Origin of the sequence: Pyxidicoccus xibeiensis (genome assembly GCF_024198175.1) — a bacterium.
Lineage (GTDB): Bacteria > Myxococcota > Myxococcia > Myxococcales > Myxococcaceae > Myxococcus > Myxococcus xibeiensis.
In genome coordinates, this window is record NZ_JAJVKV010000004.1 from 230,685 (window position 1) to 458,426 (window position 227,742).

Annotated in this window: 194 protein-coding genes and 2 pseudogenes (2 of these 196 running past the window's edge); 86 read left to right on the forward strand and 110 right to left on the reverse strand. The window is 70.5% G+C overall.

What is annotated here, in order from left to right; translation table 11 throughout:
* On the reverse strand, window positions 1-337 hold the 5' portion of the coding sequence (locus tag LXT23_RS18755; RefSeq protein ID WP_253981571.1) for a hypothetical protein. The gene continues 194 nt to the left of window position 1, outside the view; the window shows 337 of its 531 coding nt (coding positions 1-337); the start codon lies at window positions 335-337; its stop codon lies beyond the left edge, outside the window.
* Window positions 338-662: 325 nt separating this feature from the next.
* On the opposite strand from LXT23_RS18755, the gene cysK reads away from it, so the two are divergent.
* The 8 genes from cysK to LXT23_RS18795 all read left to right on the forward strand — a co-directional run bounded on the left by cysK (window position 663) and on the right by LXT23_RS18795 (window position 11,194).
* Window positions 663-1,577 (forward strand): cysteine synthase A, encoded by a 915-nt coding sequence (gene cysK / locus LXT23_RS18760; RefSeq protein ID WP_253981572.1) that lies wholly within the window; start codon window positions 663-665, stop codon window positions 1,575-1,577.
* Window positions 1,578-1,705: 128 nt separating this feature from the next.
* The gene (locus LXT23_RS18765; RefSeq protein WP_253981573.1) at window positions 1,706-3,421 is read left to right on the forward strand and encodes a dipeptidase; all 1,716 of its coding nucleotides are present in this window, start codon (window positions 1,706-1,708) and stop codon (window positions 3,419-3,421) included.
* Between the two features lie 283 nt (window positions 3,422-3,704).
* Window positions 3,705-4,265 carry a MarR family winged helix-turn-helix transcriptional regulator gene (locus tag LXT23_RS18770; RefSeq protein WP_407692893.1) on the forward strand — a complete coding sequence of 187 codons (561 nt, stop codon included), beginning with the start codon at window positions 3,705-3,707 and terminating at the stop codon, window positions 4,263-4,265.
* Between the two features lie 292 nt (window positions 4,266-4,557).
* Complete coding sequence (locus LXT23_RS18775) at window positions 4,558-7,704, forward strand: DUF4175 family protein (RefSeq protein ID WP_253981574.1); 3,147 nt, start codon at window positions 4,558-4,560, stop codon at window positions 7,702-7,704.
* Window positions 7,701-9,482 (forward strand): peptidase MA family metallohydrolase, encoded by a 1,782-nt coding sequence (locus LXT23_RS18780; RefSeq protein ID WP_253981575.1) that lies wholly within the window; start codon window positions 7,701-7,703, stop codon window positions 9,480-9,482. Before LXT23_RS18775 ends, LXT23_RS18780 begins: the two co-directional genes overlap by 4 nt.
* A gap of 91 nt (window positions 9,483-9,573) precedes the next feature.
* Complete coding sequence (locus LXT23_RS18785) at window positions 9,574-10,005, forward strand: DUF1622 domain-containing protein (RefSeq protein ID WP_253981576.1); 432 nt, start codon at window positions 9,574-9,576, stop codon at window positions 10,003-10,005.
* Window positions 10,006-10,056: 51 nt separating this feature from the next.
* Window positions 10,057-10,815 carry a DUF4142 domain-containing protein gene (locus tag LXT23_RS18790; RefSeq protein WP_253981577.1) on the forward strand — a complete coding sequence of 253 codons (759 nt, stop codon included), beginning with the start codon at window positions 10,057-10,059 and terminating at the stop codon, window positions 10,813-10,815.
* 100 nt (window positions 10,816-10,915) lie between these two features.
* On the forward strand, window positions 10,916-11,194 hold the full coding sequence (locus LXT23_RS18795) for a hypothetical protein (RefSeq protein WP_253981578.1): 279 nt from the start codon (window positions 10,916-10,918) through the stop codon (window positions 11,192-11,194).
* A gap of 63 nt (window positions 11,195-11,257) precedes the next feature.
* Here the strand turns inward: LXT23_RS18795 and LXT23_RS18800 are convergent, their stop codons facing one another.
* Window positions 11,258-13,297, reverse strand: coding sequence for a S9 family peptidase (locus LXT23_RS18800; RefSeq protein WP_253981579.1), 2,040 nt, complete (start codon window positions 13,295-13,297; stop codon window positions 11,258-11,260).
* Between the two features lie 178 nt (window positions 13,298-13,475).
* Here LXT23_RS18800 and LXT23_RS18805 point away from each other — a divergent pair.
* Window positions 13,476-14,039, forward strand: a pseudogene (locus tag LXT23_RS18805) (DsbA family oxidoreductase); the annotation flags it as partial.
* Between the two features lie 33 nt (window positions 14,040-14,072).
* Here LXT23_RS18805 and fliB read toward each other — a convergent pair.
* Together fliB and LXT23_RS18815 are read right to left on the reverse strand one after the other, a co-directional pair.
* The gene (gene fliB, locus LXT23_RS18810; RefSeq protein WP_253981581.1) at window positions 14,073-15,353 is read right to left on the reverse strand and encodes a flagellin lysine-N-methylase; all 1,281 of its coding nucleotides are present in this window, start codon (window positions 15,351-15,353) and stop codon (window positions 14,073-14,075) included.
* A gap of 10 nt (window positions 15,354-15,363) precedes the next feature.
* Window positions 15,364-18,624, reverse strand: a complete 3,261-nt coding sequence (locus tag LXT23_RS18815; RefSeq protein ID WP_323379025.1) for a TIGR02266 family protein — start codon at window positions 18,622-18,624, stop codon at window positions 15,364-15,366.
* Window positions 18,625-18,816: 192 nt separating this feature from the next.
* On the opposite strand from LXT23_RS18815, the gene LXT23_RS18820 reads away from it, so the two are divergent.
* The gene (locus LXT23_RS18820) at window positions 18,817-19,959 is read left to right on the forward strand and encodes a hypothetical protein (protein WP_253981583.1); all 1,143 of its coding nucleotides are present in this window, start codon (window positions 18,817-18,819) and stop codon (window positions 19,957-19,959) included.
* An 11-nt stretch (window positions 19,960-19,970) separates the two neighbouring features.
* Here the strand turns inward: LXT23_RS18820 and LXT23_RS18825 are convergent, their stop codons facing one another.
* Entirely contained in the window at window positions 19,971-20,357 is a 387-nt protein-coding gene (locus LXT23_RS18825; RefSeq protein ID WP_253981584.1) for a YybH family protein, read from the reverse strand.
* Window positions 20,358-20,462: 105 nt separating this feature from the next.
* Between LXT23_RS18825 and LXT23_RS18830 the strand changes: the two genes are divergently transcribed.
* Together LXT23_RS18830 and mltG are read left to right on the forward strand one after the other, a co-directional pair.
* A complete protein-coding gene (locus tag LXT23_RS18830; protein WP_253981585.1) occupies window positions 20,463-20,774 on the forward strand; it encodes a winged helix-turn-helix transcriptional regulator in 312 nt (103 codons plus the stop codon).
* Between the two features lie 124 nt (window positions 20,775-20,898).
* Window positions 20,899-21,915, forward strand: coding sequence for an endolytic transglycosylase MltG (gene mltG / locus LXT23_RS18835; RefSeq protein WP_253981586.1), 1,017 nt, complete (start codon window positions 20,899-20,901; stop codon window positions 21,913-21,915).
* 49 nt (window positions 21,916-21,964) lie between these two features.
* Here the strand turns inward: mltG and LXT23_RS18840 are convergent, their stop codons facing one another.
* Window positions 21,965-23,269 (reverse strand): hypothetical protein, encoded by a 1,305-nt coding sequence (locus LXT23_RS18840; protein WP_253981587.1) that lies wholly within the window; start codon window positions 23,267-23,269, stop codon window positions 21,965-21,967.
* 98 nt (window positions 23,270-23,367) lie between these two features.
* Here LXT23_RS18840 and LXT23_RS18845 point away from each other — a divergent pair, with 98 nt between their 5' ends.
* Window positions 23,368-24,465 (forward strand): hypothetical protein, encoded by a 1,098-nt coding sequence (locus LXT23_RS18845; RefSeq protein WP_253981588.1) that lies wholly within the window; start codon window positions 23,368-23,370, stop codon window positions 24,463-24,465.
* 11 nt (window positions 24,466-24,476) lie between these two features.
* Here the strand turns inward: LXT23_RS18845 and LXT23_RS18850 are convergent, their stop codons facing one another.
* Together LXT23_RS18850 and LXT23_RS18855 are read right to left on the reverse strand one after the other, a co-directional pair.
* Window positions 24,477-25,268, reverse strand: a complete 792-nt coding sequence (locus tag LXT23_RS18850; RefSeq protein ID WP_253981589.1) for an enoyl-CoA hydratase/isomerase family protein — start codon at window positions 25,266-25,268, stop codon at window positions 24,477-24,479.
* A 29-nt stretch (window positions 25,269-25,297) separates the two neighbouring features.
* The gene (locus LXT23_RS18855; RefSeq protein ID WP_253981590.1) at window positions 25,298-26,689 is read right to left on the reverse strand and encodes an NHL repeat-containing protein; all 1,392 of its coding nucleotides are present in this window, start codon (window positions 26,687-26,689) and stop codon (window positions 25,298-25,300) included.
* A 280-nt stretch (window positions 26,690-26,969) separates the two neighbouring features.
* Between LXT23_RS18855 and LXT23_RS18860 the strand changes: the two genes are divergently transcribed.
* The 3 genes from LXT23_RS18860 to LXT23_RS18870 are packed head-to-tail and all read left to right on the forward strand — an operon-like array spanning window position 26,970 to window position 30,986.
* A complete protein-coding gene (locus tag LXT23_RS18860; RefSeq protein ID WP_253981591.1) occupies window positions 26,970-27,998 on the forward strand; it encodes an AAA family ATPase in 1,029 nt (342 codons plus the stop codon).
* 13 nt (window positions 27,999-28,011) lie between these two features.
* Window positions 28,012-28,887, forward strand: a complete 876-nt coding sequence (locus tag LXT23_RS18865) for a DUF58 domain-containing protein (RefSeq protein ID WP_253981592.1) — start codon at window positions 28,012-28,014, stop codon at window positions 28,885-28,887.
* On the forward strand, window positions 28,887-30,986 hold the full coding sequence (locus tag LXT23_RS18870) for a BatA domain-containing protein (protein ID WP_253981593.1): 2,100 nt from the start codon (window positions 28,887-28,889) through the stop codon (window positions 30,984-30,986). Before LXT23_RS18865 ends, LXT23_RS18870 begins: the two co-directional genes overlap by 1 nt.
* 25 nt (window positions 30,987-31,011) lie before the next feature.
* On the opposite strand, the gene LXT23_RS18875 is transcribed toward LXT23_RS18870, so the two are convergent.
* The 8 genes from LXT23_RS18875 to LXT23_RS18905 all read right to left on the reverse strand — a co-directional run bounded on the left by LXT23_RS18875 (window position 31,012) and on the right by LXT23_RS18905 (window position 37,160).
* A complete protein-coding gene (locus tag LXT23_RS18875; RefSeq protein WP_253981594.1) occupies window positions 31,012-31,980 on the reverse strand; it encodes a hypothetical protein in 969 nt (322 codons plus the stop codon).
* Window positions 31,981-32,007: 27 nt separating this feature from the next.
* Window positions 32,008-32,790 (reverse strand): hypothetical protein, encoded by a 783-nt coding sequence (locus LXT23_RS18880; protein WP_253981595.1) that lies wholly within the window; start codon window positions 32,788-32,790, stop codon window positions 32,008-32,010.
* Entirely contained in the window at window positions 32,708-34,243 is a 1,536-nt protein-coding gene (locus LXT23_RS50655; protein WP_407692894.1) for a TetR/AcrR family transcriptional regulator, read from the reverse strand. The genes LXT23_RS18880 and LXT23_RS50655 overlap by 83 nt, the downstream gene beginning before the upstream one ends.
* A gap of 315 nt (window positions 34,244-34,558) precedes the next feature.
* A complete protein-coding gene (locus tag LXT23_RS18885; RefSeq protein ID WP_253981596.1) occupies window positions 34,559-34,867 on the reverse strand; it encodes a hypothetical protein in 309 nt (102 codons plus the stop codon).
* Window positions 34,868-35,212: 345 nt separating this feature from the next.
* The gene (locus LXT23_RS18890) at window positions 35,213-35,737 is read right to left on the reverse strand and encodes a hypothetical protein (RefSeq protein WP_253981597.1); all 525 of its coding nucleotides are present in this window, start codon (window positions 35,735-35,737) and stop codon (window positions 35,213-35,215) included.
* 251 nt (window positions 35,738-35,988) lie between these two features.
* Window positions 35,989-36,405, reverse strand: coding sequence for a DUF1036 domain-containing protein (locus tag LXT23_RS18895; protein WP_253981598.1), 417 nt, complete (start codon window positions 36,403-36,405; stop codon window positions 35,989-35,991).
* Window positions 36,406-36,435: 30 nt separating this feature from the next.
* A complete protein-coding gene (locus tag LXT23_RS18900) occupies window positions 36,436-36,744 on the reverse strand; it encodes a hypothetical protein (RefSeq protein WP_253981599.1) in 309 nt (102 codons plus the stop codon).
* A gap of 239 nt (window positions 36,745-36,983) precedes the next feature.
* Window positions 36,984-37,160: a hypothetical protein gene (locus tag LXT23_RS18905; RefSeq protein WP_253981600.1), complete on the reverse strand. Its 177-nt coding sequence runs from the start codon at window positions 37,158-37,160 to the stop codon at window positions 36,984-36,986.
* 435 nt (window positions 37,161-37,595) lie between these two features.
* Here LXT23_RS18905 and LXT23_RS18910 point away from each other — a divergent pair, with 435 nt between their 5' ends.
* Complete coding sequence (locus LXT23_RS18910) at window positions 37,596-38,831, forward strand: collagen-like protein (RefSeq protein ID WP_253981601.1); 1,236 nt, start codon at window positions 37,596-37,598, stop codon at window positions 38,829-38,831.
* A 106-nt stretch (window positions 38,832-38,937) separates the two neighbouring features.
* Here the strand turns inward: LXT23_RS18910 and LXT23_RS18915 are convergent, their stop codons facing one another.
* Window positions 38,938-39,366 carry a G protein-coupled receptor family protein gene (locus LXT23_RS18915; RefSeq protein WP_253981602.1) on the reverse strand — a complete coding sequence of 143 codons (429 nt, stop codon included), beginning with the start codon at window positions 39,364-39,366 and terminating at the stop codon, window positions 38,938-38,940.
* Between the two features lie 207 nt (window positions 39,367-39,573).
* Between LXT23_RS18915 and LXT23_RS18920 the strand changes: the two genes are divergently transcribed.
* Window positions 39,574-42,681 (forward strand): serine/threonine-protein kinase, encoded by a 3,108-nt coding sequence (locus LXT23_RS18920; protein WP_253981603.1) that lies wholly within the window; start codon window positions 39,574-39,576, stop codon window positions 42,679-42,681.
* Window positions 42,678-43,571 (forward strand): RNA polymerase subunit sigma-70, encoded by an 894-nt coding sequence (locus LXT23_RS18925; protein WP_253981604.1) that lies wholly within the window; start codon window positions 42,678-42,680, stop codon window positions 43,569-43,571. Before LXT23_RS18920 ends, LXT23_RS18925 begins: the two co-directional genes overlap by 4 nt.
* 18 nt (window positions 43,572-43,589) lie before the next feature.
* On the opposite strand, the gene LXT23_RS18930 is transcribed toward LXT23_RS18925, so the two are convergent.
* Entirely contained in the window at window positions 43,590-44,243 is a 654-nt protein-coding gene (locus tag LXT23_RS18930) for an MPN domain-containing protein (protein ID WP_253981605.1), read from the reverse strand.
* The gene (locus tag LXT23_RS18935; protein ID WP_253981606.1) at window positions 44,240-45,205 is read right to left on the reverse strand and encodes a 3-hydroxyacyl-CoA dehydrogenase family protein; all 966 of its coding nucleotides are present in this window, start codon (window positions 45,203-45,205) and stop codon (window positions 44,240-44,242) included. Before LXT23_RS18935 ends, LXT23_RS18930 begins: the two co-directional genes overlap by 4 nt.
* A 156-nt stretch (window positions 45,206-45,361) precedes the next feature.
* Here LXT23_RS18935 and LXT23_RS18940 point away from each other — a divergent pair, with 156 nt between their 5' ends.
* The 5 genes from LXT23_RS18940 (at window position 45,362) to nagZ (ending at window position 50,111) form a co-directional block, all read left to right on the forward strand.
* Window positions 45,362-45,901 (forward strand): hypothetical protein, encoded by a 540-nt coding sequence (locus tag LXT23_RS18940; protein ID WP_253981607.1) that lies wholly within the window; start codon window positions 45,362-45,364, stop codon window positions 45,899-45,901.
* 82 nt (window positions 45,902-45,983) lie between these two features.
* Entirely contained in the window at window positions 45,984-46,898 is a 915-nt protein-coding gene (locus tag LXT23_RS18945) for a DUF6209 family protein (RefSeq protein ID WP_253981608.1), read from the forward strand.
* A gap of 129 nt (window positions 46,899-47,027) precedes the next feature.
* Window positions 47,028-48,527: an ATPase domain-containing protein gene (locus tag LXT23_RS18950; RefSeq protein ID WP_253981609.1), complete on the forward strand. Its 1,500-nt coding sequence runs from the start codon at window positions 47,028-47,030 to the stop codon at window positions 48,525-48,527.
* Window positions 48,528-48,529: 2 nt separating this feature from the next.
* A complete protein-coding gene (locus tag LXT23_RS18955) occupies window positions 48,530-48,895 on the forward strand; it encodes a response regulator (protein WP_253981610.1) in 366 nt (121 codons plus the stop codon).
* Window positions 48,896-49,046: 151 nt separating this feature from the next.
* Window positions 49,047-50,111, forward strand: a complete 1,065-nt coding sequence (gene nagZ / locus LXT23_RS18960) for a beta-N-acetylhexosaminidase (RefSeq protein WP_253982330.1) — start codon at window positions 49,047-49,049, stop codon at window positions 50,109-50,111.
* Window positions 50,112-50,133: 22 nt separating this feature from the next.
* On the opposite strand, the gene LXT23_RS18965 is transcribed toward nagZ, so the two are convergent.
* The 4 genes from LXT23_RS18965 to LXT23_RS18980 form a co-directional block, all read right to left on the reverse strand.
* Window positions 50,134-50,589 carry a hypothetical protein gene (locus tag LXT23_RS18965; RefSeq protein ID WP_253981611.1) on the reverse strand — a complete coding sequence of 152 codons (456 nt, stop codon included), beginning with the start codon at window positions 50,587-50,589 and terminating at the stop codon, window positions 50,134-50,136.
* Window positions 50,590-50,690: 101 nt separating this feature from the next.
* Window positions 50,691-51,185: a hypothetical protein gene (locus LXT23_RS18970; protein ID WP_253981612.1), complete on the reverse strand. Its 495-nt coding sequence runs from the start codon at window positions 51,183-51,185 to the stop codon at window positions 50,691-50,693.
* Between the two features lie 125 nt (window positions 51,186-51,310).
* Window positions 51,311-51,994, reverse strand: a complete 684-nt coding sequence (gene bcp, locus LXT23_RS18975; RefSeq protein ID WP_253981613.1) for a thioredoxin-dependent thiol peroxidase — start codon at window positions 51,992-51,994, stop codon at window positions 51,311-51,313.
* 68 nt (window positions 51,995-52,062) lie between these two features.
* Complete coding sequence (locus tag LXT23_RS18980; RefSeq protein ID WP_253981614.1) at window positions 52,063-52,596, reverse strand: hypothetical protein; 534 nt, start codon at window positions 52,594-52,596, stop codon at window positions 52,063-52,065.
* A 61-nt stretch (window positions 52,597-52,657) separates the two neighbouring features.
* On the opposite strand from LXT23_RS18980, the gene LXT23_RS18985 reads away from it, so the two are divergent.
* Window positions 52,658-53,302 carry a hypothetical protein gene (locus LXT23_RS18985; RefSeq protein ID WP_253981615.1) on the forward strand — a complete coding sequence of 215 codons (645 nt, stop codon included), beginning with the start codon at window positions 52,658-52,660 and terminating at the stop codon, window positions 53,300-53,302.
* 48 nt (window positions 53,303-53,350) lie between these two features.
* Here LXT23_RS18985 and LXT23_RS18990 read toward each other — a convergent pair whose 3' ends face one another.
* Window positions 53,351-55,393, reverse strand: coding sequence for a hypothetical protein (locus tag LXT23_RS18990; protein WP_253981616.1), 2,043 nt, complete (start codon window positions 55,391-55,393; stop codon window positions 53,351-53,353).
* A complete protein-coding gene (locus LXT23_RS18995; protein ID WP_253981617.1) occupies window positions 55,390-55,743 on the reverse strand; it encodes a hypothetical protein in 354 nt (117 codons plus the stop codon). The genes LXT23_RS18990 and LXT23_RS18995 overlap by 4 nt, the downstream gene beginning before the upstream one ends.
* Window positions 55,744-55,897: 154 nt before the next feature.
* On the opposite strand from LXT23_RS18995, the gene LXT23_RS19000 reads away from it, so the two are divergent.
* Together LXT23_RS19000 and LXT23_RS50380 are read left to right on the forward strand one after the other, a co-directional pair.
* The gene (locus LXT23_RS19000) at window positions 55,898-56,809 is read left to right on the forward strand and encodes a hypothetical protein (RefSeq protein ID WP_253981618.1); all 912 of its coding nucleotides are present in this window, start codon (window positions 55,898-55,900) and stop codon (window positions 56,807-56,809) included.
* Window positions 56,810-57,069: 260 nt separating this feature from the next.
* Window positions 57,070-58,443, forward strand: coding sequence for a M57 family metalloprotease (locus LXT23_RS50380; protein ID WP_323379028.1), 1,374 nt, complete (start codon window positions 57,070-57,072; stop codon window positions 58,441-58,443).
* A 134-nt stretch (window positions 58,444-58,577) separates the two neighbouring features.
* Here the strand turns inward: LXT23_RS50380 and LXT23_RS19015 are convergent, their stop codons facing one another.
* The 7 genes from LXT23_RS19015 to LXT23_RS19045 form a co-directional block, all read right to left on the reverse strand.
* A complete protein-coding gene (locus LXT23_RS19015; RefSeq protein WP_253981619.1) occupies window positions 58,578-59,438 on the reverse strand; it encodes an alpha/beta fold hydrolase in 861 nt (286 codons plus the stop codon).
* A gap of 143 nt (window positions 59,439-59,581) precedes the next feature.
* Window positions 59,582-61,669 carry a PAS domain-containing sensor histidine kinase gene (locus tag LXT23_RS19020; RefSeq protein WP_253981620.1) on the reverse strand — a complete coding sequence of 696 codons (2,088 nt, stop codon included), beginning with the start codon at window positions 61,667-61,669 and terminating at the stop codon, window positions 59,582-59,584.
* A 54-nt stretch (window positions 61,670-61,723) separates the two neighbouring features.
* Window positions 61,724-62,092 carry a response regulator gene (locus LXT23_RS19025; RefSeq protein WP_253981621.1) on the reverse strand — a complete coding sequence of 123 codons (369 nt, stop codon included), beginning with the start codon at window positions 62,090-62,092 and terminating at the stop codon, window positions 61,724-61,726.
* A gap of 34 nt (window positions 62,093-62,126) precedes the next feature.
* A complete protein-coding gene (locus tag LXT23_RS19030) occupies window positions 62,127-62,783 on the reverse strand; it encodes a response regulator transcription factor (protein WP_253981622.1) in 657 nt (218 codons plus the stop codon).
* A gap of 57 nt (window positions 62,784-62,840) precedes the next feature.
* Window positions 62,841-63,698 carry an alpha/beta hydrolase gene (locus tag LXT23_RS19035; RefSeq protein ID WP_253981623.1) on the reverse strand — a complete coding sequence of 286 codons (858 nt, stop codon included), beginning with the start codon at window positions 63,696-63,698 and terminating at the stop codon, window positions 62,841-62,843.
* Window positions 63,699-63,816: 118 nt separating this feature from the next.
* Window positions 63,817-64,842 carry an outer membrane protein assembly factor BamE gene (locus LXT23_RS19040; RefSeq protein ID WP_253981624.1) on the reverse strand — a complete coding sequence of 342 codons (1,026 nt, stop codon included), beginning with the start codon at window positions 64,840-64,842 and terminating at the stop codon, window positions 63,817-63,819.
* Between the two features lie 38 nt (window positions 64,843-64,880).
* Window positions 64,881-65,744, reverse strand: coding sequence for a helix-turn-helix transcriptional regulator (locus tag LXT23_RS19045; RefSeq protein WP_253981625.1), 864 nt, complete (start codon window positions 65,742-65,744; stop codon window positions 64,881-64,883).
* A gap of 74 nt (window positions 65,745-65,818) precedes the next feature.
* Here LXT23_RS19045 and LXT23_RS19050 point away from each other — a divergent pair, with 74 nt between their 5' ends.
* The gene (locus LXT23_RS19050) at window positions 65,819-66,712 is read left to right on the forward strand and encodes an SDR family oxidoreductase (protein WP_253981626.1); all 894 of its coding nucleotides are present in this window, start codon (window positions 65,819-65,821) and stop codon (window positions 66,710-66,712) included.
* A 27-nt stretch (window positions 66,713-66,739) separates the two neighbouring features.
* Here LXT23_RS19050 and LXT23_RS19055 read toward each other — a convergent pair whose 3' ends face one another.
* The 8 genes from LXT23_RS19055 to LXT23_RS19090 all read right to left on the reverse strand — a co-directional run bounded on the left by LXT23_RS19055 (window position 66,740) and on the right by LXT23_RS19090 (window position 77,787).
* A complete protein-coding gene (locus tag LXT23_RS19055; RefSeq protein ID WP_253981627.1) occupies window positions 66,740-68,350 on the reverse strand; it encodes a mucoidy inhibitor MuiA family protein in 1,611 nt (536 codons plus the stop codon).
* 1 nt (window position 68,351) lies between these two features.
* Window positions 68,352-70,547, reverse strand: a complete 2,196-nt coding sequence (locus tag LXT23_RS19060; RefSeq protein ID WP_253981628.1) for a mucoidy inhibitor MuiA family protein — start codon at window positions 70,545-70,547, stop codon at window positions 68,352-68,354.
* Window positions 70,548-70,704: 157 nt separating this feature from the next.
* Window positions 70,705-71,925, reverse strand: coding sequence for a M23 family metallopeptidase (locus tag LXT23_RS19065; protein WP_253981629.1), 1,221 nt, complete (start codon window positions 71,923-71,925; stop codon window positions 70,705-70,707).
* 14 nt (window positions 71,926-71,939) lie between these two features.
* Window positions 71,940-73,178, reverse strand: coding sequence for a hypothetical protein (locus LXT23_RS19070; RefSeq protein ID WP_253981630.1), 1,239 nt, complete (start codon window positions 73,176-73,178; stop codon window positions 71,940-71,942).
* A 274-nt stretch (window positions 73,179-73,452) separates the two neighbouring features.
* Window positions 73,453-74,199, reverse strand: coding sequence for an outer membrane beta-barrel protein (locus tag LXT23_RS19075; RefSeq protein WP_253981631.1), 747 nt, complete (start codon window positions 74,197-74,199; stop codon window positions 73,453-73,455).
* 277 nt (window positions 74,200-74,476) lie between these two features.
* On the reverse strand, window positions 74,477-74,812 hold the full coding sequence (locus LXT23_RS19080) for a hypothetical protein (protein WP_253981632.1): 336 nt from the start codon (window positions 74,810-74,812) through the stop codon (window positions 74,477-74,479).
* Between the two features lie 248 nt (window positions 74,813-75,060).
* Window positions 75,061-76,377, reverse strand: a complete 1,317-nt coding sequence (locus LXT23_RS19085; protein WP_253981633.1) for a M16 family metallopeptidase — start codon at window positions 76,375-76,377, stop codon at window positions 75,061-75,063.
* Window positions 76,378-76,803: 426 nt separating this feature from the next.
* Window positions 76,804-77,787 carry a metallophosphoesterase gene (locus tag LXT23_RS19090; protein WP_253981634.1) on the reverse strand — a complete coding sequence of 328 codons (984 nt, stop codon included), beginning with the start codon at window positions 77,785-77,787 and terminating at the stop codon, window positions 76,804-76,806.
* A 148-nt stretch (window positions 77,788-77,935) separates the two neighbouring features.
* Here LXT23_RS19090 and LXT23_RS19095 point away from each other — a divergent pair, with 148 nt between their 5' ends.
* Together LXT23_RS19095 and LXT23_RS19100 are read left to right on the forward strand one after the other, a co-directional pair.
* Window positions 77,936-78,319, forward strand: a complete 384-nt coding sequence (locus LXT23_RS19095; protein WP_253981635.1) for a hypothetical protein — start codon at window positions 77,936-77,938, stop codon at window positions 78,317-78,319.
* A gap of 89 nt (window positions 78,320-78,408) precedes the next feature.
* Window positions 78,409-78,804 (forward strand): DUF6086 family protein, encoded by a 396-nt coding sequence (locus LXT23_RS19100; protein ID WP_253981636.1) that lies wholly within the window; start codon window positions 78,409-78,411, stop codon window positions 78,802-78,804.
* An 18-nt stretch (window positions 78,805-78,822) separates the two neighbouring features.
* On the opposite strand, the gene LXT23_RS19105 is transcribed toward LXT23_RS19100, so the two are convergent.
* Window positions 78,823-81,489 carry an ABC transporter permease gene (locus LXT23_RS19105; RefSeq protein WP_253981637.1) on the reverse strand — a complete coding sequence of 889 codons (2,667 nt, stop codon included), beginning with the start codon at window positions 81,487-81,489 and terminating at the stop codon, window positions 78,823-78,825.
* Window positions 81,490-81,516: 27 nt separating this feature from the next.
* Window positions 81,517-81,846 (reverse strand): PadR family transcriptional regulator, encoded by a 330-nt coding sequence (locus LXT23_RS19110; protein ID WP_253981638.1) that lies wholly within the window; start codon window positions 81,844-81,846, stop codon window positions 81,517-81,519.
* Between the two features lie 633 nt (window positions 81,847-82,479).
* Between LXT23_RS19110 and LXT23_RS19115 the strand changes: the two genes are divergently transcribed.
* Together LXT23_RS19115 and LXT23_RS19120 are read left to right on the forward strand one after the other, a co-directional pair.
* Complete coding sequence (locus LXT23_RS19115; RefSeq protein ID WP_253981639.1) at window positions 82,480-83,805, forward strand: AAA family ATPase; 1,326 nt, start codon at window positions 82,480-82,482, stop codon at window positions 83,803-83,805.
* Window positions 83,783-84,520: an HNH endonuclease family protein gene (locus tag LXT23_RS19120; RefSeq protein WP_253981640.1), complete on the forward strand. Its 738-nt coding sequence runs from the start codon at window positions 83,783-83,785 to the stop codon at window positions 84,518-84,520. The genes LXT23_RS19115 and LXT23_RS19120 overlap by 23 nt, the downstream gene beginning before the upstream one ends.
* A gap of 294 nt (window positions 84,521-84,814) precedes the next feature.
* On the opposite strand, the pseudogene sitI6 reads toward LXT23_RS19120, so the two are convergent.
* Window positions 84,815-85,159, reverse strand: a pseudogene (gene sitI6 / locus LXT23_RS50875) (SitI6 family double-CXXCG motif immunity protein); the annotation flags it as partial.
* A gap of 119 nt (window positions 85,160-85,278) precedes the next feature.
* On the reverse strand, window positions 85,279-87,702 hold the full coding sequence (locus tag LXT23_RS19130) for an ABC transporter permease (protein ID WP_253981641.1): 2,424 nt from the start codon (window positions 87,700-87,702) through the stop codon (window positions 85,279-85,281).
* A gap of 263 nt (window positions 87,703-87,965) precedes the next feature.
* On the opposite strand from LXT23_RS19130, the gene LXT23_RS19135 reads away from it, so the two are divergent.
* Window positions 87,966-89,348 carry an aspartate aminotransferase family protein gene (locus tag LXT23_RS19135; protein ID WP_253981642.1) on the forward strand — a complete coding sequence of 461 codons (1,383 nt, stop codon included), beginning with the start codon at window positions 87,966-87,968 and terminating at the stop codon, window positions 89,346-89,348.
* Window positions 89,349-89,369: 21 nt separating this feature from the next.
* Here LXT23_RS19135 and LXT23_RS19140 read toward each other — a convergent pair whose 3' ends face one another.
* Together LXT23_RS19140 and LXT23_RS19145 are read right to left on the reverse strand one after the other, a co-directional pair.
* On the reverse strand, window positions 89,370-89,822 hold the full coding sequence (locus tag LXT23_RS19140) for a VOC family protein (protein WP_253981643.1): 453 nt from the start codon (window positions 89,820-89,822) through the stop codon (window positions 89,370-89,372).
* Between the two features lie 11 nt (window positions 89,823-89,833).
* Entirely contained in the window at window positions 89,834-90,562 is a 729-nt protein-coding gene (locus tag LXT23_RS19145) for an iron-containing redox enzyme family protein (protein ID WP_253981644.1), read from the reverse strand.
* Between the two features lie 884 nt (window positions 90,563-91,446).
* Here LXT23_RS19145 and LXT23_RS19150 point away from each other — a divergent pair.
* Entirely contained in the window at window positions 91,447-92,028 is a 582-nt protein-coding gene (locus LXT23_RS19150; protein WP_253981645.1) for a hypothetical protein, read from the forward strand.
* 20 nt (window positions 92,029-92,048) lie between these two features.
* Here the strand turns inward: LXT23_RS19150 and LXT23_RS19155 are convergent, their stop codons facing one another.
* Window positions 92,049-93,485 (reverse strand): serine/threonine protein kinase, encoded by a 1,437-nt coding sequence (locus tag LXT23_RS19155; protein WP_253981646.1) that lies wholly within the window; start codon window positions 93,483-93,485, stop codon window positions 92,049-92,051.
* A gap of 1,175 nt (window positions 93,486-94,660) precedes the next feature.
* Between LXT23_RS19155 and LXT23_RS19160 the strand changes: the two genes are divergently transcribed.
* The 3 genes from LXT23_RS19160 to LXT23_RS19170 all read left to right on the forward strand — a co-directional run bounded on the left by LXT23_RS19160 (window position 94,661) and on the right by LXT23_RS19170 (window position 99,133).
* On the forward strand, window positions 94,661-96,619 hold the full coding sequence (locus tag LXT23_RS19160) for a CBM96 family carbohydrate-binding protein (RefSeq protein WP_253981647.1): 1,959 nt from the start codon (window positions 94,661-94,663) through the stop codon (window positions 96,617-96,619).
* A 150-nt stretch (window positions 96,620-96,769) separates the two neighbouring features.
* Window positions 96,770-97,558, forward strand: a complete 789-nt coding sequence (locus LXT23_RS19165) for a hypothetical protein (RefSeq protein WP_253981648.1) — start codon at window positions 96,770-96,772, stop codon at window positions 97,556-97,558.
* A gap of 255 nt (window positions 97,559-97,813) precedes the next feature.
* On the forward strand, window positions 97,814-99,133 hold the full coding sequence (locus LXT23_RS19170) for a hypothetical protein (RefSeq protein ID WP_253981649.1): 1,320 nt from the start codon (window positions 97,814-97,816) through the stop codon (window positions 99,131-99,133).
* Window positions 99,134-99,178: 45 nt separating this feature from the next.
* On the opposite strand, the gene LXT23_RS19175 is transcribed toward LXT23_RS19170, so the two are convergent.
* The 6 genes from LXT23_RS19175 to LXT23_RS19200 all read right to left on the reverse strand — a co-directional run bounded on the left by LXT23_RS19175 (window position 99,179) and on the right by LXT23_RS19200 (window position 105,857).
* A complete protein-coding gene (locus tag LXT23_RS19175) occupies window positions 99,179-100,480 on the reverse strand; it encodes a serine/threonine protein kinase (protein WP_253981650.1) in 1,302 nt (433 codons plus the stop codon).
* A gap of 56 nt (window positions 100,481-100,536) precedes the next feature.
* Complete coding sequence (locus LXT23_RS19180; protein WP_253981651.1) at window positions 100,537-101,892, reverse strand: hypothetical protein; 1,356 nt, start codon at window positions 101,890-101,892, stop codon at window positions 100,537-100,539.
* 78 nt (window positions 101,893-101,970) lie between these two features.
* The gene (locus LXT23_RS19185; protein WP_253981652.1) at window positions 101,971-102,483 is read right to left on the reverse strand and encodes a hypothetical protein; all 513 of its coding nucleotides are present in this window, start codon (window positions 102,481-102,483) and stop codon (window positions 101,971-101,973) included.
* Window positions 102,467-103,660, reverse strand: a complete 1,194-nt coding sequence (locus tag LXT23_RS19190) for an amidohydrolase family protein (protein ID WP_253981653.1) — start codon at window positions 103,658-103,660, stop codon at window positions 102,467-102,469. The genes LXT23_RS19185 and LXT23_RS19190 overlap by 17 nt, the downstream gene beginning before the upstream one ends.
* Window positions 103,661-103,956: 296 nt before the next feature.
* Window positions 103,957-104,493, reverse strand: coding sequence for a T6SS immunity protein Tdi1 domain-containing protein (locus tag LXT23_RS19195; RefSeq protein ID WP_253981654.1), 537 nt, complete (start codon window positions 104,491-104,493; stop codon window positions 103,957-103,959).
* Between the two features lie 245 nt (window positions 104,494-104,738).
* Window positions 104,739-105,857: a serine/threonine protein kinase gene (locus LXT23_RS19200; protein WP_253981655.1), complete on the reverse strand. Its 1,119-nt coding sequence runs from the start codon at window positions 105,855-105,857 to the stop codon at window positions 104,739-104,741.
* A gap of 109 nt (window positions 105,858-105,966) precedes the next feature.
* Here LXT23_RS19200 and LXT23_RS19205 point away from each other — a divergent pair, with 109 nt between their 5' ends.
* The 4 genes from LXT23_RS19205 (at window position 105,967) to LXT23_RS19220 (ending at window position 109,083) form a co-directional block, all read left to right on the forward strand.
* Window positions 105,967-106,410 carry a hypothetical protein gene (locus LXT23_RS19205; protein ID WP_253981656.1) on the forward strand — a complete coding sequence of 148 codons (444 nt, stop codon included), beginning with the start codon at window positions 105,967-105,969 and terminating at the stop codon, window positions 106,408-106,410.
* 349 nt (window positions 106,411-106,759) lie between these two features.
* Window positions 106,760-107,011 (forward strand): thioredoxin domain-containing protein, encoded by a 252-nt coding sequence (locus LXT23_RS19210; protein WP_253981657.1) that lies wholly within the window; start codon window positions 106,760-106,762, stop codon window positions 107,009-107,011.
* Between the two features lie 48 nt (window positions 107,012-107,059).
* A complete protein-coding gene (locus LXT23_RS19215; RefSeq protein ID WP_253981658.1) occupies window positions 107,060-108,031 on the forward strand; it encodes an AraC family transcriptional regulator in 972 nt (323 codons plus the stop codon).
* An 89-nt stretch (window positions 108,032-108,120) separates the two neighbouring features.
* The gene (locus tag LXT23_RS19220; RefSeq protein ID WP_253981659.1) at window positions 108,121-109,083 is read left to right on the forward strand and encodes an MBL fold metallo-hydrolase; all 963 of its coding nucleotides are present in this window, start codon (window positions 108,121-108,123) and stop codon (window positions 109,081-109,083) included.
* Window positions 109,084-109,281: 198 nt separating this feature from the next.
* Here the strand turns inward: LXT23_RS19220 and LXT23_RS19225 are convergent, their stop codons facing one another.
* Entirely contained in the window at window positions 109,282-110,154 is an 873-nt protein-coding gene (locus tag LXT23_RS19225) for an aldo/keto reductase family oxidoreductase (RefSeq protein ID WP_253981660.1), read from the reverse strand.
* A 104-nt stretch (window positions 110,155-110,258) separates the two neighbouring features.
* On the opposite strand from LXT23_RS19225, the gene LXT23_RS19230 reads away from it, so the two are divergent.
* Window positions 110,259-111,158 carry a LysR family transcriptional regulator gene (locus LXT23_RS19230; protein ID WP_253981661.1) on the forward strand — a complete coding sequence of 300 codons (900 nt, stop codon included), beginning with the start codon at window positions 110,259-110,261 and terminating at the stop codon, window positions 111,156-111,158.
* Between the two features lie 26 nt (window positions 111,159-111,184).
* Window positions 111,185-111,949, forward strand: a complete 765-nt coding sequence (locus LXT23_RS19235; RefSeq protein WP_253981662.1) for a hypothetical protein — start codon at window positions 111,185-111,187, stop codon at window positions 111,947-111,949.
* Between the two features lie 49 nt (window positions 111,950-111,998).
* Here the strand turns inward: LXT23_RS19235 and LXT23_RS19240 are convergent, their stop codons facing one another.
* Window positions 111,999-112,886 carry a hypothetical protein gene (locus tag LXT23_RS19240; RefSeq protein ID WP_253981663.1) on the reverse strand — a complete coding sequence of 296 codons (888 nt, stop codon included), beginning with the start codon at window positions 112,884-112,886 and terminating at the stop codon, window positions 111,999-112,001.
* Window positions 112,887-113,160: 274 nt separating this feature from the next.
* On the opposite strand from LXT23_RS19240, the gene LXT23_RS19245 reads away from it, so the two are divergent.
* Window positions 113,161-113,769 (forward strand): hypothetical protein, encoded by a 609-nt coding sequence (locus tag LXT23_RS19245; RefSeq protein WP_253981664.1) that lies wholly within the window; start codon window positions 113,161-113,163, stop codon window positions 113,767-113,769.
* 261 nt (window positions 113,770-114,030) lie between these two features.
* Complete coding sequence (locus tag LXT23_RS19250; protein WP_253981665.1) at window positions 114,031-114,669, forward strand: hypothetical protein; 639 nt, start codon at window positions 114,031-114,033, stop codon at window positions 114,667-114,669.
* A 189-nt stretch (window positions 114,670-114,858) separates the two neighbouring features.
* Here LXT23_RS19250 and LXT23_RS19255 read toward each other — a convergent pair whose 3' ends face one another.
* Window positions 114,859-115,713 (reverse strand): hypothetical protein, encoded by an 855-nt coding sequence (locus LXT23_RS19255; RefSeq protein ID WP_253981666.1) that lies wholly within the window; start codon window positions 115,711-115,713, stop codon window positions 114,859-114,861.
* Window positions 115,714-115,754: 41 nt separating this feature from the next.
* Window positions 115,755-117,080 carry a response regulator gene (locus LXT23_RS19260; RefSeq protein ID WP_253981667.1) on the reverse strand — a complete coding sequence of 442 codons (1,326 nt, stop codon included), beginning with the start codon at window positions 117,078-117,080 and terminating at the stop codon, window positions 115,755-115,757.
* A 117-nt stretch (window positions 117,081-117,197) separates the two neighbouring features.
* On the opposite strand from LXT23_RS19260, the gene LXT23_RS19265 reads away from it, so the two are divergent.
* The 5 genes from LXT23_RS19265 to LXT23_RS19285 all read left to right on the forward strand — a co-directional run bounded on the left by LXT23_RS19265 (window position 117,198) and on the right by LXT23_RS19285 (window position 122,349).
* Window positions 117,198-117,560 carry an MXAN_6627.5 family MYXO-CTERM protein gene (locus LXT23_RS19265; RefSeq protein ID WP_253981668.1) on the forward strand — a complete coding sequence of 121 codons (363 nt, stop codon included), beginning with the start codon at window positions 117,198-117,200 and terminating at the stop codon, window positions 117,558-117,560.
* Window positions 117,561-117,570: 10 nt separating this feature from the next.
* On the forward strand, window positions 117,571-118,614 hold the full coding sequence (locus tag LXT23_RS19270; RefSeq protein ID WP_253981669.1) for a class I SAM-dependent methyltransferase: 1,044 nt from the start codon (window positions 117,571-117,573) through the stop codon (window positions 118,612-118,614).
* A gap of 122 nt (window positions 118,615-118,736) precedes the next feature.
* A complete protein-coding gene (locus LXT23_RS19275; RefSeq protein WP_253981670.1) occupies window positions 118,737-120,182 on the forward strand; it encodes a UbiA family prenyltransferase in 1,446 nt (481 codons plus the stop codon).
* Window positions 120,183-120,195: 13 nt separating this feature from the next.
* Window positions 120,196-121,587: an FAD-binding oxidoreductase gene (locus LXT23_RS19280; protein ID WP_253981671.1), complete on the forward strand. Its 1,392-nt coding sequence runs from the start codon at window positions 120,196-120,198 to the stop codon at window positions 121,585-121,587.
* Between the two features lie 24 nt (window positions 121,588-121,611).
* Window positions 121,612-122,349 (forward strand): SDR family oxidoreductase, encoded by a 738-nt coding sequence (locus LXT23_RS19285; RefSeq protein ID WP_253981672.1) that lies wholly within the window; start codon window positions 121,612-121,614, stop codon window positions 122,347-122,349.
* Here the strand turns inward: LXT23_RS19285 and LXT23_RS19290 are convergent.
* Window positions 122,330-123,367: a phosphatidylglycerol lysyltransferase domain-containing protein gene (locus LXT23_RS19290; RefSeq protein ID WP_253981673.1), complete on the reverse strand. Its 1,038-nt coding sequence runs from the start codon at window positions 123,365-123,367 to the stop codon at window positions 122,330-122,332. The genes LXT23_RS19285 and LXT23_RS19290 overlap by 20 nt on opposite strands.
* 71 nt (window positions 123,368-123,438) lie before the next feature.
* Between LXT23_RS19290 and LXT23_RS19295 the strand changes: the two genes are divergently transcribed.
* The 5 genes from LXT23_RS19295 (at window position 123,439) to LXT23_RS19315 (ending at window position 128,803) form a co-directional block, all read left to right on the forward strand.
* Window positions 123,439-124,056, forward strand: a complete 618-nt coding sequence (locus LXT23_RS19295) for a hypothetical protein (RefSeq protein ID WP_253981674.1) — start codon at window positions 123,439-123,441, stop codon at window positions 124,054-124,056.
* Entirely contained in the window at window positions 124,053-124,838 is a 786-nt protein-coding gene (locus LXT23_RS19300) for a lysophospholipid acyltransferase family protein (protein WP_253981675.1), read from the forward strand. Before LXT23_RS19295 ends, LXT23_RS19300 begins: the two co-directional genes overlap by 4 nt.
* A complete protein-coding gene (locus LXT23_RS19305) occupies window positions 124,835-126,304 on the forward strand; it encodes a radical SAM protein (RefSeq protein WP_253981676.1) in 1,470 nt (489 codons plus the stop codon). The genes LXT23_RS19300 and LXT23_RS19305 overlap by 4 nt, the downstream gene beginning before the upstream one ends.
* 466 nt (window positions 126,305-126,770) lie before the next feature.
* Window positions 126,771-127,283, forward strand: coding sequence for a Uma2 family endonuclease (locus LXT23_RS19310; RefSeq protein WP_323379040.1), 513 nt, complete (start codon window positions 126,771-126,773; stop codon window positions 127,281-127,283).
* Window positions 127,284-127,438: 155 nt separating this feature from the next.
* The gene (locus LXT23_RS19315; protein ID WP_253981678.1) at window positions 127,439-128,803 is read left to right on the forward strand and encodes a DoxX family protein; all 1,365 of its coding nucleotides are present in this window, start codon (window positions 127,439-127,441) and stop codon (window positions 128,801-128,803) included.
* A 15-nt stretch (window positions 128,804-128,818) separates the two neighbouring features.
* Here LXT23_RS19315 and LXT23_RS19320 read toward each other — a convergent pair whose 3' ends face one another.
* Entirely contained in the window at window positions 128,819-129,886 is a 1,068-nt protein-coding gene (locus tag LXT23_RS19320) for an MBL fold metallo-hydrolase (protein ID WP_253981679.1), read from the reverse strand.
* Window positions 129,887-130,041: 155 nt separating this feature from the next.
* On the opposite strand from LXT23_RS19320, the gene LXT23_RS19325 reads away from it, so the two are divergent.
* Complete coding sequence (locus tag LXT23_RS19325; protein ID WP_253981680.1) at window positions 130,042-131,718, forward strand: FAD-dependent oxidoreductase; 1,677 nt, start codon at window positions 130,042-130,044, stop codon at window positions 131,716-131,718.
* 4 nt (window positions 131,719-131,722) lie between these two features.
* Here the strand turns inward: LXT23_RS19325 and LXT23_RS19330 are convergent, their stop codons facing one another.
* On the reverse strand, window positions 131,723-132,289 hold the full coding sequence (locus LXT23_RS19330) for a Uma2 family endonuclease (RefSeq protein WP_253982333.1): 567 nt from the start codon (window positions 132,287-132,289) through the stop codon (window positions 131,723-131,725).
* 382 nt (window positions 132,290-132,671) lie between these two features.
* On the opposite strand from LXT23_RS19330, the gene LXT23_RS19335 reads away from it, so the two are divergent.
* Window positions 132,672-133,457, forward strand: coding sequence for a hypothetical protein (locus LXT23_RS19335; RefSeq protein ID WP_253981681.1), 786 nt, complete (start codon window positions 132,672-132,674; stop codon window positions 133,455-133,457).
* A gap of 63 nt (window positions 133,458-133,520) precedes the next feature.
* Here LXT23_RS19335 and LXT23_RS19340 read toward each other — a convergent pair whose 3' ends face one another.
* The 8 genes from LXT23_RS19340 to LXT23_RS19375 form a co-directional block, all read right to left on the reverse strand.
* Window positions 133,521-134,618, reverse strand: a complete 1,098-nt coding sequence (locus tag LXT23_RS19340; RefSeq protein WP_253981682.1) for an NAD(P)/FAD-dependent oxidoreductase — start codon at window positions 134,616-134,618, stop codon at window positions 133,521-133,523.
* A gap of 639 nt (window positions 134,619-135,257) precedes the next feature.
* Window positions 135,258-137,039, reverse strand: a complete 1,782-nt coding sequence (locus LXT23_RS19345) for a fatty acyl-AMP ligase (protein WP_253982334.1) — start codon at window positions 137,037-137,039, stop codon at window positions 135,258-135,260.
* Window positions 137,040-137,182: 143 nt separating this feature from the next.
* Entirely contained in the window at window positions 137,183-137,464 is a 282-nt protein-coding gene (locus LXT23_RS19350) for an acyl carrier protein (protein WP_253981683.1), read from the reverse strand.
* Window positions 137,457-138,032: an isoprenylcysteine carboxyl methyltransferase family protein gene (locus LXT23_RS19355; RefSeq protein ID WP_253981684.1), complete on the reverse strand. Its 576-nt coding sequence runs from the start codon at window positions 138,030-138,032 to the stop codon at window positions 137,457-137,459. Before LXT23_RS19355 ends, LXT23_RS19350 begins: the two co-directional genes overlap by 8 nt.
* Window positions 138,026-139,111, reverse strand: a complete 1,086-nt coding sequence (locus LXT23_RS19360) for a type III polyketide synthase (RefSeq protein WP_253981685.1) — start codon at window positions 139,109-139,111, stop codon at window positions 138,026-138,028. The genes LXT23_RS19355 and LXT23_RS19360 overlap by 7 nt, the downstream gene beginning before the upstream one ends.
* 273 nt (window positions 139,112-139,384) lie before the next feature.
* On the reverse strand, window positions 139,385-140,632 hold the full coding sequence (gene glgC, locus LXT23_RS19365) for a glucose-1-phosphate adenylyltransferase (RefSeq protein WP_253981686.1): 1,248 nt from the start codon (window positions 140,630-140,632) through the stop codon (window positions 139,385-139,387).
* A 77-nt stretch (window positions 140,633-140,709) separates the two neighbouring features.
* Complete coding sequence (locus LXT23_RS19370; protein WP_253981687.1) at window positions 140,710-142,191, reverse strand: YkgJ family cysteine cluster protein; 1,482 nt, start codon at window positions 142,189-142,191, stop codon at window positions 140,710-140,712.
* On the reverse strand, window positions 142,188-143,243 hold the full coding sequence (locus LXT23_RS19375) for a hypothetical protein (RefSeq protein ID WP_253981688.1): 1,056 nt from the start codon (window positions 143,241-143,243) through the stop codon (window positions 142,188-142,190). The genes LXT23_RS19370 and LXT23_RS19375 overlap by 4 nt, the downstream gene beginning before the upstream one ends.
* A gap of 227 nt (window positions 143,244-143,470) precedes the next feature.
* Between LXT23_RS19375 and LXT23_RS19380 the strand changes: the two genes are divergently transcribed.
* Window positions 143,471-143,950, forward strand: coding sequence for a hypothetical protein (locus LXT23_RS19380; RefSeq protein ID WP_253981689.1), 480 nt, complete (start codon window positions 143,471-143,473; stop codon window positions 143,948-143,950).
* Between the two features lie 171 nt (window positions 143,951-144,121).
* The gene (locus LXT23_RS50385) at window positions 144,122-145,540 is read left to right on the forward strand and encodes a S41 family peptidase (protein ID WP_253981690.1); all 1,419 of its coding nucleotides are present in this window, start codon (window positions 144,122-144,124) and stop codon (window positions 145,538-145,540) included.
* Window positions 145,541-145,586: 46 nt separating this feature from the next.
* Here the strand turns inward: LXT23_RS50385 and modC are convergent, their stop codons facing one another.
* The 3 genes from modC to modA form a co-directional block, all read right to left on the reverse strand.
* On the reverse strand, window positions 145,587-146,657 hold the full coding sequence (gene modC / locus LXT23_RS19390) for a molybdenum ABC transporter ATP-binding protein (RefSeq protein ID WP_253981691.1): 1,071 nt from the start codon (window positions 146,655-146,657) through the stop codon (window positions 145,587-145,589).
* A 289-nt stretch (window positions 146,658-146,946) separates the two neighbouring features.
* Complete coding sequence (modB, locus tag LXT23_RS19395; RefSeq protein WP_253982335.1) at window positions 146,947-147,621, reverse strand: molybdate ABC transporter permease subunit; 675 nt, start codon at window positions 147,619-147,621, stop codon at window positions 146,947-146,949.
* The gene (gene modA, locus LXT23_RS19400) at window positions 147,621-148,391 is read right to left on the reverse strand and encodes a molybdate ABC transporter substrate-binding protein (RefSeq protein ID WP_253981692.1); all 771 of its coding nucleotides are present in this window, start codon (window positions 148,389-148,391) and stop codon (window positions 147,621-147,623) included. Before modA ends, modB begins: the two co-directional genes overlap by 1 nt.
* 156 nt (window positions 148,392-148,547) lie before the next feature.
* Between modA and LXT23_RS19405 the strand changes: the two genes are divergently transcribed.
* Together LXT23_RS19405 and LXT23_RS19410 are read left to right on the forward strand one after the other, a co-directional pair.
* Complete coding sequence (locus LXT23_RS19405) at window positions 148,548-149,003, forward strand: MarR family winged helix-turn-helix transcriptional regulator (RefSeq protein ID WP_407692895.1); 456 nt, start codon at window positions 148,548-148,550, stop codon at window positions 149,001-149,003.
* 119 nt (window positions 149,004-149,122) lie between these two features.
* Window positions 149,123-150,664, forward strand: a complete 1,542-nt coding sequence (locus LXT23_RS19410; RefSeq protein ID WP_253981694.1) for a Do family serine endopeptidase — start codon at window positions 149,123-149,125, stop codon at window positions 150,662-150,664.
* Here LXT23_RS19410 and LXT23_RS19415 read toward each other — a convergent pair.
* From LXT23_RS19415 to LXT23_RS19440, 6 genes are all read right to left on the reverse strand, one after another.
* Window positions 150,645-151,286, reverse strand: coding sequence for a YdcF family protein (locus LXT23_RS19415; protein ID WP_253981695.1), 642 nt, complete (start codon window positions 151,284-151,286; stop codon window positions 150,645-150,647). The genes LXT23_RS19410 and LXT23_RS19415 overlap by 20 nt on opposite strands.
* Window positions 151,287-151,296: 10 nt before the next feature.
* Entirely contained in the window at window positions 151,297-152,346 is a 1,050-nt protein-coding gene (locus tag LXT23_RS19420) for a hypothetical protein (RefSeq protein ID WP_323379044.1), read from the reverse strand.
* A gap of 308 nt (window positions 152,347-152,654) precedes the next feature.
* Window positions 152,655-154,733 (reverse strand): hypothetical protein, encoded by a 2,079-nt coding sequence (locus tag LXT23_RS19425; RefSeq protein WP_253981697.1) that lies wholly within the window; start codon window positions 154,731-154,733, stop codon window positions 152,655-152,657.
* A 176-nt stretch (window positions 154,734-154,909) separates the two neighbouring features.
* A complete protein-coding gene (locus LXT23_RS19430) occupies window positions 154,910-156,247 on the reverse strand; it encodes a hypothetical protein (protein WP_253981698.1) in 1,338 nt (445 codons plus the stop codon).
* Entirely contained in the window at window positions 156,244-158,088 is a 1,845-nt protein-coding gene (locus LXT23_RS19435) for a hypothetical protein (protein ID WP_253982360.1), read from the reverse strand. The genes LXT23_RS19430 and LXT23_RS19435 overlap by 4 nt, the downstream gene beginning before the upstream one ends.
* A 548-nt stretch (window positions 158,089-158,636) precedes the next feature.
* Window positions 158,637-160,103 carry a hypothetical protein gene (locus LXT23_RS19440; protein WP_253981699.1) on the reverse strand — a complete coding sequence of 489 codons (1,467 nt, stop codon included), beginning with the start codon at window positions 160,101-160,103 and terminating at the stop codon, window positions 158,637-158,639.
* 140 nt (window positions 160,104-160,243) lie between these two features.
* Between LXT23_RS19440 and LXT23_RS19445 the strand changes: the two genes are divergently transcribed.
* A complete protein-coding gene (locus tag LXT23_RS19445) occupies window positions 160,244-160,627 on the forward strand; it encodes a hypothetical protein (RefSeq protein WP_253982336.1) in 384 nt (127 codons plus the stop codon).
* A 135-nt stretch (window positions 160,628-160,762) separates the two neighbouring features.
* Complete coding sequence (locus LXT23_RS19450) at window positions 160,763-161,314, forward strand: hypothetical protein (RefSeq protein WP_253981700.1); 552 nt, start codon at window positions 160,763-160,765, stop codon at window positions 161,312-161,314.
* A 16-nt stretch (window positions 161,315-161,330) separates the two neighbouring features.
* Here LXT23_RS19450 and LXT23_RS19455 read toward each other — a convergent pair whose 3' ends face one another.
* The 4 genes from LXT23_RS19455 to LXT23_RS19470 form a co-directional block, all read right to left on the reverse strand.
* A complete protein-coding gene (locus LXT23_RS19455) occupies window positions 161,331-162,110 on the reverse strand; it encodes an endonuclease/exonuclease/phosphatase family protein (protein WP_253981701.1) in 780 nt (259 codons plus the stop codon).
* A gap of 198 nt (window positions 162,111-162,308) precedes the next feature.
* Window positions 162,309-162,938 carry an MXAN_6652 family MXYO-CTERM-anchored protein gene (locus LXT23_RS19460; protein ID WP_253981702.1) on the reverse strand — a complete coding sequence of 210 codons (630 nt, stop codon included), beginning with the start codon at window positions 162,936-162,938 and terminating at the stop codon, window positions 162,309-162,311.
* 72 nt (window positions 162,939-163,010) lie between these two features.
* On the reverse strand, window positions 163,011-163,718 hold the full coding sequence (locus LXT23_RS19465; RefSeq protein ID WP_253981703.1) for a TetR/AcrR family transcriptional regulator: 708 nt from the start codon (window positions 163,716-163,718) through the stop codon (window positions 163,011-163,013).
* On the reverse strand, window positions 163,699-164,373 hold the full coding sequence (locus tag LXT23_RS19470; protein ID WP_253981704.1) for a DUF4336 domain-containing protein: 675 nt from the start codon (window positions 164,371-164,373) through the stop codon (window positions 163,699-163,701). Before LXT23_RS19470 ends, LXT23_RS19465 begins: the two co-directional genes overlap by 20 nt.
* 130 nt (window positions 164,374-164,503) lie before the next feature.
* On the opposite strand from LXT23_RS19470, the gene proS reads away from it, so the two are divergent.
* Window positions 164,504-165,937, forward strand: a complete 1,434-nt coding sequence (gene proS, locus LXT23_RS19475) for a proline--tRNA ligase (protein WP_253981705.1) — start codon at window positions 164,504-164,506, stop codon at window positions 165,935-165,937.
* Between the two features lie 79 nt (window positions 165,938-166,016).
* Here proS and LXT23_RS19480 read toward each other — a convergent pair whose 3' ends face one another.
* Both LXT23_RS19480 and LXT23_RS19485 read right to left on the reverse strand, forming a co-directional pair.
* Window positions 166,017-166,877, reverse strand: a complete 861-nt coding sequence (locus LXT23_RS19480) for a caspase family protein (RefSeq protein ID WP_253981706.1) — start codon at window positions 166,875-166,877, stop codon at window positions 166,017-166,019.
* Window positions 166,878-166,975: 98 nt separating this feature from the next.
* A complete protein-coding gene (locus LXT23_RS19485; RefSeq protein WP_253981707.1) occupies window positions 166,976-168,208 on the reverse strand; it encodes an adenylate/guanylate cyclase domain-containing protein in 1,233 nt (410 codons plus the stop codon).
* An 88-nt stretch (window positions 168,209-168,296) separates the two neighbouring features.
* Between LXT23_RS19485 and LXT23_RS19490 the strand changes: the two genes are divergently transcribed.
* From LXT23_RS19490 to LXT23_RS19510, 5 genes are all read left to right on the forward strand, one after another.
* Window positions 168,297-168,821 (forward strand): metal-dependent hydrolase, encoded by a 525-nt coding sequence (locus tag LXT23_RS19490; protein WP_253981708.1) that lies wholly within the window; start codon window positions 168,297-168,299, stop codon window positions 168,819-168,821.
* Window positions 168,822-168,824: 3 nt separating this feature from the next.
* On the forward strand, window positions 168,825-169,379 hold the full coding sequence (thpR, locus tag LXT23_RS19495; RefSeq protein ID WP_253981709.1) for an RNA 2',3'-cyclic phosphodiesterase: 555 nt from the start codon (window positions 168,825-168,827) through the stop codon (window positions 169,377-169,379).
* 72 nt (window positions 169,380-169,451) lie between these two features.
* Entirely contained in the window at window positions 169,452-170,069 is a 618-nt protein-coding gene (locus tag LXT23_RS19500) for a YiiX family permuted papain-like enzyme (protein ID WP_253981710.1), read from the forward strand.
* 55 nt (window positions 170,070-170,124) lie between these two features.
* Window positions 170,125-172,152, forward strand: a complete 2,028-nt coding sequence (locus LXT23_RS19505; protein WP_253981711.1) for a putative metal-binding motif-containing protein — start codon at window positions 170,125-170,127, stop codon at window positions 172,150-172,152.
* 67 nt (window positions 172,153-172,219) lie between these two features.
* Complete coding sequence (locus LXT23_RS19510) at window positions 172,220-174,295, forward strand: putative metal-binding motif-containing protein (protein WP_253981712.1); 2,076 nt, start codon at window positions 172,220-172,222, stop codon at window positions 174,293-174,295.
* A 6-nt stretch (window positions 174,296-174,301) separates the two neighbouring features.
* On the opposite strand, the gene LXT23_RS19515 is transcribed toward LXT23_RS19510, so the two are convergent.
* The 10 genes from LXT23_RS19515 to LXT23_RS19560 all read right to left on the reverse strand — a co-directional run bounded on the left by LXT23_RS19515 (window position 174,302) and on the right by LXT23_RS19560 (window position 184,747).
* Window positions 174,302-175,069, reverse strand: a complete 768-nt coding sequence (locus LXT23_RS19515) for a methyltransferase domain-containing protein (protein WP_253981713.1) — start codon at window positions 175,067-175,069, stop codon at window positions 174,302-174,304.
* A gap of 63 nt (window positions 175,070-175,132) precedes the next feature.
* Window positions 175,133-177,553 (reverse strand): sialidase family protein, encoded by a 2,421-nt coding sequence (locus LXT23_RS19520; RefSeq protein WP_253981714.1) that lies wholly within the window; start codon window positions 177,551-177,553, stop codon window positions 175,133-175,135.
* Between the two features lie 166 nt (window positions 177,554-177,719).
* Window positions 177,720-178,484 carry a hypothetical protein gene (locus LXT23_RS19525; protein WP_253981715.1) on the reverse strand — a complete coding sequence of 255 codons (765 nt, stop codon included), beginning with the start codon at window positions 178,482-178,484 and terminating at the stop codon, window positions 177,720-177,722.
* Window positions 178,485-178,687: 203 nt separating this feature from the next.
* On the reverse strand, window positions 178,688-179,443 hold the full coding sequence (locus LXT23_RS19530; protein WP_253981716.1) for an ABC transporter ATP-binding protein: 756 nt from the start codon (window positions 179,441-179,443) through the stop codon (window positions 178,688-178,690).
* Complete coding sequence (locus LXT23_RS19535; protein ID WP_253982337.1) at window positions 179,440-180,303, reverse strand: ABC transporter ATP-binding protein; 864 nt, start codon at window positions 180,301-180,303, stop codon at window positions 179,440-179,442. The genes LXT23_RS19530 and LXT23_RS19535 overlap by 4 nt, the downstream gene beginning before the upstream one ends.
* A 14-nt stretch (window positions 180,304-180,317) precedes the next feature.
* Window positions 180,318-181,382: a branched-chain amino acid ABC transporter permease gene (locus tag LXT23_RS19540; protein WP_253981717.1), complete on the reverse strand. Its 1,065-nt coding sequence runs from the start codon at window positions 181,380-181,382 to the stop codon at window positions 180,318-180,320.
* Window positions 181,382-182,302, reverse strand: coding sequence for a branched-chain amino acid ABC transporter permease (locus LXT23_RS19545; RefSeq protein ID WP_253981718.1), 921 nt, complete (start codon window positions 182,300-182,302; stop codon window positions 181,382-181,384). Before LXT23_RS19545 ends, LXT23_RS19540 begins: the two co-directional genes overlap by 1 nt.
* Window positions 182,302-183,516, reverse strand: coding sequence for an ABC transporter substrate-binding protein (locus LXT23_RS19550; RefSeq protein ID WP_253981719.1), 1,215 nt, complete (start codon window positions 183,514-183,516; stop codon window positions 182,302-182,304). The genes LXT23_RS19545 and LXT23_RS19550 overlap by 1 nt, the downstream gene beginning before the upstream one ends.
* A 110-nt stretch (window positions 183,517-183,626) precedes the next feature.
* Window positions 183,627-184,334, reverse strand: coding sequence for a YsnF/AvaK domain-containing protein (locus LXT23_RS19555; RefSeq protein WP_253981720.1), 708 nt, complete (start codon window positions 184,332-184,334; stop codon window positions 183,627-183,629).
* Window positions 184,335-184,375: 41 nt separating this feature from the next.
* The gene (locus LXT23_RS19560; protein WP_253981721.1) at window positions 184,376-184,747 is read right to left on the reverse strand and encodes a hypothetical protein; all 372 of its coding nucleotides are present in this window, start codon (window positions 184,745-184,747) and stop codon (window positions 184,376-184,378) included.
* 359 nt (window positions 184,748-185,106) lie between these two features.
* On the opposite strand from LXT23_RS19560, the gene LXT23_RS19565 reads away from it, so the two are divergent.
* The gene (locus LXT23_RS19565) at window positions 185,107-185,895 is read left to right on the forward strand and encodes a YsnF/AvaK domain-containing protein (RefSeq protein WP_253981722.1); all 789 of its coding nucleotides are present in this window, start codon (window positions 185,107-185,109) and stop codon (window positions 185,893-185,895) included.
* Between the two features lie 79 nt (window positions 185,896-185,974).
* Here LXT23_RS19565 and LXT23_RS19570 read toward each other — a convergent pair whose 3' ends face one another.
* The 5 genes from LXT23_RS19570 to LXT23_RS19590 all read right to left on the reverse strand — a co-directional run bounded on the left by LXT23_RS19570 (window position 185,975) and on the right by LXT23_RS19590 (window position 191,191).
* On the reverse strand, window positions 185,975-187,426 hold the full coding sequence (locus LXT23_RS19570) for a serine/threonine-protein kinase (protein WP_407692896.1): 1,452 nt from the start codon (window positions 187,424-187,426) through the stop codon (window positions 185,975-185,977).
* A 51-nt stretch (window positions 187,427-187,477) separates the two neighbouring features.
* Window positions 187,478-187,777: a hypothetical protein gene (locus LXT23_RS19575; protein ID WP_253981723.1), complete on the reverse strand. Its 300-nt coding sequence runs from the start codon at window positions 187,775-187,777 to the stop codon at window positions 187,478-187,480.
* A gap of 92 nt (window positions 187,778-187,869) precedes the next feature.
* Window positions 187,870-189,693 (reverse strand): molecular chaperone DnaK, encoded by a 1,824-nt coding sequence (gene dnaK, locus LXT23_RS19580; protein ID WP_253981724.1) that lies wholly within the window; start codon window positions 189,691-189,693, stop codon window positions 187,870-187,872.
* A gap of 5 nt (window positions 189,694-189,698) precedes the next feature.
* Entirely contained in the window at window positions 189,699-190,568 is an 870-nt protein-coding gene (grpE, locus tag LXT23_RS19585; protein WP_253981725.1) for a nucleotide exchange factor GrpE, read from the reverse strand.
* A gap of 95 nt (window positions 190,569-190,663) precedes the next feature.
* Entirely contained in the window at window positions 190,664-191,191 is a 528-nt protein-coding gene (locus LXT23_RS19590) for a transcriptional regulator (RefSeq protein ID WP_253981726.1), read from the reverse strand.
* Window positions 191,192-191,423: 232 nt separating this feature from the next.
* Between LXT23_RS19590 and LXT23_RS19595 the strand changes: the two genes are divergently transcribed.
* The 15 genes from LXT23_RS19595 (at window position 191,424) to LXT23_RS19665 (ending at window position 213,598) form a co-directional block, all read left to right on the forward strand.
* Window positions 191,424-193,715 carry a lamin tail domain-containing protein gene (locus LXT23_RS19595; protein ID WP_253981727.1) on the forward strand — a complete coding sequence of 764 codons (2,292 nt, stop codon included), beginning with the start codon at window positions 191,424-191,426 and terminating at the stop codon, window positions 193,713-193,715.
* Window positions 193,716-193,874: 159 nt separating this feature from the next.
* A complete protein-coding gene (locus tag LXT23_RS19600) occupies window positions 193,875-194,522 on the forward strand; it encodes a hypothetical protein (protein WP_253981728.1) in 648 nt (215 codons plus the stop codon).
* A 371-nt stretch (window positions 194,523-194,893) separates the two neighbouring features.
* Window positions 194,894-195,559 carry an RNA polymerase sigma factor gene (locus LXT23_RS19605; RefSeq protein ID WP_253981729.1) on the forward strand — a complete coding sequence of 222 codons (666 nt, stop codon included), beginning with the start codon at window positions 194,894-194,896 and terminating at the stop codon, window positions 195,557-195,559.
* On the forward strand, window positions 195,556-196,308 hold the full coding sequence (locus LXT23_RS19610) for a hypothetical protein (protein WP_253981730.1): 753 nt from the start codon (window positions 195,556-195,558) through the stop codon (window positions 196,306-196,308). Before LXT23_RS19605 ends, LXT23_RS19610 begins: the two co-directional genes overlap by 4 nt.
* Window positions 196,305-198,074 carry a caspase family protein gene (locus LXT23_RS19615; RefSeq protein ID WP_253981731.1) on the forward strand — a complete coding sequence of 590 codons (1,770 nt, stop codon included), beginning with the start codon at window positions 196,305-196,307 and terminating at the stop codon, window positions 198,072-198,074. Before LXT23_RS19610 ends, LXT23_RS19615 begins: the two co-directional genes overlap by 4 nt.
* A gap of 31 nt (window positions 198,075-198,105) precedes the next feature.
* Window positions 198,106-199,989, forward strand: coding sequence for a DUF7151 family protein (locus tag LXT23_RS19620; protein ID WP_253981732.1), 1,884 nt, complete (start codon window positions 198,106-198,108; stop codon window positions 199,987-199,989).
* 55 nt (window positions 199,990-200,044) lie between these two features.
* Window positions 200,045-202,078, forward strand: coding sequence for a DUF7151 family protein (locus LXT23_RS19625; protein ID WP_253981733.1), 2,034 nt, complete (start codon window positions 200,045-200,047; stop codon window positions 202,076-202,078).
* A 65-nt stretch (window positions 202,079-202,143) separates the two neighbouring features.
* Entirely contained in the window at window positions 202,144-204,030 is a 1,887-nt protein-coding gene (locus LXT23_RS19630) for a DUF7151 family protein (RefSeq protein WP_253981734.1), read from the forward strand.
* 38 nt (window positions 204,031-204,068) lie between these two features.
* A complete protein-coding gene (locus LXT23_RS19635) occupies window positions 204,069-206,093 on the forward strand; it encodes a DUF7151 family protein (protein ID WP_253981735.1) in 2,025 nt (674 codons plus the stop codon).
* Window positions 206,094-206,233: 140 nt separating this feature from the next.
* Entirely contained in the window at window positions 206,234-207,961 is a 1,728-nt protein-coding gene (locus LXT23_RS19640) for a DUF6311 domain-containing protein (protein ID WP_253981736.1), read from the forward strand.
* 94 nt (window positions 207,962-208,055) lie between these two features.
* Window positions 208,056-209,444 carry an ATP-binding protein gene (locus LXT23_RS19645; RefSeq protein ID WP_253981737.1) on the forward strand — a complete coding sequence of 463 codons (1,389 nt, stop codon included), beginning with the start codon at window positions 208,056-208,058 and terminating at the stop codon, window positions 209,442-209,444.
* A gap of 182 nt (window positions 209,445-209,626) precedes the next feature.
* Window positions 209,627-210,124: a hypothetical protein gene (locus LXT23_RS19650; protein ID WP_253981738.1), complete on the forward strand. Its 498-nt coding sequence runs from the start codon at window positions 209,627-209,629 to the stop codon at window positions 210,122-210,124.
* Window positions 210,125-210,151: 27 nt separating this feature from the next.
* Window positions 210,152-211,168: a Gfo/Idh/MocA family oxidoreductase gene (locus tag LXT23_RS19655; protein ID WP_256560954.1), complete on the forward strand. Its 1,017-nt coding sequence runs from the start codon at window positions 210,152-210,154 to the stop codon at window positions 211,166-211,168.
* A 178-nt stretch (window positions 211,169-211,346) separates the two neighbouring features.
* Window positions 211,347-212,915 carry an AAA family ATPase gene (locus tag LXT23_RS19660; protein ID WP_253981739.1) on the forward strand — a complete coding sequence of 523 codons (1,569 nt, stop codon included), beginning with the start codon at window positions 211,347-211,349 and terminating at the stop codon, window positions 212,913-212,915.
* A complete protein-coding gene (locus LXT23_RS19665) occupies window positions 212,912-213,598 on the forward strand; it encodes a hypothetical protein (RefSeq protein ID WP_253981740.1) in 687 nt (228 codons plus the stop codon). The genes LXT23_RS19660 and LXT23_RS19665 overlap by 4 nt, the downstream gene beginning before the upstream one ends.
* Window positions 213,599-213,602: 4 nt before the next feature.
* On the opposite strand, the gene larC is transcribed toward LXT23_RS19665, so the two are convergent.
* From larC to LXT23_RS19715, 10 genes are all read right to left on the reverse strand, one after another.
* Window positions 213,603-214,775, reverse strand: a complete 1,173-nt coding sequence (gene larC / locus LXT23_RS19670) for a nickel pincer cofactor biosynthesis protein LarC (protein WP_253981741.1) — start codon at window positions 214,773-214,775, stop codon at window positions 213,603-213,605.
* Between the two features lie 5 nt (window positions 214,776-214,780).
* Window positions 214,781-215,533, reverse strand: a complete 753-nt coding sequence (gene larB, locus LXT23_RS19675; RefSeq protein WP_253981742.1) for a nickel pincer cofactor biosynthesis protein LarB — start codon at window positions 215,531-215,533, stop codon at window positions 214,781-214,783.
* Window positions 215,534-215,558: 25 nt separating this feature from the next.
* Window positions 215,559-216,167, reverse strand: coding sequence for a chemotaxis protein CheC (locus tag LXT23_RS19680; protein WP_253981743.1), 609 nt, complete (start codon window positions 216,165-216,167; stop codon window positions 215,559-215,561).
* Entirely contained in the window at window positions 216,164-218,785 is a 2,622-nt protein-coding gene (locus LXT23_RS19685; protein ID WP_253981744.1) for a chemotaxis protein CheW, read from the reverse strand. Before LXT23_RS19685 ends, LXT23_RS19680 begins: the two co-directional genes overlap by 4 nt.
* Window positions 218,786-218,835: 50 nt before the next feature.
* Window positions 218,836-219,204 carry a response regulator gene (locus tag LXT23_RS19690; RefSeq protein ID WP_253981745.1) on the reverse strand — a complete coding sequence of 123 codons (369 nt, stop codon included), beginning with the start codon at window positions 219,202-219,204 and terminating at the stop codon, window positions 218,836-218,838.
* Window positions 219,205-219,274: 70 nt separating this feature from the next.
* Window positions 219,275-219,697, reverse strand: coding sequence for a chemotaxis protein CheW (locus LXT23_RS19695; protein ID WP_253981746.1), 423 nt, complete (start codon window positions 219,695-219,697; stop codon window positions 219,275-219,277).
* Between the two features lie 50 nt (window positions 219,698-219,747).
* Window positions 219,748-220,326: an MmcQ/YjbR family DNA-binding protein gene (locus LXT23_RS19700; protein WP_253981747.1), complete on the reverse strand. Its 579-nt coding sequence runs from the start codon at window positions 220,324-220,326 to the stop codon at window positions 219,748-219,750.
* Window positions 220,323-221,705: a methyl-accepting chemotaxis protein gene (locus LXT23_RS19705; RefSeq protein WP_253981748.1), complete on the reverse strand. Its 1,383-nt coding sequence runs from the start codon at window positions 221,703-221,705 to the stop codon at window positions 220,323-220,325. The genes LXT23_RS19700 and LXT23_RS19705 overlap by 4 nt, the downstream gene beginning before the upstream one ends.
* A 71-nt stretch (window positions 221,706-221,776) precedes the next feature.
* Complete coding sequence (gene thiL, locus LXT23_RS19710) at window positions 221,777-222,709, reverse strand: thiamine-phosphate kinase (RefSeq protein ID WP_253981749.1); 933 nt, start codon at window positions 222,707-222,709, stop codon at window positions 221,777-221,779.
* Between the two features lie 85 nt (window positions 222,710-222,794).
* Window positions 222,795-223,424, reverse strand: a complete 630-nt coding sequence (locus LXT23_RS19715) for a class I SAM-dependent methyltransferase (protein ID WP_253981750.1) — start codon at window positions 223,422-223,424, stop codon at window positions 222,795-222,797.
* A 287-nt stretch (window positions 223,425-223,711) separates the two neighbouring features.
* Here LXT23_RS19715 and LXT23_RS19720 point away from each other — a divergent pair, with 287 nt between their 5' ends.
* Window positions 223,712-225,205: an ELWxxDGT repeat protein gene (locus tag LXT23_RS19720; protein WP_253981751.1), complete on the forward strand. Its 1,494-nt coding sequence runs from the start codon at window positions 223,712-223,714 to the stop codon at window positions 225,203-225,205.
* Between the two features lie 35 nt (window positions 225,206-225,240).
* Here the strand turns inward: LXT23_RS19720 and LXT23_RS19725 are convergent, their stop codons facing one another.
* On the reverse strand, window positions 225,241-227,298 hold the full coding sequence (locus LXT23_RS19725; RefSeq protein WP_253981752.1) for an adenylate/guanylate cyclase domain-containing protein: 2,058 nt from the start codon (window positions 227,296-227,298) through the stop codon (window positions 225,241-225,243).
* Window positions 227,299-227,338: 40 nt separating this feature from the next.
* On the reverse strand, window positions 227,339-227,742 hold the 3' portion of the coding sequence (locus LXT23_RS19730; RefSeq protein WP_253981753.1) for a carboxypeptidase regulatory-like domain-containing protein. Its footprint extends 298 nt past the window's final position; 404 of the gene's 702 nt are visible here — the last part of the coding sequence; its start codon lies off the right edge, out of view — the gene reads right to left on this strand; its stop codon occupies window positions 227,339-227,341.

A 227,742-nucleotide genomic window follows, 5' to 3' on the forward strand; every position in this document is an offset into this window, starting at 1 on the left:
CCGAGCCCAGGCTGAACTTCACCGTGCGCTGCCCGTCCTCCAGTGGAATCGACTGGCGGTAGGTCTCCCGGGAGCTCCCCGGAACGTCCGGCACCGGAGGGACGGACCTGTCGAAGTCCCCCGTGGAGACACCCGCTTGAAGCTCGAGCGTCGCCCCCTGGGGGTAGGCGAGTCCCTCGGGCAGGTGGACTTCGCCGGAGAGCGGAGGTGAAGGTGGGTCGCAGCCAACGAGCCCCCACGCCAGACCGCCCAGCGCGGCCCACGCAACGAGGCGTCCCCGCCTGCTCACGCGTGCTTCACCGTCGACGCTCCTGCTGCTGTTCACGAACCGTCTCATGTCTCGACTCCCTCCACCGGCCCGGCCCCTGTGCGCGGATGAAACTCCATGTTCCACGGTCCGTTCCACCGGATTGACGGCCGCCATCCACGGCGGCGATAGTGGAGGACGCATGTTCCTCCCGCTCCCCACGACTGGCGCTCAGTGCTGCTGCTGCTGCCGCGTGGCGTGTGCCTGCTGCTGTCTGGCGGGCCCCGAGCCCTGGGAGAGCGCGTAAAGCGTTCCTGAGCCTCTCCCGTCGCTCGCGCGGCCCGCCCTCCAACGAGGTGTCGGGCCGCTTCCATTTTCACATCCTGCAGTCCCCCCTTCCACCCCGAGGCCCACCATGAAGGCAGCCAACATCCTGCAGACCATCGGCAACACCCCGCACCTGCGCATCAACCGCCTGTTCCCCTCGCGCGTCGAGGTCTGGGTGAAGCTCGAGCGCGCCAACCCGGGTGGCAGCATCAAGGACCGCATCGCGCTGTCCATGGTCGAGGACGCCGAGGCCCGGGGCGTGCTCAAGAAGGACAGCATCATCATCGAGCCGACCTCCGGGAACACCGGCATCGGCCTCGCCCTGGTCGCCGCGGTGAAGGGCTATCAGCTCACCCTCGTCATGCCCGAGTCGATGAGCATCGAGCGCCGCCGCCTCATGGCCGCCTACGGCGCCAAGCTGGAGCTCACCCCGCGCGCCCAGGGCATGAAGGGCGCCATCGCCCGCGCCCAGGAGCTGGCGGCCCAGACGCCCAACTCGTGGATTCCCCAGCAGTTCGAGAACAACGCCAACGTGGAGGTCCACCGCCGCACCACCGCCCGCGAAATCCTCCAGGACTTCCCCGAGGGGCTCGACTACCTCATCACCGGCGTGGGCACCGGCGGCCACATCACCGCCGCGGCCGAAATCCTCAAGGAGCGCTTCCCGCGCCTCAAGGTCTTCGCCGTGGAGCCGACCAAGTCCCCCGTGCTCAGCGGCGGCGCGCCCGGCCCCCACCCCATCCAGGGCATCGGCGCCGGCTTCGTCCCCAAGATTCTCCAGACGGAGCGGCTCGACGGCATCATCCAGGTTCCCGAGGAGGAGGCCTTCGACTTCGCGCGCCGCGCCGCCAAGGAAGAGGGCCTGTTCGTCGGCATCTCCTCCGGCGCGTCCCTGGCCGCCGTGCAGCGCAAGCTGGGAGAGATTCCCGACGGCAGCCGCGTGCTGACGTTCAACTACGACACCGGCGAGCGCTACCTCTCCATCGAGAACCTCTTCGTCTGAGCCGGGCGCCACACGGCGGGCCCGGCCCCGCGCCGGGCCCGTGTCCCACCGCGTCAACGGGCAGCAGCCAGGGAGGCGACCGCCGCGAGCGGTGGCCAACCCGGGGCGGCTTGGTAGTCTGCGCCGCCATGAACCGACGCTTCGCGAATCTGCTCACCGCGCTGCCCCTGACGGCCGCGCTGGTCGCTCCGCCCGTGCTCGCCTGCACCAGCATGGTGGTCAGCAAGGGCGCCACGAAGGATGGCGCCACGCTGATGACCTACTCGGCCGACTCGCACGAGCTGTACGGCGAGCTGTACCACACGCCGGCACGCCGCAACGGCCCGGGCGCCATGCGCGACATCATCGAGTGGGACACCGGCAAGTTCCTCGGCCGGATTCCCGACGCGCCCGAGACGTACTCCGTCGTGGGCAACATGAACGAGCACCAGCTCTCCATCGGTGAGTCCACCTTCACCGGCCGCGACGAGCTGGCCGGGCCCGCGGGCATCATCGACTACGGCTCGCTCATCTACATCGCCCTGGAGCGCGCGAAGACGGCGCGCGAGGCCATCCAGGTGATGACGCAGCTGGTGGCCGAGCACGGCTACGCCTCCACCGGAGAGACGTTCTCCATCGCCGACCCCAAGGAGGCGTGGCTGATGGAGCTGATTGGCAAGGGCAAGGGCCAGAAGGGCGCCGTCTGGGTCGCCCGCAAGCTGCCCGAGGGCTACATCTCCGCCCACGCCAACCAGGCCCGCATCCGCCAGTTCCCGCTGGACGACAAGGAGAACACCCTCTACTCGAAGGACGTCATCTCCTTCGCGCGCGAGAAGGGCTGGTTCAAGGGCGCGGACAAGGACTTCAGCTTCGCGGACACCTACCACCCGCTCGACTTCGGCGGGCAGCGCTTCGCGGAAGGCCGCGTGTGGAGCATCTTCCGCCGCGCGGCGCCGTCCATGAAGCTGGGCGTGGAGTACGCGGACGGCTCGGCGCCGAACAAGCGGCTGGACCTGTGGGTGAAGCCGGACAAGAAGCTGTCCGTGCAGGACGTCATGGCGCTGATGCGGGACCACTTCGAGGGCACCCCGCTGGACATGACGAAGGACGTGGGCGCGGGCCCGTACGCGGCGCCCTACCGCTGGCGGCCGATGACGTGGGAGGTGGACGGCAAGAAGTACGTCCACGAGCGCGCCATCTCCACGCAGCAGACCGGCTTCTCGCTCGTCGCGCAGATGCGCGCGTCCATGCCGGCCCCCATCGGCGGCGTGCTCTGGTTCGGCGTGGATGACACCGCCATGACGGTCTACACGCCCATGTACGCGGGCATCCGCGACGTGCCGAAGAACTTCGCCGTGGGCGTGGCCAACCGCGGCACCTTCTCCTGGGACTCGTCCTTCTGGGTGTTCAACTGGGTGTCCAACCAGGCCTACGCGCGCTGGAGCGACATGTCCGTGGACGTGCAGCGCGAGCAGAACGCCCTGGAGGGCCAGTTCTTCGCGGACCAGGCCGAGGTCGAGAAGGCCGCGCTGGAGCAGTACAAGCGCAGCCCCGAGGAGGCCCGCCAGTACCTCACCGCCTACTCGGTGAAGCAGGGCGAGAAGGTCCACAGCCGCTGGCGCAAGCTGGGGGAGAACCTCCTCGTGAAGTACATCGACGGCAACGTCCGCGACGAGCAGGGCAAGGTGAACCACCCGAAGTACTCGGAGGAGTGGTACCGCCGCATCGCGAAGGAGAAGGGCAAGGCGCTGGAGATGCCGCCCGAGCCCAAGAAGGAGGAGCCGGCCCCCGTGGCGGCTCCGGCCGCGCCCGCGGCCCCGGCCCAGAAGCCCGCGCCCAAGCCCACCGTGGCCCCGGCCCCGTAGTCCCGCGGGCCTGACCGATGGCAGCCAGAAGGGCGCCCGCCGTGAGGCTGGCGCCCTTCTCTTTTGCGCAGCCCTGCCCGGCGGTCAGCCAGGCAGGCGACCCCCTCCAACCTCCGGGCCGTCACGGGCCACACCCTCCCTGGGACGGCCATGAAAGGTGGGGAACCCGGGTGCCTGGCTTGCGGGTGCTCAACAGACAACGGATTTTCCTCAGCAGGGGGCGCCTTGAAGGGGTAGACCTTCTAGGAACCCAAACGATTGGAAAGAAACTTGGAGGCCGCAGGTGAGGGATGATGCACCCCTGAAGGACACGGCTGGTGGGGAGCCGGAGCAACCGGAAGGCGAGCGACCGAAGGGTCCTCCGCTCGGAGAGGTGCTCGAGTTCATGCGGCTGCTCTGGGCGGTGGACCACGGTCTCCAGTCCACGTCCAAGCGCATGGAGTCCACGCTGGGGCTCACCGGTCCGCAGCGGCTGGTCGTCCGCCTGGTGGGCCGCTTCCCCGGCATCACCGCGGGCACGCTCGCGCAGATTCTCCACGTCCACCCCAGCACCCTCACGGGCGTCCTCAAGCGGCTGGAGAAGCGGGGCCTGCTGGAGCGCAAGGCGGACCCGCTCGACGGGCGCAAGGCGCTGTTCGCCCTCACGGAGTCGGGCCGCGCGCTCGACATCCCCTCCGAGGGTACGGTGGAGGCTTCCGTGCAGCGCGTCCTGTCGCGGATGTCGCGCACGCGCATCCTGTGCACCCAGGACGTGCTCACCGCGCTCGCCCAGGAGCTGGGCGGCGTGCCCACGCCGGACGAGGAAGGCAGCGAGGCCGGGCCCCGGAAGTCCGCCCCGCGCTGACCTTTGACCCGCCCCTTCCGTGAAAAACGAAGGGGCATGGGCCGGCCGAGCCTCGGGCCGACCGGCCCCTTCCCCACCCCACCCGGGGAGCCCTCTTCCTGGATGGCCGAGGCCCGTCTCCCGCGTTGCCTCCCAGACCCTCCCCTCCCACCTCCTTCCGGCGCCTGACACCCGGGCCCCCTTCCGCTCCGCCGTGGCGCCTGACGCCTCGCGCCGGAAGGGAGGCTGCTAGAGAATCGGGAAATAGGTCGCCCCGGTGGGGGTTGCCTCCCCACAGAGCGGACAGGACAGCGTGAACCTCGAAACCCCGCAGACCCCAGGCCCCGAGCTGCTGCCCCCGCCTCCCCCGCCCCCGTCGGCGCCGGCCTCCCGGGCCCGCTCCGGGGCGCGGTCGCCGGGGGTGGAGGCCCTCCTGTCCGCCGTGCGCACCCGCCAGCGCCGGCACCTGTGGCTCCAGGGCGGCATGCTGGGCCTCTGCGCCGCCGGGGTGCTGCTCGCGGCCGGCGGCTTCCTCGGCCTGGTGGCCCCACGCCTGGGCGGCTCCCTCCTCTGGCTGGCCCTCCCGGTGGGCGTCGCCGTGGCCTGCGCCTTCGGCCTGTGGCTCGCGCGCAAGCAGGTGGGTGACGACGCGCGCACCGCGCGGCTCGTGGGCCTGCGGCGCCCGGAGCTGTCGCTGGACGTGCTCGCCGCCGTGGAGCTGAAGCACCAGGGCGACTCCGAGGCCGGCGGGTCTCCCGAGCTGGCCGATGCCTTCCTCCAGCAGATGGACACCCGGGTGCGCACCGTGGACGTGCGCTCCGTGGTGGACGGCCGTCCCGTGCGCCAGGCCGCGCTGGCCTCTGGCGGCGTGCTGCTGGCGCTGGCGGTGCTGATGGTGTTGCTCGGCGGGAAGTGGTCCGCGGGCCTGGCGCGCATCCGCGAGCTGGCCAGGAGCCCGGTGGCCCCGATGCAGGTGGAGCCCATCACCGGCGACATCGAGCTGACGTACCGCTACCCCGCGTACACGGGGCTGGCCCAGCGCACCGTGCCCGGCACCAACGGCGAGGTGAGCGCCCCGGCGGGCACCGAGGTCGTCCTCAAGACGCGCTCGGACCGCGTGGTGGAGCGCGCGGAGCTGGTGGTCAACGGCCAGGCGCTGCCCCTCACCGTCACCGGCAACCGGGACCTGGAGGGCACCTTCGTCGCGAAGCAGTCCGGCCACTACCACTTCATCTTCTACGGCGCGCGCGACAAGCAGCTCGCCAAGGGCCCGGACATCGCGCTCAACGTGGAGGCCGACAAGGCGCCGCAGGTGACGCTGATGACGCCCGCGGTGGAGCTGGAGGTCGACCCCGGCGACAAGGTGACGCTCAAGTACGAGGCCACGGACGACTACGGCCTGTCCGGCCTGTCGCTCGTCTACCGCCTGCCCGGCTCGCCGAAGGAGACGCGCGTGCCGCTGCGCCGCGAGGACGGCCGCCGCAACCGCGCGACCTTCGACTGGGATCTGGGCACGCTCAAGGTCGACCCCGGTGACAGGATTTCGTACTACGTGGAGGCGCTGGACAACGACGCGGTGGAGGGCCCGAAGAAGGGCGTCAGCCGCACCCAGGTGCTGCGTGTCTACTCCGCCGCCGAGCACCGCCGCGCCGCGCTGGAGAAGGCCGAGCAGCTGTGGGGCCGCATGGTGGACCACCTCGCGGACCGCCTCGAGGGCCCGGACCGCGTGAAGCAGAAGGACGTGCAGGCGGTGGCCTCGGCGGCCTCGGTGGACACCAGCGGTCAGCAGCTGGTGACGGACCTGCGCACGCTGGCCCAGGAGCTGGCGCGCGAGCGCGACGTCCCCACCGAGCTCGTCTCCGCGCTCAGCCACATCTCCGAGTCGCTGGGCAGCCACATCAACGGCACCGCCGAGTTCCGCCGCCTCTTCCTGCGCACCCAGCGCGCCCGGGGCGAGGACTGGGGCACCGGCAACCGCCTCACCGCCGTCGTCAACGAGGAGATAGAGGAGCTGGAGAAGGACATCCTCTACCTGGAGTCGCTGCTCGACAGGCAGAAGCTGGAGGCGCTGCAGGACCTGGCCAAGCAGCTCGCCAACGAGCGGCGCGAGCTGGCCAACCTGGTGGAGCAGTACAAGAACAAGCCGGACGACGAGGCCCGCCAGGTGGTGATGGAGCAGATTCAGCAGCTCAAGGCCCGCATCCAGGAGCTGATGCAGCGCATGGCGGAGATGCGCAAGGGCATCCGCGACGAGCACCTCAACGCCGAGGCGCTCAACGAGCTGATGAAGGAAGAGGACATGCAGGGCGCGCTCGAGCAGGTCGAGAAGCTGATGCGCGAGGGCAAGACGGACGAGGCCCTGGCGAAGCTCCAGGAGCTGGGCATGCAGATGGACGAGATGCTCCAGAACCTGGACAAGGAGGGCAGCGAGTTCGGCGCCGAGCAGAACCCCGAGCTGGTGGAGAAGTTCGGCAAGTTCATGGAGGAGCTGCAGAGCACCGTGCAGGAGCAGCAGAAGGTCGCGGACCAGACGCGGCAGCTTCGCGACCAGGCCCGCTCGCAGAACCGCGAGCGGCTGGCGGAGAAGGGCAAGGCCCTCAAGGACGACCTGCTGCGCAAGGTGCAGCAGGCCCAGGAGAGCTACAAGAAGCTCAAGCCGGAGCAGCTCAACAGCCGCGCCGCGCGTCCGCTGGAAGAGGCCCAGTCCGAGCTGCAGAACGTGGAGAACGCGCTCAAGGTCAACGACTTCGACCTGGCGGCCGAGGCCGCGGCCCGCGCGGAGGATGCCTCCCGCCAGCTGTCCATGATGGGCGAGCAGCAGCGGCAGCTCGACGAGATGTTCGGCAACCCGCCCGAGGTGCGCGAGCAGTCCGCGCAGCTGGCCCAGCGGCTGGAGCGCGACGCCCGCAGCGTGGAAGAAGTGAACCAGCAGCTCCAGTCGCTCTTCCCGCCTCCGGGCTCGCAGCTGTCCCAGCAGGAGAAACAGCAGTTGCAGCAGTTGGCCCAGCAGCAGGGCCAGCTGGAGCAGCGCGCGCAGGGGCTGCGCCAGCAGATGGAGGAGATGGGGCAGATGGCGCCCCTCTTCGGGGAAGAGGCCACGCAGCAGATGGAGGGCGTGGGCCAGCGCATGGGCGAGGCCGCGCAGCGGATGCAGGGCAAGGACCCGGGCCGCGGCTTCGGTGAGCAGCAGGCGGCGCTGGAGGGGCTGCGCCAGTTCCAGCGGCAGATGCAGGAGGGCCAGCGCGGAGGCAAGGGCGGCCTGCCCCTGCCCATGGGCGCGGGCGCCCGCCGCCAGGAGGGCAACGGCAAGGACCCACGCAACCAGGTGGAGCTGCCGGACGAGGACGCCTTCCAGGCGCCGAAGGAGTTCCGCAAGGACCTGCTCGACGCGATGAAGCAGGGCGCCCCGGAGAAGTACCGCGAGCAGGTGAAGCGCTACTACGAGGAGCTGGTGAAGTGAGCCACCCCATTCACGAGTCGCCGCGGGCCCCGCGGGCCCTGCTCCCGGTGCTGGCCGTGGCCCTCTTCTGCCTGCCCCCGGCGGCGTGGGCGCAGGACGCCTCCCTCAAGGACGAGGTGAAGAACCGGCTGGGCCGCGTGGAGCAATCCCTGGACGACTGGGACGTCCCGGGCGCGAAGCGCGAGCTGGCGGAGGTGGAGCAGCTCATCCCGTCGGACCTGGAGCCCCTCAAGTTCTACCAGGGCCGCGTGGCCTTCGAGGAGGGCCGCTACGTGGACGCGGCCACCCTGCTGGAGGGCGCCAACATCGAGGACAGGCCGGGCAGCTACCTGCGGCTGGCCAAGGACACGCGCGACATCGTCAAGAACCACCTGCGCGCGGAGAGCGAGCACTTCATCTTCCTGTACCCCAAGGGCAAGGAAGAGGTGCTGGTGCCCTACGCCCTGGAGACGCTGGAGGCCATCCACCGCGCCATGGCGGAGGACCTGGGCTGGACGCCGCCGGGCGGCAAGACTCGCGTCGAGGTCGTCAACAACGCGCGCGAGCTGTCGCGCGTCAGCACGCTGAAGGAGAAGGAAATCAAGACGACGGGCACCATCGCCATCTGCAAGTTCAACAAGCTGATAGTGACCAGCCCCAAGGCGGTGGCGCAGGGCTACGACTGGCAGGACACGCTGGCACACGAGTACATCCACCTCGTCATCAGCCAGATGAGCCGCAACACCGTCCCCATCTGGCTGCACGAGGGCATGGCCAAGTTCCTGGAGTCGCGCTGGCGCGGCAAGGCCGGCATGGCGATGACGCCCTCCACGCTGGCCCTGCTGGGCAAGCGCGTGAAGGCGGACACGCTCGTCCCCTTCGAGAAGATGCACCCGTCGATTGCGATGCTGCCCACCGCGGAGGACGCGGCCACCGCCTTCGCCGAGGTCTTCTACGCCATCGACTACGTGCACCAGACCAAGGGCTCCGCGGGCCTGCGCGCCATCATCCACGAGCTGAAGGCCGGGCAGAAGGACCGCAAGGCGGTGGAGGCGGCCATGGGCATGCCCTTCGCCCTCTTCGAGAAGTCCTGGCTGGCCCACATCAAGAAGCAGCCCTTCCCCCCGGAGCTGCTGCCGCGCGAGGACCGCGTGGTGCTGAAGGAGGACACCAAGGGCAAGGGGCAGGACGAGAAGAAGGGCCGCGAAATCTCCTTCGGCGAGTTCGACAACGTGGAGGAGGTTCCGGCGCGCAAGTTCGCCCACCTGGGTGAGCTCTTGCGCGAGCGCAACCGGGTGAAGGCAGCGGCGGAGGAGTACGCCAAGGCGCACAAGCTGGTGGGCGACAAGTACGAGTCGGTGTCCAACAAGTACGCGCTGGCCCTGCTGGAGCTGAAGCGGCTGGACGAGGCGGAGAGCGTGCTGCGCGGCAGCCTGCGCGTGTACCCGGGCTCGCCCACCACCAACGTGCACCTGGGCCGCATCCTCCTGCACCGCAAGGACTACCCCAAGGCGAAGACGGCCTACCTGGAGGCGCTGGCGTCGGACCCGTTCGACCCGGAAATCCACCTGGCCCTCACCCGCATCCACAGCTCGCTGGGCGAGTCCGCGCTGGCCACGCGCGCCCGGCTGGCCACCTCGCAGCTCACCAACCTCAAGCCCGAGGACGTCGACCGCGCGGCTCAAATCTTCCTCAAGGAGGAGGGCGAGCTGTCGGAGATGAACGTCCCGGCCGCCGGGGGTGCGGGCGAGCCGAAGCAGGCCCCGCCCCCGCCGCCGGCTCCCGACGCCGGGCGCTGACCGCCCGGGCTGTAGCAGCCGAGCCGCCGGGCGCCCGCCCTTCCGTGGTCGCTCTGCACCCCGTGCGTAGCTTCACGCGCGGGGAGGCACGATGGAGCTGCGCTCACTCATCCCGCTGGCCGCGCACGTCATGGAAATGGCGGGCGTGGGCGCCATGGTGCTGGGGGCCGTCCTCGCCACGGTGCTGCTCGCCAGGCGGCGCGGGCTCCCGCCCGGTGAGGCCTACCACCGGTTCCGGCTGAACCTGGGCCGCGCCATCCTCCTGGGCCTCGAGTTCCTCGTCGCCGCCGACATCATCCGCACCGTCAGCGAGGAGCCCAGCCTGCGCGGCGTCCTCGTGCTGGGGCTCATCGTCCTCATCCGGACCTTCCTCAGCTTCACCCTCACCGTGGAGCTGGAGGGCCGCTGGCCCTGGCAGAAGGGCGAGCCCACCGTCGAGCCCGTCCCCGCGCCCCGCTTCCCGCCCGCCCCCTCTCGCTCGGCGCGCGAGCCCTCCCAGGAGGAGCCGCATGCGCGCCACTGAACCCTCCCGCCGGACTTCACGAATTCCCCCTCAACCAAGGAGAAGCACGACATGAAGCGCACCATTCAAGGCGTCATCCTCGCGGCCTCGCTCTTCGGCGGCACCGCCGCGCTCGCGCAGGGCGCCGCCAACCCCTCCACGGGCGCCCCGCCTCCGGGCCAGGCCAAGGCCATGAAGGGCACGGCCGAGTTCCAGGGCTTCATGGCCCCCACGGACGAGAAGGCCCTGCTGGAGCGGCTGCACTACGCCAACCAGCAGGAAATCAAGCTCGGCCAGCTCGCCGAGAAGAACGCGATGAACGCGGACGTGAAGTCCTTTGCCAGCATGATGGTCAAGGACCACACCGCCCTGGACCAGAAGCTCATGGACTATGCGAAGACCAAGGGCCTGAAGCTGGCGGAGATGCCCAAGCCCATGAACGACGTGGAGAAGAAGGTCATGGCGCAGGACAAGGCCACCATGGAGGAGCTCCAGGTCCTCAAGGGCGCGGCCTTCGACTCGTGTTACATGGCCGGCCAGGTGGGCGACCATGACGCCACGCTCGGCAAGGTGATGGCGGCGAAGCAGGGCATGACGAACCCCGACCCGCAGCTGACCGCGATGATGCAGGAGCTCACCCAGAAGGTGCCGGCCCACCGCGAGCAGGCGTGGACCCTCCTCGGCAAGCTGGATGACACCCTGGCCGTGGGCGGCTCCGGCTCCCAGGGCGGAATGAATGGCAGCCAGGGCGGCACCATGGACCACGGCTCCATGGGCCACGGCACCCAGGGCGGCACCACCGCCCCCACCACCCCGGCGCCCAAGAAGTAGCGTCCGTCACACGCGCAATACGGGTGCATTTTCGCACCCATGACGCACCGCGCCTTCCGGATGTTTCGGGAGGCGCGGCTTCGTTGCAAGATGCCGCGCCATGACGCTTCGGACTCTGACGCTGACCGCTGTCCTGACGCTGGGCTCCCTGCTGACCGGCTGCTCCAACCACGCCGACTCCATCTGCGACACGCGCAAGGAGTGCTTCGACGACGACCTCGATACCGGCACCTGCGCGGAGCGCATCGACGAGTGGATTGAGGACGAGGACGAGGAAGACCGCCAGGAGCGCGTGGAGCGCTGCGCGGAGTGCCTCGACGGCAGCTCCTGTGCGCAGGTGCTGGAGAGCTGCCTCGACGAGTGCTTCAACATCCCCTGAGTCTGGGGATGAGGCACACCGGGGCCCGCGCCTGACGCGGGGCCCCGGCGTGACTTCACGCGGCTACTTCTTGGTCCACTGGTCGAGCCAGGCCAGCACCTCGTCGTGCCACTGCACGCTGTTGGCCGGCTTGAGGACCCAGTGGTTCTCGTCGGGGAAGTAGAGCAGCTTGGAGGGGATGCCCTTGCGCTGCAGGGCGGTGAAGGTGCCCAGCCCTTGCGTCTCCACCACGCGGAAGTCCTGGCCGCCGTGGATGACCATCATCGGCGTCTTCCACTTCGCCACGTGGTTGATGGGGCTGTGCTTGCCGTAACCCTCGGGGTTGTCCCAGGGCGTGCCCTTGTGCTCCCACTCGGGGAACCACAGCTCCTCGGTGTCGAAGTAGCCCATGCGCTCGTCGAGGATGCCGTCGTGGTTGACGAGGCACTGGAAGCCGTCCGGCCAGTTGCCGGCAATCCAGTTGATCATGTACCCGCCGTAGCTGGCGCCCAGCGCGCAGCCGCGCGTCTTGTGGATGAACGGGTAGCGCTCGCGGGCGGCGGCCAGGCCCTTCTTCAGGTCCTCCAGCGGCTTGCCGCCCCAGTCGTCCTGGATGGAGTCGGTGAAGGCCTGGCCGTAGCCGGTGGAGCCGTGGAAGTCGATCATCACGGCCACGTAGCCGCGGGCCGCGTAGGTCTGCGGGTTCCACCGGTAGTGGAAGTGGTTGCCGAAGGAGCCCTGGGGGCCGCCGTGGATGAGGAAGGCCACGGGGTACTGGCGCTTCGCATCGAAGTCCACCGGCTTCACGACGTAGCCGCGCACCGTCTCGTTGTTCCAGCCGGGGAACTCGAACTGCTCGAAGGCGCCGAAGCGCAGGCGGGCCGCGTGCTCCTGGTTCACCTGGGTGAGCTGGCGCGAGCCGCTGCCGTCCGCGTTCATGACGTGCAGGTCCGCGGGCGAGTCCAGGTCGTCATGCACGTAGACGATGCGGCCCCCGGCGGCCGGCTGCGGCGAGTCCGCGGTGCCTTCCTTCGTGAGCTGCGTCACCTTGCCGCTGGCGACGTCCAGCGCGAAGACGGGCTGCTGGCCGAGGTGGTTGGCGGTGGCGTAGAGCGTCTTGCCGTCCGCGCTCCAGGCGAGGGCGCCGGCGGAGCGGTCCCACGGCTCGGCGAGCACGCGCTCCTGGCCGCCCGGCCACGTGCGGAGGATGACGCGGTAGCGGTCCGCCTCGTAGCCGGGGCGGGACATGGCCAGGTACGCCAGCGTCTTGCCGTCCGGGCTGAAGACGGGGCTGGTGTCCGTGGCGCGGTTCTTCTCGGTGAGCTTGCGGGGCTTCGCCTTGCCGTCCGTGGAGGCGAGGAAGAGGTCCAGGTCGGTGGACCAGGACTCGGTGCGGCCCACGTCGCGCGCGGTGAACACCACGCCCTTGCCGTCCGGGGTGAAGGAGAACTCCTCCGCGCCGCCGAAGGGCTTGGACGGGGCATCCGCGTCCATGCCCTTCATCACGTCCACGGGCGTGCCACCGGCCACGGGGACGACGAACAGGTGCGAGCGCTTGCCCTCCTTCCACGTGTCCCAGTGGCGCACGAACAGCTTGTCGTAGGTGCGCCCGGTGGTCTTCTTCTTGGAGCGCTCTGCGTCGCGCTGGGTGTTGCACTCCAGCGTGGCGCAGTCGGGGAAGACGTCCAGCGCCACGGCGAGCTGGCTGCCGTCACGCGACAGGCGGAAGGCGCCGACGTCGAGCGGGAGCTTCGTCACCTGCTGGGGCTCGCCGCCGTCCACGGGCAGGCGCCACACCTGCGAGGAGCCGCCGCGCGAGGAGAGGAAGAAGACGCTCTTGCCGTCCGGGGCCCAGGTGGGCTCGCTGTCGGAGTCCGGGTGCGAGGTGAGCTGGCGCGGGGTGGCACCTTCCGCGTCGAGGTTGGCGAGCCACAAGTCATTGCGGCCGCGGTTGGCCTCCATGTCGGTGGAGCGCAGGACGAAGGCAATCTGCTTTCCATCCGGGGACACGCGCGGGTTGCTGAGCCGGCGCAGGGTGACCTGGTCCTGGATGGTGTAGGGCTGGGGCCGGGCCGGCGCCGGGGTGGCGCCAAGGGCCAGGGCCGCGAGAAGCGACAGCGACAAGGTGTCCTCCTGGGTGGGGGTGCGTTCGGGGGTGGACGGTGCCCGCTGGAGGGGGCGCTGTCTACTTCCACAAGTTCAGTTCGCCGTGACGGGGCGCGGCGTGGCTGTTAGAGGCAGGGCCATGAGCGAGCCTGTCATCGTCCGAGTCTGGTCCGACTTCGTTTGACCCTGGTGCTACGTCGGCCTCGTGGAGGTCGAGAAGCTGAAGAAGGAATATGACGTCCAGGTGGACTGGCGTCCGTTCTTCCTGCGCCCGGAGACGCCCCCGGAGGGGCTGCCCCTGCCGGCCTACGTGCGCGAGAAGATGAAGGACCCCAACAACCCCTTGAAGCGCCGCGCGGCCGCCGCCGGGCTGACCATGGTGGAGCGGGAGGTCATTCCGTCCACCCGGCGTGCTCACCAGGCGGCCGAGTACGCCCGTGAGCAGGGGAAGCTGGAGGCCTTCAACGCGGCCATCCTCCGGCGCTACTGGAGCGAGGGGCAGGACCTCTGGCAGTGGGACACGCTGCGGGGCGCGGCCCAGGAGGCGGGGCTGGACCCGGACGCGGTGCAGCAGGCCGTGGAGGAGGGCCGATACAAGGACGCAGTGGAGGACTCGGTGCGTCAGGCGCACGAGCTGGGCATCAACGCGGTGCCCACCTTCATCCTGGGGGACAAGTTCGGCCTCCAGGGGGCGCAGGACTACTCGGTCTTCCAGCAGGCGATGCAGCGGCTGGGCGCGAAGCCCCGCTCGTCCTCCTGAGGCGCAGTCGTTGCCCCGGGGGCTCTTGCTGAGTCAGAGCCCCTTCAACAGCACCAGCATCCGGCCCAGCGTCTCCGTGCCACCGTGGCCCGCGAGGCCCGTCGCGAGTGAGTGCAGCTCCGGCGCCTGCTCCACGTGCTTGGCGATGAGCTGGAAGCACTCGACGGCGGCGGCGTCGAGCCGGGCCGTGTCCCCTGCTCCGTCCTCACACAGCGCCACCACCGTGGGGTGCCCGAAGAGGGTCCACTTCAGCACCGCCGCGCGCAGCGTCAGCCGGAACACGTAGTCCAGCAGCCGGGGCGAGTCGGTGAACGGGTGGCGCAGCCAGTGGTTCACCGCGTGGTGGCGGAAGTACTGCTCCATCCGCTCGGCCAGCGCGGGTGCCAATCGCTCGCGCCGCTCCGCGTGCAGACGCCACACCTCGTCCGGTGAGTCCGCGCCCCCGTAGGACGCGAGCACCGAGCGCACCAGCGTGTGGAAGCGCTCGCTCCGCACGGAGCCCGCGCGGGCCTTGAGCACGGTGGCGCAGATGCCCGCCCACGGTCCTCCGGGCAGCACCAGCGCGGAGAAGCCTTCGTGTATCGCGGTCAGCGTGTCGGGCGACGCGAAGGAGCGCAGCACGTCGTGGAGCAGTGCATCCGCTTCGTCTCCAAACGCCTCCGTCCCCCGGAAGTAGAACCCGTCCAGCCGGAGCGCGAGCTGTCCCAGCGCGAACAACCGTGACGCGTACGGAAGCTCCCGCCGCTGGAGCACCCCCAGCGCCGTGGCGCGCACGGCCTCCGCATGCCGCGTCCACGCATCTCCACCGATTCGCCGCGCCGCCTCCGGACGCACGGCCAGGTCCTCGGAGACGGGCACCGGCTCCAGCCCGTCCTCTGCGAGCAGGCACAGCCGGGCCACCTCGGGACACGCCAGCGTGCCGGCCACCTCCAGTCGCTCACCCCACCGTGTGGCCGTGCGCGGAAACGTGGAGCACGCGTCCGACAGCACGGGCTCACCGTACTTCCGGTGCAGCGAGCACAGCCTCCCTGCGTCCAGGAACACGCAGTGCCCGTCTTCCCGCTTCGCGATGACCGCGCCACCGCCCTCTTCCGGCCGCACGAAGTGCTGCACCTGCGCCGCGTCCGGGCCGGCGCCCTCCGGCCGCACCAAGCGCTCCACCAGCTCCGCGTCCGGGCCGCCCGCCACCGCCTCGCGCAGCCGCTGCAGGGGCGCCCCTTCGATGGTGACGGTGAGCCCCGCGCAGCAGGTGTCCTCGCAGGCTTCCGCGAGGCACCTGAAGCGCGTCATGTACCGGGGCGCGGTGGCCGTCATGGGCGCGCGGCTACTTGCGCTTCAGCGCCTTCTTCACGAAGCCCCAGAAGCCACCGGCGCGCTCCTTGAGGTCGGCGCCACGGCGATCCTCGGCCGCCTTCACCGACTCCTTGCTCACCTGGAGCTGCTTCTGCAGCTCCTCCGGCGAGTAGCGCGTGGCCAGCGTGGCCTTCACTTCCTTGCGCGTGGAGTACTCGCGCGCCTCCACGTGCAGCACGCACTCGGAGTCGAGCTTGATGGTCACCGCCACGCGCACGGAGCCCTTCGGCCCCCGGGGCAGGCCCTCGATGCGCACGGTGCCCAGGTACTCGTTGGCGGAGATGTGGTTGTCCTCGCCCTGGAAGATGGACAGCTCGAGGAACTCCTCGTTGTCCTTGTTCGTCGTGATGGCGAAGGAGCGCTGCGCGGGCAGCGGGCTGTTGCGCTCGATGACGCGCTTGAAGGCGCCGCCGGGCATGGCCACGCCCACCGTCATCGGCAGCACGTCGATGAGCACCACGCTGCTCACCTTGTCCACCGAGCCCGAGTAGAGCGCCGCGCCCAGGGCCACCGCCTCGTCCGCGTTGACGCTGGCCTGCGGCCCCTTGCCGAACAGCCCCTTGAGCTTGTCGCGCACCAGGGGCATGCGGCTCATGCCGCCCACGAGGATGATGTCGTCCACCTCGCTGGCCTTGAGCTTCGCGTCCAGCAGCACGTCCCGCACCACGTCCACGGTGCGGCTGAGCAGCGGGTCGCAGATCTTCTCCAGCTCCTGCCGCGTCATCACCACGCGCAAGTCACGGGGCCGGCCCGCCTCGTCCATCATCAGCATGGGGATGTGGACCTCGAAGCTGGCGCGCTCGGACAGGGCCATCTTCGCGCGCTCGGCCGCGTCGCTCACGCGCGACAGGGCGATGCCGTCACCGTTGAAGGCAATGCCCTCCTTCTCCTGGAAGCGCGCCAGGAGGTAGTCGACGATGAGGTTGTCGAAGTCGATACCGCCCAGGAAGATGTCGCCGCCGGTGCCGAGCACCTCGAAGACGTTCTTCTCGATTTTCAGAATCGTCGCGTCGAAGGTACCGCCGCCCAGGTCGTAGACGAGGACCTTCTTGTTCAGCTCGCGGTTGAGGCCGTAGGCGAGCGCCGCGGAGGTGGGCTCGTTGAGGATGCGCTCCACCTTGAGGCCCGCGAGGATGCCGGACTTGCGCACGGCCTCACGCTGCGGCTCGGAGTAGTACGCGGGCACCGTCACCACCGCGCGCTCCACCTTCTGGTTGAGGTGGGTCTCCGCCATCTCCTTGCACTCGCGGAGGATGATGGCCTGCACCTCCTCCAGCGACAGCACGGCGTCGCCCAGGCGCACGGCGGCGCGGCCGGCGGCGTCGGGGACGATTTCGTAGTGGAAGCGCTCGCGGACCTGGTTCACCACGGCGCTGTCGAAGGGACGGCCCACCAGCCGCTTCGCGCCGTAGATGGTCTGCTGCGGTCGCAGCACCAGCTGGTTCTTCGCGCGGTGGCTGACGAGCAGCTTGGCCTGCGCGTTGAGCGAGATGACCGAGGGGATGGTGTTGTAGCCCTCGCGCGAGCGCAGGACCATGGGCCGCCCGTTGGACAGCAGCGCCACGCACGAGTTGGTGGTGCCCAGGTCGATGCCGATGACCGGCCCCGTGCCGGTGATTTGCGGAGGCGGCGGCAGGAAGATGGTCTTCGGCAGGCCCCGCTCATCGAGCGGGGGCGCGACGGGCGCCGACTTCGCGGCGACCGGAGCCAGCACCGTGGGAGTGCCCACGGGCTCGGGAGCGCGCGGGGCCTCGCGGCGCACGTTGGGCAGCGACGGCAGGGGCTGCGGAGGAGGCGGCGGAGGCGCCACGGGCTGCGGCGGGGGCCGGAAGGCCGTGGCGGCAGCCGGAGGCGGAGGCGGAGGCGCGGGCCGGGCCGGGGCCGCCTTCGGCGTGGAGCTCCCGAGCTCGAACGGGTCGCTCTCCTCGGTGAGGTCCAGGTCGAACTCGATGCTCCCGCCGGAGCGGGCCGCCGCGGGCGGCGCGGGCGGAACCGCCGCACGGGGCGGCGGAGGCGGAGGCGTCACGGCCGCCGCGCGGGGCGGAGGCGGAGGCGCGACAGGTGCCTCCTCCATGGCCTCGGAGAGGTCCAGGTCGAACTCGAACGCGCCACCCGAGCGGGCCGCCGCGGGCGCCGGAGGCGGAGCCACCGGAGCGCGAGGCGGAGGCGCGGGCGCGGGCCTCGGCGCCGCGGGCTTCGGCGCGGTGGGCGCTTCCTCGAAGGCATCCGAGAGGTCGAGCTCGAACTCCAGACCGCCACCCGAGGGGGCGGCGGGAGGCGGAGGCGGCGAAGTCCTGGGAGCCGCGGCGCGAGGCGGAGGCGGCGGCGCCGGGCGGGCCGTAGCCTCCACGGCATCCCCCAGGTCCAGCTCGAACTCCAGGCCCCCACCGGAGGGAGCCGCACCGGAAGGCGGCTCCAGCTCCAGCGTGACGCCGACCTCGATGGGTGACTCGTCGAGCGGCAGCCCCATGGCCACGGGCGCGCCGGGGTCCGCGGCCTCCATCTCGAAGTCGAGCCCGGGCAGCGGCTCGTCCCCGTCCGGGGGCAGGGGCGGCGGAGGGGTGCTCGCGATGAGCTCCTCCAGCGGGATGTCCACGTCGTCGTCGGCGGGCGGCGGCGGGGCGAAGGCCATCGCCGGGAAGGGCGCGGGAGTCCGCGGCTCTGCGACTGGCGGGGGAAAGTCGAAGGGCTCGTCCGCGACGGGCGCTGACGGCCCTCCCGCCGACTCCAGGTCATCGAAGAGCGAGTCGAGCGCCATGCCCCCCGCCGCGCGCGGCGCGGGCGCCGGAGGCACGGGCCGGGTGGGAGCAGGAGGTGCCGGAGGAGCAGGCGGCACGGGGCGCGCCTGCATGGGGGCCACCCGGGGCGCCTGCATGGGGGCCACGGCCGGGGCCACGGAGGGCGCGATGGAGGGCAGCGGCGTCTGGGTGAGCGCGGGGGCATCCGCCTTGCGCTGCAGGAGCATCTTGTCGACGAGCGCGCGGCTCGCCGGGTCCAGCTCGTCGAACTGGAGCCCCATTCCGGGCGGGCCCGCGGGGTCTCCCACGTCGCGGACCCAGCGCACCGTGGCGGCGCCGCGCAGCACGCGCACGCCCCCGGCAATCTGTACCTCGAACTTGACGGGTGTCCCCACGGGCTGCGGGGTGCGCGAGCGGACGAACATCCCACCCGGGCTCAGGTTGGTGGCGAACTCCTCCGCGAAGCTCCCCACCGTTTCATGCTTGAGCTTCACCAGCAGACCCACTGCTTTGCGGTCCGTGGTGCGCCTGCCTTGATCCATAGCGGGCGACAATCGCGGTACGGGCCTCGCGGCTCAAGAGGGTTTTGACCCTTCGCCTGCCTGCACGGCCGATGGTGGACAGCAGGTACGCCTCCGGCCTACCTGTACCTTCCTGTATCCTGGCAACCCCTTCCGGGAGCTTTCATGAGCACAGCCACTCTCACCGCCCCCCTGCCTGCCCGCCAGGGGTGGCTCGTGGACCGGCGCCACGACCTGATTTCCACGGTGGGTGGGGTCGCCGCGAGTCTCGCGCTGGTAGGGCTTCATGTCTGGGGTGGCGTGAGCAGCCTGGTGCTGTGGTGGGCGTGGGTGCTGATGCTGGATGGGCCGCACCTGTTCGCCACGGTGTCGCGCACGTACCTGGACACGCGCGAGTGGCAGGTGCGGCGGCGATTGCTGCTGGGCAGCCTGGGGTGGTTCGCGGCGGGGCCGCTGTGCTTCGGCGTGTCGGCGGCGCTGGGGACGCAGGTGCCGTTCGTGGTGTTCCTCACGCTGGCGTCGCTGTGGGCGTACTGGCACGTGGTGCGGCAGCACTACGGCATCATGGTGCTGTACCAGCGCAAGGGTGGCCCGCTGTCACCGCTGGACCGGCGGCTGGACAGCGTGACGCTGTACACGGGGCTGCTGGCGCCATTCCTCGCGTTCGCGGTGACGCACCCGGTGGCGCGCAAGCGGCTGGGGCTGACGGGCACGCCGACGTGGGAGCCGGTGGTGGCGGGGGCGTGCTTCGCGCTGGTGCTGGCGCTGGTGGTGCTCTACGCCGTCCGCCAGGTGCTGCGGTGGCGCGCGGGGCAGCGGGTGAACGGGCCGAAGCTGCTGATGATGGGGGCGGCGCTGGGGCTGACGGCGCTGGTCTTCTGGCCGTCGGTGTCGGCGCGGATGGACTTCATCATGTTCGCCGTGGCTGTGACGGCGTTCCACAACGTGCAGTACCACGGCGTGGTCTGGTTCTATCACCGCAACCGCTACCACGCGGCCGGGGTGGACGCGGCGCACTTCGGCTGGGCGCCGCGCGTGAGCAGGCGGTTCGTCATCTATGCGGTGTGTGGCGTCGTCTTCACGCTGCTGTATCGCGGGCTGGGCTGCGGCTTCGGCGCGCACCCGGGCTGTGGCGGCTTCGACCTGCGGATGCCGCTGGCCGCGGGGCTGACGCTGCGCGACTTCATGGAAGGCCTCATCTGGGGCTTCGCGCTGCACCACTACTACCTGGACCAGAAAATCTGGCGCGTGAGCCGGGACGCGGGGCTGAACAAGGACCTGAAGCTGGGCTCGGCCCCGGCGACGTAGGGACGGCGGCCTCAGGGCCCGGCGGGAGCGCTGAAGGGGTGGTCGATGATGTAGAGCCAGCGCCCGTCCTCCTGCCGGCGGACCACCTCAGCGGTGCGCCCCTCGACCACCAGGGGGCCGCCGTCCGGTGCGCGGCCTTCGAGCCGGAACCGGGCGCTCAACAGGGACAGGTCGCCGACGGTGTGAGCGAAGAGGTTGGTCGACTCCATGCGACCGCCCAACGCGAGCAGTCCCTCCAACTCCGCGCGGATGTCCCCGAGCCCGCGCCGGTCCACCTCGCCGTGGCCCACCAGCAGGGCGTTGGGCTCGTAGAGGGCTATCAGCGCCTCGATACGTCCCGTGTTGAAGGCCGCGGCGAAGGCTGCGTTCATGTCGGCGGGCTGCCTGACGTCCGTCATCGTCATCTCCTGGGTGGTGCGTGTTTGCCCAAGGTGCGTGATTTCGGAGGACGGCGAAAGGAGTTACACGGACGTAACCAGGTCAGCGGCGGACGAGGTGGAGCGATGCCGAAGGGTGAAGATGGGGTCTGCATCATCGAGCGGCGGCTGGCAGCCCTCGCCGGACGCTTCCGCGCGGAAATCCTGAAGGCCCTCGAAGGGGGAGAGGTGCACTTCAATGCCCTCAAGCGCCTGACAGGTGCCTCGGCGAACAGCCTGACCCGCCAGGTGCGCGCGCTGGAGGAGGAGGGGCTCGTCACCTCCCGGCGCGAGACGCGGTGGGGCCGGAATCAGTACGGCCTGACGGACGCGGGGCGGCAAGCGCTCGCGTTGCTGGATGCGGTGGCGAAGCTCCAGGAACCCGAGCCGCGCTCCTGAGCCCGTCCGCCAGCTGGCAGAAGGGTGCCTGCCGCCTGCACTCCCGGCCGGCCACCGCCCGGGACCTGACATCCAGCGAGACGAAGCGGTGCGAAGCCGGAGTCAGGTGCTACCCTGCGCCGTGATGAAGCGTCTCGCTATCGTTTTGTGTGTGGTCGTCGTGCTCGCGGCCGTGGCTGGAACGGGTGCCTTCCTGTGGGCGGAGGGACAGGTCCAGAGCACCATGGCCCCGCCCGGCGCGGCCACCGTGGAGTTCACCGTCCCCAAGGGCACGTCCGGGCGCGGCCTGGGCACGCTGCTCGCCTCGCAGGGCCTCATCCGCGACGCGCGCATCTGGCGCTGGCACCTGTACCGGCGCGGCGCCTTCGCCCCCAAGGCGGGCCGCCACGAGGTGAGCCCGTCCATGACGGTGGCGGAGCTGGCCACCGCGCTGGAGGGCAGCCCCATCCCCGAGGACGTCCCGTTCGTCGTGGTGGAGGGCTGGCGCCTGCGCGACACGGACGCCGCGCTCGCCGCCGCCAACCTCATCACCCCGGGCGCGTACATCGCCGCCGCCAGCAACCCGTCGAAGTTCACCGCGCCCTTCCCGCTGCCCACGAAGAGCCTGGAGGGCTACCTCTACCCGGAGACCTACGGCGTCATCCCGGGAAAGCTGGACGTGAATGCGCTCATCCAGCGCCAGCTGGACGCCTTCGGCGAGCGCTTCTACATGCCCAACCGCGAGGCCATCGCCAAGAGCGGCCGCACGCTGCACGAGGTCGTGGTGATGGCCTCCATGCTGGAGCGCGAGGAGCCCGTGCCGGAGCAGCGGCCCCTGGTGGCCGGCATCCTCTGGAAGCGCGTGGACAAGGGCTTCCCGCTCGGCGTGGACGCGACGTCGCGCTACGAGCTGGCGCAGTGGAACGACCGCGGCGCCTTCCTCAAGCGGCTGAGGGACCCGCAGGACCCGTACAACACCCGGCACCGCAAGGGCCTGCCGCCCGGCCCCATCGGCGCGCCCACGGTGGCCTCGCTCCAGGCGGCCATGTCTCCCAAGCCGAGCGAGTTCTGGTACTACCTGCACGACGCCGAGCGCCGGCTGCACCCCTCGCGCAACGCCCAGGAGCACGAGGCGCTGCGCCGCAAGTACAACGTGTACTGAGGCTGCAGGGCCCGGGCGCCCCGCTTCTTGGAAGGAACGCTCCTTCCACTCAGCGGGGAGCCGGGCTGGAGACCGCCAGCCCGGGCCAGTGCGCCGTGACGGCACGAATCGCGGCGCCACCGCGCTGAGCGAGCCGGATGGACATCTTCGAGCCCTCGCGGGACAGCTCGAGCACCAACGCGTCCCCCGTGAGCTCCCAGTCGATGTCCCTCGGCTCCCAGAGCACGCAGCTCCGCCCGGCGGCGGCCACCTTGCGCAGCAGCGCGTCCATGCGCTCTTCAGGCAGGCACTGGAGCTGGTCGATGAGCAGCTCCATGGAGGCCTCCGAGTCCTCCCAGCCCAGCCAGGGAGAGAAGATGGCGGGCTCCCTCGCTCCGGTGAGGGTTTCGAGGAGCGAGCGGGCCTCCATGTCGGGGATGAAGAGGACGAAGTCCGGCCGGAGGAACACTTGCCCGTCCTCGTCCGGGAGCCGGGTGCGCCCGGGCGGATGGGAGCGCCGTGCGCGCACGACGGAGATGATGCGCCGGGGGTCCGGCGTGGCCGCCGCGCCGCGAAACTCCTTGTGCCGCCGGATGGAGAGGAGCGCGACGAGCCGGGAGGCCCCTGAAATGTGGTGCAGCGTCAGGGGCTTGTCGCCGAAGAACGTGATGTTCCCGGTGGCGGGGCTCACTTCGACGGCGCTGTCTCCGAGCGCGGAGAGAGGGACCTCCACCGACAGGCCCAGGCGTGGCTCCCAGATCAACCGCTCCGAGGTGAGCCAGTAGCTGCCGGAGCGCGTCCAGAGCAGGACGATGAAGCCCAGCTGCAGCGTCACCGCGGCCCACAGCCCCAGGAAGTACGCAGCGAAGGCCAGGGCCAGCAGGAAGCGCAGGAGCAGGCCGGCGGGTGGAAGCTCCGTGCTCCCCGCCAGCAAGAGCGACTCGCCCTTGCCCGGTGGAAGGGGCATCAGGAGCACCAGGGCCTCGAGCCGCTTGAGCCGCTCCGCCAGCGTTCCCCACTCGCCCAGGCCCAGCCGCCGCGCGATGAGCCGTGAGAGCCGCTCGCGCTCCGCCTCATGCTCGCGCAGCAGGCGGCTCGCGGCCCCGCTCGCATCCTGCTCGCGCTGAGCCCGGCGCCGGAGCGACTCCAGCGCTTCGAGCACCGCCGGCTCCGCGCCAAGGAGTCTCTGGAGGGACTCCGCCGCGTAGCGCAGCCGCCGTCCCCAGGCCATTCCGCCGAGGGCCGTGGACAGCGTCTGGGAGTGCGTGGACGCGGTTTCGAGCAGCTCGAGCCCGCCCTCGAGCTGTCTGCGCAGGGCGCTCGTCTCAGGGCTCTCCGATTCGATGTCCCTGGTGCGTGCCGTGGCCTTCCGCATCAGGCAACAACGTAGCACCTGGCCATGAGCGGCTGCTCACGCCACCTTCGAGACACGTTGGGTGTCATGATGCTCCCGCATTCTCGAGAGGAGCGGGCATGTCAGCGCATGTCGACCTGAAGCACTGGGCTCCCCGGCTGGCGGTCTTCCGGTTCTACGTTCCCTCGCGCGGCAATGCCGATAGCCATCCTGTACGGCTACGGGCCTTGTTCCACCTGCCGACGGAGGCCCTCAAGCGCGAGCTCCTGGGCACCCTGGGGCTGGCCTCCTGGCGGGAGGGGGCATGGAATGCCTCCCACGTCGCCGGAGGTGTGTTGCGGAGCTTGCCACGCGGCAGCTCGGTGACCCTGGCCACCTCCGGGGCAGACCCCGTCACCGAGGCGGACTGCGAGCACGCTGCGAGGGTGGAGCCGCTGCTCGCGCACTACCGTCGGTACGTCATCGACCCTCCCGAGGAGAGTCGGGACTGTCTCAGCCCGAAACATCACCCCGAGCTGTTCGTCCCGCCCGCGCGCGTCGTCTCCTCGTCCGCCCAGGTGCCCTACACCCCTGCCGATGCCCAGGAGGAGCTTCGGGTCAGCGAGTTCATCAAGGAGGTGCGGAGCACGGGCACGGTGTCGCGCGACATGCTCCAGCAGCTCGAGGCGACCCATCAGGAGGGGAGCCCCGAAGCCCGGGAGCGCGTGGAGCGGATGATGCTGGCCATCCAGGAGACCGTGCATGAGGGCCACCTGGTGACGGTCTCCGGTACCCGGGTGGAGATTCTGCGGGAGCCGCGCGAGTTCTCCATCTGGGCCGCGGAGTGTTTTACCTCCCCGCGAGTGCCCGAGGCGGCGTCCACCGGTTCCGGAACGGTGACCCTGGATGTGAGCGGAACCTGGGAAGACCCGGTCTGGCTGGCGGGCCGCACACGCAAGCGGGTGGTGCTGAAGCAGGTGGGCGCGGCGCTGCGTGGCGACTGCTGGGATTTCACCACGGCCGGGCACGGGGCCAGCCTGGAGTGGTCGGGTGCGGTGACGGGCACACTCCACGAGGATGGGTCCGCCGATTGGGTCATGCCCCAGTACGGCAGTTATGGCACGGACGTCGTTCGGGGCCGCTTCAGCGGAAGCACCTTCGAGGGAAGCTACGTGGACGTGGAGGAGCCTCAATACGGAGGCGCTGGCGAGTTCGTGCTGGTCCGTGTCTCCGGGTGAGGAGGACGGGCTCAACGCCCCTGGAAGACCGGGGGCCGGCGCTCCGCCGCGGCGGCGAGTCCCTCTCCCAGGTCCGCGCTGCCGTAGCTCTCCGCCTGGAAGCGCGCCTCTTCCTCCAGCGCGGTCCTCAGCGCGGTGCGGTCCGGAGCGAGCCTCCGCTTCAGGGCGCGAATTGCCAGCGGCGCATTGCCGGCAAGCTGCGCAGCGAGTGCCCGGGCCCGGGTGAGCACTCCGCCCGCCGGAGCAGCCTCCAGCGCGAGCCCGAGCCGCACGGCATCCTTCCCGTCGAAGCGGCGGCCGGTGAGGAGCAGCTCGGCGGCGGCCTGCGCACCGGCCCGCCTGGGCACGAAGTACGTGGCGCCCATGCCCGGATGCAGGCCGAGCTGCACGAAGTTGAGCGCGAGCTTCGAGTCCTCGCCGACGACGCACAAGTCACACGCGAGCGCCACGCACAGGCCCGCGCCGACGGCCGGCCCCTCCACCGCGGCGATGGTGGGCATGGGCAGGTCCAGCACGCTCAGGTAGCGCGCGTAGAACTCGAGCATGAAGGTGCGCGCCTCCTCGAACGAGGCCTGGCGCAGCCGCTCCAGCATCTTCAAGTCCCCTCCGGCGGAGAACGCGCCACCGGCGCCGGTGAGGACCACCGCCCGCACGTCCTGGCGCAGCTTGAGCGCCTCGACATGGGTCCGCAGCGCGGCTCCCAGCTCGGGAGTCATCACGTTGCGGCGGGCGGTGTCATTCAGGGTGAGGGTCGCGACGGCACCCTCCACCTCCAGCAGGACGTCGGCGGCAGGAGCGGACATGGGCGCGCACTGTAGCGGGACGGCCCGGCCTACGGCACCACGAGCCGCAGGAGCGCATCCTGGTTCCACGCCTCGCCCGCGCCATCGCGCTGCCACCCCGTCACCGCGAGCCCCCTCCCGGGCACCGCCGCCATCCCCGCCGCCGCGAGCGAGCACTGGCCGCTCGGGCACGGCGTCACCGGCAGCCGCTGCTCGTCCCGCCACGCCCCGTCCGCGCCGTAGCGCGTGAGCACGTCGCCGCAGGCCACGGCCACCGTGCCCTCGCCGTCCACCGTCACCGCGGGCCCCAGCGCCGTCACCTCGCCGCACGCCGGCTGCTTCAGCCAGCGCTCGCTCCCGTCCGCCCCCACGGCGAACACGAACGGCCCCGCCGACCCCAGCGACGCCTGCCCCCACACCATCAGCCCCGTGAAGTCCCCCGCCACCACCACCGCCCCATCCGCGCCCACGGCCACCGAGGTGACCCGCCCCTTCGCGCCCGGCACCTCCTTGCCCCACGCCAGCCGCCCGTCTTCTCCGAACGCGAGCACCCCGAAGCCGCGCACGCCCTGCGTGCCGAACGCCTGCCCGTCCACCGTCACCGTGTCCGACAGCTGCCCCGCGAGCACCGCCAGCCCGGACGGCGTCACCGCCACCGCGCTCAGCGCCGTGCCCTCCCCCGTCCCCTCGAAGCGCCGCGTCCACCGCACCGTGCCGTCCGCGCCGTAGCGCGTAAGCACCGGGTCATGCACCTCCGCCGCCCACTCCTCGCCCGCGGCCAGCACCCCGCCCGCCGCGTCCGCCGCCACGCCGAGCACCTTCTGCCCCACGCGCTGCTGCCACACCGCCTTGCCGTCGTCCGAGAACTTCACCAGGAAGCCGTCCTGCGCCTCGCCCAGCCCGAAGTCCGCCGAGTACAGGAACGCGTTGCCCGTGAGGAACACCGCCCCGTCGCCCCCCGGAGACGCCGCCACGCGCGTGTCCGACAGCCGGTTGCGCACGAACTCGCGAGCCCAGCGGAGCGTCCCGTCCGGCGCATACCGCGACAGCGTCAGCGCCAGCTTCTCGCCCTCCACCGGCTCACGGTCCTCGTCCGCGCGCGGCGTGCTGGACACCACCAGCACCACGTCCCCGCCCCGCCCCACCGCCACGCCCGTGCCGCTGTCGTCCTGGGGGCCGCCCAGCACCCGGCCCCATGCCGGAGCCCGGGGAGGCACCGGCCGCTCCGGCGGGACAGGCCCCGGGGAGGCGGGCGGAGGCGCCTGCGTGCCGCCTCCGGAGCCACCCGTGCCGGGAAGGGAGGGCGCCGCCTCGTCGACCGGCTGCTCGTCCTGGCCCGAGCTCGCCGCTGCGCCGCCCCCACAGCCCCCCCACCACAGGGCGGCCACCGGCAGCAGCCCCACCCAGCGGTTTCCTCGTCCACCACGTCGCTCTGGCCGCATGAGCTCTCCAAGGACCCCGCCTTCCGTCTGCCGGAAGCAAGGGCCTCGGGAACCTAAGCAGCGTGTCCGGGGAGCGGCATTCCCCCCCGCCCGGGGTACGGGTGTACATGCCCGGGGGGCGTGCAGGCGGCCCGGGCGGGAGTCCCCCCGTACCCCGACGTACTGGAATGTATGGCACCGGAATAGCTCAGCGCTCCAACGGTTGCCAGCGCACGCCCCGGCCGCTCTCGTGAGGAATCCGTTGGTCCCCGCGTCGCCCGCGAATTAAGAGAACCCTTCCATGGAAAGCGCCGCCCCCGCCCCTCTCCCCGTGCCCGACGCCTCGAGCGACGACCTCCGCGCCGTCGAGGAGCTCGCCCAGGCCCGCAATCAGATCGTCACCCAGATTGAGAAGCGCGTCGTCGGCCAGCGAGACGTGGTGGAGCACCTGCTCATCTCGCTCTTCGCCCGCGGCCACTGCCTCTTCGTCGGCGTGCCCGGCCTGGCCAAGACGCTGCTCATCTCCACGCTGGCGGACGTCCTCAACCTGTCCTTCAACCGCATCCAGTTCACCCCGGACCTGATGCCGTCGGACATCACCGGCACGGACATCCTGGAAGAGGACCGCACCACCGGCCGGCGCTCCTTCCGCTTCCTGCAGGGCCCCCTCTTCGCGAACATCATCCTCGCGGACGAGGTGAACCGCACCCCGCCCAAGACGCAGGCCGCGCTGCTCCAGGCCATGCAGGAGTACCGCATCACCGCCGGAGGCCGGACGTACCCGCTCGACTTGCCCTTCCTCGTCTTCGCCACCCAGAACCCCATCGAGCAGGAGGGCACCTACCCGCTGCCCGAGGCCCAGCTCGACCGCTTCATGTTCCTGGTGGACGTGGGCTACCCCACCGCCGAGGAGGAGGTGCAGATCGTCAAGAGCACCACCGGCGGCCCGCAGCCCAAGCTGGAGAAGATTCTCTCCCCCGAGCGCATCCTCGCCCTCCAGGACCTGGTGCGCCGCGTGCCGGTGCCGGACCACGTGGTGCGCTACGCGGTGGAGCTGGTGCGCCACACGCGCCCCAAGGAGCCGGGCGCGCCGGACTTCATCGCCAAGAATGCGTCCTGGGGCGCCGGCCCCCGCGCCAGCCAGTACCTCGTGGTGGCGGCGAAGGCGCGCGCCATCCTCAATGGCCGCTTCGTGGCGACGGTTGAAGACGTGCGCGCCCTGGCCCGCCCCGTGCTGCGCCACCGCGTGCTGCCCAACTTCACCGCCGAGAGCGAGGGCATCACCTCGGTGAAGCTCATCGACCAGCTCCTCACGGTGGTGAAGGGCTAGGCGGGCCCGCGCCATGCTGCTCGACGCCCAGACGCTGGCCCGCCTCCGTGGAGTGAAGCTGCGCGCCCGCGCGGTGATGGAGGGTGTGCTGTCCGGCCTCCACAAGAGCCCGCATCAGGGCCAGAGCGTGGAGTTCGCCGAGCACAAGGAGTACGCCCCGGGCGACGAGCTGCGCCACCTGGACTGGAAGGCGTACGGCAAGTTCGACAAGTACTACGTCAAGCGCTTCGAGCACGAGACGAACCTGCGCGCGGTCATGGTGGTGGATGCGTCCGCCTCCATGGGCTACAGCAGCGGCGCGCTCAGCAAGCTGGACGTGGCCACCACGCTGGCCGGCGCGCTGTGCTACCTGCTGGTGCGCCAGCAGGACGCCGCGGGCCTGGCGCTGATGGTGGGCGGGAAGTGGAAGGACGTGCCGCCGCGCGCCTCCGCGGGCCACCTCAACGTGCTGCTGGAGACGCTCGAGTCCACCACGCCCGACGGCGCCACGGACCTGGGCAGCGCCGCGGACCACCTGGCGGAGGTGCTGCCGCGGCGCTCCTCGGTCATCGTCCTCACCGACTTGCTGGACGAGCGGCAGGACTCGCTCAAGCGCATCCTCGCGCTGCGCCAGCGCAAGAATGACGTGTCGGTGTTCCACCTGGTGGACCCGGCGGAGCTGACGTTCCCCTTCGATGACCCCACGCTCTTCCTCGACATGGAGGGCGAGGGCCGCATCGAGGTGAACCCGCGTGAAATCAAGGAGAGCTACCTGGAGGAGTTCGGCGCCTTCCTGGCGAGCGTGAAGGCGGCGTGCGCCGAGGCGGACGTGGACTACGAGCTGGTGCGGACCGACGAGAAGCTGGACGACGTGCTGCTGCGCTACCTGGCGCGACGCGGGAGGCGCTAGTGACGTTCGGCAACCCGTGGATGTTGCTGGGCGCGCTGGGGGCCCTCATCCCCCTGCTGGTGCACCTGTTCGACCGGCGCCGCCCCCGGCCGCACCCGTTCGGCCCGCTGGCCTTCGTGCTGCGCAGCCAGAAGCGCACCGCCAGCCGCCTCAAGCTCAAGCGCCTGCTGCTGTACGTGCTGCGCACCCTCATCCTCCTGGCCATCCCCGTGGCGCTGGCCCGCCCGGAGTGGAAGAGCGACGCGCAGATGGCGCAGGTGGTGAAGGGGCCCGCGGCCACGGCCATCATCCTGGACGCGTCGCTGTCCATGCGCTGGTCGGACGGGACGTCGCTCTTCGAGCGCGGCCGGGACGAGGCGCGTGACGCGCTGAAGGACCTGCTGCCGGAGGAGCCCGCCACGGTGCTCATCTGCACGGAGTCGCCCGCCGCGCCCCCGCCGCCCGGCTTCGACCGGGGCCGCCTGCGAGGGCTGGTGGACGAGGCGAAAGCGACGTACGGGGCGGCGGACCTGTCGCGCTGCATGGACATGGCGGCGCGGGCGCTGGAGGAGAACCCGATGCCGGCCAAGCGCCTGGTGGTGGTCTCCGACCTGACGGCCGCGGCCTTCCGCCTGGAGGCGCCGCCGCCCACGGTGAAGGGGCCCACGGGCACGCCGGTGAAGCCGGAGGTGGTGCTGCGGGATGCGGCCGAGGGCAAGGACGTGCTGGCCAACCACGCCATCGTCGACCTCAAGGTGGAGCCGGCGCTGCAGGCCGGGCCGCGCGCGTTCCAGTTCACCTTCACGGTGCGCAACTTCGGCGCGGAGGCGGTGAAGGACCTGGAAGCGGCGGTGCGCGTGGGTGAGTCCACGCTGGCCAAGGGCTTCGTGGACGTGCCGGCGGGTGGCACCACGCAGAAGGCGCTGACGGTGCGCTTCCCGCAGGGTGGCACGGTGGTGGGCGAGGTGACGCTGGCGGCGGATGCGCTGGCGGAGGACAACCGGCGTGCCTTCGTGCTGCCGGTGCCCCGGGCGCTGAGGGCGCTGGTGGTGAACGGGGCTCCGCATGCGACGCGCTACCGGGACGAGGCCTTCTTCGTGGACGCGGCGCTCACCGCGCCGGGCTCTCCGGTGGAGGTGGCCACGCGCGACGCGGAGGTGGGCCTGCGCGAGGACTTCTCCACGTATGACCTGGTGCTGCTGCTCAACGTGGCGGCGCCCAGCCCGGACGAGTCCCAGAAGCTGGCGGCCTTCGTGGAGAACGGCGGGGGCCTGTTCATCAGCATGGGCGACCGGGTGAACGCGGAGGAGTACAACGAGCGGCTGGGCGGGGTGCTGCCACGGCCGCTGCGCCTGGTGCGCACCAGCGCCGAGCGCGAGGACCCGGACGCGGAGACGAAGACGGCGAAGCTGGCGAAGGTGTCGGTGGAGCACGTCCTCTTCTCGCCCTTCACCGGCCGCGCCGAAGAGGGCCTGGTGGGGGCGCGCTTCTACAAGTACATGCTGCTGGAGGCGGACAACCCGTCGTCGCCCGGGGCCAGCCAGATACTGGCGACGTACGAGGACGGGGCGCCGGCGGTGGCGGTGATGCGCAAGGGCAAGGGGCGCGTGGCGCTGCTGACCAGCACGGTGGACCGCGACTGGAGCGACTTCGCCATCCGCACCTCGTTCCTGCCGCTGATGCAGCGCTTCGCGGCGTACCTCACGGGCTCGCTGGAGGAGCGCGAGGAGATTCGCGTGCGCGTGGGTGAGGGCGCCACGCTGCGGCCGGAGGGCACGCAGAAGGTGTCCGCGGTGCGCGCGCCGGACGGCAGCGAGGTGCCGGTGAAGGAGCAGCCGGACGGCTCGCTGGTGGCGGGGCCGGTGGCGGAGCCGGGCGCGTACTCGGTGCTGGGCGCGGACGGCAAGGTGGTGCCGGGCCTGTCCTTCGCGGCCACGCTGGACCCGTCCGAGAGCGACCTGAGCCGCGTGCCGCAGGACACCCTCACCGCCTACTTCGGCGAGGAGACGGTGAAGGCCTCCAGCGGGGATGCGGACAAGCCGTCCGTGCCGCTGTGGACGTGGCTCATCCTGGCCGCGTGCCTCGCGTTTTTCTTCGAGGGCACGCTGCTGCGGAAGTAGGAGCGCCCCCGTTGCCCGCCGGCGTTCAGGGCGGGCAGGCCAGCGGAGACCATGCGGTGAAGTTCGAGCCGTTGTAGCTCCGCGAGCAGCTCGTCTCCACCCCTCCACCGGGGTTGTCGCAGCCATCCGACCCGGCATCGCCGTTGAGGGGTCCATCATTGCCGGCGATGCGCGAGGACATGCTGTAGATCTCGTCGTCGCCCTCTCCGCCGGAGAACCTGACGTTCTGACCGGTCAGCGCATTGGCGCTGCCAGTACAGAGGAGGTCGTCTTGAGCGCCGCCCGACACGATGATGGTGTCGGTTGCGTTGATGTCACTCGTCGCACCCACGATTTCATCGCGCCCGTTGCCGCCAGAGGCGGATTCGAGATGGTTGCCGGTCGAATCGACACCCGCCCGCGTCTCGGCGACGTTGATGAAATCCGCCCCCTTGTTTCCGGTGAGCTGGTCGGAGCCATCTTCTCCCGTGAGATGGTCCATGTATTCAACCGAGGTGCTGTTCGAGCCATACACCCGGTCGTTACCAGCGCCAGGGCGTGCCGTCCCGGTAAACCAATCGGGGGCCGTTTGAAACGGATTGTCGCTGAGGTTTCGCTCGTTCCCACTGCCGTTGAATGCGGTGAACCAGACCTCATCGCTTCCAGCGCCGGTCAGGACCTCCACCCCATTCAGTGGGTTCGCGGGCGAGGAGTCCTGCGTGCAGCAGAAGTTCACTCCATCCGCGGTTCCCCAGGCCGAATACCGCGCATGGAAGATGGGAATGGCATCCTTGTAGTTCTTGACGACGACCACGTCATTGTCCCCCGGCGAGGCCGTGATGTCGCACCGCATCGTCTTGGAGACCGCGTCCCTGACGCAGAAGCCCTGGCAGGACTCGGTGTCATAGGACTGCGGTGAGGTGGGGCAGTCCCCGCCTGCCGCCTGCGACTCCGCTCCCCCGAAGGACAGCAATATTCCCGTCAGGAGGACCCGTCCCGCGTCGCGCTTGAGCATGTCTCATTCCCCTGGAGGGAATGGCGGTCAGCCCTTCAATCCCTCTGACAGGTGGAGTCTCGGGATGGCGATGTGACGGTGGCCCACAGCAGGCGCCTGCACGAACTGGAACGACCGGCCAGCCCCCTCACCCCGTATCCAGAGGAACGGCCCATTGTCCTCGGTCAGGCTCGGGTCGAGCGTGTCGGGAACCCAATCCGCGTCCACGTTCTGGGGAGTCCCCTGAATCTCCGTGTCGATGCACTCGGGAATGCCATCCGCGTCCACGTCATGCCAGCCGTTGAGCACCTCTGAGAGAAGCTCCACGTCGTTCGCGTTCAAGGCCGCGCCGCTCCTCGGGTTACCTCCACGAGCGTCTCCGGGTCCAGGACGTACTGGGGCAGGAGCACCGGGACGTTGCGTCTGAACAGCTCGTTCCGTCTCCAGCTGCGCCCTGGCCGACTCGGGGATGTTGGGGTTCTGGCGCAGGAGCTCCCGTTGGGAGGCGGTGTCGAAGAACACCACCAGAAGCTGGAACTCGCCGCAGGTCCTCTCGAGCCTCGGCACCGCCTGGCCCGTGGACGCCAGAAAGAAGCCGTCGTACTTGAAGGCGTAGGCGGGGTAGCAGGCCGGAACGAAGTGAGTCACACCCTCCCAGTCGGAAGAGTACGTGTACTCCATGCCAGCGCATGCAGGCACCACCGCCTGCCTCGTGATTTGCCGGACCGGAAGGCCCTTGCCTTCCGAGTCACAGCCCGCTGCGAGCAGGTAGCCTGAAGCCAGGACCGCGATTCGCAGACGGACTGACAGCCGGTTCCAGTTCATCTGCACGGGCTTCCCTCCCCTGCATTTGCGGGTTCCTGGAACACGGCGTGCCACCGCACGGTATCTGGTGTTCCTCCATCCTACTGGACGGCCCGCCGCCACCCGTGCGTCCAGCCATACGCCCTGGCTTGGGCAGGGATAGGAAGCATCTATGTGAGGCCGATGCGAAGGATGAGCGTGAGCATGGGTCGCACGGGGCTGGACCTTCCGGCGTCGGTCCAGTCTCCGCTCCTCCGGGAGGCTCCGAGCGCTCCCGAGGCCATGGCATGCAGGAACGTGGCGAGCGCCATGGCCGCCAGCGCGTTGCTTGCCACGTCGCCTGGCAGGGGTCTCCCGAGTGCGGTGTCCTCATCCTGGCAGGGCCGTATCGAAGAACGCGACAGGGGCTGGCATGCCTCGAGCGCCCTGCTGCTGGGGCATCGTGAGTTTCTGTGAGAGCCTCTCCAGCCGTCATGGCTGCGGACCGCGCCGCTTCCGCGGGTGAAGCACTCAACGCGCGCAGCCCCTGGTGTTCACGCGCGGCAGTTGCCGAACCGCCCTCCGCCATGGCGTGGGAACGCTTCCTTTCCACGGGCGGAGCGCCCGGCCGAGGCGCCGCTGCGCCATCAGCCATTGCCGCCGCCGCGTCACAGTCGGGCGCTTCGCCCGAGGCCTCCTCGCCCTCTGGAGGCGGATGCGCCGCCGCGCCATCATCTATTGCCGCCGCCGCGTCACAGTCAGGCGCTTCGCCCGAGGCCTTTTCGTCCTCTGGAGGCGGATGTGCCGCCGCGCCATCATCTATTGCCGCCGCCGGGTCACTGTCGGGCGCCTCATACGAGGCTTTTTCGCCCTCTGGAGGCGGTATGCCGCCAGGCCCTCGGGGCGCCGACTTCTCCCTGGGCCCGAGGGCGCGCCAGAGCGCCTCTGCTGACGCGAGCACGTCCGCCTCCGTCACCGCCCCCTCCCACCTCGCCGCCACCCGCCCCAGCTCCGCCAGCGCGCCCCACACCAGGCATGTCCTCGCCATCGCGGAACCCGGCTCCAGTGCTCCATCACGCTCCGCCTGGCTGACGACCTCGCGAATCAGGTCCCGCACCCGCCAGCCTCGCTCGTCGTCAGGCCCCGCCTCCGGGTGGACGTGCAGGAAGACGAAGCTGAAGACTCCGGGCGTCCGCAGTACGTAGTTGGCCAGCAGTCGCCAGAGGGCGAAGAAGCCCTCGCGAAAGCCCGCGCCCTCGTCCGTGCTGGCCATCTGGAATTCGTAGCGCGCGTACCGGCACAGCTCGTCCTCGGAGAAGTCGCGAATGGCCAGCGCACAGCCGCGCTTGCTGCCGTAGCGCCGGTACAGCGAGCCCACCGACATGCGCATCACCCGCGCCAGCTCCGCGGCTGGGGTGTTGTCGTAGCCCCGCTGCGCCATCACCGCCGCCGCCTCCTCCATCCGCGTGGCCACGAACTGCTGGTACAGCTCCATGATCATCTGCCCACCCCCTGCCGGACCGACCCGCCCGTGGAAGGAACGTTCCTTCCGCGAGGACCTTCCTACCGGGTGGGGCTGACATGCGGACGGAGGACGACCGGGCGGGTCCGCTGCGGCCCACGGCCGGCGCGAGGCCGGAAGGCCCCACGACGGTTCAGGCGAAGCGGGCTTCCTCCAGGTCTCGAGTCAGCCCTTCCGAGAGCCTGTCCATGGCATGGCTCGGACTCCCCGGGCGGCGCGCGGCGCTGGCACGGCATGGCCGAACGGGGGCCCTTCCCGCGCTGGGGCTTGGAAGGAACACTCATCAGGCAGGAGTCATCCGCGTCTTGAATGAGCCGAGCCCTCGGGGCTGCCGGTGATGATCGCCATGCCGCTCGTATAGGCGAAGGTCGCCAGCCCAATGGACGAACTGCACGCCGCCAAGGCGGTGAAGTCGCTCGCGAGCAGTGCCAGCACGTACGTGCCCTCCCGCTGGTTGGACACGTTGAGCAGCGAGCGCTCATCGATGAAGAAGCGCATCCTGGCGGTGAAGGTCGTGCCGACCTGGAAGTTGCCCGTGCCCACGTTGTTCGCGCCGTCGTGGACACCGAGCCACGAGGCGGCCACGTTGGCGTTGGCCGGCACGGTCCCAGGGAGCCGGGCGCGTTGGTGCCCGTGATGCCGTTGGCCGTCGCGCCCATCAGGGTGGTGAAGGTGCCCTCCGACATGGTGAGCGAGGCCAGCCAGGCACCGCCGGTGATGCTGACCGGAGTGCCCGCCCTCACCGCGCCCGAGAAGCTCGCGCGGATGACCGGCGGGCGCGTGTGGGCCCGACCGGCTCGGCCAGCGCGGCGATTTCATGGGCGATGCGATGGATGAGACCGGTCGGACACAGGAGGTGGCCTCGCTCCAGGTTCCCCGGCTCCTGGGCCGAACAGGCTGCTGCCGGCCGCCATTCCATGCGTCGGGCGGCGGCCGGCGAGCGGACCGTCAGTTCTTCTCGACGGTGGTGATGGCCAGCGGCGTCGGGTTGCCGATGAAGGTCCCGGCGGTGTTGGTGCACGGCATGGGCACCTGCGAGAAGTCCGCGGCGTAGTAGCCGTAGGTGGAGCCATTGCCCTTCTCGTAGAACTCATGGCCATCCGGGAGGACCACCTTCCAGACGTAGTTGATGCTCGTGTACTGCGTGGACGACCGCGCGCGGATGACACCCGTCACCTTGGTGCCCCAGTGGTACGGAGCCACCGCCGGCACCTCGACGGTCTGCGGCGCCGGAGCCCAGTCGAACGTGCTGGAGGGACCGGAGCTTCCGCCCCAGCCATAGATGAGGAACACGCGGGTGCCCCAGGGCAGGTCATCGTTGCGGTACGTGAGGGTGATTTCCGCCTGCGAGGTGCTGAAGTAGCCGCACGTGTTGAGCACCGTCCGCGCCTGCACCCACTGCGCCCCCGCGAGGGCAGAGGTAGACGTCAGCAGCAGGGCGAGCACGAGCGCGTGGCGGGAAAGCCGGGACATGTGGAGACTCCAGGGAGTGGGTTGACAGCCGCGCCGCTCTACCAGAGCCGAGGCGCCCGCTGGAACCCAGGCGTCCGTAACGCGCCGTGGCAACTCGTTGGAGTTCCACCCCGCACCCCATTCCCAACCCCTTGGAATCCGGGCGCTTGTGGCGAGGTTCACCGTGCAGCGGGCGGAAGGGGACGTGAGCCCCCGGGCTGCCCACGCAGCCCGGGAGACGTGAAGGGGTGATGGGCCCCTGAGTCCGAAGGTCAGGGGTTGAAGGTCAGCGTGTAGTTCTGGGCGCCGCCCGTATTGAGCTCGCGGTAGCCCAGGTTGCGGGAGCTGGCGTCGCAGGTGTTGTCACACCAGTTGAAGGCGTTCCACGGCGTACACGTGAAGAAGTCCCCCGACCAGACGAGCCCGCCACCCTCGGCGTAGTAGTAGGAAAACGTGTTCGAGATGGCGGGCCCATAGACAATCTTGCACTGGCCCGGCGTGAGGTCCCACCAGCCCACCTTCCTCCAGCTGCTGCCATCCTCGGGAACACAACTGGCGTCATACCAGGAATAGGCAGTCCAGATGGTGACGCTGGTCCCGTTGCAGAACTGCACCCAGGCATGGGCCGGCCCGGCGAAGCCGAGCCCGGCGGCGGCCGCGAAGGCCATCACAAGCTTTCTCGTCGACATGTGAGTCTCCTCAATCCCAGACGGGGTGCACTACTTGCTGGAGCGCCGCACGGCGCCTGGAGCCAGGGGCTCGGAAGTCGACGAGGGGCTCGCCTTCTCCGTGCCCGCGGAGACGGAGAGCTGGGTCGTCGTCGCGGGGTCGACCACGTACCGCACGGGAACCGCCGTCACGGCAGCCGAGGTGCGCGTCGCAGCCAGCTCCTGCGCGGACGGCATGTCCCGGGCCGGTGAGGCCTGGACCTGGGAAGCGGGCGGTGCAGCCGACTCCGGTGGGGTGTTTCCACAGCCCATGGCCAGGACCAGCAGTCCGAAGCCCATGAAGGTTGCATCCATCTTCATCGCAATGCCTCCCTTGTGAATTGCGCCCTCAAGGTGCTCTTGAAGTCTTGTTACTTCAACAAGCGCATGTACTTTTTGACCCGACACACCATCCCCCTGTCGATTCCCATACAGCCGGTAGTGGGAACCCAGTACATGGGCGTCACACCGGGCTGGAGCCTGAGATTGAGCACCCGGTGTGCTGGCGCCAGCGGTTGCACTGCCTGGCGCCAGCCACGGGCTGGCTACAGCGTGCGGACTCAGAACGTCTCGTGGAGGGTCCAGCCGTAGGTCGCGGTGCCGCGGCGGCTCACGCGGGCCTGGTCACGCGTGGCCCAGCCGGCCGGCAGCGGTGAGTAGCCGCGGCTCACCATGTCGTTGTACGGGGTGCGAATCTCGTGTGCCGGCGTGCCGCCGCACAGCGTCGACGGGTACATGGCGGGCGTGCGCTGACGTGTTCACAGGCGCTGGAATGGAGGGCCATACCCTGGTGCAGCGACGTGAGCTGGGCCAGAATGGCGGCCTCAATTCCGTGCGCGGCCCCGCACCCTTCTCGCGTCTGGCTGTCCGGGCCTGCTCCCGGACGCGGCGCTTCTTTTGCTGGGGGAGTCGTGATGCGCGTCCACCTTTCATCGAGGGTCCTCGGAACCCGGCTGCTGCGAGCCACGCTCGTGACGGGACTCCTGAGCTTTTCTGCCTGCAAGGGCCCGACAGGGTCCGACGGGAAGGATGGGGCCCAGGGCCCCCAAGGCCCGCGCGGTGAGACAGGCGCGCGGGGTGAGACGGGCGCGCGCGGCGAGACGGGCGCGCAGGGCGAGCGAGGACCTGAGGGACCGCAGGGTCTTCGAGGAGAAACGGGAGCAGAGGGGCCCATGGGCCCGCAGGGCCTGCGGGGAGAGGTCGGGCCACAGGGCCCGCAGGGGCCTGGCGTGGTGGTGGAGAACATGGTCGAGCAACCCGGCGGCAACTGCCAGCATGGCGGTGTCCGCATCCGGGCCGGCGCTGACGGCAACGGCAACAGGGTGCTCGAAGAGCATGAGGTAGACCCGAGCTCCACCCAGTACCTGTGCAACGGTGCGCCAGGCAGCATGGGTGCGCAGGGCATCCAGGGGCCCACCGGCGAAGCAGGCCCCACGGGGCCCTCCGGTGCGCAGGGCCCGCAGGGTGAGCCCGGCGCGCTCGCGCTCTACGGGGACGGCTCCGCGGGGGACTTCACCCACTTCAGCACCTCGCCCCTGCGCAACCTCGCCATCGGCTACGGCAGCCTGGCGAATGGCGCCAACCTGATGTTCCGCAACGTGCGCATCGACGGCACCCTCATCCTGGCGAGCGGCACCACGATTCGCGCCACCGGAGACATCATCATCGGGCCGACGGGCGTCATCGCAATCAACCCGGAGCAGCAGGTCCAGTCCGTCAACTCGCCGGACCGGGGCATCGCCACCTCCGCCGCGGAGGACTACCAGGGCGGCCGGGGCCTGGACCTGGGACGCTCCGCGCTGCTCACCCGCTTCGACCTGCGCGGCGGCGGCGGTGGCTTCCGCCCGAAGCACGGCAATACCACCAATGCCTTCGGTGGCGAGGCCGGAGGCCGGCTCATCCTGGCCGCCCGGGGCAACATCATCATCAATGGCAACATCGACGCCGCGGGCCGCACCGCGCAGCTCACCGGCGGGCAGCCCCTGGCAGGGGGCGGAGGTGGAGGAGGCGGCGTCGTCACCCTCGTCTCGCGTGGCACCATCACCCTGGGCGCCAACGGCTTCATCCGCGCCAACGGAGGCAATGGAGCCAACGGCATCGCGGGAGCCCCAGGGCAGCTCTACGGTGGAGGTGGCGGGGGCGGCGGAGGCATCGTCCAGTTCCTCACGGCCAGTGCCCCCTCCATCGCCAATGCCAGCAACATCGTCGTCACCGGCGGCACAGTGGGGAACGCAGGCGTCTCGGGCGCGGCGACGACCCTCGTGGCGGTGGGCGGCGGAGGCGGCGCCTCGGGCGGCGATGGGGGTGATGGCACGAAGTCCACGGTCGCCGGCGGCGCCGCCGAGCCGGGCAACACGGGGGACTTCTCCACCACCGTCACCCCACAGCCCGAGCTCATCTTCTACTGACCCGGTGCGGGGTGAGGAGCACCAGGGGACGCTCCGTCGGACTCGAGGAGGTCCCCGGCCAGGAGGCGTCCCGCGCTGAGCGCCTCGGCCTCCCCTGCTGTCTCAGTCACTCCTTGTGCCATGAGCCCTGACCGGAGCAGCGCGCGTCCCCGGCATACGAGGCCGCCTGGAAGCCGCGCTCCCCGCGGGTCTCCGTGCAGCCCGGGTCCTCGCATCGCTCATCGTCGTGGGCCCGGGCGGCCATCATCGCGGCCTCCCCGGGTGCCTTCACCTGGGGCGCCTCGAGCAGCATCCCCGTCCATTCCAGCGCATGGAGGAGCTCCCCCAACGCGAGGTACGCCCCCTCCAGCTCTGTCTGGATGGCCATCGCCTCCGGGGACGCGGCCACCGGCGCGGCGCGCATGTTCGAGGCGGAGGCGCCAGCGCCCTGATGGAGGCCCTCATGACCGCCCTGCCCGGCCAACCTCGCCCGGGCTTCCGCGACCTTGAGGGCCAGCTTCCTGGCTCTCCGGATGGCCTCGGCGCGTCCTCGCACGCGCCGCTGTAATTCCTCATCAGGAGCGGATGGGTCGGACGTGTCGGAGACCATGGAAAATCCCCTGGGAAATGCAGCGAAATTCCGTCAGTCGTTCCATGGGGAAGAATTCCGAGCCCCCCGCCCGTCCCAAAGTCTCCGCCCCCGCTCAACCACCGTCGCTTACATCTGCAACGCCGGCTACAACGACTCCTCGCGCCGCTCCCCATGAACGCGTGCCCCCAAGAAACGACGCTGAGCGACTTCCTTGCGGGGTTGCTGTCCGAGGAGCACAGAGGCCGCGTCCTCGCACATGTGGAGTGCTGTGCGGACTGCCGGTGGGTGCTGGCCGCGGGTGATGGCGCCCGGGCGCTGACCAGCCCTCCGGCGACGCTGTCGCAGGAAGCCTCCTCGCCGCCGCTGGCCCGCGGCTCCAGGGTCTCCCGGTTCGTGGTGCGGGAGCGCATCGGCTCCGGGGCCATGGGCGTGGTGTACGCGGCGGAGGACCCGGAGCTGGGCCGCCAGGTGGCCCTCAAGGTGCTGCGCCCCGAGGGGTGCCAGCACGAGGAGCTGCGACAGCGCCTGCTGCGCGAAGCCCAGGCGCTGGCCCGGCTCTCCCACGCCAACGTCGTCACCCTCTATGACGTGGGCACCTACGGGGACAGCATCTTCCTGGCCATGGAGTTGGTGGAAGGCACCACGCTGGCGGAGTGGATGAAGCAGCCCCATCCCTGGCGTGAGGTGCTGCGCGTCTTCCTGGAGGCCGGGCGGGGACTGGTGGCCGCGCACGCGGCGGGCCTGGTGCACCGCGACTTCAAGCCCGCCAACGTCCTGCTGGGACGGGATGGCCGGGTGTATGTGACGGACTTCGGCATCGCCCGCCTGCTCCACCAGGAGGAGGCCCCCTCCGTGCCGGCGAGCCCCGAGGCCTCCGGCGCTCCCGCGGGCCTGCTCACCCGGACGGGCCTCGTGCTGGGCACCCCCGCCTACCTCGCCCCGGAGGCGCTGCGGGGCCAGCGCGCCGACGCGCGCTCGGACGAGTTCAGCTTCTGCGTGGCGCTCTACGAGGCCCTCTTCGGCGCGCGTCCCTTTCAGGGAGAGACGCTGAGGGAGCTGGCCGAGGCCGTGCGGCAGGGCCAGGTGCGTCCGCCCGCGCGCGAGGCGAAGGTCCCCACCTGGGTGCGGCGCGCGGTGCTCCGGGGCCTGCGAGCCGAGCCCGCGGAGCGCTTCCCCTCCATGGAGTCCCTGCTGGTGGCCCTCACGCCGCGGCCCCGGAGGAGGCTCGCGCGGGTGGTGGCCACGGCGACCGTGACGGGCGTGCTGGGGGCCCTCGCCGCCTACGGGGTGGCGCAGCGGCGCGAGGCGCGCTGCGAGCAGGAGGTGGAGAAGCTCGCGGCGGCCTGGAGCCCCGCTCGACGTGAGCGGGTGCGCGCGGCCTTCCTCGCCACGGGCGCGCCGTACGCCGCGCCGACCTGGGAGCGGCTCGCGACGGTGCTGGACGCCTACGCCGGCCAGTGGCGGACGCTGCGGACCGAGGCCTGCCTGGCCTCGGGCAGCGCCACCGCAGACGGCGCGTGGCAGACGGCCGCATGCCTCGACGCGCGGCTCTGGCAGCTCGCCGCCGTGACAGACGTGCTGGAGAAGGCGGACGTGCTGACGGTGCAGCACGCGCACTCGCTGACGGCCTCCCTCGAGGGGCTCGCCGGCTGCCGGGACACGCCCGGGCTCTCCAGCCGCCCGCAGCCTCCCGACAACCTCCGCGCCCGGGTGGAGGCGGCGCGGCACAAGCTGACGCAGTCCCGGGTCCACCTCGTGGCGCGCCGGTTCACCGACGGCCTCGCGGTGACGTCGGCACTCCTCGAGGAGCTGAAGGGGCTCGACTACAAGCCACTGGAGGCGGAGGTGCTGCTGGCCCACGCCGAGTTCCTCGGGGGGAGCGGCAAACCGAAGGAGGCGGAGGACGTCCTCTACCGGGCCCTGTGGGCCGCCGAGGCCGGGCGTGACGATGTGACGGTGGCGCGGGTCTGGCTGGAGCTCATCTGGGTGGTGGGCGAGGAGCAGTCCCGCACCGCGGACGCAGAGAAGGTCGTCCAGCACGCCCGGGCCGCGGTCGACCGGGTGGGACGCGAGCGCTTCCCGGACATCACGACGGACCTGCACCTGCGCCTGTCTTCCCTGCGGGAGATGCACGGCAACCACGCCGAGGCGGAGAAGGAGGCGCTCCTCGGCCTGGAGTTCTCGCGAAGGAGGAATGGCCCGGACAGCCTCCGCACGCCCAACCTCCTCCACCAGCTGGGACGCGTCCGCTTCGGCCAGCGCCGCTATGAAGAGTCGCTGGAGCTCCATGCCCAGGCCCTCGAGCAGCGCCAGCGCCTGCTGGGCCCCGACCACCCGGCCCTCGTGACGTCCTACAACCGGGTCGCCTCGGCCCATGCGCACCTGGGCCGGCTCGCCGAGGCCGCTGGCTTCTGGCGCAGGGCCCTGGCCATCCACGAGGCCTCTCCCGGCCCGGGAGGCACCGCGCTCGGCACCCTGCTCTTGAATCTCGCCGTGGTCGTGCGCGTCGAGGGCCGGCTGGAGGAGGCGCGGTCCATGCTCGAGCGGGCGCGCGCCATCTTCGAGGGCGCCCGTGGACCCGACCACCTCACGGTGGTCCAGGCGCTCACGGAGCAGGCCACCCTGTCTCGCGAGGCAGGCCAGCGCGACGAGGCGTTGGCCCTCTCCACCCAGGCGCTGGAGCGAATCCAACGCTCGCAGGGCCCGGACACGCCGCGCGCCTCCCTGCCGCTGACAGCCCGGGGACAGGTGCACCTGAGCGCGGGCCGCTACCCCGAGGCACGGCGCGACCTGCTGGAGGCGCTGAAGCGGCTGGAGAAGGCGCATGGCCCGGAGGGTGGCGAGTCGGTGTCCGTGCTGCTCCCGCTGGCCGAGGTGGCCCTGGCGACCCGGGCCCCGCAGGAGGCGCTCGGGTACTGCGAGCGTGCGCGGAAGGTCACCGAGAAGGCCCAGGGCCCGGAGTCCGTGGACGCCGCGAATGCCCTGGCCTGTGCCGGGCAGGCGCACCTGGCGCTGGGCGCCGCGGAGGAGGCCGTGCCGCTGCTCGAGCGGGCCCGGCGCATCCAGACCCGCTGGGGCGAGCCCGGCGACCCGGAGCTCGCCGGCAAGACGGCCTTCCTGCTGGCCCGGGCGCTCCTGGAGACGCGCGCCTCACCGGACCGGGCGCGGGCGCTCGCGCTGGCCGAGGAGGCCCGGCTGCGGCTGGAGTCCGTGGGAGTCCGGGGACGGCCGGAGCTCCAGAAGGTGCTGGCCTGGCAGCGGCGTGAGGGGAAGCGATGAGCGAGGAACGCAAGACAGGCTCCCTGGCGGCGCTGCTGCGGGAGCACCTGCCCCGCAAGCAGCGCGCGGAGCTGGAGGCCGTGGAGGGGCTGGAGGCGCTGCTGCGCCAGCACGTCGAGGCGGCCCGGACCGCGTGGCCCACGCTGTCGCTCCCGGTGGAGACCTTCGTGCGTCACCTGGCCCGGCACCTGCCCGAGGGCAAGGCCGCGGAGGCGCTGCGCAACCTCCGGGGTGCCGACCTGTACCTCGCGTGCGCGTGCACCACCGGCGAGCCCTCGGCCCTCCGGGCCTTCGAGCAGGACATCCTCCGCTACATCCCCTCCCGGCTCGGGGCGTTGTCACCGAGCCTGGTGGAGGACGTGCTGCAGGTGCTCCGCGAGCGGCTGCTGGTGGGCAGCGAGACGGCGCCGCCCAGGCTCGGCAGCTACGGGGGCCGCGGGCCGCTGCTGACCTGGGTGGGCATCAGCGCCGCGCGCCTTGCCGCCGAGCTGGTGGAGAAGCACGGGCGCGAGGTTCTCGTCACCGAGCCGCCGGAGGCCTTCGCGCGGATGCTGGCCTCGGGCAACCCGGAGCACGCGCTGCTCCGGGATGACGCGCGCCAGTTCCTCACCGAGGTGCTCCGGAAGGTGGTGGAGGGGCTCTCCGAGCGCGAGCGCGCCCTGCTGCGCCTGCACTACTTCCATGGCTTCACCATGGACCGGCTCGCGCTGATGTACGGCGACTCACGCTCCGGCGTGGCACGCAAGGTCGCCCAGGCCCGCGAGCTGCTGCTCGAGCGCGTCCAGGCGGAGCTGGCCCCCCGGCTGAAGCAGGACGCCATCGCCATGGAGAGCCTCCTGGGGCTCGTGCGCAGCCAGCTGGATATCAGCCTCCAGCGGATGCTGGGCTGAGGCCCCCACGGCCGTCGCTCAGCGCTCGGCGTTGCGCCCCCGGCCGGAGCGCGCGACTTCGTGCCAGGGGCCCTGGCTGTCCCCAGGCTCCGGGGTGCCGAAGCGGATGGCCAGGGGCCGGCAGCCCGCGTCGGGCGCGTCCTCGGAGGGCGGGGCCCAGGCGCCGAGCGCGTGATACAGCCGGCCCTCGCGCCGCTCCAGGTAGAGAATCAGGTTGAGCGGCCAGCCGGCGCCGCGGAAGAGGTGCCGGTCCATGGGCGTGGGCTCCTGGCTCACCCGGAGGCCGCGCTCGTGCGGCGGGCCGATGCGGTGCCAGTCCGGGTGCAGGTGGATGGAGCCGAGCACCTCCAGGCCTTCTGCCTCGGCCTCGGTGGTGATGCGCAGCAGCTCCCGGGGCTCGCACCAGAAGCCGCGCCGGCCGTTGGCGTAGCAGGCGCCGAAGCGGGGGATGATGGTGGCGTCGAACTCCTGGAGGACGTGGTCATCCGTCTCGCGGATGTTGGCGGCGAAGCGGACGCGCTCCACCCGCATCGCACCGTCGACGAAGCGCCCCAGCAGGACGGCCCAGCTGCGGGGCGGCAGCTCCGGAGTGCACGTCGTGTACTCACGGATGCAGTCCGCGAGGAAGTCCGACAGCACCTCGGGGTCCAGCAGCACGGCGTCCGGCTTCACTCCCCCACCTCCGGCGTGGGGATGCGCGAGTGGCCCGCGGCCCGGTCCTCGTGGAGCTGGGTGATGAGGTGGCGGGCGACGCGCTCCTCGAAGGCGGCGGTGGCCTCGGGCGTCCAGGTGTAGAAGCCCTGCCCCGTCTTCAGGCCCAGCTCGCCGCGCTCCACCTTCTGCGCCAGCACGGGCGGCACCGGGCGCCCGGAGCCCGTGATGATGGCGGTGACGAGGTCCAGCCCCGCGAGGTCCAGCCGGTCGAAGACCCCGGACACGCCCAATCGCCGGCCGATTCCCTGGGTGAGGACGCGGTCCACCATCTCCGGCGTGGCCACGCCCTCCTGGACCAGCCGGATGGCCTCGCCGATGAGCGCCTGCTGCAGGCGCGGGCCCACCGAGCCCGGCACGTCCTTCGCGAACACCACGGGCGACTTGCCGAGCTCCTCGAGGAAGCGGCGGACCGTCTCGACGACGTCGGGGGAGGTCTTCTCCCCGGGGATGACGTCCACGAGCGGGACGAGGTGCGCGGGCAGGTAGTAGTGCGCGGAGAGGACGCGCTCGGGCCGGGTGCAGTCCCGGGCGATGGCCGTCACGCTCAGCGCCGTGGTGTTGGAGGCGAGGACGGTGTCCGGGGCCGCGAGCCGGTCCAGCTCCCGGAAGAGCTCCTGCTTGAGCGCGAGATTCTCCGGGATGGACTCGATGACCAGGTCCTGGCCCACGACGGCGTCGGCGAGCACGGTGGTCCGCCGGATGCGCTCGAGCGCGGCGGAGGCCCGCTCCGAGGGGAGCAACCGCGTCTCCACCAGCAGCGCCGCGTCGCGCGCCAGCTTCACCCGCGCCCGCTCGCTGCTGTCGGAGCGCGTGTTGTAGAGCACCACCTGCCTGCCGGCGATGGCGAGCTCGAGCGCGATGCCGCACCCCATGGCTCCACCACCCACCACGCCAATCCTCGTCAGCCGCTTGGGATTCATGCGACGCAGCGTCGCCCCGCCTCCGCGTCCGAGGCAATCTCTTGAAGAGGTGCTGCAATTGTTCATGGACGCCCGTGACGCGGGGCGACAACCCCGTCCCGATTCCCATTAGGGTGAAGGTGGAGGAACCCGCACATGGAAGGTTGGGCCTGCGGCTTGTTGACGGTCCTCGTGATGGTCGCGTTCAAGGTTCTGGATGCGCAGTCCAGGGAGGAGCGACGGGAGGAAGCAGCCCCGGCCTGGAGCCACTTCGCCCGCCTCCATGAGCTGAGCTGCAATGAGCTCAACCTCTGGGGCTCCTTCAAGGGGTACCCACTGAAGGTGGACACCGAGGACCACAGGTTGACGAGAGTCACGGTCACCCACACGCGCCTGTTCTTCGCCATCCCCGCCCTGCCACGCGGGGTGGTGCTGATGCCCGGAGGGGGCTACGACGGGCTGCCCGTGCTCCCGGAGGACGCCACGCCCGAGCTGACGGCGATGCTGCGGAACCGGCGGGTGCGGGAGTGCTTCTCCGCCGCGGCGAACGCCTATCGCGACCTCGTCCTCAAGAACGGGCAGCTCTCCGCGCAGCGGAACGGACGCGTGCCCGTCACCGTGGAGGAGCTGGAGGCCTTCATCGAGCCCGCCTTCCAGCTGGCCCGCGCGTTCGACGAGGCGGCGCGCTCCAGCGCGACTCCGAATCGCCCCAGGTGACGCGGTACACCGTCCGCCCCGAGGGTGGGCGAGCGTCAGGGAGGCCTGATACATGCGGGCTCCCCTACCCCGGAGGAACCCCATGAAGTCTCCCTGGAAGTCCCTGGCCCTCGTGCTGCCGCTGCTCGCGGCGTGCGGCGGCACGCCCGACCCGGCCCCCGAGGCCGTACAGACGCAGCAGGCTCCCCTCACCGCGCCCAGGGGCACGGTGCGCTTCTTCACCGGCTGGACGCACGAGCAGCGCGGCGCCATCGTCCGCGGCGGCACGCTGGTGGTCGACTACGACCTGTACCGGATGACCGACTGTCACAACAGCACCTACGCCGGCCAGCAGGCGTGGGACACCCTGGCGTACGTGCGCTTCCTGCCCGGCGGGCAGACCTCCTCCGGCAGCGTGAAGCAGGCCACCGGCAGCACCACCTTCGTGAACAAGCCCTACGAGGTGACGGTGCCGGCGGACGCCACCCACGTGGAGACGTGGTTCTTCACCTCCGGCCGCACGTGCCAGAGCAAGTACGACAGCAACCTGGGCCAGAACTACCGCTTCCCCGTGGAGGCGCAGTCCCCCGCGGCCGTGGCCTGGGCCGGTGACTGGGGCGGCAGCTTCGCGCGCGACTGCGTGCACCGCGACGGGCTGGCGGACCCCATCGTCCTCGACAGCTACGTCATGCAGCGCGCCTGCAGGTGGGTGGACGCGGACGTGTACGTGCCGGGCGTGACGGACGCCGCCACCGCGCGGCCGGAGTGGGTCCAGGCCCAGGTGGAGTTCAGCGTGGACGGCGGCCCCCTCCAGTACAAGTGGCTGAGCTACCAGGGCCGCGTGGGCAACAACTCCCGCTGGCGCTGGGACCTGGCCTCCGAGCCGCTCGCGTACACGCCGTGGTCCCAGTACACGTTCGCTTTCCGATACTCGACGGACGGCGTCAGCTGGTATCGCATCGCGCTCGGCGCTGGCCCCTCGGGAGGCGCCGCGCGCACCGTGCAGCGCGCCTTCTAGTCACCGCCCCGGTCACCGGAGCCTTGCGCTCCGGCGGCCGGCGTGGAAGCAGTGTCCGGGGAATGGTGGGCGCCAGGCCCGGCTTCCCCCAACAGCGCCGGACGACCCGTGCACCGCAGGGAGCGTGAGATGACCGACAGCAGTCCCCCCCAGGTGGAGCGGCTCCCGACGGGCATCTCCGGACTCGACACGGTGCTGCTCGGCGGCTTCCGCAAGGGCCGCACCTACATGTTGATGGGCCTGCCGGGCGTGGGGAAGACCATCCTCGCCAACCAGATGTGCTTCCACCACGCCACCCGGGGCGGCCGGGTGCTCTACATCACCCTGCTCGCCGAGTCGCACACGGAGCTGGTCGGCAACCTGGGCTCGCTCAGCTACTTCGACAGCGCCCTGCTCCCGCGCTCCATCACCTACCTGAGCGCCTTCAGCACGCTGGAGCAGGGGGGGCTGGAGGCCCTGTCCGAGCTCATCCGCAAGGAGACGAAGTCGCAGAAGGCGTCACTGGTCGTGCTCGACGGCCTGGTGGCCGCCGAGGAGCTGGCGCCCTCTCCCCAGGCCCTCAAGAAGTTCGTCCATGGCATCCAGGTGGTGACGAACCTGGTGGGCTGCACCACGCTGCTGCTCACCTCGGGCTCGGGCCAGGGCTTCCGGGCCGAGCACACCATGGTGGATGGCCTGCTGGTGCTGAAGCAGCGCACGTTCGGCCCCCGCGTGGTGCGCGAGCTGACCGTCCGCAAGTTCCGGGGCAGCGACTACCTGCTCGGCAAGCACAGCTACGAGATTACCGGCGACGGCATCGTCCTCTATCCCCGCCTGGAGACGCTGGTGGGCACGACGCCCCCCGCCAACCCCCGGCCCGGGGTGCGCTGTGCTCTCGGAGTCCCGGGGCTGGACGAGATGCTGTCGGGCGGGCTGCCCGCCGGCTCGACGACCCTCCTGCTGGGCCCTCCCGGCGGCGGGAAGACGCTGCTCGGGCTGAGCTTCCTCGCCGAAGGGGTCCGCCAGGGCGAGCGCGGCCACTACTTCGCCTTCTACGACTCGCCCGAGCGGATGCTGGCCCAGACGGCCGGCGTCGGCATGGAGCTGGAGCCCCTCATCCAGCGCGGGGACCTGGAGGTGAGCTACCGGCCCCCCACGGAGAACATCCTCGACAAGCTGGGCGCGGAGCTGCTGCGGGCCATCCGGGAGCGCGGCGTGCGGAGGCTGTTCCTGGACGGCTACGACGCGCTCCAGAAGGCCGCCATCCGGCGCTCGCGCGTGGCCCGCTTCCTGGCGGCGCTGGTCAACGAGTGCCGCATGCGGGGCGTGACGCTCGTCTACTCGGTGGAGACGCCCGTCGCCTTCGGTCCGGAGGTGAGCTTCCCGCTCAGGGGGGTCTCCATGGTGGCGGAGAACATCCTCTTCCTGCGCCTGGTCGAGCTGCGCTCCCGGCTGCGCCGCTTCGTCTCCATCCTGAAGGTGCGCAACAGCCAGTATGACCATTCCCTGCGTGAGCTGCTCATCACCGAGAAGGGGCTGGCGGTGGGCGAGTCCTTCGCGGACGCCCAGCAGCTGATGACAGGGCTGGCCCGGCTCCCTCCCGCGGAGGCCGGGGACTCCCAGCGCACCGGCGAGCGCCGGAGGGAGTAGCCATGAAGCCCATCCTCATCGTCGATGATGAGTTTGGCATCGTCGAGGCGTTGCGGGACTTGCTCGCCGACGAGGGCTACCGGACCGTCGTCGCGCTCAATGGCCGCGAGGCCCTCGAGCGGATGGCGGAGGAGCGCCCGGCGGTGGTGCTGCTCGACTACATGATGCCGGTGATGGATGGGCCCGCGCTGCTGGCGGCCATGCAGCAGGACGCCGACCTGCGGGACATCCCCGTGGTGATGATGAGCGCGAGCCACGAGAGCCGCTGGAGGCACCTGCCCTGCGCCGCCTTCCTGCCCAAGCCCTTCGAGCTGGAGCAGCTGCTGGCCGTCCTCCAGCGGTTCGTCCGCGGCGCCACGGAGAACTGACCGGGCGCGCGCCCCACCGCTCCGGACCCTGACAGGCAGCCGACGCTCCGGGGGGCTCCGGCGCTCGTCAGGCCCCAGCCCGGGCCCTCCTTCTGACAGACTGCGCGGCGTGACTGCCTCCGCCCTCTACCGCGACTGCGCCCGCCTCTTCATGGTGGGCTTCCCCGGCACCCAAATCGACGGCGACCTCGCCGCGCTGATGGACGACGGCATCTACGGGGCCATCCTCTTCAAGCGCAACGTGGGCACCGCGAAGGAGACGGCGGCGCTGTGCCAGGCGCTGAAGGCGAGAGCCGGCCGGCCCTTCATCCTGTCGGTGGACCAGGAGGGCGGCCGGGTGGCCCGACTGCGCGGCGAGCCCTTCACCACGCTGCCGCCCATGCGCGAGCTGGGCCAGCGCGGCGACGCCGCCCAGGTGGAGCGCGTGGGCCGGCTGCTGGCGCACGAGCTGCGCGCGGTGGGCTTCGACTGGGACTTCGCGCCGGTGCTGGACGTGGACACCAACCCGGCCAACCCCGTCATCGGCGACCGCAGCTTCAGCCGGGACGCGGAGGAGGTGGCGCGGCTGGGCGTGGCGCTGGCGCGCGGGCTGGAGGCCGGGGGCGTGGCGTCCTGCGGCAAGCACTTCCCCGGCCATGGCGACACCACCACGGACAGCCACCTGACGCTGCCCCGGCTGCCGCATGACCTGGAGCGGCTGCGCCGCGTGGAGCTGGTGCCCTTCCGCGCCTTCGCGAAGGCGGGGCTGGCGTCACTGATGACGGCGCACGTCCTCTTCGACGCGCTGGACCCGGGCGTGCCCGCCACCATGAGCCAGCGCGTGCTGCGGGGCGTGCTGCGCGAGGAGCTGGGCTTCGACGGCGTGCTCGTCAGCGATGACCTGGAGATGAAGGCCATCGCCGACCACTACTCCGTGGAGGAGGCCACCGTGCAGGGCACGCTGGCCGGCGTGGACCTGTTCCTCGTGTGCCACCGCGCGGACGTGCAGCGCCGCGCGATTGAGGCGCTGGTGAAGGCGGTGGAGTCCGGCCGCGTGCCGCGCGAGCGCATCACCGAGGCGCACCGGCGGCTGGATGCGCTGGCGGCCCGCTTCGCGCACCCGGCCGAGGACCGCTTCGCCACGCTGGGCGGCGCCGAGCACCGCGCGCTCGCCGAGGGCCTCGCCAGCACCTTCGCCGGCAAGGACCCCACCGAGGTGATGCTGGCGTCCCGGTGACGCGCGGGGCGCCCGGCGGCCCCTACTGCCGGGGCGCCTGCTCGCCGCCCTGCGGCTGCCCGCTGACGTCGGGAGGGCTGCGGGGGCCCTGCATCTCGCCGCCCGTCTGCCGCGACGGGCTGCCGGTGCCGCCCTGCTCCTCGTACTCGCGCGTGCCGCCCTGGTCCGTCCTGGGCTGCTCCGCGGGCGCGGTGATGCCGGGCGTGCCGCTGCCGCCGGAGCCCTCCTGGCCCGGGTTGCGCTGCTGCTGCGGGCGCATGAACTCGTCATCCTGCCGGCCGGCGCCGCCCGTGGCGGGGGGCTCGGCGGCACCCGGGGCGAAGCTCTCGAGGGGCTGCTGCTCGTTGGCGACACCCTCGTACTCGCCGCCCGTCCTGGGCAGCGGATGCTCGCGCTCACAGGCCGTGCCCAGCAGCAGCGCGGCCGAGGCCAGCGCGCCCGTCATCCATGGCCAACGGCGGAAACCTCCCTGGTGCATGTCCTCTCCTCGGATTGAAGCAGTGTGCTTCCCCAAGGGATGGCCACCCGGGCCGGCGGCAGGGAGTTGGCGAGGGGGCGAACAGGCGCCCCCTGGCCGGCTCAGCGAGGACCGTGGGCGCTGCGGTCCTGCCAGCCCAGCGGGGCGTAGCCCACGCCGACGCGGCTGGAGGCCGTGCTCCCCTGCTTCGAGCCGTCCTCACCGCCCAGGCCCTGCGCCGAGGGGGAGTAGGCGGCACCGCCGATGCCCGAGTACCGGTCCTGCATCATCTTCCCGGGGTCATCCACGATGGAGTTGTTCTGCTTGCCGTCCGTCCTGGGCGTGCGCGGGTCGATGCTGGAGCCCCGCTGCTTGATGGTCTCGTTGTAGCCGCGGTCCGCCGACATCGTATGGGGCGGGAGCGCGTGCTTCGGCGGGTTGCCCGCCATGTCCTTGAGGACTTCGGGCTGCTCCATGCGCTGGGCGAAGAAGTTGCCCCGCGGCTCGTCCGGCTGCTTTCCACCCGTCTCGGGCAGCCCACCACACGCAGTGCCCAGCAGCATGCCCACTCCCACCACCGCCAGCTGGCTCCACCGCCGAACAGTCCACTCGCGCATGTCCACTCCTCCGAGTCCCTGAAAATGGTTTCCTGTCGCTGCCCCGGAGGAGGAACACGCCGGGTGCCCGGCCCCCGGAGCGGCGACACGGCGGCCCACCCGGCCGCATGAGCACAGATATAGCCTCAGCGACGGGCGCGGGCAGCACCCTTCGCACCCGCCTTCGCCCGGGTCGCCACCTTGCGCGCGGCACCCTTCACCGCGGCCACCACCTTCTTCACGGCGGCCTTCTTCGCGGGCGCGGCGGCCTTCTTCGCGGGCGCGGCGGCCTTCTTCGCGGGCGCGGCGGCCTTCTTCGCGGGCGCGGCGGCCTTCTTCGCGGGCGCGGCGGCCTTGGGGGCCGGGGCGCTGCTTGCGCCCAGCGCGGCCAGCACCTCATCGACGTGGCCGCTCACCTTCACCTTGGGCCACACCTGCTTCACGCGGCCATCAGGACCGATGAGGAAGGTGGCGCGGGTGATGCCCTGGAACTTGCGCCCATAGAGCGTCTTCTCGCCCCAGACACCATAGGCCTCGAGCGCCTGGCGGTCGGGGTCCGCCAGCAGCGGGAAGGAGAGGTTGTACTTCGCCGCGAACTTCTTGTGGCGCTCGGCGCTGTCGGCGGAGACGCCCAGCACCACCGCACCCGCGGCGCGCAGCGCGGAGTGCTGGTCCCGGAAGTCGCACGCCTCCTTGGTACAGCCAGGAGTGTCGTCCTTCGGATAGAAGTAGAGGACGACGTTCTTCCCCGCGTGCTGCGAGAGCGTCACGGAGTTGCCGTCCTGGTCGGGCAGCTGGAAGCCGGGGGCCGCGTCACCTGCTTGGGGCATGGGCATGCGGCTTCATTAGCCACAAATCCCGCCCGGCTCAACGTCCAGCGTCGTCCGTGCCGCTGCCGCTACCGTGGGTCGCCTCCGTCGGCGGGGCCTGGCGCGGGCGCCGCCGGTGCGCCCCCGTGCTCGTGGCCGTGCTCCCCCGCCGGGTGGCTGCGCGCCTCCAGCCGGACGAGGTCCGCGCGGCACTGCTCCAGCGCCTGCTTCAGCGGCTCGCGCGCCGTGTCGTCCTGGGTCTGCCCCAGCCGCTTCGCCAGCGCCTCGCACGCGGCGCGCTTGGCGTCGGCCTCGTCCGTCCCCGGCCCCGTCGCTCCCGGGGTGGCCAGGGGGCGCGGAGGCAGCCGCCCCCGGACGCCGCGGATGGCGGCCAGCCGCTGCTCCGCCTCCGGCCGGGCCTTGGAGTCGCGAGGCACCGCCTCCAGGGCGGCGACGACGGCGTCCCAAGCGGGGTTCGTGGGCGGCACCCCCTTGTCCACGAGTGCCTGGTACTGCGCCTCCGCGTCCCGGAGCTGCTCCGGGCCCTTGTCGCACCCGGACGCCAGGAGCAGGCAGAGCACGAGTGGCAACGCGGCCGGGAGCCGTCGGGTGACAATCCTCATCAAGGGTAGGTTCTCCTCTCCTGCTGGCCTCCCGATTGAAGCACGGGTAGGGTGCCGCGTCGTGTCGCCCATCCTCTTCGCCTTCCTGCTCGGCCTCTCCAACGGCCTGGTCCACGCCGTGGGTCCCGACCACTGCGCCGCCATGGCCACGCTCGGCACCCTGGGTGACGGCCGCAAGCGCACCGCCCTGGTGACGGCCCTCCGCTTCGCGCTGGGGCATGCGGCCATGCTGGGTGGCATCGCCGCCCTGTGCCTGCTGGCCGGCGTGGGCCTCTCGGAGACCTTCGAGCGCTGGGCCGAGGTCTTCGGCGGCATCATCCTGGTGGCGCTGGCGGTGACGGCGCTCCTGTTCCCCAACAGCCTGGGCCACGGCCACCCGCACCTGCCCGGCCACAACCGCGAGCCTCACCAGCACGTCCACACGGTGAGCACCGCCGCTGGCGCGCTGATGGCCATCAGCGGCGTGCGCTCGCTCATCCTGGCGGTGCCCGCGCTGCTGGTGGGCGGCAGCATGAGCCTGGCCTCGTGGACGTACCTGCCGGGCTTCGCCCTGGGCATCCTCGTGGGCATGGGCGCGGTGGGCCTGCTCTTCGCGGAGGGGCTCTCCCGCCTCAACCAGCGCATCAACGCATGGCTGCAGCGCGCGGTGGCGCTGGGCTCCGGCGCGCTCGGCCTGTTCTGGATTGGCTCCCGGCTCGGCGGCTGAGCCGGCGGCTGAAGCGGCCTTCAGTCTCTCGCTGCCCGCGAGGACGCCTCACTGCCAGCCTCCCCCCTGCTGTCGTACCCAGGTCGGGGCGCCACGAAGCATGAAGGTCTCCGACGCGTCGAACGCCTTCTTGATCAACGCATTGACGCCCTGCACATTGCCCATCAGGTCGCGACACTCGGCGATGACGGTGTTCTGGGCTGCATCGAGCCCGAGGAGCCCCATGCCGTAGGGAATGGGCTGCGTGCCGTCGTGCGGGTGGAAGCCGGGCGGCGGCGACATGAGGTCACGGCCTGCGTTGCCCGCCGGGAGGACCACCGAGTCCAGCCAGGCGCCAATCTGCGGGCCCTGATTCTCGCGCCCGCCTCCGCCCGTCGCGTAGCCATTCGGCAAGAGGCGGGCAGCCCGGTGAGGGTGGTTGTTCTTCCAGTGCGCGAACGCGTTGCGCTGGTCCGCCGTCGCGAGCAGCGGGTACATCGCGCTGAAGTGCGTGCGGAACATCACGAACAAGGCCGTCTTGGGCCCATCGTCGTCGACGATGTTCCCGCGATTGCGGAAGATCTCGATGTAGTACTGGCAGGCGGCAATCAGGCCGAGCACGAGGTCGTCGACGCGCTCGTCGGCCTCGGCGGCGACCTCGGCGGCGACCTTGGCGGCCCGGCCTGCCCCGCCATCCACGTAGGCCAGGAAGGTGGGGAGCAGCCACAGCGGCGCGGCAAAGGTCGCTTGCGCCGTGCCGCCCCAGCCTGCCGCCCGATGGAGCACGATGGGATCCCCCGCGGGCAGCCACACGAGGTGGTGGCGCCCGGGGGTCGTATCCATGATGTCGGCCGGCGCATTGACCGTGAGCTCCCGCCCGCGTGCGCCGTCGATCCGGGTCATCAGGCTCCGGATCTCGTCGAGCTGATTCTGCAGTTGGGCGAAATCGTAGGCAGGTCCAATGACGAACTCGCCGTAGGTGTGGGGGTTGTTGCCCGAGCTCACCTCGGTGTCGAGCCGGAAGCGGCCAGCGAGCGCGATGACCGCCTTGGCCTTGGAGCTCAAACCCTCCCACTGTGCCTGCGGGCGCAAGACCCGGCCGTCGTGCCGGCGGTCGACGTCGAGCCCGTTGTTCTCCCACTCGAACCCGACCGAAATCAGGGGCTGCGCGACCGGGGTCACCTTGAGCAGGTCGCCATTCTCGAGCACCGTGCCGTCCGCCAGACGCAGCCCCATCGCGACCCAGATGTCGGCGCCTGCCTGGGTTCCTTCCATCCACAGCTCGGTGTCCTGATCGGCGAGCGGCTGATTCACGTCCACCAGGCCGGCGCCCGTATAGAAGGCGACTCGATTGGCGGAGAGCCGGAGGACCGGGGCGCCTTGCCCGGCCGGCGTGGGCCGGCGGACCGTCACCGAAGAGCGCAACGTGTTGCACTGCGCCGCGGGAACCCCCGTGTACTTTCCATTGACGATGCGCCGCCGGACCGTGAGGGGCCGATCCTCCGACTCGAAGCTCGCGGCATCGAGTGTCAGCTCGACGACCGTGAGCGCCTGGACGTCGGCCGCGTCCACCGTGAAATCCGCCTGCGGAGCCAGGCGGAGCTGCAAGCGCAAGGCGCCACGCTGGCGACCGAGCACGTAGATGTCGAGCCCGGCCCCCGCCAGTGAGGCGTTGGCAATCGTGACCGGGTGAGCCGGGCCGAGAGGCTGATTGTCGACCACGTCGAGGAGCGGAACCGTACACCCCGGGTCGGTGTACACATCGGCGTCGCCCTGGAGAATCGACAGCTCACCGAGGCCATTGTAGACGCCCGCGTGCACCTGCACATACCGGAGGACGCCGTGCGTCGCTGTCGGCGTCGGCGCGTTGGAGTTCGGGTAGGCGATCCGGTGCTGCTTGTCGAACAGCGCGGTGGTGTGATCGAGCTGGAGCGAGGGTCTCACCCTCGGACGGACCTTGCGCACCTCCCGGCATTCGATGGCCGTGGCCTCCTCGGACGCATCGCTCAGCGCCTCCGTGGTGCGCGCGCTGCGGTCGAGCGCGCGAGCCTTCTTGAGCACTCGCTCGCTCGGGACTCCGTCGTCATCATCGTCCACCAGGATGTCGGTCATCGGGCACGCCTCGTTTCAGCGTACGCGAGCACGGCCTCGATTCGCTCGTCGACGGGCACGAAGGTGTCCGCGAGCAGCGCCACCGCCCACGCCCGCGCGGGGACGCGCTGGAACCCGAGACAGAGCAGACCGCCGAGGTTGACCAGGCGGTAGCGCTCCCGCTCCGTGTGAAACCCCCAGACGGTCCCAGCCTCGAGGAGTCCACGCACCTCGGCACGGACCTCGTCTGCCGTGTACCCGGCGTGCGTCTCGGCCCACTCGTCGAGGATCAACCGCACACAGCGGTCCTCGAACCGCTGCCGCTGCGCGGCGGCGAGCACCCTCATCTGCTCTTCGCGGACCACCAACATGAGGATCCCCCGGGAAGGAAATCGAGAGGATAGGGCGGATGGGGGCTTTGTTGAAGGTGGTGGGCGGGTGCCTGCGCGAATGGGCTTTCAAAGAGCCCAGGGCTCGACGCATCGTCCCCTCATGGATCCGCTTTTAAAGAAACAAGCCGTCGGAATGCTGCTGCTGTGGGTTCCCGTGCTCGCGGGGTTCTTCTTCGGCAGGTGGTTGTTCCCGAGGCTGGTGCGCCGGTTCAACGTGATGGCTCGCGCGGCCCGCGGGCCCACCGCGAGCTTCTCGATGTTCGTGACCATCACCGTGTGGTGCGTCGCCATGCTGCTCACCTCCGGCATCCTCGGGTCGAAGGTGCTCGCGTGGCTCCAGGGCTTGTCATTCCTGCCCTTCACACCCACCGCCGGACTCGTGCAAGCCTTCTCCTGGTTCGCGGCCTTCTTCTTCGGCTACTCCGCGGCGCCCCTGTTCGGACGCGCCGCCCTCGAAAGCGCCGCCCCCGCCTCGCCAGCCGCCCCCAAGAAGCAATCCGGCGGCGCGATGGTGTTCGTCATGCTGAGCTTCATCCTCGCCGCCGGCGGAGGACTGGCCGCGATCTTCATCGGCCTCGGCAAGGAGGGCTTCCTGAGGACCTCGGACGTGGGCGACCTCGCCGAGCTCGCCTCCGTCCAGGAGCAGCTTCGCCCCCTCGAGGCCTGCGAAGTCCTCTACAAGCGATGGGACGCCAAGGGCCGGCAGAAGTACCCGGACTCCGTCACCCTGCGGGACTGCGACAGCAACACCTTCAGCACCATCTACATCAAGGTCCCCACCACCTGGCTGGAGCAGGGCGTCGGCTTCACCATGGAGCGGAGCTCGTCGTCGGAGCGTTGGGACATCCTCGTCGACAAGGACGTGGTGCCCTTCCCCGCCCTCAAGGAAGCCCTGGAGGCCTTCGCGCCCATCATCGCCGCCGAGTACCCGGCCAGGCTGCAGGAGGCGCTCCAGCGCGAGGCCGAGTTCCACCGCGACGTGGAGGAGTACCGGCGCCAGAGGGATGCGCCGAAGGAGAGCGTGAAGTCGTCCTACCCCGAGTGACGCCGCGCCTCGCCCTCAAGCGCGCTATCGCCACCCTGAGCTTGCGTTTCGAACCGACCCGCTGAGGCCCGAAGTGTCGTGTCTCCGGACAGCTGTCCCCTGGCAGGGGACAGCCTTTCCGCGCTCCTCCTGGGCCTGACGCGCCAACCCCGTGAGATGAGGCGCAAGGAGCGCCGGGAGCGCACCGGCTCCGCGGAGGGCACGGGGCGTGCAACCTCAGAGCTGCCTCTTCATCCCCGCAGTCAGAGAAACGAGCATCCATGTTCAAGCAGGCAGCAGTCCTCGCGGTGACCAGTGTTGCATTGCTGGTCGGCTGCGGTACCGACCCACAGGCCGAGCAGGAGGAGATCATCTCCAACCTCGTCGAGGCCGGCTTTCCGGCCGACGACATCCGGGTCTCCGACGATGCCGTGTACGTGGGCGGCGACGCGCATGTGACGCTCGAGGCGTCCCGCGAGCTGCTCCAGGTCCCCTCGGGGAGCGCCGAGCAGTACCGCTCGAACAACCTCGTCGGACCGGGCGTGACGAAGATCTGCATCAACCCCACGCCCCTGTTCGACAGCTACGCCAACCTGAGGCAGGGGCTCGACCTGGCCATCGCCAACTTCAATGAGCTGGGTCTGAGACTCACCTTCGCGCGCGGCCCGACCACCGGCTGTACCGCGAACATCGTCGCGACGACCAACAACACCGCCGACAGCGTCGCGGGATTCCCGACGAACGGCGCTCCCTACGGCACCATCGACATCAGCGTGTTGATGAACGACTTCAACGTCGACTTGAACGAACACGTCATCACCCACGAGCTGGGCCACACCATCGGCCTGCGCCACTCGGACTACTACAATCGCTACATCAGCTGCCCCAGCGGCCCCCCCCAGGACACGGGCGACGAGGGCGTGGGCGCCATCCTCATCCCGGGGACGCCGGAGGCCGCCACCTCGGGCGGGTCGCTCATGAACTCCTGCCCCAACCTCGAGGATACCGGCGAGTTCACCGACAACGACATCACCGCGCTGAGGCACCTCTACGGCCTCAACCAGGTCACGAGCTGCTCGAGCTACAACATCCCGTCCTACCGGGGGCAGAACGGTACGCAGTTCCAGTGCGCTTGTGCGGCGGTGAGCGGGGGGAGTGTCTGGGGAACGGACTTCTATACCGACGACTCGACTGTCTGCGCGGCCGCGGTGCATGCGGGGGTGATTCCCGCCACCGGTGGGACGGTGACCCTCTTCATCCAGCCGGGACAGAGCAGCTATAGCGGTACCACCCGCAACGGCTTCACCACGTCTTCCTACGGCGCCTGGGGGGGGAGCTTCTCCTTCAGCGGTCAGGCGCAACCGGCGCCGATCTGCTCGACCATCAACTTCATGTCCTACCGCGGGCAGAGCGGGAAACAGACCCGATGCAACTGCCCGGCCGGGTTCGGGGGCGCCGTGTGGGGGACGGACCTCTATACCGACGACTCGGATGTCTGCGCGGCGGCACAGCATGCGGGGGTGATTCCCGCCACCGGCGGGCAGGTGGTCGTCACCACCCAGCCGGCACAGGGTAGCTATACCGGCTCCACCCGCAACGGCATCTCCACGTACTCCTACGGCTACTGGGGTGGGAGCTTCTCCATCAGCCCGTAGGCGCCACGTCGGCAGCAGGCAGCCAGGGCGCGGGGGCGGTCGTGGAAGCGCCACCGCGTCCTTGGCGCGGAGATGACCCTCCGGGGGGCAGCAGCGCCTCCCGGGGGGCCCTCCCTCGTGCCGGACGCAGCCCCTCAGCCGTTCTGGATGAAGCTGGTGATGAGGTCGGCGCAGAGCTGCGGCGCCTCGTGCTGGGGGCCGTGGCCCATCTGCGGGAAGACCATCAGGTGCACCGACTTCGTCTGCGGAGCCACGTCGAACCAGTTCTCCACCGGGAAGACGATTTCCTGGTCGCCCGAGATGACCAGGGTGGGGATGTCGGTCGTCTGGAGGAAGTCACGGTAACCGTTGTCATCGACGAAGATGTCTTCGGCCTGCGTCTCCTTGAGCAGCTTCAGGACGGTCTCGATGGGAATCGCTGGACTGACATCCGTGGTCCGGGCGGCGATGCGGTTGTGCGAAGTCACCGCGGCGGCACGGGACTTCTTCGACGCCGGATGGAAGAACAGCACCGTCTCGTCGTCCAGGTCGTTCACCGGCTTCAAGGCGCGCTCGAAGAAGATTGGCTTCGCTCCGAAGCGGACCTTGCCCGGGGGCGTGGTGCCAATGAGGAGGAGCTTGATGATGCGCTCGGGTTGCAGGCGCGCCGCCACCTGCGCCGCGATGCCGCCCAGCGACCAGCCGCCGATGATGAAGCGCTCGAGGCCGAGCGCGTCCGCCAGGTCGATGGCGTCCTGCGCCAGCCGCCTGCGCACATAGCTGGGTTCACCGGTCGACTGGCCCAGGCCGGAGTAGTCGAAGGTGATGACGCGGTGGTGGGCCGCCAGCCCATCCAGGAAGGCCGGGTCCCACGAGTCGAGGATGCCGCGGAACCGCAGGCACAGGACGATGGGCGTGCCCTCGCCGATGTCGCGGTAGGCGAGACGGCGGCCCTTCACCTCGACGAAGCGGGTGGGCGTATTGACGGCGGTATAGACAGTAGAGGATGCGTCCATGGTCGGGCTCCTTGTCGGAAACGAGAAGGAGTATGGCGACTGGCTTTGACGTCGTCTTTTGTACGTGTGGTCCAGGAGACCCAAACCTTCGTATGAGGCCACTGCGGCCACGGCCGCTCGACGGGCGGTGGCGAGGTCACCCGCTACATCGCGAACGGCAGGGTGAAGCTGAAGCGCGCCCCGCCGTTCGGCACGTTCTCCGCCCAGATGCGGCCCCCGTGGGCTTCGATGATGTTGCGGCAGATGGACAGCCCCATGCCGAGGCCGTTCGCCTTGGTGGTGAAGAAGCTCTGGAAGAGCCGCTCCTGGTGCTCCGGGGGGATTCCCGGCCCCGCGTCTTCCATCTCGAAGCACAGCCCCTCGTCGCATCCCCGCGTCACCAGTTGCAGCCACGGCTCCGGGCAGCTGGCGCGCTTCATCTCCTGCATGGCGTTGAGCGCCAGATTGACGACAATCTGCTGGAGTTGCACGCGGTCGGCCTCGATGACCGGCAGACCGTCCGCGAGCTCGAGGCGCAGGTCGACCTCATGCGCGAGCAGCTCGTGGTGCAGGAACCGCACCGCCTCCTCGACGACCTGGTTGGGCGGCAGGCGCTGCCGCTCCGAGGTCTTGTTGGAGGCCATGGCGCGGATGCGGGCGATGATGTCGGCGGCGCGCTTCGCGTCGCTGACCATGTTGGCGTTGATGGCGCGCACCTCGCCCAGGTCGGGCTCGCGCCGGGACAGCCAGCGAGCCCCCGCCGCGCCATTGGCGGCGATGGCGGCCAGGGGCTGGTTCACCTCGTGGGCAATGGACGCCGTCAGCTCTCCGAGCATCGACAGGCGCGAGGCATGGGCGAACTCGCTCTGCAGCTGGCGCAGGGCCTTCTGTGCCGCCACGCGCTCGGTGATGTCGGTCAGGCCGACCAGCACCATGTTGCGCGCCCGCAGCTCGGGGGAGGCGTTGATGGTGAACAGCGTGTTGAACTCGGTGCCGTCCAGCCGGTAGCTGGTGGTTTCCTCCTCGAAGGTGACGTTCTGCCGGAAGCTGGCGACGAGGGAGCGCCGGACGACCGGATGGGACGACGGCGGCCAGAAGCGCGTCACCGGCTGGCCTATCAACTCCGAGCGGTCCTTCGCTCCCATGATGCGCATGGCCGCCTCGTTGACGTCTCCGAGGGACATCGCGTCCATGTAGGTGACGAGGAAATCGGGCTCGCTGTCGAGATGGGCGCCGATGTCCTCGATGCCACGCGCCGCCAGTGCGGCGGACAGCTCGCGCTGGCGCGTGGTGTCGACCTGGAACAGGGCCGTCGACATGGCCTGGAAGAGATTGCGATAGCGCAGCTCGCTGTCGCGGACCTGCTGCTCCGCCGCCACCCGGTCGGAGATGTCGATGACGCCGACCAGCACCGTGCCACGCCCATGGTGGCCCGATGGCCAGCAGACCGTGAACAGGGCATCGATGAGCCGCCCGTCGAGCGCCGACAGGCGCGTCTCCCGTGACAGGCTGGGCAGACGGTGGATGGAGGCCAGCAGGCTCTCGGCATAGAGGCCGCGGCTCTCCTGGGGCCAGTAGGGAGCGACGGTGCCGCCGACGAGGTCCTCGCGCCTGCCCCCGCCGAACAGCATCACGGTCTTGTCGTTGACGTCGACCACGCGCGTCACGGCGATGGCGGCGTCGATGAACTCGGGATGCGCCTCGAAGTAGGCGCGGAAGTCCTTCACGCCGGAGTGGAGGAGCTCCCCCAGCATCTTGCGCACCTCGGAGAAGTCGAGCTCCCAGAACGCCGCCGCCATGGCCTGGAAGAGGTTGCGGTAGCGGTGCGCCTGCAACCGGGTCTCCAGCTCGACGTCGCTCAGGTGGGTGATGTCACGGCCATACTCGATGACCGCCAGCACCTGGCCATCCGGCCCTCGCTGCACCGTCCATCGGACCTCGATGCGCCTTTCTTCGCCGGACGCGAGGGTCCGCTTCAGCTCGCCTTCCCAGTGCCCCTGTTCGAGCAGGTGCTGCTCGAGGCCCGTGATGGTCGTCGGGTGATGGGCATTGAGGCTGTCATGGAGGTGGCGCCCCAGCATGGCCTCGCGCGTGTAGCCGTAGAGCGCCTCGGACGCCTTGTTCCAGAGCAACACGCGGCCGCTCGGGTCTCGGATGATGACGCTCTCGGCCGCACCGTCCAGGACCGGGCCGAGCAGGTCCGGCAGCTTCAGCGAGGGGGCGACGCTCTGCGCTCGGTGTCTTTCCGGCATGCGCTCCCTCCGCCAGGAGTCATGAGGCACCCGTGAGACAGGTGCCTCATGACCCTACAACGAAAGGGCACGCTCGACGCAGGCGATGAACTCCTCGCTGTCGAAGGGCTTCGGGAGGAGGCAGGACGGCTTGCAGGCCCGTGCCCGCTCCATCACCGACGCCTCCGTCTTCGCGGTGATCATGATGACGGGCACCGTGGAGCCTCGAGCGTCCAGCTCCCGCTTGAGGTCGATGCCGCTCATGCCCGGCATGTGGATGTCGGTGATGACCAGGTTCGTGTTGTCGAGCTCGCCCGAGGCCAGGAAGGCCTCGGCGCTTTCGAACGCCAGTCCTCTGAGTCCGAGCGACCGCAGCAACTGGAGCAGCGCCTGGCGGAGTGACGCATCGTCGTCGACGACGGAGATGAGGGATTCTGACGACATGGCCTTCCTGGCCTTCCTGCTGCGGCTTGCGGAACTAGGGTTTTCGCGCCTGGGATGGGAGTTGTGCCGTGGCCAGGGTCTTCGGGAGCTTCAAGGACTCGGCCATGCGCACCAGGTCAGCGAGGCTCTCTGCCTCCATCTTGCGCATCACCGAACCGCGATGAATCTTGACCGTGATTTCGCTCAAGCCGAGCTCACCGGCCACCTGCTTGTTGAGCAATCCAGCGGTCACCAGCGTCATCACCTGTTGCTCGCGGGGCGACAGGCTGTCGTAGCGCTTCCTCAGGTCGGCCAGCTCCTCGCGCACGGAGCGCTGGCCGCGATGCCGCTCCACCGCCAGCGCCACGGCGTCGAGCAGGTCCTGCTCGCGGAAGGGCTTGGGCAGGAAGTCCACCGCGCCTGCCTTCATCGCCCGCACCGACATCGGGATGTCGCCGTGGCCCGTCATCATGATGACCGGCAGGTCGATGCCGAGCGACTCGAGCTGGTCCTGGAATGTGAGGCCGCTGATGCCAGGCAGGCGCACGTCGAGCAGGAGGCACCCCGGGGCGTCCACCCGCTCGGCCTCGAGGAATGCGGGCACCGACTCGTAGGCCCGGGCCTTCATGCCGATGGAGCGGAACAGTGCCTGCAAGGCGGTGCGCAGCGAGGCGTCGTCGTCGACGATGTGGAGGACGGCTTCCTCACTCATGCCGTCAACCTGCCACGGTGAGGAAGCGCCCGCAATCGAGGTCATGTCCCGCTGTCGTCAGCTCGCCGCGTTCAGCCGGGGCGCCTGGACGTCGGCCGCCTTCGCGACCGCGATGGGCACGGGGGCCCTGGTCGCGTCGATGGCCCAGTCGAGGATGAAATCGGCCACCTCTTCCCAGCCGCGCTCGAGGAGCAGGGTGTGCGAGCGGTTCGGGAACATCTTGAACTCGGTCTTCGACGGCGACTTCGCCTGCTTCTTCGCGTTCGCCTTCACCATCGGCAGGGGGATGGTGTTGTCGAACTCGGCGGCGGTGAGCAGCAGGGGCGCGCGCGCCGGGTTGGGCGTCGTAATCTTCGAGCCCTTGCCCAGCACGGCCTGGAAGAAGATGCGGCCCGGCGTGGGGACGATGTACTTGTCGTAGGCCGCGCGCATCTCCGACTCCGGCAGGGTGTTGGCGAAGCCGGCGCGGAAGCCGTCGAAGCTCATGGTCAGGGCGCGGTTCCACGCGTTCCACGCCGTGAAGACGGACCGCGACGTCCAGACGGCCTTGGGGTGCGCGGGGACACCGAACGGGGGCCCCGGGTCGACGGCCACGCCGGCCGCGCCCAGGCCGCGGTCGAGCAGCACCTGCACGATGAGGCCGCCGAACGAGTGGCCGATGAGGATGGGCTTCTCCGGCAGGGCGCGGATCAGCGCGTCGTAGTGGTTGATGATGTCCGCGAGGTTCAGCTTCGCGAAGCGCGGGTCGAGGTTGGCGCGGAGCTCCTCGACGGTGCGGTCGAGGTAGGGCCAGGCCGGGGCAATCACCTTGAAGCCCCGGGCTTCGTAGCGGGCGCGGACGGCCTCCCAGGAGAGGGGCGTCAGCCAGGCGCCGTGGATGAGCATGACAGTCTTCGTGGGAGTGGGAAGCGGCATGGTGGAATCTCCTGAAGCGTTGATGGCCTCAAGATGCCGGGAGCCCGCGCCAAAACCCATTCTACGTGGGATTGAGCAGCCCATACCTTGGTATAGGCCCTACCGGAGCGTCCCGCCGCTACTCGATGGAGGCGACCTTGTCGTCCTTGTCGAACGTGACGCGCACCTTGGCCGTCTTGCTCCTCCAGTAGGTCCAGACCGTGGAGTCGAAGGACGGCGTCTCGTGCGGAGGAGGAGGCCCCCACGCCATGCGGACGGCCGTGCGGGACATGCCTGGCACCACCTCCGAGGCGGAGACCTTCTTGCGGTCCTCCGGCGACAGCGTCGCGAGCCGGGCGGCCTGGTCCTCGGGAGCGAACGAGGCCTGGAACAGCGCCCACGTGTCCGCGCCGGAGCGCGAGTCGTTCTCGAACACGAGCTCCTTGCCCGTCTCCACGACCTTGAACTTCACCTTCGAGCCACCCTTGTCGAGCACCTCCACCTGGGTGTTGAAAGCCAGGATGGGGCCCTTGAGGTAGTTGACCCAGGACACGGTGTCGTCCTGGAAGTGGAAGTTCGCTGTCGCGTAGTGGAAGCCCTTCGGCGCGGGGGCAGGTGGCGCGGGCGCGGGCTCGTCTCCGTGCGAGACGACCTTGCCCTCACCATCGAAGACCACCTGGAACGTGGAGAACTTCGAGCTCCAGTAGGTCCACGTCGTGCTCTCGAGCGACAGCGTCCGGTGGGGCGGCGGCGGTCCCACCGTCAGGAGCACCGCGTCCCGGGACATGCCCTTGGCGAGCGTCCCCGCCTTGACCTGCTTCTGCTCCTCCGGCGAGAGCGCGGCGATTCGCGCCGCGGGGTCCGTCGCCGAGAAGAAGAAGGGGAACATCTCGGAGGCGTCCTTTCCCAGGCTCTTGTGGGAGACGAACCTGAACTCGGCCCCAGAGCCGAGCACCTTGCAGCGCACCTCGTCGTCGTCCCGCTCGAGGACCTCCACCTTCGTCCCCACCGGAAGCGACAGCCCCTTGCCGCGATAGTTCACCGCGGAGAGCTGGTTCTTGTTGAGCAGGAGGTTGGCCTGGGCGAACACCACCTCGGCCTGGGCACTCAGGGTCGTCAGCAGTCCAAGCGCGAGCAGGGTGCCGAGCGCGTTCTTTCGATTCATGCGGGGGATGCGCCTTTTCGTGAAGGAAGGGCGTGCTTCTAGGCGCCATTCACGGAGTTTGCCAGTCCCCCTGGCCGACCCGCCAGCAGCAGGTCGATGGCCCGGGCATCGGCTGGTGTGGCCGGCGTGTAGACGAACATCCCCAGCCCTTCCGCGCTGTCGACGGAGAAGGTCGAATACTCGAGCGTGAGCGCGCCGGCGATGGGGTGATGCAGGCGCTTCCGGCCGACGCCGGGGTGGTGGAGGTTCTTCTCGGCCCAGAGACGGCGAAAGTCGGCGCTGGTCTCCAGGAGCTCGGCCGCGAGCGCGGCGGCCGCATGGGTCTCCCCCGCGCGCAGCACGTCCACGCGGAACGAGGCCACGGCGAAGCGCGCATCCGCCTCCCAATCCGGAAGCGCCTTGTGCGTGTCCGGGTCGGAGAACAGCCGGCGGAGCACGTTGCGCTCACGGAGCGAGAGCGCGGAGTAGTCACTCAACACCGCCACCGCCGCGGCGTTCCACGCCACGATGTCCCAGGTCGGCGTCTTCACGAAGGCGGGGCTCGCCGTCAGCGCGTCCAGCACGCGTTGCAGGGACGGAGCCACGGGAGGAGGTGGGGCTGGCGTCACCGGCGGGGGCCGTTGTTGGGCGAGCAGGAACAGGACCTCGCGCCCGGCGGCATCCAGCTCCAGCGCGCGGGCGAGCCGCTCGAGTACCTCCTCGGAAGGCGGGCCGCCGCGCCCCTGCTCCAGCCACGTGTACCAGGTGACGCTCACGCCAGCGCGCGTGGCGACCTCCTCGCGCCGGAGTCCCGGCGTCCGGCGCCGGCTCCGGGCGCCCGGCCCGGGGGACAGGCGCTCCCGGCGGTCGCGAAGGAAGTCCCCCAGCGTCAAGCTCGCCTCCGGCAGGGTGTTGGTCGTCATACCCGTATACGCCCCCGGCTTTTTCGCTCCGGTACAACGGAGCATATCCCTCCGCGAACAACGAGGAGGTCGGCATGCGCGTTTTCGTGACGGGAGCGACGGGCTTCATTGGTACAGCAGTCGTGAGTGAGTTGCTTGCCGCCGGGCATGAGGTGCTCGGGCTGGCGCGCAGCGACGCGGCGGCCGGCGCCCTGACACGGCAGGGAGCCGGGGTCCATCGCGGTGAGCTGTCGGACCTGGAGAGCCTCGCCGCGGGCGCCCGGGCGTGCGACGGCGTCATCCACCTGGCCTTCGTCCACGACTTCTCCGCCTATGCGACGGCCGCCGAGACGGACCGCGGCGCCATCGCGGCGCTGGCGGGCGCGCTGGAGGGCTCGGGCAAGCCCTTCGTCTCGACCTCCGGCACCGCGCTCCTCGCTCCCGGCCGCATCGGCACGGAGCAGGACGCCCCCTCGCCAGACAACCCGCTCGGAGCACGGGCGACAGCGGAGGACAGGGTGCTCGCGGCCGCGGGGCGTGGGGTGCGGTCCAGCGTCGTGCGGCTGCCGCCCTCGGTCCACGGCGCGGGCGACCACGGCTTCGTGCCCATGCTCATCCAGGTCGCGCGCCGCACGGGCGTCTCGGCTTTCGTCGCCGATGGCGCGAACCGGTGGCCGGCGGTCCACCGGCTGGACGCCGCACGCCTCTTCCGTCTGGCGCTCGAGCGCGCCGCCCCGGGGACACGCCTGCATGGCGTGGCCGAGGAAGGCCTGCCGATACATGCGCTTGCCAGCGTCATCGGAGAGGGACTCGGTGTCCCGGTGCGCAGCCTCTCCCGGGAGGAGGCGGCCGCGCATTTCGGCTGGCTGGCGGGGTTCATCGGCGTCGACAACCCCGTCTCCAGCGCGCTCACCCGCGGCGCACTGGGATGGAATCCGCAAGGCGCCGGGCTCCTGACGGACCTGCGGGAGAGCGGCTACTTCGCCTGAGACGGTCGCGCGCAGGGCGCCGGGCCCTCAGCTGAGCTGCACGCCCGGTGCCATCGACATCCTGAACCACAGGTGGAGCGTGGTGTGCCCGTTGGCGGGCAGCTCCACCTTCCAGGTGACGAAGCCGTTCTCATCCAGCACGGGCTCGCCGGTGGTCTTCTTCGTGTCCAGCACCACCTTCACGTGCTCGATTTCCGCCACGGGGATGCGCTCGGTGACGGTGACGGTGCGCGCGTCGCCGGACAGGTTGGACAGGTAGATGAGCCGGTGCAGCGTGTGCTCGGTCCACTTGCTCACCGGGTCCACCTCCTCGCGGTGCTTCTTGTCCTCGCGCTGGATGCGGATGGCGTCGTCCGGGCCGAAGCTCAGCTCGAACTTCTCCTGGGGCGCCACGAACAGCGTCTGCGTCCAGCCCACGAAGCCGTTGTCGCGCAGCAGCTCCACCGGGCCCGCCAGCACCGGGCTGGCGGAGGTGTTGCGCGCCACGGCCCGCAGGAAGGCCTTGGGCTCCAGCTCCGGGAAGGCCACCAGCTCCGAGCGGGCCGCGTCCTCGAAGGTGAAGAGCGGCACGACGTTGGGCCGCCCGTCCGAGGGGACGGTGCTCTTGCCGGGGGCCCTCAGGTTGCGCGTCTCACCGCCGTCGTCCACGCCCGGCAGGTCCACGGTGGACGGCGTCGAGCCCTTCGCGGGGGCACTGCCCAGCCCGGCCTTCTGCACCGCCACCTGGCGCGCCTGCACCAGCACCGTCTCGTGCTTCTTCTTCACGGTGAGCAGGTCGTCGCCCAGCAGCGGCGGCTCGATTCCCAGCGAGGAGCGCGCCGTGGAGAACCGCAGGTCCACGTCCTTCCAGTCCTCGCCCGTGTCCTGCCACACCGCGGCGGACGAGGTGACGCGCACCTGTCCGCCCTCCACCAGTCGCGCGGTGTGCAGCGGCCGCCACATGGCATTGGGCACCACGTAGTCGATGCGGACCTCCACCTCGCCGTCGGCGCTGGCCAGCAGGTCCGCCTCCAGCCAGGACACCACCTGGTGGTCCACGCGGTCCATCGCCTGCCGCTGGCGCGCCACCGCGGCCAGTTCGTCCGACAGGCGCTCCATCGTGAAGCTGGCCTGGAGCGCCTCCTCGCGCAGCTGGCGGGCCCGGCGGAACATCGCGTCGAAGGTGTCCTGCCACTGGGCCGCGGTGCCCATGCCCCAGCCGGCGTCCTCGGGGATTTCGCCGACGCCCAGCTCCAGCATGTTGCCCACGCGCTCGAAGCGAAGCCTGTTGCGCGCCTGGTCCTCGAGCACCTGCCCGTACTCGCGCTGCAGGGCGCTCAGCCGCTCTTCCAGCAGGCGGGCCGCCTCCGGCTTGTCCGCGGTGCGGATGCGAAGGGCCCGGCGGAGGCGGGCGTCCGCCACGCGCGCGGGGCCGGAGAGCACCTCGGCGCGCAGGGACACGTCCTGCAGCACGGGCGCGATGCCCGTGAGCACGACGCGGTTCTGCCCGGCGCGCACGCGCACGGTGCCCTGGCGCGTCACCTGGGCCCGGTCCTCCAGCAGCGTCACGCCGCGCACCGGCGCGTCCAGCCGCGTGGCCCCGGTGGGCAGCGGGGGCTCCTGGCGCTCCACGCCCTGCGTCTGAGTCTCCGTGCTCATGTCAGGCCTCGCGGCGGTTGCCGCCCTCGAGCTCGTTGTTGGCATACAGCTTCACCACGTACTGCGCGGAGAGCTGCTGGGTGTGGTTGGCCGGCACGGTGAGGCGCCAGCGCCGCCCGCCCTCCAGCGCCTTGGCACCGCGCTCCTGCTGCGTGTAGGGCTCCCACGCCGGGGTGACGGCGCCCTCCTCCACCACCACCTCCGCGTCGGGCGCGGGCTGGGGAATGCGCTCGCGGACCTCGCAGGTGATGTCCCGGTCCAGGTTGTTGGCCAGCTCGATGGTGAGGTCGTGCCACAGCTCCGTCGTCGCCACGATCTTGGAGCCGCTGCGCTGCTCGCGGAAGCGGGTGTTGCGCGCGCAGCGGATGGACTGCTCCACGCCCAGGCCCAGCTTGAAGTTGCCACGGGGGGCCACGGTGGGCAGCGTGGTGGACAGCACGTACTCGCCGCCCACGTACACCTCGGCGGGGCCGGCCAGCATGGGGGCGGGCAGCGGGTTCTGCACCTCGGCCTGCCGGTAGACGTTCGAGTCCTCGCGCGGCACGGCCACGTAGAGGACGCTGGCGTCACCGGTGCGCGCGCCCAGCGCCACGGAGTGGAAGACGCCATCCGAGGGGACGTCCACGGTGGCTTCCGCCGTGTAGCTGAAGTCGAAGCGGCTGGAGGCGTTCCTCACGTCGGTGGTGCCGCCGGGCAGCGGCGTGGAGGCCATGGCCTGGGCGCGCGCCTCCGCCCCGGCGACCGCCGCCATGACGTCGAACGTCACCTCCACCTGGAAGCGCGCCAGCGTCTCCAGGTAGAAGCGGCGCGCGTCCATGGGCTGGAGCCGGTTGCGGTGCCCCCGGTCCGAAGCGGGAGCGAGCCGCAGGTGCGTGAAGACCACCGCCTCCAGGCCGGCCTGCGTGGGCCCGTCGCCAGCCCCCTGAGCCGGCCCGCCCCGGTCCGCCTTCCTGGACAGCTCCTTGCGGCGCATGGGCGCCCCGGCGGAGGCGGGCATGAGGGACCTGGGCGCGGCAGCACGAGGGGCCAGGGAAGCGGAGAGCTCTGCATCGGACTCCTCGACCAGCACCTCATCCCGCTGCGCGTAGGACTTCATCGAGGGGGCGGACCTCCGCTCCATGACGGCGTCGTCGTCAGCGGCCTCGCTCATCATGAGGGCGTCCTCCTCCGGCGGAACGGGCGGCTCCAGGGTCTCCAGGTCCATGGGCGCGTTGAGGGCGGGAAGCAGGAAGGGTGAGGGCGTGGGCAGCCCGCGCAGCAGCACCTGCTGGTCCCGGTCGAAGTCGGAGAAGAGCGAGGCGGCGCCCTGCGGCGGCGGCCGGAAGCCCGCGCGCGCGGGGGGCGGGGGCTGGGCGCGGCCGATGCGGATGGAGGACAGCTCCGGCAGCTCCGTCCAGCTCAGCGGGGCCGCGGTGGAGAGCACCAGCTTCACCCCGCTCCAGTCCTCGCCGGAGTGCTGGCCGATGAGGGCGCGCATCACCAGCTCCACCTGCCGGCAGTCCCGCGTCAGGCGGCACTGGTAGCTGGGCGCCCAGCGCGCGCCGGGGACGAAGTACTCCACGGAGAGGCTCGCGCGGGAGAGCGCGGCCCCCACGTGGCGCAGCTGTACGTGCACGGACTTGTAGAGGTCTCCGGCCGTCACCTGCCGCGCGGTGGAGGCCTGGGCCAGCCGCTGCTCGAGGACGGCCACCTCCTCTCGCAGCTTGCGGAGCTGCTCGCCCAGGGTGCGCACCTCCGCGAGCCGGACCTGGGCCCCGTCATGGGAGAACTGCTCCAGCGCCATGCGCGCGCCCAGGGGTGAGGGCGGTGGAGGCTTGCCCTCCTCGGGTTTCGGGCGCGGGGGCACGGTGATGCCGCCGAAGACGTTCAGCTCCCACTGGCGCTGGCGGATGTGGCTCTCCGCCGTCCTCACCTGCTGCCGCAGCGTGCGCAGGGCGGCCTGGTCCACCGTCTCCAGGGGTGCCTCGCGAGGCGGCAGCCAGAGGCCCACGCGCACGTTCGTGGCCGTGAGGTCCGCGCCGCCGGTGGACAGCACCCGCACTCGCACCGTGGGGTCGAACAGCGCCAGCGGCAGCCGGGGGATTTCGAGCTCCCCGGGCGCGCGGCCCTCGGGGCAGTCCAGCGTCAGCAGTCGTGTCACCCGCGCGCCCTGCTGGTAGAGCGTCACGGTGTCGATGCGGGATTCCACGACGGGCATGTCTGCTCCCGGTCAGGGGGGGATGGCGCGAGCGTATGCGCAAACCCATTGGATGCGAAAACTTCCAAAGGCACGGAAAGGATTGGCTTGCCAACACAGCGAGCCCGCTCCCTGGCTGCTGGAGCGGGCCCCTCGTTGCTTCAGCTCCCACCGCGCCTCAGTTGCGTGACGTGGGCATCGGCCCGCCGCGGTCGGCGCACGTGCTGGCCGCCGGCCACTCCTCGAACTGGATGGCCACCGTCGGGTACGTCGTGCTCGGCCAGAAGTTGGCCCAGGGCACGTAGTTGGTGGCGCAGCCCTGTCCCGTGGGGCCGCACTCGCACGTGGGGGCGCCCGTGTGCACGCGGCTCACCTCGAAGTGCAGGTGGTCGCCGCCAATGGACCATCCCGTGCTGCCCGCCGTCGCCAGGGGCTGCCCCTGGGTCACCCTGCCTCCGCAGGTCACCCCCGCGGCGAGCGAGCCGCCCTTCAGGTGCAGGTAGGTGGACTGGGTGCCATCCCCATGGTCGACGACGATGACGTTGGCATGGCTCGCGCAGCCCGAGGAGCCGCAGCCGTACGTGCTGTTCATCTTGAGGTGCGTCACCGTACCGCCGCGCGCGGCGACCACCGGGAAGCCCGTGCTGCCCGCGATGGCGAAGTCCCACGCGTACTTGTCCGCGCCGACATGGTCATTGCAGCAAGGGTCATTGCAGTCCTGCGTCAGGTACATGGACGTGGTGCGCGGCCAGGGCAGCCGGTAGCTCTGGGGCCCCGCCGCGCAGTAGTCCGCCGTTCCCGCCGGTGCCACCACGCAACCCTGGGGGCACGGTTGCGAGGACGTCGGTGCCCGGTTGGCGCCCGGGCACTGGTACAGCGTCGAGGCCACCGCGTTGGCCATGTTGTCATTGCCGCAGTAGGCCCCGGGCGCGCTCGCCAGGCACATCGGATTGCCGCCCGTGTCCGTCGAGCTGCAGCTGACGCCCGTGGACGTCCAGCCTCCCGTGCCACAGGTGTAGTACTGCTTGTCGCCGCCGCACACGCGGAAGCCGCACTCGGTGACGTTGGGGTCGATGGGGCGCCCCTGGTCATCCGCGCCGCCCGAGCAGCGGCACTGTCCGCTGCCACAGCTCGACCCGGCCACCTGGACCCAGCCGGCCGAGGTGCACTCGAAGTTGACGTTCCCGACGCCACAGACGCGGAAGCCGCAGTAGGTGGAGCTCACGGGGATGGGCGTCCGGTTGTGGTACAGGCCGTCGGCGCAGGCACACGTCGCGTCCTGCTCCACCTGCGAGAGCTCCTCCACGGGGGGGACTTCTTCCGGACCTGCCTCGCTGCACGCGGCCAGCCCCAGCACCAGCAGGGCACACGCCGTCTGACGGAAAAGATGGCTGTTCATGTCCTGGCTCCTTCTCAGTTCATCCGGCAGGAGGAGCCCGAGACCGCGGACCAGGACGTGCCCACGCACTCGTAGAAGGTGTTTCCGCCTCCGCACACCTCCATGTGGCACGACGTGTCGGCCGCGCTGATCTGCGTGCCGTTGAGGTGCGCGCCGTTCGCGCAGGAGCACGAGCCGCCACACGTCACACCCGTGTTTGCCCACTGGTTGCCCGTCCGGCACTCATAGAGGTTGTTGTCCGAGCCGCAGGTGCGGAAGCCACAGTAGGTGAGCCACTGCGGAATGGGTTTGCCATTCTTGTACGCGCCGCCGGCGCACGAGCACGTCTTCGGCGCACTGCTCCCAGCCAGGCACGAGTCCGCCTGGCCCGCGGGCGCGCGGTTGCAGCCATTGGCGCACACCTGCTTCACGACGGGGATGCCGCCCTTGCACACGTAGAGGAAGTTCGGGTCGCCCGGCACGCCGTTGTTCCCGCAGAACAGGCCCCCCTCGGGACTGCACTGCCCGGGAGGAGGAGGCGGCGGCGGCGGCGGGGTGGTGCCGTACCAGTAGCTCTCGCCGTACAGGTTGAGCATGGCGCGGGTGTTGGTGTCGTACTTCGTCTTGGCGAGGGCCCAGTCACTCGAACCCCAGTTCTCGCCGTTGTAGTGGTGGGCGAGAAACCCGAGCCAGTTGTCCCACGTCGGCCCGCCCACCCGGATGTTGTTTATCCAGTTGTACATGTCCTGGCGCGACGCGAACACAGGCGTGAAGTCGGAGGCCCAGGCCTTGTCGAGGACGAGCTTCACCGCGCGCGTCGCGCTCCCCTGTTGCGTCAGGATGCCAGTGCCATACTCGGCCAGCGTGTCGCTGTAGGTGCCGGGTGCGTCGAACTGGAACATTCCGAGGCCTCCCAGTTGGAGGCTGCAGTTACCATTTCCATCCCAGTAGCCCGCCAGGATGGGACCGTTGCAGTCCGGGGAGTTGGGCCCGGGACACTCATAAGGAGAGTGCTCGCCGTAACAGAAGGCCATGCCCGTCTCCGTGTTGGCGATGCCGGCCCACAGCAGCGGGTTGTCGACGTTGGGGTCCGCGGCCAGCACGGACTTGATGAGGTCCGAGCGCTGGCGCATGGCGGCGGCGGAGGCTTGCGACTGTGATTGCTCCGCCAGCGCATCGTCCGACTCGGGTGCATCTTCCGTGGGCTGGCAGGCCCCCAGCCCGAGGGCCAGGGTGACCAGGGCCCATCGACAAACGAGATGTTCGGCTTTCATGCGTCTCCTCGCGAGCGGGACTCGCCCCCCTCGATGTGGTCGTGCATCGACCTGGGGAGAGTGTCGGGGCACTCGCCGGAGCCGTGGGATTAAGCCGAATTAAATCGAGAGTATTGGCCGCGCGCACGGTGCCAGCCTGAGTGGACTCCGGGCGGGCGGGCAGCGCGACGCCACTTGGGGTGAGCCGGGACCTGCAACCCCGATGCTGGAGCAGTGTCGTGACGTCTTCAGCGGGAGATGGCCTCGCGCGGCGCCGTGGCGGGCGCCTGGGAAGCTAGAAGCGAACCTGCAGCCGCACGCCGCCCTGGAGCCATGCGTGGAGCTCCTTCTTCCTGATGTCGTCAGACTCCTCGGTGTCCTCCAGGAAGCCGCCCTCGCCGTCGACCTCGATGCTGCTGTTGACGGTGGCGTATTGCCCCGCCGTGAGCGTGACGAAGGGGCCCACGGAGAACAGCTTGTTCACCCGGTAGTCGAAACCGCCCTGGAAGGAGGCGAACTCGAAGCCCTGGATCGAGGTCGTCACCTTGGCGGCCAGCGGACCCTCACTCGTGGAGACGCCCAGGTCGAGGGCTTCATAACCCACGCCCAGCCCCACCCAGGGCTGGAGCGTCTCGCCCGGCTGGAAGTGATAGGACAGGTTGACGCCGAAGCGAAGCTGACGCGCGCTGCAGCTCGCGCCCTCCGGGCAGTCCTCCTTGAGTGAGCCCAGTCCGTACTGGAAGGACGCGCCCAGGTAGAGGTTCGAGTTGAAGAAGTACCCCGCATCGACCTGCAAGGGGATGACACCGGAGACGGAGTCACCCACGTCTCCACCGAAGGAGCCACCCATCGAGCCGAACTTGCCGAAGGGCGCTCCGTACCCGGCACGAAGCCCGAAGGACAGTCCCCGGTCCTCCGCGGCCCGCTCCTGCGCCTCGTAGTCGACGTTCTTCCGCCGGAATCCATCATTGCGCCAGCTGCTGTCAGCCAGGGCGGAGGAGGAGGAGAGCACGAGCGACAGCGAGGCGAGCTTCCAGAGCATGCGAGTGTTCATCGCGGTGACCTTGCGCGGAGAAACGGAGTGCTCCCCCACCATTGCGGTGGTGGATGCGCTTCCGACGCCCGTCCACCCGCTTTATTCAAGAGCGCTGCAATAGCATCCGGTGCGCAAGTCCAACGGAGCCTCCCGTGACGCGCGAGCGCCCCGCTCCGCGACCGCATTCTCCGAGGCCCCTGTCCGTCAGCGTCTCGCCGACCAGCGCCACACACAGCGTTGCTGGCACCCGCCGACGCCACCTCCCCGCCCCAGGCCGCCTGCCTCAGGGACAGAGCCGCTCGACAGAGTTGATCCGCATCGCACCATCGACGTTCGCGTCGTTGGTCTGGTCGCCGCTGGCGATGCTGCCGTTCGCCGTGAAGTTGTTCCGCGTGAGCTTCGCGACGCCGTCGATGCTCACCGTCGCCACCTTCGCCGCATCCACCGCGAGCTCGTAGACGTGATACGTGCCGCGGGTCACCGGGAACGCCGCGGACTGCGTGTCGTCCTCGGCGTAGAGGATTCCGCCGATGAAGCACTTCGGGCCGCACACGCCAGCCGAGCAGACCTGTCCCGAGCTGCATTGCGTTCCGTCCACCCGTTGCGTCCACGTGGTCACGGATGTCTCCGGCAGGCACTGCTCGCACGAGTTCGCCGCGTTCACCGCTCCGGAGGCAACCTGCTGGCCGTCGATCTGACAGCGTGCGACGCAGGCGCCCCCTCACAGGCTCCACACAGCCCTCAATCTTCGGCGCAAGGTGGCCCGGCGTGCCCCGCAGCCCAAGGAGGCCCTGTCCGAGCTGGCCGCGGACCTTCCCTCCGCGGGCGAGCTGGTGGCCCGGGCGGAGACCTGCTGGCCCAGCGCGCTCAGGGGAGCAGGAGCAGCGTGCGGACGCGCTCGGCGCGGAGGTGCTGGTGCAGGTAGGGTTTCAGCACGTCGTGAGTGAGTGCTCGGGTCAGCTGCTCCTCCCTGTGCCGAATGACATCCACCCGGCCGGTGGCGCGCACCTGCCGCGCAATCTCCGCGGCTGGAAGCGAGCGCACCAGCCAGTGGGGGTCCGTGTTCATCGCGTGGCGCCGGAGCGAAGTGGGGCCGTGGCGGATGCTCGGCCCCAATCCATGCTCCATCTTGAAGCCGTAACTCGGGCCGTGGTCCCCCGCCAGCAGCTCCTTGACCACCGTCTCGGCGACCGCGTCGAGCTCTTCCAGCGCGGCGGCGACCAGTTCCCTCGCTTCTGCTTCGCCCGTGCCTTCCTTCAGGCTCACGTTGCAGCCAATCACCGTCAGCCCATCCATCTCGTTGTACAGCGTCTTGTACTTGATGGACGTCCTGGCGAGGGGCTTCGTCGGCTTCGGCATGAAGCTCTTCCCAATCCACCGGCTCATGATTCGCATCGCGACCTGCCCCTCGATGTACTGGTCCGAGTACCGGCCAGGCACCGTCACCAGGAAGTGGAGCTGGGGCACCTTGTCGAAGCCGCGCACAACCACCATGGGCGCGCCGTCGGGCGGGTCCCGGGGCGCTGACGGCGGCGTGCGTGTGACGGGAGGTGTCTTCACGTCGCTGTCCACACCCATCAGTCCCGAGAAGGTCTTCATCACCTCTGACTTCGCTTCCTCCAAGGGAATGGAGCCGGACACCACCACCACCGCATGGGCCGGGGTGTAGTTCGCCTTCACGAAGGCGCGCACGTCCTCCAAGGTGATGTGGTTAATGGACTCGGGCGTCCCCTCCGCCGGGTGGCCGTAGGCATGCCCTACCAACAGCTTCTCCTGGATCCACCGGACCGAGGGCTTCTTGTCCTGGTTCGCGTTGCCCACCCACACCGCGTCCGCCTGCCGAGCGCGCACCTGACGAAAGTCTTCCTCCGTGATGTTCGCCAGCGGGTCGGACATCCTCTGCGCCTCCAGCGCCACCAACTCGGAGAACCGTGCCGTTCCCAGGGTGCCCCCGAGCTCCGTGCTGTCGTGGGTGGTCAAGTGGTGCAACGTCACACCCGAGGCCTCCAGCAACTCATCCACTGTCGGATTGCGCGCGCCGCCAGGGCGCGCCTGCCGCGTCAGGTTGGCAGCCAGCGCGGCCAGTCCCTCCTTGCCCTCGGGCTCGTCCGTCGCCCCGACGCGGTAGGACACGACCAGCGTCACTTTTCCCGGGCCGGGGGCCTCGCGCACCACCAGTCGCATGCCGCTGGGGAAAACCTCATTCGAGACCTTCGTCGTCTGGGCCTGCGCCCCGCGAGCATGGTGGCTGAACGGGAGAGCATCGTGGGCCGAGATGCCAGTGGTCACGAATCCGGGGGGCGGTGTCGTCGCGCAGCCCTGCACGGCGAGCCAGGGCAGCAAGGCCCACCCCATCAAACGGAAGGTGGAGCGGGTCAGACGCGGAACTCGAAGGGTGAGACGCGACACGTGTGAAGCCTCCGTTGACGCGGTGGCCGCGTCGGGAGGCCGCACCCTGACCCGATTCGCGCTCGCGGGGCAACCGCCGGGGTTTCCACCCTGCGCACGCGGCAGTGGGGTGGCAGCGGACATCTCGTCGGGCCCCCTGCTGGACAAGGGTCGCCCGTGACGTGTTCGGCGTCACCGGGTCTCCCTCCCCTCGCGTGACCTTCAGCGGGAGATGGCCTCGCGCGGCGACGTGGCGGGCGCCTGGACGGAGGGACTCGACGCAGGGGCCTTGGGAACGAGCAGGGGCACGCGGCCCTCGGGATACAGGGCGGTGAGCCGGTTGCCCCGAATCTCCAGCGCCGCCAGGTGGCGGCCGTACCCCGCGCTCAGGCCCGTGTCGATGAACACCGCCCGCCCTCCGAAGCGCAGGTGGACGCGCCCGTCCTGCGTCGTCGTGTGCCCCATCACCATCCGCTTCGCGCCCAGCAGGTCCAGCACCTTCGTGAGTCCGGCCTCCCACGTGGCCTCGTCTTCCAGCGCGTAGCCACGGAACCACAGCGGTCCGTTCCGGGCCGAGGCGCCTCCAGGAGGCTGGCCCGGTGTCAGGTCCTGCCGCACCCAGCGGTTGAGGCCCTCCAGCGTCGTCTCCGGCAGGTCCGGGGCAAGTCCCCCGTGCAGGAAGAGGGTGTCGTTGATGCGCACGACGGCGGCGTGCGTGCGCAGCCAGCGGCCATAGCGCCCCTCGGGCCCGTAGGCAGCCTGGAGTCCCTGCGTTCCCGGGGCCGCGCCCGGCGCATCGGGCACGGGGCTCTGGTCCGCGAACGAGGCCCGCTCGCCCGGGGCGACATAGCGCAGGTCGCCCATCATGTTCATCACCTCGTGGTTGCCCAGCAGGGCGTGGACCCGGCCCCCTGCCTTGCGCGCCTCGACCTCCAGGCGCATGAGCAGCTCGTAGGCCTCGCGCGTCTGGTCGCCCCGGTCCGGGATGTCTCCGGTCTGCACCAGGTGCGCCTTGCCGCCCGTCCAGTGGCCCTGGGCATCCACGAGCCCCGCCAGCTTCAGCACGTCGCGCAAGGCCCCCACGTCCCCGTGGACATCTCCCACGGCGACGATGCGCTCGACGCCCTGGAAGGAGTACGGCTCCGCGCGGGGCGTGGCGGCTACGAGAAGGGGAATCAGCAGCAGGCAGGACAGGGCATGACGCACGGGAAGTTCCTCGGCACGGCGTTGACGCTGACGCCGCGGAGCCTAGCCCACCCCACCCCGCCGGCTCACTCCGGTGGCGGGAGCTGTACAGTGGAGCGCCGAGAGCCTCGCCAACCCTTCGATACCAGAGTGGATTGAAAGAAGACCCATGGAGAACAGCAAGTCACTCGCCGGATTGATAGGTCCCACGCTGCTGGCCGTGGGCACGACCGAAGCCTTCAACATGGACATCTTCGCCGCGCAGACAGCACCGGTCGTCTACCTGAACGGGACGCTGCTCTTCGTGGCAGGCCTTGCCATCGTGCGAGCTCACAACGTGTGGAGCCCGAGCTGGCGCGTCCTCGTGACCGCGCTCGGCTGGCTCACCCTGGCCGCCGGACTCTTTCGCATGGTGGCTCCCACGGCGCCTCAAGCCGGGGAGGGGCTGGCCACGTATCTGCTGCTCGCTGTTCTCACAGGCATTGGCGGCCTGCTGACCTACATGGCCTACCGACCATCGCGGACCGCGACGCAGCCGCAAGCCCACCCCTGACCCGGGGTTCCTCCGGATTCCGAGGGCGGGCTGCTGCGCCGCGTTTCACCTGTCATCGGCAACGAACTCGAGGTTCGCTGGAGGTAGAGATGGGCGTCTTCTTCAAGTGGCAAGATGAGGTGGTGTGGAATCCATCGCCCAGGATGACCCGGCTCTTTCTTGCCCAGGTACGAGCGCTGGAAGAAGCACTGGAAGTGCAAAGTGGGATTGGCGAGATGATTGCCGACGAGGTGGAGCTCAATCCTTCGCTGCTCGAGACCTTTGTCTCTGTGCTCGTTGAAGAGCTGGAGTCGGAGACGAGCAGTACCTTCAAGACGTTGATCGCTGGGCCGTTTGCGATGGCGTATGGAATTCTTCGGGCGTGCGAGCCGAAGTCGCCGCGCCCGACGATGAGAGGAGCCACGGAACATCTTGCGCGCCGAGGCGAGGTGTTGGTGTCGGGGCGAGGGCGGGTGGGGCCCATCTACGAGGGGCTTGTCGATTGATGGGAGACGCGACGCCGCCTACCCCTCCCCCAGCACCTGCGAGGGGTCCACGCGCAGCGCGCGGCGCGCGGGGGCGAGCGTGGCCACCAGCGCCACGCATGCGAGCAGCGCCATGGCGGCCGCGAGCGCCACCGGGTCCGCCGGGCCCACCCCGCGCAGGCTCGCCTGCAGCAGCCGCGCGGCCCACGCGGCCCCCAGCCCGCCGAGCACCAGGCCCGCGAGCACCGGGCGCAGGCCCTGCCACGCGAGCATCCGCAGCACGTCCATGGGCCTCGCGCCCAGCGCCATGCGCACGCCAATCTCCCGGGTGCGCAGCCCCACGAAGTAGGCCACCACGCCGTAGATGCCCACGGCCGCGAGCAGCAGTCCCACGATGCCCAGCACCGCGAGCAGCAGGGTGCGGAAGCGTGACGCGGCGGTGGAGGCGCGCAGCGCATCCTCCAGCGTGGTGATGCCCGAGAGCGGCAGCGTGGAGTCCACCTCACGCACGGCCGTGCGCATCGCGGTGATGGCGTCCGCTGTGCTGCCGCTGCGGCGCACCACCAGCGTCATGGTGCGGTCAATCCAGTCCCAGCTCTTCGCGGGCGCCTGGCGCAGCGGGAGGTAGAACTCAGGCCCGGGGTCGCTCATGGGCCCGCGGGTCCGCACGTTGCCCACGATGCCCACCACCTCCTTCGCGTAGTTCGGCGGCGCCTCGCAGCAGTTGATGCGCCTGCCCAGCGCGCCCTCGCCCGGGAAGGCGCGCGCGGCGAGCTCCTCGCTGACGATCATCACCGGCGGCGCGCCCGCGGCGTCGCGGGCCTCGAAGCGCCGGCCCTCCTTGAGCGCGATGCCCAGGGTCTCGAAGTAGCGCGTGGAGACCACTCGCCGCACGCTGTTGATGAGCTGGTCGGGCGTCTCGGGACGGCCCTCGGGCAGCAGGCCGTTGCTGCCGCCCCCGGGGCCGAGCGGCACCTGCGAGGAGAGGGCTGCGGAGCTCACGCCCGGCGCGCCCTCCAGCCCCTCGAGCACGCGCTCGAAGGTGCGCGTCACCTGCTCCGCGCTCTCGTAGCGGGCCATGGGCAGCCCCACCTGCGCGATGACCAGGCCCTCCGGCTGGAAGCCCGGGGGCACGTGGCTCAGGTGCAGCGCGGTGCGCACCAGCAGCCCCGCGCCCACCAGCAGCGTGAAGGCCAGCGCCACCTCGCCGGCGATGAGCCCGGCGCGCAGCGAGTCCCTGCCCTGGCTGAGGCCGCGCGCGCCCTGGCGCAGCACACTCTCCACGTCGCTGCGGGCCGCGCGCAGCGCCGGGGCAAGCCCGGAGACGAGGCTCGCGAGCAGCGCCGCGCCCAGCGCGAACAGCAGCACGGCGCCGTCGATGCGCGTCTCGTCCAGGCGCGGGATGCCCTCGGGGGCGCTCGCGAGCAGCACCTGGATGCCGGCCCAGGCGAAGAGGATTCCCGCCGCCGCGCCCAGCAGCCCCAGCAGCAGGCTCTCGGTGAGCAACTGGCGCACGATGCGCATGCGCCCCGCGCCCAGCGCCGCGCGGATGGCGAGCTCGCGGGCCCGTGCCGCGCCGCGTGCGAGCAGGAGGTTCGCCACGTTGGCGCAGGCGATGAGCAGCACCAGCCCCACCGCGCCCAGCGTCACCAGCAGCTGCTCGTTCCAGTCCCCCACGATGACCTCCGCGAGCGGCCGCACCGAGATGCCGCGGTCCGGGTTGGCCCTGGGGTAGCGCACCGACAGCTCGCGCATCACCGGCTCCAGCTCCGCGTGCGCCTGCGCGCGGGCGCGGCCCTCGGCGAGCAACCCCACCACGGTGAGGTAGTGCTCGTCGTGCTCGGCGCGCTGCGTGGGGGTGAAGGCGATGGGCACCCACAGCTCCTCGCCGCTCTCCGTGGGGTCGAAGCCCCTGGGCATCACGCCCACCACGGTGTGCGAGGCGCCGTCGATGCGCACGCTGCGGCCCACCAGGCTCGGGTCCGCACCGAAGCGGCGCGTCCACAGCCCGTGGCCCAGCACCACGACGCTGGAAGCTCCGGGCGCGTCCTCCTCGGGCAGGAAGGTGCGCCCGAGCTGCGGGCGCACGCCGAAGACGGAGAAGAAGTCGTGCGTCACGCGGCCCGCGCTGAGCCGCTCGGGGGTGTCACCCTCCTGCAGGCTCACGTTCGTGAACTCCTGCGCCGCGAGGTGGCGGAAGGTGGTGCTCACGGCCTTCAGGTCCACGTAGTTGCCCACGGACATGTCCGCCGGCTCGCCGCGGAAGGTCTCCTGCACCATCATCACGCGCTCGGGGCTGGCCCACGGGAAGGGGCGCAGCACCACGCTGTGCACGGCGCTGAAGATGGCTGTAGTGGCGCCGATGCCCAGCGCCAGCGTGAGCACCGCGGTGAGCGTGAAGCCGGGCGCGCGCCGCAGCTGGCGCAGCGCATAGGTGAGGTCCTGCAATAGCTCGGAGAGCCACGCCGCGCGGCGCTTCTCGCGCTGCTCGGCGCGCCCCAGCTGCTGGCACTCCTTGCTGACAGACTCCACGTCCCCGAAGCGCCGCAGCGCCTCGGCGCGCGCGGCCTCGGGGGCCATGCCGCCCTCCACCAGCTCCCGCGTCACCATCTCCAGGTGGAAGCGCAGCTCGGCGTCCACCTCCTCGGTGACGGGGGCCTTCCAGATGAGTCCGCGCAGCTGTTCGTGAAAGCGCTTCCGGGCCATGACGTCACCTCACCTGCGGGTACTGATTCACGCCGTGAACAGGATGGGAGAGACCGCGGTGACGAAGCGCCGGAAGCTCTCCACCTCCACCTGCAGTTGCCTGCGTCCCTCGGGGGTGAGGCGGTAGAAGCGCGCCTTGCGGCCCTCGTCCGAGGTGCCCCACTCCGCTTCTATCCACCCCGCGCGCGCGAGCCGGTACAGCGCCGGGTACAGCGAGCCCTCCTCCACGACGATGGCCTCGCCGCTGCGCTCGCGCAGCCAGCGGCTGATGGCGTAGCCGTGGCGCGGCCCCCCCGTCAGCGTCTTGAGCACGAGCGCATCCAGCGTTCCGTGCAGCCGGTCCTTCTGTGCGGGCATCGAGCGCCTCCCCTAGATGGCTAGGCATGGTGCACCTCCTGATACCTAGACGTCAAGGTATCGAAGCGATTGCGCCAGGGGACGGCGCGGCGGCACGGGCGCCTGCAAGCTCGGGCGAGGCCCGCTGACGGGGGTCGGCCGAGCCGTGTGCCAGGCCCGCGGAGAGGCCGCTTGAGCCCCCTTGGGGTACACGCCTGTCCAGGCCGCCCTCCCACCAGGGGCGCGGCAGGCGCCTGAGCCTGTTGGCCATGGCTTGAGACTCAACACCCCGCGGCCTGGGGCGGCCCTCGCGCCGGGGCCCGCCGTGTACTCGCCGTGGGCACTCTAAAGTGCTCCAGAATCGCTCGTCCCCCTCCCGCGTCCTTCACGCACGACTCGACCCTCAAGCCGGCCTCCATTCCTGACGCAGGCGAACACGTCCACCGCGAATGTCCTGCTTGAACAGCCCCGGGAAAATCCACTCGCGGCGCCCTCTCCTTCCTCACCTCCTGCCTCGCCGCGGCCTGGGGCCCCCTGCTCGCATCCTCGGTTCCCTCCTGCGGAAGCAACTGCTCATTAAGAGTGCGGATGAAACGCTCGGCGCTGCCTCTGCATGGATGGCCGTGCTACGGTGCGCGCCCTCCCGAGGAGCCGATGCGTATCAATAGACTTGAGCTGCAGAACTTCCGAGGGTTTGAGGACTTCAAGCTCGATCTCGACCCGGACTTCACGCTCCTCCTCGGTCGCAACGGTGCCGGAAAGACTGCGGTGCTGGAGGCGCTCGCGGTCTCCATCGGTGAATGGTTCACGGGGCTGCGCCAGGTAGCGGGCCAGGTTCGATACCTGCGAGACGATGACGTCCGCCAGGTCGGGCATATGTCCGAAGGGGTGCCTTCAATCGAGAAGGTCTACCCGGTCAAAGTCACGGCGCAAGGGACGATAGCCGACGGCCAGTCGGTCACCTGGACACGGCACATCCTCGCACGGGGCAGGCGTGCGCGTTCTGCTGGCGGAACTCCGGTGAGCCAGCTCGCGGAGGGCATGGAAGCGGCCGTCATCGATGGCGAAGACGTCGACCTGCCAGTCATCAGCTTCTACGGCACCGCCCGGCTATGGCTGAAGAAGCGAGATCGTGAGGGAACCTCGGTGACGTCGCGCCTGCACGGCTACCACGCGAGCTTGGAGCCGGCCTCATCGACGTGGCAGTTCGAGGCGTGGATGCAGTGGCGGGAGCAGGCGCGCATCGAGCGAGTGGCCGCAGCACTCCGTGCCGGGCAGGATGCCTCGGTGGCGCACGAGCCCCAGCTCGAGGCGGTGCAGCATGCAGCAGCGGCCTGCCTCCCAGGTGCAAAGAACCTCTACTTCAGCCTGAACACCCAGTCGGTGCTGGTGGACTTGGAGGACGGTCGCACCCTGCCCTTCCACCTCCTGTCGGACGGATATAGGAACCTCGTCGCTCTCGCTGCGGATCTCGCTTGGCGATGCGTGCAACTCAACCCACACCACGGGGTAAATGCCCCGAAGCTCGCGCGAGGCATCGTACTCATCGACGAGATCGACCTGCACCTGCACCCGCGTTGGCAGCGGCGCGTCATCGGGGATTTGCGGAAGACATTTCCTGGCGTGCAGTTCGTGGCAACGACCCATTCGCCCCAGGTGCTTTCAACGGCGGAGAACGCATGGGTGCGGCTGCTCGTTTCCGGAGAACCGGAGCCCCGGCGAGTCTCGCATGTGAAGGGGAAGGACACGAACGCGCTGCTCGAGGACATCTTCGCTGAGCCGTCGCGACCTCAGGAAATGCAGAGAGCTCTCGATAGGCTGGCCAAACTCATCGACGGGTCGAAGCTAGAGGAGGCGCGCGACCTCTTGAACACGCTGCGGGAGCAACTCGGAGCCGATGACACGGACATCGTGCGTGCCGACTGGGCTGTGCGAGACCTCGAGGACGACCAGAGTGTTGAAGATCACGAAGAGCACTGAACCACCGTGCCTCGCGGCGACGCGTACACAGTACGAGGCGGTGCACGGGGCAGTGGACGACGGCGCCTGGAACGCGCTGGATGGCCAATGCAAGCAGGCAATGCGCGGACAGGCGATGCGCGAGCAGGGAGGGTTGTGTGCGTATTGCATGTCGCCGCTCTTGGGCGTGCACGCAGCAGACTCCCAGCGTCCCGGTGCGGGTGGAATGAAGCTGGAGCATTTCGAGGCGAGAAATGCCGCGGGCCATCGCACGCTCGACTGGGACAACCTGCTTGGTGTGTGTCCTGGCGTCGTCGTCGGTCGCTCGGTCGACGAAACCGGAACCAATGAGGAAGGTACGGCGCATTGCGACACGTATCGGGGAACTCTGCCGACATCAAAACAGGCCCTTTCGTACAACCCGGCCATGATGCCGCCGGATGTCGGTGTGCTCTACCGCTATGGCACGGTCCGAGGGGAAATTCTCAGCGACGACCCAGGTGCCGAGCAGGACATCTCGCGATTGAACCTCAACCTCGCGAGGCTCAAGCGCAACCGACTGGCCGTGATTGACGAGATCCGCAAGCAACTCGGAGAGGACGACAGCACTCCACGGATGCTCAAGCTCCGCCAGAACTACGCACAGAAGGATGCGAACGGGCGATTGCGCCCCTACGCCGGAGTCGGCCTCTGGTATGTCAAGCGCAAGCTCCGCCGACGGGGCGTGAGCCCCTGACAAGCCCCAGCCACAACGGTCGAACGTGACCTCCTCGGAAGCGCGGCGCGCGAGCTCGTACCAGCTGTGCCATATCGAGCGAGCATGGGGCGGATAGGGACTCTGTCGAGGGTGGCGGGCTGGAGCAGAGGGGATGAGGAGGGCCGCTGACGGGGGCGTCCAAGCCGTGAGCCAGACCGGTGGACAGGCCGCTCAGCCCCTTGGGGTACACGCCTGGCCAGGCCCCCCTCCCACCAGGGGCGCGACAGGAACCTGAGAGCGCTCGGTGCCAACAATCACCGTGGCGAAGTTGCCCACCCACAAGATGTCACCCTCTGACGTGAACGGGCCGAACTTCCCGGAGGCCCGGCCCTCCAGAGGCCCGAAGCGCGTGCCAGGTGGCAGCTTCGCGTTGGGAGGCGCGAGAGGACGGACCAGGTCCCTGAGCCGCGCGAGCTCGGCTTCTGGAACGGGCCAGGGCCGTACGAACTTCGCCCGCTCCGACAGTTGTGACAGGTCCACGCCGGGGTACTGGTGCCCTGCCGCCCCCCACGTGACACCGCATCCGGAGCACTTCACGCCGGGAAGGCTCCACTTGTGCGCGGCATCAATGCTCGCGGGATATGGCGCCTCTTCGCGCAACCAGAAGAAACGGGTCATCACGCCGAGCCCCTCACGTCCCCGGCCGGGAAGAGTAAGGCTGCACGGTCCCCCCGATGAGTTGGAAGCGATAGATGAGCTCCGGGCGGCGCTCCACGACTTGACCATTTCTCACTTCATCAGTCGTGCCGGAGCGCGATGATGGGGTCGATGCGGGTCGCCCGGTACGCGGGCAGGAGGCTGGCCAGGAGGGCGACGCCTCCCAGCACCGCCACCACGCCCACGTACGTGAGCGGGTCGGTGCGCTCCACGCCGTAGAGCATGCTCCCCAGCATCCGGCTCGTGACGAAGGCCAGGCCCACGCCCAGCCCCAGTCCCGCGCCCGTCAACCGCAGGTACTGCTTCAGCACCAGCCCCACCACCTGCTGCCGGTCCGCCCCCAGCGCCATGCGGATGCCGAGCTCGCGGGTGCGGTGGATGACCGCGTGCGTGACGACGCCGTAGATGCCCAGCGCCGCCAGCAGCAGCGCCACGCCCGCGAACACCCCCACCAGCAGCATGTAGAAGCGCGGCTGGGCGACGGCGTCGCTGACGACGGCCTCCATGTCGCGCACGTTGGCCACCGGCAGGTCCTTGTCCAGGGCGTGCACCTCGGCGCGCACCCGGGAGGCCATCGAGAGCGGCTCGCCCTCCGTCAGCACCACCAGCCGCATCATGTTGGGGCGCCCCTGGGGAAAGGGAACATAGACTTCCGGAGGCGGCTCCTTGGCGATGCCGTCATGGCGCACGCTTCCCACCACCCCCACCACCTGCCCCCCGAAGCGGCCATTGCCGAAGTTGGCGTCGATTTCCACCGTGCGGCCGATGGGGTCCTCCCCGGGCCAGATGCGCCGGGCGGCCTCTTCATTGAGGAGCACGGCGCGGCTGCCCTGCTCCGCGGTGTCCTGGGCCGTGAGGAGCCGCCCACGCACGAGCCGGATGCGCAGCGTCTCCAGGTAGCCCGGAGTGACGAGGCGCACGGCCGTTCCGTCCTCCTGCCCCGGCTCGGGCGGCGGCCGGGACATGTCCCGGATGGTCGAGGACGCGGAGTTGCCGGACAGGGGCAGGTGGAGCGACGCGCCGGCCTGCTTCACGCCCGGCAGCCCCCTCACCCGCTCCAGCAGCGTGTCATAGAAGGTCTGCACCGCCGGGCTGGCCCAGGGATACGTCGTCTCCGGCAGCGCCAGGTCGAGCGCCAGCACCCGGTCCGCCTTGAAGCCCGGGTCCACCTGCTGAAGCCGGATGAAGCTCTTCATCAGCAGCCCCGCCCCCACCAGCAGCACCACCGCCAGCGCCGTCTCGGCGACGATGAGCAGGTGACGCGTCCGGTTGCCACGACCGCCGCCGCCCTTGCCGCTCTCGCGAAGGACGCGGCTGAGGTCCACGCGAGAGGTCTGCAGCGCCGGGACGAGGCCGAAAAGGAAGGAGGCCGCCAGCCCGAGCACGAACGTGAACGCGAGCACCCGGCCATCGATGGACACCTCCTCCAGCCGGGGGAAGTCCCGGGGAGCCAGCATCACCAGGAGGTCCAGCCCCCAGCTCGCCATCAACAAGCCGCCGCAGGCCCCCACCAGCGCCAGCACCAGGCTCTCCATCAGCAACTGGCGGATGACGCGGCCCCGGCTGGCCCCCAGCGCCAGGCGCACGGAAATCTCCCCCTCGCGGCTGACCGCGCGCGCCAGCAGGAGGTTGGAGAGATTGGCGCAGGCGATGAGGAGCACCACGCCCACCGCGCCGAGCAACATGAGGAGCGCCGGCTCCACGTCCCCCACCAGCTCATCCCGGATTGGCTCGAGGTGGGTCGTCAGCCCGGGATGGAAGCGCGGGTACTGCTCCTCCAGGCGCTTCGCCAGGGCTGCGAGGTCCGCGCCCGCCTGCTCCCGCGTGACGCCCGGCTTCAGCCGTCCATAGGCGCTCAGGAAGTGGGCGCCGCGGTTGCCCGGGTCGATGTTGGAACCCTCCCAGGTCAGCGGAACCCAGAGCTGCGCCTGGTTGGGGAAGGCGAAGCCGGGCCGCGCCACGCCCACCACGGTGCGGGGCTCGCCGTTCACGGTAATGGTGCGCCCGACGATGCCCGGGTCGCCGCCGTAGCGGCGCTTCCACAGCATGTGCCCCAGGACCACCACCCGGCTCCCGCCGGGCTGGTCCTCATCCGCCACGAAGCCCCGGCCGAGCAGGGGCTGGACCCCCAGCACCTGGAAGAACCCCGCGGTGACCTCCGCGCCCTGCAGCCGCTCGGGGTCTCCGCCCGGGCCGGTGACGCTGATGTCGGTGGCATCCACTCCGGCCATGCCGCTGAAGGAGCGGTTCTGCGACTGCATGTCGAGGAAGTCGAGCCCCGAGGACGGCAGGGTGCCGCCACGCGGGCTCATGTGGAACACGCGCACCAGGGAGTCTGCGTCCGCCATGGGCAGGGCCCGGAGCAGCACCGCGTTCACCACGCTGAAGATGGCGGTGTTGGCGCCCAGGCCGAGCGACAGGGTGAGGACTGCGACACACAGGAAGCCCGGGCTCCTGAGAAGCTTGCGGAAGGCCTGACGGAGATCCTGCCCGACGGTGTCCATGACTGCTCCAGGTGGGGGAACGAGCACCGCGGGCGCGGGCTCGCCATTGTCCCCGTTGAGCAAGGCGGATGCCACCACCGGGGGCCCCCGGAGCAGCGCGACTCCAGGGGGTGGAACCGGTGGACAGGGCCCTGTGCCGGGTGGGCCTCTGACCGGGCGTGGGAATGCCAGTCCCACATCCGGGAAGGCCCCGGCCCTGCTCCATTGAGGGAGTGGGGGCGCCATGGGATAGTCCGACGCTTTCCCACACGAGGACATTCGCCGTGAGCCTTCCGAAGCTGCCCCCGGAACCCGTCCGCGATGGCTCAGCTCACGAGTCGGCGGCCTATCGCAACGACCGGACCCACGTGTTTCACTCCTGGTCGGCGCAGGCCGCGCTGGAGCCTGTCGTCGTCGCCGGCGCGCTGGGGTCGAGGTTCTGGGATGAGAGTGGCAGGACTTGGCTGGACTTCTCCAGTCAGCTCGTCAACGTCAATGTCGGTCACCAGCATCCCAAGCTGATCGCCGCCATCAAGGAGCAGGCGGACAAGCTGTGCACGGTGGCGCCCTACCATGCCAACGAGGCGACCAGCGAAGCGGCCCGGTTGATTGCCGAGGTGGCTCCAGGCGAGCTCAACAAGGTGTTCTTCACCAACGGGGGCGCCGAGGCGGTCGAGAACGCCATCCGCATCGCGCGCCACCACACGGGCCGCCACAAGGTGCTCGCGGCCTACCGCAGCTACCACGGCGCTACCGCCGGTGCGCTCACCCTGACGGGTGACCCGCGCCGCTGGGGAGCCGAGCCCGGCATGCCAGGTGTCGTCCGATTCTGGGGCCCCTACCTGTATCGGTCGGCGTTTCATGCAACGACGCTGGAGGAGGAATGCGGCCGCGCCCTGTCGCATCTCTCCGACGTGCTCATGATGGAAGGCCCGCACACCGTCGCCGCCGTCGTGCTGGAGACCGTGGTTGGCGGAAACGGCATCCTCGTCCCACCGGACGGCTATCTGCGGGGTGTCCGCGAGCTGTGCGACAAACACGGCATCGTGATGATTGCCGACGAGGTGATGTCCGGCTTCGGCCGTTGCGGCGAATGGTTCGCGGTGAATCGCTGGGACGTGACGCCTGACCTCATCACCTTCGCGAAGGGTGTCAACTGCGGCTATGTCCCGCTCGGCGGGGTCATCATCAGCGAGCGGGTCGCCGAGACCTTCGCCCATCGTGTCTTCCCAGGGGGCCTGACCTACTCCGGCCATCCGCTCGCATGTGCGGCGGCCGTGGCCTGCATCAATATCTACAAGGAAGAACGAATCATCGAGCACGCCAGGCATCTCGGCGAAGACGTCATTGGCCCCGCGCTGGAGGCCATCCAGCAACGCCATCCCTCGGTAGGCGAGGTGCGCGGCGTCGGCGTGTTCTGGGCGCTCGAGCTGGTGCGCAACCGGCAGACGCGCGAGCCGCTCGTGCCGTTCAATGCCTCCGGGTCCGCCAATGCGCCAATGGCAGAGCTGGCCGGCGCATGCAAGGCGCGAGGGGTGTGGCCGTTCACCAGCTCCAACCGCCTGCATGTCGTCCCACCCCTGACGATCAGCGACGAAGATGCGAGAGAAGGCCTCGCCATCATCGACGAGGCGCTGTCCATCGCCGACCGCTACGTCTCCGGCTGAGCCCGCGAAGCAACGGGCGTATCAACGCCGGGGCGGCGCGGGCTCCTCGCTCAGCTCCCTCGAGAAGATCTGGTCCTGGTTGCGGAACGCCTTGAACTCCAGCGCGTTGCCCGAGAAGTCGTGAACGAACATGGAGACGTGCTCGCCCACCTTTCCGTCGAGCCGGACGTGAGGCTCCTTGACGAAGCGCACCCCACCCGCCTTCAGCCTCTTGAGCAGGTCGTGGAAGGCGTCCCAGTCGAGATTCAGACCGAAGTGGGGCACCGTGACGTCGCTCCCGTCAAAGTCGGACTCGCTGGTCTTCGGCCGCTCCGGAGCCAGGTGCGCGACAATCTGATGCCCGTAGAAGTCGAAGTCCACGTAGTGGTCGGTGCTGCGCCCCTCGGGGCAGCCGATGACGCCCGAGTAGAAGGCTCGCGCCGAGGCAAGGTCCGAAACGGGGAAGGCGAGATGGAAGTCCTTGATTTGCGCCATGTGAAGTCCTCTTAGGCCACGCGCGAGTGGAGGCCTGCTGCCGCGAAGATGTTGTCCCAGAACCGGTCGAAGACGCCCTTGCTCTTCCGGTAGCCCTCGACCAGCCCCTCCAGCGCCGCCGGCTCCTCGTCCACCGCCTCCATGAGCGCCGCGCGCAGCAGCTCGCGGTGCTCGATGTCGACTTCCCCGGTGTGGATGTCCCAGAACCTCCAATCCAGCCGGTCCTTCACGGCCTGGATGGCTGGGTTCTTGATGAAGTGGGCGTGCATGGCCGAGAGGTAGACCTGACACAAGCACTCGCCCCCCATGCCGCGCAGACCGACCGCGTACCAGGAGGACTCCTTCAGCACGAGGTCGCGAATCTCCCCCAGGAGCTGGAGGTTGGTCGGGTTGGCCTTCGCAGCGAGCGTTTCCTTCGGAACCCCGAGGCTCACCAGGAAGTCGTCGTAGATTTGCTGGTGCGCCTGCTCATGCTTGCCGTTCCCCAGCTCGTCGTTGAGGAAGTCGGCCAGCAAGCTCCTCAGCTTCCCGAAGGGAAGGCGGTAGACCAGGAGCGCGAGGTCGCTGATGTAGAAGATGGTGAAGTAGCGGTACTGCACGAAGACCTGCTTCAGGACCTCGAGCGGAGCGCGCTCCAGGGACTGCAGCTTTCTGTCGGCCAGATACTCCGTCTGGGTCCGCGCATTGTCCGCCATCCGCCAGAACTCTTCCTTCATGGACTGGATAGACTGTTGACTCACTGAGTCCGCCTTCCCCCAAGTGTCGGTTCTTTGCGAGAGACTGGGATTATAACAGACTTATCTTCAAAACCTGAAATACCAATAACCGGTTTGACGTCCACTGAGGGTAGGTCCGAGGGTGCCCTGATAGCCGTGACGCAACACGTCTACCCACCTCTCGGGACCGCTGCGCCCGAATACCCGCCAGTTGCCCGCCGCCGGTCCCGAGGCTGACGCGCCGCTTCCACTCCCGCGCAGCGCTCCGACGCTCAGGCGGTGATGCGGCAGAGGCAGACCCTGTTGGCGTTCACGAGGAAGCGCGGGAATTTGGACCGGGACGGCGGATGGCCTCCCCAAGTCCGCCGCTCCGGCGTCCGGCTTGGCGCTTCAGCTTCGCCTTGCGCGCGGTGGCGCACGCCCCGTTGGCGGAGCCCGTTGCAAACCTGTCGGACAGTCGGACAGGTTTGGAGCAACCACCTCCGGAAGTGCCCCGCCCTCGGCGTAGCCAGCATCAGTCGAGGAAGTCGAAGGCTGATTCCGCTGGCAGGGTCCACGAGAGAACGCGTCCACCTATTCGCGCGGTCCAACGAAACAAGAAAGACGTCACCGCTCCCCTGCCCCCACAGCGGAGCCTACCCTCCCAGACAGGGCAACTGTACCCGCCGAGACACCGTTCTCTCGGAAGAACATACTTGGAAAGGCAAAAGAAAGACTGACGCGCACCAGCATGAGCGTCCACACGCCCGACATGTTGCGCCTCGGACGGGCCGCACCTCGCCACGACAAGAATTGAATACATACACCATGACCACCTTTTACTCGGAACAACATCCAATCTATTCTCAGACGCAAGTGGGCACACGCCGCGCTCCGCGGCGACGTCTCAGAAACCAAGAACCCACTTCGTGCTGGCCAATACCTATCTGACCGGGTGGAAGATGAAGCGTCTTGGAACGTCCGTTGTCTGTGCAGTTGTTCTTGCCTCTCTGCTGGGTGCCTGCGGACCCGCGCTCGAGGACGCCGAACTCTCGGGAGCTGAGGCCAAGGAGCCCAACCCTGAAACATTCGATCCTGATGCGTTCGAGTTTGCGGAGCCTGGGATGGTGCAGGCGCAGACCTTGTTGGGAGATCTGGGCGGTGCGGTGGGCTCCCCTGTCGCCACCTACGAGTACATCAGCACCGCCTCCAATCAGTGGAGCGTCAGTTGTAACGGCGGGTCATCGCGAGACATCGCCTACGTCTGGACAGCGCCCGCAACGGGGTCATTCACCTTCAGCACCGGCGGCTCGAACTTCGATACCGTCCTCCAGATTCGCCACTACTCAAACACGTCGTCCGTCATGGGCTGCGATGATGATACATCCACCACGCTTCAGTCGAGCATCACGCTCTCGGGCCTCGTCAAGGGCGTGAGGTTGCTGATCATCATTGAAGGCTACGCTGCGGAATACGGAACCCTCGCCCGTTTGAACATCCGCAAGAACTAATCAGACACTGGAGCAACTGGCTACGGACTGTCATCGCGCTCCGCGGGGCCCGAGGTGGCAGGGCGTGGCTTGACCATGACGGGGAAGTAACACGCGCCCCTGTATTCAAAGCCGGCCAGGTCATCACAGTCCTTCACGTCCACGGGCAGCTTCACCCAACAACCTCCATTGATGGCGACCTGCTCCTTTCCGGGACAGCGGCCCCTGGCGTCCGGGCGCCGCTGCCCTTGGAAGGGCTTCGGCGGCAGGTCCTGCGCGATGGAGGACCACACGGAAGGGGCTCGCTCAGGGGCCACCGGCGCCGTCAGCACGGAGTCCCCGACGGCCACGGCGCCGCCATCCCTGGACTCCTCCTCCTCCGCGAGGTGAGCCACCGCGGGCGCCTCGGAGGGACTCCCCCTCAGCAGCCCTCCGGCGCTCAGCGCCAGTGCGCCTGCGAGGCCGGCGGCCGCGAGCCGGAGCCACCTCGCCACGCGAGGAGGGGGCCGCACCGTGACGCGCTGGGGAAGGGGAAAGAGGCCCGCGGGTTGCGGCTCTTCTCCCGTGAAGAGAGGCACGTCCGCCTCGCGTCCGGCGTTGCGCGCTGCCTGCTCCAGCGCTTCGGCCACCTCCCGCGCGCTCCCTCGCGCCTCGGGGTGGGGCGAGAGCATCCGGGCCACCAGCGCGCTCAGCTCCGCACTGCAGCGGGGGTTGCAGACTCGCGCCGTCCAGTGCGCCAGCTCCTCGGGGCGCCAGAGCCACGCATCGTCATCCATCGGGTGCGCCGACGGGGGGTACCTCTCGGTGACCAGGCGATAGGCCGTGACACCCAGGGCGAAGAGGTCATCCGCGGGCCCCGGCGCATACGCGACTGCCGGGGGCTTGCGGGCGCGGAGAAAGCAGCGCCACGCCTCGGGAGAGCGGTAGGCCGGGGTGCCGGGAGGAAAGGGGTGCAACGTCAGCGTGGCGGCCCCCAGGTGGTGGCCGGAGCCGAAGTCCAGCAGGAAGGGCTGAGCGTCCGTGCTCCGGACGCGGATGTTGTCGCCCTTCACGTCGCGGTGGAGGCCTCCGGCCGCGTGGGTGGCTTCCAGCGCTCGGGCCAGCTGAGCCAGAAGCCGAAGCACCTGCCGTGAAGACGGGCGCCAGGCCTGGGCCCACGCATAGAGCGACGGGCCTTCCACCCACTCCATGACGAGCCAGGCGTAGGAGACGCCCTCGCGCGGCTGCCAGTCGCCATGGTCCAGCAGGCGGGGGACGGCGGGGTGGCGCAGGCGGCGGAGCAGCTCGGCCTCACGGACGAAGCGCGCATCCCCCGGGCGCAGGGCCAGCTTGAGGGCCACGACGCCCGGAGTCCCGTCCACGCGCTCGGCCCGGTAGACGACGCCGTAGGCGCCCCGGCCGCACTGCTCCAACAGACACCACGGGCCGATGCGCGTCCCCGGGGGCAGGTTGGCCGGATTGAGGTGGTCAGGCTCCATGAGGTCCCTCGTGAGGCGCGCCGCACCGCGTACGAGGAGACTACTCGCGAGGTAGTCGGACTCCAACGTCATCCGGCAGGTGGACGACTGCCCTCCCCGCCGCACTGACGCGAGGAGCCCCTCGACTACACCGTGCCATCGGCCTTGAAAGGTGAAGACAGGCTGCGAGACAGGCACCTGGAGAGGCGCGACCTCTGCGCTCAGTTCGAGACGGTAGGTAGGGCCGCCGTCCCCGATGGCCGCGGAGCACCGTCACGCGACCGACTGACACATCCTCAGCCACTTCGCAGATTCGCTTCAAATGACAATGGCCCATCTTGACCCGGCTGCCCGGGCAGCAGACCGCGTGGAAGGAACGTTCATTCCGCTGTGGCCCAACTCGGAGGTACGGGTTCCGGCAGGGGGACCTGGAGTGAACGTGAGGGTTGCTGGAAATAGAGCGACTTCGGAGTGAGGGTGGACCAGTGCGTCATGTGCAGTCCGACTCCGGCCGGCTCGCAGCAAGCCAGTCGCACCACCTCGACGCGCTGGAGGGGGGAAGCTCCCGCGGGCGGCCGGAGCGGGGAGCATCCGTCACCACGTCCACTCCAAGGGCCTCGAAGCGACGACACAAAGCCCAGATGGTCCTCCGGTCCTGACCCAACTGCTCGGCCAGCCTGTGGGCTTGCCCCGGTTCGGTGGACAGGTTGACTACGCTGCCAGCCTCTTCGCTTCTGCCGCTCGCCCGGACGTCCTGGTGGGCGACAAGCCCTACAGCTTCGGTCCAGTCCGTGGGACTGGCTCCCATCCTGATCAGGCTGCGGCCTGAATGTGGCGTTGCAGAGGGGCGAGCGAGAGATTCATGGGTGTGTCGGCCGCCCGCAGCAGCATCCAGGCACACCCGGCCTGCTACCGCGCCCGCAGAGCTGCGGCGGTATCGAGCCCAAACCCGAACCTCGGGGAACAATTCGCCCACCTTGGCTGGCAACGGTCGCGTGCAGTTCCACCTGGTCAGGACGCGGGTGGCCAACACCCTGCCCTCCAGGGCCATTGTTCCGGACCAGGAGGGAAAGAAAGGCGCCCGCAGAGGCCGGACACAGTCGACTCCCGCACGGATTTCCGCACCCCAATCACGCCTGCCATTGGCACTGCGAATGCAATCGGCTTGCGCCGAACCCTGAGCCCGGGAGGCGCGAGTGAGTGTGAAGCAGTGGAGGAAAGGACTGGGCGTGTTGCCCATCCTGGGGATGGCGGTGGGCTGTGGTGGCGTGGTGGAAGCGGGGACCGGGGAGCAGCGGTCCCAGGCCGCGGCGGTGGAGGCGCAGTCGCTTCCACCCGGCTGCGAGGACCTGGGCCGCGAGTACAACAGCACGGCGCGCATGACGGCAGACACGTACGTCGTGCAGGACGCGCCGGACACGCCGCACGACACGTCCACGGTGCTCATCTCCGACGGCACCCCCCGGCAGGAGGCCTACCTGCGCTTCCGGGTGGATACCGCCGAGACCACCGCCATCCTCCAGGCGAAGCTGCGGCTCTACGCCGTGGATGGCTCGAGCAACGGCCCCGCCGTGTATGCCACCGGTACGGACTGGTCCCCCTACTCCCTCACGTGGAACAACCGCCCTGCCCTCATCGGCACGCCGCTGGCGAACGTGGGCCCCATCGCCTCCGCCAGCTTCGTGGAGTACGACGTCACGGCCCACGTGACGGGCAATGGCCTGTACAGCTTCGCCCTCGTGCCCGAGGTGGGTGATGGCGCGGACTTCGCCTCGACCCGATATCCCGTGTACGGCTTTGCCCCGGAGCTGCGGCTGCGAATCAAAGAGACGCAACCCCGGTGCCAGCACCAGGGCACGGGCGGCGACGTCACCCAGGTCCTTCGCAGCGACGCGCTCCATCGCGGCCTGGCCATGGATGGCAGCGGCGGCTTCGCCACCCTGTCGAACTACTCCACGGACGCAGGGACAGGGATGCGGCTGACCCGCTACGACGCCAATGGCTCCCGGGTATGGATGCAGAACTACCCCGAGGCCAGCGGGGGCTGGCGGACACTCGGAGGGCTGGTGATGACGCCCCTGGGCAACCTGCTCGTGCACGGGAACTTCACGGGCCCGCTGGACTTCGGCACGGGACTCATCCCCGGAACGGGTCCCGGCAACCAGGGCCTGTTCATCGCGAAGTTCAGCCCCACCGGCCAGTTCGTCTGGGCCAAGGCCTTCCGCGCCTTCACCCATGAGCAAGGCACGACCACGCCGGCACTCATCTCGGCCACTGACGTCGCCACCGACGCCAACGGCAGCATCATCGTCACCGGTGGCTTCCGGGGCCGCACGGACCTGGGAGGAGGTCCCCTGGACGCGGGGCCCTCCAGCCATGGGGCCTACGGCCGTCGGGGGATGTTCCTCGCGAAGTTCTCCTGGGAGGGAACGCACCTGTGGTCCCACGCCTTCGCCACGGGCGAGGATTGGGACACGCTGGGGCTGGCCGTGGCGACCGACAGCCAGGGGTACGTCCTGGTCGGCGGAACCACGAGCAGCGTCAATGACCTGGGCTCCGCCTCGTGGATGACGCCCTTCATCGCGCGCTTCCTCCCCACGGGAGAGCGCCACTGGGTGCGCCTGCTCGACGGGGCGCGGGGCCACATCACGGGGGTGGCGGCGATGCCAGGTGGCGCGGTGGCGTTCACCGGTCATGTCCGTGGCACCTTCACCTTCGCGGGCACGTCGCTGTCGAACCCCACCGAAGACCCGGACATGGTGCTGGGCGTGCTGGAACCCTCCTCGACGGACCGCTGGGGGCGGCTGTACGGCGGCGTCCATGGCGAATACGGCTCCAGCCTCGTCGCGGACGCGCAAGGCAACCTGGTGACGTCGGGCGGGTTCGGCTACGAGACGGACCTGGGCGGCGGCACCTTGAATCCCTACGAGGCCGGCGAGGAGAGCACCTACGTGGCCAGCTACGCTCCCGACGGCAGCCACCGCTGGTCTCGCGCCATGGGAGATGGACTGGAGCGGACGATGCTGGGCCTGACGCCTTCGGGGGAGGTGTTCTTCGGGGGTATCCTGGAGGAGTCGGAGGTCATCCGCGTGGACCAGACGGAGTACACCGCTGACGGGGGAAGCCTCAGCCTCCTGCTGAGGCTGTCGCCCTGAAGCCCGCCGTGTCCTCCGGGATGGGAGGAGCGCCTGCATCCCGGAGGACAGGCCTGAGCATGGGCCAGGGCGGGCTGGCAGCACTGCTCCACCCATGGAACGAAGGCGGATGTCAGAGCCCCTTCACAGCGAGCGTGGCATGCTTCGTCGGTGGACGACTTCACGAAACTCGCGTCGCTCGGAGCGCTCCTGGAGCGCGCTCGAACGTGTCTTTCGAGCGAAGACCTGCCGCAGCTCGTCATGAGTGACCCGGGCCACCCCGGGTACGTGGCCGCATATGAGCGCGTCCTGGCAGGAGGGGCGCCTGAGCTCCTGCGCGACGGCGGCCTCCTGCTCAACAGCTTCGAAATCACCGAGAACCTCCTGCTTTCCCACTCGGAGGCCAGCACCTCCCCGCGCCACCGGTGGTTCTCCATCCTCACGGCGTGCATCGAGCTCTTGAGCTGGAATGGCTGGGAAGCGTCGCGAGGAACGCCCGCGTCACAAGCGCTCTGCAATCTGACGACCGACAGCTTCGCATTGCTCGACGCAGGTGACGCGCGTGCCCCGCTCGAGTTGTTGCCCTCAACCTGTCGGGAGCTGCAACAGGCCAGCGAGAATCGGCACCTTCGCGCCACTGCGCTGCTCTGTGAGTTGCTCGTGGGCGACCTGACCGACGCGGACATCGAAACAAGGTGCCGCGAGCTGAACCGTCACCACGACGCGTTTCAAGCACAGTGCGTCGAGAGCGAAGACACCAACGAGTGGATTCCCAACGTGTGGCTTGCACGGCGGCCTGAGTTCATCTGGGGCGCAGCCGTGAGCCAGCGTCAGGAGCTACGAATGTGGCTCGAGCTCGTGAAGGCGCATTTCCCGTGGTCCCCGGGGCTCGCACTGAAGACCCGCGAACGGCTGCTCGAAGATGGCGAAGCGTGGGAGCGCTCGGCGCGCCGCAGGTAGCGCACCGGTCCACTTCGAAGGCCCGCAGCGGCAACGCCCTGTTGCGTGAGGGCGCGGGCCGACCTCGGCCGCGAAGCGCCGCGCGAGCGGGCTTGCGCGAGCGCGTGGGAGGCAAGCCGTCTATGGGTAGGATGCAGGGCCATGTACCCGATACGCCGTCTTCTGACCCGTGGACCGTGGTTGTTCGACCTCAGACCGCATCGGCTCATCGTCCTCCACGGAGCCGAAGGCGTGCGCCGGGAGGTCAGCGGAGACGTGCCGAATCCTCCGTCCGCGCCCGTGTTCCTCGCCGCGCTCGGCGAGGCAGAGGACATCTGGGTAGGAGGCGGGGACAGGCGTGTCTTCTCCGTGGGGGCCGGCGCGAGCGCTCCCGTCCAGGCCTCTCCGAGGGAGTGCTTCGACCTCACCACCGATGGGGACCGGCTCATCGGAACGGTGGTGGACGGCGCCCTCAAGCTGACCACCCTCTTCACGACCGATGGGTCCGGGCAGCAGTGGAAGCCCATGCCCCTGCCCAAGCCCGTCTCCGCCAGGCACGGGCAGGGGTACTCCGAGGGGCGCCCCCACCGTCAGTCCCCCGATGGGGCATTCCTCGACACGAGCCCCTTTGGCATCACCGTCGTGGAGAAGGGCCGGGGCCGCGTCTACGTGCTCCGCGCGGGGGCGGCTCAGCCGGAGGGAGCGCTCCAGGTGGAGCCGGGCCATGAGCAGGACATCTGGCGGGCCCAGGCCACGCCCCACGGCGTGCTCCTCCTGCTCATCATCGACTACCGGCGGACGACGCTCCTCCACTTCGCGCTCGACGGCACCCTGCTCGGCTCCCTCCCGGGGAGCGAGGTGGATGAGGAGGAGGAGGAGGAGGACCTGACCTGGGGCGGTAAAGGGGTGTGCGTCCTCGACGCGGCCCGGGCGCTCCTCTTCGTCCAGGACAAGACCCTCCTGGTGTCCCTGCCCGGGCTCCAGGTGCTCGAGACGCTCGAGGGGGAGTGGTCCGACTTCGTGTCCGTGACGCCCGCGGGGCCTGACCAGTGGTGGGTGGGCGCCGCGGACAGTGACGCGCTCTTCCTGCTCACCGCCGCGCCCGGACACCCCTTGCACCGCCACGCCTCGAACCGTCCGGTGCGCCCGGGCGCGCCACTCATGCACATGGGTTACAAGACGCCCGCCATCCACTGGACCGAGCACACCTCTGCGCCGCTGACCGTGTCCGCGCCGGTGGCCGAGACGTGGCGGGCGGTGGTGCGCAATGACGGGACCGCATGTGAGAGGGTGCGGGTCCGGGTGTCCGGGGTGCTCGTCGGCGCTCGTGTCGTAGACGTGAGCGTGCGGTATCGCGGCCAGCCGCTGCCGCTGGTGGGTCAGAACCGCGTGGACCTCGTGGGGGATACCGCCGGACTGGAGGGAGGGGCCACCGCGGAGCTGGAGGTGACCTTCACCCCCCGCGGCGAGGGCTCGGGACCGCTGACCATCACCGTCGAGCCGTGCGCCTGGCAGTTCCAGGGCAAAGAAGAGCCTCGCGTCCTCGCGGTGACGGGCCATCCGGCCTCCGCCCGGTTCCCGCTCACGGTGGAGTAGCCCGAACCGCGCCCCCTGTCCTCGGGCAGCTCATGACCGGCGAGGTCACTCGAGGGCGGGCTCCGGAGTCATGGGCCGCGGAGCCGGAGCGGGAGCCTTCTCCGGCTCGGCCGCAGCGCCCATCGCCCACAGCGTGACACCGCCTCCGAGCAGGAACCCCAGGGCCGCGGCCGCCGCGAGGAGCCAACCTCGTCCCCAGCGGGGTCGTGCCCGGGCCTCCGGGCCGTCGGGAGCCGGGGCGGGCCGCGGGGCATCGGCCAGCGGGGAGCGCGGGTCTGGCAGGTCCGTCCGTGGCGTCCGCGGGGCGGGCCCCGGGCTGGAGTCGTCATCGAGCCGCACAGACGCGGGCCCTGGCGTGTGCGTCGGTGGACCGCCCGACAGCGAGGCGCCGGACGGCGTCGGGGGCGCCGGGGCGATGACGGTCGGGGCGTCTCCCGCCGTTACCTGCTGGATGAGCTGGACCACCTGCTGCGGCGTCACCGGCTCACCCACCGAGAGGATGAACTCCTCCAGGTCCGCCTGGAGCGCGCGGCAGTCCGGGTAACGCTGGTCCCGCTCCTGGGCGAGCGCCCGGGCGAGGATGGCTCGCAGGGCATCGGGCAGGTCCGGCCGGTGCTGCTCGGCGGGCACCATCGGCTCGGATACGATGGCGTCAAACAGCTTCTTGCCGGACGTGGCGTCAAAGGGCCTGCGCGCGGTGAGCAGCTCGTAGAGCACCAGACCGAGCGCGTATACGTCCACCCGCCGGTCCGACGACCGGCCCATTACCCCCTCGGGCGCCATATACAGGTACTTGCTCCAGCTGGGAGTGAACCGTTCGGTGGTCCACCGGTCCCGGAAATAGTCGGTGCCGAAGCCCACCACCCTGGCCATCCCCTGGTGCGACAGGAGGATGTTGTCCGGCCTGACGCAGCGGTGGATGAGCCTCTGCGGCGGGTTCGTCTGGGGGTCGGTGACGTCGTGGACGTAGGCGAGCCCCTCGCAGGCCTGCGAGATGATGCGCGCACACAGTGTCGCCGGAAGGGTCATCCGCTGGGCCGACAGGTGCTTGATGACCCTGCGCAGGCTGGGCCCCTCGATGCGCTCACTGGCGAGGAAGTACGTGCCGTCCGCCACACCGAAGTCGAAGACCTGCGCGAGGTGCGGGTGCGAGAGAAGGGCGGCCTCCCTCGCCATGTCGAGGAAGATCTCCGGGAACCCCACGTCCTCGACCATGTCCGGCCGGAGGCAGTGGAGCACCAGCGTCTTCTCGACGCCCCGCGGGCCGGTGGCCCTGGCCAGATAATCCTCGATGATGCCTTCGACGAGCCGGTGGATGCGCTGGTATTTGCCGACGTGCGTGGTCACGAGGCGTATGAATAGCAGGCATCACCGGTCTCATCGAGCGCGGGGGGCGAGCTTGACTAGACGTCAGTCACCAGCGTCCAGGTGGGCTTCACCCACTTGGGCCCGTTCGCGCCCTGCTCGATGAACGCCGTGTTGGCCAGGTTGCCCGGCACCAGGTAGGCGCCGATGAAGGGCTCCGCGATGGCCGCGGTCTGCTCGACGACCACTCCCAGCACGCTGCCACCGCCGTTGCCGGTCGCTCCGCCGAAGCCTGCTTGCTGCAGCGAGCCCCAGCCCACCCCGCTGGTGTCAGGGGCGGTTGGCGGGTTTGTCGAGCTCACGTAGTCGAGCGAATTGCTCGGACTGTTGACGAAGCTGTAGAGGGCGCCGTTGTAAGCAACCGCGCCCGGAGAGGTGGTCTGGATCGCCGTGGCGCCGGTGCTCGTGTAGACGGTGAAAAGGGGTACGGTGGGATGGTTGTTCGTGCCGAACGTCATGCTCGAGTCGATGATGACGTAGCCCAGTGCTGAGTTCTTTGCGTTGATGAAGCAATAGATGCGGCCATTGAATACCGTCGCGGACGGGCCGATGTTGGCAGCCGTCAAGACGGCGCTGTTGCTGGTATCCTGGTAGATCTGGGTGTCATTGCACCAAGTGCCGTTCGAGGACATGACGGTGCAGCCCAGCTTTCCGTCATTGGAATCGCCGGTGTGAAACAGGTACAGAGAGTTGTTGAATGCAACGAGCGAGGGAGAGCCGTTCAGCCCTCCGTTCGAAGCCTGTGTCTGGGGGCCCCAGCTGTTCCCGTCAGACGAGGCGTTGTACCAGATGTTGTTGTGGCCGTGCGCCTTGTACGCGACGTAGATCTGGCCGTTGTAGACCGCTGCGCTGGGCGCGTTGGACAGCAAGTTGGTGCCCGAGTCCTTGTTCGAGGGGATGAGCTGGAGCTGGGTTTGCCAGCTGTTCACGCCCGAGAGCACGTTGTAGAAGAGCTGCCCGGCCGCATTGGCGTAGATGACCCACACCGAATAGTTGTTGAGCGCCGCCAGCGCCGGTGAACCCGTCGGGACATCCGGCCACAGCTCCCGGCGCAGTTGCAGGGCCAGTTGGATGGCGTCGGAGCGGAAGGCGATGAGGGCATCCGGCCGGCGCTCCCGGTACTTGGCCAGATACCAGGTGTACAGGGCGTGTGTGTAGGCAGGCCCGCGGGCCCAACCCAGGTCCAGGCTCTCGACATCCAGGGTGATGGAGCCGCCCTGGGCCTCCCACAAGGAGGAGCGGAGATTGGCGACGAGCGTCGCCATGGCGGGCAGCGCCGTATCCTCGGGGATGAGCAGGAGCACGGACTTTCCAGCCGGACGCGCCTCCTGGGCCACCGCCTGGGGGGACAGCAGCGAGAGGAGGCAGAAGACAAGGACGATGCGCCAGGACATGGTGGACACTTTGAACGCAGGAACTCGCCGTGCCTGCATCAAAACGCGCGTCATGCCGGCGAGCGATGGAGCAACTGGCTATGGACTGCCATCGCCATCCGCGGGGCCCGAGGTGGCAGGGCGTGGCTTGACCATGACAGGGAAATAGCACGCGCTCCTGTATGCAAAGCCGCCCCTGTCATCACAGTCCTTCACGTCCGCGGGCAGCTTCGCCCAACAACCGCCGTTGATGGCGACCTGCTCCTTGCCGGGACAGCGGCCCTTGGCGTCCGGGCGCCGCTGACCTTGAAGGGGCTTCGGCGGCAGGTCCTGCGCGATGGAGGCCCACAGGGAGGGGGCTCGCTCGGGTGCCACCGGCGCCGTCAGCACGGAGTCCCCGACGGCCACGGCGCCGCCATCCCTGGACTCATCCTCCTCCGCGAGGTGGGCCGCCGCGGGCTCTTCGGAGGGACTCCCCCTCAGCAGCCCTCCGGCGCTCAGCGCCACTGCGCCTGCGAGGCCGGCGGCCACGAGTCGGGGCCACCTCGCCACGCGAGGAGGGGGCCGCACCGTGACGCGCTGGGGGAGGTGCCGCTCAGCGTGTCGACGCATCCACCTGCTTCTCTCGAGCACGGGCGTCCAGGACCACCTGCCCGTCCTTCATCACGAACCGCACCTGCTTCAGCGCCCCGATGTCCTTCAGCGGATTCCCCTCCACCGCGAGCAGGTCCGCGAGCTTGTTCGGTCCGAGCGAGCCAATCTGGTCCTGCATGCGCAGCAGCTCCGCCGCGTTCACTGTCGCGGCGCGCAGGATGTCCAAGGGCTTGAGACCCGCCTCGGCATAGGCGATGACCCACTTCACGCTGGCCTGCCCTCGCGTCAGCCCTGGCATCACGATGTACATGTCCGAGCCCGCGGCAATCCGGACACCCGCGGCCACCGCACGGCGGAGGCGGTCATTGGCCCTGGCAATGGCCTTCTTGCAGCGCTCCTTCTGCTTGCGCTGGCGCTCCGCGTTGCCGGGCTGGGCCTCGAACGAGTCACACACGTCCATCGGGCCATCAGTCGGCACCAGGAAGGTGCGATTGCGGACCATGGGCGCCAGCACGTCATCGGGAAGGGAGTACCCGTGCTCGATGGAGTCGACGCCCGCCTGGACCGCGATGCGAATGCTCTCGTCGGTGGTGGTGTGCGCCGCCACCGGGCGCTTCTTGCGGTGGGCCTCCTCGACGATGACCTTCAGCTCCTCCAAGGAGAGGAGGTTGTGCCCGTTGTCGACAATGACCTTGATGCAGTCCGCGCCGTCCAGGATGGCCTGCCGCACGGCGCGCCGGGCCTCCTCTACACCGGAGATGGTGACGTACTCCTGCTCGATGAGGGGCTGAGCCGGAAGCTGGAGCGCGGGGAACTGCCCGCCCTGTGGAGCGAGCGCGCGGGTGCAGGCGGAGATGCGCGGGCCCTGCACCCAGCCGCGCTGGATGGCGTTGCGCAGCGCCACGTCGCCGTTGACCCCCGAGTTGCCGACGTCGCGCACCGTGGTGACACCCGCCTCAAGCATTTCGCGGCCCAGCTTCGCGCCCAGGAGCGCGCGCTCGGCGGTGCTGCTCTGGGTGACGGTGGAGACCATGCCGTCGCCTCCGTTCTCCGGGTCGAGGTCCAGCAGCAGGTGCGAGTGCGCGTCAATCAGCCCGGGCAGCAGGGTGACGTCGCCCAGGTCGATGACCCGTGTTCCCGAGGGGATGGAGAGGCCGGTGCCCACGGCCTGGATGCTCGGGCCTTCGATGAGCACGACTGCATCCGGCAGGACCCGGTCACTCTTCCCATCGAAGAGCCTCGCGGCGCGGAGGGCAATGCGCGTGGGCTTCGCGGAGGAGGGCGTCTGCCCCCATGACGGCAAGGGAACGCAGCACAGGAGGAGCGTGCCAATGAAAGTCGTCAACAAGTATCGGGAACGGTAGGACAAGGCGTGACTCCTGGGGCGCGCGACACCTGCTCGAGAAGCCGCACCTTGGCTGGCGCGGTCAGCGCCGCCGGGAAAGCATGGCAACAGCGGCAGGGCCGGTCAGCCCGGTATCGCCCGCTGTTTCATATCCGCGCCAATATCGCCATCTCGGTACGCATCGGTTTCTTCTCCACCGCCGTGGCGTCGCGCGAGCCGCCCAGGCCAAGCGCCGGGACAAACGCGTACATTTCGCTGCTCGCTGGCGCGCCAAGCCGCGGGAAGGCGGCTTCGTATACGTCGATAAAGTACGACGCTTCCAGGCCTTCCCTGTCGCAAAGCAGGGTGTCCATCACGAATTCAAGGTCGCCCTCGGTGCCGACTTCATCAATGCAGTTGTGCACCGGGTTCAACGCCTTGTATTGGCCCTCGTGATAAAACACCACATGTCCAAACCCGCACTTGAGGAACCCCAGACAGTGCGCGGGGTCCAGGCCCCACAAGGAAAAATACGGCCTGCAATAGTCAGCCGACACGAACTGGAAGAAGCCGTCGGCGTAGCTGTTGCGTTGCACCGTATCCAGATAAGTTCTCAGCTCGGCTGGAATCTGGGGCGCAGCACCGGAGGCCGGAGGGGCGTCGTGCTGAACGTAGAGGCGATACGTGGAGAGAAAGGTATCCATTGGGTCGACTCTTGAAGTTGATTCGCAAACCGAAGTCCATCTTTACTTTTTCCTCGGCTCCTCCACCCGGGTTCAAGGGTGTCACGCATCCTGCTCCCGCTCCGGACGAGCAAGCCGTCCCCATCCGGGCCTCGCTCGTGGATGCCTATTCGCGCTGCCAGCGAATCACTCGCAAGGCGGCCAGCTCACGGTGGAGTAGCCCGAGCCGCGCCCCCCTGTCCTCGGGCAGCGCATGACGGGCGAGGTCACTCGACGGCGGGCTCCGGAGTCATGGGCCGCGGAGCCGGAGCGGGAGCCTTCTCCGGCTCGGCCGCAGCGCCCATCACCCAGAGCGTGCCCCCTCCTCCGAGCAGGAACCCCAGGGCCGCTGCCGCCGCGAGGAGCCAACCTCGTCCCCAGCGGCGCCGTGCCTGGGGCTCCGGGCCGTCGGGAGCCGGGGCGGGCCGCGGGGCCTCGGACGGCGGGGAGCGCGAATCTGGCAGGTCCGTGCGTGGCGTCCGCGAGGTGGGCCCCGGCCTGGAGTCGTCATCGAGCCGCACAGACGCGGGCCCTGGCGTGTGCGTCGGTGGGCCGCCCGACAGCGAGGCGCCGGACAGCGTCGGGGGTGCCGGGGCGATGACGGTCGGGGCGTCGCTCGCCGTTACCTGCTGGATGAGCTGGACCACCCGCTGCGGCGTCACCGGCTCACCCACCGAGAGGATGAATTCCTCCAGGTCCGCCTGGAGCGCGCGGCAGTCCGGGTAACGCTGGTCCCGCTCCCTGGCGAGCGCCCGGGCGAGGATGGCTCGCAGGGCACCGGGCAGGTCCGGCCGGTGCTGCTCGGCGGGCACCATCGGCTTGAAGACGATGGCCTCAATCAGGGCCATGACAGGCATGGAGTCAAAGGGCCTGCGCGCGGTGAGCAGCTCGTAGAGCACCAGACCGAGCGCGTAGACGTCCACCCGCCGGTCCGACGACAGGCCCATTACCCCCTCGGGCGCCATGTACAGGTACTTGCTCCAGTTCGGGACGAGATGTTCGGTGGTCCACCGGGCCCGGAAATCGTCGGTGCCGAAGCCCACCACCCTGGCCATCCCCTGGTGCGACAGGAGGATGTTGTCCGGCTTGACGCAGCGGTGGATGAGCCTCAGCGGCGGGTTCGCCTGGGGGTCGGTGAGGTCGTGGGCGTAGGCGAGCCCTTCGCAGGCCTGCGAGATGATGCGCGCACACAGTGTCGCCGGAAGAGTCATCCGCTGGGCCGACAGGTGCTTGATGACCCTGCGCAGGCTGGGCCCCTCGATGTGCTCACTGGCGAGGAAGTACGTGCCGTCCGCCACACCGAAGTCGAAGATCTGCGCATTGCCATGGGCGTAGTGGATTCCCACAACTAGTTCATCAGCTCCAATCTGCTCCTGCAAACCTGACTAAGCTGGGCGTCACCGGAACCCGGGGGCTCCCGACGGGTCCCCACACCCCTCCGGAGAGGAGCTGTCCATGAAGTCCGCAATCATGTTCTTGCGTGCAATGACTTTGGTGGGAGCGAGCCTGGCGCTGACGGCCTGTGGTGGAGACCTGCCGCCCGCGGAAGCAGGGGCGCTGGAGGCGGACGCCCTGGGGCAGGCGGAGTCCGAGCTGGGCTCCTGCGCCAACTGGTCCGAGTGGAACAACTCGGGCGCGACCACGTGTGAGTACCGAAGCTGTGGCTTCTACTGGCATTGCGACGGTGAGTGGCTCGCGGGGGCTCCGGCGAACGACTCGGGCGCTGAGCCGGATGAGCTCCTTCCTCCTCCTTGCGAGGACGGCTCCTATCCCTATCGCGTCAACAACCCGGGCACTTTCGCCCAGCAGTACAGCTACCGCGCGTGCTTCAATGAAGCCGGTACCTACACGCACACGGAATACCAGTACCAGAACGTCCTGAGCACCTGCGGCTGCTGAGCTGCGACGGCTCCCCGGCCCACGGAGCTTCGCGCCGTGGGCCGGCCTGACGGTGGGTACCTCTCAGACTCCATGAAGTCCCTCGTGCAGCGCTCCGCACCGCGCACGCGGAGACTGCTCGCGAGGTAGTGGGGCTCCAACGCCATCCGGCAGGTGGACGCCCGCCCTCCTCACCGCACCGACCGCCAACCTGGAAGCCCGTCGTGGCTGTCTCACCCACCACCTGCTTGCCGCGCGCCTGCTCATACGCCACCGAGATCGACTGCTGCCACCTTCTTCCCGGTCGTGGCAAGCTCCGCGAGCCGAGCCTGCACCAGCCTCTTCACCAACTTCGGATAAGCAGCAGGACATGACCATCACCGTCACCGCCTTTGAACGCTCGCCCGCTCGCGGCAGGGGACTGGCGCGGGACATGAGGGTGTGCTGGGCGCTGGAAGAGGTGGGCCAGCCCTACGAAGTCCGTCTGCTGTCGTTCGCTGCGTTGAAGGAGCCCGCGCACAAGGCGCTGCATCCGTTTCGCCGCGGCTTCATGCGACGGCGCGCGCACGACGACGAAAACGGTCAGCTCGTTCACGACGTCCGCCACGCCATCCGGAAGTGATACGTTCGCGCTGGCTGGTTTCCAGCACATCGACTGCCAGGTGTCCCGGTGCCCGAGACGGTGACGGTGGCGACGTACTTCGTGCGGCCGCTGCGGCGCTTCCTCGCCGCCCGGGGCGTGGATGCCTCGCGCGTCTTCCCGGCCGGACTGCCGGAGGCGGAGGGCCGCATCGAGCTGGAGGCCGCCGCCGGACTCTGGCGCGCCGCCGCCGAGGTGGACCCGCTCGTGGGCCTGCGGGTGGCGCGCGAGCTGGTGCCCGGGGACTTCGGAGCGCTCGAGTACGCCGCGCGCTCCAGCCCCACCCTGCGCGCCGCCTTCGAGCGTGTCAGCCGCTACCACGGACTGCTCAATGACCGGAGCCGGGTGACGCTGAGCCAGGCCGGGGGCGAGGTGCGCATCCGCTACCTGCGCCCCGGCATCGAGGCGCGGATGCCGCCTTCGTATGTCGAGTTCGTGCTCGGCAGTTGGATGAACATGTGCCTGCAGCTCGCGGACACGCCGCTCATGCCCGCACGGGTGTTGCTCCCCCACCCCGCGCCCAGGGACACGTCGCTGCACCGCGCCGTCTTCGGCGAGGGCGTGCGCTTCGGCGGCGAGGAGGCCGAGCTGCACTTCCTGGCCGGAGTGCTCGACACCGCGCTGCCCAGAGGGGACGCCTCGCTCGCGAGCGTGCTCGACCGGCATGTCGAGCAGCTGCTGCTCCAGGCACGGGCCACGCGCCCCTGGTCCACGCGGGTCGGCGAGGACGTGGCGCGGCAGCTCGCGGACGGCGTCCCCCGGCTGGAGCAGGTGGCGGGGCGGCTGGGCGTGTCGCCGCGGGCGCTGCGGCGCCGGCTGGAGGAGGAAGGGACGACCTTCGCGCGCGTCGTGGATGAGCTGCGCCGGGGGCTGGCGCTGGAGCTGACCCGCAACCCCGGAGTGTCGCTCGGAGAGTTGGCCTTCCTGCTCGGCTTCTCGGAGCCCAGCGCCTTCCACCGGGCCTTCCGCCGCTGGACGGGCCGGACGCCGCGAGGGGGCTGAGGCGGTCAGCGCGGTCACCCGTGCGGTCAGCGCGGTCACGGTGCACGGGCCGTGTCGCGGGCATGAAGGAGCCATCGAAAGGTGCTCCGATGGCAAGACCCTCCCTGCTGCATCCCGCCGCCTTGGCGGCCATGTTGTCCCTCCTCGGAGTGCTCGCGCTCGGGTGTGCCGCCGCGGCCCTGGTGCCCTACCGGCCCGTCGAGGTCGAGGGCACCACGCCCCCGGGCCCGCCGTACACGCTGCCACCGCCCCGGCAGGGCTTGCGCCTGCATGTCTTCAACACGGCGATGAATCGCATGTCCTCGCTCCTGGTCGGCTCGCAGCGGCCGTGGCGGCCCGCGCCCGCCTTCGTCCTCGAGCACCCGACCCAGGGCCTGGTGCTGTTCGACGCGGGCATCTCGCCGGAGGTGGCCCGCGAGGGCGAGCGCGCCCTGCCCGTGCCCCTGCAGTGGCTCATCGAGAGCCGGGGCCGGGAGGAGCGGCTGCTGACAGCCCAGCTCCACGAAGCGGGCCTTCGCGTGGAGGACGTGCGTCAGGTGCTCGTGTCACACCTTCATGAGGACCACGTGGGGGAGCTGGGAGCCTTCCAGCAGGCGCGCATCATCGGTGGGCCCGGCACCGCCGGCTTCGCCGCCGAGCACGGGTGGACGGAGCGCTGGCACGAGGAGTCCTTCGAAGGTGCCCGCCCGTTCCCGCCCTTCGACGCGAGCGTGGACCTCTTCGGTGACGGCAGCGTGGTGCTGCTCGCCGGTGGCGGGCACACCCGCGAGGACCTGCTCGCCTGGGTCTCCCTGCCCTCAGGCCCGGTGCTGCTCGCGGGTGACGCGGTGGTGCATCGCGACTGGCTGGAGAGCCAGGACGTTCAGCGCATCGCCTCGAAGCCCCAGCGAGCGGCGGACGTGCGCAACCAGGTGCGTGCGCTGCTCTCCGCGCGGCCGGACGTGGTGCTGCTCGCAGGCCATGACCTGCGAGGCATTCCGATGGACCGCGAGGACCTCCGGGTCCACCACCCGGAGTGGCTCACCCCCGAGGCCTGGCCGGTGTCGCCATGAGGTGAATGCAGAGCGAGCCTTCGGCAGGGTCGAGGGCGTCGGCTTTGGCCTGGCGCGCGGACCGGCGCGCCTCCCCGCGGGTGAAGTACGGCTTGGTCGACATTTACGAGCATGCAGCGCGGCGGCCTCGCGATGGCTCCGTCGAAGGACACGCTAGAGCAAAGCGCGCTCACGTCGTCTTCGGGGGACGAGCCGAGGTCAGGTCCGCTCGGCAAGACGGTTCAAGGTGTCCAGGTCCTCGGCGCTCAGGGTGAGCGTGGCGCTTGCGAGGTTCTCCCTGAGGTGTGTGAGCGACGACGTGCCCGGGATGAGAAGCACGTTGGGGGACCGGTGCAGGAGCCAGGCCAGCGCAACCTGCATCGGTGTCGCGCCCAGCCGCGCGGCCACGTCGTTCAGCGCGCTCGACTGCAGCGGCGTGAAGCCGCCCAGCGGGAAGTACGGCACGTAGGCCGTACCCCTGGCGGCGAGCTCGTCTATCAGGGCGTCGTCATGCCGGTGCGTCAGGTTGTAGTGGTTCTGCACGCAGACGATTTCGACGAGCTTGCGACCCTCGGCGACCTGCGTCGGCGTGACGTTGCTCAAGCCGATGTGGCGGATGAGGCCGCGCTGCTGAAGCTCCGCGAGCGCGGTGAGCGGCGCCTCGATTGAGCCTTCAGCCGGACCCGCGACGTCGAACATCGCACGGAAGTTCACGACCTCGAGCACCTCGAGCCCGAGATTGCGCAGGTTGTCGTGGACCGCGCGCTCGAGGTCAGCGGCGGAGAACGCAGGCTCCCACGAACCGTCGGGGCCGCGCACCGCGCCGACCTTGGTGGCGATGACCAGCCCGTCGCGATACGGATGCAGCGCCTCACGGATGAGCTGGTTGGTCACGTGGGGGCCGTAGATGTCACTGGTGTCGAGATGGTCGACGCCCTGGGCGATGGCCTCTCGCAGCACGGCAACCGCCGCCTGGCGGTCCCTGGGCGGGCCGAAGACGCCGGGGCCGGCGAGCTGCATGGCGCCGTACCCCACGCGGCGGATGGTGTGTGTGCCGAGGCGATAGCTGCGGGAGATGTGGCTGAGGGTCATGGCGAAGCTCCTGGGTTGCTCGACGCTGCCCACCCTCTACGCAAGGAAGCACTGCACGACTACCGGTGGCAATCCGCACAGGCCGTGCGAAAATCCGCACAACGATGGATGAGCTCGCTGACCTCACGGCATTCATGACGGTCGCTCGCGAGGGCGGGTTCCGCAGCGCTGCTCGCGTGGCGGGGAGCAGCGCTTCGCGCATGGGAGACGCTGTCCGTCGGCTGGAGGCCCGGCTCGGCGTTCGGTTGCTGCATCGCACCACGCGCAGCGTGACGCCTACGGACGCAGGGGGCCGGCTGCTCGAGCGGCTCGCGCCTGCGCTCGGCGAGGTGCGCTCGGCGTTGGACGTGGTCAACGACTTCCGCGACCGCCCCGCGGGACGCCTGCGGCTCAACGTCCCGATTGCGGCGGCGCGGCTCGTGCTGCCGCGCATCGTGCCGCCGTTCCTCGCGAAGTACCCCGACATCTGTCTGGAGGTCATCGCCGAGGAGCGCCTCGTCGACGTGGTGGCCGAGGGCTATGACGCGGGCATCCGCTACGAAGAGCGGCTCGCGCAGGACATGGTGGCTGTTCCCATCGGCCCTCGCGTCCAGCGCTTCGCGACAGCCGCCTCGCCCGCCTACCTCGCCCGTCGTGGGCGCCCCAGACATCCGCGCGAGCTGCTGGAGCATGCGTGCCTGGGGGGGCGGTACACGAATGGCCCGCTGCATGCGTGGGAATTCGAACGCAACGGGGTGACGCTCAGCGTCGCTCCGAAGGGACCGCTGACTGTCGGCCTTGGCACGACCACCGACCTCGCAGTGGATGCGGCCGTGGCTGGCACCGGAATCATCTACGGCTTCGAGGACTGGCTTCGTCCCTTCATCGACCGAGGCGAGCTCGAGCCCGTACTGGAATCATGGTGGCCGAGCTTCTCCGGGCCATTTCTCTACTACCCCGGTCGTCACCACCTCCCGACGCCGCTGCGTGCGTTCATTGACTTCGTCAAATCGATGCAGCCCTGATGCGGCTGAATCATCGAGAGCGAGCCATGCGAAACCTCATTCTCTGGACCCTGCTGTTGTTCTCCACGACAACCCTTGCCGCCGAGACACGGCTGGTCGTGAGGGCTCGCGCCCGGGACGGCAAGTTCGTCGGGACATCCATGGGGGGCGTGCGGGTGGTGCTTCGGGATGCGGAGTCCGGCCAGGTGCTGGCCAGCGGGGTCACCTCCGGCTCGACAGGCAACACCCAGACGCTGATGAAGCAGCCACAGGTGCGGGGGGCGCCGCTCGCGGATGAGGCATCCGCGAAGTTCACGGCCACCCTGGACATCACCGAGCCGCGGCTGGTGACGGTGGAGGTGTCCGGGCCGCTCGCGCAGCGGCAGGCGCTCGTGACCAGTACGACCCAGCTCTGGCTGCTGCCCGGCAAGCACCTCGAGGGCGATGGCCTCATCCTGGAGCTGCCTGGCTTCGTGGTGGATGTGCTGGCGCCATCCGCTCACGAGTTCTTCAAGCTCGCGGGAGACAAGAAGCTCACCATTCCGCTTCGCGCCAACCTCACCCTCATGTGTGGCTGCCCAACGGAGCCCAAGGGGCTCTGGGACTCCAACCGGTATGCGCTGCAGGCCACGGTGAAGCACAACGGGAAGCCGCTCACCCAGCTCCCCCTGAAGCATGCCGGGAAGACCAGCACCTTCGAGGGTGAGCTCGTCGTACAGCAGCAGGGCGCATACGAAGTCACGGTGACTGCGTACGACCCCGTCACCGGCAACGCCGGAGTGGACCACACCACGTTCGTCGTCGAGCAGTGACAGGGGGGACCCCGGCCCGCAACCTCACTCGAAGAGGCTCCGAGCGCTGTTAGAGGCAACCCGGCGGCGGCCGCACGCACTCGACGATGGGCCCACAGTCCGCCCTGCAGTTGATCCGGGTCTCCGGGGGCTCGCAGATGCCATCGCCGCAAGTCGCGGGGCTACAGTCCCGAGCACAGGAGAGCTCCGTTTCCGAGCCATTGCAGATGCCGTCGCCACACCGGACACAGTCCGCCTCGCACGACTCACCGGGGTCACAGATGGTGTCGCCACAGGACATCTTCCGGAGGCGGAAGCTCTGGAAGCACCCACCCGAGCGGTCATCCATGTCCATGATGATGGACGCGGACGTGGTCGAGGTCACGGTCTTCAGGCCCGTGTTCCTGCACTGCCCATTGTAGTTCTCATCCTCGAACTTCACGTCGAGGGCCACGTCGCTGCGCCCCGAGAGGCTGAACGAGAGGACACAGCCCCCCGAGCGTCCGTCGGTGTTGATTCCCCAATAGGGTGCCAACACCGGGCTGCTGCTGCCGGTCACAGGAATCAAACGGGAGCCGGGATTGCCGCACTGCCCGTTACCCGAGAAGACACCGTCTCCCTGAAAGTCGGCCAGGATCGTCAACCCGGACAGCTCGCCCTGCGGGTCGACGATGCCGAGCGTCTGCTGGCAGCCGCCAGAGCGCGAGTCCGTGTCGAGGTCGACTCGGGTCGTCCACTCTCCCAGGCCCTTGCCTTCATAGACATTGATTCCATTGTTGCATTGGCCGTTCGCGAAACTGTCCGCGTGGAAGTCGTGGTAGAAGACCACGCTGCTGATTGCATCGCGACGGGTGCCGAGTGCGTCAGCGGATGGCTCTTCTTCGACGGAACCACAACCAGCGGAGAGGCCCGCCGCAGCAGCGATGACCGCCGCCTGGGAGATGTAGCGCTTGAGCATGAGCTGTACCTTCGATGGAGACGACTGTGCGGGGTGGAGGCAGACGACTGGCGACGCAACGCATTGTATTTTCAGCCCGCGAAATCAGCTTCGAGGTTCGCATGGCCTCATCAACGCGAGTCATCGCCGAGGCAGGATATACATTGCGAATTCAGGACTGTCGAGCTTCGCCGTTCAAAGCCTTCAATGCACAGGGGTCGTCTCTCACCCAGGTTGTTGCTGTAATCAGGTAACTATTCGTAACCGCTCACTTCATTCCCTCACGCGCCGCGGCATGAGGCGCGGTGAAGGCGGGCCGTATGTCTTCCAGCGGCTCGCCGAGCAGCGCGCGACCGACGACTCCGAGCGGATTGAGGCAGGCTACGGGGTAACATGGTCCCCGTGGGAGGAGGCGCCGATGAAGAAGCCCAGGACGCGGTGGCAGCAGGAGTTCGCGCCGGCCAGGAAACGCAACGAGGCCCTGCGCCTGTTCAGGGAGCGCTTGCTTGCCCTCCATCCCAGGGCGGAGTGGCCGGAGTGGGTCGACTCCTCTGTCATCATGCACCTCGACGTCCCTGCCTCCGGCAAGAGCACGTTCTCATTGCAGGCCTCCCCAGACCCCGCGCTTGCCCCGGGTCTACATTGGGAAGAGGTGAACGGCTCCAGGATGCTTGTCAGCATCGACAAGGAGACAGGCAAGAGGGGGGTCATCATTCACTGGTCGACGCATCCCTCGGAGATCGTGACGCTCTTCTCGGCAGTCCTCGATGACGAGACGTCGCAGGTGACGGTGCTCGTCGACAACGACTTCTCGAAGCTGGAGGGAGCGAAGTTCTATCGGGTTGAGTCGTACTCTGGGTTGACCCGGTGCCTGTGGCACCAACTCGCCGAAGATGACGAGTGAGGGAACCCGCCTTCAGCGCGTGGTGCGGAGGCCCTTCAGCACGCCTGCGACGTTGACGCCGCCGCGGCACCTGCCTCATTCAAGGTCAGTTGTCTCCTGGCAGGGGACAGTGACGCGCGTCACGGGAACAGAGGCGAGCCGCCAAGTCCTCGGGATGAGGGCGGAAACACCCTCGCGGGCGGGCGGGTGTGAGCCGGGGCACAGGGCGTGCAATCCCGTCCTGTCGCAACACGCTCCACATTCCAACCCGAGGAAGAACAAATGAAGACGTTCCGAAAGCTCCTCTTCCCGCTGGTCCTCTCCGTGATGGCAAGCGCCTGTGGCGGCAGCGACAAGGATGATGACACTGGCGACGGCAGCGGCGCGAAGCTGGGCGGCGGCAAGCAGGGCGCCGCGAAGGCGCTGCACCAGGCCAACCGCCCGGTTCGCGGCGAGAGCAGCGGCTTCGGCCAGGGGCTCGTGGCGATGGCGCTGCCGGATGTCTCCTCCGAGCGCACGGAGCCGGGCGCGGCCGGCGGCAAGGCCCTCGTGAAGGAGACCGTCAACGTCGCGGCGACCGGGGACATCCGCGTGGAGTCGGTCATCCAGTACGTCGACTACTCCGAGGACGGGAAGAACCGCTTCAACGGCACCATGACGGACACGGTGGTGGTGAGCGCCTCGAGCGGCACCGGAGAGGTGCTGCTCACGTCGAAGGGGCGCGTGCAAATCACGGGTGAGGTGACCGACTTCCTCGACGCCAACGCGACGTTGAAGGTGGGGGGCGCGGAGATTTCGGCGACGACAGGCGAGGTCTCCATGAACATCCGGGGCACGCTCACCACCTCGTCGGGGGTGCACACCTACGCGGATGAGGCCATCAGCATCGTGGCGGATGGCACGCTGCCCGTGGCCCCCTAGACTTCCGTGCCCGCCACGCTCCCTTCGCGCGGCCCCTGCGAGCGCGCGGAGGGGAGCTGGCGGAGGACCGCGGTGGCCCCGGGCCGACAACATCTGCAACACCCACTCCCGCCACCTGGGGTACCGGGAGCTCAATACGGGCGGCGCGCAGGACTACACGCTGACCTTCACCCCCTGCCCCTCGGAGCCTCAGTCGCGGGCCAGGTGCGCCCTCATGATTTTCGCGAAGCTCTCACGCTGCCTTGCCCCGGAGCGACGCAGGGAGTCCAGCGAGGAAATCCAGAAAGGGTCGAGCCGCGTCAAATCCTCGCTCACCACCTCGACGAGCGCCTCGAGGAAGTGCCGGACACGCTCCGGCTCCAGCCGCGCGGAGTGTGGCACGGCATTCCAGTCCTGCTCCACCACCTGGGTGACCTCTTCCTCTTCAAAGGTGACCACCCGGAACGTGATGGAGAGGGAGTGGTCCGGACACTCCTGGGTCTCCACCCAGTGCATGAGGGTGGCGCCTGTCTCGAGTGCTGGAAAGCCCTCGAGCCAGCCCTGCAGCGCCTGGGGTGAGAGTTCCTCGCCGGGCAGGAGCGGCTCCGTGACAGCCTCTTCGGGCAAGAGGTCGAGCGCCGGCAGGTCGGGTGTGCCGGTGGGCGAGAAGACCACGGAGCCGATCCGTCTGCCGTCGTCCCCGACGTACGTCGAGAATGCGTCGAGCCGACGCGCCTCCAGGTCGAAGACGTAGATGTAGGCCACGAGCCCCGTCTCGTCCGGCGCGACCCGCGGGCCGGGGTCCTGCTCCGTGTGGCGTTCGCCCGCCGTCTCCTTGGGCTGCTGCATGCAGTTGGTCCAGCCCCAGGGGGCCTCATCGATGAGCTGGCGCACCACGGCCTGGATGTCGCCCTGCTCGTGCCGCACGCGCTCCATGAGGTGTTGCCCGAGGCCCGTCGGGGAGCCATCCCACCAATGATCGACCCCGCGCCAGGGCCGATGGGAGACGTGCTCGGGGACACCCGAGCCCGACGTGTACACAGCGATTGCTCCTGGAATCGACATGGCACACTCCCACCCGAGGATGGCCCCGGGCCCCTGTGCCCCTACGAGCGCTTGTCGAGGATGCCCAGCGACATCATCGCCACCAGGAAGCCGTAGACGACGTGCTCGGGGCGGTTGGCGAAGGCCAGCAGCTCCGCGACGGTGCGGTTGCCGTCAATCTTGGGCAGCAGCTCCGCCTCCCACCGCTCCAGCTCCACCTCGTTGAGCTGGTACGCGGGGGCCACGGCGGGGATGAGCCGGTCCTCGGGCTGGAGCAGCCGGCGCAGGCGCTCGGGCTTGTAGAGCTTCTTGATGCCCCGGACGATGAGGTTGGCCGGGTGCACGTCCAGCTTGATGGACTCCGCGGAGGCCTTCTCCTTGAAGCTCATCACGTACGTGCCCTCATCCCACGCGAAGAGCGAGTAGATGACGGCCTTCACCTGCTGGCCCACGTAGTACAGCCGCTCGGTGTCCTTGAGCAGGCCGCGCTCCACCAGCACGTCGCCGGTGCGACGGTTCGTCTGGGCGGCCACGGCGGACGCGTCCTGGAGCTGCTCGGGCTTTATCTTCCCCACGCGCACCAGGAACTGGCCGAAGCGGTCCGCGAGCAGGTTGGAGAGGGCGAACACCGGGGTGCCCTTCTCGAAGTAGACGACCTTCTTCACCTTGCCCTTCTGCACGCCCAGCTCGCCCGTCTCGCGGGAGAGGTAGAAGGCGGTGAGCAGCGAGGGCAGGTTGTCCTTCAGCTCGCCGCGGCGGCTGCCCGGCGCGCCGCCGCCGGCGGGCACCGGGTCCGGCGGCCGGCCCGGGGTGGGCGGGCGCACCTGGGTGGACGGCACCTTCTGCATGGGGCTGGCGGTGAGGTTGGCGCCGCGAATCTCCGCGGTGATGTTGCCGCCGCCCGTCACCTTGATGCGGCCCGTCAGCTCCATCACGTCCTGCGGGCCCTCGTCCTCCACGTCGATGTCCAGCTCCACCTCGAAGGCGTCCTGGAGCGAGGCGGCCGGAGGGGCCTTCTTCTCCGGCGGGAGGACCTTCGTCATGGCCTCCAGGAGCTTCTGGGCCTCGAAGGGCTTCTCGAAGTAGCCGGCGGCCTGGTACTTCGTCCGCGACTCCATGGCGTGCTTGCCGCCCTTGAAGACGCCGGTGATGAAGAGCAGCGGCAGCTGGGGGTTGTCCTTCCGCAGCGCGTCCGCGAGGTGGTACCCCATCATGTCGGGCAGCAGGATATCCAGCACGGCCGCCGCGGGCGGGTTCGCCCGGGCCACGTCAATGGCCTGCTTGCCGCGATTGGCGCCGATGACCTCATAGCCCGCCTCCTCGAAGAGCTGAGTGAGGAGGGACAAGAGCTCCTGGTTGTCATCGACGACGAGAATTCGGGGTGCCATCGCGGGGCGTACCGTACCAGATGCCGGGGGAAGGGTCAGACAATCCGCCGCCGGCCCGGGCCCGTTTCCGCGGGGGATGCATCTGTCGGCCCGGGGGGTTAGGGTGACGGCCTCGTGATGTCTCCCACCCGTCATCCCTTCCGCTCCCATGTGGTGGGCCTGCTGGCCTGCCTCCCCCTCGTGCTGCCCTTCGCGGCGCTGGCGCAGACCCCGTCCGATGGAGGGATTTCCATTCCGGATGCCTCCGTGGGCGAGGGCGGGCCGGACCGGGACAACGAGGAGGGCGAGGGCGGCGCCGGACGGGTGAACACCGTCTGCCGCAGCACCCGGGACTGCTCGCCCCGCTTCACCTGCCATGAGGGCACGTGCCGCTACACGGGGGTCCGGCAGGCCGAGCAGGGCTGCGTGCTGGGCGCGGAGGCGGCGCTGGTGCTGGTGGGGCTGGCCGCCCTGGGCGCGCGCCAGCGGCGGAACCGGTAGAGGCACACGCATGCGGCTGGGGCTCAAGGCGGACAACCTGCTGGAGCGCGTGGCGGACTGGTTCAACCTGGCCCCCCAGCCCCTGGCGCATGCCTTCTTCGGGATGATGGCGTCGCGCACGCTGATGGCGGGCGCGCGGCTGGGTGTCTACGCGCAGCTGGCGGAAGCGCCCGCGTCGGCGGACGCGCTGGCGGAGCGGCTGAAGCTGTCGCCCGAGGGCACCCGCACCCTGCTGGAGGCGCTGGTGGCGTGTGAGGCGCTGGAGCGCCAGCGCGACGGCCGCTACCGGCTGGCCCCCCGCTCCAAGCGCTGGCTGGACCCGCGCTCGCCGAAGTACGTGGGCGCCTTCCTGGAGTTCAACTACGCCCAGTGGGACTGGTGGACGGGGCTGGAGGGCGTGGTGCGCTCCGGTCAGGCCGTGGACATCCACCACTTCGCGCCGGAGGACCCGCGCTGGCGCGACTACATCCACGCCATGCACCAGCTGGCGCGGCTGGCGGCCCCCGAGGTCGCGGGCGCCATCCCCCTGCCCCGCGGGGCGAAGCACCTGCTGGACCTGGGCGGCGCGCATGGCTGGTACGCGGCGGAGCTGTGCCTGCGCCACCGGGGGCTGAAGGCCACGGTGCTGGACCTGGAGGGCAGCGCGCGGGTGGGCCGGGACATCATCACCTCGGCGGGGCTGAGCCACCTGGTGACCCACCGCGAAGGGGACATCCTCAGCGCGGACCTGGGCGGGCCCTACGACGCGGTGCTGCTCTTCCAGGTGATGCACCACCTGTCCCCCGCCCAGAACGTGGCCCTGCTGCGGCGGGTGCGTGGCGCGCTGGGAAGCAAGGGGACGCTGGCGGTGCTGGAGTACCTGCGCGAGGACGTCCAGGCCCCCAGCAGCTCCGCGCCCCTCATCGGCCTGCACTACTTCCTGACGTCCGGCGCGGCGGCCTACACCCCGGCGGAGGTGGAGGGCTTCCTGGACGACGCGGGCTTCAAGATTGCCCAGAGCCGCCCCATCCGCCACCTGCCCCTCCAGACGCTCCTGCTGGCACGGCCGGACTGAGCCTGGGCCGGGCGGCCCGGGCGGCCCGGGCGGCCCGGTCTCCTGGTAGACGGCCGGGCGGCCCCGGAGGGTCTTCGCGGCCCCCCATGTCGCTCCGGTGCGCTACCGTGCGGCCTTCCGTGATGCTCCCCGAGAAACCCCTCCCAGCCGACCCTCCGGACGTGCCGCTCGCCGTCGACCTCGACGGAACGCTGGTGCGCACGGACACGCTGCACGAGAACCTGCTCGCCCTCTTCAAGCACGCGCCCTGGCTGCTGCTGCTGGCACCGCTGTGGATGCTCAAGGGCAAGGCCTTCTTCAAGGCGGAGGTGGCGCGGCGGGTGTCATTGGACGCGTCCCGCCTGCCCTACCACGACGAGCTGGTGGCCTGGCTGCGCGAGGAGAAGGCGCGCGGCCGCCGCCTGGTGCTGGCCACCGCGGCGGACCGGCGCATCGCCGAGGGCGTGGCCGCGCACCTGGGCCTCTTCTCCGAGGTGTACGCCAGCGACGGGACGGTGAACCTGTCGGGCGCGCGCAAGCTGGCGAAGCTGAAGGAGGCGCTGGGGACGTTCGACTACGCGGGCAACGACACGGTGGACCTGCCGCTGTGGCGCGAGTGCCAGCGGGTGGTGGTGGTGCACGCGCAGGCCGGGGTGCTGAAGCGGGCGCACGGGCTGGGCCGCCAGGTGCACCGCGTCTTCGAGCGGCCCCCCGTGGGGGCGCGCACCTGGGTGAAGGCCCTGCGGGTGCACCAGTGGGCGAAGAACGCGCTCGTCTTCGTCCCCCTGCTGGCCGCGCACAAGGCGACGGACCCGGCCATGCTGGTGAAGGCGCTGCTGGGCTTCGCGGCCTTCAGCCTGTGCGCCTCCAGCGTGTACGTGCTGAACGACCTGCTCGACTTGGAGTCGGACCGGCGGCACCCGACGAAGCAGAAGCGCCCCTTCGCGGCGTGCGCGCTGCCGGTGAGCACCGGGGTGGTGCTGGCGCCCGCGCTGCTGCTGGCCGGCGCGGCGGTGTGCCTGCTGTTGCCGCCCGCCTTCGCCGCGCTCCTGGCGACGTACTACGCGCTGACGCTGGCGTACTCGCTGCGGCTGAAGCAGGTGGTGATGCTGGACGTGCTGGTGCTCGCCGGGCTGTACACGGTGCGCATCTTCGGCGGCTCGCTGGCGGTGGGCGTGCCCACGTCGAGCTGGCTGATGATGTTCAGCATGTTCCTCTTCCTCTCGCTGGCGCTGGTGAAGCGGCTGAGCGAGGTGCGGCGGCTGCGGCTGTCCAACGAGACGGCGGCGCACGGGCGCGGCTACCTGGCGCAGGACTACGAGCAGTTGGCCAGCCTGGGGGCCGCCTCCGGACAGGTGTCCGTGCTGGTGCTGGCGCTCTACATCACCTCGAAGGAGGTGACGGCGCTGTACACCCACCCCGAGCGACTGTGGCTGCTGTGCCCGGTGATGCTGTACTGGGTGGGGCGGGTGTGGGTGCTGGCGCACCGCGGGCTGGTGAACGAGGACCCGCTCGTCTTCGCGCTCAGGGACCGGGTGAGCTACGCGGTGGGCCTCGTCTCGGCATTGGTGCTATGGGCCGCCCGGTGAGAGGAGCCGTGTGATGAAGGCCCTGGAGTCCTGGGGGCGCTACCCCCGAGTCGAGCAGCGCACGCAGCCGCTGGTGTGGCGCACGGACGCGCTGCCCCAGCCGGGCGGCACGGTGCTGCCGCACGGCCTGGGCCGCAGCTATGGCGATTCCTGCCTCAACGGGGGCGGCACGCTGCTGCTCACCGCGGGGCTGGACAGGCTCATCTCGTTCGATGCGGCCACGGGCGTGGTGCGCTGCGAGGCGGGCGTCTCGCTGGACACGCTGCTGCGGCTGGCCGCGCCGCGCGGCTGGTTCCTGCCGGTGACGCCGGGCACGAAGTTCGTGACGGTGGGCGGCGCCATCGCCAACGACGTGCACGGGAAGAACCACCACCGCGGGGGCACCTTCGGCCGGTACGTGCGGCGCTTCGAGCTGGTGCGCTCGGACGGCAGCCGCCGCGTGTGCGCGCCGGACGAGAATCCGGACTGGTACGGGGCGACGATTGGCGGCCTGGGACTCACCGGGCTCGTCACCTGGGCGGAGGTGCAGCTCAAGCCCATCAGCAACCCGTACGTGCTCCAGGAGACCGTTCCCTTCGGGAACCTGGACGGCTTCCTGGAGGTCGCCCGCGAGTCGGAGAAGGACTACGAGTTCACCATGGCGTGGGTGGACTGCCTGGCGCGCGGCAGGAAGGTCGGCCGGGGGCTCCTGTACCGGGGCAACTTCGCGCCGCCGCAGTTCGACGGGCTGCCGCTGGCCAAGAGCCACCTGTCCCACGGCGTGGGGCTGGCGGTGCCCATGGACATGCCGGCCTTCTGCCTCAACCGGCTCTCCGTCTCCGCGTTCAACTGGCTGTACTACCACCGGCAGAACGGCAAGCCGAAGCAGCGGCTGACACACTACGACCCGTTCTTCTACCCGCTGGACGCCATCTACGGGTGGAACCGCATCTACGGCCGCAAGGGCTTCCTCCAGTTCCAGTGCGTGGTGCCCTACTCCACCGCGCGGGACGCGCTGGCGGAAATCCTGGAGCGCAGCTCGCGCGGCGGGCTGCCCAGCTTCCTGTCGGTGCTGAAGACCTTCGGCGACATCCCCTCTCCGGGGTGGCTGTCCTTCCCGCGCCAGGGCGTGACGCTGGCCATGGACTTCGCCAACCGCGGGGAGAAGACGTGGCGGCTGGTGGAGGAGCTGGACCGGGTGACGCGCGAGGCGGGCGGGGCGGTGTACCCGGCCAAGGACGCGCGGATGAGCCCGGAGAGCTTCGCGGCGTACTTCCCCCAGCGCGAGCGCTTCTCGCGCTACGTGGACCCGGCCTTCTCCTCGTCCTTCTGGCGGCGCGTGAATCCGGTGGCGCTGCCGTTCTCCCTGGAGTCGGAGCGGGGGCCTGCGGCCTCGCGGCCCCAGTCCCTGCTTGCGATTCGCTGACCCCTCTTCGAGATTGCGCACCCCATGAAGAAAGTGCTCGTCCTCGGCGCCACCAGCGCCATTGCCCAGGCGACGGTGCGGCTGCTGGCCGCGCGCGGAGCCTCGCTGTACCTCGTCGGCCGCAACGCGGCGAACCTGGAGGCGGTGGCGCAGGACGCCACCACGCGCGGCGCCGCGAAGGTGGAGTCGCGGGCGGTGGACCTGAACGACTTCGCCGCGCACGAGTCGCTGGTGGACGCGGCGTATGCGGCGCTGGGCGGGCTGGACGGCGTGGTGCTGGCGCACGGCGTGCTGGGAGACCAGACGGAGGCGCAGAAGTCGTGGGCGGCGACGGAGACGGTGCTGCGCACCAACTTCCTGAGCGCGGTGTCCCTGCTGACGGTGCTGGCCAACCGCTTCGAGGCGCAGAAGGCGGGCACGCTGGTGGTGATTTCGTCGGTGGCGGGAGACCGCGGCCGGCAGAGCAACTACGTGTACGGCGCGTCCAAGGGCGCACTGAACGTGTTCCTCCAGGGTCTGCGCAACCGGCTGGCGAAGTCCAACGTGGCCGTCGTCACCGTGAAGCCGGGCTTCGTGGACACGCCGATGACGGCGCACATCCCGAAGAACAAGCTGTTCGCCTCGCCGGAGAAGGTGGCGCGCGGCCTGCTGAGCGCCGCGGATGCGCGCAAGAACGAGGTCTACGTGCCCGGCATCTGGGCGCTCATCATGCTCATCATCCGCACGATTCCGGAGACGGTGTTCAAGCGGATGAAGCTGTAGCCGGCAGCGTGCCCCTGCCCTCGCGGGGCTTGTCGGTGAAGCGCTGCCGGATGAGTTCCCCGAAGGGCACGCCGGTGGCACGCAGGAAGGACAGCAGCGCTGTCACGGCCCACGGCGAAGGCGTCACGAAATAGCGCTGCGGCGTCATGCCGGGGAAGGCGTCCTTCAGCTCGCGCAGCCGGGCAAGGTAGTCGACTCCCGCGAACCGGCGCTCCATCCACTGCACCTGTCTCGCCAGCCCCGGTGTGCAGCCCTCGGTGTCCACGCCGTACAGCGGGCAGAAGCCCAGCGAGAGCTGCGGGACTCCCTCCTCGCGCAGCCGGGCCGCGAGCGTCGCCACGACGGCGTAGTACACGCCCCACAGCCGCGTCGGTTCGAAGCGGATGAGGTTGAGCAGGTACCCCTGGGCTCGTCCTTCCTCGAAGTACGGGTCCAGCACCGCGTAGCCGAACACCCGGGCGTCAACGCCCTGGCGCAGGAGGAACATCCGCGCCAGCCCGTCGTCCTCGAGCGTGAGCGGCCGGTTGATGAAGCGCATCTCCACCGGCACCGAGCTGCGGCGCAGATACGCGCGGGTGATGGCGTCCACCCTTGCGCGCTCCCCGGAGTCCAGCGCTGACGGGCGGACCTCCACCACGTCGAAGCCGCCCCGCACGGCCTTCTTGAGCGCGCCGTGGACCCGGGAGCTTCGCCCGGCGTCGGGCGCTTCGAGCGACAGCACCTTGTCCACGCCCATGCCGCTGACCCGGTAGCGAGCCCCGCCCAGCTCCGCGGCCAGCATCGCGATGTCTCGCTGGACGTAGAAGAAGAGAGGACGCCTGCCCGCCTGGAGGAAGCGCTGGAGCAGCGCCGCCCGGTCTCCCGGCGCGCACACCGGAGGACCGAGCGTCAGGTCGAACCCGAGCGCTCGCTGATAGGCGATGTAGCCGAAGGAGGTTTCGAAGTACGAGAGGCCCGCCTGGAGCGTCGAGTACGAAATCGGATCCGCGCCGTGCGCGCGCACCAGGTCGTGCTTCACGCCATCACGATAGCGGGACCGGGGGCCCGGGAGCGAGACGCCGACCTGACGTGGCATAGTCCACGTGCGTCATGGGCACCCCGCCATATCTCCAGGAGCGCTTCGGCTTCTTCGTGAAGCACGGCCACCTCGACCGGGTGCCCTCGTCGTGGCAGGTCCGCGTGGGCGGTATGGCCATGCTGCCCGTCACCCTGAGCGAGAGCGAGCGGGAGCGCGCTCGCAGCAGGACCACCCTGATGGGCCAGGTGCCCATCCGCGTCCCGCTGCAGATTCTCTACAACCCGCGCCAGCTCATCGCCGACTCCGGGCTCACCCAGCGCCCGGCCAGCATCGTCCGGCACGTGGTCAGCGTGTACCATGAGGATGCCTTCCTCGGTTACGACCTGCAGCTCCTCCAGTCCCACCCGGGCGGCCTCGCGCTGCTGCGTGAAGAGGCCGCGAAGGTCGTCGAGGGCCGCACGCGCTGGGCCCCCTACCTGCGCAAGCTGGTGGCCTGGCCCGGCTACCACGCACGCCTGGTGGATCTGGCCGAGGCCGCCGGGCGCTTCGAGTATCCAGACCCGCTGGACGTGGACCCGCGCTTCGCCTCGCTCGTCGGCTTCGCGAAGTTCTGTCTCTCCATGCCGGACTGGCCCGAGCGCGGCTTCTACAGCTTCGACTTCGACACGCTGCTGGAGCGCTGGAAGTGACGCCCGGCACGCTGGAGGCCGTGGACCCGGAGTTCCAACGGCGCCATGCCGGCTGGTTGACACGCGCACTCCACACCTGGTTCCGCGTGGACGTGAGCGGGATGGAGCACCTGCCCTCGGAGCCATTCCTCGGCGTGGGCAATCACAGCGGCGCGGTGATGATTCCCGACACGCTGGTGTGGATGGGCGCGTACCACACGTCCGGCCGCCAGCCGCCGCTCGTGACGCTGGCGCATGATGGCATGTTCGACGTGTACCCACGTCCGCTCGCGAGCGCGCTGGCGAAGCTGGGCGCCGTGCGGGCCCGGCACGAGGTCGCCGCCGAGGCGCTCCGTCGGGGATACGCCGTGCAGGTGTACCCGGGCGGCGACCACGATGCGTGCCGGAGCTTCTCCCGCAGGAACGAGGTCGTCTTCGCCGGCCGCAAGGGCTACGTGACGCTGGCCCGTGAAGCGGGCGTGCCCATCGTCCCCGTGGTCTGCGTGGGCGGGCACGAGGCGCTCGTCGTCCTCTGGGATGGGGCGTCGCTGGCGCGGAGGCTCGGGACGGACCGCCGCTTCCGGCTGAAGACGTTTCCGCTGTCGCTCAGCCTTCCCTGGGGGCTGTGGCTGGGGCCGCTGCCCGGCTACCTGCCCCTGCCCACACGCATCCGCGTGCGGGTGCTGCCGCCGATTTCACCGGACGGTGGGGACGTGGACGCGGTGGACGCGCGGGTGCGGGCCGCCATGCAGCGCGCAATGGATGAGCTGGCGAGGGGGCGACGATTCCCATGGCTCGGATGAGGGTTTCCCGGTTCGACGAAGCGCTGGACGTGCACACCGCAACGGAGGCGGAGCTGGGAGCGCGGCTGGAGCGACTCTGGGACCAGGAGCCGCTCTTGCGGCCCCAGCCAGAGATGCACGACTACCAGCTCACGTACCCGCCCGCCGTGCAGATGGAGAAGCGCCCCGGGTACCAGCGCTCGCCCACGGACGAGGAGTACCTGCGTGACGCGGTGGGCCCGTTCGGCGCGGGCGGCTACTACTTCCACTTCGGCTTCTGTCGCTATCGCTGCCGCTACTGCTTCCACTACGAGCTGGTGACGAAGCACACCGACGAGCTGATGTCGCGGTATGTGAATGCGCTCGGGCTGGAGATGCGGCGCGTCCGCGAGCTGACGCCCCGGCTCAAGCGCGCGCTGTACTTCCTGGGCGGCGGCACGCCCACCGCCCTGCCCCTGCACCTGCTGGAGCGGTTCCTGGAGCGGCTGCTGTTCCACTTCGGCCCGCCGATGACGTCGATGAGCACCGTGGAGGCGAAGCCGGTGACGGCCTCCGAGGAGAAGCTCCAGGCGCTGGTGCGGGCGGGCTTCCGCCGCATCAACCTGGGCGTGCAGACGCTGGACCCGGAGCTCTACGCCTTCCACCACCAGAAGGAGGAGCTGCGCATCGCCTTCGAGGCCATCGAGCGCGCCCGACAGTGCGGCTTCGAGTTCGTCAACATCGACATCATGACAGGGCTGGAGAGGCAGACGCCCGAGTCCTGGCGGAAGACGCTCGCGGAGCTGGAGCGGCTGGCGACGAGTGGCGCGGTGGACAGCGTCTTCATCTACCCGTACCACGATGACCCGCGCAGCGGGACGTACGGCAAGCCCGGCGCGGTGCCGTCCTGGGTGCAGACGGCGCACAGCGATGCACAGGCACGGGCGATGTTCTCGCGGCTCGGGTGGAAGGAGCTGGGAGCGCGATTCTACCGCTCGCCCCGGCACGTGCGGCGCGAGCTGTTCGAGCTTGCGCGCGTGCGCGTGAATCCTGCGTACGGCGAGGTGCTGTACCACGGGCTCGGGAACTCGAGCTTCTCGATTGGGGACCGGGCCACGTTCCTCAACCACCGCGACGTGAACGACTACTGCGCGGCGGTGGAGAAGGGCGGGCTGGGCATCGCGTACTGGCGGACGCTCGACGATGCGCAGCGGGCGACGCGGGACGTGACGTTCGACCTGCTCTACAGCCCGTTCACCCGGGTGCGCTCGCGCGCGAAGAAGTACGGCGCGGAGACGATGGTGGCGCACCGCGAGCGGCTGGCGCGGTGGGTGGAGCTGGGACTGGGCGAGGAGAACCGGCTGCTCGGCACGTTCAGCCTGTCGCCGCTGGGCAAGCTGGTGCACCAGCAGCTGATTCCCCAGCACTACCTGCCCGAGGACCGCCGCGAGCTGGCCGAGGCGATGGAGCTGCGCCAGCAGGCGGGACGGCGGTACCGGGGGTACTGAGTCGCGACATGGGCACGGCCTGCACGTCGACGGCCCCGGCCGAGGCCCTCCGTGGAAGGAACGCTCCTTCCACGGTCGTGGGCCGCCCGCCCCCGGAGAAGCTGGCGCGTGGAAGGAACGTTCCTTCCATAGTCGTGGGCCGCCCGCCCCGGGAGGCTGGAGCGCGGAATGAACATTCCTTCCGCGGCCGTGGGCCGCCCGCCTCCGGAGAGGCTGGAGCGTGGAGGGAACGCTCCTTCCACAGTCGTGGGCCGCCCGCCCCAGGGGAAGCCGGAGCGCGGAATGAACATTCCTTCCGCGGCGGCCGGCCCGGCAGGCGGAGGGGTCGCCGACGTGCACCGGAAGGGGCGGCGCGCTGCTTGTCAGACGGTGCTGATATCCCCACACTCCAGGCATGGCCTACGGCGCGCGAAAGCAGGAGGGTCCCGCAACCCTCGCCGACCTCGAGGCACTGCCAGAGGGCGTCGTGGGCGAGATCATCGATGGAACGCTGTACGTGCATCCCCGGCCCCGGGCCGGACACACCGACATCCTGAGCGGATTGCTCACGGAAATCCGGGGCCCCTTCCAGCATGGAAGAGGAGGTCCCGGAGGCTGGTGGATCCACGCCGAGCCGGGCATCCGGGTGGGTGGCTCCCCGGAGTTCGTCCCGGACCTCGCTGGCTGGCGCAGGGAGCGTGCGCCCCGGGGCGTGCCCGACGGCTCCTGGAGCATCGCCCCGGACTGGGCGTGTGAAATCCTCTCGCCCTCGAAGCGAGGATATGACCAGCGCATCAAGCGTCCCTTCTACGCGCGCATCGGCATCCGCCACCTCTGGTTCATCGACCTGGAGAGCCGAACGCTCACCGCGAGCGAGCTGAGGGATGGCGGCTGGTGGGAGCTGGGCGTCTACGGAGAGGACGACGTCGTCCGCGTGGCCCCCTTCGACGCCATCGAACTCCGGCTGGGCGAGCTGTGGCCCATCATCGACACGCGCTGAGTCACCTCGGGCTCGGGCTGAACCTGGTCGGCTCGGGGCTCACCTTCGTGCCTCCCGTGAACATGCCCTGACCACCCGGTTGCAGGGATGGTTGCCTTTCGAGGCCCTCTGGAGCAGGGCTTCCACCGCCCGGGATAGGCTGGCCCACGCCCGCCATGACCTCCGCCGCGCCCCAGCCCGCAGCCCCCGAGCCGCTCGCGCTCCATCCCTCCCCGCCCCTGCCAGGGCCGCCGATGACAGTCGCCGCGCCGGAGCCCTGGGGCCTCGTGCGGCGCATCGCCTTCCGGTTCGCTCTCGCCTACCTGTTCCTCTACTCCTTCCCGTCCCCGCTGGACGCCCTGCCCGGCACGGACAGCCTCGTCAAGGCCATCAGCGAGGTCGGCCACACCGTCATTCCCTGGGTGGGCAAGCACGTGCTGCGCCTGGAGACGGACATCACCATCTTCACCAACGGCAGCGGCGACACCACGTACAACTACGTGCAGGTGCTCGTCCTCTTCGCAGTCGCCCTCGTCGCGGCGGCGGTGGGGTCCATCGTCGACCGGCGCCGCACCCAGTACGTCCAGGCGCACGACGTGCTGCGCGTCTACGTCCGGTACGTGCTGGCCATGAGCATGCTGTCCTACGGCCTGGCCAAGGTCTTCCACATACAGTTCTCCTTCCCCCAACCGGAGCGCTTCGTCCAGCCGCTGGGCGAGTTCTCCCCCATGGGACTGGTGTGGACCTTCATGGGCTACTCGAGCGGCTACACCTTCCTCGCCGGCGCCGCGGAGTGCGTGGGCGGCCTGCTGCTGCTCTTCCGCCGCACCACCTCGCTGGGCGCGGTGGTCCTCATCGGCGTCATGGGCAACGTGGTGGCCCTCAACTTCTTCTACGACATCCCCGTCAAGCTCTACTCGTCACACCTGCTGCTGATGGCGGTGTTCCTGCTGCTGCCGGACGCCCAGCGGCTCCTCCATGTCCTGCTGCTCAACCGCCCCACCACCCCCCGGAAGCTTGCCACGCCCGTGCCTCTCTCCCAGCGCGAGGCACGGGGCGTGCTCGCCCTGAGGGTGCTCTTCCTGGGCGCGGTGGCCTGGGCGTTCTTCCAGGAGTTCAGCGCACTCAACGCCTGGTTCAAAGCCGCCGCGCAGCATGCCCTCCTCGGCCTGTACACCGTCGAGTCCTTCACCCGCGACGGGCAGGTGCTGCCACCCCTGCTGGGCGACACCACGCGGTGGCGGTATGCGGCCGTCAGCAGCCATGGCCGGATGACCGTCCGGCTGATGGATGACACCGCGAAGCGCTTCGGGCTGAAGGACGACGCGGCGAAAGGCACCGTCACGCTCACCGACGGCACGGGGGACGCGGCGAAGACGAGCGTGCTCACGTACTCCCAGCCGGACGCGGAGCACCTCGTCCTCCAGGGCCCCTTCCAGGACGGCACCATCGAAGTCCACCTCAAGAAGGTGGACGTGTCGCAGTTCCTGCTCGTCCGCCGCGGCTTCAACTGGATACAGGAGTACCCCTTCAACCGCTGAGCCGGGCCGGCGCGCTCAGTCGCGGCTGGCGGCGGCGGGGGTGCTCGCCGGCTCCAGCGGGGGCACGTCCCGGCCCTCGCCAAAGGCCAGGGCCCAGAAGCGCGGGCGCACCGGCTCTCGCGCCAGCAGCCACAGCAGGTGGTACTTCGCCTCGTCCTGGCCATCCAGCGCCAGCTCGAAGGTGCCGTAGTGCATGGCCACCGACGTGGCCGCGCGCAGCACCTTGTGCGCCTGGAGCGCTTCCTCCGGCCCCATGTGCACCGGCCGGAACGCCGTCGGCCGGTAGGCGCCGATGGGCAGCACCGACAGCCGCATGGGCCCGAAGCGCTCGGCCATCATCGCGAACTGCGGGCCGTAGCCCGTGTCCCCCGCGAAGAGCACCGGCCCGCCCGACGTGGACAGCACGTAGCCCGCCCACAGCGTCGCGGACACGTCCGTCAGCCCCCGGTTGGAGCGGTGCTGCGCCGGCACCGCCGTCACCGTCCGCCCCGGCGCCACCTCCGTGCCCTGCCACCAGTCCAGCTCCACCACCCGCCCGAAGCCCTCGCCGTCCAGCAGCGCCTTGTTGCCCAGCCCGACGACGAAGAGCGGGTGGTGCGCCTGCTCCAGCCGCCGCAGCGTGGGCAGGTCCATGTGGTCGTAGTGGTTGTGGCTCACCATCACCACGTCGATGGGCGGCAGGTCCTCGAAGCGGATGCCCGGCGGCCGCACCCGGTGCGGCCCCAGGAAGGGCACCGGGCTCGGCCGGTCCGAGTAGATGGGGTCCGTCAGGACGTTCAGCCCGTCCGCCTGGAGCAGCACCGTGGCGTGGTTGATGAACGTCACGCGCAGCTGCCCTGCCCCTACCCGCTCCGGGGGAGGACGGCCCGGCGGATGCTCCTCGTACTCGCGCCACGGGCCCCGGGGCTCCGCGCGGAGCGCATCGAACACGTCTCCCAGGCCGAGCCGCTCCACGGGCTCCAGGTTGTGGAACTGCTCACCGTCGAAGTGCGCCGTCACCGGGCCCTGGTGGCGCGGGCCCGCGAAGAGACAGCCGCCGAGCAGCGGAGCACACAGCAGCAGCAGCGCGAGGGGCTTCGTCATGGGCGGAGAAGAGGAGTCCAGGTGCGGCATGGGGACGGCGCTCCAGAAGGTTCGAAACCGGGCCCGGCATCATCCCATCCGGGGCCAGGCCGAGGAAGCACCCCACGAGGGGGAGGCTCGTTGCGACGGGGCGAGGCCCTTCCTACGTTCGTCACATGGAGGCGTCCCCCACTCCCGTCGAGCCGGCGCTGGACCCGAGCGACCCCTACGCGCGCGCGGCGCAGACCTTTCCCCATGTCAGCGCGGAGATGGGCGAGCGCATCGCCGCCTATGGAACGGAGGAGCGGCTGCCTGGCGGCACGCTCCTCTTCCAGCGGGGAGACCGGGGCGTCGACTTCTTCTTCGTGCGCGAGGGCGCTGTCGAGGTCTTCGACTTCGACCCCCACGGCGAGCCCCACGTCTTCGCCGTCCACGGCGAGCAGGAGTTCACCGGCGAGCTGGACCTCTTCACGGACCATCCCTTCCTCGCGAGCGCCCGCACCCGCGGCGACAGCGTGGTGGTCCGGGTGAAGCAGCAGGACTTCCGGCGCATGGTGAGCAGCGAGCCCGACATCGGCGAGGTCATCATGCGCGCGTTCATCCTGCGCCGCGTGGGGCTCATCCGCCATGCGCAGGCCGGAGTGGTGCTGGTTGGCTCCGGCCACTGCGCCGACATGCTTCGGATGCAGCGCTTCCTGACGCGCAATGGCTATCCCTTCCGGCTGCTGGACATCGACGACGACCCGGACGCCGACGGCTACCTGTCCTGCTTCAAGCTGACGCCCGACCAGCTTCCCGTGGTCATCGCCCCGGGCCGGCACGTGCTCCACAACCCGTCCAACTCCGCGCTGGCGGATGACCTGGGCATCAGCGAGCAGGTGGACCCCGAGCATGTCCACGACGTCGCCGTGGTGGGCGCCGGCCCGGCGGGGCTCGCCGCCGCCGTGTACGCGGCCTCCGAGGGGCTGGGGACGGTCGTCATCGAGTCCCTGGCACCCGGAGGACAGGCGGGGACGAGCTCGAAGATAGAGAACTACCTCGGCTTTCCCACCGGCATCTCCGGCGAGGCGCTCGCGGGCAGGGCGCAGGTGCAGGCGCGGAAGTTCGGCGCGCGCATCGTCGTCTCCCGCCCCGTGATTGGCATCGACTGTGAGCGCAGGCCCTACCGCCTGCACCTGGAGGACGGGCGCATGGTGACGGCGCGCACGGTGGTCATCGCCACCGGGGCGCGCTACCGCAAGCTCGACGTCCCCGACCTGGCGCGCTTCGAGGGCCAGGGCATCCACTACGCCGCCACGGCCATGGAGTCGCACCTGTGCGCGGGGGAGGAGGTCATCGTCGTGGGCGGTGGGAACTCCGCCGGCCAGGCCGCCATCTACCTGTCGCGCACCGTGGCCCATGTACACATGCTCGTGCGCGCCAGCGGGCTGGCCGCGACGATGTCCGACTACCTCGTCCAGCGAATCGCCTCGTCGCCCCGAGTCACGCTGTACACACACAGCGAAATCACCGCGCTGCAAGGAGACCTGCTCCTGCGCGAGGTGACGTGGGTCCACCGCAAGACGGGGGAGCGCACCACGCGCCGCATCGGCAACGTCTTCGTGATGATTGGCGCGGAGCCGAACACCGACTGGCTCAATGGCTGCCTCGAGCTGGACGGCAAGGGCTTCATCCGGACGGGACAGGACGCCCAGGGACAGGCACTCGCCTCGCCCTATGCCACGTCACGCCCTGGCATCTACGCGGTGGGAGACGTGCGCTCCGGCTCCGTGAAGCGCGTGGCCTCGGGCGTCGGTGAGGGCTCGGTGGTGGTGCAGGCCATTCACGGCTTCCTCAACCCCGGGGTGGTGTGAGGCGTCAGCGCTCCCACAGCGATGCCAGCCTCACGGGAAGCGCTTCGAAGGGGTCGACGTGGACCGTGACGTCGCCCGTGTGCGTTCCGAGCAGCAGCCAGCGGTCACCCTCCAGCCGGTAGACTTCCAGCGTCTGGGGACGCGGGTCCGCGAGCCACAGGTGCTTCACGCCCTCTCGGGCGTACACCGCCATCTTCCGGGCCCGGTCCAGTGCTTCCGTGGAGGGCGAGAGCACCTCACAGAGCCAGTCGGGAGCAAGCGTTACACCCACCACGTCCGGAATCTCCGGCATGCGCTCGCGCCGCCAGCCCGCCAGGTCGGGCACCAGCGCGTCGCCCCCCAGGTGCAGCTCCGGCTCGGGAATGAAGACCCACCCTCCGGGGCCTGATTGACCCGGCTCTTCGTCGAATGGCCCCAGTGTCTTTCCGAGCCGGAAGGCCGCCCGACCGTGTCGCAGCCGGGGCCGGGGGCTCACGTACAGCTCGCCCGCGATGATTTCACCGACGACGTCTGGCGGAAGGCGCTCCAGTGCCTCGTAGGCGCGCCCTGGTCGTGGTGGCTCGTCGCTCATGCCCTCAGGATGCGGCCCTGCGTACCCCGTCGCAAGCCGCTCCTCCCTCTCCACCTGGATGTCCTCGCTCATGTGTCGAGCATGCACCATACCCCTGACATCTCTTCGCGCACATGCAACGTGGCAGGTCCCCTCTCTTCAATGCGGTCCGAACCCCTGCTCCCGTTCGAGCCGAAAGCGCCGGACGGCACGCTTCGTGACTTCCGGCGCTACAAAAGTGGGCCCGCCCGTGACCCTTCACGCCACACCTCCAGCGCCCCTGCACTCTGAAAGCCTTACTCGAATTTCACGGCCTTCGGCTTGCACATGTCTGTCTTGCCTTCATGCTTCCGACGGACGCCCTCCCGCGTCTCCCTCGCGGTGCATGAATGGCGGAATCGATATGCGAAAGATTGCCCTCCGGCTGTCTGGTCTTGCCCTTCTCCTCGGAGCGCAGGGAGCCGCCGCGTACGACTACAACTGCGACCTCACGAACGCAGGCGGCACCACGGCCTACGACATCGCGGTCGTCCTGAGTGGGACCGAGAACATCACCTCGACGTTCGACGGGTATAGCGACGGGTCCTTCCTGCATGGACACTTCCACAACGTCACCCATACGCCGACCGCGGCGGGTGACACGGTCATCCACTGGATGAACATGGAGGGCAATGACTCTCCCATCCCGCCGGGGAAGACCATCCACGTGGGCTGGCAGTCCGAGGACTGCAAGAGCACCATCAAGGACATGTACTGGACGGACAAGTATCACCGCCGCATCCGTGGCAGCGTCGTCCATGACACCAGCCACGGCATCTTCTACCGTGACTCGCGCTGGCCGGTCCTCAACCTGGGCAACTGGCTGGAGACGCGGGTCCCCATCACCGTGCGCAACCTCCGCTTCGCGGTCGTCCCGCGCGCGCTGCCGCTGGCCGCTCTGGCCTCCAACAACCGGGAGCTGGTGGCTTCGCTGCGCCCGGTGTCGGATGCCGCCATCACCCTGGCCCCCGGCCAGGAGGTGAGCGTCGCGATTCCGGCCGCCGTCGAGCCGGACCAGGCCGTGGTCGCCTTCTTCGAGACCGGCCTGGAGGGGTCCGCCGCTCGCGTGGGCAACTTCGTGCAGCAGGTGAACGTCCTCAACGGCCCCTGCTCCTTCCGCGCCATCCCTGCCCCGGTACCGCAGCAGTAGGCGTCTCCGGATGGCGGCGCGTGGAGCCTTCGCGCGCCGCTGCTTCCGGGCAGGGCCTGCTCCTCAGGCCACCACGGCGTGGAGGATGCGCTCGAAGAGCCAGGGGCTCCTGCCCAGCAGGCGCACCACCGGCCGGCGCAGCCTGGGACGGCGGGCCAGCATCAGCAGCGCGTGAGTCGTCCAGGCGTACTTGCGGAACACGCGCTGGAAGCAGCGCTCATACGGCTGCAGCGCGTCGCGCGTGGCACCCTTCGCCAGCGCGTCGGGCAGCAGCGTGCCCAGGGACTCCGCGCAGGTGAAGGCCAGCGACAGGCCCTCGCCCGTCAGCGCGTCCACGTAGCCCGCAGCGTCTCCCACCAGCGCGAAGCGGTCCGCCACCCGCGCCGTGGCCACCCGCGCCAGGGGCCCCGCGCCGCGCACCTGCGAGTCGGGCGTCACGCCCGACAGCCGCTCGGCCAGCCGTGGGAAGCGCGCCAGCAGCGTGTCGAAGCCCACGCGCCCCTCCACCACGCCGTCCTCCCAGAGGAAGGCCAGCCCCACCCTCCGCGCTCCGGCCGGCGTCACGTACGCCTCGACTCCGTCCGCGAAGTGGACCTCCACGTATGGCGTCCACGGTTCCACCTGGAAGTGCCGCCGCAGCCCGAAGCGCCGGGGCCCCGAGCTCTCCACCTCCAGCCCCTCCGCGCGCCGCAGCGGTGAGCCGAGGCCGTCCGCGGCCACCAGCATCCGCGCTTCCACCGGGCCGTCCGGCGTGTCCAGCGTCACGCCGTCTCCGGTGCGCCGGTGGGCGAGCACCTGCGTGCGCTCGCGCAGCTCCACGCCCACGGCGCGTGCACGGGCCACCAGCGCCGAGGCCAGCGCCACGCGACGGACGCCCAGGCCGCCCGGCCCCGGCAGCAGGCCCTCCGCCGTGGTGCCGTCCTCCTGCACGTAGCGGATGCCCACGAACGGCGAGCTCTCCTGGCGGTCCAGCAGCGCCAGCGCGCCCAGCCGGTCCAGCGCCGCGAGGCCGGGGGGCATCAGGCCCTCGCCGCAAGCCTTGTCCACGGGCGCCGTCGCGCGCTCCAGCACCACCGTGTTCAGCCCGCGCGCGGTGGTGGTGATGGCCACGGCCAGCCCGGCGGGGCCGCCTCCCACCACCGCGACGTCGTACCGCTTCACGAGGTGCGCTCCGCTCGTGCCAGGGGCTGCGCGCTGACTCTCAATGCGGATGCCGCCGTGCATCGACTCACTTCCTGCCCTCGCTTCGCACCAGGGGCGGAAGGCTCACCACCACGGATGACGCCGCCGTGCATGGACTCACGCCCTGCCCTCGCTTCGTGCCAGAGGCGGAAAGCCCACCACCACGGATGACGCCGCCGTGCATCGACTCACGTCCTGCCCTCGCTTCGCACCAGGGGCGGGAAGCCCACCACCACGGATGACGCCGCCGTGCATCGACTCACGTCCTGCCCTCGCTTCGCGCCGGGGGCGGAAGGCCCACCACCACGGATGACGCCGCCGTGCATCGACTCACGCCCTGCCCTCGCTTCGTGCCAGGGGCTGCGCGCTGACTCTCAATGCGGATGCCGCCGTGCATCGGCTCACGTCCTGCCCTCGCTTCGTGCCAGAGGCGGAAGGCCCACCACCACGGATGACGCCGCCGTGCATCGACTCACGCCCTGCCCTCGCTTCGTGCCAGAGGCGGAAGGCCCACCACCACGGATGACGCCGCCGTGCATCGACTCACGCCCTGCCCTCGCTTCGTGCCAGGGGCAACGCGCGCCGCCCCTGAGCCCCGCCCTGCGGATGCGCGCCGCCTCACGTGTCGTGCTCCGCCCTCGCCATGGCCAGTGCGCTCTTCGCCATCTCCACCGCCATGCCCACCATGCCGACCTTCTTCGGCGGCGCGAGCTCCCCCGCCAGGTAACGCCGCAGCGCTTCCGCCCGGCGCAGCTTGCCGCTCGACGTGCGTGGCAGCGTCCCCGGCTCCAGCAGCCGCACCGTGTGCGGCCGCACGCCCGTGGCCTCCACCACCGCCGCGCGGATGCGCTCCTCCACCTCCTCACCCGCGTCCGGGCCGGCGCGCTCGGCGAGGATGAGCAGGGCCTCGTCCTCGCCGCCCTCGGGCGTGAAGCCCAGCGCCACCGCGCAGCCCGTGCGCACGCCGTCCACCGACTGCAGCGGCTCCTCGAAGGCCTGTGGCGCGTGGTTCGCCCCGCGGATGATGACCACGTCCTTCGCCCGGCCCGTCAGGTACAGCTCTCCGTCCTCCAGGAAGCCCAGGTCCCCCGTGTCCAGCCACCCATCCGCCGACAACGTCCGGCCCGTCGCCTCCTCATCGCCGAAGTAGCCCGACATCAACGACGGCCCCCGCGCGAACACCCGGCCCACCCGCCGCTCCGGCAGCGCCACGCCCATCCCGTCCCGCACCTCCACCTCGAAGCCCGCCACCGGCGCTCCCACGCTCACCAGCTCCCGCGTCCCCTCCTCCACCCGCGACTCTCGCGCCAGCACTCCCGGGTCCACGCCGAGCGTGCGCGGGCCCCGGGACTCCGGTGGGAAGGCAACGGCCAGCGAGGCCTCCGACAGCCCGTACACCGGACGCAGCGCCCGCGCGGAGAAGCCCCATCGCTCGAAGCGCTGCGCGAAGCGGCGCAGCGTGTCCGCCGACACCGGCTCCGCCCCGTTCAGCGCGTGCTTCCAAGACGACAGGTCCACGCCTTCCAGGTCCGAGTCCTTCACCCGCTTCAGGCACAGGCCATACGCGAAGTTGGGCGCGGGAGAGATGAAGCCCTTGTGCCGCGACATCGCACGCAGCCACAGCGCCGGCCGCGCCAGGAAGACCTCCGGCGGAATCAGCACCAGCTGGCCCGGGTAGTACAGCGCCGACAGCACACAGCCGATGAGCCCCATGTCGTGGTACAGCGGCAGCCAGCTCACCCCCACTGGCGGAGAGTCCGGCCGCAGCGGCATGGCCACCTCCAGCGCCGCCACCTGCGACATCAGCGCCACCTGCGTCAACGCCACCGGCTTCGGGTCCACCGTGGAGCCGGACGAGAACTGGATGAGCCCCAGCGCCTCCGGACGCACGGCCACCTCGTGCTCGTCCTCCCCGCGCGACACCTCGTCCACCGTGAGGCAGCCGAGCCGGGGCCGCGCTCGCTCCACGCTGGGCCCCAGCAGCAGCCGCACCCGCGAGTCCGTCAACACCACCACCGCCCCCGTGAGCTGGAGCATCGGCGCCGTGGAGCGGTGGTACTCCTCCAGCCGCCCCAGCCGCACCGGCGGGTACAGCGGCACCGGCACCGCGCCCGCCAGCAGCGCGCCGAAGAAGGCGTCCATGAAGCCCGGAGACGTGGGCAGCAGCAAGGCCACCCTGTCCCCCTCGCGCACGCCCAGCCGCGCCAGGCCCGCCGCCGTGCGGCGCCCCCGGCGGTAGACCTCCGACCACGGCACCGTGACTTCGCGCTCCGACAGGTCCACGAAGGTGAGCCCCAGGGACGTGGTGCGCGCCGTCTCCGCCAGCGTCGCGTTCACCGTCGCGTGCTTCAGCGCCGGCAGCACCGGCCCGCTCACGCGCGTGCGGCCCACGTCCTTCATGGCCGCACCCGCCGGGAAGCCCGCGCCCTGCGTGCGCGCGCCGCCAGCGTCAGCTCCGTGCCGGGAGGTGCCACCAGGACGGGCGCCCTCACCGGCCACCCCGTTGGAGGCAGCGCCCGTCCCCTCTCCAGGAACCGCTCCCTTCACGGTCGCGCCTCCGCTGCGGCCGCCGCGGCCGGAGTGGCGGCCCGCTGCGCCACCAGTCGCGCCAGGTCCTCCACCGTGCGCACGCCTTGCGCATCCTCCTCGGACAGGCGGATGCGGAAGCGGTTCTCCAGCCCCACCGCCAGCACCGTCAGCCCCAGGCTGTCGAGCTGCAAGTCCCGGATGAGGTCCTGCCGTGCCTCCACCTCCCCCTTCCACTCCAGCTCATCCGCCGCGATGCGACGAATCTCCGCCACCACTTCCAGTTCGGCCTCAGTCACGGCGTACCTCCGGGATGAAGCGGGGACGGTGGGCGAACTCCCGCGCGTATGCGTCGCCGAGCGCCGCCTCCTCCGCGCGGATTCGCACGAAGAGCAGCGCCGCGTTGCCCACCGAGAAGAGAAGGGCCGTCCTCCACGCACCGTGGATGAGCGGCACACACGCCAGCTCCAGCACCACCGCCACGTAGTTGGGATGGCGCAGGAAGCGGTAGGGCCCGCCCGTCACCGGCGGCAGCCCCGGCACCACGATGATGCGCGAGTTCCAGCGGTCCCCCAGCGTGGCGATGGCCCAGTAGCGCAGCCCCTGCGCCACCACCGCGCCCCCCAGCGCCGCCCAGCCCCACGCTCCCGGGAAGGGCGTGTCGAGCACCAGCACCTCGGCCACGCAGGCCCCGAGGAACAGCGTGTGGAACACCACCATGAAGCGGTAGTGGCCCTGGCCCGTCTCCACGCCCCCCCGCGCGAAGGCGCGCGTGGCGTTGCGCTTGGACAGCACCAGCTCCACCAGGCGCTCCGCCACCAGCAGCGCCATGAAGCCCAGGAAGACGGCGTGGGTGGAGGTCACCATCGCAGCAGCACCATCTCCGCGCAGAAGCCCGGACCCATGGCCATCATCAATCCCCAGTCCCCGGGACGCGCCCCGGCGGACTCCAGCGTCTCGCCCAGCACGAAGAGCACCGACGCCGAGGAGAGGTTGCCCACCTCCCGCAGCGACGCCCACGAGCGCTCCAGCGTCGCCGCCTCCAGCTCCAGCGCCTCCTCGAAGGCCTTCAGCACCTTGGGTCCGCCCGTGTGCGCCACCCAGTGCCGGATGTCCTTGCGGCTCAGCCCGTGCTCGGCGAGGAAGCCCTCCACGTTGCCCCGGATGTGGTCCTTCACGAGATTTGGCACCTTGGCCGACAGCACCACCTTGAAGCCGGAGTCCACCACGTCCCAGCCCATCACCCGCTCCGTGTCCGGGTAGAACACCGAGCGCGACGCCACCACCCTCGGCCCCCTCGGGCCTGGCACCGCCCCACCCCGCAGCACCGCGCAGGCCGCGCCGTCACCGAAGAGGCCGGAGGCGATGATGTTGGGGATGGACAGGTCCTCGCGCTGCAGCGTCAGCGAGCACAGCTCCGTGGCGATGACGAGCGCCGTGTGCGTGGGGAAGGCCCGCAGGTAGTCCGCCGCCCGCGCCAGCCCGGCCGCGCCCGCCACGCACCCCAGGCCGAACAGCGGCGTGCGCTTGAAGTCGTCCCGGAAGTGCACGCGGTTGGCCACCCGCGCCTCGATGCTCGGCGTGGCGATGCCCGTCACCGTGACGAAGAAGACGTGGTCCACGTCTCGCGGCGTGAGCTCCGCCTTCACCAGCGCCTGGCGCACCACCGTCTCGCTCAGCTCCGTGGCCACGCGCGTCCAGGCGTCGTTGCGCTGCTGGAAGGTGACGAGCGGCGGGTACGCGTCAATCGGCAGCGCGAGGTAGCGGCCTCCCACCTGCACGGCGCGGTGCAGGTCCTCCAGCCGCTCCAGGTTGAAGTGGCGCTTCGCCCACAGCTCCCGGAAGGCCGCGATGAGCTGCTCCTGCGTGGCGTAGTGGGGGGGAAGGGCACGACCTACCGCACGGAGGAAAGGCGCGCTGTCCTGGCCTGAGGTGCTGCTGAGCATGAAGTTCTCGGTGGCTTTCCGACGGTCGGGGGGCCTCAGGATTAACCGGCGGCCGCGTCCAGCGCGATACGCCGCGAGCGCACTTGAACGCCCCCGGACTCGGCCCCCGCGCCAGTGTTGCACGGTGGACGTGAACCCCGGACCCCGGAAAGTCGTCAGACGTTCGCTGTCACACGGGAGACACGGCACGTTGACAGCGGAGCAAGCCGCCGCAAAGCCCCCACAGACCTTGAACGAAGCTTCGACCTGCCGCGCGCGGCCCGGCGGCGGGGCTCATTCGAACCGGTAGCCCTTGGGCACCACGACGATGCCGGACTCCGTCACCGTGAAGCCGCGCGCCTTGTCGGCCTCCAGGTCGAAGCCAATCTTCGCGTTGGGCGGCACCCGCACGCCCTTGTCGATGATGGCGTTCTTCACCTGGGCATGCCGGCCGATGTCCACCTCGTCGAAGACGACGGAGCGCTCCACCTTCGCGTAGCTGTTCACCCGGACGCGGCGGAAGAGGATGCTCTCGCGCACCAGGCCGCCGGAGACGATGCAGCCGCCAGCCACCATGGAGTTGAGCGCCCGGCCCACGCGCTCGCCCGACTCGTGGACGAACTTCGCCGGCGGGCTGTACTCGCTGGCGGTGCGCAGCGGCCACTCGGCGTTGAAGATGTCGAACTCCGGGTTCACGGACACCAGGTCCATGGAGGCCTCGTGGTACGCGTCCAGCGTCCCCACGTCGCGCCAGTACGTGTTCGGCCCCGACTGCCCGGGGATGGGGTTCTTCGCGAAGTCATACGACTGGATGTGGTAGCCGTCGCGCAGCGCGCGCGGGAGCACGTCCTTGCCGAAGTCGTGCTGCGAGCCCTCCGTCTTCGCGTCCACCTCCAGCAGTTCCGCCAGCACCTTGCTGCGGAAGATGTAGTTGCCCATGCTGGCCAGCGCGGTGTCCGGGCGGCCGGGGATGGGCTTGGGGTCCTTCGGCTTCTCCTGGAACTCCGTCACGCGGCCGCGCTCGTCCACCTGCATGACGCCGAAGCGGTGCGCGTCCGCCAGCGGCGTGGGGTACGCGGCGATGGTGATGTCCGCGCGCTGGGACTCGTGCAGCTCCAGCATGTGCGCCACGTTCATCTTGTAGATGTGGTCGCCGGAGAAGATGGCCATGTGCTCGGGCCGGTGGTTCTCCACCAGGTGCATGTTCTGGTAGATGGCGTCCGCCGTGCCGCGGTACCAGACGGGGCCCAGTTCCTCGTAGAGGTACATCTGCGCCGGCACCAGCGTGATGAAGTAGTCCGACAACAGCACCGAGCCGAAGCGCCAGCCCCGCTGGATGTGCTCCGTCAGTGACTGCGCCTTGAACTGCGTCAGCACGTACATCGAGTAGATGCCGGAGTTGATGAAGTTGTTGAGGGCGAAGTCGATGATGCGGAACTTCGACCCGAAGGGCACCGCCGGCTTCGAGCGCCGCTTCGTCAGCGGCGACAGCCGCGTTCCCTGCCCTCCTGCGAGGACCATCCCGAGAATGCGCGTGCCCATGCGGTTTTGTGTCCCTCCCGCCGCGCAGTATAGGGTTCGGCGCGGGTTTGTCCGGTTTTCACGGATGGCCGGGTGCGTCAGGTGCGTGACGGAGGCCGCAGCGCGAGCAGTCCCGCCGCCGTCGTGTGCAGCCAGCGCCGCAGGTACTCCTCCTGCGAGTCCGGCATCACCGAGCGCGCGGGGTTCCTCCACCAGCTGCCGTCCGGTGCCTGCGTGTCGATGAGCCGCACGAGCGCCCGTGGGGTGACTCGGGGCGGTGGCGGTGCCGCGCGCAGGTGCACGCGCAGCCGTCCGTCCGGCTTCAGCACCTCGCGCGCCCAGTCGCCCACGGCCCCCAGCCCCGGGTGCAGCGCCAGCACCGGATGCCGCGCCACCTCCAGCCTCCGCAGGAACCAGAGCAGCTCCCACTCGAAGGTGCCCGGGGGCGCCTGCTCCAGCACCCGGCCCAGCGTGGCCACGTAGCTGGCGAAGGCCACCAGTGCGTCCGCGGCCGCCAGTGCCGCGCGCCACAGCTCCCGCTGCGTCAGGGCCCTCACCCGCGCATCCCGGTGACGGGGGAAGAGGGGCTCGCCGGACACGTCCCGCAGCAGCCGCTTCGTGCCGGCCTCGCCCAGCAGCGGGAAGCGCTTCGGCGGCCGCATCCCCGCCACCACCAGCCGGTTCGCCGCGAAGAAGGGGTAGTCGCCATCCGCGAAGAGGCCGTGCGTCGGCGGTGCCTCGGCGATTCGCAGCAGCCGGCGGTGGTCCTCCGTCCCCACGAAGGACAGGCCCGCCCGGTACGGCTGGAGCTGGTCCCCGTGCGGCTCCCAGCCGTAGCGCTCCTCCAGCCGCAGGCGCTGCTTGGAGAGCATCCGGTCCAGCTTCACGTCGATGGGGTCCTGGTAGTCGGCCAGCGCGTAGCCTCCGGCGCCCTCCTCGTTGGCCTCGTCGGCCCGCAACGCGCGCCACACCTCCGTCCAGACGCTGTACTCCAGCAGGGCGCTCATGGGCGCGTCGCCGGAGAGCTGACGGCCCAGCCTGGCGCGCTCCGCTTCGGCGTGCTCCCGCGTCAGCGCGCCGTCGCGCACCCGCTCGAAGGCGTGCGCCTGGAGCGCGGCCAGCTCTCCCGTCACGCGGGTCTTGCAGGTGTCGTGGTAGTACTCGCGGCAGGACAGCGGGCGCGCCGGGTGGACTCCGCAGATGCGCCTGGGGGTTCCGTCCGCATCCCTCACGTACTTGAGGAAGATGCACGGGCTGAACGAGCGGTTGGCCCGGCGCCGCAGGTACGTCACCACGCTCGACTCCGGGTCATCGAGGGTGGCCCGGCGGTACGGCTCCAGCGCGCCTTCCGCGAAGCGGTCCTGCGTGAAGCGCCGCAGGAACTCCGCGGGGCTCAGGTCGAAGTACGTCGCCAGCCTCAGCACGTCGAAGGCCGTGAGGTAGATGGCGTCCTCGGACTGGCAGCACGTGCCTCCGAGGCAGTGGCCACACGCCGCAGCCTCGGCGGGCAGCCGCTGGCGCGTGGCCTGGGTGGGAAACACCCGGAAGGGGCCGGAGCCCGGCGGCGGTGTCCTGCTCATGACACCGGAGGCGCCAGCCGCGCCCAGCGTCGCAGCGACGGTGCGAGCCTGGGGAAGGACAGCCCCGCGCCGCGCCAGGCGAAGTCCCGCAGGCCGTCCAGCGCCGCCCACGTGGCGTGGAAGCGCGTGTAGTCGAGCGCACCATCCCGCTCGCCCCAGCTTCCGTCCCGGTTCTGCGTCTCCACCAGGAAGCCGATGCCCGCGGCGACGTGCGGGTCCTCGTTGTCCAGGCCGAAGGCTCGCAGCGAGTCCAGGAACTCTCCCACCATGTCCGGGTCTCCTACCTCCAGCGCCGCCTCCAGGTGCGTGGTGAGGTACTCGAACTCGTGCGGCAGCAGGCGCGGGTCCAGCAGCCACACCCCGTAGTCATTCAGCGTGTAGACGACGTGCGAGATGGCGTAGGCCGAGTCGTAGAAGCCCCCGACGCCCCGGCGCGGATGCGCGTAGCCGCGCATGTGCGGCAGCCAGCGCATCATCCGCTCATAGCGCACGCCGAAGGGCACGCCGTTGCGGTCTCCACAGAAGGCCGCGGTGAGCGAGATGGTCCACAGCCGCAGCGGGCTCATGCGCGACAGGCGGGCACGGCACTCCGGATTCACGCAGCGCCGTCGCCCTCGCGGATTGGACCAGCCACAGGCGCAGGTCTCCGGGACGTTCGTGGGCGGCGGCTCGTGGTTCGGGTCGAACCAGAGGTAGTCGGACGCGGGGAAGCGCCGCGACAGGGCCAGCAGCTCCCGCTTCAGCCGGGGGAAGCGCAGCCCCAGGCGCTCGGCGGCGCCGTACGCGTGCACCAGCTCCGAGACGGTGTCCGCGTCGTGCGCCTCCACCTGGCCCGGCCAGTACGCCTGCCACGCACGGAAGCTGCGCAGCGCGAGCTGCCGCGTGTACGCACGCACCGTGGCGTCCCGCGACGTCGTCGCCATGAAGCTCAGCGAGTAGAGGAGCGCGCTGCCAAACGCCGCGAGCCGCTCGGGCCGGCGCGTCTCCCGCTCGAGGAAGGCGAGCCCGCGGTACAGCGCGCGGTCCCTCGCCATCAGCAGCGAACGCTTCATGAGTGTCCTGCCACGAGCCGTTCCCCCCGGGAGTGCGCGATGGCGCGTTTGACTCGTACGGTGCGAAGCCTATTTACTTCCCGTGAGGCCGACAACACACCGGCGGTTGATGAGTCGTTTCTCCTCGTGGCGCCTCGCCGGTGCAGTGGATGCGAGCTCGCAAGAGCCTTCCAGCGGTCGAGCCAGGGGCTCCAGTTTCCGAGCCCGAACAGAGGGGAGAACGACAGATGGCCGAAGGACCGGGTCCCAAGATTCCCAAGCTGCCCAAGGTTCCGCTGAAGCTGCCGCCGCTGAAGCTGCCGCTCAAGCTCGGACCGAAGCTGCCGCCCAAGCTCGCGAAGGTGCCGCCGAAGCTGGTGCCCAAGCTCGCGAAGGTGCCGCCGAAGCTCGCGAAGGTGCCGCCGAAGCTCAAGCCCCTGCCCAAGCTGAAGGCGTTGCCGCCGAAGCTCAAGGCATTGCCGCCGAAGCTCAAGGCGCTGCCCAAGCTCAAGGCGGTCGTCCCGCCGAAGCTCAAGGCGCTCCCGCCGAAGCTGAAGCAATTGCCCAAGCTCAAGGCGCTTCCTCCGAAGCTCAAGGTCGTCCTGCCGAAGCTGAAGCAGTTGCCCAAGCTCAAGTCCATCCCGCTGCCCAAGCTCAAGACGCTGCCGAAGGTCGGCCCGGGGCCCGGACCTGGCCCCATGCCCGGCCCGGATTCCACGGAGTCCTGAACGGGAAGGACGTGGAGGCGAGGGCCCGCGGAAGGAAGCCCGTCAGGCCCTCGTCTCCACCACCCGCTGGCCCACCGGGAGGCCCCGCTCCGTTCGTGAGCCCCGCGGGCCTCCCGCTTCGTCCCATCCGTTACTCCGTTACAGTGCGCGCCTGACCCTGGAGCGGCCCGCGTGCGCATTGCATCGTTCATCTGTCTCGTCTTCGTCTCCACCCTCTGCGGCTGCGGCGAACGAGCGGTGCCTCCGAGCCCCGCCAACGACCTGCGTGGCGTCGTGCGGTTTCTCGAGGAGGCGCACCCCCAGCCGCATGCGTATGTCGAGCCGAGCGCGCTCACGGCGGTCGTCGACGCCGAAGCAGCGCGCCTGGAGGCGCTCCAGGCACCAAGCGACCTCGAGCTCGGGCTCTCGTTCCACCGCGTGCTCTCGCGCCTCGGTGACGGACACCTCGCCCTGGCCCTGCCGCTCTTCCAGCCCGAAGCGGGACCGCTGTCCCTGCTCCCGCTGCTGCCCAAGCGGGTGGGAGGGACTCTCTACGTCGACGCGTCGACCCCCACGCTCCCGCGCGGCTCGGTGCTGCTCTCCATCGATGGAGTGGACGCCGAGGAAGTCTGGTCGACCCTCTCGGAGCTGGTGCTCGTCGATGCGAACCATCCGACCGCGCGGCGCGCCGCGCTCGAGCGGGGCTTCGCGCGCCACTTCCACCTCGCGTATGGCATGCGCGAGCGCTACGTCGCACGGGTGCGCCTGCCCGACGGCGAGACGCGTGACGTCACGCTCGACGGTGTGGAGCGAGACTCCCTGGCGACGCTCACGCGCTACTCCGCACCGCTCTGGGGCCCCCAGCCGGAGGACCACTCGCAGCCAGCCTGGCCCTGGCTCGTGCGCCTCAACCCGTCGACGGTGCTCCTGCGCATGCCGAGCTTCGGCATCGCCGACCAGGCCGAGTATGCCCGCCGCGTGGACGCACTCTTCGCGCAGCTGGCTGGGAGCGACACCCTCGTGCTCGACCTCCGGGGCAACGAAGGCGGGCTGCGCACCCACGGAATCGCGGTGCTGAACCACGTGCTGGGCCAGCCCTATGCGCAGTGGACCCGCATGGCCGTGCGAACGCGGAACATCCCCGAGGCGCACCGCGCCCGGGTCAGCTTTCCCTTCGTGCCGGAGGAGGCCCTCAGCTCCCGCTTCGCCAGGGCGAGGCAGGAGGACGGCCGGTTCGTCCTCGACGGAGACCCGCTCGCGTCGATGATGCAGCCACGGGGCGAGGGCTACCCGGGCCCCGTGGTCGCGTTCATCGACGGCGCCACCAAGTCCGCGGCGGTCGAGCTGGTCGCGGCGCTGCGCGCCTTCCGCCCCGATGCGCTGTTGATTGGCGAGGAGAGCGGCGGCGAATGCGGGCGCCATATCGGCGAGATGCCCGTGGCCTACACCACCCCTGCCCGCTCGGTGACGGTGCTGGTGTCGCTCATCGAGCTGACGCACGTCCCGACCCGGGGCTGCGAGCCGGGCCACGGCTTCCGCCCCGACAGAGCCATCGTGTACGACGAGCGCGCGTTCCTCCAGGGTCGAGACCCGTACGTCGACGCCCTCTGAGGCGTCGGGCTCACGACTGAAGGGGTATCGGTGAAGCGGTCCGCGCCTACCGCAGCCTCCGGCACGCGGCCGACTTCACGGCGAGGTACACCCGGGCGCCCGGCGTCACTCCCAGCTCACGCACGGAAGCCTCGGTGAGCCGCACCACCCAGCGCACTCCTGCCACGTCCACCGTGGCCGCGTCCTCTCCCGCTGCCGCCGGCTCCACCTTCACCACCGTGCCCGCCAGCACGTTGCGCGCGGACACTCCGGACAGCGGGCCCATGGAGAGCAGCACGTCTTCGGACGGCACCGCGTACGCCGCGCGTGCGCCCGCCGCCAGTTCCGGCGCGTCCGGCACCCAGAGCGCCAGCCCGTCCGCCACGCGCAGGCGGAGCCCTCCACCCTCCGGGCGCTCCAGCACTCCTTCCAGGATGTTCTCTTCGCCCTCGCCCTCCGACGCGAGCAGCCCCCGGGCCGAAGAGCCCAGGACTTCGGAGGCGGGGCCCGCCGCGCGGACCTGGCCCTCCTCCAGCAGCAGCGCTTCGTGGGCGAGGACTCGCGCCTCGCCGAGCTGGTGCGTCACGTACAGCATCGGCACCTTCGCCTCGTCCCGCACGCGCAGCAGGTACGGCAGCACCCGCTCCTTCAGCGCCACGTCCAGCGCGGCCAGCGGCTCGTCCAGCAGCAGCAGCGCCGGGTCCGTGGCCAGCGCCCGCGCCAGGGCCACCCGCTGCTTCTCCCCTCCGGAGAGTGTCGCGGGGTAGCGGTGCAGCAGCGGACCCAGCTCCAGCAGCGCCACGGCCTCGTCCGCCCGCGAGGGCCGGCCCCGGCGCACGCCGAAGCGCACGTTCTCCCCGGCCGTGAGGTGCGGAAAGAGCAGCGCATCCTGGGGCACGTAGCCCATGCGCCGCGCCTCGGGCGGCACGTCCACGCGCGCGTCGCTGTCCAGCAGCACGCGCCCGCCCAGCTCGACGCGTCCCCGGGCACCGCGCCGCAGCCCGGCCAGCACCTCCAGCAGGGACGTCTTCCCGGAGCCCGAGCGCCCCATCACCGCCACCGACGCTCCCGTGAGGCGGGTCCGCACCTCCAGCGTGAAGCGCGCCAGCGGAAGCCGGATGGACAGGTCCAGGCTCACGCGTCCACCTTCCCGCTGAGACGCCGCATCGCAGCGCTGGCGGGGCGCACAGCCGAACGCCCCGGGCTCGGCGAGGTGTGGCTCCATCGAAGCCACGGCGAGGTCGGCTGCGTCGCAGCTCCAGCGGAGCGCGCCGCAGTGGCCTCCCGCACGCTCACGCCCGCCCGTGGCGTCGCCGCCCCCTGCTTCCGGTGAAGTGCCACCACCGCGCGGGGCGGCCGTCTCGACTGGAGTCGCCAGCCGGTTCGCCGCGCCGCCGCCAGTCGGGGTGGAATGAACGTTCCTTCCATCACGCGCGCACCCGCCGCCCCCGCCGCCGTGTCACCACCTCCGTGGCGTACACCGCCGCGAAGGCCAGCAGCGTCGCCACGCCCGCCAGCTGGAGCGCCTCCGCGTCCTGCCCCAGCTGCGTGCGGTGGAAGATGGCCAGCGACAGCGTCTGCGTGCGCCCGGGGATGTTGCCCGCCACCAGCACCGTGGCGCCGAACTCGCCCAGCGCCCGGGAGAAGGCCAGCAGCGCGCCCACCAGCACCCCGCGCCACGCCAGCGGCAGCGTCACCCGGAAGAAGGCCCGCGCCCGCGAGTCCCCCAGCGTGCGCGCCACCGCCACCAGCCGCGGGTCCACCTCCTCGAAGCCCGAGCGAGCCGAGCGCACCAGCAACGGAAACGCCATCACCGCGCTGGCCAGCACGACCGCGCGCGGCGTGAACACCACCTCCACGCCCCACGCGTCCAGCACCCGGCCCACGGGGCCGTTGCGCGCCAGCAACTCCAGCAACACCAGGCCCACCGCCGTGGGCGGCAGCACCATGGGCAGCGCCAACAGCGTCTCCACCACGCCCTTGCCCGGCCCGTCCCAGCGTGCCAGCGCGTACGCCGCAGCCACCCCGGGCGGGAGGATGAGCAGCGTGGCCACCGCCGCCACCGCCACTGTGAAGAGGACCAGTCCCGCCGTGCCTTCCATCACGGCGCGCGCTTCCCCTCCGCCGCCACCGGCACCCCGAAGCCGTGCCGCTCGAAGGTCTTCCTCGCGACGTCGGACTGGAGGAAGCGCACGAAGGCCCGCCCCGCCTCCGGCGACTTCCCCTTCGCCAGCGCCGCCACCGGATAGACGATGCGCGGCGCATCCGCTTCCGGCACCACGAAGGCCACCCGCACCCGCTTCGACTGCGCCGCGTCCGTCGCGTACACCACCCCCGCGTCCACCCGCCCCGACTCCACGGCGGACAGCGCCGCCCGCACGTCCAGCGCCGGCACCACCTTCGCCTCCAGCGCCTTCCACAGCCCCGCCTTCTCCAGCCACCCCTTCGCGTACACCCCCGCCGGCACCGCCGCCGGGTCCGCCAGCGCCAGGCGCTTCAGCCCCTTCAGGCCCTCCGGCCCCGCCAGCCGACCCTTCACGTCCAACGGCACCACCACCACCAGCCGGTTGGACAGGAGGTCCAACCGCGTGCCCGGCTGCACCAGCCCCGCCCGCTCCACGGTGTCCAACCGGACCACGTCCGCCGAGAGGAAGGCATCCGCCGGGGCCCCCGCCACCGCCTGCCGGGCCAGGTCGCTGGAGGCCCCGAAGGCGAACTCCACCTCGTGGCCCGTCGCCTTCGTGAAGGCCGGCCCCAGCTCCTGGAGCGCATCCGTGGCGCTCGCCGCGGCGAAGACCAGCGCCTTCTCCGAGCGGGCGGGCACCGCCGCCAGCAGCAGCAGGGAGGCACAGAGCAGGCTCAATCCACGCATGACGAAGACGCTCCTCGCGTTCCAGGGCAGCCGAGGGCACATTGTCCGCATGCCAGCCGCCGTCGAGACAACAGGTTGACCCGCATCGCCCAGGCCGCTAAGCCATACTCCGTGTCACGGAATTTCCATAAAGAGGAAGAAGACGTCTCCGCCGATGTGCTGAAGCTCCAGCAGCTGTTGCTGGCGCTCGGCCGCAGGCGCTCGCTCCGTGACCCCATCGCGAGCACCTGTGAGCAGCTCCAGTTCACGCCGCCGCAGGTGCATGCCCTGCTGTGGCTGGGCCAGGACGGCGCACTCACCATGGGCGAGCTGGCCAAGCGACTGGGCGTCACCGAGAAGACCGTCACCGGCGTGGTGGACCGGCTGGAGCGCGAAGGCCACCTGGTGCGCGAGCGCAGCGCCTCGGACCGCCGGGTCGTCCGCTGCCGCCTCACGCCTGATGGGCAGACGACCTTCCAGAAGCTCGACCGCTTCATGAGCCAGAGCATGGGGCAGATGCTCGGCATCCTCGACGCGGGCGACCGCAAGGCCCTGTTCCGCATCCTGGAGAAGCTGCTGCGACGCAGCGATGCACCGCCCACCACGCCGGGAGCGCGCGAGCGCTCGGCCTGAAGCCCGCTCCCCGGCCCGGACGCTCGGGGCCGTGCGTGGCCACCCTTCCCATGAAGGCACCGACGGGCGCGTCGGTGGGGGGCCGCCGCGTCCGGACGTGGCTTGGAGGAGGAATCGCGATGAAGAGAAGCGCATGCCTGGCTGCCCTGGGACTGGCCCTGTCCCTGTCCGGCTGCCGATGCGGGCGCGAAGAGCTGCTGCCCACTCCGCCGCCCACCGGGGCCGCGGAGCCCGGCTCCCAGGGTCTCGTGCCGTCGCGGGACAGCCCCGCCGTCCAGGCGATGCCTCCGGACATGCGCTCCGCGCTCGCGTCCGTCGCCCCGCTGGTGGAGTCCGTGAAGGCCGCCGTCGTCAACGTGGAGGTGCGCTCGGGCGCGCCTTCCCGCCGCGGCCAGGAGGAGGGCGCGCCGTGGGAAGAGGAAGGTGAGCCACCGTCCGGGGGCGCGCCGTGGGGTCCCTTCACGCCCTTCGGCCAGGGGCCGCGCGAGGAGCCGTCGCGCCAGGGCATCGGTTCGGGCTTCATCGTCGATGCCCGGGGGCTGGTGCTCACCAACAACCACGTGGTGGAGGGCGCCACGGAAATCCACGTGCAGCTGCCCGACGGGCGCGAGCTGGGCGCGAAGGTGCTGGGGACGGACCCGCTCACGGACGTGGCACTGCTCCAGCTCCAGCGGGGCGAGGACGGGAAGTCCCTGCCGGTGGTGCGCCTGGGGAACTCGGAGGCGCTGCGCGTGGGGGACTGGGTGGTGGCCATCGGCAACCCCTTCGGGCTGGGCTCCAGCGTCAGCCTGGGCATCGTCTCCGCCAAGGCGCGCGACATCGAGGCGGGCCCCTTCGACGACTTCCTCCAGACGGATGCCGCCATCAACCCGGGCAACTCCGGCGGGCCCCTCTTCAACCTCCGGGGCGAGGTGGTGGGCATCAACACCGCCATCATCGGCCAGGGCTCGGGCATCGGCTTCGCGGTGCCGAGCAACCTCGTGCAGGCCCTGCTTCCGCAGCTGGAGAAGGAGGGCGCCGTCACCCGGGGCTGGCTGGGCGTGGCGGTGCAGGACCTGACGCCGGACCTGGGCGAGGCGCTGGGCCTGCCCGCGCGCGAGGGCGCCATCGTCAACGACGTCACCGAGGGCACCCCCGCCGAGGCCGCCGGACTCCAGCCGGAGGACGTCATCGTCGCCGCGGACGGGCAGGCCATTCAGTCCGGCCGCGCCCTCACCCGCACGGTGGCGCTCAAGGCCCCTGGCTCCGCGCTCATCCTGTCCGTCTACCGCGGCGGGAAGAAGCAGGAGCTGAAGGCGACGCTGGGCACCCGGCCCGACCTGGAGGGCGTGGGGCCGCGAGCGGCGCCGGAGGCCCAGGCCGAGGAGCCACGACATCACGTGGGCCTGGGGCTCGCGGACGTGGACGCGCGGCTGTCGCGGGTCCAGGAGCTGCCCGCGGCGGGTGCGCTGGTGACGGACGTGGACCCGGGCTCGGCGGCCGCCGACGCGCGGCTGGTGCCGGGCATGGTGGTGGTGGAGGCGCAGGGCGAGCCGGTGCGGCGCGCCAGGGATTTGCTGCGCGCTCTGCGCGAGGCCCGGCCCGGGGAGTCCCTGCTGCTGCGCGTGGTGTCTCCGGGCGGGCGGCGCGAGCTGCGCGCGCTCACGGTGCCGGAGGAGTAGGCGCGCGGGCCAGCAGGACGCGCGGGTGCAGCAGCAGGGCGATGGCCTCGCGCACCGTCCAGTAGAAGCGGTCCACCGGGCTGAGGTTGCGCTCGGTCTCCAGCGCCGGGCTGGTGGCCACGTCCAGGCCGTTGAGCCGGAAGTACTGGCGCGCGCGCAGCAGGTGGTACGGGTCCGAGACGACCACCACGCGCCGCGCGCCGAGCTCCCTCAGCACCTTCGCCGCGAGCCGGGCGTTGTCCTCCGTGGAGTGGCTCTCCTCTTCCAGGACGCAGGCCTCCGGCGGCACGCCCAGCCGCGTCGCGAGCGCCAGCATCACCCGGGCCTCCGAGGGTGGGTTCACCCCCACGCCCCCGGAGAAGACGAGCCGGGGCGCCACGCCGCGCTGGTAGAGCTCCACCGCCTTCTCCGTGCGCGCCCGCAGCGCGCCGGAGGGCACCCCGCCCGGCAGCACGCGCGCGCCCAGCACGACGACTGCGTCGGCATCGCCGGCCCGCTCGCGCTGACCGAAGCGGTCCACCACCCACGCGAGGCCGAACACGCCGCAGGTCAGTGCTCCCGCGACGACGAGCAGGAGACGGCGCAGGCGCCCGGGCGTGGAGGACAGCGAGGAGGGTGGCACGGGGTGGAGGCTAGTCCCGATGCCGGCCCGTGTCTTCCGACTGGAAGCGCGCGGCCACGCGGTAGAGCTGGGTGAGGGAGTAGTCGAGCAGTGACGGGTTGGAGCGCAGGTAACGGCGGGCGCGCAGGAAGGGCAGCCACACGCGCTGGCCCACCCGCACCTGGGCTTCCTCCAGCTTCCTGCGCGGTATCCACTGCCCTCCCAGGTTTCTCACCAGCACTTCTCCCAGGTACGCCCCCACCGCGGGCACCGCGTGCTCCTCGATGGCCTCCCGCGAGCGCGTCTGGGGGAACTCCTCCTTCCAGAAGTACGCGTCCGCGTCCGTCAGCGACTCGGGCGTCTCCTGGAAGACCGAGGGCACCTCCGTGTGCAGCAGCGCCACGCAGCGCTCGGCGAGGTAGGCATAGTGCTCCTTCTCGCGCTGCGCGTCCTCCACGTCCATGGGCAGGCAGGCGCTGGCGGGCAGCCACTCCTCGGGCTCGGGGGGCGTCCACGCGTTGAGCTCGGCGATGCGGCGGTAGCGCTGGCTGAAGGCGGTGCGCTCCAGCGTGCGCTCCAGCAGGCCGGCCATGTCCGGGGGGAAGCGTGGCTCCACGGGGGTGAGCTCGGCGCTGCGCTCGCGCAGGGTGCGCAGGACGGTGGCGTAGTCGAGCTCCGGGCGCAGGTGGACGAAGGCGCGGGCCTGGGCCTGGCGCGCCTCGTCGCTGGCGAAGTCCGCGGCGGTGGGCCACGTCACCAGGAGGATGGCGCCGTGGGGAAGTGCCTCCACCCGATGCGCCGGCGTGGACAGCAGGCGCTCGCGCCCCACCGTCTCCACCAGCTTCGGACCGAAGATGTTGAGCCAGCTCAGCTCGTAGATTCGGTCGAAGCCGTCTTGCCGTGCGGTCTCTTCATCGCGGCCGTAGTAGGGAGCGCCCGCGAGGTCATTGTCCGCTGTGCTGTGGGCCCAGCAGTGGGTGACCGGGTAGTGCGCGGCCCAGGCACGCACCATGTCCACCAGGCCATCGCAATGCTCCGCTCCCGCGAAGGTCGAGAGCGGATGGACCTTGGCCGTGATCATCAACTCGGACGAAGGTGGGGGTTCAAGCCAAAGCGTCATGTCCAAAGCGGGCGCGCGGGTGCGATAGAGCCCGATAGACAAGTCCCCGCTGTCGCGCTCTTGCTCCGTCGCCTTCCTGAAGGTGGCACGGGAGTACTTGTGACTCCGTGTACCTTTGACGACGTCCGGCATCCAGCCACCCGCGCAAGCCTCCAGTGCCTGAAGGAAGGGCTCCAGCTCGCGCTCGGAGTTGGCCTTGGAGTCGAAGGCGCCTTCGAAAAAAAGACGGAGGCTGTCCGCTGGCTTCAGCTCGTGCCACCTCACCACCTTCATTGAGTCGACACCTCCACTCCTTTGACTGTATGCCGAACCCTCTTCAGGACTGTCTCGAACATGGCCGCATCCACGGGCCTGAGGTTGCCTCCTTCGTAGATGAGGCGGACTCGTTGGACCTGGACCTGCACCGGCTTGCCGTCTGGGCGGAGTGAGCGCCGACGGAGGTCCAGCGTCTCGCCGTAGTAGCGCAGGGCGTCTCCAGCATCCGCAACCATTCGTGCCCGCAGCTCCATGTCATCCAACCTCGAAAGGTCCCGGCTCTTGAAGCTGAAGGTCTCCACGCGAGGCGGCTGGCCCGCGGGCGGACTCTCTTCAATGACGAGCACGTCCGTGTAGCGGACACCCGGAGCGCCCTCCTTCGCGACGCCCACGTGCGTCTCCACTCGCGGCGCGTGGAAGTCCTTCAGCCACTTGCGCTGTGATCTCGGAAGCGCCGCGTCCTCGCGCAGCCGGGCCGCCATGCGCCTCTCGAAGTCCAGCCCCCGCGCGAAGAGGCCGCGCATCGGCTGGTAGCCCTCCCACGTCAGCGGTGGCTTCGCCGCCCTGCCCTGCTTCAGCTCCGCGACGCGCCCCTCCCAGTACGCCACGTACTCGCCCCACAGCGGCGAGCCCTGCGCACCCCTCGGCGGCGCTTCCACGCGGGGGCGCCGCGCCTCCAACGCCGCCACGTCGGCCGTCAGTCGCGCCCCCGGCGCTTCCTGCTCCGCCTGGCGCAGCCGCGCCTCCACCGCCTCCCGCGTGAAGCCCGCTGCCTCCCGCACCAGCGTGGCCACTCCTCCCGCGCCGCGTGAGGCCCCCGCCGTCCCTGGCCCCGCGCGCGGCGGCTTCGCCTCCGACAGCCACGCTTGCGCCCGGGCCACGTTGCCACGCGCCTCGTGCAGCGCCACCGCCGCCGCCTCTCCTCCCTCACACACCAGCAAGGCCGCCTCCCGGCTGGCCTGGAGGTAGCGCGCCAGCTCCCGGAGGCCGTCCCCTCCCAGCCTCCCCACCAGCCGCTCCGCCACCTTCTTCAACCCCTCCAGGTGCAGCGCCGGCGCCTGGACGCGGGGCCCCGCGGCCCTGGAGCCGGTTACGGCGCGGGCGCCCCGGCCCCCCGCGTACAGCGCCACCAGCAGCGCCGACGGTGCCAGCTCTCGCGTCGCCTGCTCGTAGCGGCCTCGCGCCAGTGAGGACACGCCCTGCCCCGTCCCAGCCACCAGGTGGTAGAAGCCCACCGGCACGCCGAAAGTCAGGGAGTCGAAGCCGCCCAGCACCACGCTGCCCGGCTCGAAGTGCTGACGCATCAGCGCCTTCTCCACCTCGTGCATTGCTTCCTGGTACGGCACGGGCAGCTGCACCACCTTCGCCGAGAAGTCTTGGTACCGCGCGCCCTCACTCAACGGGCTGCTGGCCAGTGCATCCCTCGCGGCGCGGCCCAGCCCCCTCGCCACGTCACCGGCTCGCTCCTCCCGGTCCGCGAAACCGGACAGCGACAGTCCCCGCCGTCGCAGCTCTTCGCGCACGCTGCCCATCTCCCCCAGCGTCTGCGCCAGTCTCTTGTCCCGGGCCAGCAGCCGCAGCAACTGACGCACGTCCTCGTCGAAGGCCGTGTGCAGCACGAAGAGGGCGAAGACTTCCGCCCGTGCCGCGCCGTACTTCTCCGTCGCGGTGACGAGGAAGGCCGCGCGCTTGCGGTGGAGGACTTGCGCCGCCTCCGTCCGCAGCGGCCCCAGCGCCCCCAGCCGCACCGCGTCCCAGTCCTTCAGCGACTCCACCAGCCGCGGCATGTCCACCCCGCGCTGCAACGCCACGAAGCCCGCGGGCGACGCGCTCTCCAGGAAGGGCGCCAGCACCTCCTCGCTCGCTTCCAGGTGCGGCCAGCCCGGGGGCAGGGCCGGGACTGCTCCGCCCCTCTGCCCCAGGGACGCCGCGTCTTCGTCCCCTCCGCCCTTCAGACTCCACGACGCCAGCGCACCGTCGGACGCAAAGCCGTCGGCCAGCGCGCCTTCCAGGCCAGCGCCTGCCGACGTCGTCGCGCAGCCGACGGCCAGCAGCAGCCACACCCACGAAACCAGCAGCGCCCCGGCACGCATCACCACTCCATCTCATGAAAGGAAAACTCCGCCGCCTGTCCGTCGCGGAGCACGGCGCCTTTCAGCGGTGCGCCCCAGCGTACTGCCGGACACGAGGGTGGGAGGGCTACTTCGACGCGGAGAGTGCGGAAGGCCAGTCGGCCACCACTCTCATTGGCTGCGGCACCCGCCAGCGCTCAGGACTGGAAGCGCGCGGCCACGCGGTAGAGCTGGGTGAGGGAGTAGTCGAGCAGTGACGGGTTGGAGCGCAGGTAACGGCGAGCGCGCAGGAAGGGCAGCCACACCCGCTGGCCCACCCGCACCTGGGCTTCCTCCAGCTTCCTGCGCGGTATCCACTGCCCTCCCAGGTTTCTCACCAGCACTTCTCCCAGGTACGCCCCCACCGCGGGCACCGCGTGCTCCTCGATGGCCTCCCGCGAGCGCGTCTGGGGGAACTCCTCCTTCCAGAAGTACGCGTCCGCGTCCGTCAGCGACTCGGGCGTCTCCTGGAAGACCGAGGGCACCTCCGTGTGCAGCAGCGCCACGCAGCGCTCGGCGAGGTAGGCATAGTGCTCCTGCTCGCGCTGCGCGTCCTCCACGTCCATGGGCAGGCAGGCGCTGGCGGGCAGCCACTCCTCGGGCTCGGGGGGCGTCCACGCGTTGAGCTCGGCGATGCGGCGGGAGCGCTGGCTGAAGGCGGTGCGCTCCAGCGTGCGCTCCAGCAGGCCGGCCACGTCCGGGGGGAAGCGCGGCTCCACGGGGGCGAGCGCGGCGCTGCGCTCGCGCAGGGTGCGCAGGACGGTGGCGTAGTCGAGCTCCGGGCGCAGGTGGACGAAGGCGCGGGCCTGGGCCTGGCGGGCCTCGTCGCTGGCGAAGTCCGCGGCCGTGGGCCACGTCACCAGGAGGATGGCGCCGTGAGGCAGTGCCTCCACCCGGTGCGCCGGTGTGGACAGCAGGCGCTCGCGCCCCACCGTCTCCACCAGCTTCGGACCGAAGATGTTGAGCCAGCTCAGCTCGTAGATTCGGTCGAAGCCGTCTTGCACCGTGGTCTGCAGGTCCCTTCCGAAGTACGGGCCGCCTGCCAGCTCATCATCCGCCATGCTGTGGGCCCAGCAGTGGGTGACCGGGTAGTGCGCGGCCCAGGCACGCACCATCTCCACCAGGCCGTCGCAGTCCTCCACTCCTGAGAAGACGGAGAGGGGCTGGACATGGAACATGAGTTTCAGCTCGGGAGAAGCGTCGGACCAGAGCGTGAGCGTCATGTCCAACGCGGGCGCCCGGGTGCGATAGAGCCCGATGGACGTGCTCTCTCCATCACGCCGTTCGTCCAGCGACTTCCAGACGGCGGCGCGGGAGTACTTGCGGCTCCGCTTGCCTTTGATGACGTCCGGCATCCACCCGCCAGCATTGGCCTCCAACGTTTGGAGGAAAGGCTCCAACGCTGCCTCCAGATTGGCCTTGGGGTCGAAAGCCCCCCTGAAGGAGAGCCATAGGCGGTCCGCGGGCTTCAACTCGTGCCAACTCACCACCTTCATTGGACCAGGACCTCCACGCCCCTGACCTTACGCCGAGCTTCCTCAACGGCCGCCGCAAATGCATTGGGTGCCGAGGGCACAAGCGGGCCCCCTTCGTAAATGAGGCGAACACGCTGGACCTGGACCTGCACCGGCTTGCCGTCTGGACGCAGAGAGCGACGACGGAGGTCCAGCGTCTCGCCGTAGTAGCGCAGGGCTGCTCTTGAATCCGCAATCAGCTGTGATGCCAGATCAGCCTGCTTCAAAAGCGAAAGGTCCCGGCTCTTGAAGCTGAAGGTCTCCACGCGAGGCGGCTGGCCCGCGGGCGGACTCTCGTCAATGACGAGCACGTCCGTGTAACGGACACCGGCAGCGCCCTCCTTCGCGACGCCCACGTGCGTCTCCACTCGCGGCGCGTGGAAGTCCTTCAGCCACTGGCGCTGCCCCCTGGGAAGCGCCGCGTCCTCGCGCAGCCGGGCCGCCATGCGCCTCTCGAAGTCCAGCCCCCGCGCGAAGAGGCCGCGCATCGGCTGGTAGCCCTCCCACGTCAGCGGTGGCTTCGCCGCCCTGCCCTGCTTCAGCTCCGCGACGCGCCCCTCCCAGTACGCCACGTACTCGCCCCACAGCGGCGAGCCCTGCGCGCCCCTCGGTGGCGCTTCCACGCGGGGGCGCCGCGCCTCCAGCACCGCCACGTCGGCCGTCAGTCGCGCCCCCGGCGCTTCCTGCTCCGCCTGGCGCAGCCGCGCCTCCACCGCCTCCCTCGTGAAGCCCGCCGCCTCCCGCACCAGCGCGGCCACTCCTCCCGCGCTTTTCGCCACGCCCGCTCCCGCCGTCGCCGGCCCCGCGCGCGGCGGCTTCGCCTCCGACAGCCACGCTTGCGCCCGGGCCACGTTGCCACGCGCCTCGTGCAGCGCCACCGCCGCCGCCTCTCCTCCCTCACACACCAGGAAGGCCGCCTCCCGGCTGGCCTGGAGGTAGCGCGCCAGCTCCCGGACGCCCTCCCCTCCCAGCCTCCCCGCCAGCCGCTCCGCCACCTCCTTCAACCCCTCCAGGTGCAGCCCCGGCACCTGGACGCGGGGCCCCGTTCCCCTGGAGCCGGTGACGGCGCGGGCGCCCCGGCCTCCCGCGTACAGCGCCACCAGCAGCGCCGACGGTGCCAGCTCTCGCGTCGCCTGCTCGTAGCGGCCTCGCGCCAGTGAGGACACGCCCTGCCCCGTCCCCGCTACCAGGTGGTAGAAGCCCACCGGCACGCCGAAAGTCAGGGAGTCGAAGCCGCCCACCACCACGCTGCCCGGCTCGAAGTGCTGACGCATCAGCGCCTTCTCCACCTCGTGCAGGGCCTCCTGGTACGGCACCGGCAACTGCACCACCTTCGCCGAGAAGTCCTGGTACCGCGCGCCCTCACTCAACGGGCTGCTGGCCAGTGCATCCCTCGCGGCGCGGCCCAGTCCCCTCGCCACGTCACCGGCTCGCTCCTCCCGGTCCGCCAACTCCGACAGCGGCAAGCCCCGCCGTCGCAGCTCCTCGCGGACGCTGCCCATCTCCCCCAGCGTCTGCGCCAGTCGCTTGTCCCCGGCCAGCAGCCTCAGCAACTGACGCACGTCCTCGTCGAAGGCCGTGTGCAGCACGAAGAGGGCGAAGACTTCCGCCCGTGCCGCGCCGTACTTCTCCGTCGCGGTGACGAGGAAGGCCGCGCGCTTGCGGTGGAGGACTTGCGCCGCCTCCGTCCGCAGCGGCCCCAGCGCCCCCAGCCGCACCGCGTCCCAGTCCTTCAGCGACTCCACCAGCCGCGGCATGTCTACCCCGCGCTGCAACGCCACGAAGCCCGCGGGCGACGCGCTCTCCAGGAAGGGCGCCAGCACCTCCTCGCTCGCTTCCAGGTGCGGCCAGCCCGGGGGCAGGGCCGGGACTGCTCCAGCCTCGGACGCGTCCCTGCGCCCCCAAGCCGCTGCGTCTCCGCCTCTCTCCAGGCTCCACGCCGCCCGAGCGGTATCCGAATGGAAGCCGTCGGTCAGCGCGCCTTCAAGGCCAGGACCTGCCGACGTGCTCGCACAACCGGCGCTCAGCAGGACGACGACCAGCAGCGCGGCCCACGGGTGCAGCCGCGCCTCGGCGCGCCTCGTCCGCTGCCCTCGCATCAACGTGCAACGCCGCGCTCGGTCCTTCGCGGACCACGGCGACGCGCGGCCCTGTCCCAGGGCAGACGCCTCGGAGGGCTTCTTCGAAGCGGCCCGCGCAGGCGGCATTCCGACGGCCGGGCTTCGTTTCCAGGACATGCCCCATCCTCCGTCCCCCGCAGGGGAGAAGCACAGAGGAACCGGGCCCATGCTCGGAGGGCGGACTCCGAAGGGCCCTGCCCCCGGAGGCGGTCAGCACCGCCCCCGAGGACCCGGGCCCTTCCGCACACCACTCAGGGGTCGAAGCCGCCGAGGAAGAGGTCGCGCCTGCCGCCCATGGGCGGCGGCAGCATCCCCATCCCGAAGTCCGCCGGGGCAATCCGCCCACCCGCCACGGAGCATGCGCCCGTGGTGGCATGCGACGAGACGAAGAAGCGGTCCGCGGACACATCCGTGCCAGCCGGGTGCGCCATGGGGAAGCCACGCACCCACCGCAGCGTGCCGTCCACCCGGTCCAGCTTCGCGACGAAGAGGTTGGACTGCACGCCCGGCACACCCGCCATGGGGCCCGTGCCCAGGTCGTCCCCATCCTCGTACCGGCCCAGCACGGTGACGCCGTCCTCGTAGTCCATGGAGACATCCAGGCCGGAGAAGCCCAGCACGCGCACCCAGCGCGCGCTGCCCTCGCGGTCGAAGGCCGCCACGAAGGCATCACTCCAGCTTCCCTTCGCCTGGTACATGCGCCCCTGGAAGATGAGCGGCTTGATGAACCAGCCGGACACCAGCACGCGGTTGCCGTGCACGGCGACGGAGGTGGCCATGCCGTATTCCGAGTCGAACGACTGCGTCCACGCCACGTTGCCCGCGGCGTCCAGCTTCATCAGGAAGGGCACCGAGTCCACCTCCCCCGGCTGCCTCACGGGGTGCCAGCCCGTCACGTAGAAGTAGCCCTCGCTGTCCGCCGCCACGCCCGTCGCGAAGCCCTCGCGCCCGTCCGCGTGCAGCCACAGGAAGTCCCCGTCCGGCCCCAGCTTCAGCAGCGCGGCCACGTTGCGCAGCAGCGCGTCCGGCAGCGTGCCCACCAGCGCCACGTTGCCGAACCGGTCCGTGTCCATCCGCTGCACCTCGAAGGCGGAGGACACGCCCAGCGACTCCAGCGAGCGCGCCCAGACGAAGTCCCCATCGCGGTCCAGCTTCAGCAGGAAGCGCCCCGCGGGCAGCGGGCCCCCGCCGTAGTCCGCTCCGGCCGGGTTGCGGCCCGTGACGAAGACGTTGCTGCGCGAGTCCACCGTGAGCGACTCCGCGAAGCCCTCCAGGTGGCGCGACCACAGCCGCCCCCCTTCCGTGCCGTACTTCACCACCACGAAGGTGCCGGGCGCGTACGACGCCAGCGCGCCCAGCCCGTCCCCCATCGCGTGGTCGACGTTCACCGCCAGCGAGACGTTGCCTTCCGAGTCATGCGCCAGGCCCGCCGCGTGCTCCTTGCCCACGCCCCCCAGCGACTGGAGCCAGCGCGTCCCCCCGGGTGCCGCGGCGGCCCGCGCACTCCCGGGTGCCCGGGGTTTCTCCGCCACCGGCAGCGGTGCCACCTCCGAGGGCCCCTCTTCCACTCCCTCCTCCACCGGTCCCCCGCACGCCGCCACCACCAGGGCCAGACAGGCCCCCCAGCTCCATCCCCATCCACGACGCATGTCACTTCCCCCACGCAGCCCGCCCACGCTTCCCAGCAGCGGGCGGAACACCGCACGCACGGTGAGCATCCGGGCGTTCCCGTGCGACACCCCGGGCGTCTGATTCCCCTTTTGATTGTCAGACAGCGGGGCAAGTCAGGCCGGGGAGCAGCCGGACGTGCGAGCGGGCTGGACGACCTGCCCTCCCCTGGGCTCCAATCCCCCACGTGATGACCGAGCAAGAGGCGACGCAGGTGCTGGCGGACGCGGAAGTGGTCCCCTGTGCGGAGATGGCGCTGATGGACGCGCGGCGACTGGTGGAGGCCTGTCTGGGCGCGGACGTTCCGGCGCTCGTCCACCGCGAGGCCTGCTCCAAGGTGGGCTGCAGCCCGAAGTTCCAGGTGCTGGTGCGCCCGGAGGACGGGCCCCGCGTGGCCGCGCTCCTCCAGCAGCGTTGGCTGGACAGCATCCAGGCCGAGGGACTGATGCCGGAGGGACGTCCCCTCCATGCCCCACCCGTGGCCGAGGACGCCGAGCCGCCCTGCCCCGCCTGTGGCACCGCCGCGCCGCTGGTGGCCGGGGCCTGCAGCGACTGCGGCCTCCAGCTCGACTAGCAGGCAGGCATCAGCGCGGCTCCATCACCCGAGAGGTTTTTCCCCTCGGAGTCACGAAGCACAATGGGTCGCCCGGAGCACGCCGGGGTTGGACCCGCGGGCAGGTGCGCGCGGGGCACGCAGCGGAGGACATGAATGGAAGTCAAAGGCGTCGCGTTCCTGGCACGACAGCAGATGATGGTGCAGTCCCACGGGGAGGCAGCCTGGAAGGCCTTCATCGCGGACATCGCGAAGAAGGAGCCCTTCTTTTCGATGCCCATCATGCCGGTGACGCGCATGCCGGCCGAAGCGTTCCTCCACCTCAACGAGGAGCTGCTGGCGCGCTTCTACGGCAACAACAAGGACGCCTGGTGGCAGTTCGGCATCAAGTCCGCCGAGTACGCGCTGGGCCAGGGCCAGCTCAAGACGATGTTCGCCCAGGGCGACCTGCGGCGCTTCCTCGTGTTCACCCCCGGCATCTGGAAGGGCTACTTCACCGAGGGCGACCTGACCGTGACCCCCGGCCAGGGCCACACGGACCTGAGCATCACCCACGTCCCCAAGCCCCACGTCTACTTCGAGCTGTCCGTCATGGGCTTCGCCCACGGCGGGCTGACGTACCTGGGCGCGAAGAACCTGAAGCACCAGGTCCTCAAGGGCTACAGCAAGGGCGACAAGGAAGTGCTCTACCGCTTCAACGTGAGCTGACGAAAGGCGCCCGCGCTCAAGGCGCGGAGCCGACGGCGGCGCCCTCCCGGGCGGCGCGCTCGGCCACCACCGACGGGTCCTCCGGCTTCAGCCGCAGGTCCGCCACCACCGGGTAGTGGTCCGACACGCCCACGCGCAGCACCCGGCTGGCCACCGGCGTGAAGGCGTCACACGCCAGCACGTAGTCGATGCGCAGCGTGGGCAGCAGGAAGGGCATGGGGTAGGTGCCCTCGGCCTTCCCCGTGGCGGCCACCACGTCCCGCATGCCCCGCCGCAGCAGGCGGATGGGCCGCGAGTCCGGGTCGTCGTTCAAGTCTCCCAGCAGCAGCTTGGGCCGCGCGTCGGCCGCCAGCAGCCGGGCCACCAGCGCGCTCTGCCGCACGCGCGCGTCCGCGTTGAAGGGCCGGCGGATGAGGTGGGTGAGATAGACGCTCACCTCGCGCCCGTCCACCGCCACCACCGCGTGGGCCAGCGCGCGAGGCTCCGCGCCCCGGGGCACCGGCAGTGGGTACTGCGCCAGCGCCTCCAGCGGGAAGCGGGACAGCAGCGCCAGGCCGTAGGCGCCGCCGTAGAGGTCCGTGGTGCGGAAGTGGGCGCGGTACTTCAGGCCGGTGAGGCGGGACAGCTCCGCCGCCTGGTCCAGGCCCCCCGCGCGCGTGGAGCCGACGTCCACCTCCTGCAGCGCGACGACGTCCGGCACCGAGGCGCGGATGACGTTGGCCACGCCCTCCAGCCCGCGAGCGCCGGACTGGATGTTGAAGGTCATCACCCGCAGCTCGCCCGTCTTGCGCTGCACGGTGGTGGCCGGGGCCTCCGGCGGGCGGAGGCCAGGGCCGGTCGCACACGCGAGCGGCCCCATCAGGAACAGGATGGGAAGGAGTCGGCGGAGGTGCATGGGAGGGCGGGGATGATAGGCCGGGCTTCCCGGCCCTGTCGCCCCACCCTCCCGAAGCCGTCCGCCGGGCAGGCAGCCGCCTACGCGGCGCGGCGCGGCCTAGCGACGGCGGCGCAGGCGAGCGCCCAGCAGCAGCAGCGCGGCGCCCAGCAGCGGCGCGCCACCGGCGGCCGCGCAGCCACCCTCGTCGTCGCCACCGCCGCCGCCGCCATCGCCCACCTTGATCTGGAGCGTATCGGTGCCGGAGGCGTCACCCGCCTCCGTCTGGTTGAAGTTGGCCGAGTTGCCGGCACCGTAGAGGGTGAGGGTGCTCCCGGAGGCCGGCGCCACCAGCGTGAAGTCGAAGACGGCCTCGCCGTTGGCGAAGGCCTTGGGGGCGCTGTGCGTCACCTCGCCGCTGAGCAGCCGCGTGCCAGAGGTCGCGCCGAGCTTCGCGTCGTTGCTGCCATCCACCGCCACGTTGAAGCCCGCCCGGACGCCCGGACCGCCGCGGACGATGAGCCGGTAGTTGCCGGTGGCGCCCGGCGCGAGGCTCTCAGGGCCCTCCAGCGTCACCGTGGGGTTGGTCGTGCCGGCGGGGGCGGCGTGACACCCGGAGGCAGTGCACGTCTGCCCCTGCTGCTTGCCGCTGCGACCGGAGATGCCGATGGAGTTGGCGAGTGCAGCGCTGGAGACGAGGCACGCCGCCATGACGCCGGCAGCCCGGAGAGACGAGAGAGACGACCGCATGAAGCCTCCTGGAGACGAACGACTGGGAAGAGGCCCTTCTTAGCGCGACGCGACATCTGTTCACAGCAACACTCAGCGCATCCCCGCCCGCAGCAGCAGCGCACAGGTCTCGTCACGCAGCTGCGACAAGGTGTGCCGTGTAGTGCCACCCGCATCTTCCAGCCCCGCCACCAGCGCGAGCAGCCCGTGCGCCGACGTCCAGGCGACGTTGGCCAGCCGGCGGGGTTGGAAGCCCGGGGCCAGCCGGCCCGCGCGCGCGTCCTCCTGGAGCCGGGCCTCGAGCACGTCGTTGAGCCGGGCACTCAGCGCGTAGACGCGCTCACGCTGCGAGTCGGACTGCCGGCCCAGGAGCTGCGGCCAGAGGTACACGACGCGGAAGCCGTCCAGGTCCTCCGCGTACAGGTCCACCTTGGCCCGCACCAGCGCCGCCAGCGCCTCCACCCCGCTGCCCGCGCCGGCGACGGCCGCCTCCAGCACCTCCACCTCCCGCGCCAGCCCCTCCACCGCCAGCTCCCCGGCGAGCTCCTCCTTGGAGCGGAAGTAGTAGAAGAGCGACGGCTTGCTCAGGTCCGCCTCCGCGGCCACCGCCTCCAGCGTCAGCCGGGAGATGCCCTCGCGCACCAGCACCGCGCGCGCGGCGGTGAGGATGGCCTTGCGCCGGCCCTCCTGACGCCGCGCCTTGCGGGCCTCGCGCTCCGCGTCCGCGCCAGGTGTCGCGGGCGGCGCGCGCCGGCGGGCAGGAGGCTTCCTGCCTCCTCCGCTAGAGCCAGGCGAAGCCATTCGCCAGCGCCTCCCGGCCACCGCGCTCCACCACGTCGCCGTGGCACACCACCACCCGTTCCACGTCCCACGCCAGCGCCGTGTCCAGCGACGCGCGCGCCGCCGCCCGGTCCTCGAGGATGGCGCGGACGATGAACGTGGGCGCCAGCCGCTGCCAGGCGCGGTTGAGCTTCAGGTACGTCCGGGTGAACCACGAGCCCGTCCGGTGGACGTTGAAGGCCAGGTCGGTGACGAGCAGCGTGCGGCCAGGCCGGTGGAAGAAGAGGTACTCGTCCAGCTTCGGCATCCCCCGCACCAGCACCTGGTCGATGACGCCTGCCCAGCCCGCGTCCGGCGCGTCCCCCAGCTCCAGGTCGATGCGCAACTCCGGGCGCTTCTTGCGCAGCCCCGCGGGCGCCGCCACCTTCGCGTCCGGGTACGCCGCCGCCCAGTCCTGCAGGCTCAGGTGGTGCATGAGGTTGGGCGCCACCAGGAAGCGCACCGGCCCCAGCGCGTCCACCGCCGCGCGCGCCTCGGGGCTGAAGCGGACGGGCGAGTGCACCCACAACCCTCCGTCCGGCAGGCGGACGACGGTCATCCGGCCTCCCAGGTCGAACGCACCCATCTTGAAGTCGACGGTGAGGACGTGGACGTCCTCGGCCACGGGGCGAAGCATGCGTGCCTCCAGATGCGGATTCAAACCTTTGGTTCGTATTTTGACCAGCGGTCGAAGAATTTGCAATCCGAATGGGGCCGGCGTAGGCAACCCACCTCTATTTCCACGCCTTTAGAAGGGTGCTCCGCACATGGCCGAGAAGCTCATGCCCCGCGAGAAGGGCTTTTCCGAGTGGTACGTCGACCTGGTCCAGAAGGCGAAGCTCGCCGACTACTCGGACGTGAAGGGCTGCATGGTCATCCGGCCCAACGGCTATGCGCTGTGGGAGAACATGCAGCGCGTCCTGGACAAGATGTTCAAGGACCTGGGCCACAAGAACGCCTACTTCCCGCTGCTCATCCCCGAGAGCTACCTGAAGAAGGAGGCCGAGCACGTCGAGGGCTTCAACCCGCAGCTGGCCGTCGTCACCCACGCGGGCGGCGCCAAGCTGGAGGAGCCCTACGTCATCCGGCCCACCAGTGAGACCATCATCAACCGCAGCTTCGCGAAGTGGATCCAGAGCTACCGCGACCTGCCCATGCTCCTGAACCAGTGGGCCAACGTGATGCGCTGGGAGATGCGCACGCGGCTGTTCCTGCGCACCACGGAGTTCCTCTGGCAGGAGGGCCACACCTGCCACGAGACGGAGGAGGACGCGGAGAAGGAGACGCTCCAGATGCTGGAGGTCTACCGGACGTTCGCCGAGGACTACATGGCGATGCCCGTGATGACGGGGCGCAAGTCGGAGTCGGAGCGGTTCGCCGGCGCGCTGCGCACCTACAGCATCGAGGCGATGATGCAGGACAAGAAGGCGCTGCAGGCCGGCACCAGCCACAACCTGGGGCAGAACTTCGCCAAGGCGTTCGACACGAAGTTCCAGGGCCGCGACGGCCGGGAGCACTACGTGTGGCAGACGTCCTGGGGCGTGTCCACGCGCCTCATCGGCGGCCTCATCATGACGCACTCGGATGACTCGGGGCTCATCGTCCCGCCGAAGCTGGCGGCCACCCACGTGGTCATCATCCCCATCGCCGGCAAGGCGACGGACGCGGAGAAGGCCCAGGTGAAGGAGAAGGGCCACGCGCTGGCCGCGGACCTGCGCAAGGCGGGGCTGGGCGTGGTGGTGGACGACGACGACAGCAAGGGCCCGGGCTTCAAGTACTACGAGCACGAGCTCATCGGCACGTGCCTGCGCATCGAGATTGGCCCCAAGGACCTGGCCAAGAACTCCTGCGTCATGGTGCGCCGTGACTTGAAGCAGAAGGAGTTCATCCCGCTGGACGAGGCCGTGGCCCGTGCCCAGGCCATGCTGGACGCCATGCAGAAGGACCTCTTCAACAAGGCGAAGGACTTCCGCGAGTCCCACACCTTCGAGGTGAACAGCTACGAGGAGATGAAGGAGAAGGCGGACGCGGGCTTCCTGCTGGCGCACTGGAACCTGGACCCGAAGGTGGAGGCGCGCATCAAGGAAGAGACGGGCCTCACCACGCGCAACCGCCCCTTCAGCCTCACCCAGGAGCCGGGCAAGTGCGTCGTCACCGGTGAGCCCTCGCCGGGCCGCATCGTGTTCTCCAAGGCGTACTGAGCCGCTTCGCTCGCGGCGGACACAAGGGCCGGGTGGGGGTGTTGCAGCCCCCGTCCGGCCCTTCGCCATTCCCGGCCGCTCAAATCTTGAACGGCGTCTGGCTCTCGAACTCGCGGCTGGGGACGCCGACGATGGAGTACACGGGGGACTGCAGCGGCGGCATCCGCCGGACGATGCGGCGGTGGAAGGTGCGGTGGTCGCCGCGGAACTTCCCGCCGTTGTAGACGCGCAGCATGTTGGCGGTGAACAGGCCGTTGAAGGCGCCGTCGCTGGACAACTGGTTGTCCTGGCAGCCGGAGATGAGCAGCACCGTCGCCTTCACCGTCGCCTTGGGGTCTTCCTTGGGCAGCTCCGCCATGATGGCGTCGTACATGGCCCTGTTGTTGCGGTAGGTGCGCAGGGCGATGCCCACCGGCATGTCCTTGAAGCGCCGCTCCTCGGCCACCGAGTCCTGCACGGTGTCCGCCAGCATCTCCAGGCTGCCGGTGGTGCGCAGCGCCGCGTACGCCATCTTGCTCACCGTGCCGGAGTGACAGCTGTCGGAGAACATCAGCACGCGCACGCCCTGCTTCAGCTTCGAGAGCGCGGCGTAGATTTCGTCGTCGATGAGCTCTCCGTCATAGAGCACCCACGTCTCGTCCTGCGCGTCCGACTCGTCGTTGTTCCTGTCGGGGAGCTGGCCGCCGTGCCCCGAGTAGCTCAGCAGGAAGAGGTCTCCGGCGGCGAGCACCTTCGCCGCCTCGTCCAGCTCCTTCTTGATGCGCACGCGCGTCGCATCCTTCGTCAGCACCTTGCGCACCATCCCGAACTTCGCCGCCTTCGCGATGAGCTCCATGTCCTCCGCGTCCGCCTCGCAGGCCATGAGCGCCCCGTCCCAGCCCGCGTAGTGGGCCGGGTCCACGGAGTTCAAGCCGATGTTCAACGAATATCCCTGAGCCATGAGTGACACTCCTCCGGTTACTTTTCCGGGTGGAGTGAGAGTCGTGGACGTGTGACGCGGAGAGGCGGGGCGCTGCCGCCCGCCTGGACTCCGGCTGCTCAGGTGGCCGTGCGCAGTGCGCGCTTCCGGGGGACGAAGGTGGCCACCGGCTCCGCCTTGCCCGCCACCGGCAGGGGCGTGGCTGGCTCGAAGTCAAAGCCCTCCTGGCACTTCTGCCAGGTGTCTCCGGACACGAGCAGGGAGACGCCCACCTTCTTGGTGAGCCCTTCGATGCGGCTGGCGAGGTTCACCGCGTCGCCAATCACCGTGTACTCGCGCCGCTGCTCGCTGCCCACGTCCCCCACCACCACGCGCCCGGTGTGGATGCCGATGCCGATGTGCAGCGGCGCCTCGCCCCGCGCGGCGCGCTCGGCGTTGAGCGTCTCCAGCGCCTCCAGCATCGCCAGGCCACAGGCGACGGCGGCCTGCGGGTGGCCCGGCAGCTCCAGCGGCGCGCCGAAGTAGGCGAGGATGCCGTCGCCGATGAACTTGTCGAGCGTGCCCCCGTGGCGGAACACCACCTCCACCATGCGGGACAGGTACTCGTTCAGCAGGGCCACCACCCGCGGGCTGTCCATGCGCTCGGACATGGAGGTGAAGCCGCGGATGTCGGAGAAGAGCAGCGTCACCTCGCGGTGCTCGCCGCCGCCGGACTCGGCGCCACGCGCGGCAATCTGCCGGGCCACCTCCGGCGAGAAGTAGCGGCCCAGGCGCTCGCGCTGCACCTCCTCCTGCGCCACCTCCGTCACCAGGCCCAGCACCTGCCGGCCAATGAAGACGGCCGCCAGCCCGGCCAGCGCCAGCACCAGCACCAGGCCCCAGAAGAAGTCGCCCCACGCCAGCCCCGCCCCCTGGGCCAGCAGCGTCTGCAGGACGATGGCCAGCACGGTGGCCGCCGCCACGCTCACGCGCGACAGCGTCACCAGGGCCACGACGACCACCAGGGTGATGAAGACGCCCAGCGTCAGCAGCGCGGTGGGCACCGGGGAGGTCGACTCCGGGAGGGTCTGCCACTGGAGGACGAAGACGGCGGGCATGTCGACGATGGCCAGCAGGAGCGCCGCCCGTCGCCGGAGCGCCGGGACGCGCCGCGCGCCGAGCCAGAGGACGAAGGCCAGTCCCAGGTAGGCGGCCAGGGCAGCCTTCGGCACCTTCCATTGCAGCAGCGAGGCCACCAGCAGCCAGCAAGCCGTGCCGGCGAACCGGACGCGGTTGAGCCACTCACCCACCTGCGCGCGCCAGCCCTCCAGCCGCCGCTGGAGCGTGTCTTCCACCTGGGAGCGTTTCAGCATGAGCCGCGGACGGTAGCCCAGGCGCTCGCTCCCCTCCAGCAAGCGACCACACGGCGCCTGGCCCCGGGTGGGCTATCTTCACGGGGCAATGGCGAGCATCGGTCACGTGGCGGTGGGCATGGCCCTGGGGCGGTACGAGGCGGGCGGGGCATCCGCGCGCAGGCTGGGGGTTGCCATGGCGCTGCTCTCCCTGCTCGCCCTGCTCCCGGACGCGGACGTGGTGGCCTTCAAGCTGGGCATCCCCTACGCCGCGCCCTGGGGGCACCGGGGCGCCTCGCACTCGGTGGTCTTCGCCGCGGGCGTCGCGGTGGCCGCCGCGCTGGCGGCCCGGCTCCTGCGCGCTCCGGCCGCGAAGTGGGGCCTGCTCACGTTCCTCGCGGTGGCCAGCCACGGCGTGCTGGACGCGCTCACCAACGGCGGCCTGGGCGCGGCGCTGTTCTGGCCCTTCACGGACGCGCGCTACTTCGCGCCCGTGCGCCCGCTGCCGGTGTCGCCCATCGGCTCGAGGATGCTGTCCTCGCGCGGCCTGTACGTCGTCGCCGTGGAGCTGTTCGCCTTCATCCCGTTCTGGGCCTACGCGCTCTGGCCGCGCGGGCGCCGCCAGGAGCCGTGAGCCATGCGCCTGTTCACCGCCGTCACGCTGGGAGCCACCATCGAGTCGCGCGTCACGGCGGATTTCGACCGGCTGCGCGCCCTGGCACCCCACGCCCGCTGGGTGAAGGCGGAGGGCGTCCACCTCACGCTGCTGTTCCTGGGTGACGTGGAGGAGGCGCGGCTGCCCGCCCTGCGCGACGCGCTGGAGCCCGTGGGCCCGCGCCACGCGCCCTTCGTGCTGTCGGTGGGGGGTGGGGGCAGCTTCGGCTCGCCCTCGCGCCCGCGCGTGCTCTGGGCGGACGTGCGCGGGGCCACGGACGCACTGAAGGCACTCCAGGCGGACACGGCCTCCGCGCTCCAGCCGCTGGGCTTCGAGCCCGAGCACCGGGAGTACACCGCGCACCTCACGCTGGCGCGCTCGAAGGACCCGCGCGGAGACCCGGCGCTGGCACGGTGCGCCCAGGCGCTGGAGGCGTCGGACTTCGGCGAGGGGCGCGTGGACCGGCTGGTCCTCTTCGAGAGCCGGGGTGGCCACTACGTGCCCCGGGTGGAAGTGCCGCTCAGCCGCGCGGGCTAGGGTTTCCGGGTTGGCACCCGGGCTGCAATGCCACGGTGCGAGCGCGACCAGGCGCCTGAAAGGACTCAGACGATGCGGTGGAGTGTGTTGCTGGCGGTGTGGCTCGGTGCCCACGGTGCGGTTGCCGCGCCACGGGAGGACCTGGAGGCGGAGCTGCGGACGGGGGACATCGTGCTGCACACGTCCCGCTCTCGGCAGTCCCAGTTCATCCAGGTGGCGACGGAGAGCCCGCTGTCCCACGTGGGCATGGTGGAGGTGACGCCGGAGGGCGCGTGGGTGGTGGAGGCGGTGCAGCCGGTGCAGCGCGTGCGGTTCGCGAAGTGGAAGGCGCGGGGGCTGAAGGGGCGCATCCTGGTGCTGCGGCCGAAGGAGCTGAGCGACGCGCAGCGGCAGCAGGCGGTGGACGCGGCGAAGGCGCACCTGGGCAAGCCGTACGACCTGCGCTTCGAGTGGGGCGACGAGGCGATGTACTGCTCGGAGCTGGTGCGCAAGGCGTATGCGCGGGGCGCGGGCGTGGAGTACGGGAAGCTGGAGCGGCTGGGCTCGCTGAAGGTGAAGGGGCTGGAGAAGCCCATGCGCGAGCGGTACGGCAGGAAGGTGCCCGTGGAGTTGGAGCTGGTGACGCCCGCGAGCCTCGCCGTGGATGCCCGGCTGGAGGTGGTGCACTCGGACTTTCCGGCGGTGAGGTAGGCCGGGCCCTCCGGTGGCCTCGCTGGCGCGGGAGAGCGCGGATAGAGTGCGCGCCATGCGACGCGTCCTGTTGCTCCTTTCGCTCTTCGCGCTGGCTTCCTGCAAGGAAGAGCCGACCCAAGGCGCCGTGAAGCTCACGGTGACCTACTCCGGCTTCCGGCCCCGCTGCGTCCTCGTGCTGGCCCGGGATACGGCCAGTGGGAAGGAGCTCTCGAAGACGGTGGAGGGCAAGGGCGAGCCCTCGGGGGGCTCCCTCGTCGTGGCCGTGCTCCCGCCGGACGACTGGGGCAGCGCGGTGGCCGTCGAGGCCCGCGCCTTCGAGCGCGCCGGCTGCGAAGGGAATCCGGTGGCGAGCCAGGCGTCGAGCGCCACGCTGACGCCTGGCGTCCCGAGCCCGGTGACGCTGACGCTGACCGCGGTGGACGACGACGGAGACGGCTTCGTCTCCCCTGTCACCAACGGCACGGACTGTCAGGACAAGGCGGCCACCATCTACCCCGGCGCGGAGGAGCGCTGCAACGACGTGGACGACAACTGCGACGGCGTGCTGGATGTGACGACGTTCCAGCTGGGCCAGTCGTGCAGGGAGGGAGACAGCTGCCAGGGCACGTACCGCTGCAACGCGAGCGGCGCGGCGTACTGCGACCTTCCGACGGCCACCCTGGCCTATCCGGACGTGGACCGGGACGGGCATGGGAAGAAGGACGCCACCGCCGAGCGCTTCTGCGGCGCCGTTCCCGCCGGCTACACCACCGGGGCCGCCGACGACTGCGACGACTCACGCATGAGCGTGCGCCCTGGCGCCCAGGAGCTGTGCAACGACGTGGATGACGACTGTGACGGCACCGAGGACGAGGACTACGCCGCGCAGCTCGGAATGGCCTGCACCACGTCGCAGAAGTGCGCGGGCCGGAACATCTGCGATACCAGCACTGGAACCGCAGTCACCTGCATGGGCACGGAGGATCCGACTGCCTGGTACCTTGATGGGGACAGCGACAACTACGGCGGCGCCACCGTGGTGCAGTCCTGTCAGCGCCCGAGTGAGCGGCACCTCGCACAGGGTGGCGACTGCAATGACGGCAACCGGTTCACCCGTCCGGGTGCTCAGGAGCTGTGCGACCAGGAGGACAACGACTGCAATGCCGCCACCGAGGACACCAGCGTGTGCCCGGCGGGTGGACCGCGCTGGGCGGCTCGGGTCATCCCTGGCGGCGCCATCCTCAGTGGCATCTCCCTGTGGGGGGACGGTGGAGTGTGGGTGTCGGGCACCGGTGGCGCGCTCGCCGTCAAGAAGCCGGAGGAGTCCGCCTTCACGTCTCGCGCAGGCATCTGTGACTCGAGCCCCTGGTATGGCATCTGGGCGGACCCGCGCAGTGGCCGCGCCTATCTGGGCGGGACCAACGGGCGGCTGGGCATCGTCGCGGATGCGGACGCCACCTCCTGCCAGCGCAATCCCCCCAGCGCGCGCAGCGACACCTGGGGACTGGTGGGATTTGCTGACGGCAGCGGCGTGAAGCTCTTTGGGGCGGGCTACATTCCCCCGACCGTCGTGCTCCCAGACGGGCACGCCTTCGTATGGGACGGCACTGCTTCCGCGGTGACCGTCACACTTTTCGACCTTCTGCCGCGCTACGACATCCATGGCCTGGTCAATGGCCCCATCTTCGCTGTTGGAGCAAACGCGGTCGCCCAGGCTGCCATCCACCGGTTCGATGCCATGCAGGGAACCTGGGTGCGGATGACCGACGGCGTGAGCGGAGGAATGCTCAACGCCGTCAGGGTGGTCCATCCACAGCTGGCCTATGCCGTGGGCAACAACGGCACCGTGCTGAAGTGGGAGGGCGGCAACTGGGCTGCCATGACGACGAAGCCCACCAATGACCATCTGGGCGGCGTGGAGGCCTTTGGCCCGTCAGCCGTGTACGTGGCGTCCCGCGCGGGGAAGATCTACCGCTTCAACGGGGCCCAGTGGTCCGAGGTCGGCAGTCCAGGCGGCAGCCTCTTCCGCATGGCCGGCACCCACCCCGGTGACCTCTGGGTCGTCGGCGATGGGGGCCGTGTCATCCACTGGCCGCAGTGAGGTCTCCGCCCCTGGGTCTGCCAGGACCAGGGGCGCTGCGTATGGAAGCCCGGATAGGATGCGTGCCATGCGACACGTCCTGTTGCTGCTCCCCGTCCTCGTGCTGGCTGGCTGCAAGGAAAAGATTCCCCAGGGTGCCGTGAAGCTCACGGTGACCTACGAGGGCTTCCGGCCTGAGTGCGTCCTCGTGACGGCCCGCGACACGGCAGACAGCAGCAAGAAGCTCTCCGAGGAAGTGGCCGGGAAGGGCGAGCGAACTGGAGGCGCCCTCGTCATTGCCGTGCTCCTGCCGGCTGACTGGAGCGCGTCGGTAGAGGTGGAGGCCCAGGCCTTCGAGCAGAGCTGCGCGGGCAAGATGGTGACGAGCCACTCGGCGCGCGTCGCGGTGACTCAAGGCGAGGCCGCGAAGGCGGAGCTGCTGCTGTCCGCCAGGGACCAGGACCAGGACGGCTACGTGGCCGTTCTCAATGGTGGCACGGACTGTCGGGACACCGATGCCGCCATGCATCCGGGTGCCGAGGAGCTGTGCAACGACGTGGACGACAACTGCGACGGCCAGCAGGACACCGTGGAGCTCCGGCTGGGTCAGGTGTGCACGGAAGGCGCGGGCTGCGAGGGCACCCGGAACTGTGGCGTCAACGGGACGGTGGTCTGCAACGTGCCGAACGCCACGCTGGCGTACCCGGACGTGGACCGGGACAACCGGGGTGAGCGGAACGTCGCCGCGACTGCGTTCTGCAGCGGCGTGCCGGCAGGCTACGTCACCACCCCGAATGATGACTGCGACGACACCCGCGCCCACGTGTTCCCCGGAGCCGATGAGCGCTGCGACGGCCTGGACAATGACTGCGACGGGCCGAGCGACGAGGACTTCCCGCAGCTCGACATGAACTGCACCGACCCGATGACGCAGTGTGGTGGGCGGTGGAGGTGCACCACGGGCGGCAATGCCCTGGAGTGCCTGGTGTCCCAGCCGGTGCCGACCTGGTACCTGGATGAGGACGGAGATGGGTTCGGCCGGAATGAGGGCTCGCAGCAGGGCTGTACGCGGCCGACGGGCAGCTACGTCAATCAGGGCGGTGACTGCGATGACGGCAATCGCTTCACACGCCCTGGCGCGAATGAGCTTTGCGACGCGCTCGACAACAACTGCGATGGTCAGCCCGAGGCCGCGACGGCCTGCCCCGGCGGTACGCGTTCGTGGGTGGAGCGCACCGAAGGCGGAGGAAGCCAGGTATGGCGCTCGGTCTCCACCTGGACGCCCGGCGGAGCATGGGTCGTGGGGAACAACAACCGTCGCGCCGTGCAGACCCCGCCAAACACCACGTTCACGGTGACGGACTCGGCCGCAGGGGGTTGCGGTGACAACACAGGGGGTGATTCCACCGCATGGTATTCCGTCTGGGCGGACCCGACCACCGGTCGTGCCACGCTCAGCTCGGGGGGAGGGCGGCTTGCCCATCAGGCAACGAACGCTACTGCCTGCACCCAGGTGCTCAGCACCAATCTGGCGACGCATGGCATCGTCGGCATCCCGGGTGGAGGCGGCATTGAGTTCTGGGGAGCGAGTGCAAGCACCTCCTCCGGCGAAGGCGAAGGAGCGGCTTTCAGTTGGAATGGCGTCAGCACCTCAGTGACGTTCAACACACCCACCAATGACATTGGCTTCGTGTTCGACGTCCACGGAGTTTCCCGAGACGTGCTCTTCTGGGCGGGAGGGTATGACGCTGCCTCTGGATTCACCCCTGGGCCGCGCATCTATCGCTTCGACTCCGCCAACAACGAGTGGGACACGCAATCCGTGCAGAACATCCAAGGGCTCGCTCGTCTCAACGGGGTCTGGGTCGTGAATGAGAAGCTCGCATTCGCCGTGGGAAATGCAGGTTCGGTCGTGCGCTGGACCGACACGGGCTGGAGTCGAGTCACCTTCACCAACAACCACAACCTGACTTCCGTCGTGGCCTTCGGCGCATCCTCGGTCTACGTGACGTGCACGAGTGGCCACGTCTATCGTTACGATGGCCAGAGCTGGCATGAGTTCCTCTCGTTCCCAGGCACCGTGTTCAACGACATCGCCGGCACCAGCCCGGAGGACCTCTGGGTGGTGGGCACCAACGGGAAGATCTTCCACTGGCCCCGGTGACGCGGCTCAGCGGCCCCGCCGCGCCACCACGAAGCGGCGGGTGAAGAGGAACGGCGTGCCCCGCTCGCGCGCCGGGTAGGACTGGCGCAGCAGCGGCCTCAGCGTCTCCAGGAACGCCCTGCCCTCCTCCGTCCCCAGGGCCGCCAGCACGGGCCGCAGCGTGGTGCCCAGGAGCCACTCCAGCACCGCGTCCTCGCCCGGCAGCACGTGCAGGTACGTCGTCTCCCAGGCGTCCACCTTCAGCCCCAGGCCCGACAGCAGTCCCTCATACGTCGCGAGTGACTCCGCGTGCCCCCTGCGCACCGACGCCAGCTTCGCGGCGAAGCGCGGCAGCTCGCGCACCTCGTCGATGTGGCGGTGCGACGGCGCCTCGAAGTTGGCCGGCACCTGGAACGCCAGCACTCCGCCCGGCGCCAGCTTCGCCACCAGTTGCTTCAGCAGCGTGTCGTGCGCTGGCACCCAGTGCAGCGCCGCGTTGGAGAGCAGCACGTCCAGCGGCGCGGGCGGCTCCCAGCCCGCGAGGTCCGCCACCTCGAAGCGCAGTGACTCCGGTGACGGACGGCGGCGCGCCTCCTCCACCATCGCTTCCGAGGAGTCCACGCCGTACACCCGCGCGCCCTTCCACCGCTCGGCCAGCACGCGCGTCAGGTCTCCCGTGCCACAGCCCAGGTCCACCACGTGCCCGGGCGCGTCCACGTCCACGCGCATCAGCAGCTCGAAGAAGGGACGCTTCCGCTCGTCCCGGAAGTGCGAGTACTGCGTCGGGTCCCACATGGCTTCCTCCTGGCGGCGCGGCCTCGCAGCCCGTCCGCCAGGAGGTGTAACGCAACGGGCTCCTCAGCGCTTCACTCGCAGCACCTGGAAGCCCATGCCGGACGTTCCGAAGCCGCGCACATTCTCCATGCGCACCAGCAGCTCTCCCGTGGACAGCACGCCCCACACGTCCGCCCGGGCAAAGGCCGTGCTGCTCAGCCGCTCGTAGCGCAGCGCCTCCGCCCACGACACCCCATTCCCGCTGATGAAGATGCGGGCATACACGTCACCGGGCGCATGGACGTCTCCGGAGCTCGCCCAGCCCGTGCCCATGGCCCACCCGCCTCCGGGCACCGGGAGCAGTGAGTACACGGGGCCCGGGAGCTGGAGCAGCGCGTCCACCCGGCCGCTCGGGAAGAGCCGCAGCAGCTTCGGGTACTCCGGCTGGTACAGCGTGGACTGCCCCAGGAGCAGCGAGCCGTCCGACTGCACCACCCCCGCCACGCCATTCGCGGCATACCCGCCCAGCACCGTGCTCCACGTCCTCCCGCCGTCCGCGGAGCGCAGCACCGCCGACTGCGTCTTGCTGCTCCCGAGCGTGGCCCACAGCGCGCCCGTCGTCACGTCCGAGAAGAGCGAGTACCCATGCCGGTGGGCCGTCAGCGTGGAGCGCACCGCCCACGTCGCCCCGCCGTCCCCGCTGGCCCACAGCCGCACCGGCACGCTGGACGAGGTGAAGGTCTGGTACTCCAGGAAGAAGAACGTGCTCCCCAGCTCCGCGAAGCTCCGCGGCCCCTGGGCGCGGTAGTTGCCCAGGCTCACCGGGTCCTTCCACGTGGACCCGCCATCCGTGGAGCGCTGGAGGGAGTAGACGCCGCTGCGGCTCACCACCGCGAGCAACGTCCCGTTCTTCATCGCCGCCATCGTCCAGAGGCTGCCGCCGTCCTGCCCGCGCGGCGTGAAGGTGCGCCCGCCGTCCGTGCTCGCCACCAGGCGCGAGCGGCTCGAGCCGAGCGCCAGCGCGTACACCGTGCCCGCGCCGTCCACCGCGAGCACCTCGTGCGTGGTGTTGGTGTGGACGGGCTCCAGCGTGAAGGGCCCCGATGTGCCGCCGTCAGGCACCGGCGTCCCACCGTCCGTGCCCGGCGTGCCCCCATCCGTGCCCACGCCACCGTCGGGCCCGGGGGTGCCCGCATCCACGCCTCCGTCCGGCCACGGCGTGCCGCCATCCGTGCCGCCGTCCGGGCCGGGCGTACCGGCATCCGTCCCCGTGCCGCCATCCGGCCACGGCGTGCCACCGTCCAGCGGCGGCGGCGGCGGCTGGACGCTGAGGGCCACCCGGGACACCGTGCCCCGCGAGCTGGCGTCGGGCGAGTCGCCGAAGAGGCACGGCACCTCCGTGCTGTCCGCGGGCAGCACGTCCACCGCGTTGAGGTAGCCCTTGAACGTCGTCTCCCCGTCGAGCGTCACCGCGCCGCCGAAGACGCCGTCCTTCAGCACGCGCACGCGCAGCTCGTAGTGCGCGTTCAGCACGCGCATGCGGTTGTAGAAGACATACAGCGTGTCACCGATGCGCGTGGTGGCCGCCTGCATCGCCCAGTCGGACGTGCCCTCCACCAGGATGCGTGGCCCGAAGTCAGCGCCGTCGAAGTGCCGGTAGTAGAGGCGCTCCGTCTCGTCCTTGTAGACGAGGTGGATGCCGCCCTTCCCGTCCTCCACCGCGCTCAGCGCGGCCCCGTGGTAGATGCCGTCGGAGAACGCGTCGCGCACCGGGCTCCACGTGTCCAGCGGGTCCGAGTCGTTGCGCACGCGCATGCGCGTGGGCTCGAAGCCGTCGTGCATGGCGTAGAAGAAGACGAGCTTCGTCCCCACGCTCAGCAGCCGCCCGCCGCCCCGGCGCTTCACCCGCCCCAGGTCCGGCTGGCGCACGAAGCTTTGGCCCCCGTCCGTGGACACCGACACCACCGCCGTGGAGCTGCCGTCCCGCTCCAGCCGGAAGGCCTGCACCCACAGCCGCCCGCGCGAGTCCCGGGCCAGCAGCGCCCGCGAGAAGCCCGTGCTGTCATCCGGCGTGTCCAGCACCCGCACCGCCGGCTCCGGCGCCCACGTGTCCGAGCCCGACTGGTAGCGCCACCACTGGAAGTAGACGTCGTGCCGCCGCGAGGGCTCCAGCCGCGCCCCCTCGTACGAGTAGAGCAGCGCCACGTCCCGGCCCACCGCGAGCAGCTCCGCCCGGTCCGTGTGCGTCGCGTCCGGCTGCACGTCCGCCACGCGCCGCACGGAGCGGAGCCCGTCCTCGGAGCGGTACAGCACCAGCCCCTTGCCCTCCACGCCCCCGTGCTGAATCGCCACCAGCCACGTCGGTGGACGCCCAGAGCCTGTTTCGATGTGAACAATGTGACGCTGGGCCGGGAGCGTGAGGGCATTGCCCCCGCTCACCGGAACCAGCGGTGTGCCGCCCGCCGCGAGCACCGCGGCAAGCAGGGCACCAGCCAGCCCCGTCATTCCTGTCCCCCTCCCCGTCAACTCCGCGGAGGGAAGCTAGGGCCTGGCTGGAGGGAAGGAAACCGGGTCAGAACGACCACATGGCCCCCTACGCCGGGCCTGCCAGGCCGCCTGCCGCCCGGTCCACGCTCCCACGAGGGAGCGTGCCCGGTGGCGAGCCGCCTGCCTACTTCGTGCCGCGGCGGCGGCGGGTGCCGGCGTCCGTGGCGGGGGTACCGGCGTCGGCGCCCATGTCGCCCGCATCGCCGCCGTCCAGCGCCAGGCCACCGTCGGCCATGCCGCCATCCGCGCCACCGGCACCGGCGCGCTGCACCGGCGGGGGCGGGTTCACCAGGGCCAGCGAGCCGAGGAACTCATCCGAGCCCGGCGCGCCGATGCTCGGGTTGTAGAGCACGAGCATGGTGTAGAGGCGCGGGCCCACCAGGTAGTTGCGCGCCTTCACCTCGCCGTTGGGCGAGGACACCGTGTAGGACTTCCCGGGGTAGCCGTCGATGGTGATTTCCTGCTCGTTGCTGACGGTGCCCTTGAGCTGGTTGGTGAGGCCGTCGCGGCCCTCGTTGAGGAAGGCCTCCGGGGGACGCGCGGCGACGACCTTCTCCGGGTAGTCCGCGGTGCTGACGGAGAAGATGACCCCTTCCGGCGTCTGGATGGAGTAGGCGGCCGTGGCCACCTCGCCCGCGGGGATGGTGACCTTCTGCCGCTGCGGCTGCGGCTGGCCCGGCATCTTCACGGTGAAGCCCTCTTCCGCCGTCACCGTCGTCAGCTGCGAGGCGGCGTCGGCCGGCGCACCCGTGTCGCCCCCCTCTCCGGGGAGCTCCTCGATGGTGGAGGTGGCCGACTGGTTGTCGGCGGGCTTCTGCTGACCGGCGCACGCGGCGGCAATCAGCGCGAGGGTGGCAAGGGCGGCGAGGAGGCGGGACAACGAAGGCATGGGCACGCTTCCTAAGTGAGGTTGAACGCTGTGCGTCGATTGACGCTAGACGAACTGCGCGGCTACTGACTACCCGAGTTTCAAGGCGCCGCCATTTTCAATGCGACTTCGGGCGCCGGGGAGCGTCAGCGGGAGGACGTAACAGGTGCTACCCGTTGACGGGAGTCTCCCGGGGACGGGCGCCCCGGGAGCCCACGCGGCCCCTATTCGCCGAGGTACGCGCGGCGGACCTCGGCGCTCTCCAGGAGCGCCTTGCCGGGGCCCTTCATCACCACCTCGCCCGTCTCCAGCACATAGCCGTAGTGGGCCGAGTTGAGCGCCAGGTGGGCGTTCTGCTCCACCAGCAGCACGCTCACCCCGGTGGCGTTCACCTCGCGCAGGGTGCGGAAGATGGTCTCCGTCACCTGCGGGGCCAGCCCCAGGGAGGGCTCGTCCAGCAGCAGCAGCTGGGGCCGGCTCAGGAGCGCGCGGGCGATGGCCAGCATCTGCTGCTCGCCGCCCGACAGCGTCCCCGCCATCTGCTTGCGCCGCTCCTTGAGCACCGGGAAGAGCGTGAAGCCCTTCTCCATGTCCTGCTGGACGCCGGCCGCGTCCTTGCGCAGGTACGCGCCCAGCTCCAGGTTCTCCTGCACGGAGAGGTTGGGGAACACGCCCCGCCCCTCGGGCGCGTGCGCCATGCCCCGGGGCACCAGCTGGTGGGCCTTGAGGGACGTGGTGTCCTTGCCGTCCAGGGTGATGCGGCCCGCGCTGGGCTTGAGCATGCCGCTCACCGCGCGCAGCGTGCTCGTCTTGCCCGCGCCGTTGGCGCCGATGAGGGCCACCACCTCGCCCTTGCCCACCGACAGCGACACGCCCTTGAGCGCCTGGATGGCGCCGTAGTGCACCTTGATGCCTTCCACCGCCAGCAGCGGCGGGAAGGCCCGGCGCTCGCCCAGCGTCTTCACCTGAGCCTCGCTCACGCCGCCCCTCCGTGACTCTCCAGGTAGCTGTCGCCCAGGTACGCCTCGATGACCTTCCGGTCACTGCGCACCTGCGCCGGCGCGCCCCGGGCAATCGTCTCGCCGTGGTCCAGCACGGTGATGTTCTCGCAGATGCCCATCACCAGCTTCATGTCGTGCTCAATCACGAGCACGCCCAGCTGGAAGTCGTCCCGCAGCTTGCGGATGAGCACCATCAGGTCCGCCTTCTCGCGGGTGTTCATGCCCGCCGCGGGCTCGTCCAGCAGCAATACCCGGGGCTGCGTGCCCAGCGCGCGCGCAATCTCCAGCCGGCGCTGCTCGCCGTACGGCAGGTTGCGCGCCTCCTCGTCGCGGCGGTGGGACAGGCCCATCACGTCCAGCAGGTGCTCCGCCTGCTGCGTGAGTGCCCGCTCCTCGGCCTGGAAGCGCGGGGTGAGCAGCAGCGCCCGCCACCAGTCGCGGTAGTTGATGAAGGCGCCCTTCATCTTCGCGCCCAGCCCCACGCCCTCCGGGTGCAGCGCGCCCTGCGCCCGGCAGGCCACCTTCACGTTGTCCAGCGCGGTGAGCGCGCGGAACAGGCGGATGTTCTGGAAGGTGCGCGCCAGCCCCAGGTGGTTGATTTGGTGCGGCTTCCACCCGTTCACCCGCTGGCCGGCCACGCGCACCTCGCCCCCGGTGGGCGGGTACACGCCCGTCAGGACGTTGAACGCGGTGGACTTGCCCGCGCCGTTGGGGCCGATGAGGCCCAGCAAGTCCCCCTGCCGCACGGTGAGGTGGAAGTCCGTCAGCGCCTTGAGGCCGCCGAACTGGATGCTCACCCCGTCCACCTGGAGCAGCGGGGCCCCAGCCTCTGCGTTCATCTGCACGGCCGTGCTCACGCCAGCCCCCTGCGCTTGCGCGGAAGCCACCGCGGCAGCACGTCCCAGATTTCCTTCGTGCCGAACAGGCCCTGGGGCCGCGACAGCATCAGCACCACCAGCAGGATGCCGTAGATGGGCATGCGAATCTGGTCCACCTTCTGCGCCAGCGTGCTCTCGGTGCCCAGCAGGTTGAACATCGAGCGCAGGCCCTCCGGCAGCAGCGTGAGGAAGATGGCGGCGATGATGGCGCCCGTCGTGGAGCCCAGGCCGCCCAGCACCACCATGACGACGATTTCCATCGACTTCACGAAGGTGAAGGAGCCGGGGTTGATGATGGGCACGAAGTGCGCGAACAGCCCGCCGGCGATGCCCGCGAAGAACGAGGAGATGACGAAGGCGCGGACCTTGTAGCTGGTGGTGTCCACGCCCATGGCCTCGGCGGCGACTTCATCTTCGCGGATGGCCCACAGGCTGCGGCCATGGCTGGAGCCGGCGATGCGCCGCGCGACGAGGATGGTGAGGAACACCCAGAAGTACACCATGGCCGGGCTGGAGTACTGGGGGATGCCGGACAGGCCGAGCGCGCGCCCGAACATGTCCGTGTTCTGCACCACCACGCGGATGATTTCGCCGAAGCCCAGCGTCACAATCGCCAGGTAGTCGCCGCGCAGCCGCAGGGAGGGCAGGCCCACCAGGAAGCCGCACGCCGCCGCGGCAAGGCCACCCACCAGCAGCGCCACGGTGAAGAGCACCTGGTCGCTGGCCGCCACCGGGAGGAAGGACAGGGCCACCTCCTTGAGGCTCAGCGACAACACGCCGGAGATGTACGCGCCCACCGCCATGAAGCCCGCATGGCCGATGGAGAACTGGCCCGTCATCCCGTTCACGATGTTGAGGCTCACCGCGAGGATGATGTTCACCCCCATCACCGACAGCAGATACACGGCGAAGGGGGACTCGCTGAGAATCCAGTGGAGCGCCGCCAGGATGGGCAGCGCCACCAGCACGGGGAAGATGCCGCGCAGGCCCGCGGGGAGCGCAGAGCGGGCCTCGGGCGCCGGAATCGCGGGGGTCTCCATCAGACCTTCTCCGCGGCCACGCGCCCGAACAGGCCGCCCGGCTTCACCAGCAGCACCAGGATGAGGAAGCCGAAGGCCACCGCGTCACGCCAGGTGCTGGCCGCGTAGCCCACGACGAACTCCTCCACCAGCCCCAGCACCAGCGCGCCCACCACGGCGCCCGGCACGTGGCCGATGCCGCCAATCACCGCCGCGACGAAGGCCTTGAGGCCCACGTACAAGCCCATCAGCGGGCTCACCGAGGTGTCCTTGATGGCGTAGAGCAGGCCCGCGCCGGCCGCCAGCGCGCTGCTGAGCATGAACGTCAGCGCAATCACGCGGTCGGTGGGGATGCCCATCAGCGCCGCCACGCGGTGGTCCCAGGACACCGCGCGCATCGCCCGGCCGAAGCGCGTGCGGAACACGAGGTACTGGAGCGCCACCATCAGCCCCACGGCGATGAGGAAGCTGATGACCTGCCAGTTCCACACGACGACGTCGCGGTCGCCGATGGTAATCCACTCCTTGGGCTCGATGATTTCCGGGAAGGCGCGGGGTGACGCGCCCGGCAGGAAGCCGATGTCGAGCTGGAAGCCGTAGGAGAGCGCGAAGGAGATGCCGATGGCGGTGATGAGCGCCGTCAGCCGGGGCTTCTCACGCAGCGGTCGGTACGCGAAGCGCTCGAAGAGGAAGCCGAGAAACGCGCAGCCGAGCATGGCCACCGCGAAGATGAGCGCCACGCCGACGAGCGAGCTGCGCATGTCCCGGCCGAGCGCGAACGCGGTGGCGTAGCCCATGTAGACGCCGACCATCATGACGTCGCCATGGGCGAAGTTGATGAGCTTGAGGACGCCGTACACCATCGTGTAGCCGAGCGCGACGAGCGCGTAGATGGTGCCGGCGGCCAGGCCGTTGATGAGGTGCTGGAGGAGCTGTGCCATCAGGGATTGATGGTGGTGACGTATTGGGTCTTGCCGTCCGCGACCTTCAGGACGACGGCGGACTTCACCGCGTTGCGATTCGCGTCGAGCGTGACGGTGCCCGCCACGCCCGGGAAGTCCTTCGTCTGGCCGATGGCCTCGCGCACCGAGGGACCGCTCAGGTCCTTCGCGCGCTTGAGGGCGTCAATCGCCACGCGGGCCGCGTCGTAGCCCAGCGCCGCCAGCGCGTCCGGCACACCGCCGTAGGCGGCCTTGTAGTCCGCGATGAACTTCTGCACGCGGGGGTCCGGGTTGTCCGGCGAGTAGTGGTTGGAGAAGTAGCTGCCCTCAATCGCGCTGCCGCCCAGCTCGAAGAGCTTCTCGGAGTCCCACCCGTCGCCGCCCATCAGCGGAACCTTGAGGCCCACCTCGCGCGCCTGGCGGGCGACGATGCCCACCTCGCTGTAGTAGCCCGGCACGTAGATGCCGTCCGGCTGCGTCTTGCGGATGGCGGTGAGCTGGGCGCGGTAGTCGGTGTCGCCCTGGCTGTAGCTCTCCACGGTGGTGACCTTGCCACCCATCTCCGTGAACTTGCGGTTGAAGACGTCCGTGAGGCCGATGGAGTAGGCGCTCTTGTTGTCCTGGAGCACCGCCACCTTGCTCAGCTTCAGGTTCTCCCGCGCGAACTTCGCCATCACGAAGCCCTGGAACGGGTCGATGAAGCAGATGCGGAAGATGTTCTCGCCCTTCTCCGTGACGGTGGGGTTGGTGGACGAGGGCGTAATCATCGGCACGCCCGCCGCCTGGGCCTTCTCCGCCATGGCCAGCGAGTTGGACGAGGCCACGTCGCCCAGGATGAGCACCACCTTGTCCTGCGTAATCAGGCGGGTGGCGGCCTGGGCGGCCTCCTCGGGCTTGCTCTGGTTGTCGTAGACGCGGACCGCCAGCTTCTTGCCCTTCACTCCGCCCGCGGCGTTGGCCTCCTTGAGGGCCATCTCGATGCCGTTGCGGGTGGAGATGCCAAATGTCGCCTGGCCGCCGGTGAGCGCGCCCACCTGGCCCAGGAGGATGGTGTCCGAGCCGGCCGGGACGTCACCGCCCGGGGGGGCGGCGGGCTGTCCCTGCTGCGCGGTCTGCGCACCTCCCTCGCCGGACGGAGCAGGCTGCGTCTTCTTCTCGCAAGCGGCCGCCAGGAAGGCGAGCGCGGCGAGCAGCATTGGGGCAAGTCGTCGCATGCGGGGCTTCCCTTTCAGGGGGGACACGGCAAAGCCCCGGTTTTCTAGGGGAGCCCCTTCCATGGGTCAAGCTCGCAGCCGAACCATACCCTCCGTGCGCGGTGCGTCAGTCAGGAGTGGAGGCCATCCACGGGCCCCTCGTGCAGCACCTCGCCCCGCTCTTCCACCTCGGCTGTCTCCCGGCGGACGGTGGTGTGCACCTGGCGGAGCTCCTCCACCGTGGACTTCGCCACGGCGACCTCCTGCCACACGTGGGCCGTCTTGGTGAACTCCACCCGCTCCTCCAGCAGGGGGATGACGAGGGTGGCCTCCTCGAAGGGGCCGAAGCCCGCCGGCCCGGGCCGGGAGTCCGCCGCCCGGGCGCGCGCGCTGTCCTCCGTGCCACCGGCGGGGACCCGCTCCACCACCAGCTCCTCGCGCCGCACGGGGATGGAGAAGTGCTTCACCTCCGTCCGGACGACCTTGTGGACGCGCAGCTGCCCCACCTCGTGCACCAGCGTGCGCGGCACCGCCTCCTCATGGGCCAGCGGGATGACGATGTCCTGGGTCTGCCCGAAGCTGCCCGAGAGCACGGACTCCGTCCGGCCCCCCGCCTCCGCGCGCGCGCCGGGGCCGCGCGACACCTCATCCTTCGTGAGCCCCAGGTGCACCTCGCCGTCGCGCACCGTCACCACGTCCCCATAGCGGGCCCTGTAGTCCCGTGTCTTGAGCAGGCCCCGCTCGACGACGAAGGTGTCCTCGCCACAGCCCACCACGGTGCCCAGTCGCACCCCGTCCGCCGTGAAGACCCGCATCCCTTCCTGAACATCGCTGCGCATTGGCCTCTCCTCTCGAATCCAGCCCCGGTCCGTCAGCCCGCTCACCCCACGGTGGACGCCAGGGCCTCGTGCCAGGGTTGTTCTCTTCCACTGGGCCCCCGCCGCAGCCGGGGCTCCGTCTGCCGGGGCACCTCGCGCGCGGGCGCCTCCGCCACGGTGGCCGCCCGGAGCTCCAGCGCGGCCAGGCGGCGGCGCCGGGCCTCCCTGCGTTGATCCGCGATGGACTCGAGCTCCTCCTCCGGCTCCGTCACCGCCATCAAGGTGGGCGCCGTCGCCGGCTCCTGGGGATGCGCCCTGGAATGGCGGCGGCGCGCCAGGCCTCCGGCCAGCAGCATGCCCACCACGCCCGCCGTCCAGCCCAGCAACCCCCTGCTCCACTGCCCCTGCCGCGTGCTCTCCTGCCTGGTGCGCATCAAGGTGTCTCCCGCGTGGGCACACGCGCGGCCTGAGGGCGCGCGTCCAGAAGGTGGGGTGGGCTGTCCCCAGGTGGAAAGCCCTTGGCCCGCGTGCTCGGCTGCTCACCCGGTTGCCAGGAGCCGTCGCCAGGCGGGAGGACGGGCGCGTGTCGGGGTGGGCAGGTGCGGTGCCGAGCCCACAGGCCCCACCGCCTGACCCCTGTCGATCTGCCCACCCGCTCCCACCTTCCCGATTGAAGCCGGGGCGGAAGAACCAGCCAGAAACCTCGCACCATCGCGAGGCGGGCAATCACCAGGGACCAGGGGGCTCGGGCGCGCTCCGGCACAGCCCCACCCCTGGTCACGAGGAGCCAGCCATGTTCCAGCGCAACGACGTGAGAGAAGGAATGGTCGTCCGTAGCATCGACGGCGAGAAGCTCGGCAAGGTGTTCGCCATTGGCGAGGGCGAGTTCCACATCGAGAAGGGCCTCTTCTTCCCGAAGGACTATCTCGTCCGGTACTCGGAGATCAGCGACATCCGCGGCGGGGAAATCATCCTCAACCACGGCAAGGAGGCCCTGAGCAGCCTGTCAGCCGACGAGAACCGCTACGCCACGACGAGCTCGACGAGCTCCACCGGCATCGGCGCCACCGGCATCGGCACCACCGGGCTGGGCACCAGCGCGGACACCCTGGGCACCAACGCCCGGATGAACCTGGGCTCCGAGCGCACCGTGACGGGCCGCACGGAGGACATCTCCATCCCCGTGCACAAGGAGCAACTGGACGTCGTCAAGCGGGACACGCAGGCCGGTGAGGTCCGCGTGCGCAAGGACATCATCGAGGAGGAGAAGGTGGTGGACGTGCCGGTCCGCCGCGAGCGCGTGCGCGTGGAGCGCCGCGACGTGACTCCGGACCGCCCGGCCATGAATGCCTCCTTCCAGGAGGAGACGGTGGTGGTGCCGCTGCGCGCCGAGGAAGTGGAGGTCCGCAAGCGCGCCGTGGTGGATGAGGAGGTCGTCATCCACAAGGACTCCATCGAGGAGGAGCGCCGCGTCGCGGAGAGCGTCCGCCGCGAGGACGTGACGGTCCGCACCGATGGGGACGTGGAAGGCTCGCGCACCCTGGACGCGCCCACCGACGACCCGCTCAAGCGCGGCTACTGAGCCACACGCCGCACCCCGGGCCCCCGGACCTCCCGCCTGGCGGGCGGCGGGGGCCGCTCTTCGTTCGGGAGCCGGCCGCCTAGCGCAGGCGGGGACGACCGCCCACTTCCGTGCGGTCCAGCCGGTTGAACTCCCGCAGCCGCTCCGGGAAGTGCCGGGCCGTGAGCCGCGCCAGCTCCGTGTCCTTCGCTGGCGCACAGACCTCCACCAGTCGCTCCGCCATCTCCTGCGCGTTGCCGAAGCGCGCCTCGGGCCGCTTGGCCAGCGCCACCTCCAGCAAGTCCCACAGGGGCCGGGAGATGGCGTCCGGCCGCGGCAGCCGCTCGTCGCAGATGGCCTGCATGGAGGACAGCTCGTCCCCCCGGTCGAACGCGCGCCGGCCGGTGAGCGCCTCGTAGAGGATGATGCCCATGGCGAACAAGTCGCTGCGCGCGTCCAGCCGCTGCCCCCGCGCCTGCTCCGGGGACATGTAGAGCGGCTTGCCCTTCACGATGCCCGGCAGCGTCACCGTGCGCTGCGCGCGCGCCTTCGCCACCCCGAAGTCCAGCACCTTCACCCGCCCGTCGAAGCCCACCATGAGGTTGTGCGGGGACAAGTCCCGGTGCACCAGCTGCAGCGGGGCGCCGTCCTCGCCGCGCAGCTGGTGCGCGGCCTGGAGTCCAGCCAGCGCCTGCGTCACCACCGCCACCGCGTGCGCCGGCTCCAGCGGCCCCTTCAGCGAGCGGATGAGCCGGTCCAGGTCCACGCCCCGCACCAGCTCCATGGCGATGTAGTACGCGCCCTGCGCCTCGCCGAAGTCGTAGACGTGCACCAGGTTGGGGTGCGACAGCCGCAGGCCGATGCGCGCCTCGTCCAGGAACTGCTCGATGATGGACTTGTCCGCCGTCAGGTGCGGGAGGATGCGCTTGAGGGCCACCAGCCGCCCCAGCCCCTCCGGCCCCTTCGCCCGCGCCACCAGCACCTGCGCCATGCCGCCGGTGCCCAGCGGCGTCACGACTTCATACCGGCCGATGCGCCCGCGCGGCACGGGGGTGTCGTCCACGGCCAGCTCGTCCAGCCGCTCCAGCGCGCCACGCCCGTCCGTCAGCGCCAGGAAGGACAGCACCGACGTGTCGAGCTGCTCGCCGATGGCCTCCACCAGCTGCAGCACCTGGGCGCCGCCGTCGTCGAAGCGGCCGTCCACCACCAGCCCCAGCCCACCCAGGCGCAGCCGCCCCAGCGCCAGCTGCGTGCAGAAGAGCATCCGCCCGTCCTTCAGCCGGTGCGCGCCCTCCCAGTCCGCCGCCTCGAAGACGTCCACCCCCAGCTCGCCCAGCACGCGCGTCAGCACCGGCCCGCGCGTCCCCCGCAAGGACACGAAGCCGGCGCGCGCATGCACCATCCGCGCGCACTGCGTGAGGAACACGTCCAGCCCGGCGTCCAGGTCCAGGCCCCGCTCCAGGCAGTCCTCCAGGATGGCGTCGGACATCCGGTGGACGGCCACCAGGCCGCGCAGCAGCGCGAGCTCCATCTCCAACGGGGAAGAGGCCACGGGCGCATTCAACACCCGCGGGGCCCGCCCAGGGAAGACGGGGCTACCGGGCTAGACGCGCTCGCGGTCCTTCAGGTTGACACTCGCGGGCAGGCGCTCGGGCGCGCCGAGGCGGGACGGAGGCAGGCGCTCGTCCATGAGGCCATGCGCCTCCAGCACCCGCTCCAGATAGGCCACGCGCTCGCGCAGCAGGGCCGCGTCACCGCTGCCGACGCCGAGCTGCACCTCGCGCAGGCGGATGAAGGCGTCCACCAGCGGCTTGAGGGAGAAGCGCAGGGTGAGCCCCGCGAAGGGGATGCCAATCGTCATCGCGACGATGAGGACGGTGACGACGGCTTCGGTGGTTTCCATGTCGGGGTGCCTTCCGGGGAGACGGCGGGAGTCGCCCCAGTCTACGCGCGGGTGCGGAGGCGATTGCACCCGGCGCGAAGAAGGCCCCGGCGCTAGCTGGCCTGGCCCGTGTAGATGGCGTCGGCGATGCGATAGGCGCTGCCCTCCAGGCGCTGGAAGGCGTCCTTGAGGACGGCGGTGTCGGCCGTGTTGAGCAGGCCCTTGAGCCGCTCCAGGTCCGACTTGATTTCCTCGCGGTCCTTCTCCGACAGGAGGCTGGCGTACTCCTCCAGGCTCTTCTCCGTGGTGTAGATGAGCCCGTCGGCGTTGTTGCGCAGCTCCGCCAGCTCCTTCTTCTTCTTGTCGTCCGCCGCGTGCGACTGGGCGTCGGCAATCATCCCCTGGATTTCCGCTTCGGACAGGCCGGAGTTGCTCACCACGCGCACCTGCTGCACCTTGCCGGTGCCCAGGTCCTTGGCGCTGACGTGGACGATGCCGTTGGCGTCGATGTCGAAGGACACCTCGATCTGCGGCACGCCGCGCGGCGCCGGGGGGATGCCCACCAGCTCGAAGCGCGCCAGCGTCTTGTTGTCCGCCGCCATCTCGCGCTCGCCCTGGAGGACGTGCACGCTCACCAGGGGCTGGTTGTCCACCGCGGTGGAGAACACCTGGCTCTTCTTGCAGGGGATGGTGGTGTTCTTGTCGATGATTTTGGTGAAGACGCCGCCGGCCGTCTCGACGCCCAGCGACAGGGGCGTCACGTCCAGCAGGAGGACGTCCTTCACCTCGCCCTTGAGCACGCCACCCTGGATGGCCGCGCCCACGGCGACGACCTCATCCGGGTTGATGCCCTTGTGGGGCTCCTTGCCGAAGAACTCCTTCACCTTCTGCTGCACGCGCGGCATGCGCGTCATGCCGCCCACCAGGAGCACCTGGTTGATCTGCTGCGCCGGCACGCCCGCGTCCTTCAGGGCGATGCGGCACGGCTCAATCGTGCGGTCGACGAGGTCCGCCACCAGCGCCTCGAAGGTGGTGCGGTCCACCGTCTCGGTGAGGTGCTTGGGGCCGCTGGCGTCGGCGGTGATGAACGGGAGGTTGACCTCCGTCTCCGGCGCGCTGGACAGCTCGTGCTTGGCGCGCTCGGCCGCTTCCTTCAGGCGCTGCAGCGCCATGCGGTCCTTGCGAAGGTCCAGCCCGTTGTTCTGCTCGGCGAAGCGCTTGGCCAGGTAGTCGATGAGCCGCTGGTCGAAGTCCTCGCCGCCGAGGAACGTGTCGCCGTTGGTGCTCTTCACCTCGAAGACGCCGGCGTTGAGCTCCAGGATGGAGATATCGAACGTGCCGCCGCCGAGGTCGTAGACGGCGATGCGCTCGGTGCCGCCGTCCTTCACCTTGTCCAGGCCGTAGGCCAGGGCCGCGGCTGTCGGCTCGTTGATGATGCGCAGGACGTTGAGGCCGGCGATGCGGCCGGCGTCCTTGGTGGCCTGGCGCTGGCTGTCGTTGAAGTAGGCCGGAACGGTGATGACGGCCTCGGTGACGGGCTCGCCGAGGTAGTCCTCCGCCGTCTGCTTCATCTTCATCAGCACGATGGCCGAGATTTCCGGCGGGCTGTAGCCCTTGCCGCGAATCTCCACCCACGCGTCGCCGTTGGGGCTGGAGGCCACGCGGAACGAGCTGACGCCGATGGCCTTGCGCGCCTCGGGCGAGTCGTACTTGCGGCCGATGAGCCGCTTCACCGCGAAGACGGTGTTCTCAGGGTTCGTGATGGCCTGCCGCTTGGCAATCTGCCCGACGAGGCGCTCGCCCGAGTCGGTGAAGCCCACCATGGAAGGCGTGGTGCGGCTGCCTTCACTGTTGGGGATGACCACCGGCTCGCCGCCCTCCATGACGGAGACGCACGAGTTGGTCGTCCCGAGGTCGATTCCAATCACCTTGCCCATGACGGTTACTGACTCCCCCCGGAAGAATCCTCGGGATGCTGGGGCGCGGTGGTCCCCTCTGCGCTGGACGGGGAGGCGGCCTGTGCCGCCGCCGGCTCACTGACGGTGGCCGCCGCCTCGACGGGCGCGGGGGCCCGGGCGACGACGACGAGCGCCGGACGCACCAGCCGCTCGTTGAGGAAGAAGCCGCGCACGACCTCGAACGCCACGTGGCCGGCGGGGACGTCCGCCGTCTCCACCTGTTGAATCGCCTCGTGCATGCGCGGGTCGAACGGCTGGCCCCTGGCGCTGAAGGGCTTCACGCCATGGCGGCCGAGCGCGTCCTCGAAGGACTTGCGCGTCATGGCCACGCCCTTCTGGAAGCTGTCGATGTCCGGGGCCTTGGCGGCCGCATCCAGCGCGCGGTCCAGGTTGTCCAGGACGGGGAGCAGGTCCTTGAGCAGCTTCTCCGAGCCGAAGCGCTGGACCTCCTCCTTCTCCTTCTGCGCGCGCTTGCGGTAGTTCTCCAGGTCCGCCGCGGCGCGCACGGTGCGCTCCTGCGACTCCTTGGCGCGCTCGTGCGCCTCGCGCAGGCGCTCCAGCGTCTCACGGGCCTTGGCCTGGCTGAACTCGAGCTGCGCCTTGAGGGACTCCACCTCCTGGCGGAGCGCGGCCACCTCCTCGGGCGTCGCCGCCGTCTCGGGAGGGGCCTCCTCGGTGGCGGACACCTCCGTGCCGTCCGACGAGGGAGGCTCGGCGGCCTCCACCTCGACGACCGTCACTTCCTCGTCCTCGTCCATGCGACGCTCGACACTGCGCACCGCCGCGTCGATGACATCCTGCCCGATGTCCGTCTGGATGCTGCCCTTCTCATTGGAGCCGGCCACGGCGCGCACTATCTCACGCGCCGCGAACCGTTCCAACTGATGGGAACGACTGGCAGGGCCCAGCCCTGGGGTACGAGCAGGCCGGCTTCACACGCAGCGGAACTTCACGCTCCGGCGGTGGGCTTCTTCGCCTTTCCAATCGTCTTCTTGGAGTTCGGAGCCGCCTTCTTCGCGGCCTTGGCGGGAGGGCGGGAGGCCGGGCTCTTCGCCGCGGCCTTCTTGCGGCCGATGGACTTGGGGGCGGCCTTCTTCGCGGCGCGGGGCTCGGGGTCCGGCTTCGGCGCCCGGGTGGCGGCCGGAGGGGCGGAGGCCTGGCCCGTCGCCGCTGACGGCGTGCCGGGGCTCGAGCCCGCGTCCTGTGGGCCGGCCTCGTCCGCCTTGAAGGCCCGCTCCACGGCGCCCTCGACCTGACGGACCGCGGTCTCAATCTTCTCCGACGCCACCTTGCTGGTGGCGGTGGCCCAGGTGCGCAGCTGCTCCAGGCCCTCCTTCACCTTGGCCTGCTTCTGCGGGTCCTTCACCTCCTTGAGGAGGCGCTGGGCCTCGCCGCGCAGGTCATCGGTGGTGCGCTTGAGCTCGTCACCCGTGCGCTTGAGGAGTTCCATCAGCTGCTTGTCCCACTTCTCGGCCATGTGCTGTGTCCTCCGTGGGGCGGCGGGGCCCCCGAGTCATTCCACTCCACGCCCGCCGGGAGCGCAAAGCCTTCCTGGGCTTTCAGGAATCACGAACGAAGGGGGTCATGATTGCCTTCCCGGCGCGTGAAGCCCTCCGGCGACGGGGCCTCCGTGCAACGCGAGCGCGGCTGGGGATAGAGTGCCCCGGTTTCGGGCCCGAACCCCAGGGCCCGCGCTGGAGCCCTTCGTGATGACGTCTGCCCGCCTGGCCGGGACGCTCGCTGTCCTTGTCCTGCTGTCCGCCTGTTCCAATGGCCGTGATGAGCCGGGAGGCGGGCCGCGTCTGCCCAGCAGCGAGCTGCCCTCCACCACGGTGGGGGCCACGGGCTACGAGGTGCTGCTGAAGGCCACCGGCGGCACGACGCCGCTGACCTATGCGACGGTGGGCACGCCGCCGCCGGGCTTCTCCTTCGCCCCGGTGGACGCGAAGCTGACGGGCCCGGCCAGCGAGGCCGGCGACCACTTCCTCACCGTGTACGTGCGCGACGCGGAGGGGCGCGAGGACACCCGCACCTGGTCGCTGAAGGTCTGGCCCGCGCCGGTGGTGTCCAGCGCCGCTCCGCCCACGGCCACCTCGGGCAGCAGCTACCTGCACACGTTCGTCGCCACCGGAGGCCAGCCTCCGCTGCGCTGGTCCGTGGCGGAGGGCTCGCTGCCCATGGGCCTGTCGCTCGGCGAGGACGGCGTGCTCAGCGGCCTGCCCCAGGGACGTGGCCCGTACCCCTTCACCCTGCGCGTGCAGGACGCCAACGGGGTCCAGGGCGAGGCCCGGCTCAGTCTGGAGGTCTCCGCTTCCGGGGGGCTGCCTGACGGAGGCCCGCCCGATGGCGGCCCGTCCGACTCGGGTCCCCCGCCTCCCACCTTCCCGCTGGCGGTGGCCAACTGGAACATCGAGTTCTTCGGGCAGGCCGACGCAGGGCCGTCCAACGAGGCGCTGCAGCTCACCAATGTCCAGGCGGTCATCGCCGACGCGGGCGCGGACGTCTGGGGCCTGGCCGAAATCGTCAGCACCGCGCAGTTCAACGAGCTGAAGACGCGGCTGCCCGGCTACGACGGCTTCCTGGCGGACGACAGCATGCGGGTGTCCTCGGGCTCGAGCTACTACGACGAAAACGAGCAGAAGCTGGGCGTGCTGTTCAAGTCGGGCGTGGTGCAGGTGCTGCGGGCAGAGGTGGTCCTGACGCAGTACAACTTCGAGTTCGCCGGAAGGCCGCCGCTGCGGGTGGACCTGCGCGTCACGCGGGGCGGCTCCAGCATGGAGATGACCGTCATGGTGGTGCACCTGAAGGCCATGGCCACCACGAGTGACTACAACCGGCGACAGGCCTCGGCCGTGGCGCTCAAGAACTACCTGGACACCAACCTGCCCACGCAGCGGGTCATGGTGGTGGGTGACTGGAACGACGACGTGGACACGTCCACGACCGGGCAGGACACGCCCTTCCGCAACTTCGTCGACGACACGGCCCGGTACACCTTCACCACCCAGGCCCTGACGTACCGGAGCAGCACGTCGAGCGGCGGGGGCTTCATCGACCACCAGCTCGCCACCAACGAGATGATTGCGAGCTACGTCCCCAGCTCCGCCGTCGTCATCCAGCCGTCCATCACCGGCTACCGGAACAACACGTCCGACCACTACCCCATCCTCAGCCGCTTCGACTTGGGACAGGGCAAGGTGCTGCGGCTCACCGCGCCCAACGGCGGCGAGGCGCTCCGCACGGGCACGACGTACGACATCACCTGGCAGTCGAACGGACTCGACACGGTGCGGCTGCGCTACTCGCTGGACAACGGGCAGACGTGGCTCGACATCGCCTCCTCCGTGCCCGCGGCGCCCGGACGCTACACGTGGACGGTACCAGCGGATGCCTCCAGCGGCGCGCGCGTGCAGGTGAGCGACACGCAGGACGCCGCCTTCGGCGACGCCAGTGACGGCACCTTCCTGCTGAACCGCACCGCGCCTCGGGTCTTCATCAACGAGTACCTGCCCCAGCCCCACTTCAAGCCGGGCACCACCACCGTGGACTTCGACCAGATGTTCGTGGAGCTGCTCAACACGGGGAGCACCGCCGTGGACATCAGCGGCTGGCGGATTCACGACGACGAGTCCTACAGCGGCGCGAAGCCCGCGCGGCACACCTTCCCCTCCGGCAGCGTGCTCCAGCCGGGCCAGGTCTACATCGTCTACTCGGGGGCCCCCGCCGTGCCGCCGGGCGCCACCAATGCCACCTACGCCAACGGGAATGACGGGCTGCGCTTCAACCGGGGCGTCAACGTGGGCAGCACCGGCGACTCCGTGTACCTCGTACTCCCGGACGGCACCGTGGAGGACAGCCACAGCTACGTGAACACCACCCAGGGCACCTCCTACAACCGGAGCCCGGACGCCAGCGCCACCGGCACCTGGGTGCTGCACTCCACGCTGTCCTCCAGCCTCACGGCCTCCCCCGGACAGCGCGCCAACGGCTCGGCGTTCTAGGCCAGGGCCCGTCAGGGGCGGACAGCGTCTCCCTCCGCTCCGCGCCGCGGCTGGCGCGGCGGTCAGGCGGGACGGCCGCCCCGCGTCGGCGGAGGCTGCCCGCTCCGCAGGGGCTTCCACTCGCGGAGCGTGGCCTGCCCTATATAAGGAGGGGCCGCCATGGTGGAGACGCTCACGCTGTACCGCCCGGTGGGCCTGAGGGAGGCGGAGCTCGTGCTGGCCAGCGGCTGCTCGGGGTTCCCTCCCCGGCTGCCGGACCAGCCCATCTTCTACCCCGTCATGAACGCGGACTACGCGCGGCAGATTGCCCGCGACTGGAATGCGCCGGACGCGGGCTCGGGGCATGTGGGCTTCGTCACCGCGTTCGACGTGGACGCGGCGTACCTCTCCCGCTTCACCGTGCGGACGGTGGGGGGCCGGGGACATCAGGAGCTGTGGGTGCCGGCGGAGGAGCTGGCGGAGTTCAACTCGCGCCTGGTTGGCCCGGTGCGCTTCACGGAGGCCTGGTACGGCCAGGGGTACCGGGGGCCGGACTCGCCACTGGGGCCGCTGGCGTCGCAGCTGGGGGCCCTGCACGCGCGCGCGGGTGGGTCCGACGCCCGGCTCCAGGAGCTGCTCCAGGCCTGTCCGGCCGTGGTCCTCTTCAATGCGGGCTGGTGGGAGGCCACCCCGGCCCGGGTACAGGAAGTGGCGGAGGACGTGCGGGCCGGGCTCCTGGACCGGGTGCGCGCGGCCTGGGCGGCCAGCTTCCCGACGTGGCCCCTGCCCGGCCAGGGTCCGCGGGCCGCGGGGGCCGCTTCCACTTGAGTGGAACCAGCCACCCTGCTCCCACTTGAGTGGGAGCAGCCCGGCCTCGGAGGCCCTCACTCCCACTCAAGTGGGAGCAGCCCTGCCCGGAAGGTTTCACTTCCACTTGAGTGGAACCGACCCCGGGCCCTCACCTCCGCACGTGCAGAAGCAGCCCCCGGCCGAATCGTTGGAGGCCATAAAGCCGCCCCCCGACAATCAATTCCCCCTCGGGGGCTCAAGAAATCGCCTGGTCGTCGTTCCAGCCGACGACCCAGATTGCGAGCACGCTCCGTATTCCTTTTTGAGAGGGTGACGGACGGCCGGGCACGACGCCCGGACCTGCTCGCCGGGACGGAGAGTCCGTGCTGCCAGGAAACGATCGGTCCGTCTTGGAGGCCTTCCGCCAAGGGGAGGCCACCGTCCTCACGCAGGTGTACCGCGCGTATTCGCCGGAGGTGCTGCGCTACCTCTCGCGGAAGTTCGCGGTGGGCGGGGAAGGCGGGACGCGGACCGTGGCGCTCTCCGCGTTGGACCTGGACGCGGCACACCAGGAGACCTTCGTCCGGGCCTTCCGCCCCAACATGCGGCAGGCCTATGACGGAGTCCGCCCCTACCTGGGCTTCCTCCTCACGGTGGCGCGCTCGACGGCCATCGACCTGATGCGGGCGTCGGGGCGCGTGTCGCGCGAGGCCATCCCCATGGACGACGCGCCGGAGCTGAGCCACCTGCCCACCGAGGGTCGCAGCCCGGAGGAGGAGGCGCTGGGGACGGAGGTCCGCACGCTGGTGCGCCGCTTCCTGGACGCGCTGCCCGAAGAGGGGCGCGCCCTGGCGCAGCTTCGCTTCGTGGAAGGGTTGTCGCAGGAGTCCGCCGCCGAGCAGCTCCGCCTCACCCGGGGAGAGGTCCGGGTGCGCGAGCGGCGGCTGCGGACGCAGTTCACCGAGCATTTGAAGGCCTCGGGCTGGCTGGAGGCCTCAGCCGAGCCCGGGCGCATGGAGCTGGGAGTCCTCCTGGCCTCGCTCGCGCTGTGCGCGATAGGGAGCATGCCCTCATGAGGTGGTACGAGAGACACGTCGACGCCAGCCTGACACGGTGGTCCCTGGGAGCGCTGTCCTCCCGCGAGTCCGCCCGCCTGCTGCGCCACGCTCATGCCTGCAAGCCCTGCGGCGCCCGCTACGAGCGGTGGGTCCGGGCGCACCGCGCGCTGGAAGGTGGCGATGTGGACGCTCCCTCCTCCATGGAGCGCCTCGCGCTGACGGAAGGTGGCCTGGAGGCCGTCCTGGCCGCCGCGACCCCCGCGGAGGCGCCGTCGCGGTGGCCCTCGATGGCGCTGCTCGGCGGCGCGCTGGCCGCCGTCTTCGTGGGCCTGGTGGTGATGCCTTCCACCACTCAGGACGAGTTCGTCTCCCGAGGTGAAGGCACGCCGCCACCCGCCGTGGCCCTGCGGGTCTTCTGCGCCGCGGCCGGCCAGCCCCTGCGCGAGCTGCACGCGGGCGAGAGCTGCCGGGCGGGAGCGATGCTGGCCTTCGCCGCCGGAGGCAATGCGCCCTACACCCACGTCGCCATCCAGGTGCGCGGCACGAAGAGGGCCGAGGTGACGGCCGGCCCGTTCCTCCTGTCGGGCGCGGTGGGCAAGGAGGGCCCCCTGGAGCTGACCGTACCCATGCCCCAGGCCGCCGGGGTGGTGGAGGTCACCGCCGTCTTCGCGGACAGCCCGTCCGCCACGCTGGCGGCCCTGCGCGGTGAGCAGCACAGCGAGGCGGTGGTACTCAAGCAGGAGGTAAGGGTAGAGGAAGGGCCATGAAAAAGTTGGGAGTGCTCCTCGGAGCATTCACGCTGTTGCTGGCCCCCGGCGCCGCCTCCGCGCAGGCCGTGGTGCGTCGTGCGCTCGTCATCGCCCACAACGGGAGCGATGACCCCTCGCTTCCGGACCTGCGCTTCGCGGACGACGACGGCGTGCTGTGGGCGGAGACACTCCAGCGGCTGGGCGTGGAGACCACGCTGCTCGTGGCCCCGGACGCGGCGACGCGCGCGGGCGGCCGGCCGGTGCTGGCCGGAGCGCGCCCGCCCACCCCGGACGAGGTGAAGCGCGAGGTGGCGCGGCTGCGCGCGGCCAGCCTGGCGGACGACGAGCTGGGGCGGCAAACGGACGTGCTGCTCATCTACGTGGGCCACGGCAACACGGACGAGTCGGGGCGCGCCTACTTCACCCTCGCGGGCGGCCGGCTGGACAAGTCGAGCCTCTACGCGGACGTGGTGGACCCGCTCGCCGCGGACTACGTGCACGTCATCGTGGACGCGTGCCGCGCCTCGGGCGTGGTGGGCAGCCGCGGCGGCCAGACGGACGCGGCCGTGCTGGCGGAGCTGCGCGGCATGCTCGCGCGCGAGCAGCTCGCCACCCGCCCCACGGTGGGCGCCCTCTTCGCGGAGAGCGACGACGGCGAGACGCACGAGTGGTCCCGCATCCGCGCCGGCGTCTTCAGCCACGTGGCGCGCTCGGGGATGATGGGCGCGGCCGACATCAACGGCGACGGGCGCGTGGAGTACAGCGAGCTGGGCGCCTTCGTCACCGCGTCCCTGCAGGGCGTGAAGGGCCTGCCCGCGCGGCTCACCCTGCATGCCTTCGCCCCCACGCGCGAGCCCCGCCGCCCGCTGGTGGGCCCCGCCCCGACGGGCCCGAGCCTCACCCTGCCCTCCGGCTTCGAGCACTCGCGCATCTCCGTGGAGGACGCGGACGGCCGCCGCCTGGCGGACGTGCGGCGCTCGGAGGACCAGTACGTGCTGCTGCGCCTGCCCGAGCGCGACGTGTACTGGGTGCGCACCCCCACGGCCGAGGCCCGCATCACCCTGGCGGAGCTCACCCAGGTGCCCCAGCTGTCGGCCCGCGAGCTCCAGGAGCGCGGCCCCGCCGAGGAGGCGCTGCGGCGCGGCCTGTTCGCGGTGCCGCTGGACAAGGACTTCTACGAGCAGTACGTGGCCGCCGCCGGCCTGGTACCGGTGGACCTGTCCCGCGCCTTCCCGCCCGCGCCGGGAGGCACGCTGCACCACCTGCCACGGCTGCTGGACACGCTGGGGTGGGACTTCGGTCTCACGGCGCTGCAGGCCCCGCTGGGGCTGGGGGTCTTCGCCGTCGGGCCCAGCGTGTCGTTCCGCAAGGAGCTCCGGCCCTTCGTCTACTACGGCGTGCGCGGCAGCTACTCGCTGACGCCGGTGGCGGCCTTCGACATCAAGACCCGCGGCGCCACGCTGCTGGCGGTGTCGAAAGACGGCATCCGCACCCACCGCGCCACGGTGCAGGGGCTTTTGGGCACGGAGGGCCTGGTGGGTCTGGCGGGCCTGCCCCTGTTCGCCGAAGCGGGCCTGGGCTGGGGGGTGCTGGGCGTGACGAGCGACTTGAAGCCCATGGCAGACCCCACCGTCTTCACCTCGCACGCGGCCGCGGGGGTGACGGCGAAGGTGGCGGGACTGCGGTGGAGGCTGGCGGCCACCGTGGCCATGGACCTGGTCACCGTCCGCGGGGACGACTTCCTGGACCGTTCCTTCGGCCTGGAGCTGACCTTCAGGCGCTGAGGGCCCTCGGCCCCACGAAGGAGACCCGGCCATGGCACGCACCTGGGGACACATCTGGCTGGTGGGGCTCGTGGTGGCCACCGGCTGCGATGACATTGACCTGGGCCAGGTCCTCAAGCCACCCCAGACACTCATCCGGCAGGACGGCGAGCCGGCGGGATTGAACTGCCCCCTCGGCGGGCGGAAGGTACGGGCAGGCCCGGACCTGGACGGGGACGGCACGCTCGCCGAGTCCGAGGCGGAGGCCACCGAGTACGTCTGCGACTCGACCATCCCCGGCATGCTGGTGCGGGTGCTGCAGCTGCTCCCGGGCGAGCCGTGCCCCTACGGAGGCCAGCGCTTCCAGGCCGGGCATGACCTGAACGGCAACGACATGCTGGAGGACACCGAGGTCCTCCGTGAGGTCCATGGCTGCTCGGAGCCGGAGACGGTGACGACGCGTGTGCGCACCGCCCTCCCGGAAGAGGTCTCCTGCGAGGCGGGCGGCTCCGCGGTGGAGGCCGGGGCGGACCTCAACCGCAATGGCACGCTGGAGGACTCGGAGCGCCAGGCACTGCTCTTCATCTGCGTGGAGCCCGCCGGGGTCCTCACCCGACAACTGGAGATAGCCACCCCCAGCCCGATTTGTCCGGCCGGGAGCACCCGCGTGTTCGCGGGTGAGGACCTGAACCTGGACGGCGTGCTGGATGGCGACGAAATCCTCAGGGACATGTGGGTGTGCTGGCCCCTGAAGACGTTCGACGGGACGTACACGGTGAGGGACGGGGCGGACCTCGCGGCGCTCCAGGGCATCTCCCGCATCCGGGGCTCGCTCGAGGTCGCCGCCACGTCGCTCTCGGAGCTGTCGCTGCCGAACCTGATGATGGTGGAGGGCAGCATCTTCATCCAGGACAACCCGGACCTGACGGGCGTGTCCCTTCGCCAGCTGCGCTTCGTGGCGGGGGACCTGAACATCACCGGAAACGCGAGCCTGCAGGTGCTCCACGTGGGCGACCCGAGAGGGGGGCCGGTGAAGCTGGACAGCGACCTGACGGTGGCGCGCAACGGCCGGCTCGTCACCCTGGCGGGCCTGGACGCCGTCGTCCCGGGCCGCGGCCTCAACATCATCGACAATGCGCTGCTGCGTGTCGGCGGAGCGTTCAGCTACGTGCACGCGCTGCCAGGGGACATCACCCTCCTGGACAACCCGCAGCTGCAGGCCCCGCCCTTCGTCAACCTGAAGCGGCTGGGCGGCACCCTCACCATCACCAACAACAGTGCCCTCACCTCCCTGGAGGGCCCACCTCTGGAGTCCATTGGCAGGGACCTCGTCATCCATCGCAACGGGGGGCTGACCACCCAGCTGGGCCTGGGGACGCTCAAGTCCGTCGAGGGCTCACTCGACATCCAGGCCAACGCCTCGCTGAGGAGCCTGGGCCCGGGGCTGCGCAGCCTCACGTACGTGGGGGCCATCTCCATCGTCGACAATCCCAGCCTGGACGAAATCTACGGCGTCAGCCTTCCCCTCCGTTCGGTCGGAGCGCTCTACATCGGCGGCAACGAGAGCCTGCGGTCGCTGGATGTCTTCATGAACGTCCAGGCCGCGAACAGCGTGGTGCTCATCGGAAATCCCTCGCTCGGGAGCTTGTACGGACTCCGCAGGCTCCGGAGCGTGGGCTCCCTGCAGGTCCACGACAACGACACGCTGCTGACGCTGGCTGGAATGGACGAGCTCCGGGAGGTGAGGGAGCTCCGGGTGAGCTTCAACGGGAAGCTGTCAGCGCTGGGGATGAACCAGCTGACACGGGTCAAAGACGCCTTCTCCATCGTGGAGAACCCGAGCCTTCCCACCTGCCTGGCCACCGCGCTCGCGGCGAAGACGTTCTGGCAACCACCCGACATCTCCCGGAACGACGACACGGCGACCTGTGACTGAGCAGGCGCGGGGCGCACGAGGCCATGCCCTCCAGGAACAAGGAAGAGAGACAGTGATGCGGTGGACGTGGATGGTCATTCTGGCGCTGGCGGCGGGCTGCGACGGCATCGGGCCGAAGGACCTCTTCAAGCAGCACCGCTCGCTCACGCGTGACGCCCTGGAGCCGGCCGGCGAGCACTGTCTCCAAGGGGGGCGCAAGTTCGAGAGCGGCCTGGACGAGAATGACAACGACCAGCTCGACGACCTCGAGGTGGACGAGACCCAGACCCGGTACTTCTGCGTCAGCGCGCTGTCGCGCCGTCGCGAGGAGCCGGCCGGCAGCCACTGCGAGAAGGGCGGCCAGGCGGTGCAGACCGGCGTGGACCTGGACTCCAGCGGCACGCTCGAGGACGGGGAGGTGACGCACACCGACTATGTCTGCGCCACCTCGGTGCCCGGTGTGCTCGTGCGCACGCGGCCGGTGCCCCCCGGCACGCAGTGCCCCATGGGAGGACAGGTCTCCGAAGCCGGGAATGACGACAACGGCAACCTGCTCCTGGAAGACGACGAGATTGACAGCGAGGCCCACGGGTGCACGGAGGTGGACCCGGTGCTGTGGCGGCTGAGCACGGGCTCGGGCGTGGCCCTCGAGGGCTGCGACACCACTGGCACCACCGTGAAGGCGGGACCGGACCTCAACCGCAACGGCGAGCTGGAGGACGGCGAGGTGCGAGGCGAGGCCTCCGCCTGCATCCACATCAACCAGGCCGGCGTGCTCCAGCGAGCCGTGGCCGAGGCAGAGACGTGCCCGACCGGCGGCACCCTGGTGGGCATGGGCAGGGACAGCAACGGGAACGGAGTCATGGAGGAGGCGGAGCTCCTCGCCCGCGCATATGTCTGCCTGCCCACGCTGACATACGAGGGCAACTACACGGTCACCCGCCCGGCGGACCTGGTGGCGCTGCGAGCCGTCTCCCGCATCCGGGGCCATCTGACCATCACCGGCCCCACCCTGGCGGAGCTCGTGCTGCCGGGGCTGGTGGCGGTCGAGGGCAGCCTGCGCATCGATTCGACGCAGGTCCTCAAGCGCGTGGAGCTGCCGGGGGTGCGCTTCGTGGGCCAGGCGCTGTCCGTGAACGACAACCCGCAGCTCGAAACCCTGGTCGTGGGCGGGAACCCGAGCGAGGAGGTGCCGGTTGGCACCGACCTGGTCATCAGCGTCAACCCGCGGCTCACGTCGCTGGAGGGACTGGCAGCCGTCTCCCCTCGCGGAAGCGTCGAGCTGAGCTTCAACCCCGCCCTCGTCGAGCCGGGCGACCTGGTGAACGTTCGCGAGCCCAGGGGCAGTGTGACTGTCCACATGCACGGCGCCCTGCGGACCTTCCCGATGCCGAACCTCCGTTCGGTGGGCGAGTCGCTGACCATCAGCAACACCCGCATGCTCACGTCGCTGGACAGCCTCTCGCAGCTTTCGCACGTGGGGAAGGACCTCAGCATCGAGGACACCTTGGAAGTGGTCAGCCTGAAGGTGGCGCTCCAGTCGCTCCGGACGGTGGGCGGGGTACTCGAAATCGTTTCCAACGCCAAGCTGGAGAACCTGGGGGAGATGCCCGAGCTGACGCAGGCGGGCTCCATCCACATCCTCGGCAACGCGGCGCTCCAGGAGGTCCTCCCGATGGCCCGGTTGGAGGTCGTGCTGAAAGAGATACGGGTCATCAACAATCCGTCGCTCCATACGGTCGAGCGCTTCCCGTCGCTCCGGTATGTGAAGGAAGTCGCGCTCATCGACAACCCGGTGCTGACGGGCGTCCACGGCTTCGGCAAGGTGCGGTGGCTGAGCGAGCTGACCGTGTTGAGGAACACCGCGCTGCAGGACCTGGAGGGCTTCCTGCTGCTGAGCGAGGTGGACATGCTCTCTGTGGCCGAGAACCCGCGGCTGACCGCGCTGAGACTGGTCGCGCTGACCGACGTGACGACGTCCTTTTCCATCAGGGACAACACGCGGCTGCCCACCTGCCTGGCCGTGTCGCTCGCGGACCGCGTCTATAGCGGCCCCCCCGACCAGCGCATCATCGAGCGCAACAACGACCAGGCGGGCTGCGGGCCATAGCCCCCAAGCGGGCCACATCGGCGAAGCGGGCCCTGGGGTGGAGGCCCGCACGGAAGGACGGAGCCATGCGTTGGATGTGGATGGCGGTGCTCGCACTGGTGACAGGCTGCGATGACATCAAGCTGGAGGACCTCGTGAGACAGCCCGAGGCGCGCACCCGCGTTGCCTCGGAGCCGCCCGGGGAGCACTGCCCTCATGGCGGACAGGAGGTGCTGACGGGCCTGGACCACAACGACAACGGCGCGCTCGACGATGCCGAGGTGACGGGCACCGAGTTCCTCTGCCTCACGCCCATTCCCCATGTGCTGGTGCGGGTGCAGGCGGTGCCTCCCGGGGAGCAGTGCCCCCTGGGGGGCCAGGTCTCCCGCGCGGGGAACGACACCAACGGCAACGGCGCGCTGGAGGACAGCGAAATCACCCGCGAGGCGTATGGCTGCACGCAGCCGGAGCCGGTGGTCACCCGCGTGCGCGTGCCAAGACCCCCGGCCTCCGCGTGCCCCATGGCGGTGACGGTGGTGGAGGCAGGGCCGGACATGGACGGGGACGGCGCGCTGGACGACAGCGAAGCCCGGGCCCGCCTCGAGGTGTGCGCGGAAGCCCGCCAGGTCCTCTCGCGACTCTCCCCGGAGCCCGCGGGCGCGCGGTGCCCCGCCGGAGGCACGCAGGTGGTGGCGGGCGCGGACGCGAACGGGGATGGCGAGCTGGGCGAAGAGGAGGTGTCCGCGGGGGTGTACGTGTGCCAGCTGCAGCACACCTACCAGGGGCACTACATGGTGCAGAGCGCGGCGGACGTGGCGGCGCTGCAGGGCATCTCCCGCATCCGCGGAAGCCTCTTCGTCCTGCGCACCGGGTTGACCGAGGCAGTCGTCCCGGGCCTCGCGGTGGTGGAAGGCGAGGTGACAATCGCGGGCAACGAGAAGCTGACGCGCCTGGAACTGCCCGACCTGCGCTTCGTGGCGGCGAGCCTCAGGGTGACCTCCAACCCCGTGCTGGAAACCCTGATGCTCGGCGGTTCCTCGCACGAGCGGGTGTGGGTGGGGGAGGACCTGGATGTGACGTCCAACCTCCTGCTGAAGAGCATGGACGGGCTGAAGTTGGCATCTCCTCGCCGCAGCGTCTACCTGAGGAACAACCCCGTGCTGACGTACACCCTGGGAGAGGGGGGACTCCAGGGCGTCGAAGCCCTCGGTGACACGCTCATCGTGCTGAACAACGACGCGGTGACGTCCCTTCCCTTCCCCAACCTCCAGCGGGTGGGCGGCTCCGTGCAAATCGAAGACAACGACAGCCTGCAATCCCTCAGGGGGACGGGCCTGTGGTTCATCGGCATGGGCTTCCATGTCTCTGATAACGATGCGCTCCAGGACCTGTCCGGGCTGGAGAAGCTGGAGGTCGTCGCCGGCCCGCTCAGTGTCTCAGGCAACGACGCACTGCGCTCCACCGAGGGACTGGTGGCGCTCGGCCACGTGCGTGGACTTGGCATCATCTCCAATGCCGAGCTGGAGTGGGCGGGAGACCTGCCCAACCTGCGGAGCATCCACGTCGAGCTCGACGTCCGCTACAACCCGAAGCTGCTCGGCTTGCGCAACCTGGGCAGCCTCCAGTCCGTCTCCCAGGTGCGCCTGCACGACAACCCGCTGCTGGCGGAGGTGTCGGGACTCGCGAAGGTGACAGACCTCGCCATCCTGTCCGTGCAGCGCAATGGAGCCCTGACGAGCCTGGCGGGCCTGACACACCTGCGCGAGGTGGGGAGCCTGAGCTTGTTCGAGAACCCGGAGCTCGCGAGCTTCGGCCTGGGCAGGCTGGAGCGGGTGAGAGACGAGTTCCAGGTCATCCTCAACCCGAAGCTGCCCACGTGCCTGGCCACGTCGCTCGCGGCGGCCGTGTACACGGGCCAACCGGCCCTGCTGCGCATCCGGGACAACGACGACGGTGCCACATGCGGCAACTGAGGAGTGGGGCGGACGGCCTTCACAGGAGGAACTGCACGATGCGCTGGACGTGGCTGGCGGTGCTCGCACTGGTGGCAGGCTGCGATGGCATCAAGCTGGAGGACCTCGTGAGGCAACACGAGGCGCTCACGCGCATCGTCCCGGAGCCACCCGGGGAGCGCTGCCCGCATGGCGGCCAGGCGGTGCTGTCCGGCCTGGACGGCGATGACGACGGCGTGCTCGGCAGCGCCGAAGTCACGGACACGACGTACGTGTGCACCACGTCGCTGATGCACCAGCAGCCAGAGCCCGCGGGGCTGAACTGCGAGCACGGCGGGCACGCCGTGCGGACCGGCCTGGACCTGGACGCGGACGGCCAGCTCGACGACGAGGAGGTTCGCCGCACCGAGTACATCTGCGCCACGGCCACGCCCGACGTGCTGGTACGCACGCAGCAGGTGCCTCCCGGGGAGCGGTGCCCCCACGGCGGGCACGTCTCCCACGCCGGGCGGGACCTGGACGGTGACGGCCTCCTGGAGGACGGGGAGATTACCCGAGAGGTGTACGGCTGCACGGAGCCAGAGCCGGTGCTCGCGCAGGTGCGGCCCCTGACGGAGCCTCCCTTCGTGTGCGCGATGGAGAGCACCCTCGTCGAGGCGGGTGTGGACATGGACCGGGATGGGGTGCTCGACCGCGAGGAGCTGCGGACCTCCGTGCGACTCTGCGTGCTGCCCTCCCGGGCCCGGGTGCGCCAGCGGCCGGAGCCGGAGGGCGCGCGCTGCCCCAGGGGGGGCGCCGGGGTGGAGCTGGGACAGGACTCGAACGAGGATGGGACGCTCGAGGACTCCGAGGTCCAGGACACCCTGTACGTGTGCTACGAGACGGCGGCCTACGAGGGGGATTACGAGGTGCGCAGCGCGGCGGACCTCGCTGCGCTGCGAGCCGTCTCCCATATCCGGGGTGCGCTCAAGATCATCTGGGGGAGCGTCACGGAGGTGGTGCTCCCGGGACTGACCTTCGTGGAGGGCGACCTGGACATCAACCACAACCCGGCGCTGACACGGGTGGAGCTGCCGGGCCTGCGCTACGTGGGAGGGGGGCTGCACGTGGCGGACAGCGAGGGGCTCGTCACGCTGGTCATCGGCCCACCCGGTCCCGAGCCGGAGTGGCCGGTCAAGGTGGGTATGGACCTGCACGTGGGCGGCAACCCCCAGCTCACGACGCTGGCCGGACTGACCGCCGTGGCCCCGCGGCGCGGCCTCCACATCGGCCACAACGCGGCGCTCGTGGATGCGCCGCGCTTCCCGTATGTCGAGGCGCTCGCGGGCTCCGTGAGCATCCAGGCCAACCCCCTCCTGCGGGAGCTGCCGTTGAGCAGCCTGGCGTCGGTGGGCGGAAGCGTGGAGGTCATCGACAACGATGCGCTCACCTCCATCGAAGACCTCCGCCATTTGGAGAACGTCGGCGGAGACTACGTCCTCCGCGGCAACGACACGCTGGAGACCACCTTCGGCTGGTGGTTGCTGCGGACCGTCGGCGGCGTCCTCGAGGTGTCGGACAACGACAGCCTGGAGGCCATCGGGTCGTCCTCGCTGCGCAGCGTGGGCGCCCTCACCCTCCACGGGAACGCCTCGCTGGAGACGGTGTCGTCGAATTCCCTGAATGAGGTGGTCGGGCATGTCTCCATCACCTCCAACCCGAAGCTGCTGGGCGTGGCGGAGCTTCCCGTCCTGCAGAGCGTGGGCGGGGGCCTGACGCTCTCCGACAACGCGCTCCTGGCCGACCTGTCCGGCTTCGACCAGATACCGATGCTGGAGCACCTGCGGGTGGTGCGCAACGGCGCCCTGACGGGGCTGGGTGCCCTGCGCACCCTGCGCGAGCTGAGGGAGCTGACCGTGCGGCACAACCCCGAGCTGACCCGGCTGGAGCTGGCGAGGCTGGCACATGTGAGCACGCGCTTCGAGGTGACGGGCAACCCGAAGCTGCCCACCTGCCTGGCCGTGTCGCTCGCGGAGGACGTATACGCCGGCACGGCCGAGGCGCGCGTCATCCAGGGCAATGCGGACAGCCCCTGTGCGCAGTAGGCCGCACGGACGAGCGGGACGGCGCGGGGCACGGACCGCCGGCGCGAGGCGGAGCGCGAGCAGTCCTCCGCGCTCACGCCGCGGCCCCTGACCGGGCGCCCCCGGACGGTGCTTGCCCGTGCCGGAAGCAAGCCCCTACAGTGCGGCCCCTGCCGGGGCACGCGCCGGCGCTGATGGAGCCCACCTCGTCCACGTCCCCCGCGCCGGTGCCCGCGTCCTCTCGCGTGAGCCGGCTGGCGCCCTGGGTGGCCGCGCTGGGCGGACTGGGCTGGTTCCTCTGGCTGGGCGGCGGCAACGTGCTGCCGCCCACGCGCATCGACTGGATGATGCGCGAGGACTGGGCGGGCCACATCTTCGGCTGGCTCTTCTACCGCAACGCCCCCTGGGGCCTGCCGCTGTCGTCCTCGCCCAACCAGCTCTACCCCTACGGCACCTCCGTGGCGCTCACGGACGGCAACCCGCTGGTGGCGGTGCTGCTCAAGCCCTTCGACGCGCTCTTGCCCGCGGACTTCCAGTACACCGGTGCGTGGCTGGCGCTGTGCTTCGTGCTGATGGGGTACTTCGGCGCGAAGCTGGTGGCGGTGGTGTCCCCGCGCCCGGTGCACCAGGTGCTGGGCGGCGTGCTGCTGGCGCTGACTCCGCCCATGGCGGCGCGCTTCGGCCACCCGACGCTGGTGGCGCACTGGCCCATCGTGGCCCTGCTGTGGCTCCACCTGCGTGACACCCCGGACGCCCACGCGGCGCGGAGGAGCCTGGCCCTGGCCGCCCTCCTCAACGCGGTGGGCGCGAGCACGCACCCGTACCTCGTGGCCATGCTCGCGCCGCTCGCCCTGGCGCTGGCCGTGCGCCTGGCGCTGGGCCGGGTGCTGGGCTGGGCAATGGCGGCGCTGGCCGCGCTGGGCGTGGTGGCGCTGGACGTGGGCGTCTTCGCCCTCTTCGGCTACTTCGGCGGCAGCGGGCTGGGCGCGGAGGGCTTCGGCGACTTCTCCGCGGACCTGGCCACGCTCTTCAACCCCATGGGCTGGTCGAAGCTCGTGCCGTCCCTCCCCGCGGCCCCGCGCCAGGGCGAGGGCTTCGGCTTCCTGGGCCTCGGCGCGCTGCTGCTGCTGGCGCTCACCGGGGCCTGCGCGCCGTTCCGCTTCCGCGCGCTGCGCGCCCTGCCCTGGCGCCGCGTGGCGCCGCTGGCGGTGGTGGTGCTGCTGATGGCCTTCTACGCGCTGTCCTGGCGCGTGACGTGGACGGGACGGCAGGTGGCGGACCTGGGGGCGCTGTACGAGCCCTTCTCCCGGCTGACGTCGGCCTTCCGCTCGTCGGGGCGCTTCGTGTGGCCGCTGTGCTACCTGCTGGTGGGCGGCGCCGTGCTGCTGTGGCTGCGGCAGTGGCGCGAGCGGCCCTGGGTGGGCACCGCCGCCCTGGTGCTGGCGGTGGCGGTGCAGGCGTATGACTGGCGCGCGGACCGCAGCCAGCTGCAGCGCACCGGGGGCTTCCGCCGCCTCCAGGCCGCCGAGTGGGCCGAGCTGAAGGGCGCCTACCAGCACGTGGCCCTCTTCCCGCCGCAGGTGCAGTGGCTCTGCCGCTACGACGAGCCGCTGGTGAACGCGCTGGGCTACGTGGCGTACCGGCTGGGGCTCACCTTCAACAGCGGCTATGCCTCCCGCACGCCACCGGAGCTGGCGCGGGACTGCCACGCCCCGCTGCGCCCCGGCGGGGTGGACGCGGACACCGTCTATGTGGTGGTGCCCGAGCACGTCCCCGCCTTCCTGCGCGAGCAGGCCCGCTGCGGCGTGGTGGAGGGGCTGCCGGTGTGCGTGGCGGGGCACCGGACGGACGCGTTTGCCCGGGCGCTGGAGCGCCAGCCGCTGCGATAGCGGGCAGGCGGCCGGGCGTGCCGCGTCCCGAGCGGGTAGAACCCACGAAGCCAGGAGATGGACACCCTCCCAGGGAAAGGCAGCATCGGTACGTATGGGTCGCGAGGACATCGTCACAGCGCTGCGCCGGGTGCCGCTGTTCTCCCGGCTCACCGACGGGCAGCTCGACTGGATGGCGGGCCATGGCCGGCAGCTCCAGTTCAAGGCGGGCACGCGCATCGCCGCGCAGGGAGACCCGGCGGACGGGCTGTCCGTCATCCTGGAGGGGGACACCCAGTGGACGCGCCGCGTGGGCGCGCAGGAGGTGCCCGTCACCAGCCTGAAGGCGGGCGACCTCTTCGGTGAGCTCATCCTCTTCCTGAACTCGCCCCACCCCACCACGGGCTGGGCGGTGACGGACGTGCGGCTGTTCCGGCTGGAGCCGTCCACCTTCTGGGAGCTGCTGCGCGTGGCGCCGGCGCTGATGCGCGGGCTGATGGAGCTGGCCTCGGAGCGCTCGCAGCCGCAGGAGACGAGCTCCCGGCAGCAGCCCGAGCTGCTGTCCGCGGGCCAGCTCGCCTCCAGCCTGGGGGCCGAGCTGGACAGCCCCTCCTCGGCGGCCCGGCGGGGCGCGGCGCGGCTGAGGGAGACGCTGCGCACGGTGTCGGCGCGGGCCATGGCGCTGGGCGAGCACGGGCTGTCCCCGGCGCAGCGGGGCGCCCTGCTGGCCCTCCCCCGCGAGGCGGCGACGCGCGGCGCGGCGGCCCCGCCGCTGGGGCCGGTGGCGCGCATGGAGCGCGAGGAGGCCCTGGGCTCCTGGCTGGAGTCGCGCGGCGTGGCGGACGCGTGGGAGACGGCGCCGGCCCTCGCGGCCTCGGGCCTGGACGTGGCGTGGCTGGAGTCGGTGGCGACGCGGGTGGGCCCGGTGCTGCTAGCGGACGTGCTGGCGTGGCTGGTGGCCGCGGTGAGCGGCGACGTGCTGCTGGCCGAGGTGGAGCGCGGCACGGCGCGCGTCGCCACGCTGGTGGAGGCGATGAAGGCCTACAGCTTCCTGGACCCGATGCCTCCCCGGGAGGTGGACCTGCACGACGGCCTGGAGAGCGCGCTGTCGGTGCTGAACCACCGGCTGGCCGGCGACCGCCTCACCGTGGAGCGCCTGTATGACCGGGGCCTTCCACGCCTGAAGGCGGAGGGCGGCCCGCTGGAGGAGGTGTGGACGCAGCTGGTGCTCAACGCGCTGGAGGCGCTGGGCGAGCGCGGCGGGACGCTGAAGCTGCGCACCTTCACCGAGCCCGGGCGCGTGGTGGTGGAGGTGGCGGACGACGGGCCGGGCATCCCCAGGGACTTGATGCCGCGCATCTTCGAGCCCTACTTCAGCACGAAGCCCGGGGCGGCGGGCCTGGGGCTGGACGTGTGCCGCCGCATCGTCGAGCGGCATGGCGGCGAGCTCCGCGTCCTGTCCGAGCCGGGTGGCACCCGTGTGCAGGTGCGGCTTCCGGTGTAGCCTGCAAGTCGTGACAGGCGCTCCGATGTCCGGCTTCGCACGCGCGCAGCATCCACCCCGCGACGAAAGCGCCGTGCGGGCGGGGCCGGAGCGTCACCCGCTTCACTTCCGGCCCGGGGTCGGATGGTCCTCGCGGGCACGGAGGCGTGGACTGGCGGGAACCCTCCGAGGAGGAGCCTCGAATGTCCGGTGAAATCCAGGGCGCCTGGTTCAAGGCCATCCTCGGCTCGATGACGGCGGCCTCGTCGCGCTTCCCCCAGCACCAGCTGCACATCAACGGCATGCGCGACGACACCTGGTACGCATGGGAGGACTACGTCCGCATGACGGGCGAGCTCCACGCGGCGCTGGGGGACCGGGCGGTGGAGGCCATCGCCCAGCGCTCGGCGATGCGCACGCTGCCGCTGGCGCGGGCGCTGGGCTTCGACTCGGTGGAGAAGGTGTTCGGCGACTTCGACGCGCTGCTGCGCGCCATGGTGAGGGACTTGCCGGCGGCGGACTCCACGCGCACGGTGGCCTTCATGCCCCTGGCGGCGGAGCTGGAGAGCCACTCGCGCCTGCCCCCCGCGCTGCTGCTCGGCACCTTCCGGGGGCTGCTCATGGGCTTCGGGAAGATTGTCACCGAGGCGAAGGTGACGACCCGGGGCGGCGCGCAACGCTTCTCGTTGAAGTGGATGTAGCCGGGCGCTCTGGCAGGCTCTCGCCCCATGGTGCGCATCGGAGTCATCGGGACGAAGTGGGGCCTCATGCACGTGGGGGCCTTCCGCGCGGCGGGCGCGGAGGTGACGGCCCTGTGCGGGCACGGCCTGGACAACACGCGCGCGGTGGCGGCCCGCGAGGGCATCCCCCTGGCCACCACGGACGTGCGCGAGCTGTGCGCCGCCGTGGACGCGGTGGTGGTGGCCTCGCCGGACGCGCTCCACCGGGCCCACGTGGAGACGGCGCTGGACGCCGGCCGCGCGGTGCTGTGCGAGAAGCCCCTGTGCCGCACCGCCGGGGACGCGAGGGCCCTGCTCGCCCACACCCGGGGCCGTGTGGGCATGCGCCCCGCCGCGGTGAACTTCCCCTACCGCATGCTGCCTCCGCTGCGCGCGCTGAAGGCCTGGCTCGCGGAGCGGCCGGTGCGCCACCTCGCCCTCACCGTGCGCAACGGCTTCCTCACCGTGGAGGGAGACGGCTCCGGCCCGCTGCTCGGCGCCTCGGGGGACTTCGGCGGCATCTCCCACGTCCTCGACGCGGCGCTGTGGCTCGTGGGCGCCAGGCCCGTCTGGGTGCAGGCCTCGCTGACGGGCCGGCCCGTGCACACGGCCGCGCTGCACGTGGGCCTGGCCTCCGGCGCGGTGCTGGTGCTCACCCATGCCCCCAGTCCGGAGCCGGGAATCCACGGCGGGTGGACGCTGCTCGGGCGCGGGTGGGAGGCGGGCTTCACCGGCGGCTATGTGCCCTCGCGTGAGGGCTGGTGCCTGTCCCCGGTGCGCGGCTACGAGCACTCCGAGTGGAAGGACCTCGCCCCCGGCCTGGAGCCGCTCCCCGGCGAGCGGGAGCCCTGGGCGCAGGCCCATGTGGAGGGCGCGCGCCGCTTCCTCGGCCTGCTGCAGGGGGCGCCGCGCGACGGGCTGGCCACGCTGGAGGACGGGGCCCTCGTGCAGGAGGTCCTCGCCGCGGCCATGTCCTCCGAGGAGGAGGGCCGCCGCTTCCGCCTGGAGCCGCGCGCCGGGACGTGACGCGTCGAGCCCCCCTGCCCGTCCAGCGCCCTTGCGCTTTCGGCCCGGCGGCCGCGTCCTTATCCAGGGGGCCGCCCACCTTGCATCCCACCCCCCATTCGTTGCGAGATAGCCCCTGACGGAGCCCCCCGCGACGTCGAGCGATGCTGGCGTCCGGCATCGGGGAAGTGCCTCGAACATGTCGTCCCCTCCCTCCAGCCCCGCGGCCCGCGCCTCCCGTGTCACCGAGCCCTGGCTGGCGGAGCTCGACATCCTCGTCCGCGCCCGCTACCCGCTCCTCTACCTCGTGTCCTGGGAGGAGCACCGGGTGGACGCCGTCCTCGCGGAGCTGGCGCGCGCGCACGGCAAGGCGCTCTTCCACTGGTCCGTCACCCGGGGCCTGCGCAATGTGGGCAGCTCGCGCACCGCGCCGCTTCCCGAGGACACGCAGAACCCCGCGGCGGCGATGGCCGCCATCGAGAAGCTGGGCGAGCCCGCGCTGGTGGTGCTCAAGGACTTCCACCCCTACCTGGAGGACAAGGGCGTGGTGCGGGCGCTGCGCGAGCTGGCGCACTTCCTCAAGAGCACCTTCACCACCGTCATCCTCCTGTCGCCCTCGCTCAGCATTCCCGTCGAGCTGGAGAAGGAGGTCTCCGTCGTCGACGTGCCCATGCCTGGGTACAACGACCTGCTGGCGCTGCTGAAGGAAATCGTCGCGCTGGTGCGCAGGAACAACAAGGCCACCATCGAGCTGTCGCGCGAGCATGCCGACCAGCTCATCAAGGCGGCGCTCGGGCTGACGCTGTCGGAGGCGGAGAACGCCTTCGCCAAGGCCATCGCCGCGGACGGGAAGCTGGGGCCCGAGGACATCAAGCGCATCCAGGACGAGAAGCGCCAGGTGATTCGCAAGAGCGGGCTCTTGGAGTACTACCCGCCCGAGCAGAGCCTGCGCGACGTGGGTGGGCTCAACAACCTCAAGTCCTGGCTGGACATGCGCACCGCCGCCTTCGGGGAGCGGGCCCGCCAGTTCGGCCTGCCGGAGCCGCGCGGGCTGCTGCTGCTGGGCGTGCAGGGCTGCGGGAAGAGCCTCACCGCGAAGGCCGTCTCCGCGCACTGGAACCTGCCCCTGCTGCGGCTGGACATGGGGCGCATCTTCAGCGGGCTGATTGGCTCCTCCGAGGAGAACCTGCGCAAGGCCATCCGCGTGGCGGAGAGCGTGGCGCCCGTGGTGCTGTGGGTGGACGAAATCGAGAAGGGCCTGTCGGGCGTGGCGTCCTCCAGCACCGCGGACAGCGGCGTGTCGGCGCGCGTGTTCGGCACGCTGCTCACCTGGCTGCAGGAGAAGACGGCGCCGGTGTTCGTGGTGGCCACCGCCAACCGCATCGACGGGCTGCCTCCCGAAGTCCTCCGCAAGGGACGCTTCGACGAAATCTTCTTCATCGACCTGCCGGAAGCCGCCGAGCGCCAGGACATCTTCCGCATCCACGTGCAGCGCCGGAAGCGCGAGCCCGCGAGCTTCGACCTGGAGGAGCTGGCGAAGCTCAGCGAGGGCTTCAGCGGCGCGGAGATTGAGCAGGCGGTGGTGGCCGGGCTGTACGAGGCCTTTGGCGAGGGCGGCGAGCTCGCGCAGCAGCACCTGGTGCGCGCCATCCGGGACACCTTCCCCCTGTCGGTGACGATGTCGGACGAGATTGGCCGGCTGCGGGAGTGGGCCCGGGGCCGCACGCGCCCGGCGTCTGCCGTGGCGCACCCCGAGAGGCCGCGATGACCTCCAAGCTCTCCCGCTTCCTCCACCTGGAGCGCCCCCGCGCCGAGCGCCCGGAGGCGGAGGCCACTTCCCGCCTGCAGAGCAGCGGCCGCTTCGAGGCCCCGGTGGAGCGCGGCGAGGCGCCCCAGGAGGCCGCCATCCCCGAGACGCACCTGGAGCGCTTCCGGGGCCACGAGCCCCTCGTGCTCGCCCAGGCGCCGGACGCGTCGCTGCGCTTTCCCCGCTGCATGCGGTGCGAGTCCGAGAACGGCCGCTTCGTCACCACGTGCGTGGTGTGCGGCGCGGACCTGGAGACGCCCCAGCAGCGCGAGTACGACGAGCGGCGCTGGCAGGAGCACGGGCCGGGCCTGCTCCAGGCGCGCGACACGGTCGACGAGAAGCTGCGCCTGGACGAGGCGGAGCGGATGGCGGACGCGGAGCGGTACGCGCGCCAGCTCGAGCAGCTGCGCGAGGCGGAGCGGCCCCACCGCTGGATTCGCGCCTTCTCCCAGCACTCGACGGTGGGCACCGCGCTGCTGTCCCTCATCCCCGACGCGCGCGTGCGGTGGCTGACGCTGGCGACCGTCGTCGCCGTGCCGGTGGGGATGTGTCGCTATGGCGAAGGGCGGGTGCCGTTCGCCGGAGTCCTGCTGGGCATCGTCCTCCTCGCGCTCTTCATGCCCGCGAAGTCCCGCCGGCGCTGAAGCCTCAGCCCACCCGGCCGAGCGCTGCCACCGCCGCGGCCATGACCTGCTTCACGGGCACGCCCGCGGCCTCCGCCACCCGGCGGCAGTCCTCGAACTCCGGGTGGGCGTTGAGCACGGCGCCGCCGCGCAGGCCCCGCTTCACGCGGACCTTCCCCCACGGCGTCTCCACCTCCACCCAGTCGCGCTCCAGCGCCTGGCGCTCCACGCGGTGGTAGCGCACGCCCAGCGTGGTGGACTCGCGCAGCACCGTGTCCACCACCACCTCGCGCTTGCCGCCCTCCGTCACCGCGCTCAGCAGGTGCCCGGGGCGGCTCTTCTTCATCACCACCGGCGCCACCCACGCGTCCAGCGCGCCCACCGCGAGCAGCCGCTCCAGCAGGTACCCCAGGAGCTGCGGCGTGGCGTCATCCAGGTTGGCCTCCACCACCCACAGGCCCTCGGTCCGCTCGGACTCCAGCCGCCCCAGCGACGCGCGCAGCACGTTGGGCCTGTCGCGGAAGTCCTTCGTCCCCACGCCATAGCCCACCTTCTCCACGATGAAGTCGGGAGGGTGGCCGATGTGCGCGAGCACCTTGAGCAGCGCCGCGCCGGTGGGCGTCGTCAGCTCGCCCACGCCCTCGAAGCGCACGGGCACGTCGCGCAGCAGTTCCAGCGTGGCCGGCACGGGGATGGGCATGGCGCCGTGGGCCACGCGGATGGTGCCGCTGCCCAGCGGGGGCGGCGCCGCGTACACCTCCGGGTTGCCCAGCAGCTCCAGCACCACCGCCGCGCCGCAGATGTCGACGATGGAGTCCACCGCCCCCACCTCGTGGAAGTGGATGTCCTCGAGGGAGACGCCGTGCACCTTCGCCTCGGCCTCGCCGATGGCGCGGAACACCTTCAGCGCCCGCTCCTTCGCGCGGGGCGGCAGCGTGTCCGCCTCGCCGATGAGCCGCTGGATGTCCGAGTACGCCCGGTGCGGGTGCGCCTCGCGCGCATCCAGCACCACGTCCAGGTGCGTGCCGCTGATGGCGTGGCGCACCGCGCGCTGCACCGCCAGCTTCCAGCCCGGCACGCGCAGGCCGCCCAGCGCCCGCTCCAGGTCCGCGGGCGACAGCCCCAGGTCGATGCCCGCCGCCAGGAACATGTCCCCGGCGATGCCACCCACCGGCTCCAGGTAGAGGATGCGTCGCATGGCCGTCACCGCCGTCCCTTCGTCCGGGAAATCAGCGCCGCGTAGAAGCCGCCGCCGAAGCCGTTGTCGATGTTCACCGTGGCCACGTTGGAGGCGCACGAGTTCACCATGGCCAGCAGCGCGGACACGCCCTTGAAGTTGGCGCCGTAGCCCACGGACGTGGGCACCGCCACCACGGGGATGCCCACCAGCCCGCCCAGCGCGCTCGCCAGCGCGCCCTCCATGCCCGCCACCACCACGGCGACATGGCACTCCTGGATTTCCTCGCGCCGCCGCAGCAGCCGGTGGATGCCGGCCACGCCCACGTCATAGACGCGCCGCACCTCCGCGCCCATGGCCTGGGCGGTGAGCGCCGCCTCCTCCGCCACGGGGATGTCGCTGGTGCCCGCGGTGACGATGGCCACACGGCCCGCGCGCACCTTGCCCTGCTTCAGGTGGAAGATGCGCGCCACCGGGTGGTACTCGCCCTTGGGGAAGCGCGCCACCAGCGCCTCCGCCTTGTCCGGCTGCAGCCGCGTCACCAGCACCGTCTGCTTGCGCTCCACCAGCGCGCCGACGATGCCCAGCAGCTGCTCCACCGTCTTCGGCTCTCCCAGCACCACCTCCGGGAAGCCGAAGCGCAGGTTGCGGTGCGTGTCGAGCGTTGCGTAGCCCAGCTCCGCGTAGGGCAAATCCTTCAGCTTGCCCACGGCGGAGTCCACCGAGACACGGCCCGACTTCACGCCCGCGAGCAGCTGCTTCAGCGCCTTCTCGTCCATGGGCGCCCGTCTACCGCGAAACGGGCTACACGCCCAGCCGCGCCAGCAGGGCCCGGGAGCTGTCCCGCTCCAGCACCAGCAGCAGCTGCCCGCCCACCGGGGGCGCGGAGGCCGTCTGGAAGCGGGCCTCCAGCACCACCAGGCGGCTCGTGTCGCCCTGGGCGCCCGGCACCTGCTCCAGCGCCGAGTCCACCACGTCCCGGGCGGACGTCCTGCGCAGCGTGGGCACCGTGGGCATCAGCTTCCAGCCGGTGAGCCGGCCCAGGGCGGACAGGCACGCGCTGGCGACGATGTTGGCGACCTCCGCCACCACGCTGTCACGCTCCTCCAGCGGGGCGGACGGGCTGCCCAGCAGCAGCGCCTCCAGCGCGAGGGAGTCCGCGTGCGGCAGCACCGTCAGCATGACGCCCTTCAGCTCGCCCCGGATGCCCAGCCACGCGGCCACCACGGGCGCGTCCCCGCCGAGCAGCGCGGCGGCATCCGCCTGGGCCGTCAGCAGCACGCGGGGGACGGAGAGGTCCACCTTCCGCCCGCCCATCAACCGGGAGAGCGCATTGGCCGCGTGGCCGCAGCCGATGTTCGCCACCTCGCGCAGGGCATCGAGCTGCGCGTCGCTGGGGAGGGAGAGGCTCACGCGGACAGTAACCTCGGCACGTCCAGGATGAAGACCGGGCGGCCACTCCCGAGGATGGTGACCCCGGACAGGCCGGGCAGCAAGTCCAGCGGACGGGACAGCGGCTTGAGCACCACCTCTTCCTGGCCCAGCAGCCGGTCCACCGCCAGCGCCACCCGCCCCGCGTCCGCGTCCATCACCACGAAGGGCCGGGCCCCCTGCCGCGCCGGCGCCGGGACTCCCACCAGCGAGTCCAGCGAGTGTACCGGCAGCAGCGAGTTGCCATGGGGCAGCAGCGCCGTCTCCCGGCTGCGGCTGAGCATGTCGCCGTCCGCCTCCGTCGCACCCACCACCTTGGCGATGGGCAGGCCGAAGACCTCCTCTCCCACCTCCACCAGCAGCAGGTGCACCACCGCCACCGTCAGCGGCAGGCGCAGCGTGAAGCGGGTGCCCCGGCCCTTCTCGCTGTCGATTTCGACGGTGCCGCCGACGTTCTCCACCACGCGCTTCACCGCGTCCATGCCGACGCCGCGGCCGGAGATGTCGGTGATGTCCTTGGCGGTGGACACGCCGGGCAGGCAGGACAGCATGAAGGCCTCGCGGTCCGTCATGCGCGCGGCGGCCTCCGTCGACAGCAGCCCCCGCGCCACGGAAGCGGCCTTCAGCTTCACCGGGTCCATGCCCCGGCCGTCGTCCTCGATTTCGACGATGACGCGGTCCCTGGCGCGCTTCACGGCCACCAGCACGCGCCCGCGCGGGCCCTTCTTCGCGGCGACGCGCTCCTCGGGGGACTCCAGGCCGTGGTCGATGCAGTTGCGCAGCAGGTGCAGCAGCGGGTCCGCCAGCTCGTCGAGGATGGCCCGGTCCAGCTCGATTTCCGCGCCGGTGATGACCAGGTCGACCTCGCGCTCCTTGCGGCGGGCGATGTCTCGCGCGGCACGGGGGAGCCGGTCGGTGATGAGCGACAGCGGCGTCATGCGCGCCGTCATCACCTTGTCGTGCAGGTCCTTCACCAGCGTGTGCAGCCGGTAGACGCCCTCCTCCAGCGCGGGGCGGGTGTTCTCCGGCAGCACCTTGCCCACCTCGCGCAGGCGGGCCGTGGCGAGCATCAGCTCACCCACGGTGTCCAGGAAGTAGTCGAGCAGCTCCGTGCGCACGCGCACCGTGCGGGACGTGGAATCCGCGCTGGCACGGGCGCCCTCCGCCACCGGCGGCACCACGGGCACCGGGGCCGGTGCGGCCACCGCGGGCTTGACGGAAACGACGTCCACCTCGGCCACGTTCTTCAGCGACGCGTGGATGCCCGCCTCGCCGGCGGAGGTCTCCAGCTCCAGCTGGATGTAGCCGTCGGGGATGCGGCCGGCCTTCAGCTCCTCCAGCGCGGGCCGCAGGTCCACCAGCGTGCCCAGGTTGGTGAGCCGCTTGTGCACCAGGAACGCGCGCACGCCGGGCACCTGGCAGGTGGGGGCGATGCGCAGGCGCACGGCCCAGCGCTGCGTGACGAGGCGGTTGTCGGGCGCCGCTTCCGCCACCGGCGCGCCCGCGGACGCCTTCAGTCCGTTCGCGAGCTCGCTCGGAGAGACGGGCAGCCCCAGCGCCGCGGCCACGACGGTCGCCGCTCCCGAAGAGACCCCGGGCGGTGCGAGCGAACCGGAAGCAGGGCCCGGAACGGAGAGCAGGTCGGGAGGCAGGGGCGCACCCAGGGACGCCACATCCACGGAGGCACCGGCCACGCCGACGACGCCCTGAGCGTGGGCCGCGCCGGAGGACGCCAGCCGTGACGAGGCACCCGGGTCGCCGCCCTCCGCGGAAGGAACGTTCATTCCACCGGGATGCGCCAGGGAGACCCCTCCTCCGGCCGCCCCGGAAGGAACGTTCATTCCACCGGAATGCGCCGGGGAGACCCCTCCTCCGGCCGCCCCGGCTTCTCGCTCCGTCCCACCGGAGCCCCCGGTGCCAGAAGCAGGAAACCCGGTTCCACCCGAGCCCGAGGCCGTTCCGCCAGTCCCCGAACCCGGGCCACCCGAGCCCGCACCCGAGCCGCCAGTCCCCGAACCCGACCCACCAGAAACCGAGCCGCCAGCGCCCGAAGCCGAGCCACCCTGCGAGGCCGAGGTGCCGCTGCCCCCCGAGCCCGACGCCGAGCCCCCGGTGCCGGTGCCCTCCGAGCCCGACGCCGAGCCCCCCAGCTCACCCTCCTGGGGCTTGATGAGGGCGGTGACCTTGGCGACGCGGGTGGCCGCCAGGGCCTGGCCCGTCATGGAGGTGACACGGGCGCCGAGCTGCGCGAGCAGCGACGCGGCGTCATCCGGCGGCTTGTTCTCCGCCACGGCGCGCACCTGCGCGAGCATGGTGTCCGCGGCGGTGAGCAGCAGGTCCACCACGTCCCGGTCCAGGCGCCCGCGGTCCTGCCGGACGGCATCCACCAGGTCCTCCACGCGGTGGGCGAGGATGGCGATGGGCTCGAAGCCCATGGACGACGCCATGCCCTTCACCGAGTGGGCGTGGCGGAACATGGAATCCACCACCCCGGCGGAGCTCTCGCGCTCGAGCTGCACGAGGTCGCGCCCGAGCGCCTCCAGGTGCTCACTGGCCTCCGAGATGAAGAGGCCCAGGTAGCGGGACATGTCCATGGTCATGGCCCGGCCCCATCAGGACGAGAAGAGCGGCCGCCGTGAGGCGTACCGGCTCAAGACTCGCCCAGCACCTTCTTGACGACCGCCAGCACATCTTCCGCCCGGAACGGCTTGACGATGAAGTCGGAGGCTCCCGCCTCGATGGCCTCCATCACCAGGCTCTCCTGACCGAGCGCCGAGCACATGATGACCACGGCGCTGCTGTCGGCCTTGATGATTTCCCGGGTGGCCTCGATGCCGCTCTTGAACGGCATCACGATGTCCATCGTGGTGAGGTCGGGCTTGAGCTCCTTGTACTTCTCGACAGCCTCCAGGCCGTTGGCGGCCTCGCCGACGACCTCGAACCCTCCAGACGCAAAGATGTCCTTGATCATGTTGCGCATGAAGATGGCGTCATCGACGACCAGGACCCGCTTAGCCATGTGAAGAACTCCGCCTCCGAATCACCTAGAGGAGCGCGGACACTAGCATCCGCGCTTTCCAGGGGGCTACTCACTTGGAATGGGTGAACAAGGCAACCACCGCGGCATCCAACCCCTCGGGGTCCAGGACGGTTACCCCCAGACCTCCCAGCCGGGCGACTCCCCGGATGGCCGGGGTCAGCTTCCCGGGTGCCGCGCTGACTCGCTCCACCGCTTCGATACCGTCCACATCCGTCACCAGCAGCCCCAGGTCCCGCCGCCCCCTGTCGAGCAGCACCACCCTCGCGGGAGGCGTGGCGCCCTCGGGAAGGCTCAGCAGCTGCCGCAGCTCCACCACCGTCACCACCCGGCCACGAAGATTCATCACCCCGGTAATCGCCGGGGGTGCACGCGGCACGCGGGTGAAGCGCTCGGGAGGCACGACGACCTCCCGCACCGCCGATAGCGGCAGTCCGTAGCGCTCCTTCTCGACCCGGAAGATGACGTGCCGCACAGGAGTAAGGTTCTATCCGCTCTGAAATGGCCGGAATGTCGGCCCTTCCACTACCGCTTCACCCGGGACGCCGTCGCCGTGCCACGTCGCGTCGTGGCCGCCTTCTTCGCGGCCGCGGCTGGCTTCTTCACCGCCGCCTTCCGGGCCGCCGGCTTCTTCGCCGCCGGCTTCGCCACGACCTTCTTCTTCGCCGGCGGCTTTGGGGGAGCCGGCTTCTTCGCCACCACGTTCTTCACCCCGGGCGCGCCCGAGTCGAGCGCCTTGAGCACCTTCTGCGGGGCCACGGCGCGGAAGCTCTCGTGAATCCACTGGCTCAGGAGCTCCACGGGGACGGCCTGCCCGGGCTTGAAGGTGGACGTCACCCAGCCGCTCTTGCCCAGCCCGTAGCCGGTGGGCTCGGCGAAGGGGAGCATCAGCGCCGCCTCGTTGGACTGGGGCAGCTTGGTGGTGACGGTCAGCCGCTCGTCCTCGAGCACCAGCACGGCGAACATCTTCCCCTTCACCTTGGCGGTGCGGTGGCCCCAGGGAAACTCCTCCGAGACCTCGGGCAAGGAGAGCATCACCTCGCGCAGCCGGTGCTCGGCGGCCTGCAGCTTCGCGTCGGGCCTACGGGGAGGGAGGGAGGTCATGGGCTCAGGCGGAAGCTTCGCACGACGCTCTGCAGCTCGACGGAGAGGTTGGTCAGCTCGCTGGCCAGCGACGTCATGCGCGACACGGCGGCCGTCTGCTCCTGGATGACGGCCTGGATGGCCTCGGTGGAGGACGCGTTGTTGCGCGCCACCAGCTTGATTTCCTCAATCGCCTTCACCATCTCCTCGCTGCCCTTGAGCTGCTCGCGGGTGCTGTCGGAGATGAGGTGCACCTTCTCCGCGCCCTTGCGGATGGTCTCGGTGATGGCGCCCATGGAGCGGACGATGTTGCCCAGGTCCTCGCGGCCCTCGGCCAGCTCCGCGATGCCTTCCTTCATGGCACTCACGACGGAGGTGGACTGGCCTGAGATGTCGCGCGCCAGCTTCGAAATCTGCTCGGCGGAGCGGCCCGCGCTCTCGGCCAGCTTGCGGACCTCGTCGGCGACCACCGCGAAGCCGCGGCCGTACTCACCGGCGCGCGCCGCCTCGATGGTGGCGTTGAGCGCGAGCAGGTTGGTCTGCTGCGCCACCTGGGTAATCGCGTCGACAATCTTGGAGATTTCCTGCGTCTTCTCGCCGAAGGCGAACACCTGCTGGCTGGCGGACTCGATGCGGTTGAAGACCTTCTTCACCTTGTCGCCGGCCAGGCGCGCGGCCTTGGAGCCGTCTTCCGCCGCGCCGCTCGTCTCGGCGGTCGTCTTCGCGGCGTCCTCGGCGCTGGCGGTGGTGCGCTGGATGCTGCCGGCCATCTCGGTGATGACCTTGGACGCCTTGGAGACCAGCTGCGACTGCGCCTCGGCGCCGCCGGCAATCTTGTTCATCGACGAGCCCACCTCCTCGGTGGAGCCGTTGACGTTCTCCGCGGAGCGCTGCAGGTCGATGGCGGTGTCGGCGACGCTCTTGGCCGTCTCCTGGATCTTGCCCACCAGCTCGCGCAGGTTCTCCTGCATGCGGGTGATGGCGCCGGTCAGCTCGTCGATTTCGTCGCGGGTGCTGCCGCCCTCGGCGGCCACGGGCTTGGACAGGTCGCCCTGCGAGATTTCGTAGGCGGAGCGGCTGAGCACCTTCACGCGGGTGACGCGCGCGAGCAGCGACGGCAGCAGCGCGGCGGCCGCGCCGGTGATGAAGATGGCGACGCCGATGCGGACGATGTCCTTCCACAGGGCGGGGCCGGGGCTCAGCTCCCGGAGGATGATGTCCGACGTGAACATCCACACCGTGAGCAGCAGCCCGAGGACGACGTAGCCGTTGAGGATCTTCCGGTGGAGGGAGACCTCACGCGTGGCACGAGGGCTGTCGACCACGCGCAGCACTCGCTGCATGGGCTCGCGGCGGGGGGTGAGTCCGGGGGATGTGTCGTCGCGGTGGGGACGGCGCACGGGGGCTTTCAGGGGAGGAGAAGCGTGACGGGTTTAGCCTTGCTGTGCGGCAGAATCAATCAGGCGGCGGGTCAACCGAAGTGGTCGAACCCCGCAGGCGGTGGGAGAACGCGGCCTGTCATGTCCCGGGCCACCCACCCTTTTCCCTCTGAGAGTGCACCGATTCGTGTCACGACATGTTGCGCCCTGGCGCACGCGCGCTCGAATGCCCGGCTGCGTCCCGGGGGGACGGCCAGGAGCAGCTCGTAGTCCTCGCCCCCGGCCAGCGCGCCCTCGGGGCCGATCAGCCTGCGCACGGTGGAGGTCATGGGCAGCGAGGCCAGCTCCAGCGTGGCCCGCACGCGGGAGGCGGCGCACAGATGACCCAGGTCCTGGGCCAGCCCGTCGGAGACGTCCATGGCCGCGGAGGCGAAGCGCGAGGCCAGCCGGCCCAGGGCCACGCGAGGCTCGGGGCGGCGCTGGCGGCGCACGGAGGGGCCGCGCTTCAGGCCCGAGCGCAGGTGCGCCAGGCCCAGGCGCGCGTCGCCGAGGGTGCCGGAGACGTAGAGGAGGTCTCCGGGCCGTGCGCCCGCGCGGGTGAGGGGTGGGCGGGACAGCTCGCCGGTGGCGGTGATGGTGACGGACAGCTCGCGGGCGGAGGTGAAGTTGCCGCCCACCAGGGCGATGCGGTGCTCGCGGGCCAGCGCCGCCATGCCGCGCGCGAGGCCGGACAGCTCGCGCGGAGGGAAGTCCTTCGGCAGCGCGAGCGCGCAGACGAACCAGCGCGGCGTGGCGCCCATGGAGGCGAGGTCGGAGAGGTTCACCGCCAGGGCCTTGTGGCCGATGTCCTCGGGCGAGAAGGCGGCGCGGGTGAAGTGGACGTCCTCCACCACGGCATCGGTGGTGACGCACAGCGCGCCGCGCTGCGGGGCGAGCACGGCGCAGTCGTCCCCGGGCCCCACGGGCACGCGGGCCCGCGGGAAGTGGCTCAGGAAGCGGCGGATGAAGTCGAACTCACCGGGCATCGGCTGGCAGGAAAGACCAGCCGGTGCCCGGGGGCAACGAGAAGCCGCTCGAGGATGTGGCCCCGCCCCTCACGGGATGCCAGGCTCACCGGCCAGGCCCCTGGGGCGCGCGAGCGAAGACGACGCGCAGCTCGTGATGGGTGAAGACGCCACCCAGGGACTCCACGTCGAGCGGGAAGTGGTGCCGCGACGTCAGCTCGAAGCGCGTTCCCGCCACGGCTTCGGGGGCCGACAGCATCTGGAGGTCCACGAACGTGCGGTGGGTGGCGTCGGACGCGAAGCCCTTGCGCCCCGGCACGATGACGAGCGCCCGCTCGATGCCGAGCCGCTCCGCGGCCTTCAGGAGCGAGTTGAGGGACCTGACCGGCTCGTCGAGGTGCTCGAGGACGTGGCTGATGGCAATGGACTTGAAGCGACGGCCCGACTCGACGAGCTGCGACAGGGACCAGTCGTCGGTGCTCGCGTCGTAGAACAGGACGTCCAGCCCCTGGCCGCGGCAGTGGTCGACGGAGGCCTGGTTGATTTCCAACCCCACGGACCCCGCCGGCAGTCGGGCCAGGAACTCACCCACACCACAGCCGAAGTCGATGGTCGGCCCCTCCACCAGGGCCGCGGCGGAGCGCAGGTAGAACCCACGCACCCACTTGCGCAGCAAGCTGCGTTGCAGCTGGTACGCGGTGTAGCGCTGGTCATACGCCTTGGGATTCGCGGACATTGCAACCACTGTCTTGCCTGCACGCACCAGGGACGACAAGCATCAAGAAGCGGTTTTTCTCCCGGAAGGTCGTGATGGAGGGCCAGGGCTGCGTGCGCCCGTCCTCCCGCCTGCTGATGCAAAGGAATTTCACGCTGTGGCGCCTCCCATTCCCACTCATGGAGCAAGAGGAAGCGCCCCTTCGTCCGACAGCACACGCAACCCGGTGTCACGGGTGGGTGAAGCGGTGGCCGCGCTGACCCTCGCTCCCTACCGTCGCCGGAGGCAACTGGACGGGGAGGTAGTCGATGCGTGGATGGTGCCGAGGGGTGTTGGTGGGCTTGCTGGCCTCGGGGTGCGGGGGAGCGCTTCCAGAGGAGGAACTCTCGTCGGAGGTCGCGACGGCGGTGCACGAGGCCGCCCTGACCACGCCGGGAACACCGCGCCGGGTGGAGGTCATCTTCCCGCCGTCGCAGTGGGGGAGCGCGCTCTTCGCGGAAGCGCCCGAGTCCCTGGTGGAGTTCCGCGGCCGGCTCGCCTTCGCGGCCAACTTCGAGGACGGCGCCCGCGCGCTGTGGACGAGCGACGGCACCGAGGCGGGCACCTTCGCGGTGAAGACCTGGCCGGTGGAGACGCCTTCCTCCGGCTTCCGGGTGGCCCAGCTCACGCCCGCGGGGGAGCGCCTCTTCTTCACCGCCGGCGAGTCCGCTCACGGCAGCGAGCTGTGGGTGAGCGACGGCACCCCGGGCGGGACGCAGCGGGTGGCGGACCTCACGCCCGGGCCAGAGCACTCGAACCTCTCGGGCCTCACGGGCCTCGGGAGCACGCTGACCTTCTTCCGCACGGTGCTGGCCACCGGCTCCGCGCCGGAGCGCGCCGAGCTGTGGCGCAGCGACGGCACCGCGGCGGGCACGGTGCGGCTGCTCGACCTGGGGGCGGGGAGCTCCGTGGCCTGGCAGACGGGGCGGGCGGGAGACGTGCTCGTCTTCATCGTCACCGGCGCCTCCGGCGGCACGACGGTGTGGAGGACGGACGGCACCGCCGCGGGCACGCAGCAGCTGCGCTCCTTCCCCGGCACGCCCGCGGGCTACGGCTTCCAGGACGTGAACAGCGCGGGCCCGCTGGCGTTCTTCAGCATCCCCGAGCCGGACGGTGCCATCTCGGTGTGGAAGACGAACGGCACCCGCGCCGGCACGGTGCGCCTGTACCTGTTCGCCGCGGATGGCCGCTCCCCGCGGATGCTGACGGCGCTGGGCAACCACCTCTACGTCTCGCTGACCGACGGGGTGACGCAGCGGGCCGCCCTCTTCCGGCTGCGGCTGGACGGCGTGGGCGGCAAGGAGCACGTCGCCACGCTGCCCAACCCGTACGCGGCCCAGCAGGACGCCTGGCCGTACATCTCCACCTTCACCGCCGCGGGGGGCCGCCTCTACTTCGAGCTGGCCATCGGCAGCTCGGGCCCCGTGCCGCGTGACACGCAGCTGTGGGTGACGGATGGCACGAAGGCCGGCACGCGGCTGCTGCGCAGACCGCTGAGCCGCTCCGACGAGTACGGCTCGCCCATCGTCGCCGCCGACTCCGGCCTCGTCTTCTTCGCCTCGTATGACGACACCACGGGCTTCGAGCCCTGGGTGACGGACGGCACCGTGGCCGGCACGCGCACCCTGAAGGACGTGGCGCTGGGCGTGCGGAACTCCATTCCGCGCGAGTTCGAGCGCGTGGGCGGCCAGGTGTTCTTCAGCGCCTTCGACGACACGGAGGCCGGCCAGCTCTGGACGGTGCCACTGCTGTCCAGTCCGTGAGGCTCGGAGAGGCTCGGAAGCGCTCGGAGACGGCCCTACTTGCTGTCGAGGCTGAGGACGCCGTCCCAGTCCTCGGCGGGAGGCGCCGCGAGCAGGGCCTCGCACCGGGCGGCGAACCGGCGGGAGGGCTCGTCCTCGGGAGACGCCAGGAAGGCGGCCCGGGCCTCGGTGAAGCGCCGGGCCCGGTAGAGGGCGAGCCCTTGTGCGAAGCGAGCCAGGTGCGGCGGAGGCGGCGTGCCCGCCACGCCCACCAGCTCGAAGACGCGCACGGGCTGCTGCTTGCCCTTCACGCGCAGCAGGTCCAGCTCGCGCGCCAGCACCACGCCCTTCGCGGCGTTCAAGGTCTCCTCGGCCACCAGGGTGCGGGTGCCGTACACCTTCGCGGCGCCCTCCAGGCGCGAGGCGAGGTTCACCGTGTCGCCGATGACGGTGTAGTCCTGCGCGGCGCTGGAGCCGATGTTGCCGGCCACGCCCTGCCCCGTGTTGATGCCGATGCGGCAGTCCAGCCGGGGCAGCCCCTTCGCCTCGAACACGGGGGAGAGCCGGTCCACCACCTCCACCAGCCCCAGCGCGGTGAGGCACGCGCGAGCCGCGTGGTCCTCCTGCGGGAGGGGCGCGTTCCAGAAGCACATGATGGCGTCGCCGATGAACTTGTCGAGCGTCGCGCCGTGCGTCGTCAGCACCCCGGTGGCCTGCTCGAAGTAGGTGTTGAGGAGGGCGACGAGCTCCTCCGGGCTCATCTGCTCGCTCATGGAGGTGAAGCCCACCAGGTCGCTGAAGAGCACCGTGAGCATCTTCCGCTCGCCGCCCGGCGCGGCCTTCTCCGGGTGCTTGATGAGCTCGTCCACCACCTGGGGCGCGAGGTAGCGCTTGAAGAGGCCCTTTATCTGGTCTCTCTGGCGCAGGCCGCTGACCATCTCGTTGAAGGCCTGCGCCACGCGGCCCACCTCGTCCGAGCCGCGCACGGGGACCTCGACGGTGAGGTCACCCAGGCGCACGCGGCCCGCCGCCTCCTCCAGCTGGACGAGCGGCGCGGCCATGCTGCGAGCCATGAAGATGGCCGCAGCCAGCGCGAGCAGCGCCACGCCTACGGCGGTGGGGATGAGCCAGCGCTGGAAGCGATTCAGGATGGGGTTGATCTCCGCGTCGAAGTCGCGCAGCACGAACACCTGGCCGATGGGGGCACCATGGACGCCCTTCAGCTCCCCGCTGCGCACCAGGTAGCGAGTGCCCTCGACGTACAGGTCGCGGGCCTGCCCGGGCTGCACGCCGTCGAGGAGCGTGCCCACGGGCAGCTGCGAGGCCAGGGCCCCGTCCTCCGCGCGCACGGCGAAGCGGGGGCGGGTGTCCGCCATCTGGGGCCCCGGAGCCTGGAGCGCCGTCGGATCTCCCAGCAGCACGTCCCCCACCCACTGGCCGGACAGCACCACGCCCACCTTCACCTTGTCCTTGTCCTCCCGCCCCGAGCTGTAGGCGGGCTGCGCGTGGACGAGCAGCAGGTCCCCTTCCCGGAGTTCGTCGGTGGGAACGAAGGCGAAGGGCAGCGCACGGAGCTGCGCGGGAGACCAGAGCGCGGAGGTGGAACCTCCGCGCAGCGCGGCGGCGAGCAGGGGAAAGTCGAGCAGGGGAAAGTCGAGCAGGGAAAAGTCGAGCGGCCCCTCACTCACCCGCTTCGGCGAGGCGTGGGTGTAGACGAGCCGGCCCCTGGCATTGAAGAAGGCCCAGGACACGGTTCCATCCTGGACCCGGCCGAAGGCCTCGGTGTCCGCGGACACGATGACGTCGCGGGCGCTCTTGAGGGCCTCCAGCTCCGAACTCTCGTCGCCCAGGCCCGCCTCGGCGTCCGCGGAGTTGGCGGACAGGGACATCTCCTTGAAGGAACGGTCCAGCGTGCGGGCCCCGGCCACGTCGCGGATGCTCACCTGGCTGACGCGGGCGAACTCATGGAAGCCCTCCAGCGTCCGCTCCAGGTCGCTGGCAATCCTCTCCTCCGCCGCCGCCTTGACGGCGAGGTTGGTGAGCAGCAGCGCGGTGACGAGCGCCGCGCCGGCGAGCGCCATGAAGGCGAGGATGAGCTTCCGGGTGAGCGTCACGGGTGGTCAGGAGGCTATCCCGCGCGGGGCCGCGGCGGGTTCAGCGGTCCTTCTCGATGTAGTCGGGACGGGGGGTGTACTTCTTGCCGCGCTTGTCCAGGTGGGTGTCGTCGGTGCGCGTCTCCACGAGCTTCAACCGCGCCGTGCTGGTGCGGCCCGCCTCCACGACGACCTCGGCGCGGGCGATGTCGCTCTTCTCGTCCCGCCGGTGCACCGCGAAGATGGGATGGCGCCCGGGGCGCACGCCGCTGAGCGTGAAGCGCCCGTCCTTGCCAGTGACGGCGAAGGCGCGGTTGGGCACCACCACCAGCGTGGCGACCATCTGCTCGTGGATGTCGCAGTAGACGTCGATGATGCCCGTCTTCTTGAACGTCTCCACGTACTTCTCGCCCGGCCGGTTCTTGCCCGCGTCGAACTTGCGCGCCACCGAGCGCGAGAAGACGT

What these genes read in the sequence shown, in the direction of transcription:
- cysK (WP_253981572.1), top strand. Translation starts at nt 663, where the DNA reads ATGAAGGCAGCCAACATCCTGCAGACCATCGGCAACACCCCGCACCTG.
- LXT23_RS18765 (WP_253981573.1), top strand. Translation starts at nt 1,706, where the DNA reads ATGAACCGACGCTTCGCGAATCTGCTCACCGCGCTGCCCCTGACGGCC.
- LXT23_RS18785 (WP_253981576.1), top strand. Translation starts at nt 9,574, where the DNA reads ATGGAGCTGCGCTCACTCATCCCGCTGGCCGCGCACGTCATGGAAATG.
- LXT23_RS18790 (WP_253981577.1), top strand. Translation starts at nt 10,057, where the DNA reads ATGAAGCGCACCATTCAAGGCGTCATCCTCGCGGCCTCGCTCTTCGGC.
- LXT23_RS18795 (WP_253981578.1), top strand. Translation starts at nt 10,916, where the DNA reads ATGACGCTTCGGACTCTGACGCTGACCGCTGTCCTGACGCTGGGCTCC.
- fliB (WP_253981581.1), bottom strand. Translation starts at nt 15,353, where the DNA reads ATGACGGCCACCGCGCCCCGGTACATGACGCGCTTCAGGTGCCTCGCG.
- LXT23_RS18820 (WP_253981583.1), top strand. Translation starts at nt 18,817, where the DNA reads ATGAGCACAGCCACTCTCACCGCCCCCCTGCCTGCCCGCCAGGGGTGG.
- LXT23_RS18825 (WP_253981584.1), bottom strand. Translation starts at nt 20,357, where the DNA reads ATGACGGACGTCAGGCAGCCCGCCGACATGAACGCAGCCTTCGCCGCG.
- LXT23_RS18830 (WP_253981585.1), top strand. Translation starts at nt 20,463, where the DNA reads ATGCCGAAGGGTGAAGATGGGGTCTGCATCATCGAGCGGCGGCTGGCA.
- mltG (WP_253981586.1), top strand. Translation starts at nt 20,899, where the DNA reads ATGAAGCGTCTCGCTATCGTTTTGTGTGTGGTCGTCGTGCTCGCGGCC.
- LXT23_RS18840 (WP_253981587.1), bottom strand. Translation starts at nt 23,269, where the DNA reads ATGCGGAAGGCCACGGCACGCACCAGGGACATCGAATCGGAGAGCCCT.
- LXT23_RS18845 (WP_253981588.1), top strand. Translation starts at nt 23,368, where the DNA reads ATGTCAGCGCATGTCGACCTGAAGCACTGGGCTCCCCGGCTGGCGGTC.
- LXT23_RS18850 (WP_253981589.1), bottom strand. Translation starts at nt 25,268, where the DNA reads ATGTCCGCTCCTGCCGCCGACGTCCTGCTGGAGGTGGAGGGTGCCGTC.
- LXT23_RS18855 (WP_253981590.1), bottom strand. Translation starts at nt 26,689, where the DNA reads ATGCGGCCAGAGCGACGTGGTGGACGAGGAAACCGCTGGGTGGGGCTG.
- LXT23_RS18860 (WP_253981591.1), top strand. Translation starts at nt 26,970, where the DNA reads ATGGAAAGCGCCGCCCCCGCCCCTCTCCCCGTGCCCGACGCCTCGAGC.
- LXT23_RS18865 (WP_253981592.1), top strand. Translation starts at nt 28,012, where the DNA reads ATGCTGCTCGACGCCCAGACGCTGGCCCGCCTCCGTGGAGTGAAGCTG.
- LXT23_RS18875 (WP_253981594.1), bottom strand. Translation starts at nt 31,980, where the DNA reads ATGCTCAAGCGCGACGCGGGACGGGTCCTCCTGACGGGAATATTGCTG.
- LXT23_RS50655 (WP_407692894.1), bottom strand. Translation starts at nt 34,243, where the DNA reads ATGATCATGGAGCTGTACCAGCAGTTCGTGGCCACGCGGATGGAGGAG.
- LXT23_RS18890 (WP_253981597.1), bottom strand. Translation starts at nt 35,737, where the DNA reads ATGTCCCGGCTTTCCCGCCACGCGCTCGTGCTCGCCCTGCTGCTGACG.
- LXT23_RS18895 (WP_253981598.1), bottom strand. Translation starts at nt 36,405, where the DNA reads ATGTCGACGAGAAAGCTTGTGATGGCCTTCGCGGCCGCCGCCGGGCTC.
- LXT23_RS18900 (WP_253981599.1), bottom strand. Translation starts at nt 36,744, where the DNA reads ATGAAGATGGATGCAACCTTCATGGGCTTCGGACTGCTGGTCCTGGCC.
- LXT23_RS18905 (WP_253981600.1), bottom strand. Translation starts at nt 37,160, where the DNA reads ATGTACCCGTCGACGCTGTGCGGCGGCACGCCGGCACACGAGATTCGC.
- LXT23_RS18910 (WP_253981601.1), top strand. Translation starts at nt 37,596, where the DNA reads ATGGGCCCGCAGGGCCTGCGGGGAGAGGTCGGGCCACAGGGCCCGCAG.
- LXT23_RS18920 (WP_253981603.1), top strand. Translation starts at nt 39,574, where the DNA reads ATGAACGCGTGCCCCCAAGAAACGACGCTGAGCGACTTCCTTGCGGGG.
- LXT23_RS18925 (WP_253981604.1), top strand. Translation starts at nt 42,678, where the DNA reads ATGAGCGAGGAACGCAAGACAGGCTCCCTGGCGGCGCTGCTGCGGGAG.
- LXT23_RS18935 (WP_253981606.1), bottom strand. Translation starts at nt 45,205, where the DNA reads ATGAATCCCAAGCGGCTGACGAGGATTGGCGTGGTGGGTGGTGGAGCC.
- LXT23_RS18945 (WP_253981608.1), top strand. Translation starts at nt 45,984, where the DNA reads ATGAAGTCTCCCTGGAAGTCCCTGGCCCTCGTGCTGCCGCTGCTCGCG.
- LXT23_RS18950 (WP_253981609.1), top strand. Translation starts at nt 47,028, where the DNA reads ATGACCGACAGCAGTCCCCCCCAGGTGGAGCGGCTCCCGACGGGCATC.
- LXT23_RS18955 (WP_253981610.1), top strand. Translation starts at nt 48,530, where the DNA reads ATGAAGCCCATCCTCATCGTCGATGATGAGTTTGGCATCGTCGAGGCG.
- nagZ (WP_253982330.1), top strand. Translation starts at nt 49,047, where the DNA reads ATGGTGGGCTTCCCCGGCACCCAAATCGACGGCGACCTCGCCGCGCTG.
- LXT23_RS18965 (WP_253981611.1), bottom strand. Translation starts at nt 50,589, where the DNA reads ATGCACCAGGGAGGTTTCCGCCGTTGGCCATGGATGACGGGCGCGCTG.
- LXT23_RS18970 (WP_253981612.1), bottom strand. Translation starts at nt 51,185, where the DNA reads ATGCGCGAGTGGACTGTTCGGCGGTGGAGCCAGCTGGCGGTGGTGGGA.
- bcp (WP_253981613.1), bottom strand. Translation starts at nt 51,994, where the DNA reads ATGCCCCAAGCAGGTGACGCGGCCCCCGGCTTCCAGCTGCCCGACCAG.
- LXT23_RS18980 (WP_253981614.1), bottom strand. Translation starts at nt 52,596, where the DNA reads ATGAGGATTGTCACCCGACGGCTCCCGGCCGCGTTGCCACTCGTGCTC.
- LXT23_RS18990 (WP_253981616.1), bottom strand. Translation starts at nt 55,393, where the DNA reads ATGACCGACATCCTGGTGGACGATGATGACGACGGAGTCCCGAGCGAG.
- LXT23_RS18995 (WP_253981617.1), bottom strand. Translation starts at nt 55,743, where the DNA reads ATGTTGGTGGTCCGCGAAGAGCAGATGAGGGTGCTCGCCGCCGCGCAG.
- LXT23_RS19000 (WP_253981618.1), top strand. Translation starts at nt 55,898, where the DNA reads ATGCTGCTGCTGTGGGTTCCCGTGCTCGCGGGGTTCTTCTTCGGCAGG.
- LXT23_RS50380 (WP_323379028.1), top strand. Translation starts at nt 57,070, where the DNA reads ATGTTCAAGCAGGCAGCAGTCCTCGCGGTGACCAGTGTTGCATTGCTG.
- LXT23_RS19015 (WP_253981619.1), bottom strand. Translation starts at nt 59,438, where the DNA reads ATGGACGCATCCTCTACTGTCTATACCGCCGTCAATACGCCCACCCGC.
- LXT23_RS19020 (WP_253981620.1), bottom strand. Translation starts at nt 61,669, where the DNA reads ATGCCGGAAAGACACCGAGCGCAGAGCGTCGCCCCCTCGCTGAAGCTG.
- LXT23_RS19025 (WP_253981621.1), bottom strand. Translation starts at nt 62,092, where the DNA reads ATGTCGTCAGAATCCCTCATCTCCGTCGTCGACGACGATGCGTCACTC.
- LXT23_RS19030 (WP_253981622.1), bottom strand. Translation starts at nt 62,783, where the DNA reads ATGAGTGAGGAAGCCGTCCTCCACATCGTCGACGACGACGCCTCGCTG.
- LXT23_RS19035 (WP_253981623.1), bottom strand. Translation starts at nt 63,698, where the DNA reads ATGCCGCTTCCCACTCCCACGAAGACTGTCATGCTCATCCACGGCGCC.
- LXT23_RS19040 (WP_253981624.1), bottom strand. Translation starts at nt 64,842, where the DNA reads ATGAATCGAAAGAACGCGCTCGGCACCCTGCTCGCGCTTGGACTGCTG.
- LXT23_RS19045 (WP_253981625.1), bottom strand. Translation starts at nt 65,744, where the DNA reads ATGACGACCAACACCCTGCCGGAGGCGAGCTTGACGCTGGGGGACTTC.
- LXT23_RS19050 (WP_253981626.1), top strand. Translation starts at nt 65,819, where the DNA reads ATGCGCGTTTTCGTGACGGGAGCGACGGGCTTCATTGGTACAGCAGTC.
- LXT23_RS19055 (WP_253981627.1), bottom strand. Translation starts at nt 68,350, where the DNA reads ATGAGCACGGAGACTCAGACGCAGGGCGTGGAGCGCCAGGAGCCCCCG.
- LXT23_RS19060 (WP_253981628.1), bottom strand. Translation starts at nt 70,547, where the DNA reads ATGCCCGTCGTGGAATCCCGCATCGACACCGTGACGCTCTACCAGCAG.
- LXT23_RS19065 (WP_253981629.1), bottom strand. Translation starts at nt 71,925, where the DNA reads ATGAACAGCCATCTTTTCCGTCAGACGGCGTGTGCCCTGCTGGTGCTG.
- LXT23_RS19070 (WP_253981630.1), bottom strand. Translation starts at nt 73,178, where the DNA reads ATGAAAGCCGAACATCTCGTTTGTCGATGGGCCCTGGTCACCCTGGCC.
- LXT23_RS19075 (WP_253981631.1), bottom strand. Translation starts at nt 74,199, where the DNA reads ATGCTCTGGAAGCTCGCCTCGCTGTCGCTCGTGCTCTCCTCCTCCTCC.
- LXT23_RS19085 (WP_253981633.1), bottom strand. Translation starts at nt 76,377, where the DNA reads ATGCGACTGGTGGTGCGCGAGGCCCCCGGCCCGGGAAAAGTGACGCTG.
- LXT23_RS19095 (WP_253981635.1), top strand. Translation starts at nt 77,936, where the DNA reads ATGGAGAACAGCAAGTCACTCGCCGGATTGATAGGTCCCACGCTGCTG.
- LXT23_RS19100 (WP_253981636.1), top strand. Translation starts at nt 78,409, where the DNA reads ATGGGCGTCTTCTTCAAGTGGCAAGATGAGGTGGTGTGGAATCCATCG.
- LXT23_RS19105 (WP_253981637.1), bottom strand. Translation starts at nt 81,489, where the DNA reads ATGGCCCGGAAGCGCTTTCACGAACAGCTGCGCGGACTCATCTGGAAG.
- LXT23_RS19110 (WP_253981638.1), bottom strand. Translation starts at nt 81,846, where the DNA reads ATGCCCGCACAGAAGGACCGGCTGCACGGAACGCTGGATGCGCTCGTG.
- LXT23_RS19115 (WP_253981639.1), top strand. Translation starts at nt 82,480, where the DNA reads ATGCGTATCAATAGACTTGAGCTGCAGAACTTCCGAGGGTTTGAGGAC.
- LXT23_RS19130 (WP_253981641.1), bottom strand. Translation starts at nt 87,702, where the DNA reads ATGGACACCGTCGGGCAGGATCTCCGTCAGGCCTTCCGCAAGCTTCTC.
- LXT23_RS19140 (WP_253981643.1), bottom strand. Translation starts at nt 89,822, where the DNA reads ATGGCGCAAATCAAGGACTTCCATCTCGCCTTCCCCGTTTCGGACCTT.
- LXT23_RS19155 (WP_253981646.1), bottom strand. Translation starts at nt 93,485, where the DNA reads ATGGAGCCTGACCACCTCAATCCGGCCAACCTGCCCCCGGGGACGCGC.
- LXT23_RS19180 (WP_253981651.1), bottom strand. Translation starts at nt 101,892, where the DNA reads ATGTCCTGGCGCATCGTCCTTGTCTTCTGCCTCCTCTCGCTGCTGTCC.
- LXT23_RS19185 (WP_253981652.1), bottom strand. Translation starts at nt 102,483, where the DNA reads ATGCGTCGACACGCTGAGCGGCACCTCCCCCAGCGCGTCACGGTGCGG.
- LXT23_RS19195 (WP_253981654.1), bottom strand. Translation starts at nt 104,493, where the DNA reads ATGGATACCTTTCTCTCCACGTATCGCCTCTACGTTCAGCACGACGCC.
- LXT23_RS19205 (WP_253981656.1), top strand. Translation starts at nt 105,967, where the DNA reads ATGAAGTCCGCAATCATGTTCTTGCGTGCAATGACTTTGGTGGGAGCG.
- LXT23_RS19210 (WP_253981657.1), top strand. Translation starts at nt 106,760, where the DNA reads ATGACCATCACCGTCACCGCCTTTGAACGCTCGCCCGCTCGCGGCAGG.
- LXT23_RS19220 (WP_253981659.1), top strand. Translation starts at nt 108,121, where the DNA reads ATGGCAAGACCCTCCCTGCTGCATCCCGCCGCCTTGGCGGCCATGTTG.
- LXT23_RS19225 (WP_253981660.1), bottom strand. Translation starts at nt 110,154, where the DNA reads ATGACCCTCAGCCACATCTCCCGCAGCTATCGCCTCGGCACACACACC.
- LXT23_RS19230 (WP_253981661.1), top strand. Translation starts at nt 110,259, where the DNA reads ATGGATGAGCTCGCTGACCTCACGGCATTCATGACGGTCGCTCGCGAG.
- LXT23_RS19235 (WP_253981662.1), top strand. Translation starts at nt 111,185, where the DNA reads ATGCGAAACCTCATTCTCTGGACCCTGCTGTTGTTCTCCACGACAACC.
- LXT23_RS19240 (WP_253981663.1), bottom strand. Translation starts at nt 112,886, where the DNA reads ATGCTCAAGCGCTACATCTCCCAGGCGGCGGTCATCGCTGCTGCGGCG.
- LXT23_RS19245 (WP_253981664.1), top strand. Translation starts at nt 113,161, where the DNA reads ATGAGGCGCGGTGAAGGCGGGCCGTATGTCTTCCAGCGGCTCGCCGAG.
- LXT23_RS19250 (WP_253981665.1), top strand. Translation starts at nt 114,031, where the DNA reads ATGAAGACGTTCCGAAAGCTCCTCTTCCCGCTGGTCCTCTCCGTGATG.
- LXT23_RS19255 (WP_253981666.1), bottom strand. Translation starts at nt 115,713, where the DNA reads ATGTCGATTCCAGGAGCAATCGCTGTGTACACGTCGGGCTCGGGTGTC.
- LXT23_RS19260 (WP_253981667.1), bottom strand. Translation starts at nt 117,080, where the DNA reads ATGGCACCCCGAATTCTCGTCGTCGATGACAACCAGGAGCTCTTGTCC.
- LXT23_RS19265 (WP_253981668.1), top strand. Translation starts at nt 117,198, where the DNA reads ATGTCTCCCACCCGTCATCCCTTCCGCTCCCATGTGGTGGGCCTGCTG.
- LXT23_RS19270 (WP_253981669.1), top strand. Translation starts at nt 117,571, where the DNA reads ATGCGGCTGGGGCTCAAGGCGGACAACCTGCTGGAGCGCGTGGCGGAC.
- LXT23_RS19275 (WP_253981670.1), top strand. Translation starts at nt 118,737, where the DNA reads ATGCTCCCCGAGAAACCCCTCCCAGCCGACCCTCCGGACGTGCCGCTC.
- LXT23_RS19280 (WP_253981671.1), top strand. Translation starts at nt 120,196, where the DNA reads ATGAAGGCCCTGGAGTCCTGGGGGCGCTACCCCCGAGTCGAGCAGCGC.
- LXT23_RS19285 (WP_253981672.1), top strand. Translation starts at nt 121,612, where the DNA reads ATGAAGAAAGTGCTCGTCCTCGGCGCCACCAGCGCCATTGCCCAGGCG.
- LXT23_RS19295 (WP_253981674.1), top strand. Translation starts at nt 123,439, where the DNA reads ATGGGCACCCCGCCATATCTCCAGGAGCGCTTCGGCTTCTTCGTGAAG.
- LXT23_RS19305 (WP_253981676.1), top strand. Translation starts at nt 124,835, where the DNA reads ATGAGGGTTTCCCGGTTCGACGAAGCGCTGGACGTGCACACCGCAACG.
- LXT23_RS19315 (WP_253981678.1), top strand. Translation starts at nt 127,439, where the DNA reads ATGACCTCCGCCGCGCCCCAGCCCGCAGCCCCCGAGCCGCTCGCGCTC.
- LXT23_RS19320 (WP_253981679.1), bottom strand. Translation starts at nt 129,886, where the DNA reads ATGACGAAGCCCCTCGCGCTGCTGCTGCTGTGTGCTCCGCTGCTCGGC.
- LXT23_RS19325 (WP_253981680.1), top strand. Translation starts at nt 130,042, where the DNA reads ATGGAGGCGTCCCCCACTCCCGTCGAGCCGGCGCTGGACCCGAGCGAC.
- LXT23_RS19330 (WP_253982333.1), bottom strand. Translation starts at nt 132,289, where the DNA reads ATGAGCGACGAGCCACCACGACCAGGGCGCGCCTACGAGGCACTGGAG.
- LXT23_RS19335 (WP_253981681.1), top strand. Translation starts at nt 132,672, where the DNA reads ATGCGAAAGATTGCCCTCCGGCTGTCTGGTCTTGCCCTTCTCCTCGGA.
- LXT23_RS19345 (WP_253982334.1), bottom strand. Translation starts at nt 137,039, where the DNA reads ATGAAGGACGTGGGCCGCACGCGCGTGAGCGGGCCGGTGCTGCCGGCG.
- LXT23_RS19355 (WP_253981684.1), bottom strand. Translation starts at nt 138,032, where the DNA reads ATGGTGACCTCCACCCACGCCGTCTTCCTGGGCTTCATGGCGCTGCTG.
- LXT23_RS19360 (WP_253981685.1), bottom strand. Translation starts at nt 139,111, where the DNA reads ATGCTCAGCAGCACCTCAGGCCAGGACAGCGCGCCTTTCCTCCGTGCG.
- glgC (WP_253981686.1), bottom strand. Translation starts at nt 140,632, where the DNA reads ATGGGCACGCGCATTCTCGGGATGGTCCTCGCAGGAGGGCAGGGAACG.
- LXT23_RS19370 (WP_253981687.1), bottom strand. Translation starts at nt 142,191, where the DNA reads ATGAGCAGGACACCGCCGCCGGGCTCCGGCCCCTTCCGGGTGTTTCCC.
- LXT23_RS19375 (WP_253981688.1), bottom strand. Translation starts at nt 143,243, where the DNA reads ATGAAGCGTTCGCTGCTGATGGCGAGGGACCGCGCGCTGTACCGCGGG.
- LXT23_RS19380 (WP_253981689.1), top strand. Translation starts at nt 143,471, where the DNA reads ATGGCCGAAGGACCGGGTCCCAAGATTCCCAAGCTGCCCAAGGTTCCG.
- modB (WP_253982335.1), bottom strand. Translation starts at nt 147,621, where the DNA reads ATGGAAGGCACGGCGGGACTGGTCCTCTTCACAGTGGCGGTGGCGGCG.
- modA (WP_253981692.1), bottom strand. Translation starts at nt 148,391, where the DNA reads ATGCGTGGATTGAGCCTGCTCTGTGCCTCCCTGCTGCTGCTGGCGGCG.
- LXT23_RS19410 (WP_253981694.1), top strand. Translation starts at nt 149,123, where the DNA reads ATGAAGAGAAGCGCATGCCTGGCTGCCCTGGGACTGGCCCTGTCCCTG.
- LXT23_RS19420 (WP_323379044.1), bottom strand. Translation starts at nt 152,346, where the DNA reads ATGATCACGGCCAAGGTCCATCCGCTCTCGACCTTCGCGGGAGCGGAG.
- LXT23_RS19425 (WP_253981697.1), bottom strand. Translation starts at nt 154,733, where the DNA reads ATGCGTGCCGGGGCGCTGCTGGTTTCGTGGGTGTGGCTGCTGCTGGCC.
- LXT23_RS19430 (WP_253981698.1), bottom strand. Translation starts at nt 156,247, where the DNA reads ATGAAGGTGGTGAGTTGGCACGAGTTGAAGCCCGCGGACCGCCTATGG.
- LXT23_RS19440 (WP_253981699.1), bottom strand. Translation starts at nt 160,103, where the DNA reads ATGCTCACCGTGCGTGCGGTGTTCCGCCCGCTGCTGGGAAGCGTGGGC.
- LXT23_RS19445 (WP_253982336.1), top strand. Translation starts at nt 160,244, where the DNA reads ATGACCGAGCAAGAGGCGACGCAGGTGCTGGCGGACGCGGAAGTGGTC.
- LXT23_RS19450 (WP_253981700.1), top strand. Translation starts at nt 160,763, where the DNA reads ATGGAAGTCAAAGGCGTCGCGTTCCTGGCACGACAGCAGATGATGGTG.
- LXT23_RS19460 (WP_253981702.1), bottom strand. Translation starts at nt 162,938, where the DNA reads ATGCGGTCGTCTCTCTCGTCTCTCCGGGCTGCCGGCGTCATGGCGGCG.
- LXT23_RS19465 (WP_253981703.1), bottom strand. Translation starts at nt 163,718, where the DNA reads ATGGCTTCGCCTGGCTCTAGCGGAGGAGGCAGGAAGCCTCCTGCCCGC.
- LXT23_RS19470 (WP_253981704.1), bottom strand. Translation starts at nt 164,373, where the DNA reads ATGCTTCGCCCCGTGGCCGAGGACGTCCACGTCCTCACCGTCGACTTC.
- proS (WP_253981705.1), top strand. Translation starts at nt 164,504, where the DNA reads ATGGCCGAGAAGCTCATGCCCCGCGAGAAGGGCTTTTCCGAGTGGTAC.
- LXT23_RS19480 (WP_253981706.1), bottom strand. Translation starts at nt 166,877, where the DNA reads ATGGCTCAGGGATATTCGTTGAACATCGGCTTGAACTCCGTGGACCCG.
- LXT23_RS19485 (WP_253981707.1), bottom strand. Translation starts at nt 168,208, where the DNA reads ATGCTGAAACGCTCCCAGGTGGAAGACACGCTCCAGCGGCGGCTGGAG.
- LXT23_RS19490 (WP_253981708.1), top strand. Translation starts at nt 168,297, where the DNA reads ATGGCGAGCATCGGTCACGTGGCGGTGGGCATGGCCCTGGGGCGGTAC.
- thpR (WP_253981709.1), top strand. Translation starts at nt 168,825, where the DNA reads ATGCGCCTGTTCACCGCCGTCACGCTGGGAGCCACCATCGAGTCGCGC.
- LXT23_RS19500 (WP_253981710.1), top strand. Translation starts at nt 169,452, where the DNA reads ATGCGGTGGAGTGTGTTGCTGGCGGTGTGGCTCGGTGCCCACGGTGCG.
- LXT23_RS19505 (WP_253981711.1), top strand. Translation starts at nt 170,125, where the DNA reads ATGCGACGCGTCCTGTTGCTCCTTTCGCTCTTCGCGCTGGCTTCCTGC.
- LXT23_RS19510 (WP_253981712.1), top strand. Translation starts at nt 172,220, where the DNA reads ATGCGACACGTCCTGTTGCTGCTCCCCGTCCTCGTGCTGGCTGGCTGC.
- LXT23_RS19515 (WP_253981713.1), bottom strand. Translation starts at nt 175,069, where the DNA reads ATGTGGGACCCGACGCAGTACTCGCACTTCCGGGACGAGCGGAAGCGT.
- LXT23_RS19520 (WP_253981714.1), bottom strand. Translation starts at nt 177,553, where the DNA reads ATGACGGGGCTGGCTGGTGCCCTGCTTGCCGCGGTGCTCGCGGCGGGC.
- LXT23_RS19525 (WP_253981715.1), bottom strand. Translation starts at nt 178,484, where the DNA reads ATGCCTTCGTTGTCCCGCCTCCTCGCCGCCCTTGCCACCCTCGCGCTG.
- LXT23_RS19535 (WP_253982337.1), bottom strand. Translation starts at nt 180,303, where the DNA reads ATGAACGCAGAGGCTGGGGCCCCGCTGCTCCAGGTGGACGGGGTGAGC.
- LXT23_RS19540 (WP_253981717.1), bottom strand. Translation starts at nt 181,382, where the DNA reads ATGGAGACCCCCGCGATTCCGGCGCCCGAGGCCCGCTCTGCGCTCCCC.
- LXT23_RS19545 (WP_253981718.1), bottom strand. Translation starts at nt 182,302, where the DNA reads ATGGCACAGCTCCTCCAGCACCTCATCAACGGCCTGGCCGCCGGCACC.
- LXT23_RS19550 (WP_253981719.1), bottom strand. Translation starts at nt 183,516, where the DNA reads ATGCGACGACTTGCCCCAATGCTGCTCGCCGCGCTCGCCTTCCTGGCG.
- LXT23_RS19555 (WP_253981720.1), bottom strand. Translation starts at nt 184,334, where the DNA reads ATGCGCAGCGATGTTCAGGAAGGGATGCGGGTCTTCACGGCGGACGGG.
- LXT23_RS19560 (WP_253981721.1), bottom strand. Translation starts at nt 184,747, where the DNA reads ATGCGCACCAGGCAGGAGAGCACGCGGCAGGGGCAGTGGAGCAGGGGG.
- LXT23_RS19565 (WP_253981722.1), top strand. Translation starts at nt 185,107, where the DNA reads ATGTTCCAGCGCAACGACGTGAGAGAAGGAATGGTCGTCCGTAGCATC.
- LXT23_RS19575 (WP_253981723.1), bottom strand. Translation starts at nt 187,777, where the DNA reads ATGGAAACCACCGAAGCCGTCGTCACCGTCCTCATCGTCGCGATGACG.
- dnaK (WP_253981724.1), bottom strand. Translation starts at nt 189,693, where the DNA reads ATGGGCAAGGTGATTGGAATCGACCTCGGGACGACCAACTCGTGCGTC.
- LXT23_RS19590 (WP_253981726.1), bottom strand. Translation starts at nt 191,191, where the DNA reads ATGGCCGAGAAGTGGGACAAGCAGCTGATGGAACTCCTCAAGCGCACG.
- LXT23_RS19595 (WP_253981727.1), top strand. Translation starts at nt 191,424, where the DNA reads ATGACGTCTGCCCGCCTGGCCGGGACGCTCGCTGTCCTTGTCCTGCTG.
- LXT23_RS19600 (WP_253981728.1), top strand. Translation starts at nt 193,875, where the DNA reads ATGGTGGAGACGCTCACGCTGTACCGCCCGGTGGGCCTGAGGGAGGCG.
- LXT23_RS19610 (WP_253981730.1), top strand. Translation starts at nt 195,556, where the DNA reads ATGAGGTGGTACGAGAGACACGTCGACGCCAGCCTGACACGGTGGTCC.
- LXT23_RS19615 (WP_253981731.1), top strand. Translation starts at nt 196,305, where the DNA reads ATGAAAAAGTTGGGAGTGCTCCTCGGAGCATTCACGCTGTTGCTGGCC.
- LXT23_RS19620 (WP_253981732.1), top strand. Translation starts at nt 198,106, where the DNA reads ATGGCACGCACCTGGGGACACATCTGGCTGGTGGGGCTCGTGGTGGCC.
- LXT23_RS19625 (WP_253981733.1), top strand. Translation starts at nt 200,045, where the DNA reads ATGCGGTGGACGTGGATGGTCATTCTGGCGCTGGCGGCGGGCTGCGAC.
- LXT23_RS19630 (WP_253981734.1), top strand. Translation starts at nt 202,144, where the DNA reads ATGCGTTGGATGTGGATGGCGGTGCTCGCACTGGTGACAGGCTGCGAT.
- LXT23_RS19635 (WP_253981735.1), top strand. Translation starts at nt 204,069, where the DNA reads ATGCGCTGGACGTGGCTGGCGGTGCTCGCACTGGTGGCAGGCTGCGAT.
- LXT23_RS19645 (WP_253981737.1), top strand. Translation starts at nt 208,056, where the DNA reads ATGGGTCGCGAGGACATCGTCACAGCGCTGCGCCGGGTGCCGCTGTTC.
- LXT23_RS19650 (WP_253981738.1), top strand. Translation starts at nt 209,627, where the DNA reads ATGTCCGGTGAAATCCAGGGCGCCTGGTTCAAGGCCATCCTCGGCTCG.
- LXT23_RS19655 (WP_256560954.1), top strand. Translation starts at nt 210,152, where the DNA reads ATGGTGCGCATCGGAGTCATCGGGACGAAGTGGGGCCTCATGCACGTG.
- LXT23_RS19660 (WP_253981739.1), top strand. Translation starts at nt 211,347, where the DNA reads ATGTCGTCCCCTCCCTCCAGCCCCGCGGCCCGCGCCTCCCGTGTCACC.
- LXT23_RS19665 (WP_253981740.1), top strand. Translation starts at nt 212,912, where the DNA reads ATGACCTCCAAGCTCTCCCGCTTCCTCCACCTGGAGCGCCCCCGCGCC.
- larC (WP_253981741.1), bottom strand. Translation starts at nt 214,775, where the DNA reads ATGCGACGCATCCTCTACCTGGAGCCGGTGGGTGGCATCGCCGGGGAC.
- larB (WP_253981742.1), bottom strand. Translation starts at nt 215,533, where the DNA reads ATGGACGAGAAGGCGCTGAAGCAGCTGCTCGCGGGCGTGAAGTCGGGC.
- LXT23_RS19685 (WP_253981744.1), bottom strand. Translation starts at nt 218,785, where the DNA reads ATGACCATGGACATGTCCCGCTACCTGGGCCTCTTCATCTCGGAGGCC.
- LXT23_RS19690 (WP_253981745.1), bottom strand. Translation starts at nt 219,204, where the DNA reads ATGGCTAAGCGGGTCCTGGTCGTCGATGACGCCATCTTCATGCGCAAC.
- LXT23_RS19700 (WP_253981747.1), bottom strand. Translation starts at nt 220,326, where the DNA reads ATGACCTCCCTCCCTCCCCGTAGGCCCGACGCGAAGCTGCAGGCCGCC.
- thiL (WP_253981749.1), bottom strand. Translation starts at nt 222,709, where the DNA reads ATGCCCGGTGAGTTCGACTTCATCCGCCGCTTCCTGAGCCACTTCCCG.
- LXT23_RS19715 (WP_253981750.1), bottom strand. Translation starts at nt 223,424, where the DNA reads ATGTCCGCGAATCCCAAGGCGTATGACCAGCGCTACACCGCGTACCAG.
- LXT23_RS19720 (WP_253981751.1), top strand. Translation starts at nt 223,712, where the DNA reads ATGCGTGGATGGTGCCGAGGGGTGTTGGTGGGCTTGCTGGCCTCGGGG.